The organism is Agrobacterium sp. CNPSo 2736 (assembly GCF_004005385.1).
GTDB lineage: Bacteria > Pseudomonadota > Alphaproteobacteria > Rhizobiales > Rhizobiaceae > Agrobacterium > Agrobacterium leguminum.
The window spans coordinates 1-230,686 of record NZ_RZTX01000004.1 but is presented as its reverse complement, the minus strand read 5'-3'; the positions used below and the strand labels follow the sequence as shown (position 1 = coordinate 230,686).

At 59.6% G+C, this 230,686-nt stretch carries 201 protein-coding genes and 3 riboswitches (1 of these 204 cut by a window edge); of the genes, 83 read left to right on the top strand and 118 right to left on the bottom strand.

The annotated features are described in order from the left end of the window. Positions 1–2,091, bottom strand: partial view of an aconitate hydratase AcnA gene (gene acnA, locus EM858_RS09455; RefSeq protein WP_127756532.1) — the 5' portion only. The gene continues 603 nt to the left of window position 1, outside the view; 2,091 of the gene's 2,694 nt are visible here — the first part of the coding sequence; the start codon lies at positions 2,089–2,091; its stop codon lies beyond the left edge, outside the window. A gap of 269 nt (positions 2,092–2,360) precedes the next feature. Between acnA and ccmA the strand changes: the two genes are divergently transcribed. The 5 genes from ccmA to EM858_RS09430 all read left to right on the top strand — a co-directional run bounded on the left by ccmA (position 2,361) and on the right by EM858_RS09430 (position 5,474). Further along, the gene (gene ccmA / locus EM858_RS09450; protein ID WP_080815621.1) at positions 2,361–3,002 is read left to right on the top strand and encodes a heme ABC exporter ATP-binding protein CcmA; all 642 of its coding nucleotides are present in this window, start codon (positions 2,361–2,363) and stop codon (positions 3,000–3,002) included. Positions 3,003–3,204: 202 nt separating this feature from the next. After that, positions 3,205–3,864, top strand: a complete 660-nt coding sequence (gene ccmB / locus EM858_RS09445) for a heme exporter protein CcmB (protein WP_127756531.1) — start codon at positions 3,205–3,207, stop codon at positions 3,862–3,864. 74 nt (positions 3,865–3,938) lie between these two features. Next, on the top strand, positions 3,939–4,700 hold the full coding sequence (locus EM858_RS09440; RefSeq protein ID WP_080815617.1) for a heme ABC transporter permease: 762 nt from the start codon (positions 3,939–3,941) through the stop codon (positions 4,698–4,700). A gap of 4 nt (positions 4,701–4,704) precedes the next feature. Continuing rightward, complete coding sequence (ccmD, locus tag EM858_RS09435; RefSeq protein ID WP_060725377.1) at positions 4,705–4,878, top strand: heme exporter protein CcmD; 174 nt, start codon at positions 4,705–4,707, stop codon at positions 4,876–4,878. Continuing rightward, positions 4,875–5,474, top strand: coding sequence for a DsbE family thiol:disulfide interchange protein (locus EM858_RS09430; RefSeq protein ID WP_127756530.1), 600 nt, complete (start codon positions 4,875–4,877; stop codon positions 5,472–5,474). Before ccmD ends, EM858_RS09430 begins: the two co-directional genes overlap by 4 nt. Before the next feature lie 16 nt (positions 5,475–5,490). On the opposite strand, the gene EM858_RS09425 is transcribed toward EM858_RS09430, so the two are convergent. The 7 genes from EM858_RS09425 to EM858_RS09395 form a co-directional block, all read right to left on the bottom strand. After that, positions 5,491–6,672 carry a GGDEF domain-containing protein gene (locus EM858_RS09425; RefSeq protein WP_164865380.1) on the bottom strand — a complete coding sequence of 394 codons (1,182 nt, stop codon included), beginning with the start codon at positions 6,670–6,672 and terminating at the stop codon, positions 5,491–5,493. Between the two features lie 118 nt (positions 6,673–6,790). Further along, positions 6,791–7,387: a DUF2585 domain-containing protein gene (locus tag EM858_RS09420; RefSeq protein WP_127756529.1), complete on the bottom strand. Its 597-nt coding sequence runs from the start codon at positions 7,385–7,387 to the stop codon at positions 6,791–6,793. Next, positions 7,384–8,034 (bottom strand): septation protein A, encoded by a 651-nt coding sequence (locus EM858_RS09415; RefSeq protein WP_065656922.1) that lies wholly within the window; start codon positions 8,032–8,034, stop codon positions 7,384–7,386. The genes EM858_RS09420 and EM858_RS09415 overlap by 4 nt, the downstream gene beginning before the upstream one ends. A gap of 2 nt (positions 8,035–8,036) precedes the next feature. Next, entirely contained in the window at positions 8,037–9,473 is a 1,437-nt protein-coding gene (ftsY, locus tag EM858_RS09410) for a signal recognition particle-docking protein FtsY (protein ID WP_127756528.1), read from the bottom strand. 32 nt (positions 9,474–9,505) lie between these two features. Beyond that, a complete protein-coding gene (gene mtaB / locus EM858_RS09405; protein WP_127756527.1) occupies positions 9,506–10,780 on the bottom strand; it encodes a tRNA (N(6)-L-threonylcarbamoyladenosine(37)-C(2))-methylthiotransferase MtaB in 1,275 nt (424 codons plus the stop codon). Next, a complete protein-coding gene (dapF, locus tag EM858_RS09400; protein WP_127756526.1) occupies positions 10,777–11,676 on the bottom strand; it encodes a diaminopimelate epimerase in 900 nt (299 codons plus the stop codon). Before dapF ends, mtaB begins: the two co-directional genes overlap by 4 nt. A gap of 121 nt (positions 11,677–11,797) precedes the next feature. Then, positions 11,798–12,868 (bottom strand): MBL fold metallo-hydrolase, encoded by a 1,071-nt coding sequence (locus EM858_RS09395; protein WP_127756619.1) that lies wholly within the window; start codon positions 12,866–12,868, stop codon positions 11,798–11,800. Positions 12,869–13,194: 326 nt separating this feature from the next. Between EM858_RS09395 and ffh the strand changes: the two genes are divergently transcribed. The 5 genes from ffh to trmD all read left to right on the top strand — a co-directional run bounded on the left by ffh (position 13,195) and on the right by trmD (position 16,877). Next, positions 13,195–14,763: a signal recognition particle protein gene (ffh, locus tag EM858_RS09385; protein WP_127756525.1), complete on the top strand. Its 1,569-nt coding sequence runs from the start codon at positions 13,195–13,197 to the stop codon at positions 14,761–14,763. 11 nt (positions 14,764–14,774) lie between these two features. Continuing rightward, complete coding sequence (locus EM858_RS09380) at positions 14,775–15,092, top strand: chorismate mutase (RefSeq protein WP_003492497.1); 318 nt, start codon at positions 14,775–14,777, stop codon at positions 15,090–15,092. Between the two features lie 33 nt (positions 15,093–15,125). Then, complete coding sequence (gene rpsP, locus EM858_RS09375; protein WP_127756524.1) at positions 15,126–15,488, top strand: 30S ribosomal protein S16; 363 nt, start codon at positions 15,126–15,128, stop codon at positions 15,486–15,488. 120 nt (positions 15,489–15,608) lie between these two features. Next, positions 15,609–16,175 carry a ribosome maturation factor RimM gene (gene rimM, locus EM858_RS09370; protein WP_080815609.1) on the top strand — a complete coding sequence of 189 codons (567 nt, stop codon included), beginning with the start codon at positions 15,609–15,611 and terminating at the stop codon, positions 16,173–16,175. A 3-nt stretch (positions 16,176–16,178) separates the two neighbouring features. Next, positions 16,179–16,877: a tRNA (guanosine(37)-N1)-methyltransferase TrmD gene (gene trmD, locus EM858_RS09365; protein ID WP_080815607.1), complete on the top strand. Its 699-nt coding sequence runs from the start codon at positions 16,179–16,181 to the stop codon at positions 16,875–16,877. Here the strand turns inward: trmD and EM858_RS09360 are convergent. Further along, positions 16,859–17,605 (bottom strand): sulfite exporter TauE/SafE family protein, encoded by a 747-nt coding sequence (locus EM858_RS09360; RefSeq protein ID WP_080815605.1) that lies wholly within the window; start codon positions 17,603–17,605, stop codon positions 16,859–16,861. The genes trmD and EM858_RS09360 overlap by 19 nt on opposite strands. Before the next feature lie 265 nt (positions 17,606–17,870). Between EM858_RS09360 and rplS the strand changes: the two genes are divergently transcribed. From rplS to EM858_RS09340, 4 genes are all read left to right on the top strand, one after another. After that, a complete protein-coding gene (gene rplS, locus EM858_RS09355) occupies positions 17,871–18,410 on the top strand; it encodes a 50S ribosomal protein L19 (protein WP_003520506.1) in 540 nt (179 codons plus the stop codon). Positions 18,411–18,699: 289 nt separating this feature from the next. Further along, positions 18,700–20,433 (top strand): type I secretion system permease/ATPase, encoded by a 1,734-nt coding sequence (locus EM858_RS09350; protein ID WP_127756523.1) that lies wholly within the window; start codon positions 18,700–18,702, stop codon positions 20,431–20,433. Next, positions 20,426–21,739 carry an HlyD family type I secretion periplasmic adaptor subunit gene (locus EM858_RS09345; RefSeq protein ID WP_127756522.1) on the top strand — a complete coding sequence of 438 codons (1,314 nt, stop codon included), beginning with the start codon at positions 20,426–20,428 and terminating at the stop codon, positions 21,737–21,739. The genes EM858_RS09350 and EM858_RS09345 overlap by 8 nt, the downstream gene beginning before the upstream one ends. A 181-nt stretch (positions 21,740–21,920) precedes the next feature. After that, complete coding sequence (locus EM858_RS09340; protein WP_127756521.1) at positions 21,921–22,862, top strand: rhizobiocin; 942 nt, start codon at positions 21,921–21,923, stop codon at positions 22,860–22,862. 122 nt (positions 22,863–22,984) lie between these two features. On the opposite strand, the gene EM858_RS09335 is transcribed toward EM858_RS09340, so the two are convergent. After that, entirely contained in the window at positions 22,985–24,262 is a 1,278-nt protein-coding gene (locus tag EM858_RS09335; RefSeq protein ID WP_127756520.1) for an MFS transporter, read from the bottom strand. 424 nt (positions 24,263–24,686) lie between these two features. Between EM858_RS09335 and leuC the strand changes: the two genes are divergently transcribed. Then, positions 24,687–26,096 (top strand): 3-isopropylmalate dehydratase large subunit, encoded by a 1,410-nt coding sequence (gene leuC / locus EM858_RS09325; protein ID WP_003520336.1) that lies wholly within the window; start codon positions 24,687–24,689, stop codon positions 26,094–26,096. A gap of 63 nt (positions 26,097–26,159) precedes the next feature. On the opposite strand, the gene EM858_RS09320 is transcribed toward leuC, so the two are convergent. Next, positions 26,160–26,666, bottom strand: a complete 507-nt coding sequence (locus EM858_RS09320) for a DinB family protein (RefSeq protein ID WP_127756519.1) — start codon at positions 26,664–26,666, stop codon at positions 26,160–26,162. Positions 26,667–26,763: 97 nt separating this feature from the next. Between EM858_RS09320 and EM858_RS09315 the strand changes: the two genes are divergently transcribed. Next, the gene (locus EM858_RS09315; RefSeq protein ID WP_127756618.1) at positions 26,764–27,360 is read left to right on the top strand and encodes a TetR/AcrR family transcriptional regulator; all 597 of its coding nucleotides are present in this window, start codon (positions 26,764–26,766) and stop codon (positions 27,358–27,360) included. Positions 27,361–27,372: 12 nt separating this feature from the next. On the opposite strand, the gene EM858_RS09310 is transcribed toward EM858_RS09315, so the two are convergent. The 7 genes from EM858_RS09310 to EM858_RS09275 all read right to left on the bottom strand — a co-directional run bounded on the left by EM858_RS09310 (position 27,373) and on the right by EM858_RS09275 (position 35,684). Beyond that, a complete protein-coding gene (locus EM858_RS09310; RefSeq protein WP_162936761.1) occupies positions 27,373–28,833 on the bottom strand; it encodes a M48 family metalloprotease in 1,461 nt (486 codons plus the stop codon). Between the two features lie 308 nt (positions 28,834–29,141). Further along, complete coding sequence (locus EM858_RS09300) at positions 29,142–29,858, bottom strand: ATP-binding cassette domain-containing protein (RefSeq protein WP_127756518.1); 717 nt, start codon at positions 29,856–29,858, stop codon at positions 29,142–29,144. Further along, the gene (thiP, locus tag EM858_RS09295; protein WP_127756517.1) at positions 29,855–31,480 is read right to left on the bottom strand and encodes a thiamine/thiamine pyrophosphate ABC transporter permease ThiP; all 1,626 of its coding nucleotides are present in this window, start codon (positions 31,478–31,480) and stop codon (positions 29,855–29,857) included. Before thiP ends, EM858_RS09300 begins: the two co-directional genes overlap by 4 nt. 19 nt (positions 31,481–31,499) lie before the next feature. After that, the gene (gene thiB / locus EM858_RS09290; protein WP_127756516.1) at positions 31,500–32,513 is read right to left on the bottom strand and encodes a thiamine ABC transporter substrate binding subunit; all 1,014 of its coding nucleotides are present in this window, start codon (positions 32,511–32,513) and stop codon (positions 31,500–31,502) included. 39 nt (positions 32,514–32,552) lie between these two features. Then, positions 32,553–32,663: riboswitch (TPP riboswitch) on the bottom strand. Positions 32,664–32,708: 45 nt separating this feature from the next. Continuing rightward, positions 32,709–33,101 (bottom strand): VOC family protein, encoded by a 393-nt coding sequence (locus EM858_RS09285; RefSeq protein WP_003520331.1) that lies wholly within the window; start codon positions 33,099–33,101, stop codon positions 32,709–32,711. 98 nt (positions 33,102–33,199) lie between these two features. Further along, positions 33,200–35,026 (bottom strand): ABC-F family ATP-binding cassette domain-containing protein, encoded by a 1,827-nt coding sequence (locus EM858_RS09280; protein ID WP_127756515.1) that lies wholly within the window; start codon positions 35,024–35,026, stop codon positions 33,200–33,202. A gap of 4 nt (positions 35,027–35,030) precedes the next feature. Further along, positions 35,031–35,684 carry a thiamine diphosphokinase gene (locus EM858_RS09275; RefSeq protein WP_127756514.1) on the bottom strand — a complete coding sequence of 218 codons (654 nt, stop codon included), beginning with the start codon at positions 35,682–35,684 and terminating at the stop codon, positions 35,031–35,033. Positions 35,685–35,773: 89 nt separating this feature from the next. After that, a riboswitch (SAM riboswitch) is annotated at positions 35,774–35,850 on the top strand. Positions 35,851–35,933: 83 nt separating this feature from the next. On the opposite strand from EM858_RS09275, the gene metA reads away from it, so the two are divergent. Continuing rightward, on the top strand, positions 35,934–36,860 hold the full coding sequence (metA, locus tag EM858_RS09270) for a homoserine O-succinyltransferase (RefSeq protein ID WP_080815578.1): 927 nt from the start codon (positions 35,934–35,936) through the stop codon (positions 36,858–36,860). Positions 36,861–36,932: 72 nt separating this feature from the next. Continuing rightward, positions 36,933–37,952, top strand: coding sequence for an aldose epimerase family protein (locus tag EM858_RS09265; protein ID WP_127756513.1), 1,020 nt, complete (start codon positions 36,933–36,935; stop codon positions 37,950–37,952). Positions 37,953–37,967: 15 nt separating this feature from the next. Here EM858_RS09265 and mtgA read toward each other — a convergent pair whose 3' ends face one another. Continuing rightward, the gene (gene mtgA / locus EM858_RS09260) at positions 37,968–38,615 is read right to left on the bottom strand and encodes a monofunctional biosynthetic peptidoglycan transglycosylase (RefSeq protein WP_211393980.1); all 648 of its coding nucleotides are present in this window, start codon (positions 38,613–38,615) and stop codon (positions 37,968–37,970) included. 236 nt (positions 38,616–38,851) lie between these two features. Between mtgA and EM858_RS09255 the strand changes: the two genes are divergently transcribed. Continuing rightward, positions 38,852–39,766, top strand: a complete 915-nt coding sequence (locus EM858_RS09255) for a polyprenyl synthetase family protein (protein WP_127756512.1) — start codon at positions 38,852–38,854, stop codon at positions 39,764–39,766. Positions 39,767–39,796: 30 nt separating this feature from the next. Here the strand turns inward: EM858_RS09255 and EM858_RS09250 are convergent, their stop codons facing one another. The 6 genes from EM858_RS09250 to EM858_RS09225 form a co-directional block, all read right to left on the bottom strand. Beyond that, complete coding sequence (locus EM858_RS09250) at positions 39,797–40,459, bottom strand: OmpA family protein (protein ID WP_080815571.1); 663 nt, start codon at positions 40,457–40,459, stop codon at positions 39,797–39,799. A gap of 66 nt (positions 40,460–40,525) precedes the next feature. Further along, positions 40,526–41,776, bottom strand: coding sequence for a flavodoxin-dependent (E)-4-hydroxy-3-methylbut-2-enyl-diphosphate synthase (ispG, locus tag EM858_RS09245; protein WP_003520322.1), 1,251 nt, complete (start codon positions 41,774–41,776; stop codon positions 40,526–40,528). A gap of 120 nt (positions 41,777–41,896) precedes the next feature. Next, entirely contained in the window at positions 41,897–43,087 is a 1,191-nt protein-coding gene (locus EM858_RS09240; protein ID WP_127756511.1) for an MFS transporter, read from the bottom strand. 12 nt (positions 43,088–43,099) lie between these two features. Further along, entirely contained in the window at positions 43,100–43,900 is an 801-nt protein-coding gene (locus EM858_RS09235; RefSeq protein ID WP_080852988.1) for a DeoR/GlpR family DNA-binding transcription regulator, read from the bottom strand. Between the two features lie 128 nt (positions 43,901–44,028). Continuing rightward, the gene (pyc, locus tag EM858_RS09230) at positions 44,029–47,490 is read right to left on the bottom strand and encodes a pyruvate carboxylase (RefSeq protein WP_127756510.1); all 3,462 of its coding nucleotides are present in this window, start codon (positions 47,488–47,490) and stop codon (positions 44,029–44,031) included. Positions 47,491–47,596: 106 nt separating this feature from the next. Beyond that, positions 47,597–48,334 (bottom strand): LuxR family transcriptional regulator, encoded by a 738-nt coding sequence (locus tag EM858_RS09225; protein WP_080815561.1) that lies wholly within the window; start codon positions 48,332–48,334, stop codon positions 47,597–47,599. 339 nt (positions 48,335–48,673) lie between these two features. Here EM858_RS09225 and EM858_RS09220 point away from each other — a divergent pair, with 339 nt between their 5' ends. Beyond that, a complete protein-coding gene (locus EM858_RS09220) occupies positions 48,674–50,440 on the top strand; it encodes a glucan ABC transporter ATP-binding protein/ permease (RefSeq protein ID WP_080815558.1) in 1,767 nt (588 codons plus the stop codon). A gap of 627 nt (positions 50,441–51,067) precedes the next feature. Here EM858_RS09220 and EM858_RS09210 read toward each other — a convergent pair. Beyond that, positions 51,068–59,563 (bottom strand): glucoamylase family protein, encoded by an 8,496-nt coding sequence (locus EM858_RS09210; RefSeq protein ID WP_127756509.1) that lies wholly within the window; start codon positions 59,561–59,563, stop codon positions 51,068–51,070. 574 nt (positions 59,564–60,137) lie between these two features. On the opposite strand from EM858_RS09210, the gene EM858_RS09205 reads away from it, so the two are divergent. Continuing rightward, positions 60,138–61,316 (top strand): M20 aminoacylase family protein, encoded by a 1,179-nt coding sequence (locus tag EM858_RS09205; RefSeq protein ID WP_164865379.1) that lies wholly within the window; start codon positions 60,138–60,140, stop codon positions 61,314–61,316. Positions 61,317–61,392: 76 nt separating this feature from the next. On the opposite strand, the gene EM858_RS09200 is transcribed toward EM858_RS09205, so the two are convergent. Further along, entirely contained in the window at positions 61,393–61,536 is a 144-nt protein-coding gene (locus EM858_RS09200; protein ID WP_003505150.1) for a hypothetical protein, read from the bottom strand. Positions 61,537–61,765: 229 nt separating this feature from the next. Between EM858_RS09200 and EM858_RS09195 the strand changes: the two genes are divergently transcribed. Beyond that, entirely contained in the window at positions 61,766–62,869 is a 1,104-nt protein-coding gene (locus EM858_RS09195) for an NAD(P)/FAD-dependent oxidoreductase (RefSeq protein WP_127756508.1), read from the top strand. 2 nt (positions 62,870–62,871) lie between these two features. Here EM858_RS09195 and EM858_RS09190 read toward each other — a convergent pair whose 3' ends face one another. From EM858_RS09190 to denD, 4 genes are all read right to left on the bottom strand, one after another. Next, positions 62,872–63,846: a threonine/serine dehydratase gene (locus EM858_RS09190; RefSeq protein WP_127756507.1), complete on the bottom strand. Its 975-nt coding sequence runs from the start codon at positions 63,844–63,846 to the stop codon at positions 62,872–62,874. Between the two features lie 113 nt (positions 63,847–63,959). Continuing rightward, positions 63,960–65,744, bottom strand: coding sequence for an IlvD/Edd family dehydratase (locus EM858_RS09185; RefSeq protein WP_127756506.1), 1,785 nt, complete (start codon positions 65,742–65,744; stop codon positions 63,960–63,962). A 9-nt stretch (positions 65,745–65,753) separates the two neighbouring features. After that, on the bottom strand, positions 65,754–66,656 hold the full coding sequence (locus tag EM858_RS09180; RefSeq protein WP_127756505.1) for an NAD(P)-dependent oxidoreductase: 903 nt from the start codon (positions 66,654–66,656) through the stop codon (positions 65,754–65,756). Beyond that, the gene (denD, locus tag EM858_RS09175) at positions 66,653–67,639 is read right to left on the bottom strand and encodes a D-erythronate dehydrogenase (RefSeq protein WP_127756504.1); all 987 of its coding nucleotides are present in this window, start codon (positions 67,637–67,639) and stop codon (positions 66,653–66,655) included. The genes EM858_RS09180 and denD overlap by 4 nt, the downstream gene beginning before the upstream one ends. A 199-nt stretch (positions 67,640–67,838) precedes the next feature. On the opposite strand from denD, the gene EM858_RS09170 reads away from it, so the two are divergent. The 6 genes from EM858_RS09170 (at position 67,839) to EM858_RS09145 (ending at position 74,360) form a co-directional block, all read left to right on the top strand. After that, on the top strand, positions 67,839–69,284 hold the full coding sequence (locus EM858_RS09170) for an FAD-binding oxidoreductase (RefSeq protein ID WP_127756503.1): 1,446 nt from the start codon (positions 67,839–67,841) through the stop codon (positions 69,282–69,284). A gap of 116 nt (positions 69,285–69,400) precedes the next feature. Further along, positions 69,401–70,117, top strand: a complete 717-nt coding sequence (locus tag EM858_RS09165; RefSeq protein ID WP_127756502.1) for a FadR/GntR family transcriptional regulator — start codon at positions 69,401–69,403, stop codon at positions 70,115–70,117. Positions 70,118–70,317: 200 nt separating this feature from the next. Next, the gene (locus EM858_RS09160; protein ID WP_127756501.1) at positions 70,318–71,478 is read left to right on the top strand and encodes a fumarylacetoacetate hydrolase family protein; all 1,161 of its coding nucleotides are present in this window, start codon (positions 70,318–70,320) and stop codon (positions 71,476–71,478) included. Between the two features lie 21 nt (positions 71,479–71,499). Continuing rightward, positions 71,500–72,030: a TRAP transporter small permease gene (locus tag EM858_RS09155; protein ID WP_080815535.1), complete on the top strand. Its 531-nt coding sequence runs from the start codon at positions 71,500–71,502 to the stop codon at positions 72,028–72,030. Between the two features lie 4 nt (positions 72,031–72,034). Continuing rightward, complete coding sequence (locus EM858_RS09150) at positions 72,035–73,312, top strand: TRAP transporter large permease subunit (RefSeq protein ID WP_127756500.1); 1,278 nt, start codon at positions 72,035–72,037, stop codon at positions 73,310–73,312. A gap of 40 nt (positions 73,313–73,352) precedes the next feature. Beyond that, complete coding sequence (locus tag EM858_RS09145) at positions 73,353–74,360, top strand: TRAP transporter substrate-binding protein (protein WP_127756499.1); 1,008 nt, start codon at positions 73,353–73,355, stop codon at positions 74,358–74,360. A 106-nt stretch (positions 74,361–74,466) separates the two neighbouring features. On the opposite strand, the gene acs is transcribed toward EM858_RS09145, so the two are convergent. Next, entirely contained in the window at positions 74,467–76,422 is a 1,956-nt protein-coding gene (gene acs, locus EM858_RS09140; protein WP_003520300.1) for an acetate--CoA ligase, read from the bottom strand. A 231-nt stretch (positions 76,423–76,653) separates the two neighbouring features. On the opposite strand from acs, the gene EM858_RS09135 reads away from it, so the two are divergent. Next, positions 76,654–77,355 carry a DUF1013 domain-containing protein gene (locus EM858_RS09135; protein WP_003520299.1) on the top strand — a complete coding sequence of 234 codons (702 nt, stop codon included), beginning with the start codon at positions 76,654–76,656 and terminating at the stop codon, positions 77,353–77,355. Positions 77,356–77,414: 59 nt separating this feature from the next. Here EM858_RS09135 and EM858_RS09130 read toward each other — a convergent pair whose 3' ends face one another. After that, positions 77,415–78,074: a YggS family pyridoxal phosphate-dependent enzyme gene (locus EM858_RS09130; protein WP_164865378.1), complete on the bottom strand. Its 660-nt coding sequence runs from the start codon at positions 78,072–78,074 to the stop codon at positions 77,415–77,417. Positions 78,075–78,267: 193 nt separating this feature from the next. On the opposite strand from EM858_RS09130, the gene leuS reads away from it, so the two are divergent. The 3 genes from leuS to holA are packed head-to-tail and all read left to right on the top strand — an operon-like array spanning position 78,268 to position 82,485. Continuing rightward, complete coding sequence (leuS, locus tag EM858_RS09125) at positions 78,268–80,898, top strand: leucine--tRNA ligase (RefSeq protein WP_127756497.1); 2,631 nt, start codon at positions 78,268–78,270, stop codon at positions 80,896–80,898. Next, positions 80,891–81,436, top strand: coding sequence for an LPS assembly lipoprotein LptE (gene lptE / locus EM858_RS09120; RefSeq protein ID WP_164865377.1), 546 nt, complete (start codon positions 80,891–80,893; stop codon positions 81,434–81,436). The genes leuS and lptE overlap by 8 nt, the downstream gene beginning before the upstream one ends. Before the next feature lie 11 nt (positions 81,437–81,447). Beyond that, on the top strand, positions 81,448–82,485 hold the full coding sequence (gene holA, locus EM858_RS09115) for a DNA polymerase III subunit delta (RefSeq protein WP_127756496.1): 1,038 nt from the start codon (positions 81,448–81,450) through the stop codon (positions 82,483–82,485). 75 nt (positions 82,486–82,560) lie between these two features. Here holA and fdxA read toward each other — a convergent pair whose 3' ends face one another. The 4 genes from fdxA to EM858_RS09090 form a co-directional block, all read right to left on the bottom strand. Continuing rightward, a complete protein-coding gene (gene fdxA / locus EM858_RS09110; protein ID WP_003520294.1) occupies positions 82,561–82,899 on the bottom strand; it encodes a ferredoxin FdxA in 339 nt (112 codons plus the stop codon). Between the two features lie 158 nt (positions 82,900–83,057). Beyond that, complete coding sequence (locus EM858_RS09105) at positions 83,058–83,474, bottom strand: RNA-binding S4 domain-containing protein (RefSeq protein WP_127756495.1); 417 nt, start codon at positions 83,472–83,474, stop codon at positions 83,058–83,060. A gap of 4 nt (positions 83,475–83,478) precedes the next feature. Beyond that, positions 83,479–86,559 (bottom strand): helicase-related protein, encoded by a 3,081-nt coding sequence (locus EM858_RS09100; RefSeq protein ID WP_127756494.1) that lies wholly within the window; start codon positions 86,557–86,559, stop codon positions 83,479–83,481. A gap of 456 nt (positions 86,560–87,015) precedes the next feature. After that, positions 87,016–88,260, bottom strand: coding sequence for a ubiquinone biosynthesis hydroxylase (locus tag EM858_RS09090; protein WP_127756615.1), 1,245 nt, complete (start codon positions 88,258–88,260; stop codon positions 87,016–87,018). Between the two features lie 56 nt (positions 88,261–88,316). Here EM858_RS09090 and tesB point away from each other — a divergent pair, with 56 nt between their 5' ends. The 6 genes from tesB (at position 88,317) to EM858_RS09060 (ending at position 95,762) form a co-directional block, all read left to right on the top strand. Then, entirely contained in the window at positions 88,317–89,201 is an 885-nt protein-coding gene (tesB, locus tag EM858_RS09085; protein ID WP_127756493.1) for an acyl-CoA thioesterase II, read from the top strand. A gap of 212 nt (positions 89,202–89,413) precedes the next feature. Then, positions 89,414–89,764 (top strand): P-II family nitrogen regulator, encoded by a 351-nt coding sequence (locus tag EM858_RS09080; RefSeq protein WP_004444057.1) that lies wholly within the window; start codon positions 89,414–89,416, stop codon positions 89,762–89,764. Between the two features lie 29 nt (positions 89,765–89,793). Next, positions 89,794–91,140 (top strand): ammonium transporter, encoded by a 1,347-nt coding sequence (locus tag EM858_RS09075; RefSeq protein WP_127756492.1) that lies wholly within the window; start codon positions 89,794–89,796, stop codon positions 91,138–91,140. A 214-nt stretch (positions 91,141–91,354) separates the two neighbouring features. Continuing rightward, complete coding sequence (locus EM858_RS09070; protein ID WP_164865376.1) at positions 91,355–94,021, top strand: DNA translocase FtsK; 2,667 nt, start codon at positions 91,355–91,357, stop codon at positions 94,019–94,021. 50 nt (positions 94,022–94,071) lie between these two features. Continuing rightward, positions 94,072–94,797 carry an outer membrane lipoprotein carrier protein LolA gene (locus EM858_RS09065; protein ID WP_052025744.1) on the top strand — a complete coding sequence of 242 codons (726 nt, stop codon included), beginning with the start codon at positions 94,072–94,074 and terminating at the stop codon, positions 94,795–94,797. Positions 94,798–94,958: 161 nt separating this feature from the next. After that, on the top strand, positions 94,959–95,762 hold the full coding sequence (locus EM858_RS09060) for an exodeoxyribonuclease III (protein WP_080815514.1): 804 nt from the start codon (positions 94,959–94,961) through the stop codon (positions 95,760–95,762). A 20-nt stretch (positions 95,763–95,782) separates the two neighbouring features. Here the strand turns inward: EM858_RS09060 and EM858_RS09055 are convergent, their stop codons facing one another. Together EM858_RS09055 and EM858_RS09050 are read right to left on the bottom strand one after the other, a co-directional pair. Next, positions 95,783–96,238: a cyclic nucleotide-binding domain-containing protein gene (locus EM858_RS09055; protein WP_080815512.1), complete on the bottom strand. Its 456-nt coding sequence runs from the start codon at positions 96,236–96,238 to the stop codon at positions 95,783–95,785. 147 nt (positions 96,239–96,385) lie between these two features. Next, positions 96,386–97,069, bottom strand: coding sequence for a response regulator transcription factor (locus EM858_RS09050; protein WP_003505216.1), 684 nt, complete (start codon positions 97,067–97,069; stop codon positions 96,386–96,388). 286 nt (positions 97,070–97,355) lie between these two features. On the opposite strand from EM858_RS09050, the gene EM858_RS09045 reads away from it, so the two are divergent. Beyond that, positions 97,356–97,859: a L,D-transpeptidase gene (locus EM858_RS09045; RefSeq protein ID WP_127756614.1), complete on the top strand. Its 504-nt coding sequence runs from the start codon at positions 97,356–97,358 to the stop codon at positions 97,857–97,859. 72 nt (positions 97,860–97,931) lie between these two features. On the opposite strand, the gene EM858_RS09040 is transcribed toward EM858_RS09045, so the two are convergent. Next, positions 97,932–98,501, bottom strand: a complete 570-nt coding sequence (locus tag EM858_RS09040; RefSeq protein WP_003505223.1) for a CarD family transcriptional regulator — start codon at positions 98,499–98,501, stop codon at positions 97,932–97,934. Between the two features lie 542 nt (positions 98,502–99,043). Between EM858_RS09040 and EM858_RS09035 the strand changes: the two genes are divergently transcribed. Beyond that, positions 99,044–103,804 (top strand): NAD-glutamate dehydrogenase, encoded by a 4,761-nt coding sequence (locus EM858_RS09035; protein WP_127756490.1) that lies wholly within the window; start codon positions 99,044–99,046, stop codon positions 103,802–103,804. Positions 103,805–103,909: 105 nt separating this feature from the next. Further along, positions 103,910–105,286, top strand: coding sequence for an MFS transporter (locus EM858_RS09030; RefSeq protein ID WP_127756489.1), 1,377 nt, complete (start codon positions 103,910–103,912; stop codon positions 105,284–105,286). Positions 105,287–105,346: 60 nt separating this feature from the next. On the opposite strand, the gene phaR is transcribed toward EM858_RS09030, so the two are convergent. Beyond that, positions 105,347–105,922, bottom strand: a complete 576-nt coding sequence (gene phaR, locus EM858_RS09025) for a polyhydroxyalkanoate synthesis repressor PhaR (protein WP_003520279.1) — start codon at positions 105,920–105,922, stop codon at positions 105,347–105,349. A gap of 243 nt (positions 105,923–106,165) precedes the next feature. Here phaR and EM858_RS09020 point away from each other — a divergent pair, with 243 nt between their 5' ends. From EM858_RS09020 to bfr, 4 genes are all read left to right on the top strand, one after another. Beyond that, complete coding sequence (locus EM858_RS09020) at positions 106,166–107,347, top strand: acetyl-CoA C-acetyltransferase (RefSeq protein ID WP_127756488.1); 1,182 nt, start codon at positions 106,166–106,168, stop codon at positions 107,345–107,347. Between the two features lie 171 nt (positions 107,348–107,518). Beyond that, a complete protein-coding gene (gene phbB / locus EM858_RS09015; RefSeq protein WP_127756487.1) occupies positions 107,519–108,244 on the top strand; it encodes an acetoacetyl-CoA reductase in 726 nt (241 codons plus the stop codon). A gap of 266 nt (positions 108,245–108,510) precedes the next feature. After that, positions 108,511–108,822: a (2Fe-2S)-binding protein gene (locus tag EM858_RS09010; protein ID WP_003505234.1), complete on the top strand. Its 312-nt coding sequence runs from the start codon at positions 108,511–108,513 to the stop codon at positions 108,820–108,822. Next, positions 108,788–109,273 (top strand): bacterioferritin, encoded by a 486-nt coding sequence (gene bfr, locus EM858_RS09005; protein ID WP_003520274.1) that lies wholly within the window; start codon positions 108,788–108,790, stop codon positions 109,271–109,273. Before EM858_RS09010 ends, bfr begins: the two co-directional genes overlap by 35 nt. 42 nt (positions 109,274–109,315) lie before the next feature. Here bfr and EM858_RS09000 read toward each other — a convergent pair whose 3' ends face one another. From EM858_RS09000 to rplU, 14 genes are all read right to left on the bottom strand, one after another. Beyond that, on the bottom strand, positions 109,316–109,828 hold the full coding sequence (locus EM858_RS09000; protein ID WP_127756486.1) for an RNA pyrophosphohydrolase: 513 nt from the start codon (positions 109,826–109,828) through the stop codon (positions 109,316–109,318). 46 nt (positions 109,829–109,874) lie between these two features. Continuing rightward, positions 109,875–111,074, bottom strand: a complete 1,200-nt coding sequence (locus EM858_RS08995) for a divergent polysaccharide deacetylase family protein (protein WP_127756485.1) — start codon at positions 111,072–111,074, stop codon at positions 109,875–109,877. A 61-nt stretch (positions 111,075–111,135) separates the two neighbouring features. Continuing rightward, positions 111,136–112,464 carry a S41 family peptidase gene (locus EM858_RS08990; protein ID WP_080815499.1) on the bottom strand — a complete coding sequence of 443 codons (1,329 nt, stop codon included), beginning with the start codon at positions 112,462–112,464 and terminating at the stop codon, positions 111,136–111,138. Beyond that, entirely contained in the window at positions 112,454–113,851 is a 1,398-nt protein-coding gene (locus EM858_RS08985; protein ID WP_080857110.1) for a murein hydrolase activator EnvC, read from the bottom strand. The genes EM858_RS08990 and EM858_RS08985 overlap by 11 nt, the downstream gene beginning before the upstream one ends. 159 nt (positions 113,852–114,010) lie before the next feature. Continuing rightward, positions 114,011–114,493 carry a 23S rRNA (pseudouridine(1915)-N(3))-methyltransferase RlmH gene (rlmH, locus tag EM858_RS08980; protein WP_127756484.1) on the bottom strand — a complete coding sequence of 161 codons (483 nt, stop codon included), beginning with the start codon at positions 114,491–114,493 and terminating at the stop codon, positions 114,011–114,013. Positions 114,494–114,652: 159 nt separating this feature from the next. Then, positions 114,653–115,141 (bottom strand): ribosome silencing factor, encoded by a 489-nt coding sequence (rsfS, locus tag EM858_RS08975; protein WP_127756483.1) that lies wholly within the window; start codon positions 115,139–115,141, stop codon positions 114,653–114,655. Positions 115,142–115,210: 69 nt separating this feature from the next. Then, positions 115,211–115,834, bottom strand: a complete 624-nt coding sequence (locus EM858_RS08970) for a nicotinate-nucleotide adenylyltransferase (protein ID WP_164865375.1) — start codon at positions 115,832–115,834, stop codon at positions 115,211–115,213. Between the two features lie 3 nt (positions 115,835–115,837). After that, positions 115,838–117,124 (bottom strand): glutamate-5-semialdehyde dehydrogenase, encoded by a 1,287-nt coding sequence (locus tag EM858_RS08965; RefSeq protein ID WP_164865374.1) that lies wholly within the window; start codon positions 117,122–117,124, stop codon positions 115,838–115,840. Continuing rightward, positions 117,117–118,286 carry a glutamate 5-kinase gene (gene proB / locus EM858_RS08960; protein WP_127756482.1) on the bottom strand — a complete coding sequence of 390 codons (1,170 nt, stop codon included), beginning with the start codon at positions 118,284–118,286 and terminating at the stop codon, positions 117,117–117,119. The genes EM858_RS08965 and proB overlap by 8 nt, the downstream gene beginning before the upstream one ends. Further along, positions 118,283–119,350: a GTPase ObgE gene (obgE, locus tag EM858_RS08955; RefSeq protein WP_080815495.1), complete on the bottom strand. Its 1,068-nt coding sequence runs from the start codon at positions 119,348–119,350 to the stop codon at positions 118,283–118,285. The genes proB and obgE overlap by 4 nt, the downstream gene beginning before the upstream one ends. 168 nt (positions 119,351–119,518) lie before the next feature. Beyond that, positions 119,519–120,112, bottom strand: coding sequence for a GNAT family N-acetyltransferase (locus tag EM858_RS08950; RefSeq protein WP_127756481.1), 594 nt, complete (start codon positions 120,110–120,112; stop codon positions 119,519–119,521). After that, positions 120,109–120,741 (bottom strand): GNAT family protein, encoded by a 633-nt coding sequence (locus EM858_RS08945; protein ID WP_127756480.1) that lies wholly within the window; start codon positions 120,739–120,741, stop codon positions 120,109–120,111. The genes EM858_RS08950 and EM858_RS08945 overlap by 4 nt, the downstream gene beginning before the upstream one ends. A gap of 131 nt (positions 120,742–120,872) precedes the next feature. Further along, the gene (gene rpmA, locus EM858_RS08940) at positions 120,873–121,142 is read right to left on the bottom strand and encodes a 50S ribosomal protein L27 (protein ID WP_003492686.1); all 270 of its coding nucleotides are present in this window, start codon (positions 121,140–121,142) and stop codon (positions 120,873–120,875) included. Positions 121,143–121,182: 40 nt separating this feature from the next. Beyond that, positions 121,183–121,497, bottom strand: coding sequence for a 50S ribosomal protein L21 (rplU, locus tag EM858_RS08935; protein WP_003492690.1), 315 nt, complete (start codon positions 121,495–121,497; stop codon positions 121,183–121,185). Between the two features lie 330 nt (positions 121,498–121,827). Here rplU and EM858_RS08930 point away from each other — a divergent pair, with 330 nt between their 5' ends. Further along, a complete protein-coding gene (locus EM858_RS08930; RefSeq protein WP_003520258.1) occupies positions 121,828–122,268 on the top strand; it encodes a metallopeptidase family protein in 441 nt (146 codons plus the stop codon). 19 nt (positions 122,269–122,287) lie between these two features. On the opposite strand, the gene EM858_RS08925 is transcribed toward EM858_RS08930, so the two are convergent. Together EM858_RS08925 and EM858_RS08920 are read right to left on the bottom strand one after the other, a co-directional pair. Beyond that, positions 122,288–122,494, bottom strand: coding sequence for a DUF1737 domain-containing protein (locus EM858_RS08925; protein ID WP_003505258.1), 207 nt, complete (start codon positions 122,492–122,494; stop codon positions 122,288–122,290). Beyond that, on the bottom strand, positions 122,491–123,402 hold the full coding sequence (locus EM858_RS08920) for a CoA ester lyase (protein WP_164865373.1): 912 nt from the start codon (positions 123,400–123,402) through the stop codon (positions 122,491–122,493). The genes EM858_RS08925 and EM858_RS08920 overlap by 4 nt, the downstream gene beginning before the upstream one ends. A 110-nt stretch (positions 123,403–123,512) precedes the next feature. On the opposite strand from EM858_RS08920, the gene EM858_RS08915 reads away from it, so the two are divergent. From EM858_RS08915 to leuB, 3 genes are all read left to right on the top strand, one after another. Further along, positions 123,513–123,743 carry a hypothetical protein gene (locus EM858_RS08915; RefSeq protein ID WP_020809819.1) on the top strand — a complete coding sequence of 77 codons (231 nt, stop codon included), beginning with the start codon at positions 123,513–123,515 and terminating at the stop codon, positions 123,741–123,743. 166 nt (positions 123,744–123,909) lie between these two features. Then, positions 123,910–124,515 (top strand): 3-isopropylmalate dehydratase small subunit, encoded by a 606-nt coding sequence (gene leuD, locus EM858_RS08910; RefSeq protein ID WP_127756478.1) that lies wholly within the window; start codon positions 123,910–123,912, stop codon positions 124,513–124,515. 222 nt (positions 124,516–124,737) lie between these two features. Then, complete coding sequence (gene leuB, locus EM858_RS08905; protein WP_127756477.1) at positions 124,738–125,850, top strand: 3-isopropylmalate dehydrogenase; 1,113 nt, start codon at positions 124,738–124,740, stop codon at positions 125,848–125,850. Here leuB and EM858_RS08900 read toward each other — a convergent pair. From EM858_RS08900 to cobA, 3 genes are all read right to left on the bottom strand, one after another. Continuing rightward, positions 125,831–127,081 carry a cytochrome-c peroxidase gene (locus EM858_RS08900; RefSeq protein WP_127756476.1) on the bottom strand — a complete coding sequence of 417 codons (1,251 nt, stop codon included), beginning with the start codon at positions 127,079–127,081 and terminating at the stop codon, positions 125,831–125,833. The two genes, leuB and EM858_RS08900, sit on opposite strands and share 20 nt — an antisense overlap. Positions 127,082–127,303: 222 nt before the next feature. Continuing rightward, positions 127,304–128,620 carry a cobyrinate a,c-diamide synthase gene (locus tag EM858_RS08895; RefSeq protein ID WP_127756475.1) on the bottom strand — a complete coding sequence of 439 codons (1,317 nt, stop codon included), beginning with the start codon at positions 128,618–128,620 and terminating at the stop codon, positions 127,304–127,306. After that, a complete protein-coding gene (gene cobA / locus EM858_RS08890) occupies positions 128,617–129,405 on the bottom strand; it encodes a uroporphyrinogen-III C-methyltransferase (protein WP_127756474.1) in 789 nt (262 codons plus the stop codon). The genes EM858_RS08895 and cobA overlap by 4 nt, the downstream gene beginning before the upstream one ends. Before the next feature lie 58 nt (positions 129,406–129,463). Here cobA and EM858_RS08885 point away from each other — a divergent pair, with 58 nt between their 5' ends. Beyond that, complete coding sequence (locus tag EM858_RS08885; RefSeq protein ID WP_164865372.1) at positions 129,464–130,594, top strand: cobalt-precorrin-5B (C(1))-methyltransferase; 1,131 nt, start codon at positions 129,464–129,466, stop codon at positions 130,592–130,594. Here the strand turns inward: EM858_RS08885 and cobM are convergent. The 3 genes from cobM to cbiE are packed head-to-tail and all read right to left on the bottom strand — an operon-like array spanning position 130,549 to position 132,991. Beyond that, positions 130,549–131,322 (bottom strand): precorrin-4 C(11)-methyltransferase, encoded by a 774-nt coding sequence (gene cobM / locus EM858_RS08880; RefSeq protein WP_127756473.1) that lies wholly within the window; start codon positions 131,320–131,322, stop codon positions 130,549–130,551. The two genes, EM858_RS08885 and cobM, sit on opposite strands and share 46 nt — an antisense overlap. After that, complete coding sequence (locus EM858_RS08875; protein ID WP_164865388.1) at positions 131,319–131,738, bottom strand: cobalamin biosynthesis protein; 420 nt, start codon at positions 131,736–131,738, stop codon at positions 131,319–131,321. Before EM858_RS08875 ends, cobM begins: the two co-directional genes overlap by 4 nt. Beyond that, a complete protein-coding gene (cbiE, locus tag EM858_RS08870) occupies positions 131,732–132,991 on the bottom strand; it encodes a precorrin-6y C5,15-methyltransferase (decarboxylating) subunit CbiE (RefSeq protein WP_127756471.1) in 1,260 nt (419 codons plus the stop codon). Before cbiE ends, EM858_RS08875 begins: the two co-directional genes overlap by 7 nt. Between cbiE and EM858_RS08865 the strand changes: the two genes are divergently transcribed. Further along, complete coding sequence (locus EM858_RS08865; RefSeq protein WP_127756470.1) at positions 132,990–133,772, top strand: cobalt-precorrin-6A reductase; 783 nt, start codon at positions 132,990–132,992, stop codon at positions 133,770–133,772. The two genes, cbiE and EM858_RS08865, sit on opposite strands and share 2 nt — an antisense overlap. On the opposite strand, the gene EM858_RS08860 is transcribed toward EM858_RS08865, so the two are convergent. Genes EM858_RS08860 through EM858_RS08830 form a run of 7 tightly spaced genes read right to left on the bottom strand, consistent with a single transcriptional unit; the run spans position 133,739 to position 142,057 of the window. Further along, on the bottom strand, positions 133,739–134,500 hold the full coding sequence (locus EM858_RS08860) for a precorrin-3B C(17)-methyltransferase (protein WP_127756469.1): 762 nt from the start codon (positions 134,498–134,500) through the stop codon (positions 133,739–133,741). The two genes, EM858_RS08865 and EM858_RS08860, sit on opposite strands and share 34 nt — an antisense overlap. Beyond that, entirely contained in the window at positions 134,497–135,264 is a 768-nt protein-coding gene (locus EM858_RS08855; RefSeq protein ID WP_127756468.1) for a precorrin-2 C(20)-methyltransferase, read from the bottom strand. The genes EM858_RS08860 and EM858_RS08855 overlap by 4 nt, the downstream gene beginning before the upstream one ends. Continuing rightward, positions 135,261–135,893, bottom strand: coding sequence for a precorrin-8X methylmutase (locus EM858_RS08850; RefSeq protein WP_003520242.1), 633 nt, complete (start codon positions 135,891–135,893; stop codon positions 135,261–135,263). Before EM858_RS08850 ends, EM858_RS08855 begins: the two co-directional genes overlap by 4 nt. Further along, positions 135,890–137,245, bottom strand: a complete 1,356-nt coding sequence (cobG, locus tag EM858_RS08845) for a precorrin-3B synthase (RefSeq protein WP_127756467.1) — start codon at positions 137,243–137,245, stop codon at positions 135,890–135,892. Before cobG ends, EM858_RS08850 begins: the two co-directional genes overlap by 4 nt. After that, positions 137,245–140,595, bottom strand: coding sequence for a cobaltochelatase subunit CobN (gene cobN / locus EM858_RS08840; RefSeq protein ID WP_127756466.1), 3,351 nt, complete (start codon positions 140,593–140,595; stop codon positions 137,245–137,247). Before cobN ends, cobG begins: the two co-directional genes overlap by 1 nt. 2 nt (positions 140,596–140,597) lie before the next feature. After that, positions 140,598–141,635, bottom strand: a complete 1,038-nt coding sequence (gene cobW / locus EM858_RS08835) for a cobalamin biosynthesis protein CobW (RefSeq protein WP_127756465.1) — start codon at positions 141,633–141,635, stop codon at positions 140,598–140,600. Further along, on the bottom strand, positions 141,632–142,057 hold the full coding sequence (locus EM858_RS08830) for a DUF1636 family protein (RefSeq protein WP_164865371.1): 426 nt from the start codon (positions 142,055–142,057) through the stop codon (positions 141,632–141,634). Before EM858_RS08830 ends, cobW begins: the two co-directional genes overlap by 4 nt. A gap of 119 nt (positions 142,058–142,176) precedes the next feature. Then, a riboswitch (cobalamin riboswitch) is annotated at positions 142,177–142,392 on the bottom strand. Between the two features lie 134 nt (positions 142,393–142,526). Here EM858_RS08830 and cobO point away from each other — a divergent pair. Continuing rightward, entirely contained in the window at positions 142,527–143,144 is a 618-nt protein-coding gene (cobO, locus tag EM858_RS08825) for a cob(I)yrinic acid a,c-diamide adenosyltransferase (protein WP_127756463.1), read from the top strand. Between the two features lies 1 nt (position 143,145). Continuing rightward, positions 143,146–144,603, top strand: coding sequence for a cobyric acid synthase (locus EM858_RS08820; RefSeq protein WP_127756462.1), 1,458 nt, complete (start codon positions 143,146–143,148; stop codon positions 144,601–144,603). On the opposite strand, the gene cbiB is transcribed toward EM858_RS08820, so the two are convergent. Continuing rightward, entirely contained in the window at positions 144,590–145,555 is a 966-nt protein-coding gene (cbiB, locus tag EM858_RS08815) for an adenosylcobinamide-phosphate synthase CbiB (protein ID WP_127756461.1), read from the bottom strand. The genes EM858_RS08820 and cbiB overlap by 14 nt on opposite strands. On the opposite strand from cbiB, the gene cobD reads away from it, so the two are divergent. After that, positions 145,554–146,600 carry a threonine-phosphate decarboxylase CobD gene (gene cobD / locus EM858_RS08810; RefSeq protein WP_127756460.1) on the top strand — a complete coding sequence of 349 codons (1,047 nt, stop codon included), beginning with the start codon at positions 145,554–145,556 and terminating at the stop codon, positions 146,598–146,600. The genes cbiB and cobD overlap by 2 nt on opposite strands. Here the strand turns inward: cobD and EM858_RS08805 are convergent. The 9 genes from EM858_RS08805 to EM858_RS08765 all read right to left on the bottom strand — a co-directional run bounded on the left by EM858_RS08805 (position 146,582) and on the right by EM858_RS08765 (position 155,900). Beyond that, a complete protein-coding gene (locus EM858_RS08805) occupies positions 146,582–147,859 on the bottom strand; it encodes an L-fuconate dehydratase (protein WP_080815458.1) in 1,278 nt (425 codons plus the stop codon). The two genes, cobD and EM858_RS08805, sit on opposite strands and share 19 nt — an antisense overlap. 36 nt (positions 147,860–147,895) lie before the next feature. Then, positions 147,896–148,225 (bottom strand): L-rhamnose mutarotase, encoded by a 330-nt coding sequence (locus EM858_RS08800; protein ID WP_080856896.1) that lies wholly within the window; start codon positions 148,223–148,225, stop codon positions 147,896–147,898. Between the two features lie 11 nt (positions 148,226–148,236). After that, positions 148,237–149,370: a mannitol dehydrogenase family protein gene (locus tag EM858_RS08795; RefSeq protein WP_127756459.1), complete on the bottom strand. Its 1,134-nt coding sequence runs from the start codon at positions 149,368–149,370 to the stop codon at positions 148,237–148,239. After that, a complete protein-coding gene (locus EM858_RS08790) occupies positions 149,367–150,377 on the bottom strand; it encodes a zinc-binding alcohol dehydrogenase family protein (protein WP_127756458.1) in 1,011 nt (336 codons plus the stop codon). Before EM858_RS08790 ends, EM858_RS08795 begins: the two co-directional genes overlap by 4 nt. A gap of 3 nt (positions 150,378–150,380) precedes the next feature. Further along, the gene (locus EM858_RS08785; protein WP_127756457.1) at positions 150,381–151,202 is read right to left on the bottom strand and encodes an amidohydrolase; all 822 of its coding nucleotides are present in this window, start codon (positions 151,200–151,202) and stop codon (positions 150,381–150,383) included. Between the two features lie 4 nt (positions 151,203–151,206). Next, positions 151,207–152,220, bottom strand: a complete 1,014-nt coding sequence (locus EM858_RS08780; RefSeq protein WP_127756456.1) for an aldo/keto reductase — start codon at positions 152,218–152,220, stop codon at positions 151,207–151,209. Positions 152,221–152,285: 65 nt separating this feature from the next. Next, positions 152,286–153,227, bottom strand: coding sequence for an ABC transporter substrate-binding protein (locus EM858_RS08775; protein WP_003520222.1), 942 nt, complete (start codon positions 153,225–153,227; stop codon positions 152,286–152,288). 76 nt (positions 153,228–153,303) lie between these two features. After that, on the bottom strand, positions 153,304–154,326 hold the full coding sequence (locus EM858_RS08770) for an ABC transporter permease (protein ID WP_080815444.1): 1,023 nt from the start codon (positions 154,324–154,326) through the stop codon (positions 153,304–153,306). A gap of 8 nt (positions 154,327–154,334) precedes the next feature. Then, positions 154,335–155,900: a sugar ABC transporter ATP-binding protein gene (locus EM858_RS08765; RefSeq protein WP_161987780.1), complete on the bottom strand. Its 1,566-nt coding sequence runs from the start codon at positions 155,898–155,900 to the stop codon at positions 154,335–154,337. Positions 155,901–156,154: 254 nt separating this feature from the next. On the opposite strand from EM858_RS08765, the gene EM858_RS08760 reads away from it, so the two are divergent. Both EM858_RS08760 and EM858_RS08755 read left to right on the top strand, forming a co-directional pair. Further along, positions 156,155–156,847 carry a FadR/GntR family transcriptional regulator gene (locus EM858_RS08760; RefSeq protein ID WP_020809848.1) on the top strand — a complete coding sequence of 231 codons (693 nt, stop codon included), beginning with the start codon at positions 156,155–156,157 and terminating at the stop codon, positions 156,845–156,847. Between the two features lie 42 nt (positions 156,848–156,889). Next, on the top strand, positions 156,890–158,422 hold the full coding sequence (locus EM858_RS08755; protein WP_003520218.1) for an altronate dehydratase family protein: 1,533 nt from the start codon (positions 156,890–156,892) through the stop codon (positions 158,420–158,422). Positions 158,423–158,508: 86 nt separating this feature from the next. On the opposite strand, the gene purH is transcribed toward EM858_RS08755, so the two are convergent. The 4 genes from purH to htpX all read right to left on the bottom strand — a co-directional run bounded on the left by purH (position 158,509) and on the right by htpX (position 164,418). Next, positions 158,509–160,125, bottom strand: coding sequence for a bifunctional phosphoribosylaminoimidazolecarboxamide formyltransferase/IMP cyclohydrolase (gene purH / locus EM858_RS08750; RefSeq protein WP_059759717.1), 1,617 nt, complete (start codon positions 160,123–160,125; stop codon positions 158,509–158,511). 152 nt (positions 160,126–160,277) lie between these two features. Next, positions 160,278–161,945 (bottom strand): heparinase II/III family protein, encoded by a 1,668-nt coding sequence (locus EM858_RS08745; protein WP_164865387.1) that lies wholly within the window; start codon positions 161,943–161,945, stop codon positions 160,278–160,280. A gap of 125 nt (positions 161,946–162,070) precedes the next feature. Continuing rightward, positions 162,071–163,456 carry an RsmB/NOP family class I SAM-dependent RNA methyltransferase gene (locus EM858_RS08740; RefSeq protein WP_127756455.1) on the bottom strand — a complete coding sequence of 462 codons (1,386 nt, stop codon included), beginning with the start codon at positions 163,454–163,456 and terminating at the stop codon, positions 162,071–162,073. Then, a complete protein-coding gene (gene htpX / locus EM858_RS08735) occupies positions 163,453–164,418 on the bottom strand; it encodes a zinc metalloprotease HtpX (RefSeq protein WP_003520211.1) in 966 nt (321 codons plus the stop codon). The genes EM858_RS08740 and htpX overlap by 4 nt, the downstream gene beginning before the upstream one ends. Before the next feature lie 116 nt (positions 164,419–164,534). Between htpX and EM858_RS08730 the strand changes: the two genes are divergently transcribed. Continuing rightward, on the top strand, positions 164,535–164,747 hold the full coding sequence (locus tag EM858_RS08730) for a DUF1674 domain-containing protein (RefSeq protein ID WP_127756454.1): 213 nt from the start codon (positions 164,535–164,537) through the stop codon (positions 164,745–164,747). Between the two features lie 61 nt (positions 164,748–164,808). On the opposite strand, the gene EM858_RS08725 is transcribed toward EM858_RS08730, so the two are convergent. The 8 genes from EM858_RS08725 to hemE form a co-directional block, all read right to left on the bottom strand. Then, positions 164,809–165,690, bottom strand: coding sequence for a ParB/RepB/Spo0J family partition protein (locus tag EM858_RS08725; RefSeq protein ID WP_003505321.1), 882 nt, complete (start codon positions 165,688–165,690; stop codon positions 164,809–164,811). 30 nt (positions 165,691–165,720) lie between these two features. Further along, a complete protein-coding gene (locus tag EM858_RS08720) occupies positions 165,721–166,515 on the bottom strand; it encodes a ParA family protein (protein ID WP_003521142.1) in 795 nt (264 codons plus the stop codon). Positions 166,516–166,534: 19 nt separating this feature from the next. Continuing rightward, positions 166,535–167,152, bottom strand: a complete 618-nt coding sequence (rsmG, locus tag EM858_RS08715; protein ID WP_127756453.1) for a 16S rRNA (guanine(527)-N(7))-methyltransferase RsmG — start codon at positions 167,150–167,152, stop codon at positions 166,535–166,537. Positions 167,153–167,163: 11 nt separating this feature from the next. Next, the gene (mnmG, locus tag EM858_RS08710) at positions 167,164–169,047 is read right to left on the bottom strand and encodes a tRNA uridine-5-carboxymethylaminomethyl(34) synthesis enzyme MnmG (RefSeq protein ID WP_127756452.1); all 1,884 of its coding nucleotides are present in this window, start codon (positions 169,045–169,047) and stop codon (positions 167,164–167,166) included. Positions 169,048–169,110: 63 nt separating this feature from the next. Then, complete coding sequence (gene mnmE / locus EM858_RS08705) at positions 169,111–170,442, bottom strand: tRNA uridine-5-carboxymethylaminomethyl(34) synthesis GTPase MnmE (protein WP_164865370.1); 1,332 nt, start codon at positions 170,440–170,442, stop codon at positions 169,111–169,113. A gap of 86 nt (positions 170,443–170,528) precedes the next feature. Further along, positions 170,529–171,794 (bottom strand): transcription termination factor Rho, encoded by a 1,266-nt coding sequence (gene rho, locus EM858_RS08700; RefSeq protein ID WP_004444236.1) that lies wholly within the window; start codon positions 171,792–171,794, stop codon positions 170,529–170,531. 186 nt (positions 171,795–171,980) lie between these two features. Further along, positions 171,981–172,526 carry a protoporphyrinogen oxidase HemJ gene (gene hemJ, locus EM858_RS08695; protein ID WP_164865369.1) on the bottom strand — a complete coding sequence of 182 codons (546 nt, stop codon included), beginning with the start codon at positions 172,524–172,526 and terminating at the stop codon, positions 171,981–171,983. Further along, positions 172,523–173,557 carry a uroporphyrinogen decarboxylase gene (gene hemE, locus EM858_RS08690; RefSeq protein WP_127756450.1) on the bottom strand — a complete coding sequence of 345 codons (1,035 nt, stop codon included), beginning with the start codon at positions 173,555–173,557 and terminating at the stop codon, positions 172,523–172,525. The genes hemJ and hemE overlap by 4 nt, the downstream gene beginning before the upstream one ends. A 408-nt stretch (positions 173,558–173,965) precedes the next feature. Between hemE and EM858_RS08685 the strand changes: the two genes are divergently transcribed. From EM858_RS08685 to dnaQ, 5 genes are read left to right on the top strand one after another with little or no spacing between them, the layout of a single operon-like run. After that, on the top strand, positions 173,966–174,787 hold the full coding sequence (locus EM858_RS08685) for a pyruvate, water dikinase regulatory protein (protein WP_003521149.1): 822 nt from the start codon (positions 173,966–173,968) through the stop codon (positions 174,785–174,787). Positions 174,788–174,818: 31 nt separating this feature from the next. Next, positions 174,819–175,418 (top strand): Maf-like protein, encoded by a 600-nt coding sequence (locus EM858_RS08680; protein WP_127756449.1) that lies wholly within the window; start codon positions 174,819–174,821, stop codon positions 175,416–175,418. After that, positions 175,411–176,271, top strand: a complete 861-nt coding sequence (locus EM858_RS08675; RefSeq protein ID WP_127756448.1) for a shikimate dehydrogenase — start codon at positions 175,411–175,413, stop codon at positions 176,269–176,271. Before EM858_RS08680 ends, EM858_RS08675 begins: the two co-directional genes overlap by 8 nt. Beyond that, positions 176,271–176,879 carry a dephospho-CoA kinase gene (gene coaE, locus EM858_RS08670; RefSeq protein ID WP_127756447.1) on the top strand — a complete coding sequence of 203 codons (609 nt, stop codon included), beginning with the start codon at positions 176,271–176,273 and terminating at the stop codon, positions 176,877–176,879. Before EM858_RS08675 ends, coaE begins: the two co-directional genes overlap by 1 nt. After that, complete coding sequence (gene dnaQ / locus EM858_RS08665; protein WP_080815422.1) at positions 176,872–177,570, top strand: DNA polymerase III subunit epsilon; 699 nt, start codon at positions 176,872–176,874, stop codon at positions 177,568–177,570. Before coaE ends, dnaQ begins: the two co-directional genes overlap by 8 nt. Before the next feature lie 102 nt (positions 177,571–177,672). Here dnaQ and secB read toward each other — a convergent pair whose 3' ends face one another. Beyond that, positions 177,673–178,155, bottom strand: coding sequence for a protein-export chaperone SecB (gene secB, locus EM858_RS08660; RefSeq protein ID WP_003521154.1), 483 nt, complete (start codon positions 178,153–178,155; stop codon positions 177,673–177,675). A gap of 102 nt (positions 178,156–178,257) precedes the next feature. Continuing rightward, positions 178,258–178,806 (bottom strand): FxsA family protein, encoded by a 549-nt coding sequence (locus EM858_RS08655; protein ID WP_127756446.1) that lies wholly within the window; start codon positions 178,804–178,806, stop codon positions 178,258–178,260. A gap of 140 nt (positions 178,807–178,946) precedes the next feature. On the opposite strand from EM858_RS08655, the gene EM858_RS08650 reads away from it, so the two are divergent. The 5 genes from EM858_RS08650 (at position 178,947) to gyrB (ending at position 184,275) form a co-directional block, all read left to right on the top strand. Beyond that, on the top strand, positions 178,947–179,645 hold the full coding sequence (locus tag EM858_RS08650) for a Tim44/TimA family putative adaptor protein (protein WP_135398087.1): 699 nt from the start codon (positions 178,947–178,949) through the stop codon (positions 179,643–179,645). After that, positions 179,642–180,754, top strand: coding sequence for a murein transglycosylase A (locus tag EM858_RS08645; protein WP_127756445.1), 1,113 nt, complete (start codon positions 179,642–179,644; stop codon positions 180,752–180,754). Before EM858_RS08650 ends, EM858_RS08645 begins: the two co-directional genes overlap by 4 nt. Continuing rightward, positions 180,751–181,320, top strand: a complete 570-nt coding sequence (locus EM858_RS08640; RefSeq protein ID WP_127756444.1) for a Smr/MutS family protein — start codon at positions 180,751–180,753, stop codon at positions 181,318–181,320. Before EM858_RS08645 ends, EM858_RS08640 begins: the two co-directional genes overlap by 4 nt. Further along, positions 181,317–181,682 carry a helix-turn-helix domain-containing protein gene (locus EM858_RS08635; protein WP_003521160.1) on the top strand — a complete coding sequence of 122 codons (366 nt, stop codon included), beginning with the start codon at positions 181,317–181,319 and terminating at the stop codon, positions 181,680–181,682. The genes EM858_RS08640 and EM858_RS08635 overlap by 4 nt, the downstream gene beginning before the upstream one ends. A gap of 157 nt (positions 181,683–181,839) precedes the next feature. Then, positions 181,840–184,275, top strand: coding sequence for a DNA topoisomerase (ATP-hydrolyzing) subunit B (gene gyrB / locus EM858_RS08630; protein ID WP_080815419.1), 2,436 nt, complete (start codon positions 181,840–181,842; stop codon positions 184,273–184,275). Between the two features lie 98 nt (positions 184,276–184,373). Here gyrB and EM858_RS08625 read toward each other — a convergent pair whose 3' ends face one another. Next, positions 184,374–184,976, bottom strand: coding sequence for a nitroreductase family protein (locus tag EM858_RS08625; RefSeq protein ID WP_127756443.1), 603 nt, complete (start codon positions 184,974–184,976; stop codon positions 184,374–184,376). Positions 184,977–185,104: 128 nt separating this feature from the next. Here EM858_RS08625 and EM858_RS08620 point away from each other — a divergent pair, with 128 nt between their 5' ends. The 8 genes from EM858_RS08620 (at position 185,105) to EM858_RS08585 (ending at position 193,360) form a co-directional block, all read left to right on the top strand. Next, complete coding sequence (locus tag EM858_RS08620) at positions 185,105–185,947, top strand: fumarylacetoacetate hydrolase family protein (RefSeq protein ID WP_127756442.1); 843 nt, start codon at positions 185,105–185,107, stop codon at positions 185,945–185,947. A gap of 124 nt (positions 185,948–186,071) precedes the next feature. Continuing rightward, a complete protein-coding gene (locus EM858_RS08615; RefSeq protein ID WP_164865368.1) occupies positions 186,072–187,304 on the top strand; it encodes a polyhydroxyalkanoate depolymerase in 1,233 nt (410 codons plus the stop codon). 67 nt (positions 187,305–187,371) lie between these two features. Further along, on the top strand, positions 187,372–188,139 hold the full coding sequence (locus tag EM858_RS08610; protein WP_127756440.1) for a M48 family metallopeptidase: 768 nt from the start codon (positions 187,372–187,374) through the stop codon (positions 188,137–188,139). 102 nt (positions 188,140–188,241) lie between these two features. Continuing rightward, positions 188,242–188,904 (top strand): phosphoribosylanthranilate isomerase, encoded by a 663-nt coding sequence (locus tag EM858_RS08605; protein ID WP_127756439.1) that lies wholly within the window; start codon positions 188,242–188,244, stop codon positions 188,902–188,904. 1 nt (position 188,905) lies between these two features. Beyond that, positions 188,906–190,126, top strand: a complete 1,221-nt coding sequence (gene trpB / locus EM858_RS08600; RefSeq protein ID WP_127756438.1) for a tryptophan synthase subunit beta — start codon at positions 188,906–188,908, stop codon at positions 190,124–190,126. A gap of 4 nt (positions 190,127–190,130) precedes the next feature. Further along, positions 190,131–190,970: a tryptophan synthase subunit alpha gene (gene trpA, locus EM858_RS08595; protein ID WP_003521171.1), complete on the top strand. Its 840-nt coding sequence runs from the start codon at positions 190,131–190,133 to the stop codon at positions 190,968–190,970. Positions 190,971–190,997: 27 nt separating this feature from the next. Then, positions 190,998–191,894, top strand: coding sequence for an acetyl-CoA carboxylase, carboxyltransferase subunit beta (gene accD, locus EM858_RS08590; protein WP_127756437.1), 897 nt, complete (start codon positions 190,998–191,000; stop codon positions 191,892–191,894). Positions 191,895–191,980: 86 nt separating this feature from the next. Beyond that, positions 191,981–193,360, top strand: coding sequence for a folylpolyglutamate synthase/dihydrofolate synthase family protein (locus tag EM858_RS08585; protein WP_020810581.1), 1,380 nt, complete (start codon positions 191,981–191,983; stop codon positions 193,358–193,360). 47 nt (positions 193,361–193,407) lie between these two features. Here the strand turns inward: EM858_RS08585 and trxA are convergent, their stop codons facing one another. The 12 genes from trxA to chvI all read right to left on the bottom strand — a co-directional run bounded on the left by trxA (position 193,408) and on the right by chvI (position 210,959). Continuing rightward, a complete protein-coding gene (gene trxA / locus EM858_RS08580; protein WP_003505361.1) occupies positions 193,408–193,728 on the bottom strand; it encodes a thioredoxin in 321 nt (106 codons plus the stop codon). A 77-nt stretch (positions 193,729–193,805) separates the two neighbouring features. Further along, positions 193,806–197,363, bottom strand: a complete 3,558-nt coding sequence (gene addA / locus EM858_RS08575; RefSeq protein ID WP_127756436.1) for a double-strand break repair helicase AddA — start codon at positions 197,361–197,363, stop codon at positions 193,806–193,808. Next, positions 197,353–200,538 (bottom strand): double-strand break repair protein AddB, encoded by a 3,186-nt coding sequence (gene addB / locus EM858_RS08570; RefSeq protein ID WP_127756435.1) that lies wholly within the window; start codon positions 200,536–200,538, stop codon positions 197,353–197,355. The genes addA and addB overlap by 11 nt, the downstream gene beginning before the upstream one ends. Next, positions 200,535–201,272 carry a nucleotidyltransferase family protein gene (locus EM858_RS08565; protein ID WP_127756434.1) on the bottom strand — a complete coding sequence of 246 codons (738 nt, stop codon included), beginning with the start codon at positions 201,270–201,272 and terminating at the stop codon, positions 200,535–200,537. Before EM858_RS08565 ends, addB begins: the two co-directional genes overlap by 4 nt. 16 nt (positions 201,273–201,288) lie before the next feature. Continuing rightward, positions 201,289–202,800, bottom strand: a complete 1,512-nt coding sequence (gene tsaE, locus EM858_RS08560) for a tRNA (adenosine(37)-N6)-threonylcarbamoyltransferase complex ATPase subunit type 1 TsaE (RefSeq protein WP_127756433.1) — start codon at positions 202,798–202,800, stop codon at positions 201,289–201,291. Beyond that, positions 202,797–205,379 (bottom strand): PAS domain-containing sensor histidine kinase, encoded by a 2,583-nt coding sequence (locus EM858_RS08555; protein ID WP_127756432.1) that lies wholly within the window; start codon positions 205,377–205,379, stop codon positions 202,797–202,799. The genes tsaE and EM858_RS08555 overlap by 4 nt, the downstream gene beginning before the upstream one ends. A gap of 208 nt (positions 205,380–205,587) precedes the next feature. Beyond that, on the bottom strand, positions 205,588–206,988 hold the full coding sequence (gene ahcY / locus EM858_RS08545; protein WP_035264116.1) for an adenosylhomocysteinase: 1,401 nt from the start codon (positions 206,986–206,988) through the stop codon (positions 205,588–205,590). A 128-nt stretch (positions 206,989–207,116) separates the two neighbouring features. Continuing rightward, a complete protein-coding gene (locus EM858_RS08540) occupies positions 207,117–207,392 on the bottom strand; it encodes an HPr family phosphocarrier protein (RefSeq protein ID WP_003521181.1) in 276 nt (91 codons plus the stop codon). 11 nt (positions 207,393–207,403) lie between these two features. Then, on the bottom strand, positions 207,404–207,805 hold the full coding sequence (locus tag EM858_RS08535) for a PTS sugar transporter subunit IIA (protein ID WP_003505374.1): 402 nt from the start codon (positions 207,803–207,805) through the stop codon (positions 207,404–207,406). A 125-nt stretch (positions 207,806–207,930) separates the two neighbouring features. Further along, on the bottom strand, positions 207,931–208,395 hold the full coding sequence (locus EM858_RS08530) for a hypothetical protein (RefSeq protein ID WP_003521182.1): 465 nt from the start codon (positions 208,393–208,395) through the stop codon (positions 207,931–207,933). Then, complete coding sequence (gene chvG / locus EM858_RS08525; RefSeq protein WP_127756431.1) at positions 208,385–210,175, bottom strand: two-component system sensor histidine kinase ChvG; 1,791 nt, start codon at positions 210,173–210,175, stop codon at positions 208,385–208,387. The genes EM858_RS08530 and chvG overlap by 11 nt, the downstream gene beginning before the upstream one ends. Positions 210,176–210,233: 58 nt before the next feature. Continuing rightward, positions 210,234–210,959: a two-component system response regulator ChvI gene (gene chvI, locus EM858_RS08520; RefSeq protein ID WP_003505377.1), complete on the bottom strand. Its 726-nt coding sequence runs from the start codon at positions 210,957–210,959 to the stop codon at positions 210,234–210,236. A 339-nt stretch (positions 210,960–211,298) separates the two neighbouring features. On the opposite strand from chvI, the gene EM858_RS08515 reads away from it, so the two are divergent. The 3 genes from EM858_RS08515 (at position 211,299) to lysM (ending at position 213,992) form a co-directional block, all read left to right on the top strand. Then, positions 211,299–212,909, top strand: coding sequence for a phosphoenolpyruvate carboxykinase (locus EM858_RS08515; RefSeq protein WP_035222020.1), 1,611 nt, complete (start codon positions 211,299–211,301; stop codon positions 212,907–212,909). A 112-nt stretch (positions 212,910–213,021) separates the two neighbouring features. Then, on the top strand, positions 213,022–213,456 hold the full coding sequence (gene arfB, locus EM858_RS08510; RefSeq protein WP_020808712.1) for an alternative ribosome rescue aminoacyl-tRNA hydrolase ArfB: 435 nt from the start codon (positions 213,022–213,024) through the stop codon (positions 213,454–213,456). Between the two features lie 86 nt (positions 213,457–213,542). Next, positions 213,543–213,992 carry a peptidoglycan-binding protein LysM gene (lysM, locus tag EM858_RS08505; RefSeq protein WP_080815405.1) on the top strand — a complete coding sequence of 150 codons (450 nt, stop codon included), beginning with the start codon at positions 213,543–213,545 and terminating at the stop codon, positions 213,990–213,992. Between the two features lie 43 nt (positions 213,993–214,035). Here the strand turns inward: lysM and coaA are convergent, their stop codons facing one another. The 7 genes from coaA to hisB are packed head-to-tail and all read right to left on the bottom strand — an operon-like array spanning position 214,036 to position 218,655. Further along, positions 214,036–215,037, bottom strand: a complete 1,002-nt coding sequence (coaA, locus tag EM858_RS08500; protein ID WP_020808714.1) for a type I pantothenate kinase — start codon at positions 215,035–215,037, stop codon at positions 214,036–214,038. Further along, entirely contained in the window at positions 215,034–215,357 is a 324-nt protein-coding gene (locus EM858_RS08495) for a phosphoribosyl-ATP diphosphatase (RefSeq protein WP_127756430.1), read from the bottom strand. The genes coaA and EM858_RS08495 overlap by 4 nt, the downstream gene beginning before the upstream one ends. Positions 215,358–215,371: 14 nt before the next feature. Then, positions 215,372–216,148: an imidazole glycerol phosphate synthase subunit HisF gene (gene hisF, locus EM858_RS08490; RefSeq protein WP_052818623.1), complete on the bottom strand. Its 777-nt coding sequence runs from the start codon at positions 216,146–216,148 to the stop codon at positions 215,372–215,374. After that, entirely contained in the window at positions 216,145–216,888 is a 744-nt protein-coding gene (gene hisA / locus EM858_RS08485; protein WP_127756429.1) for a 1-(5-phosphoribosyl)-5-[(5-phosphoribosylamino)methylideneamino]imidazole-4-carboxamide isomerase, read from the bottom strand. Before hisA ends, hisF begins: the two co-directional genes overlap by 4 nt. A gap of 1 nt (position 216,889) precedes the next feature. Continuing rightward, positions 216,890–217,540, bottom strand: a complete 651-nt coding sequence (gene hisH / locus EM858_RS08480; protein ID WP_127756428.1) for an imidazole glycerol phosphate synthase subunit HisH — start codon at positions 217,538–217,540, stop codon at positions 216,890–216,892. Position 217,541: 1 nt separating this feature from the next. Then, on the bottom strand, positions 217,542–218,036 hold the full coding sequence (locus EM858_RS08475) for a DUF2628 domain-containing protein (protein WP_127756427.1): 495 nt from the start codon (positions 218,034–218,036) through the stop codon (positions 217,542–217,544). A gap of 22 nt (positions 218,037–218,058) precedes the next feature. After that, positions 218,059–218,655 (bottom strand): imidazoleglycerol-phosphate dehydratase HisB, encoded by a 597-nt coding sequence (gene hisB, locus EM858_RS08470; protein WP_127756426.1) that lies wholly within the window; start codon positions 218,653–218,655, stop codon positions 218,059–218,061. A gap of 201 nt (positions 218,656–218,856) precedes the next feature. Here hisB and hslV point away from each other — a divergent pair, with 201 nt between their 5' ends. From hslV to EM858_RS08450, 4 genes are all read left to right on the top strand, one after another. Continuing rightward, positions 218,857–219,381, top strand: coding sequence for an ATP-dependent protease subunit HslV (gene hslV, locus EM858_RS08465; RefSeq protein WP_127756425.1), 525 nt, complete (start codon positions 218,857–218,859; stop codon positions 219,379–219,381). Positions 219,382–219,459: 78 nt separating this feature from the next. Then, positions 219,460–220,767: an ATP-dependent protease ATPase subunit HslU gene (gene hslU / locus EM858_RS08460; RefSeq protein ID WP_003521199.1), complete on the top strand. Its 1,308-nt coding sequence runs from the start codon at positions 219,460–219,462 to the stop codon at positions 220,765–220,767. A gap of 199 nt (positions 220,768–220,966) precedes the next feature. Further along, the gene (locus tag EM858_RS08455) at positions 220,967–221,932 is read left to right on the top strand and encodes a DUF1402 family protein (RefSeq protein ID WP_127756424.1); all 966 of its coding nucleotides are present in this window, start codon (positions 220,967–220,969) and stop codon (positions 221,930–221,932) included. Between the two features lie 119 nt (positions 221,933–222,051). Next, positions 222,052–224,220, top strand: coding sequence for a malate synthase G (locus EM858_RS08450; protein WP_127756423.1), 2,169 nt, complete (start codon positions 222,052–222,054; stop codon positions 224,218–224,220). 77 nt (positions 224,221–224,297) lie between these two features. On the opposite strand, the gene EM858_RS08445 is transcribed toward EM858_RS08450, so the two are convergent. Further along, entirely contained in the window at positions 224,298–225,011 is a 714-nt protein-coding gene (locus EM858_RS08445; protein WP_003521204.1) for a L,D-transpeptidase, read from the bottom strand. A gap of 183 nt (positions 225,012–225,194) precedes the next feature. Between EM858_RS08445 and EM858_RS08440 the strand changes: the two genes are divergently transcribed. Continuing rightward, the gene (locus EM858_RS08440) at positions 225,195–225,680 is read left to right on the top strand and encodes an MmcB family DNA repair protein (RefSeq protein ID WP_080818494.1); all 486 of its coding nucleotides are present in this window, start codon (positions 225,195–225,197) and stop codon (positions 225,678–225,680) included. Between the two features lie 6 nt (positions 225,681–225,686). Here the strand turns inward: EM858_RS08440 and EM858_RS08435 are convergent, their stop codons facing one another. The 3 genes from EM858_RS08435 to hrpB all read right to left on the bottom strand — a co-directional run bounded on the left by EM858_RS08435 (position 225,687) and on the right by hrpB (position 230,164). Next, positions 225,687–226,274 carry an ActR/PrrA/RegA family redox response regulator transcription factor gene (locus tag EM858_RS08435; RefSeq protein WP_127756422.1) on the bottom strand — a complete coding sequence of 196 codons (588 nt, stop codon included), beginning with the start codon at positions 226,272–226,274 and terminating at the stop codon, positions 225,687–225,689. A 66-nt stretch (positions 226,275–226,340) separates the two neighbouring features. Next, complete coding sequence (gene actS, locus EM858_RS08430; protein ID WP_080818492.1) at positions 226,341–227,648, bottom strand: two-component system sensor histidine kinase ActS; 1,308 nt, start codon at positions 227,646–227,648, stop codon at positions 226,341–226,343. Positions 227,649–227,677: 29 nt separating this feature from the next. After that, positions 227,678–230,164, bottom strand: coding sequence for an ATP-dependent helicase HrpB (gene hrpB, locus EM858_RS08425; protein WP_127756421.1), 2,487 nt, complete (start codon positions 230,162–230,164; stop codon positions 227,678–227,680). Between the last annotated feature and the right edge of the window lie 522 nt (positions 230,165–230,686).

Here is a 230,686-nt window from a genome sequence, read left to right as displayed (position 1 = left end):
CGTCAGATAGGCGCCGGCAGGCGAAGCAGCCTTGATCGAACCGGCCGGAGAAATATGGTCGGTGGTGATCTTGTCGCCGAAGAGACCGAGGACGCGTGCGCCCTTGATGTTCTTGAGGCCCGAGCCCTTTTTGCCCATGCCGACGAAATAGGGCGGGTTCTGAACATAGGTCGACTGGTCGTCCCAGGCATAGGTCTGGCCCGGAGGAACCTGAACCGCCTGCCAGTTCGCATCGCCCTTGAACACGTCGGCATACTTTGTTTCGTAAAGCTCGCGGGTGACGTATTTCAGGATGAATTCCTGGATTTCCTTGGAGGTCGGCCAGATATCCTTGAGGTAGACCGGATTGCCGTTCTGGTCGTCGCCGATCGGCTCCTTCGTCAGATCCTTCTGAACCGTGCCGGCAAGGGCATAGGCCACGACGAGCGGCGGCGAGGCCAGATAGTTCGCCTGAACATCCGGCGAGATACGGCCTTCGAAGTTGCGGTTGCCCGAGAGAACACCGGCGGTGATCAGGCCCTTGTCGTTGATCGTCTTGGAGATCGCCGGCGGCAGCGGACCGGAATTACCGATGCAGGTCGTGCAGCCGAAGCCGACGAGGTTGAAGCCGATCGCGTCGAGATCCTTCTGCAGACCGGACTTGTCGAGATATTCGGCAACGACCTGCGATCCGGGCGCGAGCGACGTCTTGACCCACGGCTTGGACTTCAAACCCCTGGCGACGGCGTTACGGGCGAGAAGGCCGGCAGCGATGAGAACCGAGGGGTTGGAAGTATTGGTGCAGGAGGTGATGGCGGCAATCGCCACATCGCCATGACCGAGATCGAAAGCCTCACCTTCGACCGCATAACGGCTCGAAAGCTGGCCGGGCTTCTTATAGTCGTTTTCAAGAGCCGTCGCGAAATTCGGCGCGATGGTTTCGAGCGGCAGGCGGCCTTCCGGGCGCTTCGGGCCGGCCATCGACGGCACGACGTCGCCGAGGTCGAGTTCCAGCGTGTCGGTGAAGACGAGATCGGAACCATCGCCAGTGCGCCACATGTCCTGCGCCTTCGAATAGGCTTCGACGAGCGCGATGCGATCCTTCGCACGACCGGACATGGTCAGGTAATTGATGGTCTCGCTATCGACCGGGAAGAAGCCGCAGGTCGCACCATATTCCGGGCCCATATTGCCGATGGTGGCGCGGTCGGCCAGAGACATCGAATCGAGGCCGGGGCCGAAGAATTCGACGAATTTGGAGACAACGCCCTTCTTGCGCAGCATCTGCACCACGGTCAGCACGAGGTCGGTGGCGGTCACGCCTTCCTTCACCTTGCCGGTCAGCTTGAAGCCGATAACCTCGGGCAGAAGCATGGAGACCGGCTGGCCGAGCATGGCCGCTTCAGCCTCGATGCCGCCAACGCCCCAGCCGAGAACGCCGAGACCGTTGATCATGGTCGTGTGCGAATCGGTGCCGACGCAGGTATCCGGATAAGCAATCGTCTCGCCATCCTCTTCCTTCGTCCAGACGGTCTGGCCGAGATATTCGAGGTTGACCTGGTGACAGATGCCGGTGCCGGGCGGAACCACACGGAAATTCTCGAACGCCTGCTGGCCCCACTTCAGGAAGCGGTAACGTTCGCCGTTGCGCTCATATTCCAGCTCGACGTTGCGGGCAAAGGCGCTCGGCGTGCCGAATTCGTCGACGATGACCGAGTGGTCGATGACGAGATCGACGGGAACCAGCGGATTGATCTTTTCCGGATCGCCGCCAAGTGCCTTGATACCGTCACGCATGGCGGCAAGGTCGACAACGGCGGGAACGCCGGTAAAGTCCTGCATCAGAACGCGGGCGGGGCGGTAGGCGATTTCGGTTTCGGTCAGGCCCTTGTTGTTCAGCCATTCGGAAACCGCCAGAATGTGTTCCTTGGTGACGGACTGGCCGTCCTCGAAACGCAGCAGGTTTTCTAAGAGAACCTTCATGGAATAGGGCAGCTTGGAAACGCCCTTCAGGCCATTGGCTTCAGCCTTGGGAAGGCTGAAATAGATGTATTCCTTACCGTCAACGGTAAGGACGGAACGACATTGGAAACTGTCGAGTGATTTGGGCATGGATAAAAACCCCGCTTACTCTGATAGCCAACACGTGCGTGCGGACACCTATGCACTCATGCACATCAGGATGCGGGTACGACCATTTCCGCTGTCCGCACGTGAAAATTGCTCCTCGCAATCGTCAAGTCCGGCGCAAGATGATGTTCACGCCGGCCGCTGGCGTGTTGACACCCATATAGATAATTTCGGAGAAACGTACCAGACCATTCAACCAAGCTAATCGATTTTTTTATAGTCGAGGCGAGAAAGTGAACCGGAACCGCAGCATGAATCTCACGGCGGAAAATCTTGGCGTGCGGCGCGGCGAAGATTTCATATTCATGAATATTTCCTTCAAGTTAAGCGACGGTGAGGCTCTTGTGCTGACCGGCCGTAACGGTTCAGGAAAATCCACCCTGCTGCGGACTTTGGCCGGCCTGCTGCGCCCGGAACAGGGCCGAGTAAAGATAGCCGGCAAAGAAATCGAAGCCGACATGCGCCCTTCGGAGGCCTGCCACTATCTCGGCCATCGCAATGCGATGAAAACGGAACTGACCGTTTCGGAGAATCTTCGGTTCTGGAAGGACTTCCTCGGCGATTTTTCCGGCGGTGCGGGCGTGGCGATCGATGAGGCTGCGGAAATCGTCGGCCTCGCCGGCATTACCCACCTGCCCTTCGGTTATCTCTCCGCCGGCCAGCAGCGGCGCTTTGCCATGGCGAAACTTTTGATTGCATGGCGACCGGTATGGATTCTCGATGAGCCGACGGCGGCGCTCGACAAGGCTGCGGACGGGATGTTTACCGATCTCGTGAAAAACCACCTTGGGAAAGGCGGCATCGTTCTGGCCGCGACCCATCAGCCTTTGGGGCTGGAGAGCGCGCGGGAATTGCGGATGACGGGGTTTGCGGGTGTGGAGGCTTGGGCATGAACGGTTTGCACGCGGGGCTTACCCCCCTCTGCCCTGCCGGGCATCTCCCCCTCAAGGAGGGAGATAGGCAAGGCGCACTCCCGCCGTTTCTTTCTCCAGCATTGAGATGGGCGAGACCTTGCCGCGGGTCGATCTCCCCCCTTGAGGGGGAGATGCCCGGCAGGGCAGAGGGGGGTAACGCCCCAGACGCGGAGCAACCCCAATGACCGCCCTCCTCCTCCGCGACATCAAACTCTCCATCCGAGCCGGCGGCGGCGCGCTGATCGGCGTGCTGTTTTTCATGACAGTGGTTGCGGTCATTCCCTTCGGCGTCGGCCCCGATCTCAACCTGCTCGCCCGCATCGGCCCGGCCATCGTCTGGATCGGCGCGTTGCTGTCCGCCCTTCTCGGCCTCGACCGGCTGTTTCAGGCCGAGCGGGATGACGGCTCCCTTGATCTGATCCTGATGCAGGAAACCCCGCTGGTGCTGACCGTGTTCGTGAAATGCCTGGCACACTGGGTCACGACCGGTCTGCCGCTGGTGCTTGCCTCCCCTCTGCTTGGCCTCTTCATGAACATGGACGAAGTGGCTATCGGCGCAGTGACGCTTACCCTTCTCGTCGGCTCACCCGCCATCACCTTCATCGGCGCGGTGGGGGCAGCGGTTGCCGTTGCCCTGCCGCGCGGAGGGCTTCTGGTTTCCATCCTCGTCCTGCCGCTCGCCATTCCCGTGCTGATCTTCGGCGTCAGCGCCTCCTATGCGGCGGTGCAGGATCCAGCGCCCTTCATGCCGCCATTTCTCATTTTGAGCGCGATCACGTTATTTTCAGCCGTGACCGGCCCTTTCTTCGCCGCTTTGGCGCTGCGCAATGTTATGGATTGATGAAACCAAGCCAGACGATCCCCGATTGACAGGGATCAATTGCGGGGCGGCCATTCTCGGGTTACACAAACGGCATGAACGAGCAGACCTTCACCATCACCAAATTCAGTGATCTCGCCAATCCCACCCGGTTTCTGGCGCTGGCGGCACGCATTCTGCCCTGGCTCGCTGCCTTGACGGCGCTGGTGCTGGCCGCCGGTCTTTATCTGTCCTTCACCACCGAAGGCGATTACCAGCAGGGTTACACGGTGCGCATCATGTATGTGCATGTGCCTTCAGCCTGGCTCGCCATGATGTGTTATTCGGTCATGGCGGTCTCCGCAATCGGCACCCTCGTCTGGCGTCATCCGCTGGCGGATGTCAGCCATAAAGCCGCCGCCCCCATCGGCGCGGCCTTCACGCTGATTGCGCTCGTCACCGGCTCGCTCTGGGGCAAGCCCATGTGGGGAACCTGGTGGGTGTGGGATGCACGGCTGACCTCCGTCTTCGTGCTTTTCCTGATGTATCTGGGGCTGATCGCGCTCAACCGCGCCATGGACGATCCGTCCAGAGCCGCCCGCGTCAGCGCCGTGCTGATCCTCGTCGGTTTCGTGAATATCCCCATCATCAAATTTTCGGTCGAGTGGTGGAACACGCTGCACCAGCCGGCAAGCGTCATCCGCATGGGCGGCTCCGCCATCGATGCGGAATTCCTCTGGCCGCTGCTGATCATGGCCGTGGGTTTCACGCTGCTGTTCTTCACCCTGCACATCGCCGCGATGCGTAACGAAATCTGGCGTCGGCGCGTGGCCGCGCAGCGGCGTCTCGCCGCCCGCATGGCGAACCGGGAGGGCTGAAGTGATGACGCACGCCTTTTATATCGGCATGTCCTATGCGGCGACCGGCCTTGTCGTTCTCTGTCTCATCGCCTGGGTCGTCGTGGACGGTCAGGCACGCAAACGGGAATTGAAGGAACTCGAGGCATCCGGCGTACGCCGCAGGGCGAGAGCCGGTTCCGCAGGTGATGCGCAATGACGCAGGCTGACCGCGACACCAAGGCCAAAACGACAGGCCGTGCACGCTATGCGCTGGCGCTTCTGCCGTTGCTGCTGTTCGGCGGTTTCGCCCTCGTCGCCGGCAAGATGCTCTACGATCAGGATGTGAACGGGCTGGATATCAGCGCCATTCCCTCGGCGCTGATCGGCACCAGGGCGCCCATCCTGTCGCTACCGCCGCTGGAAGGCTCCAACCTGCCGGCGCTGACCGATGCCGCCATCAAGGGCAAGCTGACTCTGGTGAACGTCTTCGCCTCATGGTGCATTCCCTGCCGGCAGGAGCATCCGCTGCTTCAGGAACTGGCAAAAGACAGCCGCATCACCGTCGTCGGCATCAACTACAAGGACAAGCCGGACAATGCGCTGCGCTTCCTCGGCGAGCTCGGCAATCCCTTTGCTGCGATAGGGGTCGATCCGAACGGCAAGGCCGCGATAGACTGGGGCGTCTACGGCATTCCCGAAAGTTATCTGGTCGGCGCGGATGGCACGATCCTTTATAAAAAGGTTGGCCCCTTCGATGCCCGCAGTGTCGAGCGCGACCTGCTGCCGGCCATTGCGGCCGCAGCCGGTAAATAACCCGCTCGGCAAGGCGTCACCCCTTGGTAACGACCCGCAGCGAAGGGCCTTCAGCCGGCAGACGTATGCCTTCCAGCACCACCTGATCCCGACCGCCGCGTTTTGCGGCATAGAGACTGTCATCGGCCCGCTTGATGGCGTCATGAATGGAATGATCTCCCCTCGCGACGGCCGAAACACCGAAGCTTGCGGTGATCTGGCTGGTAACACCCCGGTTGCGCCAATCGAGCGACGAAAGACCTGTCCGCATGCCATTGGCCAGCTGGCCGGCTGCGGCGGCTGTCCGGCCGGGCAGGAAAACCACGAATTCCTCGCCGCCGAAACGGGCCACCAGCGCATCCTCGGGTGCATTTCGCCTGAGCAGATCGGAAAGGCCGATGAGAACGATATCTCCGGCCGCATGACCGTAAACATCGTTGATACGCTTGAAGTGATCTATGTCGCAGGCAATGACCGCACCCTCAGGCGTATCGTTGCGAAAATCGGGAACTCGGCGGTCGAACCCACGACGGTTCAGCACGTCCGTCAGCGGATCATGCTCTGCCGCATGCAGATGCCGGTCGACGGTGACGGAAATCTGGCTCGCGAGCACGGAGAGCGCCAGCAGGAAGCCGAAGATGCTCGCCGCAAGCTGCATGTAGAAAGCATAGTCGGATTCGAAGAATTCGCTGAGCTCGATCATCGAGCCGCTCGGCGTCATCACGAGCAGCATGCCGATGCGCACCAGCGTCTCCAGCACCACAAGACAGGCAATTCCCACCATCAGCCGGTCGGCAAGCGCCACCGGCCGCTTCCGCACGAGCCAGACCGGGATCGCGAGCAAAAGGGCGCAGACGAGATCGCCGATGACGAGCTCGCGTTTCAGATCCGGTGTGACGAAGACATGGAAAGAGACCAGCAAAACCGCGGCAACCACGATCGACAGCCTGGCCGTGATATAAAGCGGCCGCCCGAAATGGACGAGCAGAGCGTGGCCATAGAGGAAGAAGGCGGAGAAGAACAACAGGTTCGAAACAATCGCCTGTATTTCGAAGGGCAGGCCGCCAAGCACCAAAGGTGTCGCAAAACCGAAGGCCGCCGAAAGATATCCTATACCCCAATAGCGGGCGGAAGCGTGGCCGATCCTTTGCAGGAACAGGAACACCACGCCGAATGTCAGCATGATGAAGGGGAGAAGATAGGCGAAGTTGTCTTGCAATGGGTTCTGCCGGAGGGAGAGACGAGCCTTTGCCTGACACTACCGCAATGCCATTAAGAAAACCTGCATATATTGCGCGGCTTCCGTGCCTTTCGGCGCGCGGCACCGGAAAACCCGTTCACATTTGCGGGAGCGCGTTCTGCCATTCCTTGATCGCGTCCACGGGCCAGAGCAGCATCACCACGTTCAGCGTCAGGTTGTCACGGATCAGCCAGCCGGTGAAGATTTCGAAGAAGATGGCGATCACCACCGTTAGCCACACCGGCACACGGGCGGCGAACAGGAAACCCAGCACCATGAAGACGGTATCCATCGCTGAGTTCAGGATGCTGTCGCCGGTGTAACCCAGCGCCATGGTCGCGGTGCGGTAACGATCGATGACGAGAGGCGAGTTTTCAAGAATTTCCCATGCCGCCTCCACCAGAACCGCGAGCGAAAGCCGCATGGAAAGCGGCCTGTTGCGGAAGAGCAGCCAGGCGAACCAGTAAAACAGGAAGCCGTGAATGATATGCGACGGCGTATACCAGTCGGCGAGATGCTGGGAATTGCCCGGCGTGTTCACGCCCGGCTCGAACAGCTTCACGTAACCGCATTCGCAGATTGGAATGCGGCCCATGGCGTAAAGGATGACGATCTGCAGGAGAAGCAGCCCGGCGGCCACGCCGAACCATTTGAGCGAGCGCGAACGGGAAGCCGACATCTCTGCAACTGTCATTTTTCGTCCTTGTTGAGCGGTTCCAGCGAGTGGCGCATGACGAGCGGCATCTGCGCCATGGTGAAGATGATGGTGATCGGCATCGTGCCCCACACCTTGAAGGCAACCCAGGTGTCGGTGGTGAACATGCGCCACACCACCTCGTTCAGCACCGCAAGAAAGAGGAAGAATATGCCCCAGCGCAGCGTCAGCTTGCGCCAGCCCTCATCCGTCAGCCGGAAGGCCGAATTGAAGACATAACCGAGCAGCGATTGCCCGAAGAACAGGCCGCCGAGCAGAATGACACCGAACAGCGTGTTGACGATGGTGGGCTTCATCTTGATGAAGGTGTCGTTCTGCAGCCAAAGCGTCAGCGCACCGAACACGAACACCACGATGCCCGATATCAGCGGCATGATCGGCAATTTGCGCGTCAGCACCCATGAGACAGAAAGCGCCAGCGCCGTTGCGATCATGAACAGGCCAGTGGCGATGAAGATCGGCCCGCCGAATTCCGTCAGCACGGGGAAGGTGGAGGCCAGCCATTCGCCGCGGGAATTGGCGAAGAAGAACACCATGAGCGGGCCAAGCTCGAGCACGAATTTCAGGAGCGGGCTGATTTCCGCCACCATCTTTTCGCTTTCCTTGGAATTGCTTTCAATATCCATACTCAAACTCCCGCAATGGCCTTGGCGAAATCTTCCGCCTCGAAGGGCTCCAGATCGTCCACACCTTCACCCACACCGATGAAATAAACCGGCAGCTTGTGTTTGGCAGCGATGGCGACGAGGATACCGCCCCGCGCCGTGCCATCCAATTTTGTCATAATCAGGCCCGAAACGCCCGCGACATTGCGGAATATTTCCACCTGGTTCATGGCGTTCTGGCCGGTCGTCGCATCCAGCGTCTGCAGCACGGTGTGCGGCGCATCCGGATCGAGCTTGCCAAGCACGCGCACGATCTTTTCCAGCTCCGCCATCAGCTCCGTCTTGTTCTGCAGGCGGCCGGCCGTATCGATGATGAGCACATCGCTTTTCTGTGCCCGCGCCTGCTCATAGGCGTCATAGGCAAGCCCGGCCGCATCCGCGCCAAGCTTGGTGCCAATGAATTGCGAACCGGTACGATCCGCCCATATCTTGAGCTGCTCGATGGCCGCCGCGCGGAACGTATCGCCGGCCGCCAGCATCACCTTGAGGCCGGAGCCGGAAAGCTTGGCGGCAAGCTTGCCGATGGTCGTCGTCTTGCCCGTACCGTTCACACCGACAACGAGAATGACATGCGGCTTGTGCGAAAGATCGAGTTCCAACGGCTTGGCCACAGGCTTCAGGACCTTGGTGATCTCGCCCGCCATGATGCGCGCCACATCTTCGCCGCTCACATCCTTGCCGTAACGCTCGGAAGACAGGGCGCCGGTGATGCGCATGGCGGTCTCGACGCCGAGATCCGACTGGATAAGAAGATCCTCCAGCTCGTCGAGCGTATCCTCATCCAGCTTGCGCTTGGTGAAAAGCGCCGAAATCTGTGTGGTCAGCTGCGACGACGTGCGGGCAAGTCCTGCCCGCAGGCGCTGAAACCATGTCAGTTTTACCTGCGGTGCGACAGGGGCAGGCTCCTGCCGCTCACTGGCGGACGAAAAGCCCTTTGGTAGAGCTGGCGGTGTAGCGGAGGGCTCGGGGGCAGTCGCGGCTTCGGCCTCGTCAAGCAGCGCATCCATCGCATCCGCATCCAGCACGACATCCGCTGCTTCTGGGGCAGATTCGGCCTGCTCTTCGGCGGCTGCTTCCGCCTGTAGCAACGACAGCGGCACCACGCCCATATCGCCGGAAAACTCGGCACCGGGAAGAAGCGGTGCGTCCTCTTCCTCGTCATCGGCGGAAAGGACCGCGTCTGTCGCCTCGTCCGGGGCCGGCCCGCCGGCCGTCTCCATCTCCAGTTCGGAAACCGGGTCCTTGTCGACAGGGCCCTGCGCTTCGGCGTCGCTCAGCGCCGCTTCGAAGGAAGCGTTTTCATTGCCGCGCTCAGGCGCGGCGTCCTCTTGCGGCCGGTCATTCGTTTCGGCCCTGTCCTTGCCGAACGAAAAGACTTTTTTGATGAAGCCGAGGGCCATGGTCGTTCCCGTGTCTTTTCTCTTGTGCCGCCTCAGGCCGCATCCGCCGCCAGAAGCTTCATGTTCAGATGTTTGCCGTTGTGGCCGGTAATCGCAACCTGCGCAAGAGTGCGCGGGGCAAGATGCGGTGCCTCCACCAGCGTGAAATTGTCGGTATGCGCAAAACCGTTGTTTTCAACGAGGATCGTCTGTACCGAACCGACCATATTTTGCAGATGCGCAAGCTTCAGCGCCTCGCCACGCTCCCGAAGCCTCGCCGCGCGCTCCTTCACCAAGGCCCGGTCGAGCTGCGGCATGCGTGCCGCCGGCGTGCCAGCACGCGGGCTGTAGGGAAAGACATGCAGGCTGGAAATGCCGCATTCTTCCGCAAGCGTTGCGGCGTTTTCGAACATGTCTTCCGTCTCGGTCGGAAAACCGGCGATCATATCCGCCCCGAAGGCGATATCCGGCCGAAGCGACCGCACCTCGTGACAGAAACGAATGGCGTCGGCGCGGGAATGGCGGCGTTTCATGCGTTTCAGGATCATGTCGTCGCCATGTTGGAGGGACAGGTGCAGATGCGGCATGAAACGCGGCTCATCGGCAATCAGATCCATAAGATGGCGGTCGGCCTCGATACTGTCGATGGAGGAAAGCCGCAGCCGCAAGATGTCCGGCACCTGTTTCAGCAATGTCTTGGCAAGATAACCGAGGGAAGGTTCGCCCGGCAGGTCCGCGCCATAGCTCGTGGCGTCCACCCCCGTCAGCACGATCTCGCAATAGCCGCTTTCCGTCAGCCTGCGTGCCTGATCCACCACGGCACCCATCGGCACGGAGCGGGAATTGCCGCGCCCATAAGGAATGATGCAGAAGGTGCAGCGATGATCGCAGCCGTTCTGCACCTGAATGAAGGCGCGCACATGCCCGTCTATGTGCTTCACCATCTGCGGCGCGGTCGCCTTGATGCTCATGATATCGTTGACGCGCAGCTTTTCTTCCGCCGAGACGCCGAAATCCGGCAGCGCGCGATAGGAGGCGCTTTTCAGCTTCTCCTCATTGCCCAGCACCGCATCCACCTCGGGCATCTCGGCAAAGGTCTGTTTTTCCGTCTGCGCGGCGCAGCCGGTGACGATGATACGGGCATGCGGATTGTCGCGCCGCGCCCGACGGATGGCCTGGCGCGCCTGACGCACGGCCTCGCCCGTCACGGCGCAGGTATTGACCAGCACGGCATTGTTGAGCCCAGCCTTTTCGGCCTCCGCCCGCATCACTTCCGATTCATAGGTGTTGAGACGACAGCCGAAGGTTATGACCTCGACGCCGCTCATACAGCCCCCCGCTCGACCGCATCGCTCGCCCAGGCGCCGGTGACGGGATCGACGGAACCCGACCATTCCCATTCGGCCGGGCCGGTCATGATGACATGATTGTCCTCGCGCCAGTCGATGGTCAGCGGCACGCGAATGGGGCTGGAGGCGACATCGATGGTGATTGTCCTGCCGGTGCGGCCGGTGCGGGCAGCGGAAACGGCCGAGGCGCAGGCGGCGGAACCGCAGGCGAGTGTCAGGCCGGCCCCACGCTCCCATGTGCGGGTGCGCAGCGCGCTGTCGGAAATCACCTGCGCCAGCGTGATATTGGCCTTTTCCGGAAACATCGGGTGATTTTCGAGCAGAGGTCCGAAACGTTCAAGATCGAACTCCATCGGATCGCGGTCCACCCAGAAAATCGCATGCGGGTTGCCCATGGACATCACGGCGGGCGAATGCAGGATCGGCGCATCGATCGGCCCGATCTGCAATTCGATGCGGCTGGTATCATGGAATTCTTCCGAAAGCGGAATATCGCTCCAGCGGAAACGCGGCAGGCCCATATCGACGGAAATCATGCCGTCTTCATGTTCGACGGCATTCAGAATGCCCGCCACCGTCTGGAAGGTGAAACTGGTCTTGCCGGTTTCGGAAGACAGCGCCTGTACCACGCAGCGTGTGCCATTGCCGCAGGCCTGCGCCTTCGTGCCATCGCAATTGAGGATATCGATAAAGGCATCCGTGCCACCGACACGCGGATCGTGGATGGCCATGATCTGGTCGAACTGTGTGGCAGCATCGGCGTTCAGCGCAATCGCCGCTTCCGGCGTGACCATATCCTTACGGCCGCGCATGTCGATAACGAGGATTTTGTTGCCAAGCCCGTTCATCTTCGCAAATTCGACCGTGTCCGCCATTGCCCTGAACCTGAAAACTGTCTGAAAATCGCATTGCGTAGGGAATTTCCCCGCACTTTCGCCCTATATGGCGGAAAGGACGGCAAATTACCAGACTGTTGCGGCGCAAACGCGGCAGTGATCAGGCGGAAGGCACGTCGAAAACCTCACCGGGGCGCATCGGCCGAAAACGGCTCTCATCCACCCCCTGCTCTATCAATGCGACCTTCAGGGCCGCAAGCGGCGCATCCACGGCCTCATCCGTCAACTGTACCGTACCCCAATGGTGCCCGCAAACATGCGCCGCACCGCAAAGCTTCATGCCCTCCACGGCTTCCGCCGGATTCTGATGCTGGCCCTTCATGAACCAGCGCGGCTCGTAAGCGCCGAAGGGCAGGTTGGCGAGGCGGAAATCGCCGTGCTTCTTGCGCGCGGCGTGATAATTGAGACCCTCGTGGAAACCGGTATCGCCGATATGGTAGATTTTACCGCCCGGCGTTTCGATGACGAAGGCAGCCCACAGAGCCATGCGCCGGTCGTTAAGACCACGGGCCGACCAATGATGGCACGGTTCGAAATGAATCTTCACCGAACCCGTCTCCACCACATCGCCCCAGTCACCCACCCTGATACGCGCCGCCTCTACCCCGGTGCGGATGATGGCGTCATTGCCGAGCGGTGTGATGAAAAGCGGCTTGTGCGCCACATGCAGGCGCTTCAGCGTCTCCATATCCAGATGGTCGTAGTGATTGTGCGTCACCAGCACCAGGTCGATGGGCGGCAGGTCCTCGAAACGGATGCCGGGCGCATTGACCCGCTTGGGACCGGCGAAGCTGAACGGGCTGGTGCGCTGCGACCACACCGGATCGATGAGAATATTCAGCCCCGCCGTCTGGATAAGGAAGGAGGCATGGCCGACGAAGGTGACGCGCATGTCCCTGCCTTCGATCCGGGCTTCCGGTTTTGCGAAGGGAAAGGGGCTCGGATAGCTTTCCGGCCATGTGGCGCGCTCGCCATTGAAGCGCCATTTCATAAGGCCCATGAAATTGCCGGGCGGCGAACCGCCGGGATTGAAGAAGCGTACCCCGTCGAAATGATCGGAGATCGGGCCGCTATAATAGGCGCTCGCGTTCGAACGACGGGCATAAAGACCCCCACCCGCCAGAGCGAGCAGGCCAAGAGCGGAAAAACGAAAGAAGTTTCGACGTTTCATGACGAAGGTATAGGGAGCGAAAGGAGCCTGTTCAAGCGCCGCCAATGGCCGCCTGCGGCCAATCACGCAAAGATGAAATGCGGGCCTTTTCGGCTATAAACCCGCGCCGCCTTGACTTTTCCCGCACTTTCCTGTTTATCCCGCCCATCAGCTGGCAGTTTCACGACTCCAAGCCGCCGACCGGGACCCGCAAAGGTATAAAGAGATCCCGGAGGTCAACACCCGACAGCGCGATGCGCCCTCGGGTGCTTTTTGGCTTTGCGTCTTGTTTTTGCCAGCGAAAGCACCGACGTTTCGGAGACCCCGGAACGAAGAAGGAAGAAACGATGTTTGAAAACCTCCAGGACCGCCTTGGTTCCATTCTGAATGGACTGACCGGCCGTGGCGCGCTGACGGAAGCCGATGTTGCCGCCGCCCTGCGCGAGGTTCGCCGCGCGCTCCTGGAAGCGGACGTGGCGCTGGAAGTCGTGCGCTCCTTCACCGACAGGGTGCGTGAAAAGGCCGTTGGTGCCGCCGTCCTGAAGTCGATCAAGCCCGGCCAGATGGTCGTCAAGATCGTGCATGACGAGCTTGTCGAGATGCTCGGCACCGAAGGCGTCTCCATCGATCTCAACGCCCCCGCCCCCGTCGTCATCATGATGGTGGGTCTGCAGGGCTCGGGCAAGACCACGACCACCGGCAAGATCGCCAAGCGCCTGACGGACCGCGAGAAGAAGAAGGTGCTGATGGCATCTCTCGACACGCGTCGTCCGGCCGCGCAGGAACAGCTTCGCCAGCTCGGTGTCCAGACGAGCATCGACACGCTGCCGATCATCGCCGGCCAATCGCCAACCGATATCGCCGCACGCGCGGTGCAGGCGGCAAAGCTTGGCGGCCATGACGTCGTCATTCTCGATACCGCCGGCCGTACCCATATCGACGAACCCTTGATGCTGGAAATGGCCGACATCAAGAAGAAGTCCAACCCGCACGAAATCCTGCTGGTCGCAGATTCGCTGACCGGTCAGGACGCCGTCAATCTGGCGCGTAATTTCGATGAGCGCGTCGGCATCACCGGCCTCGTGCTGACCCGTATGGATGGCGATGGACGCGGCGGTGCGGCTCTCTCCATGCGTGCCGTCACCGGCAAGCCGATCAAGCTGATCGGTATCGGCGAGCGGATGAACGAACTCGACGAGTTTCATCCGCGCCGTATCGCCGACCGTATTCTCGGCATGGGCGACATCGTCTCGCTGGTCGAAAAGGCCGCCGAAAACATCGACGCGGAAAAAGCCCGCGCCATGGCCGAGAAGATGGCCAAGGGCAAGTTCGACCTCAACGATCTCTCCGACCAGCTTGCCCAGATGAAGAAGATGGGCGGCATGGGCGGTATCATGGGGCTGATGCCCGGCATGGCCGGCATGAAGGACAAGATGGCTACGGCTGGTCTGAACGACAAGATGTTCGACCGCCAGATCGCCATCATCTCTTCGATGACCAAGGCCGAACGCGCCAATCCCGATATTCTGAAGCATAGCCGCAAGAAGCGCATCGCCGCCGGTTCCGGCACGGATGCTGCTGAAATCAACAAGCTTCTGAAGATGCATCGCGGCATGGCCGACATGATGAAGGCCATGGGCGGCAAGGGCAAAGGCGGCATCATGAAGCAGATGATGGGCGGCCTTGCCGGCAAGATGGGCCTCGGTGGCCTTGGCGGCGGTATGCCGGACCTGTCGAACATCGATCCGAAGCAGCTCGAGGCGCTCCAGAAGCAGGCGGAAGCAGCCGGTCTCGGCAAGCCGGGCGCAATGCCCGGTCTTGGCGGTCTGCCGGGCGGATTGCCGGGTCTGGGTGGCGCCAAGCTGCCTGGTCTTGGCGGCATGCCGGGCCTGCCCGGCTTTCCGAAAAAGAAGTGAGGGGGACACCAGTGAACAATGCAGAGGTGAAAGCCCAGCTTTCCGAATACCGCCAGTCTATCGACAATATCGATGCCGCACTGGTTCACATTCTTGCCGAACGTTTCCGCTGTACCAAGGCGGTGGGCGTGCTGAAGGCAAAGTACAATTTGCCGCCGGCCGACCCGGCGCGCGAGGAATACCAGATCGAACGCCTCCGCCGTCTGGCGAAGGATGCCAATCTGGACCCGGATTTCGCCGAGAAGTTCTTGAACTTCATCATCAAGGAAGTCATCCGGCATCATGAAGCAATCGCCGCCGAACATGGCGGCACCGAAAAGACCGCCTGAACGGCGGACAAGCCATCCTAAGGAGTAAATGACATGGCACTGAAAATTCGTCTCGCACGCGGTGGTTCCAAGAAGCGCCCGTACTACCAGATCGTCGTTGCTGACGCCCGTTCGCCCCGCGACGGCCGTTTCCTCGAGAAGGTCGGTTCCTGGAACCCGATGCTCGGCAAGGACAACCCGCAGCGCGTTGAGCTGAAGGCTGACCTCATCAAGGAATGGATCGCCAAGGGCGCACAGCCGACCGACCGCGTTCTGCGCTTCCTCGCCGAAGCCGGCCTTGCCGAGCGCGCCGCTCGCAGCAACCCGGAAAAGGCAAAGCCGGGCAAGCGCGCCCTGGAGCGCGTTGCTGAAAAGAAGCAGAAGGCTGAAGATGCAGCCGCTGCTGCTGCAGAATAATCTGCACGGAAACTTTTGAAGAACGGGCGGTGTGGTTTTCCATGCCGCCCGTTTTTTGTTTATTTTGGCGTCAACAAACCTTAAAGCTGACGCAACCAACACCAGAAGACGGACGGCCCGATGGCAAAGCTGGAAAACCCGGTACTCATGGCAAAGATCGGCGGCGCGCAGGGCCTGCGCGGCGAAGTCCGTGTCAGCACCTATACGGCCGATCCGATGGCGCTTGGCGACTATGGCAATCTCGTCACTGCCGATGGCCGCGTTTTCGAAATTCTGGAAGTGCGCGAGGGCAAGAACGTCGTCGTCGTTCGTTTCAGGGGCATCAACGACCGCAATGCGGCGGAAAGCCTGAATGGGCTGGAGCTGTTCATCGAGCGCGACAATCTGCCCGACGACGAGCTTGACGATGACGAGTTTTATTATGCCGATCTCGAAGGGCTGGAAGCCGTCGATGCGGAAGGCAAAAGTTATGGCGCCGTCAGCGCCGTCTATGATTTCGGCGCAGGTGATCTGCTGGAGCTGAAGGGCGCGGGCCGTCGCCCTGCCCTCATTCCCTTTTCGGAAGCGGCCGTGCTGGAAATCGATCTCGAAGCCGGTCGTATTCTCATCGATCCGATGGCCGCCGGCTTGATCGACAATCCCGACGACAAGGACGAAACCGGCGTATCGCCTTTCGGCAAGAAATAAACAATGACCTTCAAGGCTACCGTTCTGACGCTCTACCCGGAAATGTTTCCGGGGCATCTCGGATATTCGCTGGCGGGCAAGGCGCTGGAGCGGGGGCAATGGTCGCTGGACGCCGTACAGATCCGCGAATTTGCTACTGACAGACACAGAAGCGTCGATGACACACCGGCAGGCGGCGGCGCCGGCATGGTGCTAAAGCCCGACGTTCTGGCGGCGGCCATCGACCATGTTTCGGATGGCGACACACGGCCCCGCCTCCTTATGAGCCCACGTGGCAAACCGCTGTCGCAAAACCGTGTGCGTGAACTGGCGGCCGGAGAAGGCGCGATCATCGTCTGCGGCCGTTTCGAAGGCGTCGACCAGCGGGTGATAGAGGCGCGCGGGCTGGAGGAAGTGTCGATCGGCGATTACATCCTCTCCGGCGGTGAGCCAGCGGCGCTGACGCTTCTTGATGCCGTCGTCCGCATCCTGCCGGGCGTCATGGGCAACGATCTTTCCGGTGTGCATGAGAGCTTCGAGGGCGGACTGCTGGAACATCCGCACTATACCCGCCCGCAGGTCTGGGAAGGCCGTGACATCCCAGCCGTTCTCACCTCCGGCAATCACGCCGTCATCGACAGGTGGCGTCATGAACAGGCGCTGAGGCTGACGCAGGAAAGACGCCCTGACCTTCTGGTAAAGGCTCAGGCCGAAACGAAGTAATAGGCGGTCAGCACCAGCCCAACCGCAATCACCAGCCAGCGGATGATCCACTGCGGCACCCGCCGTGCCGTGTGCACGCCCACATAGCCGCCAAGTGCGGCCGCGGGGAACATGATGAGCGCCGCCCACCAGGAAACGACGCCACCGCTGACGAAGATCGTGATTGCGATGACGGCGATCACGACTGACAAGAGGTTCTTCAGCGCGTTCAGATGATGATAGCTGCCGCCCGAGGTTATTCCGAGGATGGCCAGCATCATGATGCCCATGCCGGCACCGAAAAACCCGCCATAAACGGAAGCGAGACCCTGAAAGACGAGGCTCGGCAGATTTCCGGGCGAACGTTCGACGCTCGCCTTCGGCCGCAGCCACGGGCCGGCAGCGAAAACGGCGGTGGCAGCAAGAAGCAGCCATGGCACGAGCTGACGGAAGGAAGGATTGTCGAGCGACAAAAGCAGCAGCGATCCGGCCAGCCCGCCGACGACTGAAACGCCCGACAGAAGGATCGCCTCGCGCCAATGGGCGCGGATTTCCGGCCCATAGGCGATCACGGAGGTGATGTAGCCCGGAAACTGCACGATGGCTGACGTGGCGTTGGCGACGATGGGTGGCAGGCCGGCCAGCGTCATCGCCCCGAAGGTCAGGAAGGTGCCGCCGCCGGCAATTGCATTGACGACACCCGACAGAAAGCCGGTGGCGAACAGCATGAGAATAATGAATATGGACATGGCCCCTCCCAAGGTTCCCATGCCATATCCGCCAGCGCGCCGCTTCGCAACTGCCGGAACGCGGCGCGTAATTGATAAAATATTGTCATGAAAGGGATGACAAACGGCGCATCCTCGTGTATGTGCCCGCGTGGAAATGGGAAATATCCCAACCGAAAGCAAAGAATGGCGAACCCGCTCCTGCCGAAAGGCATGGTCTGAAGGCATTGACCGACAGACGAAACGTTGAGCGCTCTGGCTGTTTCAGAAGAAATCAGAGGTTAACATGACCAACATCATTCAGCAGCTGGAAGCCGAACAGGCCGCCAAGATCGAAGCAAAGCGCACCCTGCCCGAGTTTTCCCCGGGCGACACCCTGCGCGTCAACGTGCGCGTTACCGAAGGTAACCGTACCCGCGTTCAGGCTTACGAAGGCGTTTGCATCGCCCGTTCCGGCGGCGGTCTTTCCGAAAGCTTCACCGTTCGCAAGATTTCCTACGGCGAAGGCGTCGAGCGCGTATTCCCGATCTACTCCCCGCTGGTCGAAGGCGTTGAAGTCGTTCGCCGCGGTAAGGTTCGCCGCGCGAAGCTCTACTACCTGCGCGACCGTCGCGGCAAGGCTGCCCGTATCGTTGAGAACACCGGTACACGCGCCCGCAAGCTGAACGAGTCCGAGCGTCAGGCGCTTGCCGACGAAAAGGCACGTCTGGAAGCCGAAAAGGTAGCAGCAGCACAGGCTCTCGCCGCCGAGAAGGCAGCAGCCGAAGCCGCAGAAGCCAAGGCAGCGGAAGAAGCAGCAAAGGCTGCTGAAACCGCAGCGGAATGAGATTTCCATTTCGATGGATTGATCAAAAGGCGGTCTTCGGGCCGCCTTTTTTGTTGCGTCGCCATAACGTAGCAAGCACGCATGCGGCTTGAAAGCCGCGATTGGCGAGCATTGGCTGGCCAGAAAATACCTAAGCTCTCGCAGTCATTTCCTTTGCGGAAAGATGCGGCAGATTTCGAGCGGCAACAAATGCCTGGCTGATTTCTAGATCGAATGTTTTAGCCCATCCTCGAACAGCATTGCCTAATTGCATTTATTGTGCGATTTTCTTGCCGTTTCAGGTGTTATTATGTTTTTATTTAATTCTTTTTTAACAAAAAATAAGTCCGCTTTTTTCGCCGTTGGTCTCGCCAGCGCGTTGATGAACATTCTTAATCTTTCCGGCTCGCTTTTCATGCTGGAAGTTTACGACCGCATTTTGCCAAGCAAGAGCATTCCATCCCTTGTGGCACTGGTCGTTCTCCTGATCGTTCTCTACGCGTTCCTTATGGGGTTCGACGCGCTGCGAGGCCGCATATTGGCGCGCATTTCGGACAATATGGACGACGCGCTCAATCAGAAGCTTTTCAGGGCGTCGATCAGCGCCCCGCTCCTTGCCTCGGGAAAGACCGATGGGCTGCAGATCGTCGGCGATCTCGATCAGATCCGTCAGTTCCTCTCAGGACCAGGCCCGGCCGCCTTTTTCGACATTCCCTGGCTGCCGATCTATCTGCTGATCTGTTTTGCGCTGCATCCGTGGATCGGGTTCGCTGTGCTCGGCGGAGCTATAGTTCTCATCGTGCTGACGCTCCTCACGAACTGGCTGACAGAACGGGCGACAAAGCAGGCTTATACCGCGCGAGGCCAAAGAAACGTCCTCGTCGGCAGCAGCCAGCGCAACATCGAATCCATCAAGACCATGGGCATGATGGGGGCGGTGACGTCCATGTGGGACGAGCTACATTCCAGATACCGCACCGTCACCCTGTCGACATCCGATACGGCCGGCATGCTCGGCGCCATGTCGCGAACATTCCGGCTGTTGCTGCAATCCGGCGTCATGGCTATCGGCGCCGTGCTTGTCATCGACGGCAATGCATCGGCGGGCAGCATCATCGCAGGCTCGATCCTCTCGGCAAAGGCGCTCGGCCCTGTCGAACATGCGATTGCAAACTGGCGCAGCTTCATGACCGCAAGGCAGGGCTGGAAACGCGTCAACGAGTTTCTGGAACTGGTGCCCGAACCCTCGCCGCCGCTCTCCCTGCCCCGCCCGCAATTTACCGTCGCGGTTGACCGGGTAACCGGTGGGCCACCAAACGGCGCACGCGATACGGTCGCCGATATTTCCTTCACGCTGAACGCAGGCGACGGTCTCGGCATCATCGGCCCAAGCGCCTCGGGCAAATCCACGCTGGCACGCTTGATGACCGGCATCTGGCCTTATGAACGCGGTTCCGTCCGTTTCGACGGGGCCGCGCTCAACCAGTGGGATTTCGAGTTTCTCGGCAAATCCATCGGCTACATGCCCCAGCAGGTGGAGCTGATGCCGGGGACCGTGGCGCAGAATATCGCACGCTTCGACCGCGATGCGACAGCGGAAGCGGTTGTCGCCGCAGCCAAGGCCGCGCAGGTGCATGAGCTGATCCTCAACCTGCCCAACGGTTACGACACCTATATTGGCGATCGGGGCGAGGCCTTGTCGGGCGGGCAGAAACAGCGCATCGGCCTTGCCCGCGCATTGTTTGGCGAACCCTTCTTCGTCCTCCTCGATGAGCCGAACTCCAATCTGGACAGCGAAGGCGAAGCGGCCCTGCGCAATGCCATTGGCGATATCAGGGCGCGCGGCGGCATTGTCGTCGTCATTGCCCATCGCCCCAGCGCCATCGAAAGCGTCAATCTGGTGATGGTGATGAGCAACGGCCGGATGCTGCGCTTTGGCACCAAGGAGGAGGTGCTCGCGCAAATCCTGCGGCAGAATATCCGCCAGGTGCCTGAGGAGGAGGAAACGCGCAAGATTGAAAACCGGGTGAGCGAAAATGGTTGAGGCGGAAAAACCCGGTATGACGAATGCGTCCATTCTCAAGCACTCGACCGCAGTGGTCGTTCTCGCCCTTGGCCTTCTGGTCGGATTGGGCGGCTGGGCGGCTTTTGCAAAGCTTGCCGGCGCGGTGGTAGCCACGGGCCGGGTTGTCGTTGAAGGCAACTCCAAGAAAATCCAGCACCTTTCCGGTGGCATCGTCAGCGAGATCAATGTCGCCGAAGGCGACAGGGTCGAGGCCGGTCAGGTCCTGTTGCGGCTAAGCGCCACCGTCGTGCAGGCGAACCTCTCCATCGTCGAAAATACGCTTGCGCAGCTTTATTCGCGTCGCGCGCGTCTGCGTGCGGAAATTGCCGAGGCGCCGTCTTTCACCGTGGAGGAAGATCTGGCGGCACTGACAAGTTCGAAGGCGGCCAAGACCTTTATCGACAGCGAACAGAACCTTTTCAACAGCCGTCGCAACGCCTTGATCGGCATGAAAAAGCAGCTGGGAACACGCAAGGATCAGCTTGCCGACGAGGCACGTGGCCTCGAGGTGCAGGTGGAGGCAACGGACAATGAGCTTGCGATTGTAAAGGAAGACGTTTCCAAGACGGACGAGCTTTTCAAAAAAGGGCTTGTCACGCTTCAGCGCCTCAATCTCCTCAAGCGCCAGCTTTCCAATCTTGAAGGTCAGCAGGGTCAATATATTGCCGCCCGGGCACAGACGGTGGGCAAGCTCAGCGAATTGGACCTGCAATTGCTCCAGCTCGATGAAGACCGCAAATCGGAAGTCACGAAAGATCTGACATCGATCGAAGCGACCGTCGCAGAATATGAAGAGCGGCTGGCGGCAACGCGCGACCAGCTGGATCGCCTCGACATCCGCTCGCCGATTGCCGGTCGCATCTACCAGCTCTCGGTGCACAATATAAACGGCGTCATTCAACCGGGTGAAGTGCTGATGCTGGTGGTGCCGGAGCAGGATGAGCTTGCCATCGAGGCCAATATAACCCCACGAGACATCGATCAGATTTACGTCGGGCAGCCGGTTACCATTCGTTTCACGGCATTCAATCAAAGCACAACGCCGGATTTGAGCGCGCAAGTTGCTGTCGTCGCCCCCGATCTGCAGACAGATTCCCGAACTGGCACATCTTATTACGCGCTGCGCATCAAACCCGACAAGGCCGGAATGGGTCATCTGCCCGGCGGGAAATTATATCCCGGCATGCCGGCCGAAGTATTCATACAAACCAGCGAAAGGAGTGTTCTTTCTTATTTTGTGAAACCATTCCAGGACAGGCTCAAAAAGACCTTCGTACAGGAATAAACAGTTTCCATTGCATAATTTTTCGAAAGGAATTTCCGAAACACGTTAAAGACGCACTTTATTCAAAAAAACAATTTCTTATATTGTATTATCATTTTTTACGTATTAAATATCACCCGCAATATTTATTATAAATTTAATTTCAATTCATCGATTTCTCAAAAATTTATGGGAGTGTAAAATGGCGTTAAAAGTAACTTTTGGTAATGGTGGCGCTGCTTCGGTCTCTTCGCTCACCAACCTGGTCGATCAGGAAGCTTATAAGCTCCTCACCGAATCCACAGCACAGGTCAAAAACGGTTCTTCGCTCGACTCCGGCGTGGTCAATGTCGGCGCGGTATCGGTTCCCGGCACCGGCGCGGGCGGCACGGTCGATGTTGGCTATGACCCCAGCTCGAACGGCTTCAAATTTGACGTATCGTCGGCATGGAATTCGGTAAAGAACGCTCTCGCCCAGTCCGATACGTCTGAAAACCTTATCTTCAAGGATTTCGTTCAGGTCGATGTTCATCTCGGCGGCACCGGTTCGTCCACCGTGGAAGTTCTCAATGCCAAGCGTGGCAACATCTCGACCGGCGCGGGCAACGACACGGTCTCGGTCTCGGTCGTATCGAACGACAAGGCCTGGGTAAACGCCTTCAACATCGACACTGGCGCCGGCAACGACACCATCGTGGTCAAGGCGGGCACGGCGTTCGACGGCGGCGTTGCTGCCGGTACCAACGTCGTGAACGGTGGCGCTGGCGTCACCGACGGCAGCTTCACCTCCGTCAAGATCGACGCCGGCGCGGGTAACGACTCTATCGACCTGAGCGGTGTGAACCTCGCTTCATCGCTCGTCACCGGCGGCAAGGGCATCGACCACATAAAGGCAAGTGGTGGCGCCGATACCTTTGTCTTCAATCTCGGCGACATGGCCAAGAGCATCGCCACCGACAGCATTGAAGGCTTCAACGCCGCCGTGGACAAGCTCAAGCTGGTCGGCACGGTAATCGATAACTGGGCGGTTTCGACGATCGATAGCGACACCGTCCTCACCTACAACGTCACTGGCGAGCACAAGGGCGAAAAGATCGTTGTCGCCGGTGTTCACCTGACCGGTAGCGACTGGTTCACCGCGTAATTCTCTCGAAGAGAATTTCATTATTTGTCGCTTAAAATGATCGTGGCCCGGAAACATCCGGGCCACGATTTTTTACATATGCGACCGCCGGCGCTTATGGCAGCCGTCGCTATTTTCCAAAATCAGGCAGCCTTAACCTGATTGCCCATTCTGCGGGTTGCGATGATGACCAGCACCCCGGCAAGCGCCAGGCAGAAAGCAAGGAAGAACATCGGCGCAATGGTGCTGCCGGTCTGATCCTTGATCCAGGGCACCACGTTCTGCGCCACGAAGCCACCCAGATTACCGACGGAATTGATCGCGGCGATGCCGGCGGCCGCCCCTGCTCCCTTGAGGAAGCGGCCGGGCAGGCTCCAGAACACCGGCTGGCCGGCAAAGATGCCGGCGGCGGCGATGCAAAGGAAGGCGAACTGCAAGACCGGATCGCTCAGCAATGCCGACATCAACAGGCAAAAGGCGCCGATGAAGGCAGGACCGACAATATAGGGCGTCTTGTTCTTTGCCTTGTCGGCGGCCAGGGGCACAACGAACAGGGCGATGGCCACGATCACCCAGGGGATGATGTTGATGAAGCCATTGGCGGTGTTGGAAACGCCGAAGCTCTTCACGATGGTCGGAAGCCAGTAGCTGAGACCATAGGCCGCCAGCGGAAAGCCGACATAGCAAAGCGCCATGAATAGAACGCGCGGATTGACCAGCGCCTTGAAGCCGTCCTCCGCATGCTCTTCCATGCCCTTGTTTTCTTCGGCCAGCCGGTTCTTCAGCCAGTTTTTCTCATCCTGCGACAGAAACTTCGCCTTTTCCGGGGTGTCGTCGAGATAAAAGAAGGTGACGATGCCGGCGATGACGGCCGGGATACCCGTGGCAAGGAATACCCATTCCCATCCGGCATAACCGAGGAAACCATCCAGATCGAGCAGCATGCCGCCGAGCGGCGCGCCGATGGCATTGGCAAGCGCGCTGAAAATCATGAACAGGCCGATCATACGGCCGCGATAATCGCGCGGGAACCAGAGCGTCATCAGGAAGAGCACGCCGGGGAAGAAACCCGCTTCGCAAAGCCCGAGCAGGAAGCGCAGGATGTAAAACATCGTGGCGTTCTGCGTGTAGGCAAGCGCGATGGTGACGGCGCCCCAGGAAACCAGAATGCGGGCAAACCATTTGCTGGCGCCGAAACGGTTGAGGAACAGGTTGCTCGGCACTTCGAAGATGAAGTAACCAATGAAGAACAGCGAAGCGCCAAGACCGTAGGCATATTCGCTGAGGCTCAGCGCATCGACCATCTGCAGCTTGGCATAGCTGACATTCTGGCGGTCGATATAGGCGATGAGATAGAGAAGGCCAAGAAACGGCATCAGCCGCCAGGTGATCTTCGAGATAAGGGCTTTTTCGGATACCATATGCTTTTCCCTCCCTTCGATTTCTCGTCGAAACGCAAATGATAAGGGAACCCATCTATATGTGCATCGCAAAATACGCAAGTTGCATTGCATCATGACCATCGGAGAACCCCAGCGGGACAGGCCGTCGCGGGCCGTCAGTCGTGATGCAGCGCATATAGAAAATGCCGAGCCGTCGCGCTCCGTGCTGTACGCATTCATATTGCCGTAAAACCGGCGATCTGCTATGAAGGCTGCCATGGGATCTAAATTCGGATGTCTCGCGCAGAATGTTTATGTGCTGCAGGACCACAAGCGTCTGCCGGCACGGTTCTTTGCGCGCGTTTCCGGGGCGCTCACCAGCCGACTTAGGCTCGCCTGACAGCACCGCTGTCCACGCCTTTCTGAACCCTGATTACCCTTTTCCATGACAAGGCATAGAGCCATGAGCGCACCCCGCACCTTATATGACAAGATCTGGGACGACCACGTCGTCAATCGTGACCCGGACGGAACCTGTCTTCTCTACATCGACCGTCACCTCGTCCATGAGGTGACGAGCCCGCAGGCCTTCGAAGGCCTGCGCATGGCCGGCCGGCCAGTGCATTCGCCTGCCCGCACGCTGGCCGTCGTCGACCATAACGTTCCGACCACGGCCGACCGGCTGGAAGGCATCAAGAACGAGGAGAGCCGCATCCAGGTGGAAGCGCTCGCGCAGAACGCCAAGGATTTCGGCGTCGAATATTATTCCGAGCGCGACAAGCGCCAGGGCATCGTTCACATCGTTGGCCCTGAACAGGGTTTCACCCTGCCGGGCATGACGATCGTGTGCGGTGACAGCCACACCTCGACCCACGGCGCGTTTGGCGCACTGGCGCATGGCATCGGTACCTCGGAAGTGGAGCACGTTCTGGCGACCCAGACGTTGATCCAGAAGAAAGCCAAGAACATGCTGGTGCGTGTCGACGGCAAAATTCCCGATGGCGTTACCGCCAAGGACATCATCCTCGCCATTATCGGCGAGATCGGCACGGCTGGCGGCACCGGCCATGTGATCGAATTTGCCGGCGAGGCGATCCGTTCGCTCTCCATGGAAGGCCGCATGACGGTCTGCAACATGACCATTGAGGGCGGCGCCCGTGCGGGTCTTATCGCACCTGACGAAACCACCTTCGATTACATCAAGGACAAGCCGCGCTCGCCGAAGGGCGAAACGCTGGAACAGGCCATCGCCTATTGGAAAACGCTGAAATCCGACGAAGGCGCCCATTACGACAAGGTCGTGGTGCTGGATGCGGCCAACCTGCCGCCCATCGTCTCCTGGGGTTCGTCTCCGGAAGACGTGACCTCCGTTGAAGGCATTGTTCCCAATCCCGATGATATCGAGGAAGAAAACAAGCGCGCCTCCAAGTGGCGTGCGCTTGATTATATGGGTCTGAAGCCCGGCACGCGCATCACCGATATCGCCATCGACCGTGTCTTCATCGGCTCCTGCACCAATGGCCGCATCGAGGATTTGCGCGCGGCGGCGAAAATCGTTGACGGCCGCAAGGTGGCTCCCACCGTTTCGGCCATGATCGTGCCCGGCTCCGGTCTCGTGAAGGAACAGGCGGAAAAGGAAGGTCTGGACAAGATTTTCCTCGAGGCCGGTTTCGAATGGCGCGAGCCAGGCTGCTCCATGTGCCTTGCCATGAATGACGACCGCCTGAAACCCGGCGAACGCTGCGCTTCCACTTCGAACCGCAATTTCGAGGGCCGCCAGGGCTATAAGAGCCGCACCCACCTCGTCTCCCCTGCCATGGCGGCGGCGGCGGCGATTGCCGGTCATTTCGTCGACGTACGTGAGTGGCAATAAGTTCCCTGAGGCCATCGTTTCAGGAAAGCCACCCGTCCCCCGCAGGGGGCGGGTGGCTTTTTATTATAGCCCCTGCAAATGCCGCTGCGGCTGCGTGCCGTGCAGAAACACGGCGAAAGTATCCCAGGGCGGCGTGATGGAGAGCTGGCTCAAGATACGCGCGACCTCGCCTCTGTGAATGCCCGCATGCAGGACCATATGGGAGATCATCTCAGCGCGGGACATGTAACCCTTGTCCCCGTCCGTGAAGGTGAAGGCGACAAATTCGCCAAGCGATGCCTGCGATGTCTTCTCGATATAGTCGAGATACCAGCCATCGAGAGCGGCGACATCCTTCGCAAGATCATCCAGCTGCGGCGTTGCCTCGGTATTATCCGAGAGAAAGCCATGTGCCGTTCCGGTGAGGTGACACGAAAAAATCCTCGCGACGACGTAATAGTGATTGATCAGCCGGATTGCCGTGTGCCGTTCGGATGCATTCTGGACGGGATCGAGGTGTTTCAGCTTCTCGAACAAGTCCCTGTTCGCCCATTGGTGATAGCCGAGCAGGCTCCTGAGCAGATCCCTCATCACAATATCCTTTACATCTAAAAAATGTGAGCACTATGTTTATATTTTCGCCATGGAGGGTGTCTTGTCTACTCGCATTGCAAAGCGGAAGACCGAGATGCGCAAGGAGCCTCGTCAGGAGCGTTCCCGCGCCACGGTCGATGCCGTCATTTACGCGGCGGCTCGCATTTTGAGCGATCACGGCTGGGCGGGTTTTACCACGAACAGGGTCGCCGAAACGGCCGGCGTCAGCATCGGCTCGCTCTATCAATATTTCCCGGACAAGATTTCAATCGTGGAAGCGGTGCGCCATCGTCACCTCGAAGACTGTCTCTCTGTCATGAAGAGCGTCTCGCAAAAGCGGCAATCGCTTGCGAAATTCGTGGAAGAACTCGTAACCGGCATGATCGGGGTCCACAGCATCCATCCCGGTCTTCACAAGGTCCTTCTGGACGATGCGCCCAGCCACGAAGGGACGAACGATCCCAACAGCGTTTTCGAACAGGAATATCTCGGCCTCTATGCTGCAGCGATCGCGGCACATATGACAGCCGGCACAAAGGGCGAAAGTAGAACCGCAGCGCTGATCGTATCCGATGCCATTGACGGCATCATTCACAATGCCGCCCGCCGTGGAGAGCTGCAGTCGCCCAAAGTCAGACGGGAAATGATTGCACTCGTTCACGCCTACCTGTCTCAGGCAACCGGTGAATGAGAGGCCGTCAGCTCATTCCGAAATGATCTTCACCCGTTGACCCGGCTGAATGGTGGCCGTGGCGCTCATTGCGTTGATCATGCGGAACATGTCGAGCTTCCGGTCGGTTCCCATCATCCGCGCCGCCATCGTCGCCACGGTTTCACCGGGCTTCACCGTCACCACCCGCACCCTGAGCGGCTTCAGCGAGGCGATTTCCTGCGGCGTCATCTTGCGGAAGCTGGTGCGCAATGTATTGGCGATGGAATCGAGCTGCGTATTGCCCTTCGGCACGGCGGTCAGGAAACGGAATATCTGCTGGCCGACACGAATGACGGTCACGTCGAAGTCCCATTTATCCGCACTTGCCCGGGCCGTCGCAGCCTCCAGACCATTGATCTGGGTTTCCTTGACGGTTTCCGGCAACAGGCCGGCAACCCAGCCGCTGGTCAGGTAATTGGCAAGGCTCGTCTGTTTCGGATCGGCGACGCCGTCGAAACGGATGGCCATATCGCCCGGTCCCGTCGCCAGAACGGCCTCGACCTTGTTGTCGATGACGAAACCTTCCGGCACATCGAAACGGATGCCCAGCGTTCCGTGCAGGAATGTCTGGCCGCGGACATAACCTTCCTGCGGGCTGTCGCCATAAAGCAGACCGTCTATGCCATCCAGAAACCAGTCGCGACCACGATCCCCGACCTGACCGTCCTGACCGAAGGCGCGGGCATGACGGCGCGCAAGCTCGATGCGCTGCGGCGTGTTGGGGTGGCTGGAAAGGAAGTCGAGGCTCTGGTCGTTTTCGGGATCAGCCGAAGAGAACCGCGCATAGGCCGCCATGGAATCCAGAAAACGCGGCGAGGCAAAGGGGTCGTAACCGGCCTCACCCAGCATCCGCACGCCGATCACATCCGCCTGCAATTCCTGCTGGCGCGAAAAGGCCGCGAGCCGCAGCTTGCCGCGCGCAAGCGCCTGCTTGCCGGCAAGATCGCTCGACAGCACTTCGGCAACCACGCGGCTGGCAATCACCTCCGCCTCTTCGCGGCGCTGGCGTTCGATGCCATGGTTGGCGGTGACGTGGCCCATCTCATGCGAAAGCACGGCGGCCACTTCAGAAGCATCGTTGGCAAGCGCCAGAAGCCCGCGCGTCACGTAAAGATATCCGCCCGGCAGCGCAAAGGCGTTGATGGCCGGCGAGTTGAGGATGGTGATGCGGTAAGACTGTTGCGGGTTTTCTGAAACGGCCGTCAGCGCACCGGCAATGCGCGCAACAAGCCGCTCCGTCTTGGCGTCACGATATTCACCGCCATAACTCGCCACGATGCGCGGATGCTCGCGCGCGCCCATCTGGGCGCGGGGATCATTCTTCTGCACCTCTTCCACGGTCTGCGGATTATCCGACGGGCGCAGCGTGGACTGGTAGGCCGGGCTGAAGAGAGACTGGCACGACGACAGGAACACCGCAGACGCGGTCAGCACACAACAGGCTGCAGCCATCCTGCCCGAACGGCGAAGGCCTGAACGGGAGAAGAGCCTCCACTGTGCAGTCATGCTATTTCTCATTCTCTATGCCTGCCCCTAACGTTCCTGATCATCCGTTAATTGCAGACCAGAATAACAGATTCGCCCCAACGGGCGATGAATGCCGAAAACGGTAAAAACGATCCATCAAGTCCGGATTATTCCTGAAGAACGCAATAATTCCCATCTTTTCTCGGGCAACAACTTGAAACTGGCAAGTGCAAATTAGCGCCATTGAAGTCATCTAAAGCGATTGCCAGCGGCACACGTCGAAAATAAGGCGATCACCCGTTCAGAAAACTGTCCACCGCCTTCACATTTTGTGTGGCGAAGAAATCTGCGTTCGAGCCGACATAGACAACCCGGCCGCGATCAAGAAAAACCACCTGCTGCGCCAGCTTCTTTATGTCTTCGGGATGGTGGGTGACAATAATCACCGTGTTTTTCGTTTCTCCATGCAAGTCGAGAAGCAGGGAGGTCATACCCGCCCGCAGTCCCGGATCGAGTGCCGCAAAAGGCTCGTCGAGCAGCATGACCGGTTTTTTCCTGACCAGCGCACGCGCCAGCGCCGCCCTCTGCCTTTCTCCGCCGGAAAGCGTGCCCGGCAAACGTTTGTCGAAACCCGCCAGACCGACACGTGCAAGCGCCATCTCAATCCGTTCCCGGTCTTCCAGCCGCAATTTCAGCCCGGGGCTGACACCGAGAGCGACATTGGTGAAGATATCGAGATGCGCAAACAGATTGTTATCCTGAAAGATCGATGAGACCGGTCGTTCCGAAGGATCGAGCGCCGTCATGTCCTGCCCGCCGATCATCACGCGGCCGGAATCCGGGGCCTCGAAACCGGCGACGAGGTTGAGAAGCGTCGACTTGCCCGAACCGGACGCGCCGACGACGGCGATTATCCGGCTCTGCGGGAATGTGCAATCGAGGTCGAAATCCTGTGTTCCAAGCCGCAGCCTGACCTTGTCCAGTTCAACGGCAAAATCATCGCCTGTCATATGCTCGCCCTTGCTGATTGGGATTGCCGTGCAACACCGCCTGCGGCAAGCAGCAGGCAGACGACACCGAGAAGGAAGGCATAACCGGCGGCGTCATCGGTACGATAGCTGCCCATATTGCTGTAAACCAGCCATGGCAGGGTGACGAAACTTTCCGATCCGAACAGGGCAACCGCGCCTAAATCGCCAAGAGACAGGGCCATGGCGAAGGAAAACGCCATGGCCAGCGGCCGCCACAGAACCGGAAGATCGGCGAACCGCAGCCGCGTCAGGCCCTGAAGCCCGAGACTGGCGGAAAGCCGGCCGGTGCGCAAAAAATGACTGGTGCAGGCCGGCTCCAGCACGCGCATGGCAAGCGGCAAGGCCATCAGCATATTGATCAGCGCCACGAGGACGGGCGCATAGAAGCTGACATCGCCGAAAACCCGCAATAACAGGAACCACCCGCTTCCCAATACGACAGGCGGCACCAAAAGCACCAGCGAAGACCCTGCCCCCAGCATGGCGGAGAGGAAGCGCAGGGGTTGCCCCGCCTGCCGTCGGGAGCCTATCGCCTGGCGTGCGCCGATGATCGCCATGCAGCAAAGCACGACAAGGGCTGCGGACAGTGCGGCGATTGCAAGACTGGTCGCCGCCGCACGCAGGAAAATAGGCGCGGACAGAAGACGCGGCAGATCGGCCCTCAAACCCGAGACAGCGATGGCGAAGAGTGGCAGGCCGATCAGCAGAACAGCGAAAACGATTGCCGCGCCATCCCAGAGGCGGGCACCGATGCCCTTTCCGTCGAAACGGCGAAGGGAACGGCCAAGCGAGGGAATTTCCGCTTCGGGCGACGGCAAAAAGGCAAGAAGGCCGAGCAGGATTGCGGTGAGGGCAATCTGCAAAACCGAAAGCAAAATCGCCCGCTGCGGATCGAAATCGAACCGCAGCGCCTGATAGATCGCCACCTCCAGCGTCGTTGCCGCCGGCCCGCCGCCCAACAGAAGAACGAGCGTGAAGCTGGTGGCGCACAGCATGAAGACAAGCCCGGCGATGCCGGGGACGAGACGAGCGACCGCCGGCCATTCGATAAAACGAAAAATCGAAACCGGCCCCATGCCAAGGCTCGCCGCCATGCGCCAATATTCACCCGGAATGCGCTCCAGCCCGGCCAGCATCAGCCGCACCGAAAGCGGAAGATTGAAAAACACATGGGCAATAAGAATGCCGGACAGGCCGTAAATGCTGAAAGGCTCATTCGCCCCGGCAAAAACGAGGGCCGAATTCAAAACGCCCTGCCTGCCCCAGATGGTGATGATACCGAAGGCGCCGACGATCACCGGCAGACCCATCGGCACCGCCATCAGCCTGATGATCCAGATCCTTCCCGGAAACTCGCGCCGACGACAAAGCGCCAGCGCCACCGGCAGGCCGAGAACAATGGAAAGAAGGGTGGAAAGCGTTGCTTGATAAAGCGTGAAACGCAGGATGCGCAGCGTATAGGCATCCATGATGCCGGCAGCGGACGCACCGGCATCAAAAGACAGGAGAGCCGCAACCGCGAGCGCCATGAACAGGAAAACGGCGGCAAAAGCCGCCGTTCCGAAAATGATCGACCGCCGGTAATCGCGACGCAGCATCATGCGCGGGTGTGCCTCTTCCTCAATTCATGCTCATGGCGGCAAGCCATTCATCGATCCATGCCTTGCGGTTCTTCGCCACCTCTTCCGGATTCATCAGGAAAGTCTTCTGCGGCACGACGAGTTTTGAAAACGCCTCCGGCAAGGGCTTCGAGGTCGCCGCAACCGGCATCATCCAGTTATTTTCCGGAATGGCATCCTGAAAACCGGATGTCAGCGTGAAAGCGAGGAACTGCTTTGCCAGCTCCTTGTGCGGCGCGTTTTTGAGGAGACCGGAAACCTCGATCTGGATGTAATGCCCTTCGGAAAAGGCAGCCGCCTGATAGCGATCCGTTTTTTCAGCGACCATGTGATAGGCGGGCGAGGTGGTGTAGGAGAGCACCATTGGCACCTCACCCTTGGTGAAGAGGCCATAGGATTCCGACCAGCCCGGCGTAACGGTGAGAATGCGCTTCCTGAGCTTTTCCCAGGCCTCCGGGGCCTTATCGCCGTAAACCGATTTCACCCATAGCAGCAGGCCAAGCCCCGGCGTGGAGGTGCGCGGATCCTGAATGACGATTTTCTGCGAGGGGTCGCCTTCCACGAGGTCTTTCAGGCTCGTGGGCGGGTTTTTCACCGTCTGCGTATCATAGATGACAGCGAAATGACCATAATCATAGGGAACGAAAACATCGTCCGCGTAGCCGCCCGGCACCTTGGCCACCGATGCATCGATGCCGCTGACATCGAACAGACCGGTCTGTTTTGCTTCCGCGACAAGATTGGTGTCGAGGCCAAGCACGACATCCGCCTTGGACCCCGCCCCTTCAAGCTTCAGACGATTGAGCAGCGCCACGCCATCGGCCACGCCGACGAAATTGACCGTGCAATTGCAAACCTTCTCGAAGGCCTCCTTCACCTTGGGACCGGGACCCCATTCGGAAACGAAGCTCTCATAGGTGTAGACGGTCAGTTCCTGTTTATCCTGTGCGACGGCAAGACCGGGCAGAAACAGCGAGGCGGCAATGAGGGAATTCAGGAAAAGACGACGGCGCACGGGTATCTCCTCAAAAAAACGATAGGGAAATAGCCGCCTGCGTTAGAGCCGTCTAATCCCTCCGCCGGTATGAACCGGATCAGGTTCTTCGGGTTGGCAAGCCTCTCAGCCTTTTGCACTAAAGCGCAAAAGACACCCCGTTAGATCAAGATGATGGTGTAGTCCCGCTGTCCCCGATTGGCAAGATGGCCAAGGTCAGCCCTGTTCCGTCATATGCACCAGTTCCCAGACGTGCCCGTCGGGATCCTGAAAGCTGCCGGCATACATGAAGCCATGGTCCTGAACCGGCTTCCAACCGCTGCCGCCGGAGGCAAGCGCCGTGGCGATCATCCGGTCGATTTCCTCCCTGCTTCCGGCGGAAAGACAGGTCAGAACTTCGGTGGTTCGCGTCGCATCGGCAATGTCGCCGTTGATGAAATCGCGGAAACGCCCCTCCTGGAGAAGCATCACGAAGATATTCTCTTCCACGATCATGCAGAGCGTGCGGTCATCCGAATATTCCGGGTTGAAACTGAAACCGAGAGCGGTGAAGAAGTTTCTTGATGTCTCGATATTCTTGACCGGCAGATTGACGAAAATCATGCGCATTTTCACAACTCCTCCAAACGAACGCCGGCATAGAACGGCAATTCTGCTTTTCTGTCAAAGGCTGAAGGAGGACCGGTCAAGCGGGGAACTGGTTGCCTTCAGCCCTCCAGTTCCTCGCGCAGCATCTCCAGTTCCAGCCATTCTTCTTCCATGGCCTCCAGCTTGTCGCGCAGCTTCGACATTTCCTGCGCCAGCGTGTTGAAGGCCGCGGGGTCCTTTGTGAAAAGCTCCGGATCGGCCATGCGCTGCTCGCGTTTTGCGATTTCGCCTTGCGCCTTTTCCATCTCCTTCGGAAGATTTTCGAGCGCGAATTTCTGCTTGAAGGAAAGCTTGCCCTTGGCCTTTGAAGGATCCTGCGATGCAGAGGCCGAAGGTGCGGCCTTCGCCTTTTCCTGTTTCTCAGCCTTGCGTTTTTCTTCTGCCGCACCCTTGCGCTGCGCCATCATGTCCGAATAGCCGCCGGCATATTCGATCCATCGTCCGTCCGGCTCATCGGGATTGACGGGCGCGATGGTGGAGGTGACGGTGCGGTCGAGGAAATCGCGATCGTGGCTGACGAGGATAACGGTGCCGGAAAAGCCCGCAACGATTTCCTGCAGCAGATCGAGCGTTTCGATATCCAGATCGTTGGTCGGCTCGTCGAGGATCAGAAGATTGGTCGGCCGCGCCAGAATGCGCGCCAGAATAAGGCGCGCGCGCTCGCCGCCGGAAAGGTTGCGGATCGGCGTGCGGGCCTGTTCCGGCTGGAACAGGAAATCCTTCATATAACCCGTCACATGCTTCAATTCGCCGTTGACCAGCAGATTTTCACCACGGCCATCGGTCAGATAATGCGCGAGCGTATCGTTGAGATTGAGATCCTCGCGTTTCTGGTCGAGCGTCGCGATTTCCAGATTGGTGCCGAGCTTCACCGTGCCGCTATCGGGCTCCAGCTGGCCGGTGAGCATCTTCAGAAGCGTGGTTTTACCGGCGCCATTCGGGCCGACGAAACCGATGCAATCACCACGATGGACGCGCAGCGAAAACGGCGCGACGATCACGCGCTCGCCATAAGCCTTGGTGATGGCCTCGGCTTCGATGACGAGCTTGCCGGACTCGCGCCCTTCGGTAACGGTCGCCTGCACCGTGCCCTGCGGTCCCTTATGGCCGCGATATTCCGCACGCATGGCCTGAAGCTCGCCGACCCGGCGCATGTTGCGCTTGCGCCTTGCGGTCACGCCATAGCGCATCCAGTGTTCTTCACGCTCGATGGCCTTGCCGAGCTTGTGCTGCTCCAGCTCTTCCTCTTCCAGCACCTTGTCGCGCCATTCCTCGAAATGGGCAAAACCGCGATTGAGACGGCGCGACTGGCCACGATCCAGCCAGACGGTCGAGGTTGAGACCTTTTCGAGAAAACGCCGGTCATGCGAAATCAGCACCAGCGCGCTGCGCGTCTGCTGCAGCTCGCTTTCAAGCCATTCGATGGTGGGCAAATCGAGATGGTTGGTCGGTTCGTCCAGCATCAGGATATCGGGCTCAGGCGCCATGACGCGGGCAAGAGCCGCACGTCGCGCTTCACCGCCGGAGAGGCTCGCCGGATGTTCCTGCCCGGTGAGGCCAAGATGCTCAAGAAGATAGGTGACGCGATAGGGATCGTCACCAGGTCCGAGCCCCGCTTCGGCATAGGCCTGAACCGTGTCGTAACCGGCAAAATCCGGAGCCTGCTCCAGATAACGGATGGTGGCGGCCGGATGCCGGAAAACCTCGCCCGACTGCGCCTCGACCAAACCCGCGGCGATCTTCATCAGGGTGGACTTGCCGGAACCGTTGCGCCCGACAAGGCAGATGCGGTCGCCCGGTTCCACCTGTAGATTGGCGCCGTCGAGCAGCGGGGTCACGCCGAAGGTCAGCTTGATGTCATCGAGTTTCAAAATTGGGGGTGCCAAGGCGTCAGGCTCCGGTCAGATCATAGGGGCGGGCGAGCACGATGGCTTTTCCGCTTTTCAGCGAGAAATGCACGGGGCCGCCATTCGCGACATTGGAAATAGTGCGGGACGAACCGAAAGCAAGCGCGAAATCCTTCAGCGGATAACGCACATTGCCGATATCGAGCCCCTCAAGGGCGGTAAATCCGGCAACCGAAAACAGCGAAGCAGGCGGCAAATCGACATCCAGCGAACCGGCAAGCAGCGGCCGCGCCTCTTCTTCACCGGAGGTCAGCGTGACGTCGATACCATGTTCGGCGAGCGCCACCGCGTAAAGGAGATGCTGTAGCGCATGATCGCTTCTCGCGCCTCCAAGCGCACCGACAAGCACCAGCGAATGCGCGCCACGGGAGAGAGCTTCCGATACCGCGATCTCGCCATCCGTCACCGCCTTTGCGGCCGGGTATGGCTGCCGCGCCACATCGGGCCAGGCCTCCAGCAACTCTTTGCTGGCGGAATCGAAATCCCCGACCCACAACTCCGGCGCAAGGCCAAGCGGCCCGGCATGGCGCATGCCGCCGTCGGCCGCAATCACACGGCTATCCGCGACCGCCTCTTTCAGACGATCGGTCACCGTGACATCGCCGCCAAGCAGAATGGTGAAGCGCTCTTTATCCATGCCCTGCCTTATCGCACCTCGGCCAAAAATGGAAAGCGGAAACCCGATGAAAACGGCCTATATTGATTTTCGCCGGCTTCGGGATTATGAAACGCCTCAGTGGTGATTTGCCGACCGGCTTGCAGCCACTTTAAAGAAGTCGCTAAAGGGTCGAGGAAAAAGGCAATTTCCTGGGACCGGTCGCGATTTCGCTGCCGGTTTTTTTGTTTTCGCAACGTTCTTTACGTGATCCGGAAAAGAGAGTTCGACATGCCGATCAAGATTCCCGATACGCTTCCCGCTTTTGAGACCCTCGTTCATGAGGGCGTGCGGGTCATGACCGAAACGGCGGCCATCCGGCAGGATATCCGCCCGCTCCAGATCGGGCTTCTCAACCTCATGCCGAACAAGATCAAGACGGAAATCCAGATGGCGCGCCTCGTCGGCGCATCGCCGCTGCAGGTGGAGCTGTCGCTGGTGCGGATCGGCGGCCATCGCGCCAAGAACACGCCGGAAGAACATCTTCTGTCCTTCTACGAGACGTGGGAAGAAGTGCGCCACCGCAAGTTTGACGGTTTCATCATTACCGGCGCGCCCGTGGAGACCCTGGCCTATGAAGACGTGACCTACTGGAACGAAATGCAGAAGATTTTCGAATGGACGCAGACCAATGTCCATTCGACGCTGAATGTCTGCTGGGGTGCGATGGCCGCCATCTATCATTTCCACGGCGTGCCGAAACACGAGCTGAAGGAAAAGGCTTTCGGGGTCTATCGTCACCGCAATCTCTGCCCCTCATCGATCTATCTGAACGGCTTTTCGGATGATTTCCAGGTTCCGGTCTCGCGGTGGACGGAAGTACGCCGCGCCGATATCGAAAAACATCCGAAACTCGAAATCCTGATGGAATCCGAGGAAATGGGCGTTTGTCTGGTGCATGAGAAAGAGGGCAACAGGCTCTATATGTTCAACCATGTCGAATATGATTCGACATCGCTTTCGGACGAGTATTTCCGTGACGCGAATGCCGGCGTGCCCATCAAGCTGCCGCATGATTATTTTCCGCACAACGACCCGGAACTTGCCCCGCTCAACCGCTGGCGCAGCCATGCCCATCTGTTTTTCGGCAACTGGATCAACGAGATATACCAGACGACACCTTATGATCTCGAATCCATTGGCAAACTCGCCGCGTAAATTGCGGATTGCGAATTGCCGGGAAATGACGCAACGTCCGCCCGGCAATTCGCAACATCAGGGAGAATGACGATGAGCGACGCGGCGGCTCGGGAGAATTTCGGTTTCACGGCGACCGGCGAAAAAGTCGAACGCGTCACCATCTCGAAAGGCGGGCTGACAGCCAAGGTCATCACCTGGGGCGCAGTCATTCAGGATCTGCGCCTTGAAGGCCACCAGCCGCCGCTCGTTCTCGGCTTCGATAAATTCGAGGACTATAAATATTCCTCCTATTTCGGCGCCACCCCCGGCCGCAACGCCAACCGCATCGGTGACGGCAAATTCTCCATCGACGGGCATGACTACCAGCTGGAGCTGAACGAAAAAGGCGTAACCCATCTGCATGGCGGTAGCGACGGCATGGGCAAGCGCAACTGGATGCTGATGGAACATGGCGAAAGCCATGCGGTTCTGCAGATCATCGACCCCGACGGCCGCGCCGGTTATCCCGGCAATTGCACGGTCACGGCCACTTATACGATCCTCGACGGCGGCGTGCTTTCGGTGGTCTATGAAACGGTAACCGACAAGCCGACCATCGCCAATGTCTGCCAGCATTCCTATTTCAATCTCGATGGCGCAGACACCGCGCTTGGGCATGAGATCAACATCGCGGCTGATTTTTACCTGCCCACCAATGACAAGCAGATACCGACGGGCGAAATCCGCTCCGTCGAAGGTACCGTCTTCGACCTGCGCCACCCGACACCGATGCGGCGCAAGGAGAATGGCGAGCAGGTTCTCTACGACCATAATTTCTGCCTGTCGCCCGAGCGCCGCGCAAAACGCAAGGTCGCCCGCGCCTATTCGCCGGCCTCCGATATCGCCCTTGAGGTTCACACCACCGAACCCGGTGTGCAGTTTTATTCGGCCTTCAAACTGGATGTCCCGGTTCCCGGCCTTGATGGCCGTCACTATGGCCCCTTTGCCGGTTTCTGCCTGGAAACGCAGATTTGGCCGGACGCCGTCAACCACGCAGATTTCCCGCACGCCATCCTGCGGCCGGGTGAAACCCTGCGTCAGGAAACCGACTATATTTTCAAGAAGGGCTGAAGCGGCGAGCCGGTGTCAATCCAGCACGCAGCCAACATAGCCGCCGGAAGCGCGGGCGCGCCGTTCGATAAGGCCGGCAAGCCGTTGCAGCCCGCGTCCTGGCTTGCTGGCGACGCGGTCTATGGGGTTAGGTAGCGAAACCGCCAGCAGCGCCGCCTGACGGGAGCTGAGTTTTGCAGCCGGCACCTTGAAATGGTGCTGGGCGGCAGCCTCGATTCCATAAATGCCCGGTCCCCATTCGGCAACGTTGAGATAAATCTCCATCATCCGTTTTTTGGACCAGACGAAATCGGCGGCAATCGCCAGCGGCAGTTCCAGCCCTTTGCGCAAAAACGAGCGGCCGTTCCATAAAAACAGGTTCTTGGCCGTCTGCATTGGGATGGTGCTGGCCCCACGCGTCGCAGCCCCGTCGAGCGCATTACTGACCACGGACTGCATCTGGTTCCAGTCCACGCCGCCATGGAAACAGAATTGCCCGTCCTCGGACATCATCACGGATTGCACGAGGCGCGGCGAAATATCCTCAAGCGGCACCCAGCGCCGGTCATATCCCTGCAGGGTCACCAGATCGGCGAGCATCAGCGTCGAGACTGGCCGGATAAACGGCAACGCATAAACCGGAATCAGCAGATAGGGCAGGATCAGCAAAGCCAGCAAGGTCATGACGATACGCTTTGCCAACGTGCGAAAATCCACCTTCGGACTGCTCCGGTCTTCCGCCAGCACGGCGTAATCTGCGTCGCTTTCAGGCGTACTGCTCAATATTCGTCAAAGCCCCGCACCAATTGAAGCCTTTCATAGTCCATTGCCGCCTTCAAGGCGAGTCCGCTCAAATAGTTGCACCAATGGAATCACGAAAAGGTTTGCCTGCATTCGCGCGGCATGCCAAAGAGCGCGGCATGGACGCTGCGATGACAAATTTCGAAACGAAGCTGCGCGAAAACGCGGCTAAAACCGAAGCCCTGCTTGGCCGCCTGCTTTCCGGCGAAGCCCGCGCGGATGAGATCACGCGCCCGCAAAACCTGCTCGACGCCATGCGCCATGGCGTGTTGAACGGCGGCAAACGCCTGCGACCCTTTCTCGTCATCGAAAGTGCCGCCCTCGCGGGCGGGAATACCGAAGCCGCCCTTTATGTCGGTGCGGCACTGGAATGCCTCCATTGTTATTCGCTCGTTCATGACGATCTGCCGGCCATGGACGATGACGACCTGCGCCGCGGCCAGCCGACGGTGCACCGCAAATTCGATGAGGCAACCGCTATTCTCGCCGGCGACAGCCTGCTGACACTGGCCTTCGATATCATCGCATCGGACGAAAATCCGCTCGCGGCCGAGCGCAAGGCCGCGCTCGTACTCTCGCTTGCCCGCGCGGCAGGCATCGGCGGCATGGCCGGCGGCCAGGCCCTCGATCTCGCTGCGGAGAAAAAAGCACCAGATGAAGCCGGCGTCATTACATTGCAGGCTATGAAAACCGGTGCGCTGCTGCGTTTTGCCTGCGAAGCAGGCGCAATCATCGCTGGCAGCGATGTTTCCGAAAGGCAAAGGCTGCGTCTCTTCGGCGAAAAGATCGGCCTCGCCTTCCAGCTTGCCGACGACCTTCTGGATTTGACGGCCGATGCCGCCACCATGGGCAAGGCAACCGGCAAGGACGCCGCGCGCGGCAAGGGAACGCTTGTGGCGCTGCGCGGCGAGGACTGGGCGCGCAGCCAGCTGCGGGAGCAAGTGGCTGAAGCCAGCGAACTGCTGGCCCCTTATGGCGAAAAGGCCGCGATTCTCGTCGCGGCCGCCAGATTCATCGCTGAACGAAAAAGCTGAGCGGCTTCCACTCAGCTTTTCATCACCCAATCAGCCCTTGAGCGGCGAAATCAGCACTTCGACGCGACGGTTCTGAGCGCGGCCATCCGGCGTTGCATTCGATGCGATCGGCTGCGATGCGCCGAAACCAAGCGTCGAAATACGGCGCTGGTCGACGCCGCGCGCGCCGAGATAATTGGCGACCGATGCGGCACGACGCTCCGAAAGACCCTGATTGTAACCCGGGCTACCGGTGGAATCGGTGTGACCGTTGATGTCGATCAGCGTGCGGTTAAACTTGTTCAGCACGATGCCAACGGAATCAAGCGTTTGATAGAATGGCGGGATGACCTGATCCTGGTCCGTCGCGAAGGTGATGTTCGACGGCATGTTGAGAACGATGCTGTCGCCACGGCGGGTAACCGAAACGCCGGTTCCCTGAAGCTGGGCGCGAAGCTCGGCTTCCTGGCCATCCATGTAATTGCCGATGGCGCCGCCGGCGAGCGCGCCGATGCCCGCGCCGATAAGCGCGGCATTACGGCGACCGGTCGGCGAACCGCCGACAGCCAAACCGCCCAGAGCACCGACCACGGCGCCGATGCCGGCGCCGCCCGCCGTGTTCGACATCTTCTGCTCACCTGTATAGGGATCGGTGGTGGTGCAGGCGGAAAGATAGGTCCCGCAAAGGGCAACGATCGCGATTTTTTTGATCATGTGTTTTGATGCTCCGAGAGGTTCAGGAGGTATGACAGTGGAATTCCGGCCTTTTCACGGTACTCTTTACTCCGCCGCATCTTTTCGGCCAAAACGCTTTTCGATGTAATCGATCACAAGCGCTTCAAAATCGGCGGCGATATTGGGACCACGCAGGGTCAGCGCCTTTTCACCGTCGATAAAGACGGGCGCGGCGGGGCTTTCGCCGGTTCCGGGCAGGGAAATGCCGATATCGGCATGTTTGCTTTCACCGGGGCCGTTGACGATACAGCCCATGACGGCGACATTGAGCGCCTCGACACCCGGATATTTCTCACGCCAGATCGGCATGTTCTTGCGAATATCGTTCTGGATGTTCTGGGCAAGTTCCTGAAAGACGGTGGACGTGGTGCGCCCGCAGCCGGGACATGCCGCAACGACCGGAATGAACTGACGGAAACCCATGACCTGCAGCAATTCCTGCGCCACCTGCACTTCGCGGGTGCGGTCGCCATTCGGCTCCGGCGTCAGCGAGACACGGATCGTATCGCCGATGCCGTGCTGCAAGACGTACCCCATGGCGGCGGACGAGGCGACGATGCCCTTGGAGCCCATGCCCGCTTCGGTGAGGCCGAGATGCAGGGCGTGATCGGAGCGTTCCGACAGCATGGAATAAACGGCGATCAGGTCCTGCACCTGGCTGACCTTGGCCGACAGGATGATGCGGTTGCGCGGCAGACCGATCTCTTCGGCAAGCTCGGCGGAAATCAACGCCGACTGAACGATGGCCTCACGCGTGACCTGCCGGGCGGAGAGAGGGAAACCCTGCTCCTTGTTCTTGTCCATCAGCGTCGTCAGAAGTTCCTGATCGAGCGACCCCCAATTGACGCCGATTCGCACCGGCTTGTCGTAGCGGATCGCCATTTCCACGATCTCGCCGAACTGCTTGTCCTTCTTGTCCTTGAAACCGACATTGCCCGGATTGATGCGGTATTTCGCCAGCGCTTCGGCGCAGGCCGGATGATCGGCCAGAAGTTTGTGGCCGATATAATGAAAATCGCCGACAAGCGGCACATCAAGCCCAAGCCGCAGCAACCGCTCACGGATTTTCGGCACGGCGGCCGCGCTCTCGTCGCGGTCGACGGTGATGCGCACGATTTCCGAACCGGCCCGGAAGAGCGCCGCCACTTGGCTGACGGTGGCGTCGATATCCGCCGTATCGGTGTTGGTCATCGACTGCACCACGACGGGCGCGCCGCCACCGACGATGACACCGCCCACGTCTACGGCGACGGATGCGCGGCGGGGCTTGGGATCGTAATCGGCATGTGACGTCATGGCGGTCTCTGGAGCTTGCGGCAAGGTCTGGCAATTGAGGTGAAACAGGCAAGCCTGCTTGTCAACACCCAACGCATGAGAGCTTCTACTTTACCGCAATCATGGCAAAATTCGAGACGCCTATTCCTTGCCCGCGCCATCCGCATGGCGGGCGAGCCGCGAAAGCAGCAGGACCACCACATGCAGCAGCGGCAGGAACAGGAAGACGCTGGCAAGGCCGGTATGTTCGGCAATAAAGCCGATGGCCGATGGCGCCACCAGAATACCGGAATAACCCATGGTGGTGACCACCGAGAGACCAATGCCGGGCGCCAGTCCCGGCATGTTGCCGGCGGCGGAAAAGGCAATCGGTACCATGTTGGAAATGCCGATGCCGGCAATCGCGAAGCCGATGATCGCAATAGTGGAATTTCCCGCAAGACCGGCAATCAGGAGACCGATGATCGACATGGCCGAACAGAAGCGCAGGGTCGTCACGGCGCCGAAGCGGTCACGCACCAGATCGCCGGCAAACCGCATGGCCGCCATGGTCAGGGAGAAGGCCGCGAAGGCGAAACCGGACTGCGATACCGAAGCACCGAGTTCATTGCGCAGATAAAGCGCGCCCCAGTCGAGGATAGCGCCTTCCGGAATCATCGAGAACAGCGCCATCAGGCCGATAATCCATGGCAGCGGCGTCAGCGGCAGGCCGCCTTTCGGGCGTTCCTCCTCCGGATGCGGACGATCCGCAAGGACGCGCGGCCACGCGATGACCAGCAGCACGAGTGCGATGACGGTTAGCGCAATGGCATGTCCCTGCACACCGATGGCCGTGATGAGATAACCGCCAAGACCGGCGCCAATCAGGCCGCCAAGGCTCCAGAAGGCGTGGCACGATGACATGATAGCGCGGCGCATATCCCGCTCCACCGCTACCGCATTGGCGTTCATGGCGACATCCATGGCCCCCGTCAGCCCGCCGAACAAGAACACCGCAATCACCCCGGCCCACACCGTGCCTGCCCAGGAAATGAAAAGCAGAGTCGGCAAAAAGATCGCCGCCGTGACAAGGCTCACCGTACGCGAGCCGAAACGGGCGATCTGCGACCCGGCAATCGGCATGAAAACCAGCGAGCCGATGCCGAAGACCAGAATGATCAGGCCGAGCGCGCTCTCACTCAGGGAAAGGCGCGCCGCAAATTCCGGAATCTTGGGCGCCCATGATCCCATCATGAAACCGTTCATCAAGAACAGCAGGGAAACGCCCAGCCTGTGCCGAGTCAGATAGGACGAGCGTATACCTGTCGGCGAAAATGTCGTGGGGCCATTCATCGGCAATATCCTTCAGACTTGACCATGAGAAAACTGAGCGACGTCATCATCGCCGCAATAAACCTGTACGCCCTTTGCCGACAGCGCCTCGACGAATGCGCGGTCGGCATCCTGTTCCAGCACGAGGGAAAGAGGTGGAGAAAAATCATGTACATGGAAAGCTGCCCTGTGGCCGAGCTTTTCCGTGGTGATGGCGGCGACAATCCGCTGGCTGGCGCTGCAGGCGAGCCGCTTGAACACCGCATCCTCGAAAACATCCGCTGACAGACCCGTCTCGGCCGCAACGCCGCAGACACCGAGAATGCAGAGATCGGGCCGCATCAGTTCGAGCTGCCGAAGCGCCATGGCGTCAATCGCAGCACCTACGGCCGGATCGACCTTGCCGCCGATCAGCACCAGATCGATATCGGCCCGCCCCGTCAGTTCAGCGGCAATGGCGGGCGTATTCGTCACCACCGTCAGGTTGAGCCCGGCGGGAAGCGCCCTTGCAATGGCGAGATTGGTGGAGCCGGCATCGATGAAGACGACCATGCCCGGCTCGAGAAGCGGGACAACGGCGCGCGCCAGCAGTGCCTTGCGGTCCGCATCCTCGGCAATGCGCGTCTTCAGCGGCACCGTTTTGCTGTCGGAAAGCAACGCCCCGCCATAAACCCGCAGGCATTCTCCCCGGGCTGCCATCTCACGCAGGTCGCGGCGCACGGTGTCTTCGGAAACGCCAAAATTCTGCGCGAGATCCTGCGCCAGCACCCGGCCGCTTTGCCGCAACTGCGCAAGGATGAGCGCCTGCCGCTCGCTGACAAAATGATCGCTCATCGGAACTCATGCATAAACCGGAATAAACGTGCACGAACATGCATATTCGAGTTTTTACGGCTGCGCAACAAAAAACGCCCGCCAGGAGAGGCGGGCGTCTGACACTGCATCAATGATCGGATACGGCTTTATTCCCCGTAAGCGATCAACAGATCCTTCGCATCGATCTGATCGCCGGGGCGCACCAGAACTTCTGCGATCTTGCCGTCGCGTTCGGCGTGAAGCGCGGTTTCCATCTTCATCGCTTCGATGGAGAGCAGCACATCGCCGGCCTTGACCTCCTGGCCCTGATTGACGAAGACACGGCTGATCACGCCCGGCATCGGCGCGCCGATATGGACGGTATTGCCGGGTTCGGCCTTGCGGCGCACGGCGGAGCCGGAAGCGCCATGGGCACGATCCGGCACCTTGATGCGGCGCGGCTGGCCGTTGATCTCGAAGAACACCGTCACCATGCCCTTGTCATCCGTGCCGGACGAGGCTTGATTGACGATGACAAGCGTTTTGCCGCGTTCGATATCGGCAAACAGTTCCTCGCCATCCTCCATGCCGTAGAAATAGGCATGGGTGGGCAGCACCGAAACCGGGCCATAGGTCTCGGCTGTCAGCGCGAAATCCGTGAAAACCTTCGGATACATCAGATAGGACGCGAACTCGAAATCGTCGACCTTGCGCTCCAGCTTGGTCTCGATCACCTTCCGTTCGGCATCAAGATCTGCATCTTCCAGCAGCGAACCCGGACGAACCGTATAGGGCGCTTCGCCCTTCAGCGCCTTTTTCTGCAGGGCTGCCGGCCAGCCGCCGGGCGACTGTCCAAGATCGCCCTTCAGCATCGACACCACCGATTCCGGGAAAGACACTTCACGATCGGGGTTTTCAACGTCGGCCACCGTCAGATCCTGGCTGACCATCATCAGCGCCATGTCGCCGACGACCTTGGAGGACGGCGTCACCTTGACGATATCGCCGAACATCCGGTTGGCGTCGGCATAGGCCTGCGCCACCTCGTGCCAGCGGCTTTCGAGACCCAGCGAACGCGCCTGTTCCTTGAGGTTGGTGAACTGGCCGCCCGGCATTTCGTGCAGATAAACTTCCGAGGCCGGTCCCTTGAGATCGCTCTCGAAGGCGGCATACTGGTTGCGCACAGCCTCCCAGTAGAAGGAAATGCGGCGGATCCACTCGGTATCGAGACCTGTATCGCGTTCCGACCCCGCCAACGCCTCCACAATTGAGCCAAGGCATGGTTGCGACGTATTGCCGGAGAAGGCATCCATTGCGGCATCGACGGCGTCGACACCGGCATCCACGGCCGCAAGAACAGTCGCGGCGGAAATGCCCGAGGTATCGTGGGTGTGGAAGTGGATCGGCAGGCCGGTCGCCTCACGCAACGCCTTGAACAGAACCCTGGCGGCCGCCGGTTTCAACAGGCCCGCCATGTCCTTGACGGCGATGATATGAGCTCCGGCCTTTTCAAGCTCGGCGGCAAGGTTGGTATAATATTTGAGATCATATTTCGGACGCGCCGAATTCAACAGATCGCCGGTATAGCAGATGGTCGCCTCGCAGAGCTTGTTCTCCTCGGCAATCGCATCCATCGAGACACGCATATTCTCCACCCAGTTCAGGCAGTCGAAGACGCGGAAAAGATCGACCCCGCCCCTTGCGGCCTGGCGGACGAAATATTTGACGACATTGTCCGGATAATTCTTGTATCCCACGCCGTTCGCGCCGCGCAGAAGCATCTGCAGCAGCAGGTTCGGCGCGCCTTCGCGGATCAGCGCAAGACGCTCCCATGGGTCTTCCGTCAGGAAGCGCATGGAAACGTCGAACGTCGCACCGCCCCAGCATTCCAGCGAGAGAAGCTGCGGCAGCGCCTTGGCGTAAACGTTGGCGACGCGGGCGATATCATGGGTGCGAACGCGGGTGGCCAGAAGTGACTGGTGCCCGTCACGCATGGTCGTATCGGTAACCAGAACACGTTTTTCATTGCGCATCCAGTCCGCAAAGCCCTTCGGGCCAAGCTTGTCCAGCAACTGCTTGGTGCCATCGGGCGTCGGCGCATCGATATAAGGCACGACGGGCTTTGCCGCCTTTTCGGACGGCCTGGCGCGGCCCTTGGTTTCCGGGTGGCCGTTGACGGTCACGTCGGCAAGGTAGGTCAGAAGCTTGGTGGCGCGGTCCTGACGCTTGACCTGCGCAAACAGTTCCGGCGTCGAATCGATGAAGCGGGTCGTATAGGTATTGTTGCGGAAGCTGTCGTGACCGATGATGGCTTCGAGGAAGGTGAGGTTCGTTGCCACGCCGCGGATACGGAATTCGCGCAGCGCGCGGTCCATGCGGTTGATCGCCTCATCCGGTTGCGGCGCCCAGGCCGTTACCTTGACGAGCAGCGGATCGTAATAGCGGGTGATGACGGCGCCGGTATAGGAGGTGCCGCCATCCAGACGGATGCCGAAGCCAGAGGCGGAACGGTAGGCGGTGATACGGCCATAGTCCGGAATGAAATTATGTTCCGGGTCTTCCGTCGTGATACGGCACTGCAGCGCGTGGCCGTTGAGACGGATATCCTCCTGGCGCGGCACGCCGGATTCCGCGGTGCCGATCGCAGCCCCTTCGAGAATATGGATCTGCGCCTTGACGATATCGATACCGGTCACGACTTCCGTGACGGTATGTTCCACCTGGATGCGCGGATTGACCTCGATGAAGTAGAATTTGCCGGTATCGGCATCCATCAGATATTCGACCGTGCCGGCGCCGATATAATTGGTCGCGGCAGCGATCTTCAGGGAGTAGGCAGCCAGTTCCTGGCGCTGCGCTTCGGTGAGATAGGGCGCGGGCGCACGCTCGACCACCTTTTGATTGCGACGCTGGATCGAACAATCACGCTCGAACAGATGCACGACATTGCCGTGTGTGTCGCCGAGAATCTGGCTTTCGACGTGACGCGCACGCTCGACCAGCTTTTCGAGATAGACCTCATCCTTGCCGAAGGCGGCCTTCGCCTCGCGCTTGGCCTCCGTCACCTCACGGGCCAGATCTTCTCGTCTGCGGATGGCGCGCATGCCACGCCCGCCGCCGCCCCAGGAGGCTTTCAGCATGACGGGATAGCCGATTTCCTCGGCCATGCGCTCCACCTCGGCGATATCGTCCGGCAGCGGATCGGTAGCGGGAACAACGGGGACGTTGACCGAGATCGCCAGATTGCGCGCAGCCACCTTGTTGCCGAGCTGGCGCATCGTATCCGCCGTCGGCCCTATAAAGGTAATGCCGGCCTTATTGCAGGCCTCCACGAATTCGGGGCTTTCAGACAGAAGGCCGTAACCGGGGTGGATCGCGTCCGCTCCGGAGAGCTTGGCTACGCGAATGACCTCCTCGATCGAAAGATAGCTCTCGATCGGCCCCATATCCTTGGCGAGATGCGGCCCCCTGCCGACCTGATAGGATTCGTCCGCCTTGAAGCGGTGCAAAGACAGCTTGTCCTCTTCCGCCCAAATTGCAACGGTTTTAATCCCAAGCTCGTTCGCTGCCCGGAAAACGCGGATCGCAATTTCGGATCGGTTGGCAACAAGTATTTTCGATATTTTCAAGACGGTCTCCCCACACGCCAAAACAAAATTTCTGCTGCACTGCGGAATTAAGCAGCAAAACCCGGTCTTGGAAAGGGCAATTCCGGCGAGAACTGTCCTGTTTGCGCTAGCTCAGCAAACCATGACGAAAAGCAAGTGCTACGGTATGCTGCCGGTTCTTGGCGCTGAAACGGCGCTGGATTCCGTTGATATACCAGTCGACCGTGTGGTTGGAGATCGATAGTTGGCGTCCAATTTCGGTGGAAGTCATACCGTCCGCCATCAGCGTCAGCACCTCCATTTCGCGCCTCGTAAGCTCGAGAGCGGAAACGTCAGGAGCATTGCTGAAGCCGTGGGCCTGCCCGGAAAGATCGAGCAGGCGCCAGAACACGGCACGCGTGGCCGCATCGAGCAGTTCCACCTGCAAAGAGGGCAATTGCCGATCCTGACCGCCAATGAAGACCGCACCGATGAAGCCCGCACGGCCGTGAACGGGAAAGGCATAACCGCCCTGCAGACCGTACCGGCCGGCATCGTGGAAAAAGACGCTTGCCCTTTTGCGATGCATCGCGCGCGGCAGGCCCTCCAGCGCTTCCTTCCACTGAAACGGCTTGTGCACCATGCCGATCACCTTGCGGACGGGATCGACGAGATTGTATTTCTTGGCCCTGTAGACCTCCAGCCAGCCTTCGGGCAGATGTTGCGCAAGGATGTGTCCGGTGGAGGCGAGCTCCCCGGTCATCCGCCTGCTGACGAGAAAATATTCGAAACCGTATTCGCGAATGAGCGTTGCAAATTCGGAACGGACGCGGTCGGCGCTTCCCGCCTGGTAACACGCAGAGATGAAGTGAAGAATATCATGCATAAAGACACGTGGTCCGGAGCTTGGCTTGAAGGGAATGACACGAAGGACGTGGTCCCGCGATGACGTCATGTTACTCGGGCGCCGGTCGGTTGAGATTGAACATATCGTCGTTAGCAATCCCTGAAACGAAGATGCGAAATCTTGTGACGGCAGGCCCCGGGAAACATCGGGTTCGGTTTTTTTCGGTTCGCACGCGCGGTCAATCTGTTAAGCCGCCATTCAGACAGAAAGAGCGATAATTACACAAATTTCGCCGTCTCATGCAACCTTGCTAAAATAACTTGCCTTGAGGCCGAACAAACAACCGCTCGAAAAAGACGCTCGGACTGGATTGAAAATTTGACCTTGTTTCAGGTTTACACACGCGCTCTGCGCTATCTGACCGTACATAAATGGCGGGTGACGGTGGTCGTCATCGCCAACGTCATTCTTGCAGCGATCACCATCGCCGAACCGGTGCTGTTCGGCCGGATCATCGACGCCATCTCTTCCGGCACCAATGTCACGCCCATTCTCATTCTTTGGGCGGGTTTCGGTGTCTTCAACACCGTCGCTTATGTGGCCGTCGCCCGCGAGGCAGACCGTCTGGCCCATGGTCGGCGCGCGTCGCTGCTGACGGAAGCCTTCGGGCGCATCATCTCGATGCCGCTTTCCTGGCACCATCAGCGCGGCACATCCAATGCCCTACACACGCTGCTGCGCGCCAGCGAAACGCTGTTCGGCCTGTGGCTCGAATTCATGCGCACGCATCTGGCCACCTTCGTCGCACTGGTGCTGCTTGTGCCGACCGCCATGTCCATGGACCTGCGCCTCAGCTTCGTGCTGATCGGCCTCGGTATCGTCTACTGGTTCATCGGCAAGTGGGTGATGGGCCGCACCAAGGACGGCCAGGCTTCGGTTGAAGAACACTATCACAGCGTTTTTGCCCATGTCAGCGATTCCATCAGCAACGTGTCGGTGCTGCACAGCTACAACCGCATCGAGGCCGAAACGAAAGCGCTGAAATCTTTCACCGAAAAACTGCTGAGCGCGCAATATCCGGTGCTCGACTGGTGGGCCTTCGCCAGTGCTCTGAACCGCACGGCCTCCACCGTTTCGATGATGATCATCCTCGTCATCGGCACCGTGCTGGTGAAAAACGGCGAGTTGCGCGTTGGCGATGTCATCGCCTTCATCGGTTTCGCCAATCTCCTGATCGGCCGTCTGGACCAGATGCGCCAATTCGTGACGCAGATTTTCGAAGCCCGCGCCAAGCTCGAGGACTTCTTCGTACTGGAAGATTCCGTCAAGGAACGGGAAGAACCGGGCGATGCGCGCGAATTGTCGAATGTCTCCGGCACGGTGGAGTTCCGCAACATCAATTTCGGTTTCGCCAACACCAAGCAGGGCGTTCACGACGTTTCGTTCACGGCCAGGGCCGGCGAGACAGTCGCGATCGTCGGACCGACAGGGGCTGGCAAGACCACGCTCATCAACCTTTTGCAGCGGGTTTACGATCCCGATTCCGGCCAGATCCTGATCGATGGGACCGATATTTCGACGGTGACGAAAAATTCGCTCCGCAACTCCATCGCCACGGTGTTTCAGGATGCCGGCCTGCTGAACCGCTCCATTCGCGAAAACATCCGTCTCGGCCGTGAATCGGCCACCGATGCGGAAGTAGTGGAAGCAGCGGCAGCCGCAGCGGCGACGGATTTCATCGATAGTCGCATCAACGGCTACCTGACCCAGGTGGGTGAACGCGGCAACCGCCTGTCCGGCGGCGAGCGCCAGCGCATCGCCATTGCACGCGCCATCCTGAAGAACGCTCCCATTCTGGTTCTGGACGAAGCGACCAGTGCGCTGGACGTGGAAACGGAAGCCCGGGTGAAGGCCGCTGTCGACGCACTGAGAAAGAACCGTACGACCTTCATCATCGCTCACCGCCTTTCCACGGTCCGCGATGCCGATCTTGTCCTCTTCCTTGATCAGGGCCGGATCATCGAAAAGGGTACTTTCGATGAGCTGAGCCAGCGCGGCGGACGCTTTACCTCGCTGCTGCGCACCAGCGGCCTGCTGACGGAAGACGAAAACCAGCAGCCCCGGCCAAAGGCCATTGCCTCCTGAGGGCTTGGCTAACGGAATGAAGACAGGGCGGACAGCATGTTGTCCGCCCTTTTTCTTTGTGCGCTTCCCGACGGCCCGCCAGATCACAGGTCGCCTATCGGAGAATTCCGGTCAAGGAACTCGCCAGCCAGAAATCGATCTGCCCGAAGGGGAGGAGATTTCCCAGAAAGGCGACAATACCTGCTGCGAGATTGGTCAGGAAAACTCCAAGCAATACGCCAAGCATTATTCCGACACTCGTTTTCCGGGGGTAGCGCGCCAATCAGCAGGACAACGCCAGGGAAAGAATGGCGAGCAACGCCAACAGTGCAAGCTCTGTGAAAGATGCGCTGAATTGCAAGATAACTCCCCTCCGATCGACCGACTATTCGCGACTGCTGCTTTTCTCGAAAAGAGATTGACGAGACAGTCCGCACCGACGATCCGGCACCGCGCCATCAAAGCCTTCGCCAATATGATCCTATCTCGGTGCTGCAGGACCTTCCAGCCGATGTTGCGAAGAAGGCCCGGGCTCCGTAGATGATCCGACCCATAGACTGAGCGGAGGCCAGGGTAGTCCAATAAAGATTCAGGCCCCCGCGTTACCACGGGAGCCTGATTTTAAAGGCGAACGGAGACCTGATCGTCTCAGTCGAAGGGGATCACCCGGTCATCTGCCGACAGGGCCTTGCCATCGACGGAAACGGAGACTTCCGCCGTATCGGCCTTGCGGCTTACGACGATATCCCTGGCCTTGCCGTCGAGCGTGATCTTCACCGAGAAGCCGCTCCAGTCCTCCGGCAGCGACGGCGAAATATGCAGCTTGCCGTCGGTGCGGGTGATGCCGAGAATACCCTCGACGGCGGCGCGGTAGAGCCAGCCGGCGGAACCCGTGTACCAGCTCCAGCCGCCACGGCCCGCATAAGCGCCTTCACCGTAGACATCCGCAGTCACCACATAGGGTTCGACCCGATAGGTTTCCGATGCTGCCGCATCGAGCGCATGATTGACGGGGTTGAGCAGCTTGAAGCAGTTCCATGCCTCCTGTGCCCTACCCTGCTTCGCAAAAGCAAGAACCACCCAGGTTGCAGCATGGGTATATTGTCCGCCGTTTTCGCGCACACCCGGCGGATATCCCTTGATGTAACCCGGATCATACGGCGCACGCGAGAAGGGCGGCGTGAACAGCCGGATGATACCGGTCTTTTCATCGACCAGATGCTCCATGACGGCATCCATTGCCTGCCGCGACCGAGCCTCTTCGCCTTCGCCGGAGAGAACGCTCCAGCTCTGGCCGAGCGAATCGATCCGGCACTCCTCGCTTTCGGCGGAACCGAGCGGCGTGCCGTCATCGAAATAACCACGCCGGTAATAGCTGCCATCCCAACCCGCTGTTTCCAGCGCATTGCGCAGCCTTTCCCGGTGCGCCGCCCATTTGCCGACGCGCTCGGTATCGCCACGCTTTTCCGCAATCTCGATGAAATCGCGCAACGCTCCGGACAGGAACCAGCCGAGCCAGACGCTGGTGCCCTTGCCGCCCACGCCGACACGGTTCATGCCGTCGTTCCAGTCGCCGCCGAGGATCAGCGGCAGACCATTTTCGCCAGTGCGATGAATGGCAAGATCGAGCGCCAGCGCCGCATGCTCATAAAGCGTGGCGGATCTGTCGCTGGTTTCCGGCTGGAAGAAGGCGTCATGCTGGCCGGGCATCAATGCCGCGCCCTTCAGGAAGGGGATGCTTTCATCGAGTATGGCGGCATCACCCGTGGCCGATACATATTGGTTGATCGCATAAGCGAGCCAGACCACATCGTCCGAAATGGTGGTGCGAACACCGGCGCCCGTCAGCGGCAGCCACCAGTGCTGCACATCGCCTTCCGGGAACTGGCGACCGGCCGCGCGCAGAATCTGCTTGCGGGCGAGATCCGGCTGATAGAGCAGGAAGGCCAGCGTATCCTGAAGCTGGTCGCGGAAACCGAAGGCGCCGCTCGACTGGTAAAAGGCGGTACGCGCCAGAATGCGGCACGCCAGCGCCTGATAGGGCAGCCAGTTGTTGACCATGTGGTTGAAGCCGGAATCGGGCGTGGAAACCTGCAACTGGCCGGTAAAGCCCGTCCAGAACGCCTTGCTCTCATCCAGCACCGTCTGGAAGTCCGCCTTGCGAACGTCCTTTACCAGCGCTTCGGCCTCTTCCGCATTGTCGGCATCGCCGAGAATGAAGGTCATGTGCCGTTCTTCGCCGGGCTTCAGGTGGATTTCCTGCATCAGCGCAGCACAGGGATCGCCGTCGACCTCCGTGCTGCCGCTGAGTGCAGCGCCGGACACGATGCCCTGCGGCGCCTGTGCCGAACCGAAGCGGCCGATGAATTCCCGGCGGCTGGTGGTAAACCCGCTCGCCTCGCTGTCGAGCGTCAGGAAAGCGGTGCGGGCGCTATAGTCGATGCTATAGGGGTTCGACGCGAAGATCGCATTGTTACCGGCATCGTGCCTGCTCAGAATGAACGGCGCGGATTTCTGGCCGTTATTGCCGAGCACCCATTCCACATAGGCATAGACCTTCAGGCGGCGGCTTTTCGAACCCTTGTTGCGAACGATGACCTGCGAGAACTTGACCGGTTTTTCGCGATCAACGGTCTGCGTCAGCTCGACTTCGAGCGTATCCGCTACACCGGTCAGCACGGAATATCCGAGGCCATGACGGGTTTCAAACATGGCTTCGGGATCACGCGACAGCGCGGCACACGGCGTATAGAGCTTTCCTGTCTCCACATCGGCGACATAGAAAGCCTCACCCGGCCGGTTGATGACCGGATCGTTGCTCCACGGCGTCAGCTGATAGTCGCGCGAATTGCGGCTCCAGCTGAAACCGGCGCCTTCGGCCGAAATATGGAAGCCGAAATTCTCGTTCGAGATGACGTTGATCCATGGATGCGGCGTGGACTGCCCGCCATTGAGGCGCACGACATACTCCTGACCGCTTCTGGCAAAACCGCCGAAACCGTTCCAGAAATCGAGATCGCCTGCATCCTCCACCGGCTCCGCAACAGGGAAGACCAGAACAGGCAGACGGGCCTGTGCAGCGTCGCTCGTGCCGTCGGGGCCGCGATGGGCCGCAAACAGCGATACCGCGCGGTTGATCTGATCGACGATCTTGCCGTTACGCACATGGAGGACAACGCGGGAGGCGGCCAGAAGCGCGCTCCAGGTCTCTTCATCCATCAGGTCGCGGCGCACCGAGAAGACGTGCGGACGACCGCCATCGGCAGGATTGATGCGGCGCTGCGCCTCGGAAATATGATCGAGCGCATGCTGCATGTCCTGCGCATAGGACGCGGCCCGTTCGTTGACGATGACGAGATCGAAGATCACACCGCGTGAACGCAGATATTCATGGGCGCTCAGCGCCTCACGGGCGATATCCATGTCCATATCGTCGTTGATGCGCAGGCTGAAGATCGGGAAATCACCCGAAATCGCAAGCGGCCACAAGGCGCGCTGCGAGGCAAGGCCCGTTTTCAGCGTTTCAGAATCCGCACGCAGATGCATGTCCGGATAGGTCAGATAACGGCCGAGATGCTGGAAGGCGGCCGCCTGCTGCGAGGTGACGCCCACATGGCGCATCTGCACCTGCGTGCGCGTCCAGGCATGCACCAGTTCATGCGCGAAGGCGTCCGGATGACGATAACGGTCGATTGCCTTATCGACTTCCTCGCGGCTCGGCGCGGCAATCGTCCAGAAGATCACGCTCACCTTCTTGCCCGCCGGCACGCGCACCGTGCGTCGCAGCGACAGGATAGGATCGAGTGTGAAACCATCCGTGCTGGAAAGCGTCGCACCCATATCAAAGGCAGCGGCTTCGCGCAGCGACCGACCGCGACCGATGAACTTGGCGCGATCCGTCTCGAATTCCGTCGGGCGCGACGGGCCGGCATTGTCGGCGGCCAGATGCGCGATGACTGTACCCGGCTCATTCGGGCTGCGACGGTTGCGCCAGGCACGGATGACATCGCCGCGTCGACCAATCTCCGTCTGCACGAACATGCGCGAGAACAGCGGATGGGCGTTATCGTCATCTTCAGACGCGATGACCGGCTCCATATAGGAGGTCACTTCAATATAGCGATCCTCGGAACCGACGTTCAGCAGCGTGATACGGCGGCCTTCGGCATCATGCTCGGTGGCGACGATGCATTCGACCACGCTCTGTAGATCGCCTGTTGTCTTGTGGAATTCAGCCTTGTCGTCGGTGAAGATCGTCTTGGTTTTTTCGCCTTCAATGACGCGCGGCTCCGCCGTCGCACTCCACCATTGTCCATTGGTGGTGTCGCGCAGGAAGATGAAGGTGCCCCAGCGATCCTCTGTCGGATCGGCCTTCCAGCGGGAAATCGCCTGGCCGTTCCACTTCGAATAACCTGCACCCGTGGAGGTGAGCATGGTCGAGTAGTGGCCATTCGACAAGAACACCACTTCGCGGTCACGCACAGCCGGATCGGCGATGGAGCGGACTTCCGCACGCAACAGGTCTGCCTGTTCCTTGCCGGGTGTTTCCGGCTCGTATTTGGCGCTCATGACCGGAACTTCGCGTGGTGCCTTTTCCTGCAGCAGCAGCTCAGCCGCCTCGATCACCGGATCGGAGTGGAACAGTTCGCGCAGCACGCCATCAAAGGCGACGTTGGCGACAGCCGCAATCGACATGCCATGGTGGTGGGCATAATAGTTATAGACCACCGCGCAGACCTTGCCGTCAGGCACACGTGTCGGCGTGAAATCCACCGCATCGTGGAAGCCGTACTGGCCAAGCGCCCCAAGCTTGCGCAGCTTGTCGAGGTTCTCAAGCGCGCCATCAGGATCATACTGGCTGGCGAGGATCGACGCGTAGGGCGCGATCACCGCATTCTGGCCAAGGCCGCGCTTGAGGCCAAGGGTCGGCACACCGAAGTTGGTGTACTGGTAATTCATGTTGTGATCGCGGGCGTTGAACGCCGCTTCGGAAATGCCCCATGGCGTGCCGAGACGACGGCCATGATTCATCTGTTCCTTGACGATCAGATTGTTGGTCTGGTTGAGGATGCCACCCTGACGCTCCTGCATGACGAGCGGCGGCATCAGATATTCGAACATCGAACCCGACCAGGAGACCAAGGCACCCTGCGCACCGATCGGCACGACCTGACGGCCGAGACGATACCAGTGTTCGGTCGGCAGATCGCCCTTGGCGATGGCAAACAGGCTGGTCAGACGGCATTCGGAAGCCAGAAGGTCGTAGCAGGCCTCATCCAGCTCCTTGCTTTCGACACGATAGCCGATCGACAGAAGACGGCGATCCTTGCGGTAGAGGAACGTGAAGTCCATCGAGAAGGCAAGGTTGCGGCTGCGGTCGCGCAGCGAGGCAAGGCGCTGGCGCAGCGGCTCCATATTGGTGAGGTCGATGGCGCTGTCGGAAATATGCGACTCGCAGCATTCCACCAGCAATTGCGCCCAGCGCGTCACTTCCGCGCTCTGCGCCGACTTCACCTCATGATCAACATTGGTGGCAAGTTTCTGGATGTCGCGCGCGAGCACCGCCAGATTGATGACGCGGATCGACGCAAATTCATGCTCGCGCTTGACGGAGGCGAGCGCGTTCGAGAAGCCGATGATACGCTCTTCAAGACGGCGATGCAGCGGGCGCAGGTTCTTGCGGTTGTCGGGCAGCGCTTTCAGCGTTTCGCGCAGGATACCGGCAACGTCGCCGATACCGTCGAGATTGCCCTGAAGATGGGCGGAAGGGGCTTCCGCCCAATCGCGGCAGGCGGACGAAACCGCAATCAGGTGACCGGCGAGATTGCCGCTGTCCACGGCCGAAACATAGCGGGGTCCAAGCGTCTGCAAGGTGTCAGTGTGATACCAGTTGTAGAGATGGCCGCGATGTTTCTCCATCTTCTCGACGGTCTGGATCGTATTCTCGATCCGCTCCAGCGTATCGGCAAAGCTGATCCAGCCGAACTGGCGCGCCGAAATAATGGAAAGCAGATAGACGCCGATATTGGTGGGCGAGGTACGCGAAGCGACGATCGGCTCCGGCGTCTCCTGGAAGTTATCAGGCGGCAGGTGGTTCTCCTGCGGCGTCACAAAGGCCTCGTAATAACGCCAGGTGCGGCGCGCGATCTTGCGAAGCTCGAAGGAGACGTGCTCCGAAACGAACAGCCGGTCTTCGGTTTCAGCCGACTGACTGACATACCAGGCAACGGCGGGAGACAGAACCCAGAGCAGCGTGAAGGGAATGCCGATCAGGAAGGCGTTATCGCCCGGCAGCGCCGCAAACAGCAGGCCGAGCATCGCCACCACGGGCGCATGCCACATCTGGCGGTAATAATCGACGATGCTGCCCTGCGCGCTCGATTGCATGCTGGCGGCGGTACGCCATTCCAGCATCAGCTTGTGGCTGACGAGCAGACGGTAAAGCGAACGGGCAATCGCATCCGTCATCATGCAGGCGGCATCGGCGATGAAGACGATACGCAGCGCAACCTGCGCATTGGTGGCGCGGATTTCCGACCAGATGGTATGGAAATGCGCCTGCGGCACGATATCGGTGGAGCGCGGCACGAGACCGGACAGCAGGGAAAGCGTGGGCGCGACGAACAGCGAGAAGATCAGCAGGATCTGCCAGATCAGCGCACCGAGCGGATCCATGAAATACCAGCCGAGGATCGAGGCGAAGAACCAGGCGATCGGTGTGAGCGAGCGGCGCAGATTGTCGACCATCTTCCAGCGGCCGATGGCTGTAACGCCACGGGCACGGTCAAGGATGAAGGGAAGCAGCTGCCAGTCGCCACGCGCCCAGCGATGCTGGCGCGACACTTCCACCTCGTATCGGGTCGGGAAATCCTCGACCAGCTCCACATCGGTCACCAGCGCGCAACGCGCAAAGGAGCCTTCGAGCAGATCGTGGCTGAGAATGGAGTTTTCCTCGATACGGCCCTTCAGCGCCGCCTCGAAGGCATCCACATCGTAAAGACCCTTGCCGGTGAAGGTGCCTTCCGAGGTCAGGTCCTGATAGACGTCGGAAACGGTAAAGACGTAAGGATCGATACCGCGATTGATCGAGAAGACCCGCTGGAAGACAGAGGCATCCTTGCCGGTCGTCAGCGAAGGCGTTACGCGCGGCTGCAGCAGACCGTAGCCTTCGACAACCCGTCCGGATACCGGATCGATCACCGGGCGATTGATCGGGTGGTGCATCTTGCCCACGAGCTTGGTCACCGCATCGCGCATCAGGCGCGTATCGGCATCCAGCGTCATGACGTATTTCACGCCCTCCGGTACAACGTTCGCACCGCCGAGGAATGTCGTATCCTTGTCGCCGCGCAGCAGCATGTTCAGCTCATGCAGCTTGCCGCGCTTGCGCTCCCAGCCCATCCAGCAGCCTTCGGCCGAATTGTAGATGCGGCGGCGGTGCAGCAGGTAAAAGCGCGTCTTGCCATCAAAGGCATAACGGCTGTTCAGCGCCGCAAGCTCGCGCTTGGCATAATCGAGGATTTCAATATCCTCATCGGATTGCTCATATTGCGCATCGCGCCAGTCGCTGACGAGCGAGAAATAAATCTCGCCATGCGGATTGGCGAGATAATGCACCTCGATATTGCGCATCATTTCGTCAACGCTGTCGCGGCTGGTCAGCATGCAGGGCACGGCAACCAGCGTGCGGGCATCCTGTGGAATGCCGTTCTTGAATTCGTATCCGACCAGCCGGAACGGCTTCACGAAGAAGGTGACGAGCGTGTTGAAGAGACCCGTCGCCCCTTCCGAGGCTGGCAATGCGAACATCAGCAGGAAGGCGGTCACGACATACCAGGGCATGCCCGCTTCCGCGAGGAACCAGCCGACCGCCAGCATGGCAATCGCGGTGATCAGAAGCACCGGCGCGGCGATTGCCAGCCAGTTGAACTTGCGCATCGAGCGGACGATATGCTGCGACACCAGCGGCCGGTACCCCAAAGCCTTTTCAAGCTCGAACCGTCGCTGGCCGACAAGCACGGAGCCGACATTGACGCGATGATTTTCATCCGCACCGGCAGGCATATCGGAGCGTGCCATTTCGACAGCGGCGCGCGCAACCTCGACTTCGGTCTTGGGAGAACGGCGAGCCAGAAGCTCGATCGTGTTGCGATAGGTGTTGCGCGAACCGAAATCGAGAACCTCGTAATCGGTCTCCTCACGCAGAACCTTGTCGATATGGCTGACTTCTTCGAACCACACCGACCATTCAGTATCGTCGATCTCGCGCAGGCTCTTGACGATGTTGCCCATCGTCACATTGCCGGATGCCAGGCGGTTATGCTCCGACATCATGACGTTTTCGGCATCGGTGCCGGCAGCGTGAAGACGCTCTTCGAGCCAGGCAACGGCAAAACCGGAGGTCTGCGAACCGTTCCTCAGACGATAAAGGAACTGCGTCGCAAAAGTCGGGTCGTCGACCAGCGAATCGACCTGCTTGAGAAGCGCTGCCGAGGCTTCCGCATCGTTCAGACGGATGATTTCATCGACGACCTCATTTGCCTTCTGGCGCATGCGGCGCGAGCGCTCCACACGGATGGAGATACGGCGGAGATTTTCGATGAGGACAAAACGGATAATCGACGGCAAAGCCCACAATTCGCCGATCTGCAGCGTCTTCGACGTCTGGTAGCCATCCACCAGCGCCGTCATATTCTCGCGCGAAACCGTGCTGTGGGTATGGGCGACATAAAGCCAGCCGAGCGCCATGACCCGCGGGATCGTCACGCCGCCCACCGTCATCGTCGGCAGCTGGCGATAGAACTTGCGCGGAAAATCGCGGCGGACTTCCTGGATCGCCTCTTCGATGACGTAGTGGTTGTCGAGCAGCCATTCCGCCGCCGGCGTTATCGTCGCGCCATTTTCCGCATCGACGGCCGTGGTGCGATAGACCCTGAGGATTTCCTTCTCGTTCTCACGATGACGCTCGAAGAAATCGAACTCCATGAAGCCGGGAAGGCTGTCGGCGCCATCGCGGGAAAGCGCGGCGCCCGCATCATGCAGTTCCTCCACCGTCATATAGGACGCGCGGATCGAATCGTTATGATCGATCTGCTTCGTCTCGGAATCACGGGCGGCGGCGGTCGGGGTAATATGAAATGACATCGGGCTCGTATTCTGAACTTTATGGAAACTTGTTCGACTTGACCGGCATTTCGTCCGTGGCGGGAACACACACGAAAATCGGGCCACGCTATATTTATGACTTATCCTGAACCTTCGGTGAACCGGACCGGACGCTGTGCGGAACGGATCGTCAAGTGCGGAATATTCGCAGGCGCGTCATGCTGCAGCGTCATTATTCCGCAATATCTGCGAAGCTGGAGATCGGCGCGGACAGGGCTTTTCCGATGAGGGGAAGAAAATGGCGTCGTTCGGCCCGGCAATGCCGTTCCGACCGGATTACGCACCCTCCCCGATGGCGAAAATTGTTCGCGCAACGTCCGATAATCCCCCGTTGACAACCTGAAGGGCAACACGAACCGAGAAGCCCGCGCTACATCCGAAAGAAGCTAATGCCCCAGGACGTCAATAGTTCCATGCCACCTGTCGCGGCACGATGCAAGCGCTGAATTTCGGGGCATTTCCGGGCAGGCACGCCCCTTACGCATGGCTGCATATGCTGCTATGTCATTTACAAAAGACGCCGGAAAAAACGGCCGAACCCGGGACTTTAAAAATGACCAGACAGACCGCAAATCTCGCATCCTTTGCCAACCATATGCCGGATGTGGTGGCCATTCGCCGCCACCTGCACCGCAACCCCGAAATCGGCCTTTCGGAGTTCAAGACGTCGGATTTTATCGCCGAACAGTTGGCGGCAATGGGCTATGAGGTTACGCGGGGGCTGGCCGGAACCGGTGTCGTCGCCACGCTCCGCAATGGCGACAGCACCCGCACACTCGGCATCCGCGCCGATATCGACGCCCTGCCGATCCATGAAGAAACCGGAGCGGATTATGCGAGCGCCAATCAGGGCGTGATGCATGCCTGCGGCCATGACGGCCACACCGCCATGCTGCTCGGCGCGGCGAAGATCATTGCGGGGCGCAAAAATTTCGACGGAACCCTGCATCTTATCTTCCAGCCGGCGGAAGAGAATTTCGGCGGCGCCCGCATCATGATCGAGGACGGGCTGTTCGAACGTTTTCCCTGCGATGCGGTTTTTGCCCTGCATAACGATCCCGGCGTGCCCTTCGGGCAATTCGTGCTGCGCGACGGGCCGATCCTTGCCGCCGTCGACGAGTGCAAGATCACGGTCAACGGATATGGCGGCCACGGTGCCGAACCGCAGGATGCGGCCGACCCCATCGTTGCCGGCGCAAGCATCATCATGGCGCTGCAAACCGTGGTGTCCCGCAACATCCATCCGCAATTGTCGGCGGTCGTCACGGTTGGCGCGTTCCATGCCGGTGCTGCCAGCAACGTCATTCCCGAAACGGCGGAAATGCTGCTGACCATCCGCTCCTTCGATCCGGGCGTGCGCGACGAGCTGGAAAAGCGCATCCGGGCAATAGCCGAAGGCCAGGCGGCCAGCTACGGCATGAGCGTCACCATCGATTACGAGCGCGGTTACAATGCAACCGTCAACCACAAGGCGGAAACGGATTATGTCGCCAATCTCGCCCGGCGTTTTGCCGGACCTGAAAAGGTGGCCGAGATGCAGCGCCCATCGATGGGTGCGGAAGACTTCGCCTATATGCTGGAGAAACGGCCCGGCTGTTATTTCTTCCTCGGCACCGCGCGCACCGATAACGACCCGCCGCTGCACCATCCGAAATTCGATTTCAACGACGATATCCTGCCAATCGGAACCGCATTCTGGGTCGATCTGGCGGAAGATTACCTGAAGGCGTGAATGGGCATGAAAAAGGCCGATCGGAGGAGCGACCGGCCTTTTGTTCTCAAATTACCTGATGAGAAAATCGGGAGGATCAGGGAACGAGACCGAAGATGACGGCGGCGACAAAAGCCACGCAGACGCCGACAAGAGCCGCATGAACCGAATCTTTCCAGTTGCGCGGCGACTGGGGCTGCGAGACAAAGTCTTTTACTTTTCCTGCCTTGGAATAAGACATTGTACACTCCCTTCCTGCTCGGCCCTTCAAAGTGGGCATTGCTTATTTCACTTATAGAATAGCTTTATTCCCCACTGTTTCAGTAGAGATAAAATTCCATAAGATTGGCGCATCGGGAAAAATACCGATTGCGACTTGCCCACCGGCAAGCATCAATCTACCCATTGCGCAGGATCAACGCGGTGGAGGGCATTTCCGTTCAAAACCGGTGGCGGGCACGGAAAAGACCATGACGGATATCGACGCCATCATCATCGGAGCCGGGGTGATAGGGCTCGCGACAGCGCGTGAACTGGCGATGCGTGGTCTCTCCGTCATCATCCTCGAAAGCGGGAAGGAATTCGGCTCTGCCACCTCCTCCCGCAGCAGTGAAGTCATCCACGCCGGTCTCTATTATCCGGCCGGAAGCCTCAAGGCCCGACTTTGCGTGGAGGGCAAGGAGCGGCTCTATGCTTTCTGCCAAAGCCACGGCGTTTCACATCGCCGCTGCGGCAAGCTCATCGTCGCCACGAGCGATGAAGAGGTGGCCATGCTCGCCACCCTGCGCGAAAAAGGCAAAGCTAACGGTTGCAACGACCTTGAGCTGATCGATGCGCGACAGGCGCTCCTGCTCGAACCCGCGCTCGCCTGCGTCGCAGCCCTGATATCGCCCTCGACCGGTATCATCGATAGCCACGGCTATATGCTGGCGCTGCTTGGAGACGCGCAGGATCATGGCGCGGCCCTTGCCCTGAACGCACCCTTCGAAAAGGCGGAGGCGATGGGCAATGGTTTCCGCGTTCATGTCGGCGGAGCGGAGCCCATCAGCCTGACATGCCGGCTGCTCGTCAATTCCGCCGGGCTTGTAGCACCCATGGTGGCGAGAAAGATCGAAGGATTGCCGGAGGATGGGATCCCGCAGGCGCGTTTCGCCAAGGGCAGTTATTTTTCGCTGGCCGGCAAGTCGCCCTTTTCACGGCTGATCTACCCCGCGCCGCACACCCATGGCCTCGGGGTGCATCTCACCCTCGATCTCGCCGGCCAGGCCCGTTTCGGGCCGGATGTGGAGTGGGTGGACACCATAGACTACGCGGTCGATCCCCGACGCATAGCGGGTTTTGGCGATGCGATACGGCGCTATTGGCCGGGCCTTCCCGATAACGCGCTGATCCCGGCTTATTCCGGTATCCGGCCGAAGATTTCCGGCCCGGACGAACCGGCCATGGACTTCCGCATCGATGGGCCGGAAACACACGGCGTTGCCGGCCTCGTCAATCTTTTCGGCATAGAAAGCCCCGGCCTCACCGCCTCGCTGGCGATTGCCGATGAGGTCGCGGCACGGCTCGAGGCCTGACCTCAGCCGAAACGGGACAGCGCGGCGGCCATGATCTCCGGATCGACATTGCCGCCGGAAGCGACTGCGATCACCGTTTCGCTTTCCAGTTCATCGCCGTGGAAGAGGGCCGCCGCCAGCGCCACCGCACCACCGGGTTCGACAACGATCTTCAGCCGGTTGAAGGCGAGAACCATAGCCCGCAGCGCTTCCTCCTCGGTCACGGCAATGCCTTTTCCGCAGAGCCCGGCCATGATGGGGAAAGTAATGTTGCCGGGCTGCGGCGTGACGATCGCGTCGCAGATCGAGCCCGAGGTCGTGGCGTTACGCTCGATCTTGCCCGAGGCAAGGGAGCGGGCCACATCGTCGAAGCGCTCCGGTTCCGACGTCCTGACCTTGTAGTTCGGCGCTTTTGCTGCGAGTGCCAGGGAGATGCCGGAGGTGAGGCCGCCACCACCGCAGGGCACCAGAACCTCGGCCGCGCCGATGCCCAGCTCCGCGCCCTGTTCGGCAATCTCCAGCCCCACCGTTCCCTGCCCGGCAATGACCAGCGGTTCGTCATAGGGCCTGATCAACGTCAGCCCACGCTCGCGCGAAATGCGATCTCCGATCGCATCGCGATCTTCGTTAGCACGGTCATAAAGCACCACCTCCGCGCCAAAGGCCCGGGTATTGTCGATTTTGATCTTCGGCGCATCCGACGGCATGATGATGACGGCGGGAACATTGTGCAGCCGGGCGGCAAGCGCCACGCCCTGCGCATGGTTGCCGGAGGAAAAGGCGATCACGCCCTTGGCGCGCACCTCCGCCGGAAGGCCGGAGACGGCCGACCAGCCGCCGCGAAACTTGAAGGAACCCGTTCTTTGCAGGCATTCAGCCTTCACGAACAGCTTTCGCCCGGCAATTTCGTCCAGAAAAGGCGATGAAAGAAGCGGTGTGCGAACCGCATGGTTGCCGATGCGCCCACGCGCGGCTTCTATCATCGAAATATCTGTCATGTCCTGCCCCTGTGATGCGGATTTACGGGTACATTAAGAGGTCGCGATCAATTGCGAAACCGCCCGGAAAAGAAAAATCCCCAGACATGGCCGGGGATTTTTGTCCTACGTGATCAATGATTGTGCCGGGGCATCTTCTCGGCGATCCGGCGGAAATCCGCGGCCCCTTCCAGAACCGCGCCATCGGAAAGCTGGGTCACCGACTGGCGGTAGATGCGCTGCCATGGCGTCGCATCCGCGGGAACAGCGGGAATGCCGTCAGCCTTGCGGGCGGCAAGCTCGTCATCCGGCACCAGCGCATTGCACTCGCCCTCATTGAAATCGATGCGGATGACATCGCCCGTGCGGAGCCATGCCAGCCCACCGCCTGCGGCACTTTCCGGCGAGGCGTTGAGGATGGACGGGCTGTCCGCCGTTCCCGACTGCCGGCCGTCACCAATCGTCGGCAGGCTGGTAATGCCCTTTTTCAACAGCGCATCCGGCGGCTGCATGTTGACGACCTCAGCCGAACCTGGCCAGCCGAGCGGCCCCGCACCGCGAATGACAAGAATGGTGCGTTCATCGATATCGAGGGAAGGGTCGTTGATACGGGCGTGATAGTCTTCCGAACCATCGAACACCACGCATTTGCCTTCGAAAATGCCCTCGCGGCCCGGCTCGCTCAGATAACGCTGGCGGAATTCCGCCGAAATCACGCTCGTCTTCATGATGGCGAAATCGAACAGGTTGCCCTTGAGGACGAGGAAACCGGCGCGTTCCTTCAGCGGCTTGTCATAAGGCAGGATCACGTCACGGTCGGTGGATTCCCGGCCTTCCAGGTTTTCCGCCATGGTCTTGCCGGTTACGGTCGGACAGCTTCCGTCGAGCTTGCCCGCCTTGAGAAGCTCCCACATGATGGCGGGCGTGCCGCCGGCGCGGTGATATTTCTCACCCAGCCATTTGCCGGCCGGCTGGACATTGGCGATGAGCGGAATGTCGTAACCGTGGACCTGCCAGTCCTCCTCGCGAAGCTCAACGCCCGCATGTTTCGCCATCGCTGCGAGATGCGGCTGGGCATTGGTGGAACCGCCAATCGCCGAATTGACGCGGATCGCGTTCAAAAACGCCTCGCGTGTCATGATGTCGGAAGGCTTGATGTTCTCGACAACCAGCTCGACGGCGCGGCGGCCGGTGCGATAGGCCATCTGGCCGCGCTCGCGGTAAGCGGCCGGGATCGCACCGCAGCCGGTGAGCGACATACCGAGCGCCTCCGCCATGGCATTCATGGTGGACGCGGTGCCCATAGTGTTGCAATGGCCGACGGAAGGAGCGGATTCGAGCGCCGCCTGCAAGAATTCCTCGCGGGTGATTTCGCCCGCACCATATTTGCGGCGCATGCGCCAGATGACAGTGCCGGAACCGACCAGATCACCATCATGGTAACCGTCGAGCATCGGCCCGCCGGATAGAACGATAGCCGGAATATCCACCGTGCTTGCCGCCATCAGCGCCGAAGGCGTGGTCTTGTCGCAACCCGTGGTCAAAACGACGCCGTCGAGCGGATAACCGTAAAGCACTTCCACGAGGCTGAGATAGGCGAGATTGCGGTCGAGCGCCGCCGTCGGGCGCTTGCAGTTTTCGAACATCGGATGAGTCGGAAACTCGATGGGTATGCCGCCCGCGTCGCGGATACCGTCCCGCACCCGCTTGACCAGTTCCACATGGACGCGATTACAGGGCGTCAGGTCGCTGCCGCTCTGTGCGATGCCGATGACCGGCTTGCCGGAACGCAGCTCTTCCGGCGTCACACCGTAATTCATGAAGCGCTCGAGATAGAGCGCCGTCATGTCGAGATGGTCGGGATTGTCGAACCAGTCCTGCGACCGCAGGCGGCGCATGGGTGTCTTGTCGTCGCTCATGAACCTGCCTCAGCCCTGTTCCCGGTTATTGAGTTTTTCGAGATAGAGCAGGATGCCGCTATGATCGATATCGGCACCGCCGTCACCGACGAAGTCGTCGAACTCCCGCGTCACCTGCTGGGTAAGCGGCAGGTTGAGAGACAGATCCTTCGCCGTCGCCAGCACGCCGTTCAGATCCTTGAGCTGGAACTTGGAGGGACCGCCCGGCACGAAATTGCGCTTCACCATGCGCTCGCCATGCAGTTCCAGGATTCGGCTTTCGGCAAAACCGCCGCGAATGGCGTTGCGGAACCCTTCGCGCGAGGCGCCGCCCGCTTCCACCAGCATCATCGCCTCGGCAACCGCGCCGATGGTGATGGCGACGATCTGCTGGTTGGCGAGCTTGCAGAGCTGGCCCGCACCCGAGGGACCGACATAGGTGAGGCGGCCCATCGGTGCGAAAACATCCGCAAGACCCACGATCAGCGCCTCATCCCCACCGGCCATGATGGCGAGCGTACCGGCCGTCGCGCCTGGCACGCCGCCGGAAACCGGCGCGTCGACATGGTGAATGCCCAAAGACTGAAGCCGGGAGGAATGTTCCCGCGCAATCGGCGGCGCAATCGAGCTGCTGTCGATGACGACCGCCCCCTTTTTCAGCGCTTCGGCGACGCCGGCCGCAAACAGCACCTCGCCTACCGCCTTTCCGTCGCTCAGCATGGTGATGACGATATCGGCGCCCTTGGCGGCTTCCGCCGGCGATGACGCGACAACCGCGCCATCGGCAACCAGCGCCTCGGCCTTATCGACGCTGCGGTTCCAGACCGTGACCGAAAAGCCGGCGCCCAGCAGACGCCGGGCCATCGGCCCGCCCATCAGGCCAGTGCCGATAAAGGCGACAGACTGCTTCTTCTCCTCCCCGTCGACACTCATTTCAGTGAACCTCCCAGTTCGTCCTCGATATGAACCTGAATGATTTCTTCGAACGAGCTTTCAGCCGTAAAGCCGAGTTCGCGGGCGCGCTTGGCCTCGAAACCGGGGGCCCAGCCTTCGCACATGCGCATGATCATCTCGTTCGGCTCGCGGCGAATGAGGGCAACGGCCTTTTCGCCCGCGACCTTGCGTAACGCCTCGATCTGTTCGCCGACGGTGGCGCTGAGGCCGGGCATCGACAGGTTGCGGCGCGGGCCGACCTTTTCGACGTCGATCGTTGCGCCATGGATGAGGAAACCGACGGCCGAACGCGGCGAGGCATGCCAGTGACGAATGCTTTCCGGAACCGGCAGAACCGCTTCCTGCCCGACCAGCGGCTCGCGCAGAATATTGGAGAAGAAGCCGGAGGCGGCCGCATTCGGCTTGCCGGGACGAATGCAGATGGTCGGCAGGCGAATGCCAATGCCGTCAAAGAAACCGCGACGGCTGTAATCGGACAGCAGCAATTCGCAGATCGCCTTTTGCGTGCCATAGCTGGTCAAAGGCGTGGTGTGGAACTCGTCCGGGATCGGATAGGGGAGCGGCGCACCGAAGACGGCGATAGACGACGTGAAGACCACGCGCGGCTTGTAGCCGTCCTTACCATTGGCAATACGGATGGCGTCGAAGAGATAACGCGTGCCGTCGAGGTTGATGCGGTAACCCTTGTCGAAATCGAGCTCGGCTTCGCCGGAGACGATGGCGGCGAGGTGAAAAATGGCATCGGGGCGGGCTTCCACCAGCTTTTCGGCCTCACCCGGCGCGGAGAGATCGGCGGCACGCGCATCGACCTTACCGGGAAAACCGGCGGGCGCTTCAGGCTGGAACACGTCGATGAGCGTGAACTTGTCGATCGGCTTGCCGCCAAGCGATCCATCCTTGACGAGACGCTGCGTCAGCTTGCGGCCAACCATGCCTGCGGCGCCGATGATTGCGATATGCATGTCTTCCTCCTCTTTGTCCCGGCCATTCTCCCGAGACCGAAAAAACACCATCGGCCAGTCGACCGATAAATTAGCTTGTAAGGTTGTCTGATAACCTTATATGATCGGATTGAAAATAGTATTTTTTCACAAACCGGCAAAAGCAAGGGCGAAACAGCCCTGTCCGGAAATTTAGGGCGGATTGGACGGAGAGGGTGGAATGACGATCGTGAGCGAAACCGATATCGAGGAATTGCGGTTCTCGTTGAAGAACAGGCTCGGCGAGGCTTTGCTGCTGACATCGCAGGAAGACATGCTGCGCTATTGCCGCGACTGGCACGGCGATGTCACCAGCTCGGCCGTGGCCGTCATCCGCCCCCGGTCGACCAAGGAAGTCTCCGACACCGTTCGCGCCTGCGCGGAACTCGGCCTTGCCATCATCCCCCAGGGCGGCAACACCGGACTGGTGCTCGGCGGCATTCCCGATGCACCCAAGCATCAGGTCGTATTGAGCCTCGAGCGCATGAACGCCATCCGCACCATAGATAGCGACGATTTTTCCGCCGTCGTAGAGGCCGGCTGCATTCTCTCGGAGTTCAAGGATGCGGTTGAGGACAGGGGCATGTTCTTCCCGTTGTCGCTCGGCGCGCAGGGCAGCTGCCGCATCGGCGGCAACGTCTCCACCAATGCCGGCGGCATCAATGTCCTGCGCTACGGCATGACCCGCGAACTGGTGCTGGGTCTGGAGGTGGTCCTGTCCGATGGCACCATCTGGAACGGGCTGTCGACGCTGCGCAAGGATAATCGCGGAATCGATCTGAAGCAGCTTTTCATCGGCGCGGAGGGAACACTCGGCATCATCACGGCCGTTGCCGTCAAGCTTTATCCCAATCCCGAACATGTCGAGACGGCACTGCTCGGCCTCAATTCGCTTGACGATGCCATCAAGCTTTACCGCCGCGCGCGCCGCGAATGCTGCGACCTCATGTCCGCCTTCGAATTCATGCCGCCTGTCGCTTTCACGCTGGCGATCGAAGCGATCCCCGACCTGAAAATGCCGATTGCCGGCGATTACCCCGCTTATGTGCTGATGGAAATTTCAGGCTCCGGTCTGGTGGACACGGCCGACCTGATGGGACGCTTCCTAGAGGACGTGATGGAAGACGGGCTGGTGCTGGACGGCGTGATCGCTTCTTCACGGGCACAGGCCCAATCGCTCTGGCTGTTCCGCGAAGGCATGAACGAGGGCCAGGCGCTGCGCGGCGCGCATATGCGTACCGACATTTCCGTACCTTTGTCGAAACTCGCGGCTTTCGTGGCCGAAGCCGAGGCGGAACTGGCGGAAAAATTGCCGGAGTGCCTGGCGGTTTCCTATGGCCATGTCGGAGACGGCAACGTCCACCTCAACGTGCTGCCGCCGAACGGTTCGACACCGGAAGAGCGCGACGCCTTCATTTACAAGTCCAAGACACTCGTTAACGAGGTCCTCGACCGTTACGTCGGCAGCATCAGCGCCGAGCACGGCATCGGCCGCCTGAAACGCTCCGATTTCGAAAGCCGGCTATCCGACGTCCAGCGCCGGATGATCACCGGCCTGAAAAACACCTTCGACCCTGATTTGCGGATGAATCCCGGTTGCCAGATAACCCTGCAACCGGATAGCTAATCGAGGAACGGCAAAGGCGGCCGAAAACGCCGCCTTTGAAACCCCGCTGACGGCGAAGGAGGAAGTCGCCTGCCGCGGGAAAACGAACCAATCGTTTCTGTGGAACGGGAGCAACCATGACGCTGGAGTTCAATCAGATACATCGCAACGACCATCTGCCCGGCCGGATCGCCGCGGAGATTGCGCGCGAAATCAATGATTCGAAGCTCGGACCGGGTGACAGGCTGCCGACCGAACATGTTCTGGCGAAAACCTTCGGCGTCAGCCGTTCGGTCATCCGCGAAGCGATCGCGCAATTGCGCAACGAGGGCTTTGTCGAAACCCGGCAGGGCGTGGGCGCATTCGTCACAGATCCCCGGCAAAGACTGTCCATCCGCATCGAACGGTCGCGGCTGAACGATCCGGAAAATTTTCGCGATCTTTTCCAGCTTCGCATGCCGCTGGAAATAGAGGCGGCGGGGCTGGCCGCACTGCACCGCAGCCCGCAGCAGCTGACGCGGCTGGCGGCAGCCTTGGAAAAGATGAAAACCGCCGATGACTGGTCGACGGAAGGCGTTGCCGCCGATCTCGACTTCCACCGGATTCTGGCGGAAGCGACTGAGAACGAATATTTCCTGATGTTCCTCGGCTTCATCGCGGAACGCATCAGCTCCGCCATAAACATTGCTTTTTCTCGTGCGGTTTTTGGTGAAATTCTCGAAGTGACGATCGCCGAACATGTGGCAATCTACGAAGCCGTCGAGAAGGCCGATGCCACTGCCGCCAAGAACCCCATGCGCAAGCACCTGATCGGCGCAGCCAGCCGGGTCAATCTCGAACTGGATATCTTCTGAGCAGCACATGAGCACGCCGGTAAGCTATACGACAGGTTTACGACTTTCCGGGAATTGAGACGCGAAACACGATAATTTTGTCGGCGAGGCCGCTAGACTCGTAGCAAAAGTCATACTAAGAAGAATGGGATTAGGTTGTCAGACATCCAGACAATAAGACCGCAGGAGGCGGCCTGTCGGATGCTGAAGGGGAGGACTATATGACCGGTACAAGGTCCATCGACGCTACCGCAATTTTGCCTGAAGATTTCGAAAACGCGCTGCTCGTCGGCCGCGTCTGGTCGAAGAGCGAAGGCGGCCCCTGCCCCGTCCTGCTGAAGGGCGGCGTGCTTTATGACCTCACTTCGATTTCCCCAACCATGTCCGAACTTCTGGAAAAGACGGATCTGGTTGAGCAGCTCGCCGACACCGGCACTTTCGTCGCACTCGGCGCACTGGAAGCTTTTCTGGACGGTTCCGCCGGCGAACTCCTTGCTCCCAACGACATTCAGGCCGTGAAGGCCGCCGGCGTCACCTTCGCCGACAGCATGCTGGAACGCGTGATCGAGGAACAGGCCAAGGGCGATCCGCTGCGTGCGCAGGAAATTCGCGGAAGGCTGGCGCCGGTTCTCGGTGACAATCTCAAGGGACTTGAGGCCGGTTCCGAAAAAGCTGCCGAAGTGAAGAAACTGCTCCAGGAAATGGGCCTCTGGTCGCAATATCTGGAAGTGGGTATCGGGCCGGATGCGGAGATATTCTCCAAAGCGCAAGCCATGGCTTCTGTCGGCTGCGGCGCGCTGATCGGCGTTCATCCGAAATCGCAGTGGAACAACCCGGAGCCGGAAGTGGTGCTGGCCATCACCTCCGATGGCCGCATCGTCGGCGCGACGCTTGGCAACGACGTCAACCTGCGCGACTTTGAAGGCCGCTCCGCCCTGCTGCTCAGCAAGGCGAAGGACAATAACGCATCCTGCGCAATCGGTCCCTTTATCCGCCTGTTCGACGGCAACTTCACCATTGAAGATGTGAAGAAGTCGCAGATATCGCTTCTGGTCGAGGGCGAAGACGGTTTCACCATGACGGGCGTCAGCCCCATGGAGGCGATCAGCCGCACGCCGGAAAACCTCGCTTCGCAGCTCTTGAACCGTAACCATCAATATCCTGACGGCGCCGTCTTTTTCCTTGGCACGATGTTCGCGCCGGTGAAGGATCGCCATGGCCCAGGCCTCGGTTTCACCCACTCAAAGGGTGACCGTGTCGAAATCTCCACGCCCAAGCTCGGTAAGCTGATCAACTGGGTCACCACGACCGACGAATGCCCGGAATGGACATTCGGCACCGCGGCCCTGATGCGCAACCTGGCGAAACGAGGGCTGCTCTAGATATTTCTTCGGGAGGGGAAAATGCAAAAGACCATCAATCTCTTTTACCGGATTCTCGAAATCATTCTCGTCCTGCTGCTCGCCGGCATGTCGATCATGGTCTTCGTCAACGTCGTCATGCGTTATACGATGAATTCCGGCATCAACGTCTCGGAAGAACTGTCGCGTTATTTCTTCGTCTGGCTGACCTTCATCGGCGCCGTGCTGACCTTCCGTGAGAACAGCCACATGGGCATCGAAACGCTCGTGATGTTTCTCTCCCGTCGCGCCCGCATCGTCTGCATGATCGCGTCGAACATCATCATTCTGGCCTGTTCCGCCATCTTCTTCTGGGGCACCTGGAAGCAGTCCGGCATCAATGCCAGCATGCATGCACCGGTCACCAAGCTTTCGATGATCTGGGTCTATGGCGTCGGCATGTTCACCGGCGGACTGATGTTCATCATCGCGCTGGAGCGCCTGTACCGTCTTTTGACGGGTCGCGTCACGGAAGACGAAATCGCCCAGTTCGCGGGCGAGAACCTGACGATCGAACAGCTTTCGGAGCGCTGATACCATGACACTTCTCGTTTTTATCGGCTCTCTGCTGGGAGCCATGGCGATTGGCGTTCCCGTCGCTTTCTCGCTGATGTTCTGCGGCGTCGTGCTCATGTGGTACATGGGCATGTTCAACACCGCGATCATCGCCCAGAACATGATTTCGGGCGCCGACACCTTCACGCTGCTCGCCATTCCCTTTTTCATTCTGGCTGGCGAACTGATGAATTCCGGCGGCCTGTCGCGCCGCATCATTGATTTCGCCATTGCCTGCGTCGGCCATATCAGGGGCGGTCTCGGCATCGTTGCCATCGTCGCAGCCATCATCATGGCCAGCATCTCCGGTTCGGCGGCAGCCGATACCGCAGCTCTTGCCGCAATCCTCATCCCGATGATGGCCAAGGCCGGTTACAATATTCCGCGCTCGGGCGGCCTCATCGCCGCAGGCGGCATCATCGCCCCGGTCATTCCGCCGTCCATGGCCTTCATCGTTTTCGGTGTCGCCGCCAACGTCTCGATCACCCAGCTGTTCCTGGCAGGTATCGTTCCCGGCATTCTGATGGGCATTTCGCTGATCGTCGCCTGGCTGATCGTGGTGCGCAAGGACAACATCAAGCCGCTGCCGAAAACCACCGCCAAGGAACGTCTCGTCGCCACCGCGCGTGCCGGCTGGGCGCTCGGCATGCCCATCATCATTCTGGGCGGCATCAAGGCCGGCATCATGACGCCGACGGAAGCCGCCGTCGTGGCGGCCGCCTACGCGCTTTTCGTCGGCATGGTGATCTACCGCGAACTGAAGCCGGCGGATCTCTTCCACGTGCTTCTGCGCGCCGCCAAGAGCACCTCGATCATCATGTTCCTCGTCTGCGCAGCGCTCGTCTCCGCATGGCTCATCACGGCAGCGAACATTCCGAACGAAGTCGCAAGCTATATCGAGCCGCTGATCGATCGTCCGATGCTACTGATGGTCGTCATCATGGTGCTGGTCTTCATCGTCGGCACCGCGCTCGACCTGACGCCGACCATCCTGATCCTCACGCCTGTTCTGATGCCCATCATCAAGCAGGCGGGCATCGACCCGGTCTATTTCGGCGTTCTCTTCATCATCAACAACGCCATCGGCCTGATTACCCCTCCGGTCGGCGTGGTTCTCAACGTCGTCAGCGGCGTCGGCCGCATCCCGCTCGGCAAGGTCACGATCGGCGTCTGGCCGTTCCTCGTTGCCGAAACCATCGTCCTGGCGCTGCTGGTGATTTTCCCGGACATCGTCCTCGTACCGCTGCAGTATCTTCGTTAATCCGCAACCGCTTCTCGAACACAATCCAAGGGAGGATATTATGAGAAAGCTTCTTCTGACCACCACGGCAATCGCATTCGCCGTTGGCGCCGCAGCTCCGGCAATGGCCGAATTCAACAGCCGCAATATCCGCGTTTCGAACGGTATCAACCAGGATCATCCGGTCGGCAACGGCATCAAGGCCATGCAGGCCTGCCTCGACGACAAGTCCGGCGGCAAGCTGAAGCTGACGGCATTCTGGGGCGGCGCTCTCGGCGGCGACCTTCAGGCAACCCAGGCCCTGCGCTCCGGCGTTCAGGAAGCCGTCGTGACGTCGTCCTCGCCCCTCGTCGGTCTCATCCCGTCGCTCGGCGTCTTCGACCTGCCGTTCCTCTTCGCCAACGCCAAGGAAGCCGATGCCGTCATGGACGGAGCCTTCGGCGACATGATGAACAAGAAGCTGGAAGAACAGGGCCTCGTAAACCTCGCCTACTGGGAAAACGGCTTCCGCAACCTGTCGAACTCCAAGCATGCCGTGAACAAGTGGGAAGACTTCTCAGGCCTCAAGGTTCGCGTGATGCAGAACAACATCTTCCTCGACACCTTCCAGAACCTCGGCGCCAATGCAACGCCGATGGCCTTCGGCGAAGTCTTCTCGGCGCTGGAAACCAACGCGATCGACGCGCAGGAAAACCCCTATGTGACGATCGACACCTCCAAGTTCTACGAAGTGCAGAAGTACATCACCGAGACGAACCACGCCTATACGCCGTTCCTCTTCCTCTTCTCCAAGCCGATCTTCGACAGCTACACGCCCGAAGAACAGGCCGCCCTGCGTGAATGCGCAGTCGTCGGCCGCGACGAAGAGCGCAAGGTCATCCGCGAACTGAACCAGAAGTCGCTGGAGAAGATCAAGGCTGCCGGCCTCGAAGTGAACACGCTGTCTACAGAAGAGCAGACCCGTATCCGCGAAAAGTCGATGGTCGTCTACGAAAAGCACAAGGCTGAGATCGGTGCAGACGTCGTCGACGCCGTTCTGGCGGACCTGAAGAAGATCCGCGGCCAGTAATCCTTGCCGGATACAATTGAAAACACCCGGAGGTTCCGCCTCCGGGTGTTTTTGTTTGTGAAAATCACAGATGGAAAAAGGCTGCCGAAGCAGCCTTTCCAGAAGATCAGGACGCAGTGCGGTTCTGCCGGTTGGCGATAAGGTCTTCGACCACTGCCGGATCGGCGAGCGTCGACGTATCCCCCAGCGCACCAAAATCGTCCTCGGCGATCTTGCGCAGGATGCGCCGCATGATCTTGCCGGAGCGGGTCTTGGGCAGGCCCGGCGCGAACTGGATCTTGTCGGGTGTCGCAACCGGTCCGATCTCGTTGCGCACGTGCTTCACCAGCTCCTCGCGCAGCGCATAGTCGCCATTCTGGCCCGCCATCAGCGTGACATAACAATAAATGCCCTGGCCCTTGATGGCATGCGGGTAGCCCACCACGGCCGCCTCCGAAACGAGGTGGTGCGACACCAGCGCCGATTCCACCTCGGCGGTGCCAAGGCGGTGACCGGAAACGTTCAGCACGTCATCGACGCGGCCGGTGATCCAGTAATAGCCGTCCTCGTCACGCCGGCAACCGTCGCCGGTGAAGTACTTGCCCTTGTAGGTCGAGAAATACGTATCGACAAAGCGCTGATGATCGCCATAGACGGAGCGTGACTGGCCCGGCCAGCTATCGATGATGCAGAGATTGCCGTCGGCGGGTCCTTCCAGCACATTGCCCTCGGCATCGACGAGCTGCGGCTGCACGCCGAAGAACGGCCTTGTGGCCGAACCCGGTTTCAGGTCGGTCGCGCCCGGCAGCGGCGAAATGAGAATGCCGCCGGTTTCCGTCTGCCACCAGGTGTCGACGATCGGGCTCTTGTCCTCACCGACCACATGGTAATACCACTCCCATGCTTCCGGATTGATCGGCTCGCCGACCGTGCCGAGAAGCCGCAGGCTCTCGCGCGAGGAGCGCTGGACGAACTGGTCGCCCGCCCCCATCAGCGATCTGAGCGCCGTCGGCGCGGTGTAGAAGATATTGACCTTGTGCTTGTCGATGACTTCCCAGAAGCGGCCCTGATCCGGGAAATTGGGAACGCCTTCGAACATCAGCGTCGTCGCGCAGTTCGCAAGCGGCCCGTAGACGATATAGGAATGGCCGGTGACCCAGCCGACATCGGCCGTACACCAGAAAACCTCACCATCCTTGTAGTCGAAGACATATTCATGCGTCATCGACGTATAGACGAGGTAGCCGCCCGTTGTGTGCAACACGCCTTTCGGCTTGCCGGTGGAGCCGGACGTATAGAGGATGAATAGCGGGTCTTCCGCCCGCATCTTCACCGGCGGGCAATCCGGCTTCACGGTAGCGATTTCCTGATGGTACCAGATATCGCGGCCGGGCGCCCAGCCGGTCTTGCCGCCGGTGCGGCGCACCACCAGAACCTTGTTGACGATGACATATTGTTTGGCGGCAATATCGATCGCCTTGTCGGTATTTTCCTTGAGCGGGATCGGCTTGCCGCCGCGCACGCCCTCATCGCAGGTGATGACGAAGGTGGACTGGCAATCGACGATGCGGCCCGCCAGCGCTTCCGGCGAGAACCCGCCGAACACGACGGAATGGATGGCGCCGATGCGAGCGCAGGCGAGCATCGCGTAAGCCGCTTCGGGTATCATCGGCATATAGATGGTGACGCGGTCGCCCTTCTTGACACCGTGCTTCTTCAGCACATTCGCCAGACGGCAGACATAGTCATAGAGCTGGTTATAGGTGATCTTCTTGTCGATATAGGGGTTGTCGCCTTCCCAGATGATCGCCGTGCGCTCGCCATGCGTCTTCAGATGCCGGTCGATACAGTTATAGGAAACGTTCGTCAGGCCGTCCTCGAACCACTTGATCGGCACCCTGCCCTTGAAAGACGTGTTCTTGACCTTGGTATAGGGCTTGAACCAGTCGATCCGCCGGCCGTGCTTGTCCCAGAACTTTTCCGGATCCTCGACGCTCTCCTGATACCATTTCTGGTAACGCTCATTGTCGATGAGCGTGCGGGCCTTCGCCGATTTGAGAACCGGGTAGATTTTGGCAGACATGAACTCCTCCTGGAACCGATATGGCTTATGACGTGGCCCGAGACTCCCACCTCAGGCATGTGTTGAATTCATAGCAGTTCAAATCCGCACGGCAATTAGACAAAGGTCATTTGTTTCGCAAAGAATTGCAATTCTGATGCAATGCGGCTATAGAGCCCCCATATCCCGGAAATTAGTGGTTGATACCCACGGCCCGCGACACCGGCGCGGACGGACAGAAGGACTGTATCTATGGCTCAACAATTGCTCATGCCAAAGGCTACGGCTGTATGGCTGGTTGACAACACCGCGCTGTCGTTCGATCAGATCGCCACGTTCTGCAAACTGCATCCGCTTGAAGTCAAGGCGATTGCCGACGGTGAAGCCGCACAGGGCATCAAGGGTCTCGATCCGATTGCAACCGGACAGCTCTCCCGCGACGAGATCGCCCGCGCCGAAGCCAATCCCAACCACAAGCTCAAGCTTTCCGAGCCGAAGGTTCGCGTACCGGAATCCAAGCGCCGCGGCCCGCGCTACACCCCGGTTTCCAAGCGTCAGGACCGTCCGAACGCCATTCTCTGGCTCGTTCGCAACCACCCGGAACTGAAGGATGCGCAGATTTCGCGTCTCGTCGGCACCACGAAATCCACCATCGAGCAGATTCGCGACCGTACCCACTGGAACTCGGCCAACCTGACGCCGATGGACCCGGTGACGCTCGGCCTCTGCAGCCAGATCGATCTCGACCTCGAGGTCGAACGCGCATCGCGCGGCCGTCCGCTTCCGACCGCGGAAGAACTCGACAATACGCTGCAGCCGGCAACGGCGACGGAAGGCCTGGACTACAGCTTCCAGCGCGAGGAAGACGAGCAGATCGACGCCGATGCGGTCTTCAAGAAGCTCAGCTCGCTGAAGTCTACGCAGAAGGACGAAGACGAGGACGATCACTACTGATCGAACGTCTTTTAGAGTTTGAAAACCCGGCCTCAGCGCCGGGTTTTTTATTTGCAGCCTTATCGCGTACCGAAGATCGCCGAGCCTACACGGACACTCGTTGCGCCGAATTCCACGGCAGTTTCGAAATCGCCCGACATGCCCATGGAAAGCTTCTCAAGCCCACATTGTTTGGCAAGCTTCGCCAGAAGCGCAAAATGCGGACCCGGATTTTCATCCGCCGGCGGAATGCACATCAGTCCTTCGACCTGCAATTTCAGCTCATCGCGACAAAAGGCGACGAATGCAACTGTCTCACGCGGATCGATGCCCGCCTTTTGCGGCTCAAGCCCGGTATTGACCTGCACATAAAAACGAAGGCTGCGACCCTGTTTGCCGCATTCCTCGGCAAGCGCGCGGGCGATCTTCTCCCGGTCGACGCTCTGCACCACATCAAACAGCGCCACGGCATCCGCCGCCTTGTTGGACTGTAGCGGGCCAATCAGATGCAACTCGATATCAGGCGTCTTCTCTTTCAGCGCTGGCCACTTGCCCTGCACTTCCTGCACGCGGTTCTCGCCGAACACGCGCTGGCCGGCATCTATGACCGGCTGAATCGCCTCCGCCTCGAAGGTCTTCGAGACCGCGACGAGGGCAACATCCGCCGCCTTGCGTCCGGATTTTTCCGCAACATCGGCAATGCGCTGCCTGACATCCTCGAGACGTGCTTCGATTTCCATCACAAGACCTTCATTTGAACCATTCGCAACGCTAACTAGACGCCGATTGCCTTGATGCCAAGCGGGTTTAGCACCATTTGAGGCACGCTGACCAAGATTGAACGCCCGAATGCCCCGCCAAACTTGACGCCCCGGTCGTTTCATGGTGAAGGTCAGCGCAAATTTTTCCCCTCGATACCCGGAATTCTAAACAATGGCCATCGAACGTTACAATCCTCGCGACGCCGAGCCGCGCTGGCAGCAGAAATGGAACGAAGACAAGGTTTTCGTGACCGACAACAGCGATCCGCGCGAGAAATATTACGTTCTGGAGATGTTTCCCTATCCGTCGGGACGCATCCACATGGGCCATGTCCGCAACTATGCCATGGGCGACGTCGTCGCCCGCTACAAGCGCGCCCGCGGTTTCAACGTCCTGCATCCGATGGGCTGGGACGCCTTCGGCATGCCTGCCGAAAACGCCGCCATGCAGAACAAGGTTCACCCGAAGGACTGGACCTACCAGAACATCGCCACCATGCGCGGTCAGCTGAAATCCATGGGCCTGTCGCTGGACTGGACCCGCGAATTCGCCACCTGCGACGTGGAATATTACCACCGCCAGCAGGCGCTGTTCGTCGATTTCATGGAAAAGGGCCTGGTCTATCGCAAGCAGTCCAAGGTCAACTGGGACCCGGTCGACCATACGGTTCTCGCCAATGAGCAGGTGATCGACGGTCGCGGCTGGCGCTCCGGGGCGCTGGTCGAACAGCGCGAGCTGACGCAATGGTTCTTCCGCATCACCGATTTCAGCCAGGACCTGCTGGACGAGCTGGACACGCTGGACCAATGGCCGGAAAAAGTGCGCCTGATGCAGAAGAACTGGATCGGCCGCTCCGAAGGCCTGTCACTGCGTTGGCAGACGGTTGCCGGGACAGTGCCGGAAGGTTTCTCCGACATCACCGTCTATACGACACGGCCGGACACGCTGTTCGGTGCATCCTTCCTGGCAATCGCCGCCGACCATCCGCTGGCGAGAGAACTGTCCGCGAACAACCCGGCGATTGCCGAGTTCTGCGACGAATGCCGCCGCCATGGCACCTCGCTCGCAGCGCTCGAAACGGCTGAAAAGAAGGGCATCGATACCGGCGTCAAGGTCGTGCACCCGCTGCATCCCAGCTGGGAACTGCCGGTCTATGTCGCCAACTTCGTGCTGATGGACTATGGCACCGGCGCGATCTTCGGCTGCCCGTCGGGTGACCAGCGCGATCTGGATTTCGCCCGCAAATACGGCCTGCCGGTCGTGGCCGTCGTCGCCCCTGAAGGCCCCGATGCTGCAAACTTCACCATCGATGATACCGCCTTCACCGATGACGGCGTGATGATCAATTCCGGCTTCCTGAACGGCATGAAGACGGCTGACGCCTTTGAGGCGATGGCGCAGAAGCTTTCTGCGCAGACGCTGGGCAACACGCCGCAGGCCGAGCGCAAGGTCAATTTCCGCCTGCGCGACTGGGGCATTTCCCGCCAGCGTTATTGGGGTTGCCCGATCCCGGTCATCCATTGCGAAGTCTGCGGTGTGGTGCCTGTTCCGAAAAAGGACCTGCCGGTCAAGCTGCCCGACGACGTGACTTTCGACGTGCCCGGCAACCCGCTGGACCGGCACCCCACCTGGCGTCATGTCTCCTGCCCGCAATGCGGCCATGACGCGCGCCGCGAAACCGACACGATGGATACCTTCGTCGATTCCAGCTGGTATTACACCCGCTTCACCGCGCCGTGGGAAGACGCACCCACCGATCCGAAGGTCGCCAATCACTGGCTGCCGGTTGACCAGTATATCGGCGGCATCGAGCACGCGATCCTGCATCTGCTCTATTCGCGCTTCTTCACCCGCGCCATGCGCGAAACCGGCCATGTCGGCGTCAAGGAACCCTTCAAGGGTCTGTTCACGCAGGGCATGGTGGTGCACGAGACCTATAGCCACGGCGAAGGCACCGCACGCGAATGGGTGCCGCCGGCCGAACTCAGGATCGAGGAAAACGACGGCACGCGCCGCGCCTTCCTGCTCTCTTCCGGCGAAGAGGTGAAGATCGGCTCCATCGAAAAGATGTCGAAGTCGAAGAAGAACGTGGTCGACCCCGACGATATCATCGCATCATACGGCGCCGATACCGCACGCTTCTTCGTGCTGTCGGACTCTCCACCCGATCGTGACGTCATCTGGTCCGAAGCCGGGGTGGAAGGTGCAAACCGATTCGTCCAGCGTGTCTGGCGCATCATCGGCGAAGCGGCGGAAGAGCTGAGAACCGTCCAACCGAAGCCTGCGACCGAAGGCGAAGGGCTGGCGGCCTCCAAGGCGGCCCACAAGACGCTGAAGGCCGTTCAGGAAGATCTGGACAAGCTCGCCTTCAACAAGGCCATCGCCCGCATCTACGAACTGGTCAATGCGCTGGCCGGTCCGCTCGCCGATGTTGCTTCTGGCGGCAAGCCTGACGACGTCAAGGCCGCCGCGCGCGACGCCGTCGAAATCCTCATCCGCATCATCGCCCCCATGACGCCGCATCTGGCGGAAGAATGCTGGTCCGCACTGGGCAATACGGGCCTCGTCGCCCAGACGCCGTGGCCAAGCTTCGTCGCTTCGCTGGTCGAGGAAAACGATGTGGTCATGCCCGTGCAGGTCAACGGCAAGAAGCGTGGCGAATTGACAATCGCGCGCGATGCGGATCAAGATGCGGTCCGAACGGCCGCCCTTGCGCTGGATGCCGTCAAATCCATTCTTGCCGGTGGCGAGCCCAAGAAAGTCATCGTGGTTCCGCAGAGGATTGTGAACATTGTTGTCTGACGTTTTTTCAAGATGGAGCCGCGTCGCGGCAGCGATTTCCGTCGTGACGATGGCTGGTCTTCTGGCAGGCTGCCAGGTGCGCCCGCTTTATGGGGAGGCTTCCGGAACCAAGGAGAGGCTGGCGGCCGTCAGCATCTCCGAGACCGGTGGCAGAGTCGGGCAGGAAGTCCGCAATCAGTTGATCTTTCTGATGTCCGGCGGCGCTGGCGAACCCGCCACGGCGCAATATAACGTCAAGATTTCCGTAAGCTCGAGCGCCACCTCAACGGAAGTGCAGAATTACGACCTGACGACCCGCGCGAACAACAATTACGATGGCCCTTACCCTGGTCGTGTCGTGATGAGCGGTCAATATGTGCTGACGCGCGTTTCCGACGGTCAAATCCTGCGCTCCGCACGGCGTAGCGTGACGGCGCAGGTGGACCTGCCGCAGCAGGAATTCGCCAAGATCCGGGCAACTCGCGACGCCGAGAACCGTGCGGCCCGGGAACTGGCTGAAATCATCCGCACCGATATCGCCGCCACGCTCGGCCGCTGAGAGCGGCGGCCGTGACGGAGATAAAGTCCCATGAATTTGAGCGCTTCGCCGAAAATCCGGCGGAGCGCTTTCGCGTTTTCGTCCTTTACGGCCCGGATCGCGGTCTCGTGTCGGAACGCGCGGGCGTCATCGCCAAAAAGACCGGTATAGATCCCGATGACGCTTTCGCATCGCTGAAACTGAGCGCATCCGATCTGCAGGGCGACCCGGGCCGTCTGCTCGACGAAGTGAATGCCATCGGCCTTTTCGGTGGCGAAAAACTCGTCTGGGTCAAAGGTGCTTCGGCCGAAAAGGCGCTGGTGGATGCACTCCAGATTCTTGCCGAGACACCGCCGGAAGCGAGCTTCCTCATCATCGAAGCAGGCGACATCAAGAAGGGTACGGGACTGCGCAAGATCGCAGAACCGGCGCGCTCCATCGCTGCGATTCCCTGTTATGCCGACGATGCGCGCTCATTGAACGCATTGATCGATCAGGAACTCTCCGCCGATAATCTGCGCATTGCGCCAGCCGCAAGACAGAGGCTAATCGAATCCCTGGGTGGTGACCGCATCGCCTCGCGCAACGAAATCCGCAAGCTGGCGCTCTATTGCCGCGGAGCCGACGTGGTCGAGGAAGACGATGTGCTGGCGATCATCGGAGACGCCAGCACGGTTTCCGCAGACGATGCCGTCGACGCCATTCTGAAAGGCGACAGAAACGCCTTTTTCCACGCGACGCAGAAGATCGTCTCTTCGAAGACCCCGATCTTTCTTGTGCTCCAGGGGTGCCTCAAGCAATTCCAGTTGCTCGACCAGATGCGGGCCGAAATGGATGAGAAAAAACTGCAGGCCGGTCAGGTCATGCAGACACTTGGACGCCACATCCATTTCCGCAGAAAACCCATCATTGAAAGAGCACTGCGAACCTGGCAGCCAGCGGCGATCGCCCGCGAGATGAACCGTCTGCAGGCCGCCATCCTGCAAAGCCGTCAGCGGCAGAGCCTGGAGGAAAGCGTGGCCCTTCTGACATTGCTGTCGACCACGCTGCAATCCGGCCGCGGTGGATGAGGCCCAGAAAAAAGCCCTCGCGCTGCTGCTGCGAGGGCTTTTTAAATCATGGTTTCGCGGTCAGTCCGTAAAAACTCAGTCGCCCTGTCCTGGCTCGGCGGAGAAATAGAGTTCGAGCTTGCCTTCGACACCGTCCATTTCCTTGGCTTCCGGCATCGGGTCGCGCTTGATCGTGATATTAGGCCAGATTGCCGCATATTCCGCATTGAGCTTCAGCCATTTGTCGAGACCCGGCTCCGTATCGGGCTTGATGGCTTCGGCGGGACATTCCGGTTCGCACACACCGCAATCGATGCATTCATCGGGATTGATCGCGAGGAAATTTTCGCCCTCGTAAAAGCAGTCGACGGGGCAGACCTCAACGCAATCGGTATATTTGCAGCGGATGCAATTGTCGGTCACGACATATGTCATGATGAACTCCAGAATATGCAGGCCGGGTCTGTGGGCTTCGGAACACAAGCCGTCGCCCGGAATTCAGACAGGGCAATTTCGCAAGTGACGTAATGCCTTTGCTTACAGATAGCAAGGATAAACAATTCTGAAAAAGGGGTGCGACCTAGAGGTTTATTCTAATCTTTGCTTCCGTCGCTGTCAGACAGAAACCTGTCGAGCGCCCTGCGCTCTTTTTTGGTGGGACGCCCGCTGCCCGGCTGACGCAATGCCTGCTCGAGAGGTGTCAGCCTGTCGGAAGGTTCCCGTGGCGGCGTCTCGTCATCATAGAGAAGTCGGGCTTCCTCATAGGGTCCACGCCGTGTTCCGCCGGACTTGACGACGAGCACCTTGTCCATCCGCTCGAAGCCGATCTCCAGCCTGTCGCCCGCCTTCACCACATGGCTGGACTGGCGAATGGCAATACCGTTGACCTTGACGTGGCCCGACTGAATGTAGCTCTGGGCAAGCGAACGGGATTTGGCCATGCGGGCAAAGAACAGCCACTTGTCCAGACGCTGACGCGCGCTTTCCAGTGGCTGTTCGTTGCTTCCCATGGGCTTACTTCTTCAGCTGCTCCTTGAGAGCAGCGAGCTTTGCGAAAGGCGAATCCGGATCGAGCGGCTTTTCCTTGCGCGGCGGCTTGGCTTCGAAGCGCTGCTGACCCTGCGGCTTACCACCACGGTCATTGCGTTCCGGCCGGTCCTTGCGCTCTCCGCGATCATGACGATCATTGTTGCGGTTGTTGCCACGGTCCGGACGGCCGCCATCGCGCTTGCGCTCGCCGTCGCCACTGCGATTGGCAGCTTCGCGGTTTGCACCATCACGATTGTCGCGACGACCTTCGCCACGACGCTCGCCCTGTTCACGCGCTCCTTCACCACGGCCCTGACCGCGATTGCCGGGACGACGGTTTTCGCCACGCTGATTTTCGTTGCGACCACCCGGACGCCACAGAAGAACGGGCTTGGGCTCGGCGGCCTCAGCGCTTTCCGGCGCAGCCTCGGCTGCGACAGCCTCTTCGCCTGCAGCCTCCGCAACCGGCGCCTCGACAGCTTCGCCTTCGACAGCAGCAGCCGTCTCGGACACCTGTTCTTCGGAAGCCGGCTCGTGTTCCTCGGTCTCGACGCTTTCCTCTTCAGCTGTCGCCGCTTCTGCGACAGCCGGAGCAGAGGCACCGGCGTGGCTGGCGAGGAAGGCCTGCGCCTCTTCCGCCGTCACCTGATCGGCGCGGTAACCGAGGCCCTTCAGAATTTCTTCCATGTCATCGAGCGTCGCGCCGAGAATGGAAAGCATGGCGGTCGTGGTCGTGAAACGGCGACCGTCATAGGCGCCTTCCGGGCGCGGCTGCTGACCGGGTTTCCACTGCAGCAGCGGGCGGATGAGATCGGCCAGACGCTCGAGAATGTCGATACGCACGGCGCGCTTTCCGAGGAAACGGAAACCGGCGAGCTTGTAGAACATGCGCTCGAAGCTGGCATCCGTGACGACCGAGGTACGGCCTGCGGCCAGCACCGGAATGAGATCGCCGTAACCCGGCTTGCCGAGACCGTCATTCTTCAAAGCCCAGAGCAGCGTTACAAGCTCCGCCGGGGCGGGCTTGAGAAGCGCAGGCAGGAAAACGTGATAGGCGCCGAAACGCACGCCGTAACGGCGCATCGAAGCGCGCGCGTCCTGATCGAGAGACTTCACGTCCTCGGCAACGTCGCGGCGGAACAGCACGCCAAGATTTTCCACGAGCTGGAACGCCAGACCCTTCGCCAGACCCTGAAGGTCTTCGGCGCGGGAAATATCGTCCAGCGGCTTCAGCACTGTCGCAATCTGATGATTGACGAAACGCTCGACGCGCGCCAGCGCGTGATCACGGGCATTGCCGTTCAGCTGCTCGTCGGCAAGCAGGATCACCCGTGGCTTCATGATGTTGTCGCCGGCCGAAAGGCGGGCAACCGGTTCGCCCAACCAGCGAACCAGACCATCGGAGCTCAAAGCGAGATCGCCATTTCCACTGGCATGCAGACGCGCGGCACGCGCCTCGAATTCGAGCGCGAGCGCCTTCTGCGCCGCAGCCTGCACGGCCTTCTGATCCGGCCCTTCCATTCCCGGCACCGGCGTGAACCGGAACCCGGCCAACTGGCCGACGTGATGGCCTTCTACGAAGACATCACCATTTACACTGATTTCAGCTTCAAGCATCGCATTCTCTCTCAGGCGCCTCATGAGCACAGATGTCCTGCGATCAACAAAGCGTTTCGTCAACCTTTCATGTAGCGCATCGGACAATCGATCCTCGATTTCCCGAGTCTTTTCTTGCCAGTGTGTCGGATCGGCAAGCCATCCTGGGCGGTTCGATACATAAGTCCATGTTCTGATCTGCGCAATCCTCGCAGACAAGGTATCGATTTCTCCATCCGTCCGGTCGGCGCGGCGCACCTGCTCGGCCATGAAATCCTCGTTCACCGCCCCGCGTTTCACGAGGTCGAAATAGAGCGTGGAGATCAGGTCCGCATGCTGGGCAGGGGCAATGCGGCGATAGTCGGGAAGCGCGCACGCCTCCCAGAGTTTTTCCACCCGCGAATCGGTCGTCGTCACATCGATGATCTCGGGATAACGCGACAGATATTCCAGCGCCTGCTGGTCGATGGCCGGCAGGGCGCGCGAAAGTCCCTGGATCGCCGGCGCGGCATCGAGGCTCAGACGCAGATTGGCGATGGAGGAAAAATCGAAATTTTTCGTCCGCCACTGCAGAACCTTCACCGCATCGAACTGATGGGTTTCGATCCGCTCCACCAGCTCGTCATCGAACGGATCGACACGCCCCGTCACGCCGAATGTGCCATCGCGAAGATGGCGGCCGGCGCGGCCGGCGATCTGGCCGATCTCGCCCGGATTGAGATTACGGAACTGATAGCCGTCGAATTTGCGGTCCTGCGCAAAGGCGACATGGTCGACATCGAGGTTGAGACCCATGCCGATGGCGTCCGTCGCCACCAGATATTCGACGTCGCCGGATTGGTAGAGCCCTACCTGCGCATTGCGCGTGCGCGGCGAAAGCGCGCCCAGCACCACGGCAGCGCCACCGCGCTGGCGGCGCACCAGCTCTGCGATGGCATAGACCTCATCGGCGGAAAAGGCGACGATCGCCGTGCGTTGCGGCAGCCGGGTGATCTTCTTCTGTCCCGCATAAAAAAGCTGCGACAGACGCGGGCGTTCCACAACGGTAATTCCCGGCAGCAGCTTTTCGAGGATCGGGCGCATCGTGCCGGCGCCAAGCAGTAGCGTTTCCTCCCGCCCGCGCAGATGCAGCACCCGGTCGGTGAAGATATGCCCGCGTTCGAGATCGCCCGCCAGCTGCACCTCGTCGATCGCGACGAAGGCGGCCGTCGTCTCGCGCGGCATGGCTTCCACCGTGCAGACGGAATATTTGGCCTTGGGCGGTGCGATTTTTTCTTCGCCGGTAATCAGCGCCACATTCGGCGCACCCACCTTTTCAACGAGACGGGTATAGACCTCCCGCGCCAGAAGACGCAATGGAAGGCCAATGACACCGCTGCCATGCGCGACCATCCGCTCGATCGCGTAATGGGTCTTGCCGGTATTGGTGGGGCCGAGAACGGCCGTGACACCGCGGCCGCTCAGGATCATGGGGCGAAAATTCAACGTACTATCCGCGAATCGACTTCATCTGCTTGCCGTGCACCCGCCATTGCCGATGGGGCCGCACGCACCACACATGGCAACGCCCGAAGACAAAGGCAATAGGCCTCACCCGCAAAGTGGCGCAGGGCGACCCACCGACGGAATTTTCTTTTCAGATTCAGTCAGTTGAACAAACAAAAAGAATCCGGCGAAAATGAAATCGATTCGGTTGCGGAACAGTCTGCGAACGAATCGAATACGAATCGCTGACTCGACGGGATTCAGCTTTTGTTCTCCGCAATATCTGGTTGGCCGGGGCGCAGACCATACCAGATTATGAATCCGGATAAGTCCTTGGCCGGATTCGACTTTACGGCAAAACCTCCGGGCAGGAAATCCCGGAATCGGCTGTCAAGCGGCAATCCCGGAAAAGCCGATCCGAAACATGCACGAAGGGTCGGATCAGAGCGCCTCGCCGGCAAGCAGACGCGGCGCATTCGCATCCGTCGTGCCGGCGGCCTGACCGATGAAATAGGATTTGAGACCCGGCAAACGATCCACGACACCGAGACCGAAATCACGCATGATACGGATGGGGCCAATATCGTTGGAGAAAAGCCGGTTCAGCACATCCGTCGTCACGCCCATCCGCAACGTGTCGAACCGCCGCCAGGACTGATAACGCTCCAGAACGTTGAGCGAACCGATATCGAGGCCGAGACGGTCGGCCTCGACCACGGTTTCGGCGAGAGCCGCCACGTCCTTGAAGCCAAGATTGAGGCCCTGCCCGGAAATCGGGTGAATGCCGTGCGCCGCATCACCCGCAAGCGCGAAACGCGGCGCGACGAAAGAGCGTGCCAGCGTCAGACCCAATGGGAAGGCGCGGCGGGAGCCGACCGGACGAAGAGGACCGAGCTTGTGACCGAACCGGCGCTCCAGTTCTTCCTCGAACACCAGATCGTCGGAGGCTACCAGCCTGTCGGCATCGGCCGTGCGTTCGGTCCAGACGAGCGAAGAGCGATTTCCCTTCAGCGGCAGGATGGCGAAGGGGCCCGATGGCAGGAAATGCTCCTCGGCGCAGCCCTCATGCGGCCGCTCATGCTCAACGGTCGTCACGATACCGGACTGATCGTAAGCCCAGTGCACGGTCTTGATGCCAGCCATGTCCCTGAGCGCGGAGCGAACGCCGTCACAGGCAATCAGCAGTCGCGCTTCAAGCGTCGACCCGTCGGAAAGGCGAATGGCCGTCGACTGTGGACCCGCGGTAAAATCGGAAACACTGAGACCGTGACGGATTTTTATGCCAAGGCGCTCGCACAGGCCTCGCAACGCGCCCACCAGAGCGACGTTCGGAACCATATGGGCAAACGGCCTGCCTTCTTCCACGGCGCCGTCGAAAGTCAGGAACACGGGACGCACCGGATCGGCGGTCTTCGAATCGGTGACGATCATCTTGTGTATCGGCTGGGCTTCCGGCTCGATCTCGTTCCATATGCCGAAAACATCGAGCATCCGGGTGGCTGCCGCGATGATGGCGGAAGCGCGAACGTCCTTCGCCCAGACATCCTCGGGAGAGGCCTCTACCACCTGCACATCAAGATGCCGGGCCGCCTGCTTGATTGCGACAGCAACGGAAAGACCGACATATCCGCCGCCTGCCACCACTATGTCCAGCATCGCGCTTCTCCTCAAATCTTGTGCACGCATCATCGGCGCACTATAGACCATGTGACGTCTTCCTACAGCCGGAGCAGGCCGAAAAAATGTCGCATCCCTCGCAAACGTCAGACCCGATGGCCAATCTCATCGCCACGCTCGATCTTGAGAAGCTGGAAGAGAACCTGTTCCGGGGCGAAAGCCCACAGATCGGCTGGCAGCGAGTTTTCGGAGGCCAGGTCATCGCGCAGGCCCTGATCGCCGCGCAGAGGACCGTGGATGAAGACCGTTTCGTGCATTCGCTGCATGCCTATTTCATGCGCCCCGGCGATCCGCTGGTGCCTATCGTTTACCAGGTGGAACGCATCCGCGACGGCGCGAGCTTCTGCACACGCCGTGTGGTCGCCATCCAGCATGGCAAGGCCATTTTTTCCATGTCGGCCTCGTTTCAGATTTTCGAGGACGGTTTCGACCATCAGATCAAAATGCCTGACGTGACGCCGCCTGAAAAACTGATGAGCGAGGAGCAGATGCAGGCGGCGTTTCTTGCCAAGGCGCCTGCTTCTATCCGCAAATACTGGAGTAACAAGCGGCCGATAGAGATACGGCCGGTATCGCTGACCCACTATATCTCCAAGGAAAAACTCGAACCGCAGCAGGATATCTGGGTCCGCGCCGTCGGCGATGTGCCCGATGATCCGCGCCTGCAATCGGCCATTCTCGCCTATTTGTCGGATATGACCCTTCTCGACACCTCGCTCTACGCCCATGGCACGACCATCTTCGATCCCTCGATTCAGGTGGCGAGCCTCGATCACGCCATGTGGTTCCACCGCCCCTGCCGGCTGGACGACTGGCTGCTCTACACACAGGACAGCCCCAGCGCTTCCGGCGCACGCGGTTTGACCCGTGGCAATATTTTCACCAGACAGGGTGAACTGGTCGCCTCCGTGGCGCAGGAGGGTTTGATCCGCAAAAGGGCAAATGATTAAATAGTGTGCTTTTTCTGAAAATCGCACATTTAATAGACGCAAATTTTGGCGACAAATGCCCCTTTTTCAGACGCCCTTCATATAAGTTTTATATTTCAATACGTTAGATACACACTCAAAACTGGCACGCCCTTTGAATGTATGTCCGCAGTCGCTGTTACTGATCTGCCAGCGGCAGGAGAGTCGGCTCCGTGCCGAGGACAAAACAAAGGATGGGAAACCAGATGAAAATTGTGATGGCCATTATCAAGCCGTTCAAGCTGGATGAAGTGCGCGAAGCGCTCACCGGCGTCGGCATCCAGGGCCTGACCGTGACCGAGGTAAAGGGTTACGGACGCCAGAAGGGGCATACCGAGATTTATCGCGGCACGGAATATGCGGTGAGCTTCCTTCCCAAGCTGAAGATCGAGATCGCAGTTCCATCCGACGTCGTCGACAAGGCTGTCGAAGCGATCGCGTCTGCGGCAAAGACCGGGCAGATCGGTGACGGCAAGATCTTCGTCTACTCTATCGAACAGGCCGTGCGCATCCGTACCGGCGAAACCAACACAGAAGCGCTTTGAAGCACGGCTGACAGGGGAGTTTTCTAGCTATGCAACTCAACAAGTTTTCAACGCTCGGCAAGCTGGGCGCCGCAGCGGCGGCCCTGATGGCTCCGGCCATCGCCTTTGCCCAGGACGCCGCGCCGGCAGCAGCCGCAGCGCCCGTTCCGGAAAAAGCCGACACCGCATTCATGTATGTCGCGACGATCCTCGTACTTTTCATGATCATTCCGGGCCTCGCCCTGTTTTACGGCGGTCTCGTCCGCACCAAGAACATGCTCTCCGTTCTCATGCAGTGCACGGTCATCGGCGCAGTCATGATGCTCGTCTGGGTCATCTACGGTTACTCCTTCGCCTTTGGCGGCGGCACCGGCCCTTATTTCGGCGGTTTCGGCAAGCTGTTCCTGTCGGGCGTTTCGCTTGACAGCACCTCGGCAACCTTCTCCCAGGGCGTCGTGATCTACGAATATACCTTCATCGCCTTCCAGATGACCTTCGCGGCCATCACACCGGCGCTGATCATCGGCGCATTCGCAGAACGCGTCAAATTCTCCGCCGTCATCCTCTTCACCATCCTGTGGGCCACCTTCGTCTATTTCCCGATCGCTCACATGGTCTGGGATGCAAACGGCCTGATCTTCGGCATGGGCGCTCTCGACTTCGCCGGCGGCACCGTGGTTCACATCAATGCCGGTATCGCAGGCCTGATCGGTGCGATCATGGTCGGCAAGCGTACCGGCTTCGGCAAGGACATGATGGCCCCCCACTCGATGACGCTGACGCTGGTCGGTGCAGCCATGCTGTGGTTTGGCTGGTTCGGCTTCAACGCCGGTTCCAACCTCGAAGCATCGGGCGGTGCGGTTCTCGCAACCATGAACACCTTCCTCGCAACCGCAGCCGCCATCGTTTCCTGGTCGCTGGTTGAAAGCTTCACCCGCGGCAAGGCCTCCATGCTGGGCGCCGCTTCGGGCATGATCGCCGGTCTCGTCGCCGTCACGCCTGCCGCCGGCTCCGTCGGCCCGATGGGCGCCATCGTTCTCGGCCTCATCGTCTCGCCGATCTGCTACTTCTTCGTCTCCGTGGTGAAGAACAAATTCGGCTATGACGACACTGCCGACGTCTTCGGCGTCCACGGCATCGGCGGCATCATCGGCGCTCTCGGCACCGGCATCTTCACCTCGCCGCTGCTTGGCGGCACAGGCAAGGAAGACTTCTCCATCGCCTCGCAGGTCTGGACGCAGTTCGTCGCCGTCGCCATCACCATCGTCTGGTGCGCCATCGTCTCCGCGATCCTCTACAAGATCGTTGACGTGATCGTTGGTCTGCGTGTTCCGGTCGAAGCCGAACGCGAAGGCCTCGACCTCGCAACCCACGGCGAAGCCGCCTACCACTCCTGATATCCGGGAAAAGGGGTTCTCCATCCCCTCTCCCAAAAGAAGGCCCGCTCCGGCGGGCCTTTTTCTTTGCCGTAAAGCCGAAGCGCCTCAAAAAACCGCATGGTTAACACGACATTAACCAGCAAGCGGTTAGTTTTCCCTGTCAATCCGGGATCAGGTCTCCTGCCGGATCTTGCCGAAACCATAAAACGACGGGTTCAGGGACATGGGCAGAATGCATTCTCCGACATTCGATGGTCGTCACACGCGCTTCGTGTTGACGGCGTTTTTCGTGCGTCAGATCATGGCTCTCGCCGGTTTCGCTCTGCTGGCCACGATTGCACTGGGCATCGCCGCGCTCGCGACATGGAATGTCGCGGATCCGAGCCTCTCCTACGCGACAGGAAACCAGCCCACCAATCTTCTGGGCTACGGCGGTGCGATTTTCGCCGATATCGTGATGCAATTCCTCGGGCTTTCCGCAATCATTTCGCTCCTACCCGTCATCGCCTGGGCGATCGCGCTGATCGCCGGCCGCAAATTCCACCGCATACCCGTTCGCCTCGTGGCCTGGGTCGCAGGCGCCATCGTCTGCGCCGCCTCGCTCGGCTGTTTTCCGGCCCCCGTGACATGGCCGCTGCCGAACGGCATCGGCGGCGTCATCGGTGACATGATCCTGCGTTTTCCCGCCCTTTTCATCGGCGCTTACCCCACCGGCACGATTGCCACGGTACTCGGTGTCATATTTGCCGCGCCTGCCGCATGGCTGATGCTGTTTGCCGCCGGTATCGTTGGCGGTCTGGATGATGAGCTGGAACGCGAAGAAGCCGCTCCCGTCGCCACCAGCAAAGCCCGCGCCGCCCGTGAGGCCGAAGAGGATGACGAAGACGACGGCGAGGGTTTCTTCGCCAATATGCTCGCCTTCGGCGCACTGGCGCATTACTGGTACATCACCCAGGCGCGCCTGCGCCGCCTGTTCGGCCTGAAGTCTAAATCCCTGCACGACGAATTCGAGCATCCTTACGACTTCAACGAATATGAATTCGGCACGCTGAACGAACCCTCGCGCCTCAAGACCGCGATTAACCGCCTCGACCAGCGCGCAGAGCCGTCTTTCGAAGAACGCGCCGCATCGCGTCGCCAGATGTCTCCTCCCTCCATCGCGCTAGATCATGACGAGGACATGGATGACGAACAACCCTTCGATGCGGATGGACGCCGGCTGCCGAACGGCATTCTCTCCGACGACGAGTCCGACCAGAAATTCACGGCCCGACAGGCGCCGGGACGCGGGCAGCCCAGAATAACCGCCCCTTCCGCACGCCCGAAGCCCAGCGAGCGCGTGGCAAGGGAGGCGCAGGCCTCTTTCATCGCCGCAGACGGTTTCCAGCTGCCCACAGTCCATCTCCTGGCGGAGCCGAAGAATGTCGTTCGCGACAATATGCTGAGCGAGGAAGTGCTGGAACAGAACGCCCGCCTTCTGGAAGGCGTTCTCGAGGATTTCGGCGTCAAGGGCGAAATCATTCATGTCCGCCCCGGCCCGGTCGTCACGCTCTACGAACTGGAACCGGCACCCGGCATCAAATCCTCGCGCGTCATCGGCCTTGCCGATGACATCGCCCGCTCCATGAGCGCGATCGCCGCCCGTGTCGCCGTCGTTCCCGGCCGCAATGCCATCGGCATCGAACTGCCGAACCAGACGCGCGAAACCGTGTTCCTGCGGGAACTGATCGGCAGCCGCGATTTCGAAAACAGCAAGGCCAAGCTCGCCATGGCGCTCGGCAAGACCATCGGCGGCGAACCCGTCATTGCCGATCTTGCCAAGATGCCGCATCTGCTCGTCGCCGGCACCACCGGTTCGGGTAAGTCGGTCGCCATCAACACCATGATCCTGTCGCTGCTTTACCGTATGTCGCCGGAACAGTGCCGCCTGATCATGATCGACCCGAAAATGCTCGAACTGTCGATCTATGACGGCATTCCGCATCTGCTCTCTCCCGTCGTTACCGATCCGAAAAAGGCCGTCGTGGCGCTGAAATGGACAGTGCGCGAGATGGAAGAGCGCTACAAGAAGATGTCGAAGATCGGCGTGCGCAATATCGACGGCTTCAACAGCCGCGTACAGCAGGCGCTCGACAAGGGCGAAATCCTTACCCGCACGGTGCAGACCGGTTTCGACCGGCAGACCGGCGAGGCGATCTACGAGACGGAAGAATTCGATCTGAAGCCCCTGCCCTATATCGTCGTCATCATCGACGAGATGGCCGACCTGATGATGGTCGCCGGCAAGGACATCGAAGGCGCGGTGCAGCGCCTGGCGCAGATGGCGCGCGCCGCCGGCATCCATGTCATCATGGCCACCCAGCGCCCCTCCGTCGACGTCATCACCGGCACGATCAAGGCAAACTTCCCGACCCGCATCTCCTTCCAGGTGACGTCGAAGATCGACAGCCGCACCATCCTTGGAGAGCAGGGCGCCGAGCAGCTGCTCGGCATGGGTGATATGCTCTATATGGCAGGCGGCGGGCGCATCCAGCGCGTGCACGGTCCTTTCGTCTCCGACAACGAGGTGGAAGAGATCGTCGCCTATCTGAAGACACAGGGAGCCCCGGAATATCTGGAAGCGATTACCGAGGAAGACGACGAGGAAGGCAATGGCGGCGGCCCAGCCGGCGCCGGCAGTTTCTCCGATTCCGAGGACCCTTACGATCAGGCCGTAGCCGTCGTGCTTCGCGATGGCAAAGCCTCCACCTCCTATGTGCAGCGGCGTCTCGGCATCGGCTATAACCGCGCCGCCTCGCTGATCGAGCGCATGGAGCAGGAGGGCATTATCGGCCCCGCCAACCACGCCGGAAAACGCGAAATACTCGTACCGACGGAAGCAGACATCATCGAGCGGTAACGTCCGCAACCAAGCGGGGCTGATAGACGTTATTCCACGCTTTCAACGTCATGAAGCCGCCGCCTTTTATGCGGACAATCGCTGCGATGAAGGAGAATAGAATGAACGACCTCACCACCGGCGAAACGGCCAACGCAAACACACCGCAAAACGGCGTGACGCGTCGTGGCGTGCTGACGGCATTTTCCATGGCCGCAATCATGGCCGGCCTGTCGCCGCTTGACGCCTTTGCCCAGGCGGCCGGCAATACGGCGACAGCACAGAAAATCGCCAACCACTTCTCGTCGGTCAAAACCATGATGGGGGAATTCGTCCAGTTCGGCCCACGCGGGGAACAGACCGGCGGCAAATTCTACATCGAACGCCCCGGCAAACTCCGGTTCAATTATGAAGACCCCTCGCCCATGCGGGTTATCGCCGACGGCAAGAACGTCGTCATCGGCAATATGAAGCTGAAGACCTGGGATCTTTATCCGCTTTCCAAGACGCCGCTCAGCCTGCTTCTGTCCGACAAGATCGATCTCGGCAACCAGAAGGTTCGCAACGTCAAGGAAGAATCGGACCTGACCACCATCGTGCTGGGCGACAAGAGCGTCTTCGGCGATTCCACCATTACCCTGATGTTCGATCCGAAGACCTTCGATCTGAGGCAATGGACCACGACCGACGCCCAGAACAAGGACACGACCGTCATGATCTTCAACGTCCAGACCGGCGTGAACCTCGATGAACGCGTCTTCAACATCAATTACGAGGAAGTTCGCAAAGGCGGCTGAGGCTTTAAGCCCCAAGGAGTTCTTCGAAAGGCGACCCTGCGGTTGCCTTTTTCATTTTACCGCTAAAATACATTCCCGTTTTCGTCACGATGTTATAAGCCTGCGCCCCGGAAACATGTCCTGGGCCAAGCGGCTCGCGGCAGTAAAAGCGGAGCACATGCATGTCGTTTTCGATAACCACCTGGAACATCAACTCGGTCAGGCTCAGAATGCCGATCGTTGAGCAGTTTCTGGTACGTTACAAACCCGACATTCTCTGCCTGCAGGAAACGAAATGCCCGAATGGCGAGTTTCCGATGAAGCCGCTGAAGGCGCTCGGTTATGAGCATGTCATCATCCATGGCCAGAAGGGCTATCACGGCGTCGCCATCGCCTCCAAAATCCCGCTGACCGAAGACCACCGGCAGGATTATTGCGGCATTGGCGATGCGCGGCATATCTCGGCGATTTTCCAAGTGGGATCGCGCCGCGTGCGGCTGCATAATTTTTACGTGCCAGCAGGGGGCGACGAGCCGGATCGCTCGATCAATCCGAAATTCGGTCACAAGCTCGATTTCATCGAAGAAATGAAGGCCCTGCGCGCTGATGGTCTACCCGGCACGTCGTCCATTCTTGTCGGTGATCTTAACATCGCGCCGCTTGAAAATGACGTCTGGTCCCACAAACAGCTTCTGAAGATCGTCAGCCATACGCCAGTCGAAACCGAAGGCATGCTTGACATCATGAAGAAGGGCAACTGGCTCGATCTGATGCGCCTGAACGTGCCGGAGACGGAAAAGATCTATACCTGGTGGAGCTATCGCGCCAAGGACTGGGAAGCGGCTGATCGCGGTCGTCGCCTTGACCATATCTGGTCTTCGCAGGATCTCGGTTCCTCGCTCGAAAAAATCGACATATTGCGCGAGGCCCGCGGCTGGAACCGGCCATCCGACCATGTTCCCGTCACCGCCCATTTCCGCTTCTGAACAGGCGTAGCTGTCTGGCGTCAAACGAAGCGGTTCTGCAAACGGGCCGCACCCGCCGCCAGCGACGCGATATTGTCGCGAATACGCGCCGACACGATATCGGCAACCTCTGGAAACTCCTCCACCAGCCGGTGGAAGAGGATGCGCGTTATGCGGATGACTTCGGAGTCCTCCACTGCCACGGCAGTAAACTTCCGTTCGCAGAGAGTGAAAAGCGCGAGCTCCGAAAGCAGCGCCCCCTTGCCCGGCGTCGCCTGCAGCACGGGCTTGCCATCCCGCCCCGCCGTGAAAAGCTCGAAATGGCCAGCCGTCACCGCAAAAGCGCATTCGGCCGGTGAGTGTTCCCGAAACAACGTCTGTCCGGCCGATATACGGCGCCGCTCCGCACCGAAGGCGATAAGTCGCAGCTGGTCATCGCTGAACCCTGCAAATAACGGCACTTGCCCCAGCAGCATGATATCGTCCGTCAAGGCCATGTCGATCGTTACTCCGGAAAAACGCCTGCATCACTATAGCGGTTTTCCAATATCGGCCCTCAAAATACAAGCCGCTAGAACGCCGCGCGCCTTTTCGGACGCGTAGCGTGAGCTTTGGACACATGACAGGTGCAAAGAGACCCCTGCTCAGGGAACGATCTTGTATCCGCCGTTCTCGGTCACCAGAATTTCAGCGTTGGACGGATCGCGTTCGATCTTCTGGCGCAGACGATAGACATGCGTTTCCAGCGTGTGCGTTGTCACCCCGGAATTGTAACCCCAGACCTCTTCCAGCAGGACGTCGCGGGTAACGACGGTGCTGCCGGCGCGGTAGAGATAACGGATGATCGCCGCTTCCTTTTCCGTCAGTCGGATTTTCTTGCCGTCCTCCGTCGTCAACAGCTTCTGGCTGGGCTTGAACTGATAGGGACCGACGGTGAAAACCGCATCCTCGCTCTGCTCGTATTGACGCAGCTGCGCCCGGATACGCGCCAGAAGCACGGCGAAACGGAAGGGTTTAGTCACATAGTCGTTCGCCCCGGCTTCCAACCCAAGAATAGTATCGGAATCGGTATCATGCCCGGTCAGCATGATGATCGGCGCCTTGAAACCGCCCTTGCGCAACAGCTTTACCGCCTCACGGCCGTCCATGTCTGGAAGGCCGACATCCATGATCAGAAGATCGACCTGCGCGGTCTTGGCGGTTTGCATCGCCTGCGCGGCATTGGCGCCGCTGAGCAGCGAGAATTCCTCATAGGGAGACAATTGCTCGGTCAGCGTCTCCCGAAGATCGTCGTCATCGTCCACCAGAAGGATAGTGCGAGCCGTCATTCGGATTCTCAGCCTTTCTTACTTTAGCGCATCGGCCCGAAAATCAGGCTCGATTTTCGAGAGACACGACGCGTAGTTTAAAAGAGTTAGAGCGTCCCTTATGCATCCCAAAAGACGCCCGGCGCTCTAATTATCAGCCAATTCAGCGGTTTGCCGATGAAAGGTCAACCCATTGCCATGATATAACGAAGTGCTATGACTTCACGTTAAATAACCTGCAAAGCAAAATCTCGTGAAAAACATGAGCACCCAGCCCGTAAGACGACGTAAACGCGCATCGACGCTCATGGTTCGGCCGGCCCCCTCGAAAATCAGCCGCGCCATCGTCCAGCTCGGGCATCTCACCTTTCCAGCCGCGATCGGATGCAATGGCCGCACTGCATTGAAACGTGAAGGAGACGGAAAATCTCCCATCTCCACCATCGGCCTGCTGCACGGGTTTTATCGCGGCGACCGCCTTCCCGGCATCGCCACGGCACTGCCGATGCAGCGAACACGGAAGTCCATGCTGTGGTGCGACGAGCCCCGTAGTCCCAATTACAACAGGCTGGTCAAGGCGCCCTTCGCCCCGAGCCATGAAGAAATGATGCGGAAAGACAGCCTCTATGACGTCTGCCTGGTGCTCGACTGGAATATCACCTCGAGAAGCCGCAACCGCGGCTCGGCAATCTTCATGCATCTGATCAGACCGGGATATGAGCCGACCGCGGGCTGCGTCGCCCTCCATCCCCGTGATATGCGGCGCGTTCTGCCGCATCTGCGCAAGGGCACGAAAATCCGCATCCTGTGAATTTCAGCCTGCAATCGGGCAACAAAAAACCCGCCATCAAGGCGGGTTTTTTTAGAGGGAAAAAGCCGGTTATTAAGCGGCTTCGTCCTGAGAATCGTCCTCTTCGACGGTCTTGCCGCGCTTGGGGCCCTTGGCAAGGTTCACTTCCACCAGGCGAACAGCCTCGGTTTCAGACATCTTGTTGACAGCGGCGATTTCGCGCGCCATGCGGTCGAGAGCAGCTTCGTAAAGCTGACGCTCGGAATAGGACTGCTCCGGCTGATTTTCCGCACGGTAGAGATCGCGCACGACTTCCGCAATCGCGATGAGATCGCCGGAATTGATCTTCGCATCATATTCCTGCGCGCGGCGCGACCACATGGTACGCTTCACACGCGCCTTGCCCTGCACCACTTTCAGCGCCCGCTCGACAAAATCGCCTTCGGAAAGCTTGCGCATGCCGATGCTGACAGCTTTTGCGACGGGAACTTTAAGACGCATCTTGTCTTTTTCGAAATCAATGACAAAAAGCTCAAGCTTCATGCCGGCGACTTCTTGTTCCTCGATTGCAGAAATGGTACCGACACCATGAGCGGGATACACAATCGCTTCACCGGTCTTGAAACCGTGATGTGCTGGAGATTTCTTCTGCTGGGTCGTCATTCGTTCTAAAAACTCCCTGTTACATACCCGGGGATGCCGGGGTTGGGTCGGTCAGGCCCTGATGAGACGGGGGAACCGTCAGGTGACTCCGCACTGGTCCAGCCGTGCACGCAAAAACACACCTTCCCGTCTTGCGGGGTTCGATAACGTAAACGCTCGATATGTCACGGAAACCGCGTGCAAAAGAGGTGTTGCTTTCGTGGTGTTTTTGGGCACACAAATGCCACGCTGTGGATCAGTGTCGTTGGTGTACCACAAAAATAGGCGCAAATCAATAATTTGCTTCGACCGTGGCCGCAACATCACATGGCAGCCAAAGAACCGCCTAAAAATTAGCCGCAGAAATACTGTCAAAATGCTTCGTGACAGGCCCTCATGGCAAAAGAAGCAAAAAAATTTCGTTTCCAAACTGAAGAAACACGAAAGCCTCTTAAACTCTTCGTAATTCCACGCCAATATCCGATTCGACTGAAAAGGCAAAATCCGCAAATTGGCGATGCTTTTTTATATTAAAGTGTGATTTTTGGAGGAATCCACGTCAAATGGGCTACAGAAATAATCCAAAACGCGAAAAACAGATCGAAAAAGCGCGCCAGCAGGCAATTGCCGAAAATGTCCAATTTCTTGATCCGGGTATTCTTTATGGAAGGGCAAGTGCCGACGATATAGAATATTATTCCGCAGAGATGCTGGCTGCGAGCGCCGCTCACAGTTTCGAGGCGCTTTCGCACTGGACCGGAGACGCTCCGTACATCGGCATCTCCCAGGTGGAGGGCGTTTCGCCGCGGGATATTCCGGTAACGGTCCTGACCATTATCGGCCGCAATATGCCCTTCCTTTACGATTCCGTCATGGGCGAGGTCACCAGCAGCTATCGCGGTCTTTACCTCGCGGTGCACCCGATCCTGGTGCGCGACGAAAGCGCGCAGGCGGGCTACCGTCTTGCGGAACCCGAGGATGATCCCGCTGAAAATATCAGCCTCATCCAGCTGCATATCGCGCCGCTCACATCGCAAGCCGCCACGGCGCTGGAAGAAAGACTGCGCTTCGTGCTGACGCAGGTCCAGTTCGCCTATCGCGACTGGCGGCCCATGCTGGCGAAACTCGACGAGGCGCTGGATGAATTGTCCAAACGCGGTTCGTCACGGCGCAAGACCGAGCGTGCGGAAGCCGTCGAATTCCTCAACTGGCTTCGCAACGACAATTTCACCTTCCTCGGCATGCGCGACTACACCTATTCCGGTAAGGGAAAGAACGCGAAGATCGAGCGCGGTGATGGCGTCGGTCTCGGCAGCCTCAGCGATCCGGACGTGCGCGTGCTGCGCCTCGGAAAGAACGCCGTGACGACGACGCCCGAAATCCTTGCCTTCCTCGACGGCCCGGATTTCCTCATCGTCACCAAGGCCAATGTGAAATCCATCGTGCACCGCCGCGCCTATATGGATTACATCGGCATCAAGCGCTTCGACGAGGACGGCAATGTCATCGGCGAACTGCGCATCGTCGGCCTCTTCACCGCCACCGCCTATACGCGCTCGGTCAAGCAGATACCGCTGCTGCGTGCCAAGGTCGCGGAAGTCGAGCGGCATTTCGGCTTCGATCCGAACAGCCACTCCGGCCGCATCCTGCAGAACACGCTGGAAGCCTATCCGCGTGACGACCTCTTCCAGATCGAAACCGATCTTCTGATCCGCTTCGTCGAGCAGATCATGGAACTGAGCGACCGGCCGCGCGTGCGCGTGCTTGCACGTATCGACCGTTTCGACCGTTTCGTTTCCGCCATCATCTTCGTTCCGCGCGAGGAGTATAATTCCTATGTGCGCGAGAAGATCGGCGACTATCTGAGCAGGGTCTATGACGGGCATATTTCCGCCTATTACCCCGCCTTCCCCGAAGGCGCCGTCGCCCGCGTCCATTTCATCGTCGGCCGCACGGAAGGCAAGACGCCGCGCATCGCCCAGGACAGGCTCGAAGACGCCGTCAGTGACATTGCGGCGCGCTGGATAGACCATTTCGTCGCCCTTTCCGAGCCGGGTGCACCGGTGCTTGAGGTCGATCAGGCCTATCAGGAAGCCTTCACGCCGGAAGAAGCGATCGGCGACATGCCGGATATTCTCGGCGCCGCGAAGGGCGAACCGGTTCGCATCGAATTTTACCAGCAGGAAGGTCAGTCGGCGGAAACGCTGTCGCTGAAGATTTTCCACCGCGACGGCCACCTGCCGCTTTCACGCCGCGTGCCATTGCTCGAAAATCTCGGTTTCAACGTCATCAGCGAACGCACCTTCGATATCGGCGTCGTTTCGGACGGCGAAAAGCGCGACATCGTACTGCACGACATGGAACTGTCCGTCGCCAAGGGAACGACGCTCGATCTGCCGCAGTATGGGCAGAAACTCGAAGAAGCGTTCCTCGCCGCCTTCTCCGGCAAGGTCGACAATGACAATTTCAACCGCCTGATCCTCGCCTGCGGCCTCACCGTGCGCGAAGTCTCCGTGCTGCGCGCCTATGCGCGTTATCTCCGCCAGACCGGCATCGTCTATTCGCAGGAGCATATTTCCGAAACGCTCTATAAGTATCCGGCGATTTCCCGCAATATTTTCGCGCTGTTCAAGGCCGGCTTCGATCCGTCCGTCGATGAAAAGAAGCGGCTGAAGAAGCTCGCCGAAATACACAAGGCGATCGAAGCGGCATTGAGCGGCGTTCCCAATCTCGACGAGGACCGCACGCTCAGGCGTTACGTCAACGCCATCGACGCGACGCTTCGCACCAACTACTTCCAGAAAAATGCCGATGGTACGCCGCGTGACCTGTTGGCCTTCAAGTTCGATCCCAAGCATCTGGACGGCCTGCCCGACCCACGGCCTTTCCGTGAAATCTTCGTCTACGGAACAGAAGTCGAAGGCGTGCATCTGCGCTTCGGCAAGGTGGCACGCGGCGGTCTGCGCTGGTCGGATCGCGGCCAGGATTACCGCACCGAAGTGCTCGGCCTCGTGAAGGCGCAGCAGGTCAAGAATGCGGTGATCGTGCCGGTTGGCGCCAAGGGCGGTTTCTTCCCGAAGAACCTGCCCGCCGGCGGCTCCCGCGACGAGGTGTTCAACGCCGGCCGCGAGGCCTACAAGACCTATATCCGCACCCTGCTGTCCATCACCGACAATATCGTCGACGATGCCATCGTGCCGCCAGCCGACACGCTGCGGCTTGACGGAGACGACCCCTATTTCGTCGTCGCCGCCGACAAGGGAACGGCAACCTTCTCCGATACGGCGAACGGTCTTGCCCATGAGGCCGGTTTCTGGCTGGACGACGCCTTCGCATCGGGCGGTTCCGCCGGTTACGACCACAAGAAGATGGGCATTACCGCCCGCGGCGCCTGGGAAACGGTGAAACGCCATTTCCGTGAAATGGACACCGACATCCAGACCACCCCCTTCACGGTGGCGGGCGTGGGCGATATGTCCGGCGACGTTTTCGGCAACGGCATGCTGCTGTCGGAAAAGATCAGGCTGATCGCCGCCTTCGATCACCGCGACATCTTCATCGATCCGGATCCCGATACCGACAGGTCCTTTGCCGAACGCAAGCGCCTTTTCGAACTGCCGCGTTCCAGCTGGCAGGATTACGATCGTTCGGCCCTCTCCGCCGGCGCGATGATCATCTCGCGCTCCGAAAAATCGGTGACGCTGACACCGGAAGCCGTGGCCGCCATCGGCATCGACAAATCCGTCGCCACACCCTTCGAGATCATGACGGCCATCCTGAAGGCGCCAACCGATCTTCTGTGGTTCGGCGGCATCGGCACCTACATCAAGGCGGCGGTGGAAACCAATGCCGAGGTGGGTGACAGGGCGAACGACCCCATCCGCGTCAACGCAACCGAACTGCGCGCCAAGGTCATCGGCGAAGGCGCCAATCTCGGCATCACCCAGAAGGGGCGCATCGCCTATGCGCTTTCAGGCGGGCGATGCAATTCCGACGCCATCGACAACTCGGCCGGAGTGAACTCCTCGGACGTGGAGGTCAACATCAAGATCGCGCTTGCCTCCGCCGTTAACAGCGGCCGCCTGACGATGCCGAAACGCAACCAGCTTCTCGCTTCCATGACGCCGGAAGTGGCGCAGCTGGTATTGCGCAACAACTACCTGCAATCGCTGGCGATCTCGCTGACGGAGCGGCTGGGCCTTTCGAACCGCGAAGAACTCGGCCGCCTGATGGGCGCGCTGGAGGCGGCCGGACAACTGAACCGCAAGGTCGAGACCCTGCCGAACAATGCCGAATTCAGCGAAAGATACGCCACCGGCAAACCGCTGACCCGGCCGGAAATCGGCGTGCTCCTCTCCTATGCCAAGCTCACCTTGTTCGATGCACTGGTAGCAAGCACGCTTCCCGACGAGCCCTATCTCCAGCATCTTCTGGTCGATTATTTCCCGGCCAAGATGCAGAAGAACTATGCGGACGATATCAAGTCGCATCGTCTGCATCGCGAAATCGTCGCGACCGCACTCGCCAATGCCGTCGTCAATCGCGGCGGCCCGGGATTCGTGCAAAAACTTGCCGATGCGAGCGGCCTTCTGGCGGCCGATGTCGTCAAGGCTGCCGTGATCGTCGAGGATGGTTTCGGTCTCAAACGCCTGTGGAGCGAAGTCGACGCGCTTGACGGCAAGGTCGGCGGTGAAGTCCAGAACGGGCTTTATGCCACGATCACGCGTATCTTCTCGGATGCGAGCAGGCTTTACCTGCAAACCGGGAGCGCGGGTGCGGCCGCAGGTGACATGGCGACCGAAATCGAGCGCCTGAAAACCGCGATCAAGACGCTGTCACCGGCAGCGGCGAAGTATCGCCGCGAACTCGGCGTCACGGAAATCGACGGCGTTCCTTCCGGTCTTCTGGAGGAACTCGATACGCTTTCCCTGCTCGTCTATGTGCCGGAGATCATGCGCATCGCCGAAAGCGCGGGCACCACGCTTGCCCGCGCCGCCGAAAGCTATGCCGCCGTCTCGTCGACCTTCCGCGTCGCGCGTCTGCTGGATGCAAGCCAGCGCATCACCCCGGCGGATCATTACGAGAGCCTGGCTCTCCTGCGCAGCCAGGACCAGATCTCCTCGTCGAGACGCCGGATCGTCATCTCAGCGCTTACCGAGCATGCGAAGGAGAAGGACCCGGTTCAGGCCTGGTATGCGGCGGACCGCGTGCGGGTCAACCGCATCGTCTCCGAACTCGGCGCGCTCAGCGACAGCGGCGATACCAACCTTGCCCGTCTGACGGTCGCGGCCGGGCTGCTGGGCGATATCGTTCAGGCACGCTGATCGGCAGCCTTAAAAAACGCCATCCGGGTCCCCCGGATGGCGTCAGACAAGACGGATGCGCCCGCATCGCGCATTTTATTTCCCGATTTTCCGATAGGACGATGAATGACTGTCCCTCCCCCAAATGCGGAAACAGCGGTTGCCAAACGCGGCATCTGGGGCTGGGTGATGTTCGACTGGGCGGCGCAGCCGTTTTTCACGGTCGTCACGACCTTCGTTTTCGGGCCTTATTTCGTCGCCCGGCTCACCGACGATCCGATTTCGGCGCAGGCGACATGGAGCAACATGGCGACGGTGTCGTCGATCATCATCGCCCTCTTCTCCCCCATTCTCGGCTCCATCGCCGACCAGTCCGGCGCGCGCAAGCCGTGGATCGCCTTTTTTGCCGTCATCAAGATTGTCAGTCTTTTCTTCCTGTGGTTCGCAACACCGGGATCGCCGCTCATCCTGCCGATTATCTGTATTATCCTCGCTTCCATCGCGGCGGAATTTTCTATCGTCTTCAACGATTCCATGATGCCGCGCCTGACCAACCCGCAAAATGTCGGGCGCATTTCCAATCTCGCCTGGGGGCTTGGTTATCTCGGCGGGATGGTGGTGCTGATTGCCGTGGTGACGCTTCTGGCCGCCAATCCACAGACCGGGCTGACCATCGCCGGCATCAAGCCGCTTTTCGGTCTCGACCCGGCAACCGGCGAGGATGCCAGAATAACCGGCCCGCTCGCCGCGCTCTGGTATCTCATCTTCATTCTGCCGATGTTTCTTCTCACTCCCGACGCTGAAAAGGGCTTGCCCTTCGCAGCCGCGATCCGCTCGGGACTGGGGGAGCTGAAGATCACGCTTCGCGAGCTGCGCTACCGCCCCATGCTTTTGCGGTTCCTGATCGCGCGCATGCTCTATCAGGATGGCGTCAATGGCGTTCTCATACTGGGCGGAGCATTTGCCGCCGGTATGTTCGGCTGGGCGACGATGGAAATCGGCCTCTTCGGCATCCTGCTCAACGTCGTCGCCATCGCGGGCTGTTTTGCCGCCGGGCGGGTTGATCAGAAACTCGGCTCGCGCATCACCATCCTTATCAGTCTGGTGCTTTTGCTGCTCGCTACGCTCGGCATCGTCTCCACGGAAAAAGGCTCGACGCTGTTTGGCTGGGTACAATTGTCGACGGCGGACAATGGCGGCATCTTCGCGACAGGCGCGGAAAAAGCCTATCTGCTCTATGGCGTTTTGATCGGCCTCGCCTTCGGACCCGTCCAGGCATCGTCCCGCTCTTATCTCGCCCGCAATATCACTGTTGCAGAAGCGGGCCGTTACTTCGGCATCTACGCGCTTTCCGGACGCGCCACGAGTTTCATGGCGACGCTGTCATTTTCCATAGCAACCTATATAAGCGGCTCCGCCCATATCGGCATGGCCACGCTCATCGTATTTCTGGGGGCAGGTTTCCTGCTCCTGTTGCGCGTGCCGGAAAGAACGGCAGGCTGAAAGCCAGAAGCAGCAGCCGATGCGGCGGTCAAATCCAGCATCGGCCAGAATGACGCAGAATCAGAGCTGATCGAGCTTTTGCTGCAATGCGCGCAACTGCGCCTTCAGCTCATCGATTTCGGATGCATTCGGCTTGCGGGTTTCCTTGGGTGCTTGCGGCATTGCGAAAGGCGTGAAACCCTGCATCGCCTGCCGGAACAGTTCGGTATTGCGGCGGATCTGCTCTTCCATCATTTGCAGCGGCGCCTGAAAATTGCGGGCAAGCGAACCATCGCCGAAAGCCTTGGCCATATGCTCCTGCATCTGGCTCTGCTGGTCGGAAAAGGTCTTCATCGAATGTTCGAGAAATGTCGGCACGACCATCTGCATCTGGTCGCCGTAATAGGAGATCAATTGTCGCAGAAACGCCGTCGGCAGCAACGTATTGCCGGTTTTGGCCTCCTGTTCGACGATGATCTGCGTCAGCACCGCATGCGTGATGTCTTCGGAGGACTTGGCATCCTGAACCTTGAAGTCCTCACCGCGCTTGACCATCTGCGCCAGATCATCGAGCGTCACATAGGTGCTGGTGCCGGTATTGTAGAGCCGCCGGTTGGCGTATTTTTTAATGATTGTTTCGCCGTCGTGTTTCGCCATGCCCGCCTCCTCGCGATGATGGTATTTTCTTGTTTTTTGGTCTTCTTGCTCTTCCCGGCGCAAAGTGTATGCGCAAAACGAGCCCTCTGACAAATGTTTTGTGCATCGCAACAGTTTGTTTTTTGCGCAGCAATTTTCCGCAAGATTTCGGCGTGATTTAGCAACATCTTTTAAAGCAACTTTCGCCATTTGACTTGTATTGAAAGCTTTGCCAGTCTCCGCCCGCAAGTGAGGAGAAAACTGATGACCCTGCCTTCAATCGTGATTGCCAGCGCCGCGCGCACAGCCGTCGGCTCTTTCAATGGCCACTTCGCCAATACGCCAGCCCACGAACTCGGGGCGACCGTCATCAGCGCCGTGCTGGAGCGCGCCGGTGTCGCGGCGAAGGAAATCGATGAGGTCATTCTCGGTCAGGTCCTGACGGCGGGCGAGGGGCAGAACCCGGCGCGGCAGGCTGCCATGAAGGCCGGCATTCCACAGGAAGCGACCGCCTTCGGCCTCAATCAGCTCTGCGGCTCCGGCCTGCGCGCCGTGGCCCTCGGCATGCAACAGATCGCGACCGGCGACGCGAACATCGTCATTGCCGGCGGCCAGGAATCCATGTCCATGGCGCCTCACTGCGCCCATTTGCGCGGCGGCGTGAAGATGGGCGATTTCAAGATGATCGATACCATGCTGAAAGATGGCCTTATCGACGCCTTTTACGGCTATCATATGGGCATCACCGCTGAAAACATCGCCCGCCAATGGCAGCTTTCCCGCGACGAGCAGGACCAATTCGCCGTCGCATCGCAAAACAAGGCCGAAGCCGCGCAAAGCGCCGGCCGTTTTGCAGATGAGATCGTGGCTTTCACGGTGAAGGGCCGTAAAGCCGATATCGTCATTGATACAGATGAGCATATCCGCGCTGGGGCTTCGCTGGAAACCATGGCCAAGCTGCGCCCCGCCTTCGACAAGGAAGGGACGGTCACGGCCGGCAACGCCTCCGGTCTGAACGATGGCGCCGCCGCCACGCTTTTGATGTCGGAACAGGAAGCAGGAAAGCGCGGCATCAGGCCGCTCGCCCGTATTGCCTCCTGGGCGACGGCAGGTGTCGATCCGCAGATCATGGGCACCGGCCCCATTCCCGCCTCCCGCAAAGCGCTGGCCAAGGCCGGCTGGTCGATCAGCGATATTGGCCTTGTGGAAGCCAACGAAGCCTTTGCGGCCCAGTCCTGCGCCGTGGTGCGCGAACTTGGTCTTGATCCTGCCATCGTCAACGTCAATGGCGGGGCGATTGCCATCGGCCATCCGATCGGCGCCTCCGGCGCGCGCGTTCTCAACACCCTGATTTTCGAAATGCGCCGCCGTAACGTGTCGAAGGGTCTCGCAACGCTCTGCATCGGCGGCGGCATGGGTGTCGCCATGTGCATCGAAGCGCTCTGAAACCGCCGCACGACTTGCCAAAAAGCAATTCCGGTTCAGCGCGCAATAGGGTAGAAGCGGCCTCCCATTGGCCGCATTTCTGTGGCCGGTGAGCACGACGAACAAGTTCTGCACGATATGGAAGCATCCTTGCATATGCAGGCGCTTCAATGACAGGTCATGGAGGCCGATATGAGCCGGGTTGCTTTGATTTCCGGCGGGACGAGCGGCATAGGCGCCGCAATCGCCCGCGCCCTGCAGGCGGCCGGCTACCGGGTGGCCGTCAATTACGCCTTCACGACGGACAGGGCGGAAGCATTCCAGAAAGAAACCGGCATCCCCGCTTTTCAGTGGGACGTGCGCGACTATGACGCCTGCGTCAATGGCATAGCCCAGGTGGAAGAGACCTTCGGTCCCGTCGAGGTGCTCGTCAACAATGCCGGCATCACCCGCGATGCGATGTTCCATAAAATGTCGCCGCAGCAATGGCGCGAGGTTATCGACACCAACCTCAACGGCGTCTTCAACATGACCCATCCCGTATGGCCGGGCATGCGCGACCGCGGCTTCGGCCGCATCGTCAATATCTCCTCCATCAATGGCCAGAAGGGTCAGGCGGGACAGGCCAATTATTCCGCCTCGAAAGCGGGCGACATCGGCTTTACCAAGGCGCTCGCCCAGGAAGGCGCCAGCCGCAATATCACCGTCAACGCCATCTGCCCCGGCTATATCGGCACGGAGATGGTAAGAGCGATACCGGAGAAGGTTCTGACTGAGCGCATCGTGCCGCAAATTCCCGTTGGACGGCTGGGTGAACCGGAAGAAATCGCGCGCTGCGTTCTGTTTCTGGTTTCCGACGAGGCCGGTTTCATCACCGGTTCGACCATGACGGCCAATGGCGGGCAATATTTCGCCTGAGGCCGTCGATCCCGCCTTCCCGGCCGCCTGAACCCAGTAAACTTTCCGTGATCTCAGCTTCCATAATTTTGCTGCGCACAAAAACTTGAAGATGAAACACTGGAATGATGCACTGCCTAAACTAATGAAAATACGATAGTTTTTGTATAGTTTAGAATGAGTCTAGAAAATCCTTGGCGACTCATTAAGAGGTTTTTCTTGACATTTGCTGTCCTGTTTTGGTTTAAGAACGAAAACAACGTGTTGCGTCATACAGGCAGTCCATCATGCTGGTTTGCAGCTGCAATTACATCACCGATCACGATATCCGGGACGTCATCAACGAGCTCCTCGACGAGGACTGTTGGCAGCTCATCGTTCCTGCAAAAGTGTATCACGCCATGGAAAAGCGCGGTCGCTGCTGCGGCTGTTTCCCCACCGTTGTCGACCTGATCATCAAAACCACTGAAGAATATCATGCCCGTCGCCACTCGACTGAGGCCGATGTTTTTGATTTTATGTCCCGCCTGAAGCAATTCCATGAAGAGAACAGGAGAGCGGACATTGAAAGGCGACAAAAAAGTCATCGAGCGGCTTAACGAGGCCCTTTTTCTCGAACTCGGTGCGGTAAACCAGTACTGGCTTCACTATCGTTTGCTGGAAGACTGGGGCTACACGAAGCTCGCCAAAAAGGAACGTGCTGAATCCATCGAGGAAATGCAGCACGCCGACAAGCTGGTCGCACGCATCATCTTCCTTGAAGGCCATCCCAACCTTCAGACCGTCGCGCCCCTGCGCATCGGCCAGAACGTCAAGGAAGTTCTGGAATCCGACCTTGCCGGCGAATATGACGCCCGCACCTCCTACAAGAAATCGCGTGATATCTGTTATGAGGCCGGAGACTATGTCTCCATGAAGCTTTTCGAAGAACTGCTGATCGACGAGGAAGGCCATATCGACTTTCTCGAAACCCAGCTCGAACTGCTCGGCAAGATCGGCGAGGAAAAATACGGCCAGCTCAACGCCGATTCCGCCAACGAAGCGGAATAAGCACTGGCGATACGACAGAAAAGGCGGCCTTGGCCGCCTTTTTTATTTGCCGGAAAGGTGCTGGAACTCCGCCACGACCTGTTCGTATACCCCGCGCTTGAACGGCACGATGAGCTCCGGCAGGCTTTCCATCGGCTTCCAGTCCCACGCATCGAATTCGGCCGTGTGCCCGGTCGGCGGCGGATCGATCTGGATCTCGCTTTCGTCGCCTTGGAAACGGAACGCAAACCAGCGCTGCGCCTGCCCGCGATATTTACCCCTGAGGCCGATACCAATCAGTTCGGGTGGCAGGTCATAGTGAATCCAGTCGCTCGCCTCCGCAAGCAGGCTCACCGTTTTCATGCCTGTTTCTTCGTAGAGTTCGCGAATGGCGGCCGTCAAAGGCCGCTCGCCGTCATCGATGCCGCCCTGCGGCATCTGCCACAAATGCGGTGAGCCATCATATTCGGGATTACCTTCCTTGATACGCCGTCCGACCCAGACAAGGCCCTCAGCGTTCAGCACCATAATTCCCGCACAGGGACGGTAAGGCAAATCTTCTGCTTTGATTGTCATGGGAAACCCGCACTGTCTGAGCGCCAGAAATGGCCGCACGCAAGGTTTACTGCCCTGCCTGCCCGGAAACAAGCGCAGAAACACCGACAATCTCGATGCCGCGCCCGCCAGCCTCGCGCGACCACCTGGAGATCGCGGCAACGCTTTCATCGAAAGCCGAAGCAACGCCGATCGCCTGGCCGTTACGCCGTGCAATTCGCTCCAGTTCGTCCAGCTTGCGCAGAATGGCAGCTTCGGTGACTTCGCCGTCGAGCAGAATATCGGCAAAACCCTGTGGCGCGGAAATCGCCTTGGCAATACCGCCGCTCAGCGACTGCGCCGAAGAACCATCATCCAGAAACAGCAGGCCGCGCTTGCCGATATCCCGCATGACCGGCTCAAGCGCCGCCTGCTCGGCAAGGAAACGCCCACCGAGATAATTCATGATGCCAGTGTAATTGGTGATCTTCGCCATGGAGCGATGCAGCCGGTCGATATTGACCTTGGCGGGATCACCCGCCAGCAGGGTGTCCGGGCCGGGATTGGTGCCGGGGTAACCGAAAGGCTCAAGCGGTATCTGCAGAAGGATTTCATGTCCCTGTCGGCGCGCTTCCTGCATCCAGCGTTGCAGGCTGTTGCCGCTGGCGGCAAAACCGAGCGTCACCTCCGGCGGCAGCTCCCGTATCGCTTTTTGCGACCCGGTCTGGCTGAGACCCAGCCCGCCGACCACGATCGCCACCCGGGTGCCACGTGCACCGGACCAGGGCCGCGCATATTGCTCCATCGGCCGCAAACCGTCCGCACCGACAACCGGCAATCTGCCGAATGCGGTTTCTTCCAGCAACTCCTCATTGGGTCGCGTCGCCATGCGCGGATCCTGACCATAGGTCTGGCCGCTCATCAGCACCGGCCCATCACCCTCGCGCGGGCGGGGAGAGTAAACCGATACGACATTGCCGTCGGGCATCGTCTCGCGATTGATATTGGCGCCGGAGCGACCGCTTTGCGGCTGGAGACCGGCAGCATCGCCGGGAGCCGTTCCATCGGCCGGTGCGATTTCAGGTGCTTTTTCGGCAAGCTGAGGCTGTGCATCCGGCCCGCTCGCCGTCTTCTGCAAATTGCCGGGCGAAAGCGCCGTATAGACGGACAGGCCGCCGATTGAGAAAACCGCAAGCACCGACAGAGCCATAATGACGGAAAAGCGCCGGTTGATACCGGCGCTTTTTTTCTGACGACCCAGAAGCGGTTTTCGCAGGTCCGAAGGCAATGAACGATCCGTCCAAACGGTTGGCAATATATGGAATGCGCCGGCTGACCGGCGCACTATCTTACTGCTTGTTGACCACAGCCTTTTCCGGGTTCGGCGGGAAAGACGGATCCGTCTTGCTGCCGCGCAGCAGGTCCAGAGCATAGTTGAGCTGGATGTCGTCCTTGGCTTCCGGCGGAACATAAGCGGAGGAACCCGAACCTTCGTCGGTTTCGCTCTGGCCCTTGATGTGGCCGGAAAGACCGGATTCACCTTCGGTGGTCACCTTGCCCTGCAGCTCGGCCGGCAATGGCTGCTCCACCTTGATGTCAGGCTCAATGCCCGTACCCTGGATCGATTTACCCGACGGGGTGTAATAGAGCGCCGTGGTCAGGCGCAGCGCGCCCGCCTCGCCGAGCGGAATGATCGTCTGGACCGAACCCTTGCCGAAGGAACGCGTGCCGACCACGGTCGCACGGCGCAGATCCTGCAGGGCGCCGGCAACGATTTCCGAAGCCGAAGCCGAACCGCCGTTGACGAGCACGATTACCGGCTTGCCATCGGTCAGATCGCCTGCCGTCGCGTTGAAGCGGCGGGTCTCGTCGGGGTTACGGCCACGGGTCGAAACGACCTCACCGCGCTCGAGGAAGGCGTCGGAGACATTGATCGCCTGATCGAGCAGACCACCCGGGTTGAGGCGCAGGTCGAGCACATAACCCTTCAGCTTGTCGGCAGGCACATCCGCCTTGATCTTCTTGATCGCCTTTTCGAGATCGTCATAGGTCTTCTCGGTAAAGGAGATGACGCGCAGATAACCGACATTGTCACCTTCGACACGGGACTTGACGGCCCGCACGGCAATGACATCGCGCATGACGGTGAATTCGAGCGGCTTGTCGGCGCCCTGACGGATGATCGTCAGCTTGATCGGCGTCTTGACTGCGCCGCGCATCTTTTCGACCGCCTGTTCCAGCTTCAGGCCACGAACCGGCGTACCATCAATTTCCGAAATGAAATCGCCGGCGAGAATGCCTGCGCGGGAAGCCGGTGTATCGTCGATCGGCGTGATGACCTTGACGAGCTCGTTCTCCATGGTCACTTCGATGCCGAGACCGCCGAATTCACCCTTGGTCTGGGTGCGCATGTCGTTGGCATCCTTGGCATTCATGAAGCTCGAATGCGGATCGAGCGAGCTCAGCATGCCGTTGATGGCGTTTTCCACCAGCTTCTCGTCATCCGGCGGCGTCACATATTGTGCGCGCACGCGCTCGAACACGTCGCCAAAGATCGACAGTTCCTTATAGGTCGAAGGCCCGGCCGCCTGTGCCGGCATGCTCGCCGAATAAATCACGCTCATCGCCGTGGCGCCCATAAGCCCACCGATAAGGAGAAGCGAAACCTTACGAATCATTGTGCGCCCTTCCGGTATTTTTTGCGGTCCACCATGGTTGGGAATCAACCGGTACACCATCTTTCCTGAACTCAATGTAGAGCGTTGGCCTGTCGGTTTCCAGCGCCAATGCTGCTGCACTCGCTACTCTTTTTGCACCCATGGAGGCGATGGGCTCTCCGGAGAATACGAACATTCCCTGCCGCGTCCTCACATTGTCCATGCCCGTCATCACCACATGATATCCATCGCCCGTATTGAGGATGATCATCCGGCCATAACTGCGAAAATCTCCGGCAAACACCACGAAGCCGTCTGCAGGCGCCGTCACGATGGCTTCCGGTCCGCTCGCGACGACAATTCCCTTGGAAAAGTGGCCCGTTCCATCCGCATCGCCGAAGCGCCGCAGCACCTCGCCGGTAACCGGCAGCTCCAGCTTTCCCTTCAAACTCGCGAAGGGATATGCGGGCGCAATGCGGTTTTTATCGGGCATTCCAGCCTCGGCCGCGGCCCGCTCCTTTTCGCGTTCCGCCTCCGAAAGACGGGCCAGGCGCTGCTCTTCCGCCCGCGCCTTTTCCATCGCCTCCCGCACCGAGGTAATCTCGCCTTCAAGCGAACTGACCAGCCCCTCGAGGCTCGTCGCCTTGCTCGCAAGCTCTTCAGATCGCTTGCGTTCCGCCTCCAGCTCCGCCGCCGTCTGGGTGTTCTTGCGATCGTTTTCGGCAATCAGCAGGTCGAGGCGTTTTTCCTCTTCCAGACTTGCCGTCATCATACCCGTAAGATCGTCCTTTTCGCGAGCGATTGCCTGCCTCAGATCAGTCAATTCTTTGAGAGCGGCGACCAACTTGTCGGTTTCACCGCGAATGCCGGGCACGACGGCGCCGAGAAGAATGGCGCTTCGCACGGACGCAAGCGCATCTTCCGGCGAGACGAGAAGGGCGGGGGGTGGGTTTCGGCCCATGCGCTGCAACGCCGCCAGAACCTCCGCCAGCACGCCGCGTCTTTCCCGCAGCGACGCCTTGACGCCATCCTCGCGCACGGAAAGTTTGGCCAGACGATCCTCACCGTCGCTGATCTTGGTTTCCAGCGCCTTGCGCCGAGCAGCCGATGCGATCAGCTCTTCCCGGATGCGTGCGCTGTCCTGATTGAGGGAGGCGATGCTTTCCTCAAGCTTCCTTGTCTTGTCTTCCGAAAGACCAATGCTGTCGACCAGTTCCTCCAGATCCTGCCGGTTCTGGTCGCGGCGCTTCTCCAGCGTCTGCAGCGCATCCGGCGACGAATCATCGCCAGCGGCCGGAACGGCGCCTGCATCGTCTCGCGAATAGGTCGGACCGATGCCCATGACGAAAGCAGCGATAACCGCGCCCGCAAGGGCAGCGTGCCGTTTTCGTTGAGGCCTGTTGTCCATGTGAACTTTCTTTGATGCCGAAGCAGAAGCGCCGATATTAGGGATTTTGCCGCGATCTTCCAAGAGGCCCTGGAAAGGCCGCCGCCGAAGCCGTGCGCTGCCAGCGGTGTCGCGGAGCTTCATGTTGAAATTGAGACAATTATCCGAATCGAAACCCGATCAAACGCGATGATAGGGATGACCGGAGAGGATCGTGACGGCGCGGTAAAGCTGCTCGGCGATCAGGATACGAACTATCTGATGCGGCCATGTCAGCTTGCCGAGATTGAGAACGGCCGTCGCCTTGTCGTAAAGCGCGGGATCGAGCCCGTCAGCTCCGCCTATGGCGATCACGAGGTCTCGCTTGCCGCTATCGCGCAAATCGCCAAAAAATGAAGCGAAGGCAGGACTGTCCAGCGCCTTTCCGCGCTCGTCCAGCAGCACGAGGGCAGCACCATCGGCCAAATGTTTTTCCAGCATCGCGGCTTCTTCGCGCTTGCGGGTCTCCGCATTGGAAGCGCGGCTTTCGGCAACCTCGATCACCCGCGAAAACTCCAGCCCGATCGCCGGGCCGGCCTTTGCCAGACGCTCGATATAACGGGCCGCAAGATCCTTTTCGGGGCCGGATTTCAGCCGTCCCACCGCAAAAATTGAAATCCGCATCGCAAACCTGCATTCGTCGTGACCCAACAGGGTCACGCTCTTAACAGCATAGCCTGCGGATTCCTATGCGGCCGGTCTGATTTCCGGCCAGAGGCACCGTTTCCGAAGTCAGATATGATCTTCGGCAAAAGCGATGCACTCGCTCAAAGGCTTACCGCATCAATGCAGCGTCTCTTCCGGCATGTCCGGCGTCGCCCACATTTTTTCAATGTTGTAGAAGGCGCGGATTTCCGGGCGGAACACATGAACGATGATGTCGCCGGTATCGATCAGCACCCAGTCTCCGGTCTCGAGACCTTCGACGCGGGCGTTTCCGAACCCTTCATCCTTCATATCCTTGAGAAGATGCTCGCAAATCGCCGAGACATGCCTGTTCGACCGCCCGGAGACCACGACCATGTAGTCCGCAAGCGCCGATTTTCCGGCAATGTTGAGAGATACGATATCTTCAGCCTTGGAGTCCTCGAGGCTCGCGAGGACGGTTTCGAGGGCATGGCCGGCGGCATCGTCGCCACTGTCCTGGCCCTTCGGGATAGCAACAAATGCTCTTCCCTTGGCGTGTACTGTTGTCAGAGGTTTTCCTTTCCAAGAATGACAAAACAGGCACTGCGCGACGCGATTCTCTGCGTCACACAATGAAGGTGGCATCAAAGCATTAACTTTTCAAGATATGGACCCTTCGACACCCGGCACATACATCATTTGTGATCGAAGGCGTCATTTACGACCGTTGCGCAGCGCCGTGGAGCTGAGCGTCGAGCGCGGGCCGTGAATGAAAACCCAGGCAGGGGCCGCTTTTTTCCACAAAACGCCGGCATCGTCCTCATCCACCCGTGCATGGCTGAAGGCCTGCGCCATGGTGGAGGAGAGATAAGAAAGCGTGGAGCCTGGCCGATCGATCACGGCAATCGGGAATGTCTCGGCGATCCGCCGCCATTTCTGCCAGCGATGGAAGCTTTTCAGATTGTCCGCTCCCATGACCCAGATAAAACGGACATGCGGATTTTTCGCCTTCACCTTGGCAAGCGTATTCGCCGTATAGCTCATCCCCAGTGATTTTTCGAAGGCCGTCACCTTGATGCGCGGATCGTGGACCAGCTTTTCGCAGGCGGCGATGCGATCTTCCAGAGACGCCAGCTCCGAACGGCTTTTCAGCGGGTTCCCCGGTGTGACAATCCACCAGAGCTGGTCGAGACCGAGCCTGCGCAACGCAATCTCGGCCACAAGCGCGTGACCCGCATGCGGCGGATTGAAAGAACCGCCGAACAGGCCGACGACCATGCCGCGCTCCACATGCGGCATGGTGAGATAACGTCTGTCGAGGCGCTTGTCAGCCGGCAAATATCAGGTCCGTGTCTGGCCGGTGCCATGCACCCGGTATTTGAACGAGGTAAGCTGCTCGACGCCGACCGGGCCGCGCGCATGCATCTTGCCCGTGGCAATGCCGATTTCAGCACCCATGCCAAATTCGCCGCCGTCCGCGAACTGCGTCGAGGCATTGTGCAGCAGAATGGCCGAATCGAGCTCGTTGAAGAAACGCGCGACCACATCGGGATCCTCGGCGATCACCGCCTCGGTGTGGTTGGACGAATAGGTGCCGATATGCTCGATCGCGCCCGAAATACCCTCCACCACGGCGACCGAAATGATCGCATCGAGATATTCGGTACGCCAATCCTCTTCCGTTGCCGGCGTGAGACCCGCCACCACATCGCGAACGGCCTGCGAACCGCGCACTTCGCAGCCGGCTTCGATCAAGGCTTTGACGAGCGGCGTAAGATGCGTGGAAACGGCAGCGGCATCCACCAGCAGCGTTTCGGCCGCCCCACAAATACCGGTGCGGCGCATCTTGGCGTTGACGACGATACGTTTCGCCATGTCGAGATCGGCCGACTTGTCGATATAGACATGACAAATGCCTTCCAGATGCGCGAAAACCGGCACACGGGCTTCCGACTGCACGCGCGCCACGAGGCTTTTGCCGCCGCGCGGCACGATGACGTCAACCGTGCCGTTCAATCCACCCAGAAGTGCGCCGACAGCGGCGCGGTCGGTCACCGGCACCAGCTGAATGGCATGCTCGGGAAGACCGGCGATCTTCAGGCCTTCCACGAGGCAGGCATGGATAGCACGCGATGAATGTTGCGAATCCGAGCCGCCGCGCAGAATGACGGCATTGCCCGCCTTGAGGCACAAAGCGCCGGCATCCGCCGTCACGTTTGGGCGGCTTTCGTAAATCACGCCGATGACGCCGAGCGGCGTGCGCACGCGCTCGATCTTCAGCCCATTCGGACGATCCCAGGCGGCGATGACTTCGCCAACCGGATCTGGCAGCGCCGCAACCGAACGGATGCCTTCGGCAATACCGGCGATCCTTCCATCGTTGAGCGTCAACCTGTCCACGAAGGAAGCGGCAAGGCCTGCGCTTTCCGCCGCGGCCAGATCTTTCCTGTTGGCGGCAAGGATCGCATCCCTGGATGCCTCGATGGCGGAGGCCATGGCAAGCAGCGCGCGGTTCTTCTGGTCTGTGCCGGCAATGGACAACGGTCGCGAAGCAGCTTTCGCCTGAGCGCCGATGGTGATCATCAGCGCGTCAATATCATGGCTCTGCTTCACGGCCTGTTCAGGCATGGACCTCATCCTTCTTTGCATTTTTAACTTTGACGGCAGCGCCCGTCATCACCAGATCGTCACGATGAATCATGGCCGCCCGCCCGACATAACCGAGGATCGCCTCGATCTCGTTGGACTTGTGACCGATGATAAGACGCGCCTCTTCAGCATCGTAGCCCGCAAGACCACGAGCGACTTCACGGCCTTCCGCACCGATAATGGCGATTGCGTCACCACGGCCGAAATTGCCCTTCACCAGTCGCACACCCGCTGGAAGCAGGCTTTTTCCGGCATAGAGAGCCTTTTCCGCGCCGGCATCCACGTGGATTTCGCCGGCCGGCTGCAATTGCCCGGCAATCCAGGTCTTGCGCGCCGTCACCGGCGTGCCCGAAGGTGCGAACCATGAGGAGCGCGCGCCGTTTTCAATAGCCTTCAAGGGATTAAGCGTCTTGCCGGAAGCGATGATCATGCCGCAGCCGGCAGCGGTTGCGATCTTGCCCGCGTCGATCTTGGTGCGCATGCCGCCGCGTGAAAGCTCGGATGCCGCACCGCCTGCCATGGCCTCGATTTCGGGCGTAATATCGGCAATCGTCTCAAGGAATTTCGCGTCGGGGTCGAGATGCGGCGGAGCCGTGTAAAGCCCGTCAATATCCGAAAGCAGCACCAGAAGATCGGCGCCCGTCATGGTCGCCACACGCGCCGCCAGACGGTCATTGTCGCCATAACGGATCTCGGTGGTCGCCACGGTATCGTTTTCATTGATGATCGGGATAGCGCCGATCTTCAGCAACTGGTTGATGGTGGCGCGCGCATTGAGATAACGGCGACGCTCTTCGGTATCGGAGAGCGTCAGAAGAATCTGGCCGGCGACGATCTCATGCCGCGACAGGCTTTCCGACCATGCGCGCGCCAGCGCGATCTGGCCAACAGCCGCCGCCGCCTGGCTTTCTTCCAGCTTCAATGCACCGGAAGGCAGGCCAAGCACGGTGCGGCCAAGCGCGATGGCGCCCGAAGACACAACCTGCACATCCGCGCCATTTTTCTTCAGCGCGGCGATATCCTCGCAGATGGCGTCGAGCCAGTCTTTCTTGAGACCGGTCTTCCGGTCCACCAGAAGCGCCGACCCGATCTTGATGACGATCCGGTGATGGCTCGCCAGCAGCTTGCGCATCAGGCTCATAGACGGTCGTCCTCTTCCTCAACCTCGCTCTCGGAAGGCATCGAACGATCGGGAAGGGCGGTTTCGCCGCCATTGCTCGCCGAGACAATGATATCGCGAAGGGCGCGCAGCGCTTCCGTCATGCCGATATGGGCGGCAGCGGAAAGAAGTAGCGGGGGACGGCCGCAGGCCTTCTCCAGTTCCTTGGCCTTCTTTTTCAGCTCTTTTTCATCCAGCACGTCGATCTGCGACAGCGCCACGATTTCCGGCTTGTCGGTCAGCCCGCCGCCATAGGCGTCCAGCTCGGCCTTAACAGTCTTATAGGCCTTGCCGACTTTCTCCTCCTGCGCGGAAACGAGATGCAGAAGCACGCGGGTACGCTCCACATGGCCGAGGAAGCGGTCACCGATGCCAACACCCTCATGCGCGCCTTCGATCAGGCCAGGAATATCGGCCAGCACGAATTCACGGCCATCGATGGTAGCGACGCCCAGGTTCGGATGAAGGGTGGTGAAGGGATAATTGGCGATCTTCGGCCGCGCACGGGTGACCGTCGCAAGGAACGTGGATTTACCCGCATTGGGCAAACCGACGAGACCGGCATCGGCGATCAGTTTCAGGCGAAGCCAGACCGTTTTTTCCTCGCCTGCGAGGCCGGGATTGGCATGGGTGGGCGCCTGATTGGTGGACGACTTGAAATAGGCATTGCCGAAACCGCCATTACCGCCGGCGGCAAGACGAAACCGCTGGCCTTCTTTCGTCAGATCGACGATCAGCGTCTCATTGTCTTCCTCGAAGATCTGCGTACCGACGGGTACCTTCAGCACCACATCCGAACCCTTGGCGCCGGTGCGGGTCTTGCCCATGCCGTGCTGTCCGATGGAGGCCTTGAAATGCTGCTGGAAACGGAAATCGATCAGCGTGTTGAGGCCGTTGACCACCTCAACCCAGACATCGCCGCCGCGCCCGCCATCGCCACCGTCAGGACCGCCGAATTCGATGAATTTTTCGCGCCGGAACGAAACGGCGCCCGCGCCGCCATCACCGGACTTGATATAGACTTTTGCTTCATCGAGAAATTTCATCGGACTGCCGTTCTGTCGGTTTGCGGACGCAACAATCTTGCCGTTGCGTCGAACAAAAATATCGTCGTTTCGAATACAAGCGCTTCTTCACGAGGTCAAAGACTATCGTGCGGGAAGCCCATGCGCGAGACAAGGCCGGTTTGGATCAAACCGGCCTTGCAATGCTCCTCAAGTGCGATGCGGCTGAATGAAATCCTCAGCCGTAATCACCGTACCGATATGCGCCACCATGGCGGCGCGCGCCGTGGCGTAGACCTGGTGGCAACCGGTCACCCGGAAGCCGAGTTTTTCCTGCACGCGCAGCGAGGCGGGATTATCCGCAAATACGCCGGAGTGAAGGGTCACTCCGGGCATGCGGCGGAAGAACCGCTCGACCACGGCGGCCACCGCCTCGGTCATGTAACCCTTGCCCCAGTAGAAGCGGTTCAGCCAGTAGCCGAGATGCCACTCGCCGTGCCGCAATTCCACCGAGACGACACCGATCAGGGTATCGTCGCCGCTGGTAATGGCGAAATCCCAGTCGGGCAGGGTGCCGGAGGTGCGCAAGACCAGCCATTCCAGCGCATCCTGCTTGTGGTAGGGCGCGGGAACGCGGGCCAGCATTCTGGTCACGGCGAAATCGCCAAGCGATTCCGCAATGCTGCCGGCGTCGGAAAGCCGCTGCGGCCGCAGCACCAGACGCGATGTCTCGATGACGGGGCAGGGGCCGGGCGGCGCCACGATGGGGGCAGTCCGCCGTCGGGTCAGTTCGAGCGCACTCATCCCATGTCCCCCCAGCTCTTCAGCGAAACCCAGGTCTTGCGGTCGAGCCTGTACCATTCGACCGGCACCATGCCGCCAAGCGCCAGAGACCCGACCATGCCGGAGCCCTGGAACTGGAAACCGCACTTCTGGATGACGCGGCGCGACGCGATGTTGGTGACCCGGCAACGAGCATCGATCTGATCGATTTCACGCGTGCGGAAGGCCATGTCGATCAGCGCATGCGCCGCTTCCGTCATATAGCCGCGGTTCCAGTAGGGTTCCCCCAGCCAGTAACCGATCTCCAGCGTCTTTTCGTCTTCCTGGGGTTCGAGCGCGCAGCAGCCCAGAAACTCGCCATTGTCCATGCGGGTAATCGCGTAGACGCACTTGCCAATCTCGCCAGCTTTGGAGCGTCGCACAAAATCCGCGGCGTCTTTGGCCGTGTAAGGGTGCGGCATACGCGACACCATGGTCGCGATATTGGCATTGTTGGCAAGATGGGCAAGGGCGTCGATGTCTTCTTCGTGAGGCTTGCGTAAAACCAGCCTCTGCGACAGTAAAACGGGGCAATAGCTCCTCGACCGATCGGGCCTCGGCCGCTCTTCGGGTGACCGTGATTGGTCGACCCTCAACAATTCAGCTTGCATGGTTCAGTCCCTCCTTGGGGTTAAAGAAAAAGGGGAGTTGGGTGGTGCCCCATCTCCCCTGTTTTCTTGACTGAACCTGATACGTCTCAGCCGGGTCGATGGGACACCGGCTGCATATGACGCTTACCGGCTTATTCTGCGGCTTCCGCTTTCGGGGCCACGGATACGAATACGCGGCCGTTGGCCTTCGTACGGAAGTTCACGTTACCTGCGGTCAGTGCGAAAATCGTGTGGTCCTTGCCGATGCCAACATTGGCGCCCGGATGCCACTGCGTGCCGCGCTGACGCAGAATAATGTTGCCTGGAATGACAGCTTCGCCGCCGAACTTCTTTACGCCAAGGCGCTTGGATTCGGAATCGCGACCGTTACGCGAGGAACCGCCAGCTTTTTTGTGTGCCATTGGAGTTCTCCTTTAAACCTTGTTTCCCGTGTCGCGCCGATCAGGCAGCAACGATGTCCGTGATGCGGACGACAGTGTGATGCTGACGATGACCGCGCGAACGCTTGGAGTTCTGACGACGACGCTTCTTGAAGGCGATGACCTTCTTGCCGCGATTGTGCTCGACAACTTCAGCCTTGACGATGGCGCCCTTGACGAAGGGTGCACCAAACTTGGCGTCGGCGCCTTCGCCAACAACGAGAACTTCGGTGAATTCTACAGTTGCGCCTGCCTCTGCTTCCAGCTTTTCGATGGTCAGCACGGCGTCGGCCGCTACGCGGTACTGCTTACCGCCGGTCTTGATGACTGCGAACATTTTTTATCCTTTCATGTTCGTTCCGACTCTGCCCGCAAATGCAAGCTGGCCGTCTTTTTATCAGTCGGAGTAGCGGAAATCCGTCAGGACTGAATGCCCCTTTGAATGTCTGCCGGTGAAGCCGCCTTTTGAAGGGCGGAATAAACAGAAGGCGCACTACGCCATCAATTTGGGTGCCGATTACGCGAGACGCCCGTTTATGTCAAGATGACGACGGCTTGAAAAGTAACTGTAACGCCAAGAATTTCATGCTTTTTCGGCGGGTGAAGCAGTCGGGTCTCGAAATTTGTCCAGCAAGTGTTTATATGGGCCTTCCAACAAGGAGCAGAAATGGCCCGCATAGACCAGACCGACGATTGGCGGGACCGCCATGCGCCGACACTTTCCGCCTTCGAGTCGCTTGCGATCGAGGCATATGGCCACCTGCCGGAAGAATTTCGCGCACTGACGAAAGATCTCATCATCGAGATCGCCGATTTTCCGACCGATGACGTGTTCGAAGACATGGCGCTCGAAACACCCTTCGATCTTCTCGGACTGTTCGAGGGGCGCGGCATCTCCGAACGTTTCACCATGGAAACGGGCGAGATGGTGAACCGCATCACGCTTTATCGCCGTCCCATTCTCGACTACTGGGCCGAGAACGAGGAAACGCTGGGCGATATCATCACCCATGTCCTCATCCACGAAATCGGCCACCATTTCGGCCTGTCGGATGATGACATGGAACGGATCGAAGAAAGCGCCGACGAAGCCGCCGCCGATCGCTGATCGGGGCGGCTGGCGCCGCTCACTGCTCGCCGAGCTTCATGTCCGGATGGTATTCCTTGCCCTCGACCACCTTGGTCACGGCCTGGCCGCAATGCATGACGCCGCTTGCGGCGTTGAAGGCGTAGCTTGGCGAACCCGCGAGTTCCCATCCCTTGTTCAGCGCCTCGGTGACCCGGTGACAGAATTTCGCGTCGTCGGGACCAGTTATGAAACGATAGACCTTCACGTCTTATTTGCCTCTCTTTGTGCGATGATATCGGCCATGGCGACCAGCCTTTCGGCCTGGCCCACATGCAGCCGTTCGATCATCCGCCCGTTCATGTTGATGACGTTCAATTCCACAGATTCGGGTTTTGCGAAAGCGGCAATGATCTCGCGAGCTTCCGCAACCGCTGCCTCGTCCGGGGCGAAGCGCCGATTGGCCGGCTCGATCTGGGCCGGATGGATCAGCATCTTGCCATCGAACCCCATGGCGCGACCCTGCTCACATTCGGCTTCGAAAGCGGCGATATCGCGGAAATCGTTCGAGACGCTATCGATGACATCCAGACCATAGGCACGGGCGGCAAGCACCACCTGCATCATCCAGGGTACGAGATAAGTGCGTCCGGGAAGGGCCGGCACCCGCGTTTCCTTGCGCAGATCGTTGAGCCCGATGACAAAAGCCGAAAGCCTCGCATCCGGCGTATGGGCCGCGTCAGCAATCGAGGCGGCATTCAGGACGCCAAGCGGCGTTTCGATCATCGCCCAGATTTTCAGGTGCTCCGACACATCCGCCTCGGCCAGAAGATCGGCCACATCGTGAATATCGGCCGGCTGCTCCACCTTCGGCAAAAGAATTGCATCCGGCCGGCAGGAAAGCACAAGCTCCAAATCCGCCTTCCCGTCGGGCGTGGAAAACGGGTTGATGCGGATAATGGTCTCGCCCGCTGCAAAAGGCCCTTCCGAAAACAGTTTTTGCAGATTGTCCCGCGCCTTGCCCTTCATCCCGGGTGCGACCGAATCCTCCAGATCGAGGATCACCCCATCACAATCGAGATCGCGGATTTTTTCCAGTGCCCGGACATTGATGGCCGGCACGGAGAGCAACGAACGACGTGGTCTCACAAGAATATTTTCGGAAAAATTGACCATGCCGCACTTGTGTCAAGCTTTTGTGACATCTGCAAGCTGACAATCCACTGAATCCTCTTGCAAGCCGGAAGAAGAAGGCCCACATTCGTCTGGATAGAAAGGTTTGGATCATGCAAGGCATACGTTCGTTTTTCATCGCCGCATCCGGCATTGCAATTCTGGCGATAGTCGCCCTGTTCACCGCGTCGCTCACGGTCGCTTTTATCGGCGTGCTCGCGGTTCTCAGCGCTGCCCGCCTGCTTTCCGCGCGTCTGAAGCCGGCCCCCATTCCGGTCAAGCCCCGTAACCAGCGCGATATGCGCGTCTGGAACGACGGCAAAGGCACGATTATCGATCTCTGAGATCGTCTCTAATCGGCAAAAATGCCAGAGCACCGCGCGCGGCGTACCGAAGAAGGCGGGTTTGCGCTTCTAAAGTGATGAGTTTTGCAGTATTTCCCGGCAGAACACGTCCGGTGGGCTTTAACCAGCCCCGGATTTTGTCGAAGGGAAACACGGGAAGCGACAGATGGAAAAATTCACCAAGCTGACGGGCGTTGCCGCGCCCATGCCGGTGGTCAATATCGACACCGATATGATCATTCCGAAAGACTATCTGAAGACCATCAAGCGCACCGGCCTCGGCAAGGGCCTCTTCGCCGAGTCGCGTTATCTCGAGGATGGCTCGCCCAATCCGGATTTTGTACTGAACAAGCCCGCCTACCAGAACGCCCAGATTCTCGTCGCGGGTGACAATTTCGGTTGCGGTTCCTCGCGCGAACATGCGCCATGGGCGCTTCTCGATTTCGGCATCCGCTGCGTGATCTCCACCAGCTTCGCCGACATCTTCTACAATAACTGTTTCAAGAACGGCATTCTGCCGATCGTCGTCACCCCCGAGAACCTCGAAAAGCTGCTGGACGATGCGTCCCGCGGATCGAATGCCGTTCTGTCCATAGATTTGGAAAGTCAGGAAATCAGCGGCCCCGATGGCGGTACGATCACCTTCGAGATCGATGAGTTCAAGCGTCACTGCATGCTGAACGGTCTGGACGATATCGGCCTGACGCTCGAACATTCCGGCGCTATCGATACCTTCGAAAAGGCAAACGCCTCGGTCCGCCCCTGGGCCTGACCGCATTTCTGCTCTTCAAAAAAGCCGATCCCGTACCAAACCGTACCGGATCGGCTTTTGCTTTGCTTGAAAAGCCCTTGAGGCGGAGATAAGAAGCCTCCGATCCCGTCCGGCCGCGATACGACTTCTCATGTGCTGGACGGAAACGAGTTTGACGCCGCGTTCGCCGCAATCGAAAACCCTTCAGGATGTTTTCCGGCGCGCCGCCCAAGGAGGGTTCTCATGACAGTCCGTTCGCTTTTCCTTCTGCCCGGTGACGGTATCGGCCCGGAGGCCATGACTGAGGTCCGTAAGCTGATCGATTATATGAACAGCGCGCAAGATGCCGGCTTCACCGTCTCGGAGGGTCTGGTCGGCGGCTCTGCCTATGACGCCCATGGCGTGGCGATTTCCGATGCGGATATGGAAAAGGCGCTTGCCGCCGATGCGATCCTGTTCGGCGCCGTCGGCGGCCCGAAATGGGATGGCGTGCCCTACGAGCACCGCCCGGAAGCCGGTCTGCTGCGCCTGCGCAAGGATCTCGAACTTTTCGCCAATCTGCGCCCGGCCATCTGCTACCCCGCACTTGCCGCCGCTTCCTCGCTGAAGCCGGAACTGGTCGAAGGCCTCGATATCCTCATCGTCCGCGAGCTGACGGGCGGCGTTTATTTCGGTGAGCCGAAGCAGATCATCGATCTCGGCAACGGCCAGAAGCGCGGCATCGACACGCAGATCTACGACACTTTCGAAATCGAGCGCATCGCCAGCGTCGCTTTCGAACTGGCCCGCACCCGCGACAACCGCGTCTGCTCGATGGAAAAGCGCAACGTGATGAAATCCGGCGTTCTGTGGAACCAGGTGGTCACCGAAACCCACGCCGCCAAATTCAAGGACGTTCAGCTGGAACATATGCTGGCCGATGCCGGCGGCATGCAGCTGGTGCGCAAGCCCAAGCAGTTCGACGTGATCGTCACCGACAATCTCTTCGGCGACATGCTCTCCGACGTCGCCGCCATGCTCACCGGCTCGCTCGGCATGCTGCCCTCCGCTTCGCTTGGCGCGCCTGACGCCAAGACCGGCAAGCGCAAGGCCATGTATGAGCCGGTCCACGGTTCGGCCCCGGATATTGCCGGCAAGGGTATCGCCAACCCCATCGCCATGATCGCGTCCTTCGCCATGTGCCTGCGTTACTCGTTCAACATGGTGGATGAGGCAACGAAACTCGAAGCGGCAATCGCAAACGTGCTGGACAAGGGCATCCGCACCGCCGACATCATGGCCGAGGGCAGCCGTCAGGTCGGAACCTCTGAAATGGGTGACGCGGTTCTCGCCGAATTCAAGGCGCTTTCGGCGTAACGCTGGACGAAACCGGCTGGGCAGGCGGCACCTTCGCCTGCCCATCTTCCTTCGGCAGAAGATGCTCATATCTTTTGTCAGTCAGCGTCTTCAGAAAGGCGACGATGGCGTCCACACGCTTGTCGTCCAGCGCCGGCGCGGATGTCAGTTCCGCCATGGCGATATTTTCAGGCACTTCCGGCGCATCCCACGTCTTGCCCGTTTCCGGATTGATCTGGCGGCTCGGCTTCTTGCTTTTGTATTTCACGTAAAACAGCACCACTGTGCGCAAATCCTTGAACACGCCATTGTGCATGTAAGGACCAGTGACCGCGACATTGCGCAGCGTCGGCACCTTGAACTTGCCACGCTGGGCGGCATCGCCGGCAACTTCCGGATTTTGCGCCAGCCCCAGATCGATCGCGCCCGGCTTGGAGCCGTTTACGGCCCGAACCGATATATTGGCGGGAACGCCGATGTTGAAATATTTATGGTTGGTGAAGAGGCCGTCTTCCAGGCCCTTGGCGCCACGGATTTCATGGCAGGTATTGCAATTGGTGAATTGCGTCGAGGAGATCAGAACCCGACCCAGCTCTTCCTGATCCGTCAGCTTCTCCTCGCCGCGCAGGAAGCGGTCATATTTAGAATCGAAGGTGGAGAACTCATCCGAGCGCTCAAAGCTCGCCAGCGCCTTCGTCATCGCGGCATAGGCGGTGTCGTCGCTTTCAAAAACATCCTTGCCGAACTGCGTGCCGAAAGCCGCGACATAGTCCGGGTTTTCCCTGAGCCGTTTGACGACCGAGGCCTTGTCCGGCATGCCCATTTCGAGGGGATTGAGCGGCGGACCGCCCGCCTGATCTTCAAGCAGGGAGGCGCGGCCATCCCAGAACTGCCCGCCGATATACTCTCCCGCCGCATTCCTGCCGAAAGGTGGCGTGAAGCGGGCATAAGCTGCAGTCGGCGCGTTGCGGTCGCCCAGTGAAATGCCGTCATCGCCAAGCGATACGTCCCGCCCCACCTTGTCGCTCTCCCGCGCATCGGAAAAACCGGCTGCCTGCATATGGCAAGTGGAACAGGCCATGGTGCGGTTCATCGAGAGACCGGGATCGTCGAACAGCGCCGCACCGAGCTTTTCCAGCGTCGCATAGTCTTCACCGCCGTGGGCAGCCATGCCATCGACACCGGTGCCCAAGGGGGCCAGCAGGATGGATGCGGCAAGAGCAGCAGAGACAAAAAATCCGGGTTTCATCATCGATAGGCACGCTCGATATAAATGCGCGAGAGCAGGTTCGGACCGGGACATATGAAGCGGCTTTCGATCCCGCCGCGCTTCACCGAACATGGATCACGGGAGATAACTCCGCTCTTCCATGCCCTATAAAGAAATCTATAGCACTTTCCCGTGAGCCAAGCCTACAAACTTTCGCAGCTTGGTCCACTTTGCCGCAGGTCCACGGACCAAACCCGGAAACGGTCAACCGCCCCTGGCGATGGCGTGGAAAAAGGTGCCCGAGACAAATCCTCTCCTGCCGCCCGATGGCCCGAGCGGACGACCCTGTCCGTCAGCAATCTGGGCGAAGGGCTCATCGCTGCCGGGATCGGTAACCCGCGCATAATGGAATTCATGACCGCGCAGAACATCACCCGCCGCGCCGAGCGGGCCGCTTGCCGCGATTGTTGCCTGCCGGTAGCCGAGATTCATCTTGCGGGTCGCAAAGCTGGTGGCATGCGACAGAAGCCCGGTCATGGCATGGGTCACCCCATCCGCATCTTCCAGCGCCTCGCCGAGCACCATGTAACCGCCGCACTCGCCATGAACAGGCTTTGTCGCAGCAAAGCGGGCAATACCCGCCTTGAAACCAGCCGCATCCGCAAGCTTTCCGGCAAAAAGCTCGGGGTACCCTCCCGGCAGCCAGCAGATATCGCAGCTCCCGTCGGGCGCCTCATCCGCGAGCGGCGAGAACGGCACTATCTCGGCTCCGGCCGCCTGCCAATGCTTCCTGAGATGCGGATAAAGGAAAGTGAACGCCGCATCCTCCGCCAGCGCGATGCGCTGGCCGGGCGGTGCAATCGCCGCATTCACCGAGCCGGAAGGCACATTCACCGGCGCGGCGAGAGAAAGCAGTGCATCGAGATCGATGGATTTTTCCATCGCATCCGCCAGCCGTTCTATATGCGCATCGATCTCCGGATGTTCGCTGGCCTGCACCAGCCCCAGATGCCGTTCAGGCAGAATGAGCGACGGATCACGCAGCACGCAGCCGACAACGGGAAGGCCGATTTTTTCGATGGCTTCCGTGCACAGCGTCCGGTGTCTTTCACTGCCCGCCCGATTCAGCACCACCGCCGCCATGGTAACGGACGGATCGTAGTGGGCAAAACCATGGGCGATGGCAGCGGCCGTCTGCGACTGGCCGGACACATCCAGCACCAGCAGCACGGGAATGCCGAACAGCCGCGCCAGATCCGCCGCCGAACCCGTGCGATTTTCCGCAACCGGAATACCGTCGAACAGGCCCATGGCGCTTTCGATCAGAACAAGTTCCGCATCCTCGGTGTGCTGCGAAAACAGATGCCGCAACAATTCCGGCCGCATGGCCCAGCTATCCAGATTAAGACCCGATGTGCCGGTGGCGAAGGCGTGGAAACCGGGATCGATATAATCCGGCCCAGTCTTGATGCCGCGCACCTTGATACCACGCCGGGCAAAGGCCCGGAGCAGGCCGATGGTCACGCTGGTCTTGCCGGAACCCGAACGTGGCGCGCCAATGATGATCGCCCGCGCCGTCATGAACCGGAAACTCCAAGACGCGCCCGCATCGAAACAATCTCGCCGATAACGATCAAAGCCGGCGCTTCGAAATTTTGCCTGATTGCATCGTCAGCTATGCTTTCCAGCGAGCCGATGAAAATCCGCTCCTGCGCCGTCGTTGCCGACATGATGACGGCGACCGGCGTTTCGCCGGAACGCCCACCCTGCATCAAAAGGCTGGCAATCGTGCCTATATTCTTCAGCCCCATGTAAACGACGATGGGTTCCCGTGTTTTCGCCAGCGCCAGCCAGTCCAGATCCTCTTCGGTGCCCGCCGCGTGGCCCGTGGCAAGAGTTACGGCGCGACTGATACCGCGCATGGTGGCGGGGATGCGGGCCGAAGCAAGCGCGGTGAACGACGAGGTCATGCCCGGCAATATGCGAAACGGAATGCCGGCATGGACAAGCGCCTCCGCCTCTTCGCCGCCACGCCCGAAAATAAAGGGATCGCCGCCCTTCAGCCGCAGCACCTTTTTGCCCTGGCTGGCGAAATCGATCAGCGAAGCGGTAATATCATCCTGTGTCGCGGAAGGCTTGCCACCCCTTTTGCCCGCAAAAACAATCTGCGCCTGCGGACCGAGGGCAACGACATCGTCGCTCACCAGCGCGTCGCGCACGATGATATCGGCTTGAGACAGCGCGAGCGCCACTTCCAGCGTCAGATAACGCACATCGCCCGGCCCTGCGCCCGCGAGCCAGACGTGACCGGCCTCAAAGACCGGACCTTTTGCGGCAATGCTGTTCAAAATCTGCGCTATCGACATTCTTCTTGGCTGCTTTTTAACGATGACGGAAAAAGCCGTCCCGGCTATAGAAATTCATATGGATACGGATGGAAAGACCCTTCGCCGCGGCTGGACCACGGGCACCTGCGCGGCAGCCGCCACGAAGGCGGCCTGCGCCGCCCTTCTGACCGGCGAATTTCCTTACCCTGTCGAGGTCGAACTTCCAAGCGGCGCGAGGCCAGCATTTTCCCTCGCCACCGAGGAAAAGGGCGAAAACTTCGCGCGCGCCGGCGTCATCAAAGATGCGGGAGACGATCCTGATGTTACCCACGGCGCGCTGATCGAAAGCACGGTGCGGCGCAGTCAGCCGGGAAGCGGCATCACCTTCAAGGCCGGTAAAGGCGTCGGCATCATAACCCGACCGGGCCTGCCCCTGCCACCGGGAGAACCCGCCATCAACCCCGTACCGCGCAAGATGATCGAAACCGCCATTCGCGAGGTGGCCGGAGAAAGTGCCGATTTCGAGGTAGAGATTTCCGTCCGCGATGGCGAGAAGCTGGCGGAGAAAACCCTGAACGGCAGGCTCGGCATCGTCGGCGGCATTTCCATCCTTGGCACCACCGGCATCGTCATTCCCTTTTCCTGCTCGGCGTGGATTCACTCCATCTGGCGCGGCATCGATGTGGCGCGCGCGACCGGCTGCACCCATGTGCTGGGCGCCACCGGCAACACCTCCGAAAAAGCCGGTCAGGCGCTTTACGATCTGCCTGAAACCGCGCTGATCGACATGGGTGATTTCATTGGCGGCATGCTGAAATATCTGCGCAGCCACCCCGTCGAGCAGGTGACGATTGCCGGCGGCGTCGCCAAGATGACCAAGCTCGCCCAGGGCATGCTCGATGTGCACTCCAAGAAGGGGCTGGCCGATCTCGATGCGCTGGCGGCGTTGGCGACGGAAGCCGGAGGCGATGAAAATCTCGCCATTGCCATCCGTCAGGCCAACATGGTCGCGCACGCCTTTGAGCTGTCCGAACGTGCGGGAATAGACCTCGGTGCGGTCGTTGCTGAAAAAGCCTGGGTAACCGCAGCGGCGGCGCTGAAGACGCCCGCCATTGCGCTCGATATTCTGGTTTTCGATCGTCAAGGCGCGCTCAAGGGGCGCACCGCCTCCACGCCGTCGCATCAGCCCTTCGCATCTTCCTTCGGAGACCGGAACCGCCGGACATAATCGGTGCTATAAAGCGCGCTTTCGCGAAAATCCGTCGAGGCAAGCCCACGCCCGACGAAGATCAGGGCCGTCCGCTCCACCGGTTCGGCGGCGAGCTTGTCCTCAATGTCGAACAGCGTGCCGCGAATGACCCGCTCATCCGGCCAGGAGGCGCGAACGACGATAGCGACCGGGCAATCCGAACCGTAAAGCGGCGTCAGCTCTTCCACCACCTTGCCGATGGCATGAATGGCGAGATGGATGGCAAGCGTCGTACCCGTCGCACCGAAAGCCTTCAGCGTCTCACCGTCAGGCATCTTCGATGCGCGCCCGGACATGCGGGTCAGCACAAGGCTCTGCGCCACTTCCGGCACCGTCAGTTCCCGCTGCAAAGTGGCGGCGGCGGCGGCAAAGGAGGGTACGCCGGGCGTGACGGTATAATCGAGACCCAGCCGCTCCAGACGGCGGATCTGTTCACCCATGGCGCTCCAGACGGAAAGGTCGCCGGAATGCAGCCGCGCCACATCCTTGCCGGCCTTTGCTGCAGCCACGAATTCCGCCTCGATCTCGTCAAGCGAAAGTGCTGCCGTATCGACGATGCGTGCACACGGAGGGCAATAATCGATAAGCGCCTTCGGAACCAGCGAGCCGGCATAAAGGCACACCGGGCAGGCGGCGATAAGATCGCGCCCGCGCACCGTAATGAGATCGGCAGCACCCGGACCGGCGCCGATGAAATGAACCGTCATTGTTGTTCTCCATGTTCTATGGCGCAGCCGCTATCTTGCGGGGCATCGTCAGTCGTTGCGATGGCCACCGTCACATTGCCAACCACAAGACGCGGCGCGACCAGCCTTGCATTCTCTCCGGCGGCGGCAAGCGCCGCCGCTTCGCTCACACTTGGCGAGCCGGCATGATCAAGGCTTGCCTGTGAAAATGTCATCGTTTTCGAAGCAACCGCCTCAAGCCGCTCCTGCGAGACGATTTCCAGCGACAGCGACAGGCTTTTCGCCGCCTCCACAAGACCGGCTTCATCGGCTTTGAGCGGCGCAGTCGCCAGGCATTCCACCGTCATGCCAAAAGCATGCTCCGCAGCGCGCAATCCGGCGATGACAGCATCCGAACCCGCACCTCTGCGGCAGCCTATGCCAGCCACTGTCACCATGGCTTGGTCCAGCTCCATTGCGTCACCGGCATTGCCGGACGCCAACCCGACATGGAACCGACAGCCGTCACCCGCGACACATCCAGACGGATCATCGATCCGCCGTGCCGCGCATGGGCAGCAAGCAGCGCCGCCTCCATTTCCAGCGTCACCGCATTGGCGACCAGCCGCCCGCCGGGCTTCAGGGCCTCCATGGCACCCTCAAGCACGCCCGCTTCACTGCCGCCGCCACCGATGAAAATAGCATCCGGCTGAGGCAAGCCTTCAAAAGCCGCAGGGGCCGCGCCGATCATGACCTCAAGCGCCGGCACACCGAAAACTTCGGCATTGCGGGCGATACGCTCGGCCCTTTCCGGGTTTTGCTCTATAGCGATTGCACGGAGCGAAGGATGGGACAGCATCCATTCTATGCCGATCGAACCCGAACCGGCACCGATATCCCACAGCAACTCGCCCCGCCGTGGGGCAAGAGAAGAAAGTGTCACGGCGCGGATTTCACGCTTGGTGATCTGCCCGTCATGTTCGAACAGGCTATCATCAAGCCCACATGTGAGAGGCAGAACGCGCGCACCTTCATCCGCCACGACGTAAATCGCTACCACGTTCAGCGGATCAATATCAGCAAATGCGAAATCAGCCGCCCTGACCTGCCGCCGCCTCTCCCGCTCTCCACCCAGGGCTTCAAGCAAGACGAATTCCGACTGGCCGAAACCCAGATCGGACAACAATTCCGCGATCAAGGCCGGGGCGTGGGCATCCGAGGTGAGCGCGATGATGCGTGCGCCGGCATGAAGATACGGCCGCAGGAGATCGATGGAGCGCCCATGTAGCGAAACGCAGTCGACCGATTGCAGCGCCCAGCCGAGCCGCGCGGCGGCCAGCGAGAAAGCGGAGGGCGAGGGATAACAAACCGTCTCACCCGCATCGATACGCCGCAGAAGCGTAACACCGACGCCATAAAAGAACGGATCGCCGGAAGCCAGCACACAAACCCTTTTGCCGCGCAGCGCTACGACATCGCCCATATCCGTATCGAACGGCACCGGCCAGCGTCGTGCTTCACCACGAATGGTCATAGCCGCCAGTTCCAGATGGCGTCTGCCGCCGAAAACCACCTCGGCCGCCTCTATCGCCTCTATCGCATTCCGGCCCAGCCCCCCGAGCCCATCTTCACCAATGCCGACGATGGAAAGCCACGGCTTTTCTTTCTTTTCGGTGGAAGCATCGCCCGTTCCGGAATATTCAGACGTCATGACACGCTCCATACTCATCCTTGGCGGCACGGCGGATGCCCGTATTCTGGCCGGCAGGCTGGCGGAAGAACCCGGCTACCGAATTCTGCTCTCCATGGCCGGTCGCACGCTCTCGCCGGTCGAACAGCCGGTGCCGATGCGCAGCGGCGGTTTTGGCGGCGCGGGCGGTCTCGCGGATTTCATTCGCGCAGAGAATTTCGATATTCTGGTGGACGCCACCCATCCCTATGCGGCGAAGATTTCCGCCAACGCCATTGAGGCCGCAGGGCGTGCCAAAGTTCCGCTGGTCGTCCTTTCGCGTCCTGCCTGGCAGCGTCAGCCGGGTGACAGGTGGCATGAGGTGGACAGCGTCGAACAGGCTGTCACCGCGCTCGGCAGCGAAGGCAGGCGCGCGTTTTTGGCTTTGGGACGGCAGGAGCTTCTTCCTTTCGAAGCGGCGCCCCAGCACAGCTATCTCATCCGCAGCGTCGACCCGGTAGAGCCGCCACTGAAACTGCCGCATGCGCGCTACATTACCGCGCGCGGCCCCTTTGCGTTGGACGACGAAATCCGCATGCTGGAAGAAAACCGCATCGAGACGGTGGTCTCGAAAAACTCCGGCGGCAGCGCGAGCTATGGCAAGATCGAAGCAGCGCGACGGCTCGGCCTGCCGGTCATCATGATCGACCGGCCGCGACAGCGGTACGACACGCCCCTGAATGACCTGACGGTGCCGGATATTGCCGCTGCGCTCACCGCCATCCACCATCAGCTCTCTCTTCTCGAAAAACGCGGCGAATAAACCAGCGGTTCTTTGCCGGAACGCTCGATCAGACGGGTTTCAACCGAACCGACGATGATACAGGTGGCCATATCCGCCATGTCGCTCGAGGCTTCCGAAAGAGGCACGACCCGAATACGCTCATCCGCCCGGCCTGCCGCGCGACCGAAGATCACCGGCACCGAGCCGGGCAAATGCGCCCGCAACAGATCAAAAGCGGTACCGAGCTGGTGCGGCCGCGCCCTGCTGACGGGATTGTAGAACGCCATCACAAAGCCTGCTTCCGCCGCCGCGATCAGCCGTTTTTCAATGATGCCCCACGGCTTGAGATTATCCGACAGCGAAATGGCGCAGAAATCATGGCCAAGCGGCGCGCCGGCCTTTGCGGCCACGGCCAGCATGGCAGTCACACCCGGCACGACGGAGAAATCGATATCGCGCCATTCAGCAGGGCCGCTTTCAATCGCCTCGCAAACCGCTGCCGCCATGGCGAAAACGCCGGGATCACCGCCGGACACCACGCACACCTTGCCACCTGAAGCCGCAAGCCGGAGAGCCTGCTCGGCGCGGGAAATCTCCTCGCGATTATCGGATGCATGACGACGCTGGTGCGGCTTAAGCGCCAGCCGGTCGAGATAGGGAATATAACCGAAGAAATCCTCAGAAGTCTCGACTGCGGCAAGCGCCTCCGGCGTCACCTGCGCCGCGCTGCCCGGGCCGAGGCCCACGACGACGAGCCTGCCGGTCATGACTTTTCACCTGAAGAGGGTCTGGTTTTCCAGCCCGGCACCAGAACCAGCGAAAAATAGGGCGCAGGCGATGCATCGCGTTCGATGAGCCGCACCGCATGGCTGTTGGCCATTGTACCACGCTCGACATAAAGCGCGTCTTCAAGCTTGCCAGCCTTTTCCAGCGCCCGGCGAATTTTCGGCAGGTTGCGCCCCACCTTCATGATCACCGCGCCATCCGTGCCGGACAGACGTTCCGTCAGAACATCTTCGCCGAGCGTACCGGGAAGCACGCTCAAAATATCATCGCCTTGCACAAGCGGCAGACCGGCCATGGACCAGCAGCCGGACATGGCCGTGATACCCGCAACGACCTCCGCCGGGTAAGATGGCGCAAGCCGCAAATGAAGGTGCATATAAGAACCGTAAAACAGCGGATCGCCTTCCGACAGCACGGCGACATTGCGCCCGGCTTCGAGATGCACAGCGATGTCCTTCGCCGACTGATCGAAAAAGGCGGCGATGGCATCACGGTAATCGTTGCCGTTTTTGTCGCTTTCGACGGTTACCGGGTAGACCAGCGGCATTTCCAGCGTGCCGGGGCGAATGAAGGCTTCGACAATACCGCGACCATTGCCGGTGCCGCCTTTCTTGCAAAAAAAGGCGAGCACATCGGCGTTTTCAATGGCGCGGACAGCCTTCAGCGTCAGAAGCTCGGGATCTCCGGGGCCGGTGCCGACGCCAACGAGCCTACCCTTCGGATGTTCGAAAAGAGCCGCGCTCACAGGCCAGCCCTCGCAACGGCGTTGATGGCGGCAGCCGTCATCGCCGAACCACCCATGCGTCCCTTGACGATGGCATAGGGAATGCCAAGCGAACTTGCCTCCAGCGCATCTTTCGATTCCGCCGCACCGACAAAGCCAACCGGCATGCCGATGATGGCGGCCGGACGTGCGGCGCCTTTTTCCAGCATCTCAAGCAGATAGAACAGTGCAGTCGGCGCATTGCCAATGGCAACGAGAGCGCCGTCCAGCTTCTCTGCCCAAAGATCGAGCGCCGCGGCGGAGCGGGTGTTGCCGATCGTTTTCGCCAGCTCCGGCGTGCGGGGATCGCGAAGGGTGCAGACCACTTCGTTATCAGCCGGAAGGCGCGCGCGCGTCACGCCATGGGCAACCATTTCCGCATCGCAGAGAACAGGCTTGCCGGCTCGTAGAGCACCGCGTGCAGCGGCAACAAAATCCGGCGAAAAGCGGAAATGGCTGGCTGCCTCCACCTGCCCGCAGGCGTGGATCATGCGAATGGCGATATCCGCCTGCTCTTCGGTAAAGGCGGACAAATCCGCCTCCTCGCGAATGATGGCGAAGGAGCGCTCATAGATCGCATTGCCGTCGCGAATATAGTCATAGTCGGTCATCGGTCATCCTGTCGAAGCGCCGCACCGATCGTCTGTTTACCCAGCCGGGCAAACAGGGTGGCGGCGTTTTCACCGGGCTTATGTTCTTTTTCGTAAAGACGGGCAAGCCGCGAAAGCGCCGTCCTGTGATGCTGGAAAGGTAAAATGCCATCCGGCAGGTCACCGGCGCGACCCGAAATCGAAAAGGCCAGGCCATCGGCGGTGCCGGAAAAAGTGAGAAGCGACGGCGCGGGGTGCGCGCAACCTTTGCCGCAGCCGGAAATATGCAGCGTGAAGGAGCCATCCAGCAACGAGGCGCATTCCTCAGACGCAAAGGCGGCCAATTCATGGGTGGGGAGAAAAGCCGAAGCGCAGCCCGGCGCGCCGGGACAGGCGGCAATAGAAGAGCGCGCGTCACCTGCCGTCGTGACGAAACCGGACGCCCTTGCAATCTCAAGCAATGCGCCGCAGGCAGATGACGATCCAAAGAATAGCAGGCTATGGTTTGGTGCCGGCCGCAGGGCCGTGATGCCGAGGGTACCGGCCCGTTCGCAGAGATGCGACAAATCGTAGGCCCGGATTTGCCCGAAAGCAGGCGCGACAGCAATGGCGAAGCGATCCTTTCCCGTCATCATCAGTCCCAGAGACGCAGAAGCCGCTCTGGCGTCATCAACAATCACCCGATCCAGCAGGCGATCACCGCAGATCGCTTTTATCGTCGAATGGCCCAGATCGCGGCCACGGGCAAGCGGCCCTTCGCCGGCAAGATAGACGAGCAGCGACAGGACGACACTCGCCGCTATGTCCGTCTCGACCAAGCCGGCATTCAGCGCCCTGCTTTCCGGTCCACCCACGAGCAATCGCCAGACGGTCCGCCCATCAAACGACACAGCTTTCAGGCGAATATCGGCCAGCAAATCTTCCATGGAGAGGCGCCCGCCGCCATCGATGACGACAGACATTTTAGCGGCAAGCTTTTCATGGAGAACGAGCCTGTCGGCCTCTTTTCGAATCTCCTCGGCGAGAGGGCGACCATCAGCAATTTCCGCGTCATCCCGACCGGCAAGAGGCGACGTCTCAACCGCAAGCCCCGCACGCAACGGCAAATCCAGCGCCAGAACATCTTTTTCCAGAGCGCGGCCACTTTCCGGCGTCAGGCCGCGAAATTGCAGGCCGCCGCGGGCGGTAATGTCGATCAATCCGTTGCCATGCCGCTCGGCAAGCTGACAAAGCACCACCATGTCGCGCGGGTCGATATCCGCCTCGAAAGCGATCCGCGACAAAAAACCGTCCCCGGTGCGCATGGGAGCGGACAGGGCCGGGCAGAGGCCACGGCGGCCAAATGGCTGAACGGGATCGGCAGCGGCCATCATCACGCCTCCACCCTTTGGAGGCGCGGAAGGACCAGCATTTCAAGTTCCGCATCCACCGCGTTGCGGCGGCTGTGCCACAGCCCGCGACGGCGGGCAGATAAGAACCGTTCGGCCATCACCTGCGCCGCCTTCGGGTTTTCCCGCAGGATGAAATCGCGCACATGCTCATCGCCGAAATAGGCATCGTAAAGCGCCTCGATCAACGAGGAGGACACCGCATGGGTGGTTTCGGCAAAGCCGATCAACCGGTCCACCGTCTCGAGGAATTCCGCCACCCCGCGCGGACCGTGCCGCATCTGGCCGGCAATGAAGCGGGGATTGACGGCACGCGCGCGCACCACCCGCGTCAGCGCCTGCGTCATCGACCTTGCACGCGGACGCGCCGGATCTGTCGTATCCAGCGCAACAATATCGGCGACGCCGCCAAGCACAGCTTTCGCGGCGGAAAAACCGCCGATGAAGGCGACATCCGAAGAACCGTCCAGAAGGTCGCGGCCCGGATCGTCCCCGGTATGAACCAGAAGATCGGCGCGCCTGACCAGCTCCACAAAACCGGTATCTTCGAAAATCTCCAGCCCGTCCGCACCGCCGAAAGCGTGGCTCGCCGCATCGAGATAGGCCTGCCCCAGCTCCTCGCGTTCGTCCCATTTCCCGCTGGCAAGCTTTTCTTCGATGCCCGCACCATAGGTGCCGGGCGCGGAGCCGAAAATGCGCGCCGGAATATGCCCGAGTGCGACGGCCTCTTCCGCAAGCGGATTGTCGCCCGGCGCTTCCTCCCGCCGCGCGACGGCCTTGGCGGCGGCGTCAAGAAGCGCGATCAGCGCCGGAAACATGTCACGGAACAGGCCGGAAATGCGAAAGGTGACGTCGACTCGCGGCCGCCCCAGGCTCGCTGGCGGCAGCACCTCGATGCCGGTGACCCGGCCGGTCGCGAGGTCGTGGATCGGTCTCGCCCCCATCAGATGCAGCGCCTGCGCCACATCCTCACCGCCATTGCGCAGGCTGGCGCTGCCCCACAGATCGAAAACCAGATGTTTCGGCCAATCGCCATGGGACTGCAGATGATGGCGCAGCACCTCTTCGCCCGCCACGCGACCCAGCTCGAACGCCGTCGGCGTCGGCATGGTGCGCGGATCGGCGGCATAGAGATTGCGGCCCGTGGGCAGCACATCGAGCCGCCCGCGCGCAGGCGCGCCGGAAGGGCCGGGGACGATATGCCGGCCATCGAGCGCAGCCAGCAGGGCAGCTTTTTCCGATTTGGCGCTTTCGAGCCTCAGAAGATCGGTCTCGTCTTTTGCACAGCGGCCAAAAACATGCTGGCCATCCTTGATGGCGAAATCCTTGAGGTCGCAGAGAAAAGCATCGATGCGTGAGAGGGCCGCATCGGCGTCATCCTTCGCAGCCACGCCCGCTTGCGCCGCAAGCCCGGTCTCCAGCGCCTTTTCGACGATCAGTTTCGCCAGCCGGTCACGCCGGCGGCGATCCAGCCCATCCGCCTGCGCATATTCATCGACGAGCTGCTCCAGCGCCGATTGTTCCGACGAAAGTCCGGCATTGACCAGCACCGGCGGGACATGGCCGATGGTCACGGCCGCGATGCGCCGCTTGGCGACCGCCGCCTCGCCCGGATTGGAAACGATGAATGGATAGACTACAGGCAGTGAGCCGGTTACGATTTCGGGAAAACAATTGCGGGAAAGCGCCACCGTCTTGCCCGGCAGCCATTCCAGCGTGCCGTGCGCGCCCACATGCACGATAGCATGCGCACCCGCAACCCGCTGCATCCATGCACCGAAGGCAACAAGCGCGTGGCGCGGCGGCAGGGCAGGGTCGTGGTAGTCCACCCGACGATCCTCATTGCGGCCCCTGTCCGGCGCGAGCGCCACGAATACTTCACCGAAACGGGCGGCGCGGAACCGGAATGCGCCATTGACGAGTGCATCGTCATCGGTTGCCACGCCCCATGTCGCGTTTACGGACCCGGCAGATGCCGACGGCAGGGCGGAGAAAAAAGCCTCGTAAGTGGAAAGATCGATTGCCGCTTCCTGTTGCTCGACGCAGTCGAGCAGCGCCCGCGCGGTCTTAGGAATATCCTTGACCGTATAACCGGCCCCGGCGAAATCCTGCAGCATTTCGAGAACGCTTTGCGGCACATCGAGACCGACGGCATAACCGGTTCGCCCGGGCGCCGCACCGGGATAATCCGGCATCAGGATGACAATGCGGCGATCCCGTGGAAGGGCATTCCTCAGCCGCAGGAAAGCAGCGATGCGATTTGCCACCTGCTCGACACGATCAGCCTCGGGTACATTGAGCAAACTCGCGCCGCCATCCACGCGCGCCTGTTTGAAAGAAATCGCACCGGCGAGAATCCGGCCATCCAGTTCCGGCAGGACGACATGCATGGCAAGATCGGAAGGATTGAGACCCCGCGCATTTTCCGCCCATCCGTCGCGCCGCGTCGTCGCCATCACCACCTGAAACACCGGCACGCCGAGACGGTCGAACAGGGTTGTTCCGTCGTCATCCGTCTGGCTGGCGAAGGCGGTGGCGGCAATGATGGCGGCGGGCCTCAGATCGGGCAGTACCGTTTCGAGGAAACGAATCGCCTCCCCATCCTTCAGACCACTGACAAAAATCGGCAGGGGTGAAAAACCGCGCTGCGAGAGCGCCTCGAAAAGCGCGTCCACCGGTGCAGCATCTGCCGCCAGAAGCATGGAACGGTAAAACAGAATGGGCAGAACGGGCGCACCGCCGGGAAAACCCGCGCAGGCTTCCGCCCTATCCACTACGCCCCTGCCAGGCCGGTAAAAACCGGCTTTCGGCAGCGGTTCGGCTTCGATATCCGGCCATGCCTCGCTCCTTGCAAGAGCGGCGAGACCAAGAGCAAGCCGGTCCATGTTCTCCTGCCCGCCCTCGCGGAAGAAGGAGAGGACCGAGGCCAAAATCCGCCGATCGAGGGTCGAGGCCGCTTCGAGTTTCTCGTCCCTTTCGCTGCACTCACCCGGCAAAAGCAGAAGCTTGATGCCGCGCCTGCGCGCAAGAATGGAAAGCTGATCGACACCGTAACGCCAGCGTTCCGCCCCGCCGAGAATCCGGATAAGAATTACCCTGGCGTGTTCCGCCGTCTTTTCGATCCACAGATCGACCGACATGGGATGTCGAAGCTCGGACAGGTTGGCGGCTGACAGGGAGGGGAGCGCACCTTCTGTTCGCCGCCAGGCCTGTTCCAGCCCGGCCAGATCGCTCGCCGAAAAAGACAGCACCACCACATCCGACCGGGGCTGGTTGAGATCAACCGGCTCGATCAGGTCGTCCAGAGACGAGGATGTGGTGGCGAGGATGTGCATCGTCAGGCGGCCAGCATCTGTTCGATCTTTTCGCGGTTGATGCCCTTTTCGCCGATGACGACGAGGCGGCTGCGGCGTTCCTCACCCGCGGCCCAGGGTCGGTCGTAATAATGGTTGACGCGGCTGCCGACAGCCTGCACCTGCAGGCGCATCGGCTTTGCGGAAACCTCGATGAAGCCCTTGATACGCAGGACATTTTCCGCAGCCGCCGTCTCTGCGATACGGACTGCCAGCGCTTCCGGATCAGTCACGGCCGGCAGATCGATGACGAAGCTGTCGAAATCGTCATGCTCGTGGTCGAGTTCGCCATCATGGTGGGTACGGCGATTTTCGATATCCTCTTCCACCGCAAGGCCAAGACCGATCAGCACGGCGGGGTCGATGGCGCCATTGGAGGCCACGACGATCTTTGCCGCCTTCGGCAGATGTTCGAGAACATGCGCCTTGGCCTTGTCCAGGCCGGCATCGTCAAGAAGATCGGCCTTGGTCAGCACGATAAGATCGGCGCAGGCGACCTGGTCTTCGAAAACCTCTTCGACCGGGTCATCGTGATCGAGCGCCTCGTCATTGGCCCGCTGGGCGGCGAGCGCTTCCATGTCGTGCGCCACCTGCCCTTCGGCAAGGGCGGCGCCATCCACCACGGCGACGACGGCATCCACCGTCACGCGGCTCTTGATCGCCGGCCACTGGAAGGCCTGCACCAGCGGCTTCGGCAGGGCGAGGCCCGAGGTTTCGATGAGGATATGCTCCACCTTCGGCTGGCGGCTCAGAATCTGTTCGATGGCAGGCTGGAAATCATCCGCCACCGTGCAGCAGATGCAGCCATTGGCCAGTTCGACGATGTTTTCTTCCGGGCAGCTTTCAATACCGCAGCCCTTGAGAATCTCGCCATCGATGCCGATATCGCCGAACTCGTTGACGATGATCGCCAGCCGCTTGCCGTCCAGCTTTTCGAGAAGGCCGCGTAGCAGCGTGGTTTTGCCAGCCCCCAGAAAGCCGGTGACGATGGTGCAGGGAACGCGGTCCAGAAGGGTGCTCATGATCTCTCCTCGGTAAAATCGAATGGGGGAATGCGCGCCACCATGCCGCGCTTTAAGGGTTCGGGGCGGCCGCGCCAGGGCATCAGGCCGTCGGGAGCGGCAGCCAGCAGCCGTGCGCCGGTCAGCAAATCTTCCGCATCACCGGTCGTCAGCCCGCCGAAGACATAGGACCACCCATTGGCGCTGCGCAGCACGGCGCTAAGCCCGCGCTTGCAATTGGCGAGGCAGTTGACGGAACGAACGGTGACACCCGTTTCCTCCGCTTTTGCCATGACGGCATCGGCGAGGCGTGAGCCGGGGCGCGGTTCGGCATTGGGGTCGGCTTCATCACGACAGCTTCTGCAAACGAAGACGGTCACGCCGGACGCCGTTTCGTCCCGCGTGTTTCCGTCAGCAGATGAAGATGTCGCTGAAATATCCAAACCGTATCGTTTCCCGCGCCTTGCAAAAAATCTTTGGGGTGCGGATGTCGAAAACGGCATGCGGCCAGACGCAAACCGGATGTTCGATCTAACCGACTGACCGGAGCACCCCGCCCGGCAGACGTTTTTCCTGAAACGGCAGGTCTCCTGGCTCGCGGCTTTACACCCTGACACCGCCTTCCCGAACCCGTTGAGGTGTCCAGTGGCTTTACGGTGCGGGCTTACCGCTTACAGTTGCGGGGGCAGCCACGGAATGACCCGGTAGTCGGGCTGGAACCGTGTTCCCTCTTAGCTTTTCCCGTTGCCGGGAAAAGACCGTCAGTCCGTTACCCTTAGGCTGAACGGGCGTGAGGGTCAATGCCGCGGCCCTGTGGCACGCACATTGCCGGGTGCGGCAAATTGGGTATAGTCGCCGCTCCGAATGGCGGGGGCACCGGGTCCCGCGCCGCTGGATGAAAAGGAAAACGCGATGACACGCGACATCAGCGACAGCGAAGCCGAACGCCACCGGCAGAAAATGGTCAACCGCAAGACGGTGCAGGACGCCGAGGTTGCGGAAAAGACCATCGAAAAAGGTCTGCTGATGATCAATACCGGCCCGGGCAAGGGCAAATCCACGGCCGCTTTCGGCCTTGCCCTGCGCATGCTCGGCACCGGGCGGCGGGTGGGCGTCGTTCAATTCATCAAGGGCGCATGGTCGACGGGAGAACAGCAGGCACTGACTTTGTTCGGCGACAGGGTCGTGTGGCGCACCATGGGCGAAGGGTTCACTTGGGACACGCAGGATTTGAAACGCGATGTCGCAGCGGCGGCAAAGGCCTGGGAAGAAGCCAAGATCCTGATGGCGGACGAGACCATCGGCCTGCTGATCCTCGATGAGCTGAACATCGCGCTCCGTTACGATTACCTGCCGCTGGAAGAGGTGGTCGAGACGCTTTCCAGCCGCAGGCCCGATCTGCATGTCATCGTCACCGGCCGCAACGCCAAGCAACCTCTCATCGACGCGGCCGATATGGTGACGGAAATGACCCTCGTGAAACATCACTTCAAGGCGGGCGTGAAGGCGCAGGCGGGGATAGAATTCTGACATGGCTGCACGCGTGCTGATGTTTCAGGGAACCGGCTCGGATGTCGGCAAATCGCTGATGGTGGCCGGCCTTGCCCGCGCCTTCGTCAGGCGCGGCCTGTCCGTCATGCCGTTCAAACCGCAGAACATGTCGAACAATGCGGCGGTCACCGCCGATGGCGGCGAGATTGGCCGCGCGCAGGCGCTGCAGGCACGGGCGTCGGGCGTGCCGCTTTCCGTGCACATGAACCCGGTGCTCCTGAAGCCGCAGAGCGAGACCGGCGCACAGGTGGTGGTGCAGGGCAAGATCGCCGGCAATGCCAAAGCGGCCGATTATCAGCACATGAAGGCCGGACTGATGCCGCGCGTGCTCGAAAGCTTTAACCGCCTGAAACAAAAGGCCGATCTGGTGCTGGTGGAAGGTGCCGGCAGCGCCTCCGAAATCAACCTGCGTGCCAATGATATCGCCAATATGGGTTTTGCCAGAGCTGCGGACGCGCCTGTGATCCTGATCGGCGATATCGACCGGGGCGGCGTCATCGCCAGCCTCGTCGGCACCAAAGCCGTGCTCGACGCTGAAGACGCGGCGATGATCGAAGGTTTTATCGTCAATCGCTTTCGCGGGGATCCGGCCCTGTTTTCAGACGGCATGCGGATAATTGCAGAAAAAACCGGTTGGGCCTCCATCGGGCTCCTGCCACATTTTGCCGACGCCGCGAAGCTACCGGCTGAAGATGCTCTCGGGCTTTCCGGCCCGGCTGAGCGAAAGCCGGGCGCGAAGATCCGCATTGCAGTGCCGATCCTTCCGCATATTTCCAATTTCGATGATCTCGATCCGTTGGACATGGAACCGGATGTCGAACTGATCCGCGTGCGGCCGGGCGAAACCATTCCCGCCGGTTGCCGGCTGGTGCTGCTTTGCGGCTCGAAAGCCACCATCGCCGATCTTGCCGTGCTGAAAAATACAGGGCTCGACATCGATATCAAGGCGCATGTGAGACGCGGCGGCCATGTTCTGGGCCTCTGCGGCGGATACCAGATGCTTGGGAAAACAGTCGCCGATCCCGAAGGCATCGAAGGACCGCCGGCAACAGTCGATGGGCTCGGCCTGCTGGATGTAGACACTGTTCTGACGGGCGACAAAAGGCTGGTTTCCGTTACAGGGAAGAGTTTCGACGGAATTGGTTTATCCGGCTATGAAATGCACGTCGGTGAAACCACGGGCGGAACCGACAGCTTACCGTTTTCGAAAATTGATGGGCATGAAGACGGCGCTATATCGCCTGACGGCCGCATCTTCGGCACCTATATTCACGGCCTGTTTTCGGATGACCGCCAACGCGGCGCGTGGCTTGAGCGGCTTGGCGGACGGAACACGGAACTGAACTACGATGCGCAGGTGGACGCCGTTCTCGATCGCCTCGCGGCGCATATGGAACAGCACCTCGATCTCGACCGTCTGCTTGCTATAGCGCGATAAGGATCGCCAGAAGTCCCAGCAGGCCGATCAACAACAGGTCGGCAACCCGTGCAAGCCGCAGCGCCGTGCGAATATCGCCGGCAACAAGTGCCGCCCTGCCGCCTTCGCCCATGAAACGCGCCTCGATCATCTGCCCGCCATAGGAGCGCGGCCCTGCAAGCGCAAAGCCGAGAGCGCCGGCCAGCGCCGCCTCCGGCCAGCCGGCATTGGGGGATCGGTGATGGTGGGCATCACGACGTATCGCGGCAATGGCCCCGCCGGGTGATGCGCCCTTAACAAAAAACGCCGCGACAACGAAAAGAACGCCGCTCAGCCGCGAGGCCGGTAGATTGACCAGATCGTCCAGCCGGGCGGAGGCCCAGCCGAAGGCCTCATGGCGGGGTGAGCGATGGCCGATCATGCTGTCGGCCGTATTGATCGCCTTGTAAACCGCACCGCCCGGCAGGCCCAGGAGACCGAGCCAGAAGGCAGGCGCGACGATGCCGTCGGAAAAATTCTCGGCCAGACTTTCGATAGCTGCCCGGCAGATCGCCGCCTCGTCCAGCTTTTGCGGATCGCGCCCGACGATCATCGATACCGCCTTGCGGCCGCCTTCCACACCCTCTCGTTCCAGCGCAGTGGCGACAGCCCCCACATGCTGCTCGAGACTTTTCTGCGCCGGCAGCGAAGCGCCAAGCACGGCGACCAGCAAAAGGCCGAAGGGCAGGAAGAGGAGAACGGATTGCGCTAACCATGCAACAAGCAGCGTCAGCCCGACGAAAACGACGAGCGCCGCCACGCCTGCCCCCTTGCGCTGTGAAAATGACGCGCTCTCCCGGTTCCATTTTTTGTCCAGCAGCGCGATAAGCGAACCGATCCAGGTGACGGGATGGCCGATGCGTTTGAACAGCCAGTCCGGATAGCCGGTCAGGCGTTCGATCACGAGTGACAGGAAAGCGAGAGCAAAAAACATGGGCGAAACAGTACCAGAAAAGGCGAAGGCTGCGATCCGTCACGGCGGCAATCTCGGCAGGGCGCGTCTGATGTTTCCTGAAGCGCCGGAACCATGGATCGACCTTTCGACCGGGATCAATCCGCACTCCTACCCGCATTCGCCGATCCCTGCCAGCGCATTCGCGCGCCTGCCGGAACCGGACGCCGCCGAAGAATTGAAACATCTGGCCGCAGCGCATTTCGACGCGCCTTCCGCGCGACATGTGGCGCTTTCCCCCGGCACCCAGATGCTGATGCCATTGCTGGCTCAGATCGCTATCGCCCGCGGGGCCAAGAGCGGCGCCGTTCTTTCACCCGCCTACGCGGAACATGCCCGGACCGCACGCATGGCCGGACTGGCTGTGACCGAGGTGGAAAACATCAACGCGATGTCGGCTCACGACTATGCCGTGGTGATCAATCCCAATAACCCCGATGGCCGCATCACGGATCGCGCCGCATTGTTGTCGGTGGCCGAAGCCATGCGCCGCAGGGGTGGGCTGCTCATCGTGGACGAAGCCTTCATCGAGACAGGAGGTGCCGAAAGCCTCGCAGATGCCGCCGGTCAGGATGCGCTGGTGGTCCTGCGCTCCTTTGGCAAATTTTACGGCATGGCGGGCGTTCGGCTGGGTTTCGCGATTGCACATCCCGATATTGCTGCTGAACTGGAGGCAAGGCTCGGCCCCTGGGCCGTTTCCGGCCCGTCGCTGCATATCGCGACACAGGCTCTGGCAGACGGGGAATGGCAATCGTCCATGCGGCGGCACCTTGCCGAAGACGCCCGGCGCATGAACACCATGCTGGAGAAAGCGGGGCTGGCAATTGCCGGCGGCACCTCACTGTTTGCTCTGGTGCGGGATCCCCGCGCGGCAGACCTGTTCAGCCATCTCGGCCGGCACGGCATTCTGGTCCGCATTTTTGATGAAAGGCCGAACGACATGCGTTTCGGCCTTCCCGGTAGCGAAACGGAGTGGCAGCGCCTCAAGGAGGCGCTGTCATCCTTTGACTATTCCTCGAAGGTGTAGGTCTCAATCGACTCCGGCTTCATTTCGATGGAGAAGCCCGGCAGTTTCGGCGGCATGTAAGCGGCATTTCTGATATCGCAGGGCTCGATGAAGTGCTCATGCAGGTGGTCGACGTACTCGATCACCCGGCCTTCCTTCGTGCCTGATACGACAAGATAATCGATCATCGACAGATGCTGCACATATTCGCAAAGGCCGACGCCGCCGGCATGCGGCCAGACCGGCAGATTATACTTGGCGGCGATCAGCAGCACCGCCAGCACCTCGTTCAGCCCCCCCATGCGGCAGCTGTCGATCTGCACCACGTCGATGGCGCCTTCGGCGATGAACTGCTTGAACATGATACGGTTCTGGCACATTTCACCGGTCGCCACCTTCACCGGGCCGATGGCCGCGCGGATCTTGCGATGGCCGGCGACGTCGTCCGGGCTGGTCGGCTCCTCGATGAAGAAGGGCTTGGCGAAGGCGAGCTTCTTCACCCAGTCGATTGCCTGATCCACTTCCCATACCTGGTTGGCGTCGATCATCAGGTAACGGTCGGGACCTATCACCTCACGGGCAATGGTGAGACGGCGGATGTCGTCTTCCAGATCGCGGCCGACCTTCATCTTCACATGGTTGAATCCGGCATCGATGGCTTCCTGGCAAAGGCGGCGCAGCTTGGCGTCGTCATAACCGAGCCAGCCGGCCGACGTAGTATAGCAGGCATAACCTTCGTTCTTCAGCGTCTCGATACGTTCCTTCTTGCCGCTTTCGGCTTTTTTGAGGATCGCAAGCGCCTCGTCCCGGGTCAGCACATCCGTCAGATAGCGGTAATCGACGATATCGGCGATTTCTTCCGGGCTCATATCGGCAACGAGCTGCCAGACCGGCTTGCCTGCCTTCTTGGCCAGCAGATCCCACACGGCATTAACGACGGCGCCGGTGGCGAGATGCATCGCGCCCTTGTCCGGACCGATCCAGCGCAGCTGGCTGTCGCTGGTCAGATGCCGCCAATATTTGCCGGGGTTCTCGGTGACGGTGGCAAGATCGGTGCCGACGACCAGATGACGCATCGCTTCAATGGCCATGCAGCAGATGTCATTACCGCGGCCGATGGTGAAGGTCAGCCCGTGGCCTTTGAGACCCGGCTCATCGGTATCGAGAATGACGTAAGCCGCCGAATAATCCGGGTCGGGGTTCATCGCATCCGAACCGTCGAGGCTCTGGGACGTCGGAAAACGCAGGTCGAAAACACGCAGATCAGTAATTTTGGTCATGGCCGTTCACTCGCGGTCAGTGTCAAAGGAAATCGTTCAATCGTGGTGGAAGGTTTCTTCCATCATCGCCCACCACTCGCCTTCCTTCCGGCTTTCGAGCGGTTGCTGGCAGGGAATGGTGAAGGACCACCATTCCTGGTTCTTGGGGCTTGCGGCCATCTTCGCCATGTCAGCGCTGATATCGCTGCCGTGATATTCCCAATAGCCGAAGAGCAGATTTTCCGGCTCGCGCAGGAAGATCGTGTAGTTGCGGATATTGCAGTCGCTGATAAGCGCCAGAATTTCAGGCCACACAGCCGCATGCAGCCTTTTATATTCCGCGATCATCTCCGGTTTGACGCCTATGACCATGCCCATGCGCTGCATGAAAAACTCCGTTATTGCTTGATGGTGGCGAGCGCAGTGCGCAGCTTCGACTGCGGCAGGCTCAATCCCAGCCGTTCCGCTGCGGCAATGACCGGGACAAAACGGCGGCGCTTCTTTTCATCGTGGTTGCCGGCGATATCGGAGAGCCGATGCGCGAGAAAGGGGTTGCGCAAACGCTCCCGCAGCACGCCAATATAGGCCTGCGCATCATCCCCCATGCCTTCAGCAGCAAAGACCGGCAGAACCTCGTCGCGCCAAAGCGTCTCCAGATCCGCAACGAGAGCATTGTCGGCCATTGCCTGACGCACTGTCTCGTCCTTCGCACGCGCATCCCGCAACCAGCGTTCCGCCAGATAGGAATGGCCGAGATTGAGCAGGAAAAGCTTCAGCTTTTCATAGTGATCGAGATCTTCGGTCAGCACCACGGCAGGGTGGGTGCAGGGCAGGACAAGCCCGTCCTGCTTCTCTATCGCCCAGAGTGCATAGGGCTCCGCCACCGCACCCACCGGGTCGATAGGCTCGGAGACGATGCGATCCACCAGACTATTGGCGAAACGGCATTTCTCATTCAGATAAAAGGCAAAACCCGCGGGCAATTGCCATTCATCGGCAAGCCGGCGAATGACCTGTTTCAGCTTTTCGCCATTGCGCGGCACGAGTTCGCAGGGGAAGATGGACACAGGCGCTTCCGGATTGCGCTGAAAACGCTCCAGCAGCAACATGCAGAGTTTCGCCGGAAAGCTTTTCGGTACGACCGTGAAATCGCCAGCAAGCCCGGCACTATCAGCCGAATCCAGCTCATAACCGCGATCGCCCGTATTGGACAGAATGACCTCGACCTCGCAGGCAAGGCGGCGCACTTCGGCCCAGTCGGTCGCAGCTGTCAGCGCCCGCGCGACGGCCCCGCCCTGAATTTCCTCGTCCACTTCCTGCCCATCGCGGATGCCGCGAATACGCACGGGGTAGGGTGCCCCGCTGTTCAGCGCCGCAACACGCTTCAGGCTCTCCGCATTGCCGGTCGTCTGGACAATCGCGATGCGCCCGAGAGCCTCGCCCTTGTCTAGCGCCTGCGAAACAAAGAGATCCACATGCGCCAGAAGAAAGCGGCTGGTGCCGAATTGCAGGATGGGCGTATCGGGCGTCATGCGACCTCCACCATGCCTTTGATCACTCCAGCCTTCGGATCGGTCAGGCCGGCGAATCTGGAGGGCACATCGGCAAGCGTCATGCGATGGGTGATCAGCGCTTCCGGTACCTTGCCTTCCCGCAGCGCCTGCAGGACGCGCTCGAAATCCTGGGGCGTGGCATTGCGGCTGCCGAGCAGCGTCGTCTCCCGCTTGTGGAACTCCGGATCGTTGAAGCTGATATCGCTGGCGACGATGGAGACCAGCACATAGGAACCGCCATGGCCGACAAAGGAAAAGCCGCGCTCCATGGCTTTCGGATTGCCGGTCGCATCGAAGACCGCATCGAAGAAATCGCCGTCGGTGATTTCGGAAAGACGATCTTTGTCACCTTCGCCGAGTGTCACCGTATGCGCAACGCCGAGATGCTCCTTACAGAACTCCAACCGGTCGGTCCGTCCGTCGATCATGGTCACTTCGCCACCATCGAGAACCGCGAAAACCGCAACCGCCATACCAATCGGCCCGGCGCCGACAATCAGAACCTTCTGCCCCTTCTCGACTGCGCCACGGCGCACCGCATGCGCACCGATGGCCAGAAATTCGGTCATCGCCGCCTGATCGAGGCTCAACCCCTCCGCCTTCAGCACGAATTGCTGCGGCACGCTCAGATATTCGACCATGCCGCCATCGCGATGAACGCCCAGCACACCGATATTGCGGCAGCAATTGCTCTTGCCCTTCAGGCATGCGCTGCATTTGCCGCACGAGATATAGGGAATGACGGTGACCACGTCACCTGTGGACAGATGGCTGCCTTGCGGCGCCTCTTCCACCGTGCCGGAAAGCTCATGGCCCATGATACGCGGATAGGAAAGATAAGGCTGGTTGCCGGTGAAGATGTGCAGGTCAGTGCCGCAAACCCCGATGCGGCGAATACGCACCAGCACTTCACCTTCGCCACGCACTGGTTTCGGCAGTTCCTTGGAGACGAGTTGACCTGGGGTTTCGCAGAAAATCGCCAGCATGCATCACCTGTGGGAAAGGGAATAAAAACGAGCGGCGTTACCGCCAAAGACTGCCGCATGGTCCTTTGCCGGCACGATATCGCGGCAGAAATCCAGCCATGCCTGATAGTCGCCTGCCAACCGCAACACCGGCCAGTCACTGCCAAAAATCACGCGGTTGCCGCCAAAGAGTTCGAGAATCGTCTCGGCATAGGGTCGTACCGCTTCCGGCCGCTGCTCACCGCGCTCTGTCAGCAGACCGGAGAGTTTGCAATGGACATTCGGCAGAGCCGCCAGAGCGGCCATATCCTTGCGCCAGTCGCTGTAGTGACCGGTAGCAATCAGCGGCTTCGCGCCATGGTCGATGAGGATCGGCAATTGCGGATGGCGGCGAGCAAAGGCGAGGAGATGCGGCAGATTGGGCGGCAGGACCAGTGCATCTAACGCCAGACCATGTTTCACCAGCGCCGCCACGGCAGGCTCCAGCGCCGGATCATCGATCCAGGCCACATCCTCCATGCCTTGCAGCATCGGGCGGACACCCTTGAAAGCCGGATGTTTCGCGCGGCGTGCGATTTCCGCAGCCGCATCAGCAGACTTCATGTCCACCCAGCCGACCACGCCCTTGATGAAATCGGTCTTTTCCGCCAGCGCCAGCATGAAATCCGTGTCGGCCGCCGTCTCCATCGTCTGAACCAGCACGGTACCGGTAACTCCGGCAGCGGCCAGCAAAGGCGACAGATCAGCGGGGAGAAAATCCCGGTAGATGGCGGCGAGCGACGGCGGCGGCCATTGCCCGGCGCGATCCTTCATCAGCCAGAAATGCTGGTGGGCGTCGATGAGCATTGCCTCAGGCCTTTCCGCCCGGTACGGGGGCACCTTCGGCAATCAGACCGCGCCTGTGCAGTTCGGACCAGAATTCATCCGGGATCGACTGTTCGAACCACTCGATATTGGAGGCGAGCTGCTGCGCATTACGCGCACCCGAAACGACCGTGACCGACGCGGGATGGGCAAGCGGAAATTGCAGTGCAGCCGCCTGCAGCGATACGCCGAGTTCCTCGCAAACACCCTGCAGCGCATCGACACGCGTGAGAATATCGGCAGGCGCGTCGGCATAATTGAATTTGCGGTTACCGGCCAGAATGCCGGAATTGAACGCACCCGCGACAACGATGCCAACACCCCTTTCAGCGCAACGGTTCATGAAAGCAAGGCTCTGCTGCTCCAGCAGCGTATAACGGCCGGCGAGCATGGCGACGTCGATATCGAAGACATCCATGGCGTCGCTGACGATTTCCCATTCATTGACGCCAAGACCGACGGCCCCCGTCGATCCCTCCTCGCGCAGCTTGCCAAGCGCCCGGAACCCACCGCCCGTGGTCAGTTGCTCCCAGTAATGCTGGTGCTTTTCGCCATGGGTGAAGGAGCCGATATCGTGCACATAAAGAATATCCGGCTTCAGAACGCCGAGCCGCTGCTGGCTTGCCTCGAAGGAGCGCAGGATACCGTCATAGGAATAATCATAGACCGGGCGGAACGGCAGGGGCGCTATATAGGCATCCTCCTCCGGACCCACGGTCTCGTCAGGCACCATCACACGGCCAACCTTGGTGCTCAGCGTATATTCGCTCCGGTCATGCTCCGTCACCATGGTGCCGAGACGGCGCTCCGACCGCGTATAGCCGTAAAACGGCGCGGTATCGAAATAACGCATGCCGCTTTCCCATGCCTTGTCGAACGCACCCTTGGACTCTTCATAGGGCGTGACGCGGTAGAGATTACCCATCTGGGCGCAACCGAGGCCCATGACGGTGACGTCGACGGCGCGGCGCGGCAATTTACGTGTATCGGAGACTTTCATCGCAGGGACTTTCCAGCTTGTCTTTGGAAAGACGCGCCGCCACAAAGCGGCGCGTCATCACGCAATCAATAAAGAACGTTCTTGGCTTCGGGCTTTTCGATATTGTCCTTGGTGACAACAACGACGCCGGTGTCGACGAACTTCTCGACCTTTTCCTTGCCGATGAGCTTGGAAATGGTCTCTACGCCCTTTTCACCCATCTGGTAGGAACCCTGAACCACGATACCGGCCAGTGTGCCATCCTTGACGAAGCCCTGAAGGTCCTGATTGCCGTCGAAGCCGATGGCGACGACCTTGCCGGCCTTGCCGCTCTGGGCCAGCGCACGGCCGACGCCGATTGCAGTCGGCTCATTGGCGCCGAAAATGCCCTTGAGGTCGGAATTGGCGGCCAGAACGTCGGTCGTCTGGTTCAGCGCGGTCGCCATCTGCGACTGCGAATAGAACGGGCCGACGATTTTCAGGTTGGAATTCATCTGGATGTAGTCGGTGAAACCACCGACACGACCGATTTCAGAACCGGCACCGGCGACATAGGACATGACGGCGATCTTGCCTTCCTTGCCCACCTTGTCGATCAGCGCCTGCGCTGCCAGTTCGCCGGCTTTCTTGTTATCGGTCGCCAGGAACGACTGGTAATATTGCTCCGAGCCCTTTGCGAGCTGCGAGTCGATCAGAACCACCGGGATACGGGCCTCCCAGGCCTTCTTGACGGCAGGCACCAGCGCGTCCGGGTCGGAAGGCGCCAGAACAATGCCCGCGACCTTACGGTTGATGGCGTTTTCGACCATGTTGACCTGGTCGGCAATGGCGGATTCGGCAGCCGGACCCTGGAAGGTCATGGTATTGCCGGAAGAGTTCTTCATCGCCGCATCAGCACCCTTCTGGACATTCTGCCAGAAGGTGGAGTTGACGGTCTTGACGATGACGGCGATTTCACCGGCCTGCACGGTGGAAACGCTCCACAGCGCGATTGCGGATGTCAGAAGGGCAGTCGCAATTTTCTTCATTTCTTCCTCCGTGATGTCGGCATACCGGGCCTCCCCTTGCCGATCTTTTTTGCGGAAAGGGTCCGCAGGCCCTTGATCAGCGGCGGTTGCGCAACTGGTCGATCCAGACGGTGACCAGAATGACGAGGCCGATGATGATCTGTTGCGTGAAGGCGGACACGCCGTTCATGTTGAGACCGTTGCGCAGGATGCCGATGACGAAGGCGCCGATGGCCGTGCCGGAAATCGTGCCCACGCCGCCGATCAGCGATGTGCCGCCGATAACGGCGCTGGCAATGGCGTCCAGCTCATACATCACACCCTCGTTCGGCTGGGCGGTGACGAGACGAGACATCAGCACGCAGCCCGTCAACCCGGCGAGCGTGCCGGACAGGATATAGGTAAAATTGGTAACGCGGGCGACATTGACACCGGAAAGGCGCGCGGCTTCGGCGTTGGAACCGACAGCGTAAATGTGACGGCCGAGGATCGAGCGGTTGAGCATGAATGAAACCGCAAGCGCAATCACCACCATCAGGATGACGGGGTAGGGGATGCCGGGAAACACCACATTCGGAAAGCCGTCATCGCCAATGTTAACGATGCGGAAGAGGGCGCCGTTGCCGAGTTCGCCGAAAGATTCGCCAAGACCGGAGACGGCGCGCGCACCGGTGATCTGCAGCGCCACGCCGCGGGCGATCAGCATCATGCCAAGGGTGGCGATGAAGGGCGGCAGCTTGAAACGGGTGACCAGAAGACCGTTGATGAGACCGCAGAGCGACCCCGTCAGAATGCCGAGCAACATGCCGACCGGCACCGGCATGCCGAGTTCCTTCACCGCAAGGGCGGCGACGACGCCGGCAAGCGCAAGCACCGAACCGACGGAAAGATCGATGCCGCCGGTGATGATGACACAGGTGGCCCCGATGCCGAGCAGGGCGATGGACGTGACCTGCAACGCAATCGTCATGCCGTTATTGACGGTGAAGAAGGCGCTGCTGGTAGCGGAAAAGACTGCGACAAGCGCAAAGAGGCTGCCAAGTGCGGCAAACTTCTGGATAATGTCCTTCTGGCGGTCGCTGACTGCGAAGCTCTTCTTGGTTTCTGCAATATTGGCCATGTCGTTCCTCACTGCGCGGTCCGGCCGTAACCGGACGCATACCGCATGATTTCTTCCTGATTGGTCTTGGCGGTTTCGAGCACGCCCGTAATCCGGCCCTGGTGGAAAACGGCGATACGATCCGTCAGCCCCAGAATTTCCGGTAGTTCCGAGCTGATGAGGATGACACCGATGCCCTGCGCGGCGAGTTCGTCCATGATCTTGTAGATCGCGAATTTCGCGCCGACATCGATGCCGCGTGTCGGCTCGTCGAAGAACAGCACGCGAGATTGCCGGAACAACCATTTGCCGATGATGATTTTCTGCTGATTGCCGCCGGAGAGCAGCCGCACCGTCTGCCCGATCGAGGGAGTACGGATATTCAGGAGATCGACGTAGCGTTTTGCCACATCGTCATGTTTCTTGAAATCGATCAGGCCGAAACGGTTGGAAACCTCGCCGAGATTGGCAAGCGTCGTATTGGCCGCCACCGACATCTTGATGGCGAGGCCATCGCTTTTGCGGTCTTCCGAGAGATAGGCGATGCCCTCCTCGATGGCGTCCTGCGGCGAGCTGATCGAAAGCTCCCGCCCGTTGAAAACGATCCTGCCCGCATCGAGCGGATCTGCGCCGAAGATGGCCCGGGCGACTTCGGTGCGGCCAGCACCCATCAGCCCGGCAAAACCGAGGATTTCACCACGTCGCAGCGAAAAACCGACGTCGTGGAACACGCCGCTGCGCGTCAGGCCCTCGACGGAAAAAATAACATCTTCCGTGGGACGCGATGTGCGCTCGGGGAATTTGTCTTCCAGTGAACGACCGACCATGCGCGTGACGATGTCGTCAACGGTGATCGAAGCGAAATCGTCGGTCGAAATATAACGTCCGTCACGCAGAACCGTCACACGGTCGACGATTTCGGCCATTTCATCGAGACGGTGGGAAATATAAACGATCCCGACACCGGATGCCTTGAGATCGCGGATGACCTTGAACAGGAGCCGGGTCTCCTGCTCGGTCAACGAAGAGGTCGGCTCATCCATGATGAGCACTTCAGCGTCAAGAGAGAGCGCCTTGGCGATTTCCACCATCTGGCACTGGGCGACCGAAAGGCCGCGGACGATCTGGTCGGGGTCGATATCGACACCCAGGCGGTCGAGACAGCGCTTGGCATCGAGACGCAGCTTCTTGCGGTCGACGAGGAAACCGCGACGCGGTTCGCGCGCAAGATAGATGTTTTCGGCGACGGAAAGATGCGGAACGAGGTTCAGTTCCTGATGGATGATGGCGATGCCGGCGGCTTCGGATTCCAGCGGCGATGCATATTGCACCTTCACACCTTTATGAAGAATGGTGCCGTCGCTCGGCTGATAGACGCCGCTGACGATCTTCATCAGCGTCGATTTTCCCGCGCCATTTTCGCCGCAGACGGCATGCACCTCGCCAGCGCGCAAATCGAAATGCACGTTCGACAGTGCTTTGACGCCGGGAAATTCCTTGCTGATGTTATCGAGGCGCAGGAGCACCGCACGCTGTCCATGCGCCATCTGTTCAGGCGAAAAATCGCCCCGAATTGTCGATGCGCCCTGCGACATCTGGAAACCTCCCACCCGTATCCCCGCTCCACCGGGGCCATGAACAGGCCAAATGGTTAGGCCGGTTTTTCTGAATGGTCAAGCCAATTAGGCCAAAATTTGCGAAGCCATATCCAAAACAGAAGCAATACCTGAAACGATAACCGATAATAAATGCATAATTTCATGTACTTAAGTAATTCCTTGCGTATTGACACGCTTGGCGTTACGGTAAGGCCAAATACGAATTGCAGACAGGGCTCGTCAAAAAACACATGAGTGGTCAGGCCAAAATAGCGGAACCGCGCAGGCTTTATCAGCAGATTGCGGATCAGATACGCGAACTCATCGACATGGGTGAATTCCTGCCCGGCACGCGGCTTCCCGCCGAGCGAGAACTGGCGCAGAAGCTCGGTGTATCGAGGCCGTCCTTGCGTGAGGCGCTGATTGCGCTTGAAATCGACAACACCGTCGAAATTCGCATGGGTTCGGGGGTTTATGTGTCGGCGGAAGCGCTGCAGACGACCCACCATACCAAATCGCTGGGTGACAGCCCCTCCGAACTGATGCAGGCGCGCGCCGCGCTGGAGGGGGCGACCATCGTGCTGGCGGCAAGCCGGATGACCGATGAGACAATCGCGACCCTCCGCCAGATACTCAATACCATGCAGCGGGAAATCGAGGCCGGCCGCAAGCCTCTGGATCAGGATCGGCTGTTTCACGTCACGATCGCCGAACAATCCGGTAACAGCGTTTTGGCGCGAATGGTGGCGAACCTTTTCGATGAGCGCCACAGCCCCATTTCGGCCCAGCTTCGCGTGAAATTCGAAGACCGCGATACTTGGACCCATGCGCTTCAGGAACACGAGGCCATTCTGGCGGCGCTTGAACTGAAAGACCCGCTGCTGGCGCAGGCCGCCATGCATACCCATCTGGAAGGTTCGAAGAGACGCTGGGTCGAAAACTGATCTAGAAACATAGCAGGCAATATACCGGGAGGAGGAAAACCCGTGAGTGAGAATTCCGAGGCAACCATTTTGCTGAACGCCAACGACAATGTCGCAGTGGCGCGTCGGTCCATTCCGGCCGGCGGCGCAACGGGCAGGGGCGATCTGGCAGCGCTCGAGCTGATCGGGCGCGGGCACAAGGTGGCCCTGAAGTTCATCAAATCGGGCGATGAGGTGCTGAAATACGGACAGGTCATCGGTATCGCCACCCAGGATATCGAGCCCGGCCGGCACGTGCACCTGCACAATCTCGCCATGGTGCCTTCCGAACACGCGCATCAGTTCAGTGTCGATATCGAAGAAAAGGGCATGGTGCCGGAAGCCGAACGCCGGACTTTCAAGGGTTATGACCGCGGCCTCGGTGGCGTCGGAACACGAAACTATATCGGCGTCATCGCTTCGGTGAACTGTTCCGCCACGGTTTCGCGTTACATCGCGGATTATTTCAACAAGCAGGGCGGCCTTGATGGTTTCGACAATGTCGATGGCGTCGTGGCGCTGACCCATGGCGGCGGCTGTGCGCTGAATACGAAATCGGAAGGTTACCGCCTGCTGATCCGCACCATTCAGGGCTATGCCCGCCATCCGAATTTCGGCGGCATTCTGCTGATCGGCCTCGGTTGCGAGACCAACCAGATCGCGCCCATTCTCGAACATTACAAGATGGAAGAGGGTGAGCGGCTACGCACCATGACGATCCAGCAGCATGGCGGCACCCGCAAGACGATCGATGCGGCAATTGCCGAGATCAAGGCCATGCTGCCGATGGTCAACGCCGCCCGCCGCACGGAGCAACCGCTTTCCAAGCTGAAGGTGGCGCTGGAATGCGGCGGTTCGGATGGTTATTCCGGCATTTCCGCCAACCCGGCTCTGGGTTATGCCTCCGACCTCATCGTCCGCAACGGCGGCACCACTGTCCTCTCGGAGACGCCGGAGATTTATGGCGCTGAACACCTCCTGACGAAGCGCGCCGTCACCCCTGCCGTCGCCGAGAAGCTCCTACAGCGTATCGACTGGTGGCGCGATTATACCGCCCGTAATGGCGACGAACTCAACAACAACCCCTCCCACGGCAACAAGCTTGGCGGCCTGACCACCATTCTGGAAAAATCGCTGGGCGCAGTCGCCAAGGGCGGCTCCATGCCGCTGAAGGCGGTTTATGAATTCGCCGAAACCGTGACGGAACAGGGTTTCGTCTTCATGGATACGCCCGGCTATGACCCCGTTGCCGTCACCGGCCAGGTCGCCGGCGGCTGCAACGTCATCTGTTTCACCACCGGCCGCGGCTCGGTTTCGGGCTTCAAGCCGTCACCCTGCATCAAGATCGCCACCAATTCCGAAATGTATGAACACATGAAGGAAGACATGGATATCAATTGCGGTGAGATCGTCACCGGCGCTGAAACCATCGAAGAATCCGGCAAACGAATTTTCGAGCATATTCTAGCCGTCGCTTCCGGCGACAAGACGGTCAGCGAGATCTACGACTACGGCGACAATGAATTTGTGCCGTGGCAGGTTGGGGCCGTGACCTGAACCTGCCACACCAAGACTGTCCCACGTGAAACAAAAGGCCCGGAAAGTGATTTCCGGGCCTTTGTCATTTCTGCCTGCTTCCGCGCTTAGTGGCGGAAGTGGCGCATGCCGGTAAAGACCATCGCCACATTATGCTCATTCGCGGCGTCGATCACTTCCTGATCGCGCATGGAGCCGCCCGGCTGGATGACAGCGGTGGCGCCTGCGGCAATCGCGGCGAGCAAACCGTCGGCAAAGGGATAAAATGCTTCCGAAGCGACGGCGGAGCCGCGCGTCAACGGTTCGGCAAGGCCAAGGGCCTTGGCGGCATCTTCCGCCTTCTGGGCAGCGATACGGGCCGAATCCACACGGCTCATCTGGCCGGCACCGATGCCCGCGGTCTGCCCATCCTTGGCGTAAATGACGGCATTGGACTTCACATGCTTGGCGATCTTGAAGGCAAACTTCATGTCTTCAAGTTCCTGCGACGTCGGCGCACGCTTGGTAACGACCTTGAGGTCCAGATCCTCGACCATGCCATTGTCACGGCTCTGCACCAGCAGGCCGCCCGAGACGGTCTTCGCGGTAATACCGGCCGCGCGCGGATCAGGCAGGCCGCCAGCGGCCAGAAGGCGCAGGTTCGGCTTGCGGGCGATGATGGACTTGGCTTCTTCGGTGACATCAGGCGCAATGATGACTTCGGTGAAGAGCTTGACGATTTCCTCCGCCGTTTCCGCATCGAGCGTGCGGTTCAGGGCAATCACGCCACCAAAAGCGGAAACGGAATCGCATGCCAGCGCCCGCCGGTAAGCTTCGGCAAGTGTCGGACCCGTCGCCACGCCGCAGGGATTGGCGTGTTTGATGATGGCGACTGCCGGCGCATTTTCCGGCAGGAATTCCGCCACGAGCTCGTAAGCTGCATCGGTGTCATTGATGTTGTTATAGGAAAGCTGCTTGCCCTGAAGCAGCGTCGCGGTTGCAACGCCAGGACGCTTTTCGCCGGTGAGGTAAAAACCAGCGCTCTGGTGCGGGTTTTCGCCATACCGCATCTTTTCCTTCAGCGCGCCGCCGATAGCCCGGTAATCCGGCGTTTCGATTGCAAGCGCCTCGGCGAACCAGTTGGAAATCACCGCATCATAGGCAGCGGTGCGGGCATAGGCCTTGGCGGCAAAACGCTGGCGCAGCGCATAGGACGTTTGACCGTCATCGGCCTGCAGGGCTTCAACCAGATCGGGATAATCAGACGGATCGGTAACCACCGTGACATAGGCGTGGTTCTTGGCGGAGGCGCGGATCATCGCCGGGCCGCCAATATCGATGTTCTCCACCGTCGTCGGATAATCGCCGCCCTTGGCGCGAACTTCCTCGAAGGGATAGAGATTGATGACCGAAAGATCGATCGCCTCGATACCGTGCGCCTTCATCGCTTCGACATGCTCCGCATCGTCCCGGATGGCCAGAAGCCCGCCATGGACATTCGGATGCAGCGTCTTGACGCGGCCGTCCATGATCTCGGGAAAATTCGTTACGTCGGAGACATCCGTCACAGGCAGGCCTGCTTCGGCAATGGCCTTCGCCGTTCCACCGGTCGACAGAAGCTTGACGCCAAGCTTCGACAGAACCGTCGCCAGCTCGATAATGTCAGTCTTGTCGGACACGGAAAGAAGCGCCGTGCGGATTTTGACCTTATCGGGGGCGGGGATTTTCTTGGACACGACGGCCATCAGGCATACTCCGTTTAACGGGGAGGACAGGCTGGAATGGGATTGATCCAGCAATTGCCGCCGCGTTAACACAGCTTACCGGATTAATAAACAGCGGGGATGCCGAACGGTGAAAACTATGGTGGTTTTTGACCGGCACCGCCGGAAATTGTCTAGGCCTGACGTTCGATGAGCCAGCGGATTTCCCGCGTATTTGCGAGATTGAAGGGGAGCTCGATCTGCTGCGACGGGCGCATACCGGATGCATCGGCCATGAAGACATCCTCGGTGACGAAAAGCTCGAGCCCGGGTGCTGAAAACAGCCAGACGGTTCCATCCGCTGCCTCCAGATAGACCGACTCCTCATCCCGTTGGTGTATCTGAATGTGGGGATGAATATGGAAACGTGAAACCGCCGTGACCGACTGCAATTGCGTTTTCGCCGCACTTGCATCGGCCCGAAGCAGATCCCGACCCTTTATCTTGGTACCGGCCGCATTCAATTCTATTTCCCGCTCATGGTAGCAGCCGAAATTCTGCAAATAACCGTCATGAGACGCCCAGAGAACGTCATTGCCGTTTGCATCCGTTCCACGCCGGCTGTCGACGTGGCTGACGCCTGATACCATGATCGGACCAAGCAGCCGCGAGCGCGACAGTCTGCAGGATGATGTATCCGCAAGCGTGACGGTGGAATGCGCCGCTGTGGACCGGCTGGCCCGCTGATATTCCGGCGCGGCGTTGCGCGGAAAGCCGGAATTGACGATAAAGCGGTTCTTGCCGCAGGACATTTCGAAAGACAGGCAACCCGAATGGGCATTGCGTGACAGCTCCGCCGAGCCGGGATAACCCGTATCCACGATGATGACCGTATCGTCCGTCGCAAGCCGGTGGTAGTTCACGTCCGGCAGGACCTTGGAGGGCCGGCCGGCCGTTTCATCATAACGCAGCACGGAAACAAGCTCATTGGCGAGCGTCGCCGTGGCGCCGTTGAACAGCGCGAGATCGCCACCCTGATGCCGGAAGAACCGGATCGCCGGGAACATGCGGTCTATGGCCGGCACCAGGCCGGAGGGCAGATCATGGCCGAGATTGATATAACTTTGCCGAAGCGGCAGGAGATCGAGCAGCAGGTCCAGCATGACGCGCGGATTGCGGGAAACATGCCCGCCATCAGGCAAAATCTGGCGTTCCATTTCCTGAGCCAGCTTCATTCCATTCCGCGTTATCCGCGAAAGGCGCGTTGGCATGGCAATGGAAGCCATGGCCAAGGCAATCCTGATCCTCAGCCGCGCTTCGCCATCGGGCGCGTGTCTGACGATTCTTTCGAGATAACGCACATGAAAGGCGAGGCTTTTCAGGAACCGGCGATAAAAACCGGCATCGGCCTCGTATAAAACCACGGGAGAGTGCGAAAGCCAGGCAATCAGCCTTTGTGCGGCGATTTCCGGCGACCAGGCAGTGCCTGCGAGCCGTTTGCCATGAAGCACCATCCATTCCGCAACGATACGACGCGCCCGTTTGCAGGCCTCGCTCGATTTATCGGAGCGAATATGCCGTAGCCAACTGAATGCATGCAGCCGTTCTTCAAAGACCGCCGAGGGATATTCCACCTGAAATGGCGAAGCTCCGCCGGTTTCGACGACACGCCCGGCCAGCGCGATGCGGCCCCGCAACAGTTCCTCGGCGAAATAAGGATCGATGGCTCTGAGATCGGTCGGCGCCGCCACCAGACCGTCTGGCGCACGAGTGGCAAATCGCGACACATGCAGGCGCAAAGGGGTGAGGCCGACACACAGATGACGATACGCCATCCGCGACAGAAGACCGGCGGCATTCATGCTGCCTGCAAAGGACCCTAACAAGCTGTGTTTCCCGTTTCACATGTTTTGTTTTTATCAGTGAACCGCGACGACCGGAACGTTTTCGATAAATATCTAATGATTCGCGAAAGCTTGGCTTTTTTCTACTTCTTACGCAAGACACTGCTAAAAAACCCATCGACGCCCCCGAACATGTCCGGTGTCGTGCGAAGATCGCCACTGGGGCTGATGGCCGCTTCCATTCCGGGCCAATCCTCGGGGCGGACGGCGACACGCTCCACGCCGGGATTTTCCGCCAGAACCTCGGCAATCATCGCTTCTCCTTCGGAAGGATCGAGCGAGCAATTGGAGAAGACCACAAGACCGCCGGGACCAACAAGGGTCAGCGCATGCCGCAGCATCTGGCCCTGAAGGGCAGCGAGTTTGGAAATGTCGTTCTCATCCTTGGTCCAGCAGACATCGGGATGTTTGCGAAGTGTCCCGGTGGAAGAACAGGGGGCATCAAGGAGCACCGCGTCGAAAAGCTGTTCCGGCTGGTACTTCAGCATATTGGCCTCCACCGTTTCGGCACGGAGGCCAAGTCGGTCGAGATTTTCCCTGAGACGACGAAGACGGTTACCGGACTGATCCAGTGCCGTCACATTGGCGCCCGCCAGTGCAAGCTGGGCCGTCTTACCGCCAGGAGCAGCACAGAGATCTGCGACACGTTTGCCCGCGATGTCGCCCATAAGCCGAACCGGCATGCTCGCGGCGAGATCCTGCACCCACCACGCACCCTCAGCGAAGCCTTCGAGCGATGGGATCTGCCCCTCGAATTCACCCAGACGCACGCTGCCATTTGGCATGAGCGTACCGCCCAGTTTTTCCGCCCAGAGAGTGGGATCAGCCTTGATCGTCAGATCAATCGAGGAGGGTGTCAGCTGCGCCTCCGAAATCCTTTGCGCAACCTCATTGCCGTAAGCGGAAACAAGCCGCGCATGGAACCAGTCCGGCAGTACGGGAACGCTGGCGACGGCCTTCTCGATATCCGCTTTTTCACGACCGAGCCGTCGGAGAACGGCGTTCACCAGCTTGACGAAACGCCGGTTGCGCGGATCGCGGTGAGCCTGCTCAACGGCGAGATCGACAGCGGAATGATCCGGCACATCGAGGTAAAGCATCTGCGCCGCACCGACGACAAGAACGTGATGCAGCGATCGCGCGCCCTGCGGCAGCGGACCATCAAGCAGCATCGACAATGCCGTTTCAATCCGGGGGAGGTGGCGAAGCGCGCTGTTGACGATGGCTCTGACCAGCGCCCGGTCCGCAAGCGACAGGGCTCGATAGACGGGATTGCCGTTTTCGCTGTCGAGCATCCCATCCAGCGAAGTCTTCTTTTCCAGAACGGCGGCCAGAATGCGGGTGGCGGCAATGCGCGCAGCGAGACCCGGCTTGTCCTGGAACGACGAAGGGCCGTCTTCACGGCCCCTCCCATTTGCCGGTCTCGGTTTTCTGGACCGCGCCGGCTTATTCTGAATATCGGATGTCAAGACCACGGCCCCTTGCGCTCGTTTTCATTGCCTCGTCCCCAGCCTGTTTTGGGAACGGAGCCTGATTTGCGCAGAGGTCTATCACCCGATGGCGGCGGCGTCGATCCTCGCGGGGAAAACTCCTGCGCCATCGCATGCAGCGCCGCCACGCGGTTTTCCGTATTCGGATGCGTGGAGAAGAGATTGTCCATGCGCTCGCCAGAAAGCGGATTGATGATGAACATATGCGCCGTTGCCGGGTTGCGCTCGGCATCGTCATTGTGAATGCGCTGCGCCATGCCTGAAATCTTCTGCAGGGCGGAAGCAAGCCAGAGCGGGTTGCCGCATATTTCCGCGCCGCGCCGGTCGGCGGAATATTCCCGCGTGCGGCTGATCGCCATCTGCACCAGCATCGCTGCCAGCGGCGCCACGATCATCGCGACCAGCACGCCGATAAAGCCGAGCGGGTTATTGTTATTCTCCCGGTTACCGCCAAAGAAGAAGGCAAAATTGCCGAGCATGGAGATGGCGCCCGCCAACGTGGCGGTGATTGTCATGGTCAGCGTGTCCCGGTTCTGCACATGCGCGAGCTCATGCGCCATGACACCGGCCACTTCCTCGGGCGTCAGACGCTCCAGCAGACCTGTCGAAGCGGCAACAGCGGCATTCTGCGGATTCCGCCCGGTCGCGAAGGCATTGGGTTGCGGGCTATCGTAAATATAGACCTTCGGCATCGGCAGACCGGCATTCTGCGACAGGTCGCGGATCATGTGAAAAAATTCGGGCGCATTCGCCTCGTCGATCTCCCGCGCATGATAGGCGGAGAGAACCATCTTGTCAGAGTTCCAGTAGGAAAAAATATTCATACCGGCTGCGATGACCAGGGCAATCATCATACCGCCCTTGCCGCCGATCAGAAAACCGACACCCATGAACAATGCGGTCATGAAGGCCAGAAGCATTGCCGTGCGCATCATGTTCATCCGTTAAACTCTCCTTGTCACTCACCGGGAATATTCCGGGGTTTATAAAGCCCTTCAGATTATATAATCTGGTAAGCGGCAAACGTATTTCAATATCCCGTCATAGGGAGGATTTCATGCAGAATGCGGATAATGACAACGCCACAGACAGTGGCGCGGAAAGTGCAAAGCGACTTTCGCCGGCGGCGCAGCGAGCGTTGAAAGAAGCGGAAGAGCGGCGCAAACAACAGACCGATCTCCAGTTGCCGCCGGAAACCGGCGGCCGCGGCGGCGCGGAACCCGTGCGTTTCGGCGATTACGAAATAAAAGGCCGGGCCATCGATTTTTGAGCGCCGTAAATAAAAATACCCGCCAAAGGCGGGTATTTTATATTTTAAAACAAATAGTTACTTATTTCTGCTCGAGAAGCCGGCATACCGCTTCAAGCTGTTCCAATGTGCGATAACCGATACGGATTTGACCCGATCCGCCCTTGTGGCTAATCTTCACATCCAGCCCTAGAGCATCGGACAGGCTGCGTTCGAGCGCGATCGTATCGGAATCCTTCTCCGCAGCAGGTCGCTTCTCCGCGACATCGCCCTGCGATTTGATATCGTTCTGCGCCAGGCGCTCGGCATCACGGACTGAAAGTCCCTTGGATACGATTGTTTTAGCAAGCGTCGCCGGATCGGAGGTGGAAACAAGCGCACGGGCATGACCTGCAGAGAGCGAGCCATCCGCCAGCATATCACGCACCGGATCGGGAAGCTTCAAAAGCCGCAGGCTATTGGCAACGTGGCTTCGGCTCTTGCCGATGATTTCGCCGAGATCATTCTGCGTATAGCCGTGTTCGGCGATCAGCTGCTCATACCCCATCGCTTCTTCGAGCGGATTGAGGTCGGAACGCTGTACGTTTTCGACAATCGCCAGTTCCAGCGCCGTGCGATCATCCACGTCGCGAACAATGACGGGAACATCGGTAAAGCCCGCCAGCTGCGCCGCACGCCAGCGTCTTTCACCCGCAATAATCTCGTAGCGGTTGACTCCGACCGTTCGCACGACCACAGGCTGAACTATTCCATGCTGACGAATGGAGGCGGCAAGATCCTGCAGCTCATTCTCGTCGAAATGACGCCGCGGGTTTCTCTGGCTGCGAGCGATGAACTCAATGGGGATGGTACGATCAGCGTTAACAGCGCGCTGGGGCTCACCCACCGGCACAGGCTGGTCCATTTCTCCGATCAATGCGGCAAGACCGCGCCCCAGCCGACGCTTGGAAAGATCATCACTCATAAGATATTACTCCATACATTCCGGCAAACGTCAGGCGGCTTTACGCAGACGCTCTCTCTGAATCACTTCCGACGCCAGTTGCAGATAGGCCTGGCTGCCGGCGCATTTCAGATCATAGAGAATTGCCGGTTTACCATAGGACGGCGCTTCGGAAACACGCACATTGCGTGGAATGAGCGTGTGGTAAACCTTTTCGCCCAGATGCGTGCGCACATCGGAAACAACCTGCTGTGCAAGATTATTTCGCGCATCGAACATCGTAAGAACAATGCCCTGTATATCAAGCTGCGGGTTCACCGATCCACGAATCTGACTGACCGTATCCAGCAACTGACTAAGACCCTCCAGCGCAAAGAACTCGCATTGCAGCGGCACCAGCACGGAATGTGCGGCCGTCATGGCATTCATCGTCAAAAGATTGAAAGAAGGGGGGCAGTCGACGAGAATATAGGAATAGCCTCTGGCTTCCTGCGTCTCCATTGCCGCACGCAGCAGGAAAACGCGGTTGGAAACATTCGCGACCTGCATCTCGAAACCAAGCAAATCCATCGTGGAGGGTACGATGTCGAGATTGGGAACGGCGGTCGGAACAGCAACTTCCGCTACTCCATGATCCCCCACCAGAAGATCATAGGACGAAAGCTTGCGCTCCTTGCGGTCGATTCCAAGTCCGGTACTCGCATTACCCTGCGGGTCCAGATCCACAATCAGCACGCGCTCACCAATAGCCGCCAGCGCGGTAGCCAGATTGATGGCGGTGGTTGTTTTACCAACGCCGCCTTTCTGGTTTGCAACTGCGATAATCCGGTTTTTTTCCAAAGTCATGCCGCACCTGGCCAGCTCGTCAGCGCCTCAAAGCGAGGTTGCTGATTTCAAGAACAACAGAATCTGCCTCAATGGCACTCTGGTGTTTTACCAGATCAAACTCCCAGCGACCATGTGCTTTCTGCACTTCAGAATCACAATCCCGGCCTTTATTAAAATAGGCCTTGAGATTCGGGTTATTCTGCGCCCAGGGATGGATATAGTCGAAAAGCAGATCCAGTTCGGCGAGCGCGCGTGCTGAAACAGCGTCGCAATTTTTGATGATTTCCGGTGCTGTTTCGATCCTGACGGGATGAACTGCACCTCTTGCGCCGGTTTCCTTCAGTGCAATTCGCAAGAATGCCGCCTTTTTATTATTGCTTTCGACCAGATCAACCCAGCCGTCGCCAAGCTCCGCCAGAAAAATCGCGGTGACAACACCGGGGAATCCGCCACCGCTTCCAAGATCAATCCACTTTTTTGGCTGCGGAGAGAGTTGGAATATTTGCGCGCTGTCGGCCACATGCCGGTTCCAAAGCTCGGCGAGAGTGGAAGGCGCTACCAGATTTGTGGTTCTGTTCCACTTCTTGAAAAGCTCGACAAAATGTTCGAGCCTTTCCTGTGTTTCACGTGAAACACTCTGGCCGTTTATCTTCATAATCCGACTCGCTATTGGTGCATGCGTAATTTTTCACTTCGCGTTGCGAAATCTTTCCGCAGAAGTGCGAGCAGCAGCGATATCGCAGCCGGCGTCATGCCGTCAACACGCGCGGCCTGGGCAATATTCTCAGGACGGGCTTTTTCCAGCTTTTGTTTAAGCTCGTTGGAAAGGCCGGACAGACTCTTAAAATCAAAGTCATCCGGGATTTTTCTGTCTTCGTCCCGCTTGATATCGACGATATCGGCGCTCTGCCTCTGCATATAGACCGCATAACTCGCCTCGATCTGCAAGACCTCGGCAACTTTTCTGTCAAGGGCGCCCAATTCCGGCCAATGTTCGGTAAGGACTTCGAGAGTCATATCCGGATAGGCCAGCAATTCATAAACGGACCGGCGTTGGCCGTCCTGATTAAGTTTCAGCCCCTGCTTCGCCGCCTGGGATGGGCTGATGGAAATCGCCTTCATCAGCTCTCGACCGCGATCCAGATCGGAAATGAAATTTGCGAAGCGTTCCTGCCGTGCACGGCCGACAATGCCAGCCATCTGGCCAACGGGTGTAAGCCGCAAATCCGCATTGTCCACGCGCAGGGATAGACGATACTCCGCTCTGGACGTAAACATGCGGTAGGGCTCGCTGACACCCTTCGATGTCAGGTCATCAATCATGACGCCGATATAAGACTCGGTTCGGCTAAAATAGACCGGATCGGCCTTGCCCGCATAAAGGGAGGCATTCAAGCCTGCAACGAGACCCTGAGCGCCCGCTTCTTCATAACCCGTCGTTCCATTAATCTGGCCGGCCAGAAACAATCCCGGAATCTTGCGGCATTCCAGCGAAGGCTTCAGCTCACGCGGATCGACATAGTCATATTCGATCGCGTAACCCGGCTGCAGGATCGTCACCTGCTCAAGGCCCGGTATCGTTCGGATAAATTGCTCCTGAACGGAAGCGGGAAGGGACGTCGATATGCCGTTTGGGTAAATGGTGTGATCGTCGAGACCTTCCGGCTCTAGGAATATCTGATGACCGTCCCGTTCTCCAAAACGGGTGATCTTATCCTCAATCGACGGGCAATAACGCGGACCAACCCCTTCGATCTGTCCCGAATACATCGCCGACAGATGAATATTGTCCTGAATGATCTTATGCCCAGCCGGAGTGGTGCGAGTTACGCCACATTCTATTTGCGGATTGAGAATGTTATCCGTCATGAAGGAAAAAGGGACAGGATCCTCATCGGCGGCCTGCCGATCCACCGCGTTCCAGTCAATCGTGCGTCCGTCCAGTCGGGCAGGGGTGCCGGTTTTCAGGCGACCCATAACGAGACCCAGTCTCGCGAGAGTGTCTGAGAGGCCAACAGACGGCATTTCTCCCACGCGCCCCGCCGGAATCTTTTCGGAACCGATATGAATGAGACCGCGCAAGAAGGTGCCACTCGTCAGCACAACCGCGCCACAAGGAATCCGGCTACCGTTCTTCATGATAACGGCTGCGACTCGATCATCGACCATCTCAATATCGAAAGCATCGCCTTCAATAATGGTCAAATTGTCAATCGCATCGATCTCACGCTGCATGGCTTCCCGGTAGAGCCGCCGGTCGGCTTGAGTGCGCGGACCGCGGACGGCCGGTCCCTTTTTGCGATTGAGCATACGGAATTGGATGCCCGCTGCATCGGCAACCCTACCCATCAAGCCATCTAGTGCATCGATTTCCCGAACGAGGTGTCCCTTTCCCAGACCGCCGATAGCAGGGTTGCAGGACATGACGCCAATCGTCTCACGCTTGTGAGTAACAAGGGCGGTTCTTGCACCATGCCTTGCAGCCGCGGCCGCGGCTTCGCTGCCCGCGTGGCCGCCGCCAATAACAACGACATCGAATGAATGGTGCATATCCCTGCGCCCTGTTCTATCAGCATCGACATCACCGCTTCGGCCGTCGATGTTTCACGTGAATCATTTTCCTATGCAGAATTCCGAGAAGATCACGCCGAGCAAATCTTCCACATCAACGCGGCCGGTAATCCGTCCGAGCGATGTCGCGGCGAGTCTTAAATATTCCGACCTTATCGCAAGGTCCAGGGTCCCGGAATCGAGCGCATCACTAACATAGTTCAGCGTCTCTTCAAGTCGTTTTTTATGTCTGGCGCGCGCGGGAACCAAAGTCTGGCCGGCACCGACGCGTTTTTCTATCTCCTGCTTCAGCATCGAACGCAATTCGTTCAAACCTATTCCTTCCCTGGCTGAGATAGACAAATCAAATCCATCATCCAGGACAGGGGAATGAAGCGCTGTTTTCGTTCTAACCCGTAAACAGCTCTGGTTCTTGAATGACTCGAGAGATTGTTTCGGAAACGAATCATTATCCTGCAGCAGCAGAATGAGATCTGCCGTTTCCGCTGTCAGAACCGCGCGCCTCACACCTTCAAGCTCCACGACATCCTGTGTTTCCCGTATTCCTGCCGTATCGAATATCCGGACCAGATATCCTTCCAGATTGATATCGACGCTCAAGACATCTCTCGTGGTACCGGCAATATCGGTAACGATAGCAACATCGCGGCCGCTAAGGGCGTTCAGAAGAGTGGATTTGCCTGCATTCGGTGCACCGACGAGAGCGACCTTGAATCCGTCGCGAATGATTTCGCCGCTTTCACCGCCCTGGAGATGATCACGGATTTCCTTTTTGAGAAGCGTCATGGCTTCCCAAACCTGAGCCGCCACGGAATCCGGAACGTCCTCCTCGTCGGCAAAATCCAGTTCCGCTTCGATGAGAGCGCGAGCGCGCGTCAGGCGGCTGGCCCAGCCGTCATAGAGTGCCGACAATTTACCGGTACTCTGCTCTACCGCCAACCGTCGCTGCATTTCCGTTTCAGCCTGCAACAGGTCGGCGAGACCTTCGACCTCAAGGAGATCCATCTTCCCATTCTCGAAGGCTCTACGAGAGAATTCACCGGCATCGGCAGGCCGAAGTCCGTCAAGATTTTCCAGTTCGGCGAAAATCGAAGCCATGACCGCGCGACTGCCATGGCTATGAATTTCAACGCAGTGTTCACCCGTGAAAGAATTTGGAGCTGGAAAGGCGATTACCAGCGCCTGGTCGATGATCTCATCGTTTCGATTCCGAATCGAGCAGAGCGTAGCCTTTCGTGGTGAAGGAAGTTCCCGGCCCGTCAACATCTCTAGGGCATGGAAAGCCTTGGAGCCACTGATCCTGAGAACAGCCACACCCGCCGGCAGCGCACCGCTGGAAAGCGCATAGATCGTATCGGCGGAAGCTGGCATCATTCACCTCGGTCTAAAACAGTCAAGCCGCATCCGAATAAACGGATACGGCTTTAAAGCTCTTATGATGAATCCGGCTAAAGTTCGGATCAGGTATTCATCGATTCGAAGAAATCGGAATTGTTCTTGGTCTGCTTCAGCTTGTCGATGAGGAACTCGATGGCATCCATCGTACCCATCGGCGCGAGAATACGGCGAAGAACGAAAATCTTCTGCAGATCCTGACGCGGCACCAGCAGGTCTTCCTTACGCGTACCGGATTTCAGAATATCCAGTGCCGGGAAGATGCGCTTATCGGCAACCTTGCGGTCAAGCACGATTTCCGAGTTACCGGTACCCTTGAATTCTTCGAAGATGACTTCATCCATACGGCTGCCGGTATCGATCAGCGCGGTTGCGATAATGGTCAGCGAACCGCCTTCTTCGATATTACGAGCGGCGCCGAAGAAACGCTTCGGACGCTGCAGGGCGTTGGCGTCCACACCACCCGTCAGAACCTTGCCGGAGGAGGGAACAACCGTGTTGTAGGCACGGCCGAGGCGCGTGATGGAATCGAGCAGGATGACGACGTCACGGCCGTGTTCGACCAGACGCTTCGCCTTTTCGATGACCATCTCGGCGACCTGCACGTGACGAACGGCCGGTTCGTCGAAGGTGGAGGACACAACCTCGCCCTTCACGGAACGCTGCATGTCGGTCACTTCTTCCGGACGTTCATCGATCAGGAGAACGATCAGGTAGCATTCCGGATGATTTGCCGTGATGGAATGGGCGATGTTCTGCAACAGAACGGTCTTACCGGTACGCGGCGGCGCAACGATCAATCCGCGCTGACCCTTGCCGAGCGGCGCAACGAGATCGATCACACGCGACGACAGGTCCTTCGAGGTCGGAACATCCAGTTCCATCTTGAAGCGCTCATTCGGATAAAGCGGCGTCAGATTGTCGAAGTGAACCTTGTGGCGGATCTTTTCCGGATCGTCGAAATTGATCGTATTGACCTTGAGAAGCGCGAAATAACGTTCGCCTTCCTTGGGGCCGCGGATCGGTCCTTCAACGGTATCGCCGGTCTTCAGCGAGAAGCGGCGGATCTGCGACGGCGAGATATAGATATCGTCCGGACCGGGCAGATAGTTTGCATTTGCGGATCGCAGGAACCCGAAACCGTCCTGCAGGACTTCAACGACGCCCTCGCCGATGATTTCGATGTCCTGGCTCGCGAGAACCTTGAGGATTGCGAACATGAGCTCCTGCTTGCGCATGGTGCTCGCATTTTCAACTTCCAGGGATTCGGCAAAAGTCAGCAAGTCGGTAGGCGATTTGCTCTTAAGTTCCTGAAGCTTCATTTCAGCCATGAAGAGAAGACCGTTTGATAATGTAATGTCGGGGGAGGGCGTGTTCGCGAATCAGATGCTGTGGGAGATACCGCAGATGACTGAATAATTCACATGCCACGAAGATGAGTGGCCCGAAAATAGCGATTGAACACGGCCGCTGCAAGAGGAAAGCACGAATTCCGCGAAATTTATCGTCGCACCGTCTTAACCGAAGGGTTTCACAACCACAAGTATGACGATGAGGATCATCAGCACCGTCGGAACCTCGTTCATCAACCGCCAGTGACGGGCAGGCCTTGTATTTTCATCCCGCGCGAAACGTTTTGCACTGCGCGTGAAATAAACATGGGTTGCGGTCAGAAGCACCACCAGCGCGATCTTGGCATGCAGCCAGCCGCCGGAAAAACCATAAACCGACCATGCGAGATAAAGTCCCAAGATCCAGGATATCATCATCGCCGGGTTCATGATCACCTTGATCAGCCGCTGCTCCATCACCTTGAAGGTTTCGGACCGCTGCGAACCGGCGGGTGCATCGGTGTGGTAGATGAAGAGCCGCGGCAGGTAAAAAATTGCCGCCATCCAGGAAATAACGGCGATGATATGCAGCGCCTTGATCCAGAGATAGAGATCCGCCGGATCGGCATAGAATAACAGGGCGACGAAGGCAGCAAAGACACCGAGCGCGATGCCGGCGCGCAAAGCCGCCCGGTTTCCGGAACGGGCGGAGGTCTGTTTTTCGCCGCTCATGCTCCGGCTCCGCCGGCACGCACCTGCTGCACCAGCCGGGTGACGTTTTCCGGGTCAGCCTGCGGGGTGATGCCATGGCCGAGATTGAAGATCAGCGGACCCTGTGCAAGAGCCTGCAGCACGGCATCTATACCATCCCGCAGCGCCCTGCCGCCCGCCACCATCAGCATGGGGTCGAGATTGCCCTGCACGGGCCCTTCCTTCTGCAAATCTCTTGCAAAGCTCAGCGGCACCGACCAGTCGAGCCCAATGGCGTCGGCGCCCGTCTTGCGACGATAATCCTTGAGAAGATAACCGGCCCCCTTGGCGAAGGCGATGATTTTTGCCGAAGGCCGACGGGCGCGCACCGATGCGATAATGCGGGCAACGGGTTTTATAGCATAATCCTCAAATTCCTTCTCACCGAGCACGCCGGCCCAGGAATCGAAGATTTGAACCGCATCCGCGCCTGCATCGATCTGCGCGACCAGATAATCGGCGGAAACGTCGGCGAGGAAAGCCAGCAGCTTTTCCATGGCCACCGGCTCCTGATAACCGAACAACCGCGCCGGGGCCTGATCCGGCGTTCCGTGCCCTGCGATCATATAGGTCGCAACCGTCCACGGCGCGCCGCAGAAACCGAGAAGCGTCGTTTCATCGGGCAAAGAGGTACGCAGACGGGAAACGGTTTCGAAAACAGGAGAAAGATGCGTCATGACATTTGCGGCGTCCAGCTTCTCGATACCGCTGACATCGATCGGGTCCATGGCCGGACCTTTTCCTTCGCTGAAAGACACGTTGCGATGAAGCGCATCGGGTATCACCAGAATATCGGAAAAGAGAATGGCGGCATCCAGCCCGAACCGGCGAATGGGCTGAAGGGTCACCTCGGTCGCCAGTTCGGGATTATAACAGAGATCGAGGAAACTACCGGCGCTCTTTCGCGTTTCCCTATACTCGGGAAGATAACGCCCAGCCTGTCGCATCAGCCATATAGGCGGCGGTGTGACCGTCTGCCCGTTCAACACCGTCATAACCTTGCGTTCGCTCATGGCACCCAGCTTCTAAAAAATAAAATCAAAGAGATTTAAAAGATTTTCTATTTCTTAGAGTCTGTGGGTAGCAAGGATTAAAATCATTCCAGTCGAAATGCCGCAGCCGCAAAGTTTCAAGCGTGCCTGCGGATGTTATCGGTACGCTTGTTTTTGAATAATCCGGATAATAGGAGTTTTATAAATAATTTCAGTTATTTATGGCGACCCAGAAAAACAGGACGATTGTGGATAATCTGGGGAAAATTTTGAACGGTTTCGCATTCTTCCAACAATTCACAAGCACGTCGGAGACGATTGAAGTCGCTTGCGGATTGTGGAAAAACACCACTTTATTCACGTCGCGGTTCGACCCGCAGGACAATTCGGAGATTTGTCCCGGTTTATCAACAGCGGGAGAAAAACAGCGTGGAGAACAAAAAAAGCTTCTTCCATCTGCACCTGATTTCGGACTCAACGGGAGAGACTCTGATGTCGGCCGGTCGAGCCGTTTCGGCCCAGTTCCACGCTTCCATGCCGGTAGAACATGTCTATCCTATGATTCGAAACCAGAAGCAGCTCGCGCAAGTCGTCGATCTCATCGACAAGGAACCGGGCATCGTTCTCTATACGATCGTCGACCAGCAGCTGGCCGAGTTTCTGGATTTGCGGTGCCATGCGATCGGGGTGCCGTGCGTGAATGTCCTTGAACCCATCATCGGCATCTTCCAGACCTATTTAGGTGCGCCGTCCAGACGGCGGGTGGGCGCGCAACATGCCTTGAATGCGGATTATTTCGCCCGGATCGAGGCGCTCAATTTCGCCATGGATCATGATGACGGGCAAATGCCCGAGACCTATGACGAGGCTGATATAGTCATCATCGGCATCAGCCGCACCTCCAAAACACCGACCAGCATCTATCTCGCCAACAGGGGAATAAAGACCGCCAATATACCGGTCGTTCCCAATGTGCCTTTGCCCGACAGCCTCTATGCGGCCACGCGGCCGCTGATCGTCGGGCTGGTTGCAACATCGGACCGGATATCGCAGGTGCGTGAAAACCGGGAACTCGGCGCGACGGGCGGATTTGACAGCGGCCGCTACACGGATCGAGCCACCATCATGGAAGAGCTGAAATATGCACGAGCGCTCTGCGCCCGCAACAATTGGCCGCTGATCGATGTCACACGCCGCTCCATCGAGGAAACGGCGGCAGCGATCCTTGCCCTTCGTTCGAGGACACGATAATCCGAATCGCACCATTCGGAGCAGACAGTCGATGCAACAAGAATTGATCCTCGCCTCGTCCAGCGCATCCCGCCAGATGCTGATGCGCAATGCGGGGCTGACATTTTCGGCCATCCCGGCGGATATTGACGAGCGTGCGCTCGATGAACAGCTGGAACGAGACGGCGCCAGTCCGGAAGAGGTTGCACTGCAACTCGCCAAGGCCAAGGCTCTTGCGGTCGGCGCGCTTTATCCGGAAGCACTGGTTCTCGGCTGCGACCAGACCATGTCGCTCGGCGCCCGCGTCTATCACAAGCCGAAAACCATGGCGGAGGCCGAAGCGCATCTGCTGTCATTGTCCGGGAAGGTCCATCGCCTGAACAGCGCTGCCGTTCTCGTCCGACATGGCGAGGTGGTATGGCAGATCGTTTCCAGCGCCGAGCTGACCGTTCGGACCTTGAGCGCAGAATTTGTCTCCCGCCACCTGCAACGGGTGGGAGAAAAGGCCTTGAGCAGCGTCGGCGCGTATCAGCTCGAAGGAGAGGGAATCCAGCTATTCACCTCTATCGAGGGCGATTATTTCACGATTCTCGGTTTGCCGCTTCTGCCGCTTTTATCGAAACTGCGCGACATGGATGTCATCGATGGCTGATTCACGTGAAACATTAACCATAAACGCCTTCGTTGTCGGCTATCCGATCAAGCATTCTCGATCGCCGATTATCCATTCCTATTGGCTGAGGAAATTCGGCATTGCCGGTTCCTATAAGGCGGTGGAAATCTCTCCGGACGATTTCGCGAATTTCATTGCAACCCTGAAGCAGGGTAGGCCAGGCACGGCCGTCGGCGGCAATGTCACCATTCCCCATAAGGAAGCGGCTTATCGGCTGGCAGACAGACCGGATGCTCTGGCGGAAGAACTCGGCGCCGCCAACACTGTCTGGATGGAGGAGGGCGAGCTTCACGCCACCAATACGGATGGTTATGGTTTCGTCTCCAATCTCGATGAGCAGCATCCGGGCTGGGACAGGACCGAGCGAGCAGTGGTTCTGGGTGCCGGCGGCGCAAGTCGTGCGGTCATTCAGTCGCTGCGTGATCGCGGTATCGCCGAAATCCATGTTCTCAACCGTACCGTCGAACGGGCGCGCGAACTGGCCGACCGTTTTGGGCCGCGGGTTTTTGCCCATCCCCAGGCAGCACTTCATGAGGTCATGCAGGGTGCCGGGCTTTTCGTGAATACGACGTCGCTCGGCATGGATGGAACGGAAGCGCCACATATCGATTTCTCGCCGCTGGCCGCCCAGGCCATTGTAACCGATATCGTTTATGTGCCGTTGAAAACCCCGATCCTGAAAATGGCGGAAGAGCAGGACATCGCAACCGTCGATGGGCTCGGCATGCTGCTCCATCAGGCAAAACCCGGTTTCAAGCGATGGTTCGGCAAAATGCCGGAGGTCGATGAGGCCCTGCGGTCTCTCATCATCGAGGACATGGAGAAACATTGATGATCGTCATCGGTCTCACCGGCTCGATTGGAATGGGAAAAACGACGACGGCGAAGTTGTTTGCCGGGGAGGGGGTTCCGGTTCTCGATTCGGATGAGGTGGTGCACGGGCTTTACCGGGCGGAAGCCGTTCCGCTGATCGAAGCGGCCTTTCCGGGCACAACCGTTTCCGGCACGGTGGACAGGCAGAAACTCGGTGAGGTCTTGCGGCAGAATCCGGCTAATTTTAGCAGACTGGAAGAGATCGTGCATCCGCTGGTGCGCGGAAGGCAGGAGGCTTTTCTGGAGCAGGCAAGGAAAGAGGATCGGCAATTCGCCCTCCTAGACATTCCTCTGCTGTTCGAAACCGGGGCGGAAAGCCGTGTCCATAAAGTCGTCGTCGTCAGTTGCGCGCCGGAGATTCAGCGGGAGCGGGTTCTGTCCCGGCCGGGAATGACGGAAGAGAAATTCGAAATGATCCTCGCCCGGCAGATGCCCGACGCCGAAAAGCGCCGCCGTGCCGATTTTATCGTCGATTCCGGAAATGGTGTCGAAGCGGCACGGGATCAGGTAAGAGAGATTCTGCAGAAACTGGCCGCTGAGTCGCGCCGCGGAGAGACGAATGCGTGAGATCATTTTCGATACGGAAACCACGGGACTGGAATCGAAGCTGGACCGCGTGATTGAAATCGGCGGCATTGAGCTGATCAATCACTTTCCCACCGGCCGCACGCTGCATCTCTACATCAGCCCGGAAGATCGCAAGGTTCACCCCGACGCACTTGCCGTTCACGGGATTACTGACGAGTTTCTGAAGGATAAACCCAAATTCGCCGAGGTCGTCGACCAGATTCGTGACTTCTTCGAGGGCGCGCGCTGGGTAGCGCATAACGCCACATTCGACATGGGCTTCATCAATGCGGAATTCGCCCGTCTCGGTATTGAACCGGTCGCTGCCGATCTGGTGACGGATACGCTTTCGCTCGCCCGTCGCAAGCACCCCATGGGACCGAACTCGCTGGACGCGCTTTGCCGGCGTTACGGCATCGACAATTCCCACCGTACCAAGCACGGCGCGCTTCTCGACTCCGAGCTGCTCGCCGAAGTTTATATTGAAATGATCGGCGGGCGCCAGACGGCGCTCGGTTTCGGTTCCGCCGCCAAGCAGGAAACCATCATCGTCGAGGAGGACGTTCCGCTTGAGCCGCTGCAAAGGCCGCGGGCTTTGCCCTCAAGGCTGGATGCGGAAACGCTTGCGGCCCATGGCAAACTCGTTCTCGGCATGGGCGACAAGGCGATCTGGAACCGTTACCAGAATTGATACCTGTCCAGGCACCGGAAACGGTGAATGCCGTCAAAGAAAAACCCGGGCATGAACCCGGGTTTTGTTTTGTCTGAATTCTTCAGCGCAGAGCCGCGTCGCTCAGTTCGGTACGGCCTGAACCTTGGCCTTTGCCTGTTCCTCGGCAACGCGCTGGGCGAACATCTGCGCGAAATCGATCGGATCGATCATCAGCGGCGGGAAACCGCCATTGCGGGTAACGTCCGCAATGATCTGGCGCGCGAAGGGGAACAGCAGGCGCGGGCATTCGATGAACAACACCGGCAGCATATGTTCCTGCGGGAAACCGGCGATGCGGAAGACGCCGCCATAAACCAGCTCGGCCGCGAACAGCACCTTGTCGCCATCCTTGGCTTCTGCGTTCAGCGTCAGGACAACATCGAAATCCGAACCCGAGATCGGGTTCGCGTTGACGTTGACATTGATGTTGATCGACGGCGCATTGTCACGGGCCTGAAGCGAGCGAGGAGCACCCGGATTTTCGAAGGAAAGATCCTTGATGTACTGGGCAAGAATGTTGAGGGAAGGACTTACTGCGCCCTGTGCACCATTTTCAGCGGTCATTACATTTCCTCACGGCGTGAATTCGTGGAACGCGGTCTATCATTTCGACCGGGGGCTTACAACCCTTCGTGATCGGCTCATCGCGATCCATTCCGCCCGGGATCAGGGTTTGGGCAGATCGCGATCGTCCGGTTTGCGCGACCATGGCGAACCCTTTGGCTCTTCGCGATGAAACTCCTCCTCATCGAGATCCACCACCTTCGAATTGTCCGCACGTCCCGGATCGTTCCGAAAGCCGGAAAAATCGCCGGGCTGAGGACCGAATTGCTGGCCGGATTGCCGAAAGGAACCCGCAACGACGACGCGCGGCCCGAAGGCTTTCCAGAAAAAGCGTCGCACGGTGGGCGACAGAAGCAGAAGGCCGAGAATGTCGGTAATGAAACCGGGAATGAAAAGCAGGATCCCGGCAACGACGCGCATGGCGCCATTCACCAGCTCATCCGCCGGCTGCGCACCGGTACGCCCCGAATCCTGAAGGTTTCTCACCATGCCGATGCCGCCGAGCCGCAGGATGAGCAACCCCAGAAACGAGGTGAACAGGACAAGCGCCAATGTCAGCCACAAACCGATTGCCTTGCCGACGATAATGAAGCCGGCAATTTCGAGGATGGGCATCATCAGGATGACGATGGGGAGAAAGGAAAAACGCATCTTCTAGCCTTGCGTGTGCATCTCTGGCAGATTGCCGGTTCCCGGGACACCGATGATTGAATCTGCACATTTGAATGATGATAAGATGCAGACTATATGATGGTGTGGTTTTCGAATTTAAATGGCGGTTTTGGTAAAAGATGGGCTTCAGCGACTTTATCACATTGTTTTTTCTCGTTGCAGCGGTGCTGATCTTCTTTCAGCTGCGCAGTGTCCTCGGTCGCCGCACGGGCAATGAGAAGCCGCCATTCGACCCCTATAGCCCGCGAGATGTGGCAAAGGGTCCCGTTGCAGACGATAACAAGGTCGTGACCCTGCCGAGGCGCAGCGAGGGTGACGACGAAAACCGTTTTGCCGAGGCGGATGCGCTTGCGCCTGTCGATACGCCGCTCAATGCGTCGTTGCGTGAGGTGATGACCAAGGACCCGTCCTTCGGGCCGAAGGAATTCCTGAACGGTGCCCGCATGGCCTATGAAATGATTGTCATGGGCTTTGCCGATGGCGACCGCAAGACGCTCAAGAACCTTCTGTCGAAGGAGGTTTTCGACGGTTTCGAGGCGGCCATTTCCGAGAGGGAAGGTCGTGGCGAGGTGGTGAAGTCCACCTTCGTGGGTATCGAGAAAGCAGATATCACGCAGGCCAGTGTACGTGATTCCGAAGTGCAGATCACGCTGAGGATCGTCAGCCAGCTGATTTCGGCGACCTATGACAAGGATGGCAAGCTGGTGGATGGCGATCCGGATGCGGTTGCGGAGGTGGACGACATCTGGACCTTCTCGCGCGATATCCGCTCGCGCGATCCAAACTGGAAGCTGATCGCTACTGAATCCGAGCAATGACCGCGCCCTTTTCGATCGAAGAAGTTTCTTTCAGCGACCTGCCCGGATGGCGGCAAGACGATCCGGGCAAGCTTTTTCCGGCGATGGCGACGATCCTGTCGCATCTTCGAAATGCAAAACCCTACAGGACCGGCGCGCTCGGGGTCACGGCGGCGGAACTGGTCCCGATTCTGGAAAGCGCCGAGAAAAACCAGACAAGCAGTCCGGAACAGGCGCGCCGGTTTTTTGAAACCAATTGCGTGCCTTTCAGGATTTCTCCGGCTCAGGGAAAAAGCGGTTTCGTGACCGCTTTTTACGAACCTGAACTGGAGGTGTCGTCCGAGCCCGACGACATCTGGCGTTACCCGATTTACCGCCGGCCGTCGGAGCTGGTGGATATCGACGACGCCAATCGGCCCGCCGGCTTCGATACGTCCTATGCTTTCGGCAGGGAGGATGAAAATGGTATTTCCTATTTTCCCGACCGCCGGGAGATCGATGAAGGGTATCTAACGGGCAGGGGCCTTGAGATTGCCTGGGCAAGATCGAAGGTCGACCTGTTTTTCGTTCATGTGCAGGGTGCGGCGCGTCTGGTGTTTCGCGATGGCGCGGTAAAGCGCATCACCTATGCGGCAAAGGCCGGCCACGCTTTTTCACCGATTGGCCGTCTGCTGCTCGATCGCGGGGAACTCGATCCGAAAACCGTGTCGATGCAGACGATCCGCAAATGGCTCGCTGACCATCCGGATAAGGTGGACGGGGTGCTATGGCATAACCGCTCCTATATTTTTTTCCGGGAGGCGGATGTCGCCGATCAGCATATGGGGCCGATTGCGGCTGCGAAGGTTCCGTTGGTCGCGGGGCGAGCCCTTGCGGTGGACAGGCTCATCCACACTTTCGGGCTTCCCTTCTTCATCCATGCGCCGTCGCTTACCCATCTCGATGACGGAAAACCTTTTGCGCGTCTGATGCTGGCGCTCGATACCGGCTCGGCCATCGTTGGCCCGGCGCGTGGCGATATTTTCACCGGCTCCGGTTTCGAAGCGGGAGAGCTGGCCGGTACGGTGCGCAATGAGGCCGATTTTTATATACTGATACCGCAGGTGGCTGCGCAGAGGTATCGGCGATGAAGAGCAGTCGCAAGCTCGGCAAGGAAGAGCGCATTCTGTGGGGAAAGGTCGCAAAAACCACGCGGCCGATCTCCGGCAGACTGGAAGACCTGCTGGCTTTCGATGACATAGAGGAGCCTCCGGTGGAGCCCAATGTTCCGCAGACCGGCAAAGGCGCTTTTCCGCGCATGCTTTTGGAGCCGGCCGAGCCGTCGCCACCCGCTCCGGACAAGAAGCCGAAGATTCATCAGCCGATGGAAAAACCGGTCAAGCGCAAGCTCACCCGGGGCCGATTGCCGCTGGAAGGGCGGATCGATCTGCATGGCATGTTCCAGAGCGAAGCCCATGCGGTGCTGCTTGATTTTCTGTTGCGCGCGCATGAACGAGGTCTGAGACACGTGCTCGTCATAACAGGCAAGGGCCGTTCCATCGGCAGCGACGGCGCGTTGAAAAGGGCGGTGCCCATGTGGTTTTCCAAGCCGGAATATCGCCACCTGATTTCATCCTATGAGGATGCATCCGCCAATCATGGCGGCGACGGCGCGCTTTATGTGCGGCTGGCGCGTCGGCGGGGTGAAAAATCATGACGCCCTTTGCGGAGGCCGTGCGGCAGCTTCGCGAGCGCAAGGGCGTGACGCAGAAGGAAATGGCCGCCGCAATCGGCGTATCGCCGGCCTATCTTTCGGCGCTGGAGCATGGCAAGCGCGGCAAGCCGAGTTTCGATCTCCTCCAGCGCATCGCCGGATATTTCAACATCATCTGGGACGAGGCGGAGGAATTGTTCTTTCTGGCCGGTTCGTCCGACCCGAAAGTGGTGATCGACACCATCGGTCTGCCGCCGCAATATACGGCTTTCGCCAACAGGCTGGCACGGGATATTCGCAAGCTGCCGCCGAGTGTGGTAGAGGAACTGTCAGCCGTGCTGCAAAAAAGCCGTTCTTGCGATTGAAACCCCTCTATCCCCTGCTTTATGCAGCATCCTGAAGCATGCGGCCTTTGGGATTGGGTGTAGAATTTCTATAGTCGCATGTCGGATTTGAGTGATTCGCTGGCTTCAGGCCCTCTCACTGGAAACCTGGCCCGAGAAAACTTTGGAAAGAGTATTTATGACCGAAACATCGTCAAGCGAAGTCGGCGCGAACGCGGAATATGGAGCCGATTCGATCAAGGTCCTCAAGGGCCTTGATGCCGTGCGCAAACGGCCCGGCATGTATATCGGCGATACCGATGACGGTTCCGGCCTGCACCACATGGTCTATGAAGTCGTCGACAACGCCATCGACGAGGCGCTCGCCGGTCATGCCGATCTGGTGACGGTGACCCTGAATGCCGACGGCTCGGTGACGGTGACGGATAACGGACGCGGCATTCCCACCGACATTCACTCCTCCGAAGGCGTTTCCGCCGCCGAAGTCATCATGACCCAGCTGCATGCGGGCGGCAAATTCGACCAGAACTCCTATAAGGTGTCGGGCGGCCTGCATGGCGTCGGCGTCTCCGTGGTCAATGCGCTTTCCGTCTGGCTGAAGCTCAGAATCCGCCGTAACGGCAAGCTGCACGAAATCGGCTTCACCCATGGTGTCGCCGATGCGCCGCTTTCCGTCATTGGCGAATATGAAGGCCGCTCGGGCACGGAAGTGACCTTCCTGGCGAGCCCGCAGACCTTCACCATGACGGACTATGATTATGGAACGCTGGAGCATCGCCTGCGCGAACTCGCATTCCTGAATTCCGGCGTGCGCATCCTGCTCACCGACAAGCGCCATTCGGACATCAAGCAGGAAGAGCTGCTCTATGATGGCGGTCTCGAAGCCTTCGTTCGTTATCTCGACCGTGCCAAGAAGCCGCTGGTGGACAAGCCGGTCGCCATCAAGGGCGAAAAGGACGGCATTACGGTTGAGGTCGCGCTCTGGTGGAACGATAGCTACCATGAGAACGTGCTTTGCTTCACCAACAACATTCCCCAACGCGACGGCGGCACCCATATGGCCGGGTTCCGCGCGGCGCTGACCCGTCAGGTGACCTCCTATGCCGAAACCTCGGGCATCCTGAAAAAGGAGAAGGTCAGCCTGCAGGGTGAGGACTGCCGTGAAGGTCTGACGGCCATTCTTTCCGTCAAGGTTCCCGACCCCAAGTTTTCCTCGCAGACGAAGGACAAGCTCGTTTCGTCCGAAGTACGTCCGGTCGTGGAAAGCCTTGTCAACGAAGCGCTCTCCACCTGGCTGGAAGAACATCCTTCCGACGCAAGAATCCTCGTCGGCAAGGTGGTGGAAGCGGCGGTCGCCCGCGAAGCCGCCCGCAAGGCGCGCGAACTGACGCGCCGCAAGGGCGCACTCGATATCGCCTCTCTGCCCGGCAAGCTTGCCGATTGCTCCGAGCGCGATCCGGCGAAATCCGAACTATTCCTTGTTGAGGGTGACTCCGCTGGCGGTTCGGCCAAGCAGGGCCGCTCGCGCGAAACCCAGGCCATCCTGCCGCTGCGCGGCAAGATCCTGAACGTCGAGCGCGCCCGTTTCGACAAGATGTTGTCCAGCCAGGAAATCGGCACGCTGATCACCGCGCTCGGCACCTCCATCGGCAAGGACGAGTTCAACGCCGACAAGCTGCGTTACCACAAGATCATCATCATGACGGATGCTGACGTCGACGGCGCCCATATCCGCACCCTGCTGTTGACCTTCTTCTTCCGCCAGATGCCGGAACTGATCGAGCGCGGCCATCTCTATATCGCCCAGCCGCCGCTCTATAAGGTCACGCGTGGCAAATCCGTGCAGTACCTCAAGGATGAAAAGGCGCTGGAAGAGTACCTGATCTCCATGGGTATCGAGGAAGCTTCGCTGACTCTCGGTTCTGGCGAAGTGCGTATCGGCGCCGATCTTCGCGAAGTCATTCTGGATGCGGTGCGCATGCGCTCGCTGATCGACGGGCTCCATTCCCGTTACAGCCGCTCGATCGTGGAACAGGCGGCAATAGCCGGCGCGCTGAACCCCGAGCTTTCAGCCGATGCTGCCCGCGCCGAGGAAACCGTTGCCGAAGTGGCGCGGCGTCTCGACATGATCGCGGAAGAAACCGAACGTGGCTGGTCCGGCACCGTGCTGCAGGATGGCGGTTTGCGCTTCGAGCGCATGGTGCGCGGCGTCAAGGAAGTCTCGACGCTGGATATGGGACTGCTCGGTTCGGCCGATGCCCGCCATATCGATCAGCTCGCAGCCCGCACGCGCGATATCTACGCCACGCCGCCGGTCCTGCAACGTAAGGATGGCACCATGGAACTGGCCGGTCCGCGCGCGCTTCTGGATGCGATTTTTGCCGCCGGCCGCAAGGGTCTTTCCATGCAGCGCTATAAGGGCCTCGGCGAAATGAATGCCGAGCAGCTGTGGGAAACCACGCTCGACGCCAATGTCCGCTCGCTTCTGCAGGTAAGGGTGAGTGACGCGACGGACGCCGACGGCCTGTTCGCCCGCCTGATGGGCGATGAAGTGGAACCGCGCCGCGACTTCATTCAGGAAAATGCGCTGAGCGTCGCCAACCTCGACATTTAATCCTGTGGGGTGTTTCGCGTAACGATTCACGTGAAACGAAAATTTAACAAAAGGCCCGGCGGTCAATTTCCGCCGGGCCTTTTGTCATTCGGAGAACATCAATCAACCTTGCCGGTGAAGCGCCCTTCGAAGGCCACATCCGAGAGGGGCAGGCGCTTGCTCGGTACTTCCCGTTCCGCCAGATCCTCAGGGAGAACGGACTTGTCGGTCAGCGTGCCGATGGCGACCCCGGCCTCCACCTTGTAGCCTTCCGGGATGTTCAGTTTTTCAACGATCTTGTCCTTCAATATGCCAGCCATGCCATGGGCATGGTAACCGAGCAGGTGGGCCTGCATGGCAAGCGAAAACCAGGCAGCGCCGGCATCGAAGGAATGGGTCGCGGATGGTTTTTTCTCACCGTCGCGCGAGATGTTGTAGTCGCGGGAAATGACAAACAGCAGCACGGAGGCGTTTTTTGCCCAGCGCTGGTTTCCCTCCATCAGCAGTTCCACGAAGAGCGGCCAGTCCTCACTATCCTTGTGCGCATAGACAAACCGCCATGGCTGATAGTTGGAGGCGGAAGGCGCCCAGTGCGCGGCATCCAGAATGGTCATCAGATGCTGGGCCGGCATGGCGTGGCCATCGAAGGCGCGCGGAGACCAGCGATCGAGGAAGAGGGGATCGACGGGATATTCGGATTGCCGGGAATTGCTGTTCGTCACGGGCCATGTCCTTTTGATTGACGGGAAGGAAAAGGTATTTTTCGAAACTTGGCGCAGTCAAGGGGTGACAAGTATGAATGCATCGTTCATATATGCATCACCTTGTCTGACAACCGGGAGAGAGTTCCATGAAATTGATGCGTGTCGGCCAGCCCGGCCAGGAAAAACCTGCAATCCTCGATGCGGAAGGAAAAGTCCGCGATCTGTCCGCCCATGTCAAAGACATTGGCGGCGAAGCTATTTCTCCCGAAAGCCTCAAGAAGATCGCCGCGATCGATCTCGGCACACTTCCGGTGCTGAACGAAGAGCGCATCGGCGCCTGCGTTGCCGGAACGGGGAAATTCATCTGCATCGGCCTCAACTTCTCGGACCACGCCGCTGAAACGGGCGCCACCGTACCGCCGGAACCGGTCATTTTCATGAAGGCGACCTCGGCCATCGTCGGTCCGAATGACAACGTCACCATTCCGCGCGGTTCTGAAAAGACCGACTGGGAAGTCGAACTCGGCGTCGTCATCGGCAAGACCGCCAAATATGTCTCGGAAGCCGATGCTCTCGACTACGTCGCCGGTTATTGCGTTTCGCACGATGTGTCCGAACGCGCCTTCCAGACGGAGCGTGCGGGGCAATGGACCAAGGGCAAGTCCTGCGACACCTTCGGCCCCATCGGCCCCTGGCTGGTGACGAAGGACGAAATCACTGACCCGCAGAACCTCGGCATGTGGCTGAAGGTCAATGGCCAGACCATGCAGGACGGCTCCAGCAAGACCATGGTGTACGGCGTCGCGCACGTTGTCTCCTATCTCAGCCAGTTCATGTCGCTGCATCCCGGTGATGTCATCTCCACCGGCACCCCGCCCGGTGTAGGCATGGGCCTGAAGCCGCCGCGTTACCTGAAGGCTGGCGATGTCGTGGAACTCGGTATCGAGGGCCTCGGTTCCCAGAAGCAGACCTTCGTCGCCGACATCTGATCGCCACAGCGTTCAACGGAAAGTGAGGCGTCGGCGGGAAACCGCCGGCGCCTTCGATTTTGTGCACCTGCGAAAAGCTGCTATGGTTGAAAAAAAGAGCGTGATCGCGAGGGAGGCGTCATCAGTGTTCTACCACCTCTATGAAATGAACCATGCGGCCATGGCGCCGCTGCGCGCCGGCGCCGACATGATGCGCCAGGCTTGCAACAATCCGCTCAACCCACTTTCCAGCACGGCTTTGGGGAGAAGCCTCGACGCCGGTTTCGAGGTCTTTGAGCGCATGACGCGCCGTTACGCAAAACCGGAATTCGCTCTTTGCAGTACGGTTGTCGATGGCGAGACCGTCAATGTTGTCGAAGAGACGGTTTGGTCACGTCCGTTCTGCAATTTGCTTCATTTCAAGAAAGAACTTGATCCAGCCAGCCAGTCCGATCCGAAGGTGCTGCTGGTGGCGCCGATGTCCGGCCACTACGCTACCCTCTTGCGGGGGACTGTGGAGGCCCTGCTGCCTTCGGCGGATATTTACATCACCGATTGGGCCGACGCCCGCACGGTGCCGGTGAGTGAGGGCACTTTCGATCTCGATGATTACATCAGCTACGTCATCGAGATGCTGCGCGCGATCGGGCCGGGGGCGCATGTGGTCGCCGTCTGTCAGCCGTCCGTACCGGTGCTGGCCGCCGTTTCGCTGATGGAGGCCGATGGCGATAAATTCGCGCCGGCATCCATGACGCTGATGGGCGGTCCGATTGACACGCGCATCAACCCCACTGCCGTCAACGGTCTTGCCAAGGCGAAACCCATTGAATGGTTCCGCGACAATGTCGTCATGCAGGTGCCGTGGCCGCAGCCGGCTTTTGGCCGAAATGTCTATCCCGGCTTCCTGCAACTCTCCGGCTTCATGTCGATGAACCTCGACAAGCACATGACGGCGCACAAGGATTTTTACCTCAACCTCGTCAAGAATGATGGCGATTCCGCCGAAAAGCACCGGGAATTTTACGATGAATATCTGGCTGTTATGGATCTGACGGCGGAGTTCTATCTGCAGACGGTGGAAACGGTCTTCATTGATCATGCGCTTCCGAAAGGGAACATGCTGCACCGGGGCAGGGCGGTCGATCCCGCAGCCATTCGCAAAGTCGCATTGTTTACGGTGGAAGGCGAGAACGACGATATTTCCGGCGTTGGCCAGACAAAGGCCGCGCATGATCTCTGCCGGAACATTCCTGAAGACAAACGCGCCCATTACATGCAGCCGGATGTCGGTCACTATGGTGTCTTCAACGGGTCGCGCTTCCGCAAGGAAATCGTGCCGCGCATGCTGGACTTCATCCGCAAACACCAGGCAGCTTAGGGCAGACGGCCGGCCGTGCCACGCATTTGCATGGCCAAGCGATGGACGAATCGGCTATAAAGGGTTCATGTTTTCGCTCCTCAGAAAATCCCTGAAATCGCCGGCCCCAAAGAAGGTTGCACCGAGCCAGCGCACGGTCGCCGTGGCGGGCAGGCAGGTGCCGATCACGGTCAGGGAGAATCCGCGCGCCACGCGCATTACGCTGCGCATCGAACCGGGTGGAAGGGCGCTGAAGTTGACGATCCCTATGGGCCTGCATCATCGCCAGGTGGATGATTTTCTCGAGAGGCATCAGGGCTGGCTGGAAGGCAAGCTTGTAAAATTCAGCCCCGACGACGGTTTACGTCCCGGTGCGACCATCGATATTCGCGGCATAGCCCACCGTATTGACCATACTGGCAGCCTGCGAGGGCTTACACATACCGCGAAAGACGCCGACGGGGTGGCCGTCCTGAAGGTCAGCGGCGCGCCGGAACATCTGAGACGACGGATAGCGACATTTCTGAAAAAGGAAGCGAAGGCGGATCTGGAGCGACTGGTTGCCGTTCACGCGCGCGCAGCCGGCCGGCCGGTGCGTTCCATCAGCATGAAGGATACGCGCAGCCGATGGGGTTCCTGTTCCCATGACGGCAATCTGAGCTTTTCCTGGCGCATCGTCATGGCCCCCGAAAGGGTCATCGACTATCTCGCCGCCCACGAGGTTGCGCATCTGAGCGAAATGAACCACGGCCCGAAATTCTGGGCATTATGCGAAAAGCTCTGCCCGCACACGGAAGAAGCCAAGAGCTGGCTGAAACGCCATGGTTCCAAACTCCACGCCATCGATTTCGATTGAAACCTGCGGCGCGGATCGCCATCTGGATTCACGTGAAACATTCCATCGGAAATGGATGCGATTTGGCTCGACTCTTGTCGCATTTCATGTCAGGTCGCGGGTATGAAACCGGATATCAAGATTTGCGGATTGAAGACACCGGAAGCGCTGGAGCGCGCCGTCAGGCGTGGCGCGTCCCATGTCGGTTTTATTTTCTTTGAAAAGAGCCCGCGCAACATCGAGCCCGATATTGCCGGCAGGCTGGCGGAAGCCGCCCGTGGCGCCGCCAAGGTGGTTGCCGTCACCGTCAATGCCGATAATGATTATCTCGATGAAATCGTCGATCTCGTAAAACCGGACATCCTGCAGCTGCACGGCAATGAAAGCCCGGAGCGGCTGCTGAACATCAAGGCGCTGTATGGCCTGCCTGTCATGAAGGCGATTTCCATTCGCGATGCCGCTGATCTTGCCAAAATCGACCCTTATATTGGAATAGCCGACCGTTTTCTGCTGGATGCCAAGGCGCCCGCCGGTTCCGAGCTTCCGGGCGGCAACGGCGTCTCCTTCGACTGGACCATCCTGCGCTCCCTTGACGCAAGTGTGGATTACATGCTTTCCGGGGGATTGAACAAGGACAATGTCGCCGAGGCGCTGGCGGAGACCAGCGCAAGCGGACTAGATTTATCGTCCGGTGTGGAAAGCGCGCCGGGTGTTAAGGATCTGTCCATGATCGACGCATTTTTCGATGTGGTGAATGATTGGTCGAAAGGCCCAAAGGGAGCTTGAAGTGAACGACGCGCCAACACCCAATTCTTTTCGCGCTGGTCCCGATGAGGACGGCCGTTTCGGCATTTACGGAGGTCGCTTCGTTGCCGAAACGCTGATGCCGCTCATTCTGGATTTGCAGGCGGAATGGGACAAGGCCAAGACCGATCCCGCGTTTCAGGCGGAACTCAAGCATCTCGGCGCGCACTATACCGGTCGTCCGAGCCCGCTTTATTTTGCGGAACGCCTGACGGCGGAACTTGGCGGCGCGAAGATCTATTTCAAGCGCGAAGAGCTGAACCACACCGGCTCGCATAAGATCAACAATTGCCTTGGCCAGATCCTGCTTGCCAAGCGCATGGGCAAGACCCGCATCATCGCCGAAACCGGCGCCGGCCAGCACGGCGTTGCCTCCGCTACCGTCGCTGCACGCTTTGGCCTGCCCTGCGTCGTTTATATGGGCGCGACGGATGTTGCCCGTCAGGCCCCGAATGTGTTCCGCATGAAGCTTCTGGGCGCCGAGGTGAAGCCGGTAACGGCTGGCCACGGCACCCTGAAGGATGCCATGAACGAGGCCCTGCGCGACTGGGTCACCAATGTCGAGGACACCTATTATCTGATCGGCACCGCGGCCGGCCCGCATCCCTATCCGGAAATGGTCCGCGACTTCCAGGCCGTTATCGGCGAGGAAGCCAAGGCGCAGATGCTGGAGGCGGAAGGCCGCCTGCCGGATCTGGTCGTGGCAGCCGTGGGCGGCGGCTCGAACGCTATCGGCATCTTCCATCCTTTCCTCGATGACAAGAATGTCCGCATCGTCGGTGTCGAAGCCGGTGGCAAGGGTCTTTCGGGCGACGAGCATTGCGCTTCCATCACCGCCGGTTCGCCAGGTGTGCTGCATGGCAACCGCACCTATCTGCTGCAGGATGAGGACGGCCAGATCAAGGAAGGCCATTCGATCTCCGCCGGCCTCGATTATCCCGGCATCGGCCCTGAGCATTCCTGGCTGAACGATATCGGCCGCGTGGAATATGTGCCGATCATGGACCATGAGGCGCTGGACGCCTTCCAGATGCTGACGCGCCTTGAAGGCATCATTCCGGCTCTCGAGCCGAGCCACGCCTTGGCCGAGGTCATCAAGCGCGCACCGAAGATGAGCAAGGATGAAATCATCCTGATGAACCTCTCCGGTCGTGGCGACAAGGATGTCCACACCGTCAGCAAGTTCCTTGGAATGGATGTATAAGATCATGACTGCACGTATGGACAAGCGCTTCGCCGATCTGCGCGCTGAAAATCGCCCGGCCCTGATTACCTATTTCATGGGCGGCGACCCGGATTTCGAAACCTCGCTCGGTATCATGAAGGCCCTGCCGGAAGCAGGCGCCGACGTCATCGAACTCGGCATGCCCTTTTCCGACCCGATGGCGGATGGTCCGGCCATTCAGCTGGCCGGCCAGCGCGCGCTGAAGGGCGGCCAGACGCTGAAGACGACGCTCGATCTCGCCCGCGAGTTTCGCAAGCAAGACGATGCAACGCCGATCGTGATGATGGGCTATTACAATCCGATCTATATCTACGGCGTCGAAAAGTTTCTGGACGACGCAATCGCGGCCGGCATCGATGGCCTGATCGTTGTCGATCTGCCGCCGGAAATGGACGATGAGCTCTGCATCCCCGCACTCGCGCGCGGCATCAACTTCATCCGTCTGGCGACGCCAACGACAGATGGCAAGCGCCTGCCTGCCGTCCTTAAAAATACCTCAGGTTTCGTTTATTACGTCTCGATGAACGGTATCACCGGTTCAGCACTTCCCGATCCCTCGTTGATCTCGGGCGCTGTCGGTCGTATCAAGGCGCATACGGAACTGCCGGTCTGTGTCGGTTTTGGCGTCAAGACGGCCGATCATGCAAAAGCGATCGGTGCCGTTGCGGATGGCGTTGTGGTCGGTTCGGCCATCGTCAACCAGATTGCGGGTAGCCTGACCAGGGACGGGCAGGCGACCGCCGATACCGTGCCGGCCGTTACGACGCTGGTAAAAGGACTTTCAACGGGCGTGCGTGCGTCGCGCCTTGCCGCTGCGGAATAAGCGCGCGGCCCAGTCAGGAGTAGACAGTTGAACTGGATCACCAATTACGTTCGGCCGCGGATCAATTCCATGCTCGGCCGCCGCCCGGAGGTTCCGGAGAACCTGTGGATCAAGTGCCCGGAAACGGGCGAGATGGTCTTCCACAAGGATCTGGAAGACAACAAGTGGGTCATCCCGGCTTCCGGCTACCATATGAAGATGCCGGCCAAGGCGCGCCTTGCCGATCTTTTCGATGGCGGCGTCTATGAGGCACTGCCGCAGCCGAAGGTGGCGCAGGACCCCTTGAAGTTCCGCGATTCCAAAAAATACACCGACCGTCTGCGCGACAGCCGCACGAAGACCGAGCAGGAAGACACGATCCTTGCCGGTGTCGGCCTCCTGAAAGGCCTGAAGATCGTCGCCGTCGTGCATGAATTCCAGTTCATGGGCGGATCGCTCGGCATTGCCGCCGGCGAAGCCATCGTCAAGGCCTTTGAGCGTGCCATTTCCGAGCGTTGCCCGCTCGTGATGTTCCCGGCCTCGGGCGGCGCGCGTATGCAGGAAGGCATTCTTTCGCTGATGCAGCTGCCGCGCACCACGGTTGCCGTGAACATGCTGAAAGAAGCCGGCATGCCCTATATCGTGGTTCTGACGAACCCGACGACCGGCGGCGTCACTGCCTCCTACGCCATGCTGGGCGATGTGCATATCGCCGAGCCGGGCGCCGAGATTTGCTTCGCAGGCAAGCGCGTGATCGAGCAGACCATTCGCGAAAAGCTTCCCGAAGGCTTCCAGACCTCGGAATATCTGCTGGAACACGGCATGGTGGACATGGTGATCGACCGCCGCGAAATTCCCGACACGCTGGCCAATCTGCTCAAGATCATGACCAAGGCGCCTGCTGACAACGCAAATGCGGTCATCCCGCTGGCCGCTTCGGCCTGAGGAAAAAAATATGTCGCCCGGAGGCATAAACTGCCTTCGGGATGATGCTATACGTTGCATGATTTCATCTTTGGTGCGGCGGACAAATGGCAAGCAAAACGCCTGAAAGGCGAACGGAAGACATGACGAAGCCCGCGATCGGTGAGGCCGAGAAGATCATCGAAGAGCTGATGCAGCTCCACCCCAAGGGGTTCGATCTTTCGCTCGATAGAATTTCCCGGCTCCTTGAGAAACTCGGCAATCCTCAAAATAGAATGCCGCCCGTCATCCATGTCGCCGGCACCAACGGCAAAGGCTCGGTCAGCGCCTTTTGTCGGGCCTTGCTGGAAGCAGCCGGACTTCCCGTGCACGTGCATACCAAGCCACATCTCGTCAATTGGCATGAACGCTATCGCATCGGTGTGGCCGGTGAGAGGGGGCGCTTTGTCGATGATGCTGTCTTCGCGGATGCTCTGCGCCGTATTGAAGTTGCCAACGAAGGCCAAAAGATTACCGTCTTCGAGATTCTGACTGCAGTTATGTTCCTTCTTTTTTCGGAACATCCGGCTGACGCAGCTATCGTCGAAGTGGGTCTTGGTGGGCGTTTCGATGCGACCAATGTGATCAACAACCCCGCTGTCTCTATCATTATGCCGATTTCGCTCGATCACGAGGCTTATCTCGGTGACCGCGTTGAGTTGATCGCGGCGGAAAAGGCGGGAATCATGAAAAAGGGTTCCCCCGTCGTCATAGGCCATCAGGAATATGATGCGGCGCTCGAAACGCTCGTCGCCACGGCGGAGCGGCTCGGTTGCCCGGTATCGGTCTATGGGCAGGATTTTTCCGCCCATGAAGAATTCGGCCGTATGGTCTATCAGGATGAGTTCGGCCTGGCCGATGCGCCGCTGCCGCGTCTTCCCGGCCGCCATCAGCTTGCCAATGCCGCTGCCGCGATCCGCGCCGTCAAGGCCGCCGGTTTCGAGGTGACGGAACGGATGATCGAAAAAGCCATGACCTCTGTGGAATGGCCCGGCCGTCTGCAGCGCATCCTGACCGGCAAAATCGCTGAAATGGCCCCGAAGGATTCGGAAATCTGGATCGATGGCGGTCATAACCCCGGCGCGGGCGAAGTCATCGCCGAAGCCATGGCCGGCTTTGAGGAAAAAACACCCCGCCCGCTGTTCATCATTGCAGGCATGATCAATACCAAGGATCCGGTGGGCTATTTCAAGGCCTTCGCCGATATTGCCGAATATGTCTTCACCGTGCCGATTGGCGGCACGGATGCGGCGATCGATCCCGTCGTGCTTGCTCATGCGGCCTTCGATGCCGGTCTGGTGGCAGCGCCGACATCGTCTCTGACTCATGCCTTGGAAGAGCTGTCGCGCCGCTTCGACCCTGAAGGGCCGGCGCCGCGCATCCTGATCGGCGGTTCGCTTTATCTTGCCGGCAACGCGCTTGCCCTGAACGGCACGGTTCCCCAATAAAAAAGCCCGGCAGCGATGCCGGGCTTTTTTCATTCCATTGGTGTCGCTTACGCGGCGCCGGAAATCCAGGCGGAAAGCGCTGTCTTGGGAGCAGCGCCAACCTTGATGTCGGCCACTTCGCCGCCCTTGAACATGGCGAGCGTCGGGATGGAGCGCACGCCGAACTGGGCAGCCAGTTCCGGGTTTTCGTCGATGTTGAGCTTCGCGACCTTGACCTTACCGGCCAGCTCGGACGAAATTTCCTCAAGGCTCGGTGCGATCATCTTGCACGGGCCGCACCATTCGGCCCAGAAATCCACCACGACGGGTTCGGCGGATTCGAGGACTTCGGACTGGAAGTTGGCGGCATCGACTTTTACGGTAGCCATATCTGGCTCTCCTTTCAGCTAAACTTTTCCGCTATCGATGTGATGCGGGCGCGTCGGAATTTCAATGCCCCGGTATCTCACTTTGTCTTTATTGCGGCAAGAGCCTGCGTCATTGCATCATCGTCAACCCGCACAAAAGCGGCATTTTCCGTATAGATCAGCGCGCAGACAAATTCCTTGCCGGGATAGAGCGGTGCAAGAATTTCGCGATAGATGGCAAGCTGCGCGGTGTGGGAGAAAGGTATCTCGCGTGCCGTGCGCGGCGGAACCCGGTTCGTCTTGTAGTCGACCAGAATAACGCGATCACCATCCACCGCCAGCCGGTCGACGCGGCCGGAGACGGCATAGTGCTGCCGGCCGATCGTCATCGTGCCCATGATGGAGATTTCCGCGCGGCTGTTGGCGGAAAAGGCCGGTTGCACCGCCGGTTCGGAGATGACCCGCAAAACCGCCCGGATCAAATGCTCACGTTCGGCCGTAGGCCAGAAACGGGCCGCTCGCTCCGCATAGCGGCGGGCAGCCTCTTCCCGCTCCGTCTCGGCAAAATCCGGCAGCGCCTGCAACATGCGATGCACAAGCCGGCCGCGCTGTAGCGCCAGCGAAGAAACATCGGATTTCTCGCCGAAAAGCGGCGAACGCACGGCAAGGTCATCCGCACCGTCATCGATGATCGTGCCTGCACCGGAGGGGCTGAGCGGCCTTGGCAAGGAGGGCAGGGCAGGCAGTGGAGCAAGCAGCCCGGCCGGAAGAGCATATTCTTCGTCCTGCTGCTTCTCCGGCAGTTTTTGCGGGAGAGACGTCACGCGAGCCTCGGATTTACGCCAGACAAGCCCCTGCCATTCCTCGCCATCGGCCGTGAAAAGCTGCGGCTTGCAATGGTCTTCATTGTTGGCAAGCGCCGCCTTGACGATGGCATGCCAGCATTCGGGATTTTCCTTCTGACCGCGATAACCGCAGACGACGAGGTGATCGGCGGCGCGCGTCATCGCCACATAAAGCAGCCGTCGATATTCGTCTTCGGCTGCCGTCTTCAGCCGTTCTTCGTCCGAGCGAATGAGGTGGTTTGAAAAGCCGCTGCCGGGCAGCCAGACCGGGAAAGCGTCGTCACCGGCTTCAACAAAGCGCAGTTTCGGCACATGGCTGTGATTGAAGGCCTTCGAACCGCCGTCGACGACGAACACCACCGGCGCTTCCAGGCCCTTGGAGGCGTGCACGGTCATGATGCGCACTTCGCCACGGTCCTTGTCCTGCTCGCGTTTCACTTCCGGTGAATCGGTTTCCAGAACGGAGAGAAAGGCCTGAAGGCCGGGCAGACCGGTTCTTTCGTGGTCCAGCGCGAATGACAGGAATTCATCGAGAACGTCGCTCGCCTCGTTGCCAAGCCGGCCGAGGAATTTCTTGCGCCCGTCATGCAGGGTCAGCACCGCTGCAAAGAAATCATGCACGGTGGCCGTCTTAGAAAGCGCGATGAAACCTTCCAGCCTGGCGGTAACGGTGGAAAGATGGCTGTTCTCTTCCTGCGAAAGGATCTGCAGCCGTTTCCAGACGCTCTCCGTTTCCGATCGCATGGCGGCGATGTTGAAAACGTCATCTTCGGTCAGGTTGAAGAGCGGGCTCTTCAACAATGCGGCGAGCGAAAGATCGTCTTCGGGCAGGACAACGAAATGTCCGAGCGCCAGAAGATCCTGCACGGCAATGTGGTCGGTCAGGCGAAGGCGGTCGGCGCCGGCAACGGGGATGTTCTTGCGTCGTTTCAGCTCCCGGGTCAGCGCGTTGACAAAGGCATGGCGTTTTCTGACGAGAACCAGAATATCGCCGGGCTCCACGGCGCGCTCGACGCCCTTTTCGATGATGGTCTCGCTTCCGATCATATCGGCGATGCGCGCGGCGATCCGTCGGGCGACGATGGTGGCCGGCGCACTTTCACGCAAGGCATCGAAGGGCGCTGTCCAATCCTCTTCGTCTTCTGCGGTTTCCGGCGCCACCATGTCCCAAACCTCCACGGTGCCGGGATGGCCGGCGCGGTTGGATCGGTGTTCTACTGGTTCGTTATCGGCACTGAGACCGCTGGCGTTATTCGGGTCGGAAAAGACCTGATCGACGGCGGCCAGAACGTCCTCCGTGGACCGGAAAGAAAGCGGCAGCCGGATGCGGTGAAAGGCCTGCTCGACGGAATCGACGCGCTTTTTGGTTTCTTCGCGCTCCTGCGAAAACCGTTCCGGCCGCGCGCCCTGGAATGAATAGATCGACTGTTTTTCATCGCCCACGGCAAACAGCGTGCGCCGCCCCAGGCGGGCGCTCTCGCCGGTGAAGAAATCCGCCGCCAGCGACTGGATGATCGACCATTGCACCGGGCTGGTATCCTGCGCCTCGTCAACGAGAATATGGTCGATGCCCTGATCCAGCTTGTAGTGCACCCAGGCGCCCGCCGTATCGCGGCTGAGAAGGTTGGCCGCGCGCTCGATCAGGTCTTCGAAATCGAGCTGGCTTCGCTGTTTCTTCAGGTCTTCGAAATCGCCGATCAGCCTTTCGGCCAGAACAAGGGCGCATTTTGTCGCCGCCAGCATCCGCACCAGACGATAACGGTTGCGGCAGGAAACGACATGGTCCCGCGCCAGTGTCAGCGCATCGAGAAGTTCGGGGGCGGATTTCTGCATGCCCTTGTTGATGACATAGGCATCCGATTTCCTTTCGCCTTTGGCTGTCAGCAGCGCCGCTTCGATGAATTCCATCCGTCGCACGGGGTCCGACTGTCGTTTTGCCTCCCGGAGCGCATAAGCGACTTCGATGACGCGTGTTCCACCCACCTCGTCGGCTAGGGTGAGATACGTATCGAGCGCAAGGCCTGAAAGGCCGGGCAGAGGCCAGAAGGCTGCCGCCGCGGTTTCTTCGGTTTCCCCATCTGCGATCTGCATCGCCTGCCGCAACCGCGGATCGATGCCGCCTGACTGTTTGGCGTCCAGAAGAAAGGCGCGAAGGGCGCTGCGATTGGCGATGATGGCGGAAAGTAGCGATTCCAAACCGCTTTCGTCCGCCAGATCGAGCACGTAAGCGAGCGATTGCGCGAGCTCCGCGTCCCGCTCCATCGAAACCGCCGTCAGAAGCGAACGGCGTGCTTCGGCGAGCAGCGTGGTTGCGGCGCGGTCGTCAAGAACGGAGAAATGGCCGGCGACATTGGCTTCCAAGGGGAACTGATGCAGCAACGCCTCGCAGAAGGCGTGGATCGTCTGGATTTTCAACCCGCCGGGCGTTTCCAGTGCCTTGGCAAACAGCCTGCGCGCTTCGGCAAGCTTGATGCGATCCGGCGCCTTGCCTTCGATGGCGGCGATGCGGTCCTTGAGGTCGGAATCCGGCAAAGTAGCCCATTCCGCCAGACGGTCAAAGACACGGCTGGACATCTCGGACGCCGCGGCCTTGGTATAGGTGAGGCAGAGGATGGCCGAGGGTCGGCACCCGGCCAGAAGGAGGCGGATGACGCGCTGGGTCAGAACATGGGTCTTGCCTGAGCCGGCATTGGCCGACACCCATGCGGAACTGGCGGGATCGGAGGCAAGCCGCTGCCGGGCGCTGGTCCAGTCGATCCAGCTTTCAGGCGTATCGGCGGCGGGGCCGGCGTCGAAGGGATCAATCGTCATCGCCATCTCCCGGTTCTGCCGTCGACCATTCCGAAACGCGGGCGAGGTGATCATATTCCCCGCCATAGGATTGCTGCTCTTCCGGCACGAGGCGGGAGGCGAAACCGTTTTCGCCATTGCGCAGGGAATGAACGAATTTCGTGAGCTGTTCGATCGATTCCGTCGCGAGTTCAATCGCCGATTTAGGCGGTCTTTTGCCGCTTCGGCTGGAATGTTCGTTATTGACCTGATCGGCAAAAAAACGCTCGCCCGGCCGCAGGCGAACGTAGATCAGGTTTTCCGGTGTGGGCGAACCGGCTTCGCGGAAGGCGCCGCGCATCAGTGCGGCCGCCTCCAGCGCAAGCTGCGGATCGAGCAGAGCGCGCGCCTGATTGACGGAAGGCGCAAGCCCCGTCTTGTAGTCGATAATATCCGCCTGACCGTTTGTCTTGATGTCGATGCGGTCGGCGATCCCCGTCAGCCTTATGCCCGCCTCGACGATTTCCTGCCCGGCGCGAGCCTCGTAGAAGCTGTGGCGAATGGATGGATGACGTTCTTTCTCCCAGTCGATAAAGGCGCGTGCTACCGCTGCAAAACGCGGCCGCCAGATGACATCCACATGGGGAGGCAGGTTTTCCGCATCGAAACATTCGTCCAGAATGCGCTGTATGGCCGAAAGCGAGGCCGGTGTGCCGGGAATATGTCCCTCACGGGAATAGCGCTCGATGATCGCGTGATAGAGCGTGCCGCGATCGGCGGCGTTCGGATCGCGATTGAAGGGGTCGAGCGGGTCCAGCTTCAGGATGCGTCGCGCATAGATCGAATATGGGTCGCGGCGCAGGCGGCCCACTTCGCTGAAGGAATAGCGCGTCGGCTGCAACGCGGCTGGCGGTTTCGGGGCAGGGCGCTTTGCCGCTTCCTGATCGATGCTTTCATCCATCAATCCCGCCCAATGGCGATAGGTCTCGCCGCGCTTCCTGAGTCTATCGGCAAAACCCTCGCCGCCCAGCGCCAGAAGACGCTGCAGCCAGCGTGAGGCGACAGCGGGCGTTGAGCCCTGCCTCAGCGCGCGGGTGTAAAAAATCTGCCGGGTGCCATTTGCCATCTCGAAATCATGCGCCAGCTGGCCGATGCGCCGTTCCGGCGGTTCGAGGCCAATGGCGGTCTTCATGGTGCGGGAAAGGAACGGATTATTCGCCGTCTGGCCCGGCCAAAGTCCTTCATTAAGGCCACCGATAACGACGGTATCGACACTTTGCAGCCGCGCCTCAAGCGCGCCGAAGATGAAAATGCGCGGATGACGCATCGATCTTGGCTTGATCGATTCACCGGCTACCAGGGCCGCAAAAATATCGATCCATTGCGGTCCATCCGCATCGAGGATTTCGCCGCTTTCCATCAGCTCGCCGAACAGTTCGGAAAGCTTGTCTCCCGCTTCACCGGACCAGAGCGCGGCAAGATCGCTGTTTTCATCCGCGCAGATGGCTTCGATCACGCGGCCCGTCCGCTCCGCCCAAACGGACAGCGGCAATTTATCGGTGAAGGCGCGGCCGGACCGATCTCTGCGGACAAAGGCGGAACCGAGCGGCTCGGTCGCAACGGCAATCCTCCGTGCCAGATCGCGCGCGGCCTCCGCGCTTGCCTCAGGCAGCGCCAGCCGCCAGGCCGGCGGGTGCCGGTCATCGCGCTGCGCCAGAAGCTGCGCCTCCAGAACCGTTTCCAGATTGCCGATTTCGGTCTCCACACGGCCGCCGCGCAGCGCGATCAGCTCCAGCGCTTTGGAGGCTTTCGCGAAAGCTTCATTGGAAAGGCCGAAACGGCTGAGCGGATGTTTCAGAAGGGAGATAATCGGCACCGGGTCGCCGGGCCTCAGAATGGCTTCCAGCGCCAGTTGCGTCAGCCCGGCTTGCGGGGTGGCGGAAAGCGGCGTACCGGCCGAGTCGTCGGCTTCGATGCCGAAGCGCTGGAGTTCCGTCGCCACGCGTCGCGCCAGTCCGCGATCTGGTGTTATCAGCGCCGCCTGAGACGGACGTCCAGCGCCGGGCGCTTCAAGCGCCAGCCGCAAAGCCACCGCGATGGCGGTCGCTTCCTCGCGCTCATTGGCGGCTTCTATCAGCGTGGCCGTTGCGAAGGCGTCATCGAAAAAGCCGGGTTCCCTGTCCTGACGCCAGCGATTCCAGTCGCTGGTGGATTTGGCCGGTGCGAGTGCGGCCGAAAACACGGCTGCGCGCTTTTCCAGGTCGCCATCGATGGCGCCGATCTGAACCACGTCGTCGCGCAGTATGCCGAGCTTCTGCAGCAGCATATAAAGCCCATATTGCGAGTGGGTGCGGCTCGAAGGATCGGTAGGGTCCTCGGCGATTGCCTCCCATTGTTCCTCCGGCATGGCAAGGTCTAGACCCGGAAGTACGACGGTACCTTGGGGCAGTGCCGCAACGGCGGCGATGAGATCGGCTGCGGCAGGAATGGAACCCGTCGACCCGGCGACGATGATCGGTCCCGTATCCGGCAAATTGGCAAGCCGGTTCGCTTCCGCCCGCAGGATGGCGTTGCGATGCCGGCCGGCCGAGGAACGGTTAAGTTCGGCAAGCCGCGCCGGCCAGAAGACGCTGGCGATCCGCAGGAAATCCGCCGTCAGCTGCCACCATTGCGCATGATCGCCAGTATCGAGATGCTGAAGCGCTTCCCAGTCCTTTTCTTCCGTATCCATGGCATCGATCACCTCGCCAAGCGCACGCGCCAGCCAAATGGCGTCTGCGGGGCTGGCGGGGGCGACAAGCGGCGAATCCGAGTGAATTGCCCGTATGGCGTCCGGCAGGCTGTTGCGCCAGGCGAGAATGAGACGCGCCAGTTCGATCAGCCGGCCGGTGCCGGAAATCGGCGGCGCCAGATCCATGATTTCGGGATTTTCGATCTCGAAAAAGCCGCTGTCGTCATCCGTTTCGCCGAGCGGCCGGATCAGCGGCAGAATGGCGGACCGGCCGCCCAGAAGATCGACGAATTCGGAGCGCAGCACGCGTGCGGAGCGCCGCGTCGGCACATAGATCGTCACCTTGGCAAGTGACAGCGGATCGGCTGGGTCGTATTTATAGCCGGCTGTCAGTGTCCCGTCGCACAGCGTTTCCGCGAGCGTCTTGAGGAACGGTGTTCCCGCAGCGATCGTCAGAACGCGCTTTGCGTGGTGGGTGAGCGTCATGCAGAGCGTTTTTCCCTGAATTGGCGGATGATGCTTTCAGCATCTTCTATCGCATCCGGCGTGCCGACGGTGATCCAGTGGCCATCCAGAGAAAGCCCGAAAAGCCGGTCTCTTTCAATGGCGCGGTCGAAATAGATATTGAGGTTGAAGGCATCCGCCGGCGCATCGTCCAGCAGTCGGGAATCCATGGCGATGGCTCCGGCATAAACCACGGGGTTCGGATCGCCATCGCGATACCGCGCCAGTTTTCCATCGGCGGAGAGGTTGAAATCCCGCTTGCCATTGTGCCCGGTGGTGCGGTCCATGTCGACGCAGAGCAGCGCCATGTCCATTCGGGTCGGGTCGAAGAATTGCGCAAGCTTGCGCAGGTTGCTGACCGCATTCAGCTGCTCGCCAATCCAGAAGAGATCGGCGTTCATGACGAAGACCGGGCCGGGTTCCAGAAGCTTCAGGCCCTTGGCGAGACCGCCGCCGGAATTCATCAGTTGCGACCGCTCGTCGGAAATCAGGATTTCGGCGTCGGTGCGCTGCTCAAGATGGGCGACCATCTGTTCCGCGTGGTGATGAACATTAACGACAATGGTTTCCGCACCGGCTTCGACAAGGGCGTCGAGCGCATAGTCGATCATCGGCTTGCCTGCGATCTGGACGAGCGGCTTCGGGATCGTATCCGTGATCGGGCGCATCCGCGTGCCAAGCCCGGCGGCCAGCACCATCGCATTTTTAATCGTCATCGTGGTCAACCGTCTTTCAGTCGTCGAATTCCATGCCCATGCGCAGGCACCAGTCTTTGAGCGGTGCGAGTTCCGGATGCGAAAGCGCTGCACTGAGATAGCGGAACGTCCTCGGCATATGTTTCATATAACCGGGTTTTCCATCCCGTTCCAACAGCCTCACCCAGATACCGGCGAGCTTGCAGTTGCGCTGCGCCGACATGATGGCGAAAGCCTTGAGGAAGGACGCCTCATCGAAAGAGGGCGCGCTTCTCCTGCTGTCAAGATAGTGCGAAAGCAGGCGCGCCTGCAATTCGGGTGAGATGGTGACACGGGCGTCCTGCACGATGGAGGCAAGATCGTAAGCGCTCGGGCCGATCATCGCGTCCTGATAATCGATCAGGCCGACCTGCCGGATGCCGCTGTTTTGCGACTGCCATATAAGGTTGGGCGAATGGAAATCGCGCAGCACGAGCCCCGTTTCGCAGTCGGCGAGCTGGTCGATCAGCGTGTCCCATAGAGCGTAATAGTCGCTCTTTTCGCTATCGGTGAGCGATTTACCGCGTTTATGCGGCAGATACCACTCCGCCAGCAGCGAAACCTCGATCTTCATCGCCTGCCGGTCGAAGGGGGGAACCTCATAGGCGCTGCCGTCACCCACTGGCAGCAGCCGGGGCCGCGGGGCCTGATGAAGGGCGGCGAGACAGGCGACGCTTTGCAGATAGCGGTCCTCTATCGGTGTTCCGTCAGGCGCCAGCACCCCCTCCTGCCCGAGGTCTTCCAGCAGGAGAATGCCCTGATCGGTATCCGCCGCCAGAATCTCCGGCGCGCAAAAGCCGCTATTTCTCAGATAATTGCCGATCGCCACAAAGGAACGCGCATCCTGGGCAAGATGGGCGATTTCCGCATAGGTCTTCCCGTCAGCGACAATCGCTCCTCGCATGGGCCGTCGCCAATCCATAAGGATAAGGTTCGGGCCGCCAGTGGAAACGGTCTCATAGGCGCGAGTGGAGGCGTCACCGCTCAGAAAACGCCGTGCCGCATCGCCCTTGCCATTTTTTGCGAGAAATGCGCGGATGGCGAAAACCCGTTCAAGCCGTGCTTTCAGCTTTGCCGGAGCCTCGATGGAGGCGAGCCGCCCTTCGCCGGAATGCGTCAGCCGGAGCGTTACGGTCTGCTCCGACGGCAGAATCTCGGCGGCTATATCCGGCCACTCGATCAGGCAGATGCCATCCTCCAGCATCTCATCGATACCGAGTTCGTCCAGTTCCGAAACATCCGAAAGCCGGTAGAGATCGAGATGGGCGACTGGAATGCGGGCGGCATAGGTCTGGATGATCGTGAAGGTGGGGCTTGGAACTTCGAAATCCGGCTCGTCCGCCATTGCCCGGATGAAGGCGCGGGCAAGCGTCGATTTGCCGGCGCCAAGATCGCCGATCAGGGCCAGACAATCGCCGGGCTTCAAAGCCAGCGCAAGGTCTTCACCTAGCCTGATGGTGTCTTTTTCTCCCGCAAGGGGAATGGTGATCGGCAAGATGTCTTCGCTCATTCTGCGGCGATGGAATGCGGCCGTGTGCCGGAAGGAATGCGGCACGTGACGATGGTGCCGTTGCCGGGCCGGCTGTCGATGCTGACGGTGCCATGATGCAGGCTGACGAAGCTTTCGACGATGGAAAGACCAAGCCCCGCACCGGTTCGCCGCCCGCCATTGCCGCGCGTCGAGAAGCGGTCGAACACGCTCTTCAACATGTCCTCGGGAATGCCCGGACCCTTATCCGCCACCGAGAACACGAAGTCGCCTTCGCTGCGCTGGCAGGAAAGCTGCACGGAGGAACCTTCGGGTGCGAAATTGATCGCATTGGTCAGAAGCTTGATGAGAATCTGCTTCAGCCGCTGGTGATCGGCCACCAGACTGCCGAGATGGGCCGGTGCAACGATTTCGAGCGAAATTCCGCTCTCCTGCAGCCGGTCGGCGATCTGCACCGAAACATCGTCGAGCAATTCGTTCAGATCGTTTTCCGAATAATTGAGCTGCATGATGCCGGCATCGACGGTCGCGAGATCGAGAATATCGTTGACGATGGTCAGGAGCACCGAAGACGAGGTGGAAATATGATCGAGATATTCCGCCTGCCGTTCCGTCAATTGTCCGATGCCGGGTGTCTTGAGGAGATCGGTGAAGCCGATGATATTCGTTAGCGGCGAACGCAGCTCGTAGGAAACATGCTGCACGAAATCGTTCTTAAGCTCGTCGGCCTTCAGAAGCGCGTCGTTCTTTTCTTTCAGTGCCCGTTCGGCCCGAACGCTGTCGGTCATGTTGACGAAGGTCAGCATGGTCTGTGCGTCCGGCAGCGGAATGATGGCGTAGTCGAGCACGAGGCCGGAAAGCAGTTCCAGCGTGCCCTGCCGCGACGGCCGCTCATCGTCGAAGCTGGTAATGAACTGGCTGAAGGCGCGCCAGCCGTCCGGCCGGTCATAGGATTGCGTGCAGGCGGTTTCGATGGCGCGGATATGGGTGCCGGTCTCGGCCTGTTCCGCGGTCACGCCCCAGAGCGCCCGGAATGCCGGGTTGGACAGGCGAATGCGCCCATCGGCGCCGAACACGGCCACACCTTCGGCCAGATGGTCGATGGTTTCGCCCTGCACCTTTACAAGCGTGTTGTAGCGCATCTGCAGATCGACCTGCTCGGTCAGGTTCTCGAAAACCCAGGTCGCGCCGCCCTGCGGATGGGCAGTCGCGATAACCCGCAGGGTCTGGCCGTTCGGCAGGTGCCAGAGATCAGTCTTGGTATCCAGCGAACGATAGACGGAAAGCGCCGTCTCCTTCCAGTTCTTCCAGTTCAGCTGCTCCGGCAATTTGCCGGCGGTGCGCAGCCTGTCCAGAAGCTCGGAATTGTCAGGGCTGGATTCGAGGAAAACGAGATCGAGACCCCAGAGAGCCGCAAAAGCCTGATTGTAGAATTGCAGCCGCTGCCGGCCGTCGAAAATGGCGACAGGCGTTGCCAGATGATCGAGCGTTTCGGCGTGGCTCTTCAGAACCCGCTTGAGTTCCTCGCCGATGGTCTCGGCCTCGGTGGCATCGATGGCGATGCCGGCAGACCCACCCGCCGTCTTGATGTCGACAACGTCAAAGAAGGTGCGGTTTCCGGAAACCACCGTCGAAATACGGTCGTGATAGGGCGATTCCGGCGTCGCGGCCGCGCGTATCTTCTGCCGGGTGACCGTGTTCAGCAGTTCGCGTTTTTCATGAACGGCCTGTTCGGTGTCACGGGCATCCACCGCCTGGGCATAGGCGTGGTTGACCCAGATGAGGTCACCTTCGCCATTGCGCCGCCAGACGGGCTGCTCGATGGAATCGAGAAGTTCCTGAAAGGTCGAGACGGAAGCGATCAGGCGCTCGCGCTCCACCTGCAATTCCGCGAGTTCGGCGCGCAGATTGTTGAGCGCTATGAAACGCGCAAAGGCATTGCCCCCGGAAACCCGGCCCTGAACTTCAATGACTTCGCCGCGCTGCGTCTCGATGGTCAGGTCGAAACTCTGGGCATGGCTGCGGAGTTTTTCGATGGATTTTTCAAGCTGGCTTGCGGATGCCGGTTTCAGCCATCGGCCAAAGGCCAGAAAATCCTGATCCGCCAGCGGCACACCCGTCTCGGCCGGTAGCTGTCCCAAAAATTCGGGCCGCTTGTCCGCGCCGTCCCAGATGACGATGCGGCGGCTCTTGTCGGAAATCAAAGCTTCGTATTTCGCGATCTTGTGGTGGGACTGGGCAAGCGCCTGTCTGTATTCGCTGCTTTCCGCCTCGATATTACCGCGCTGGCGCACCAGCCAGACGACGGAAAACAGCGTTGCCGAAAGCATGCCGACGAAAAGCGAATAAGTGATGGTTTCTCCGGATGAGAACAACCGCGCGCCGGTCTTTGCCACAAGCCCGTCCTGGGCCAGCGCCACGCTTGCGGAGCCGGCCAGAACCGTGCCCGACATCAGGACAGGAAGCCTCGCAAAGCCTGTCCGAACCGCACTGACGACCTGCCGGCAACGCGCGAGAGCCGCGCTCAATGCCACGCCCGCTTGCGTGTTTTCAACGCGTTGAACTGTCTGCTTGCGCAGATCCGAATTTTGAACCGACATCCCCGGTCTGTCTCCGTCCTATGTGCCGCATCTTCGACAAGACATCCCATTTCGTCCCCGCCGCCCTTTGGCGTGTCCGAATCAAGTCTGATGACAATACCGCCTTCATAAATCTGCGAAAAGGGAGCGCGCAAAAAAGATGCCGCGCGCTTTGTCAAGCGCGCGGCATCTAGATATTGTGTAATTTCAGTGGATATTAACTATGAAATTAATATCTGTAGTGTTCCGCCTTGAACGGGCCTTCCTTGGAGATGCCGATATAATCTGCCTGCAGATCAGAAAGTTCAGTTAGCCGCACACCGAGCTTCTCAAGGTGAAGACGCGCGACCTTCTCGTCGAGGTGCTTCGGGAGCACGTAAACTTCGTTCTTGTATTCGCCCTGCTTGGTGAAGAGCTCAATCTGGCCAAGCACCTGGTTGGTGAAAGACGCAGACATGACGAAGGACGGGTGGCCGGTGGCGTTGCCGAGGTTCAGCAGGCGGCCTTCGGACAGAAGAATGATGCGGTTGCCCTTCGGGAACTCGATCATGTCGACCTGTGGCTTGATGTTCGTCCACTTCAGGTTACGCAGCGATGCGACCTGAATCTCGTTGTCGAAGTGGCCGATATTGCCAACGATGGCCATGTCCTTCATCTCGCGCATATGCTCGATGCGGATCACGTCCTTGTTGCCGGTGGTGGTGATGAAGATATCGGCGGAAGAGACGACGTCTTCCAGGCGAACAACCTCGAAACCGTCCATGGCGGCCTGAAGCGCGCAGATCGGATCGATTTCGGTGACCTTCACGCGGGCGCCGGCGCCCTGAAGCGAAGCGGCAGAACCCTTGCCCACATCGCCGTAACCGCAGACCACGGCAACCTTGCCGGCCATCATCACGTCGGTTGCGCGGCGAATGCCGTCCACCAGCGATTCCTTGCAGCCGTATTTGTTGTCGAACTTCGACTTGGTGACGCTGTCATTGACGTTGATCGCCGGGAAGGGCAGCAGGCCCTTTTTGCTGAGATCGTAAAGACGGTGAACGCCGGTCGTCGTTTCTTCCGTGACGCCCTTCAGTGCGTCGCGCTGCTTGGTGAACCAGCCGGGCGAAGCCTTCAGGCGCTTGTTGATCTGCGCGAAGAGAATTTCCTCTTCTTCCGAACCGGGGTTGGAAAGAACGTCCTCACCGGCTTCGGCGCGTGCGCCGAGCAGGATGTACATGGTGGCGTCGCCGCCATCGTCGAGGATCATGTTAGAGAGGCCGCCATCGGCCCACTGGAAGATCCTGTCGGTGTATTCCCAATATTCCGTCAGGGTTTCACCCTTGACGGCGAATACCGGGATGCCGGCTGCAGCAATGGCGGCCGCCGCATGATCCTGCGTCGAGAAGATGTTGCAGGAGGCCCAGCGGATGTCCGCGCCGAGTTCCTTCAGCGTCTCGATGAGAACGCCGGTCTGGATCGTCATGTGAAGCGAACCGGTGATACGTGCGCCCTTCAGCGGCTTGCTTTCGCCGAATTCCTTGCGGCAGGACATCAGGCCCGGCATTTCGGTTTCGGCGATGTCCAGTTCCTTGCGGCCGAATGCGGCAAGGTTGATATCGGCGACGATGTAGTCCTTCTCAAGGCTCATGAAGTTCTCCAGATCAGAAACGCCGCGCCTTGCGGCCCGGCTCGTAAACGTAGCAGCGGTTTAGCAGGCCACGAACGATCTGGCAATGATGATATAAAGAAGTCTTTATGTCTTTATATGGTGCCGGCTCAGGCTTCTTCGCCGAAGCGGTCGGCGACAAGCGCCTCCAGTGCTTCCAGCGCTTCTTTCGCCTGATTGCCGCTTGCCTCGACATAAACGCTGCAGCCGGGGCTTGCCGCCAGCATCATCAGGCCCATGATGGAGGTGCCGCCAACGGTCATGCCATCCTTGGAAACCGTGATCGTCGCGTCAAAACCTTCGACCATCTGCACGAATTTAGCAGAAGCTCGGGCGTGAAGACCGCGTTTGTTGATGATCGGTAGTTCCCGGGAGAATGGCGACATGGGCTGACTTCTCACTTGCCGCTTAAAACGCGGCTGGCGACGTTGATATATTTGCGGCCGGCATCGGATGCATCCTGAAGGGCCTTGTCCATATTATCTTCGCTGCGAACACCGGCAAGCTTGATCAGCATGGGAAGATTGACCCCTGCGATGACTTCGACATTGCCGTTATTCATGACGGAAATCGCGAGATTGGAAGGCGTGCCGCCGAACATGTCCGTCAGGATGATCACGCCATTGCCGTCATTGGCGCGTGCAACGGCGTCGATGATATCCTGCCGGCGCTGATCCATGTCGTCTTCGGGACCGATACAGACCGTCTCGATCAATTTCTGGGGACCGACGACATGCTCCAACGCATGGCGAAACTCCTCAGCCAGCTTGCCATGGGTGACAAGCACTAGTCCGATCATGAAATGCTCCCTTGCACACGCACTCTCATTGCCGACTATCGCAACGCGGCAATCCTGTCCATCGGTGGGATTTCATCTTGATGAGGAAAATGCGAATCGCAAGCCTAAAATCGCCCGAATCATCGTCACTTCACATTCGTTTCAAAAAGATTCTGAGCAAGTGCAGCAAATTTTCCATAGGGCGTAAGACTGGAAAGCGGAATGCGCAGAAGCCTGATATGCCCGCCACAGGGCAGGGAAAACACCTCGTCATCTTCGGGAAGTCTTGGATTTGTCCCTGAAAGAACTGTCGTGACGGCAAAATGTAGTGGAGCGCGCGCAACGCTTTTGACGGAAACAATGCCGCTGCCGCGCAATTCCAGCAGGCCGGCGATTGCGTCCGGCCGCTCGGCAATGATGTTGTCGCCATCGCGATACACGAAAATCTGATCGTCCGCGATCAGCGCCGCCGGCAATCCGCAGCGTTCCGCCTCCGTCAGGAAGCTGAAGGCAAGCTCGCTTTTGCCGCTGCCCGACGGTCCGACGAAAAGGATGCCGGTGTCTTGAACGGTGATGGCGGTGGCGTGCAGGTTGAAGCGTTCAGCGTTCATGGGTTTCGGCCGCCGGCAGCGACAGGGTGAAGCGCGCGCCGGAAATCACGCCATATTTGTCGACCACGTTTTCCGCCCGCAGACTGCCGCCATGGGCTTCGGCGATCTGACGGCTGATGGAAAGGCCAAGGCCGGAATTCTGTCCGAACCCTTCGCTCGCCGGCCGGTCGGTGTAGAAGCGCTCGAAAATCCGGTCGATGTCTTCGGCCTGAATGCCGGGCCCGTTATCCTCCACCTGCACGATGCAACGATCCTTGTGACGGGAGAGGCGAACGGTGATGCGGCCGCTTTCTTCGGCAACGAAGGAGCGCGCATTCTCGATGAGGTTGGTTACGATCTGGCCGATACGCAGATCGTGGCCATTCACCACGAATGAGGTCTTTGCGCCCGCTTTCCGGTCGACAACATAGTCGATCGTCACGCTTTTCTTCTTGGTGCTTATCTGGCGGGATATGTCCACCAGACCCTTCATCAGCACGTCGAGATCGAGCGGCGAGGCGTCGGCGCGCGCCAGTTCGGCATCGAGCCGCGAGGCATCCGAAATGTCGCTGATCAGGCGGTCGAGGCGGCGCACATCGTGGAAGATGATTTCGGTCAGGCGCTGTTTCGACTCTTCGGTCCTGGCGCGCGGCAGGGTTTCCACGGCGCTGCGCAGCGAGGTCAGCGGGTTCTTGAGTTCATGGCTGACATCGGCGGCGAAGCTTTCGATGGCGTCGATGCGGTCGTAAAGCGCCGTCGTCATTTCACGCAGCGCAATCGAAAGATTGCCGATCTCATCCTGACGCGCCGAGAAATCCGGTATTTCCTCGCGGGTTCGCGCCCCGCGGCGCACGCGAATTGCGGCAGCGGAAAGCCGCCGTAGCGGCGTGGCGATGGTCGAGGACAGGAGCAGCGACAGCACGATATTGACCAGCGTGGCGATGCCGAAGACACGCATGATGGCAAGGCGCTCCGCATGCACGATCTTGTCGATATCGCCCGCCTGCGTGGAGAGCAGCAGAACGCCGAGCACCGCCCGGAAGCGTTGCACCGGCACGGCGACTGAAACGATCAGCTCGCCCTTCTCGGTGACGCGCACCACCGCGCCGCGAACTCCAGTCAGCGCATTCATCACTTCCGGATAGATCGAGCCGTCGCCGCCAGGCGCTTCCTTATATTGCGGCAGGCTGCTCGGTTGCAGCATGCGGTTGAACATGCTGGTGAACCAGTCGCCCCAGGTCTGGGTTTCCGGCGTTACCGGCGGCAGATCGAAGCGCAGCACCTGGCCGCGCGAATAAAGATGACGGGAATCAAGCAGCAGATTGGCGTCGGCATCGAACAGCCGTGCGCGGGTACGCGTTGGCGAAATCAGTCGCCGCAGCACCGGTGCCACCCGCTCCGGATTGATCGGGAAACTCAAGTCCTCGTCATTGGGGGCAGGGGTGATGCTTTGCCCCGCCTGCAATTCGAGCAGCTTTTCCGGATTGATGGTGATCGAATTGGTATCGACCGAGGCGGAAGCGGAGACAGCGCCGGCAATGATCTCACCCTGCGTCAGCAGGCTTTCCACGCGCGCATCGATCAGCCCTTCGCGGAACTGGTTGAGATAAAGGATACCGCCGACCAGAACCACTGTCGCCGCGACGTTGAAAAAGAGGATGCGGCGCGTGAGGCTGGAAAACACCGCATTGCCGAAAATGCGCCGGATGATCGTCAGCGGATGGATACGATGGCGGCGTTCGCTGCCGCGTTCTTCGGCATCGTCGCTGTCCGAGACGGTTTCCGGCGTTTTCTTCAACACGTATTCAAGTCCTCACCACCCCCATATCGGGTGGTCCCTTCTGCGCGAGTCGGCTTCTTCAAGCCGCTTCGCGGAAGCGATATCCTACGCCATAAAGCGTTTCAATCATATCGAAGTCGCCATCGACCAGTTTGAACTTCTTGCGAAGACGCTTGATGTGGCTGTCGATGGTGCGGTCGTCCACATAGACCTGTTCGTCATAGGCGGCATCCATCAGCGCGTCGCGGCTTTTCACTACGCCCGGCCGCTGCGCCAGCGAATGCAGGATGAGGAATTCGGTGACCGTCAGCGTCACCGGCTCACCCTTCCAGGTGCAGGTGTGGCGTTCCTGGTCCATGGCGAGCTGCCCGCGTTCCAGCGTGCGCGCCTGCTGATCGGCGGTCGGCTTCAGCACGCTGCCGGTTGCGGCCGAAGCCTCGCGGCTGCTGGCGCGGCGCAGGATGGCCTTGACGCGCTCCACCAGAAGGCGCTGCGAGAAGGGTTTCGTGATGAAGTCGTCCGCACCCATCTTCAGGCCGAACAATTCATCGATCTCTTCATCCTTGGAGGTGAGGAAGATAACCGGCAGGTCCGACTTCTGGCGAAGACGCCGCAAAAGCTCCATGCCGTCCATGCGTGGCATCTTAATATCGAAAATGGCGAGCTGCGGCGGACGGGCGATCAACCCGTCAAGCGCGGAAGCGCCGTCCGTATACGTTTCGACCCGGTAGCCTTCGGCTTCGAGCGCGATCGATACCGAAGTCAGAATATTCCGGTCGTCGTCGACAAGCGCGATCGTCTGCATGTAGTTGGTCTCCATCGTCATTTTCTCGTAACTCCCGACATTCACCCAGCCAAGGTTGTGCGCCGCGAGCCACTCTCTTGAGTATAAAGGTGGAACAAATTGTGGCAAAGGAAAACTCGCTCAGAAATCGCTGGTCAGGCGGGAGCGGATTTTGCGAAAAGGCCGCAGCTGGATTTTAATGCGTCTTCAACCGATTTAAAAAGAAATAAAATCTTTTAAATCGATTAATATATTGAAATTACTAAGTTTTTTAAAGTTCGGCTCTTGCGTTTCCAAAAGCTGCCACGTATTTTCCGAGGAAATTTCAACGTCCTTATCGTCATTAACAAGGAACGCGTCATGAACGAGCTTGGGGTTCATAATCCTGCCAATGGAGTTGCAGAACTCGGACTGGGCGAGGCCTCCCGCGTCTTTTATAACCTCAACGAGAGCGAATTATACGAAGAGGCGATCCGCAATGGCGAGGCCGAACTGACCATCGATGGCGCGCTGCGCGCCGTCACCGGCCAGCACACGGGCCGTTCTCCGAAGGACAAATTCGTCGTCCGCGACGCGTCCACCGAGAACACCATCTGGTGGGACAACAACAAGCCGCTTTCGCCGGAAAATTTCGAGCTGCTGCGCAAGGACATGCTGGCCCATGCCGCCGGCAAGACCCTCTACGTTCAGGATCTGATCGGCGGCGCCGATGAGGAAAATGCGTTGCCGACACGGGTAGTCACCGAACTTGCCTGGCATTCGCTGTTCATCCGCAATCTCCTGATCCGTCCGAAGCGGGAAAAACTGGCGGGTTTCAAGCAGAAGCTCACCATCATCAACCTGCCGAGCTTCAAGGCCGATCCTGCCCGTCACGGCGTGCGTTCGGAAACCGTCATCGCCTGCGATCTGACCAACGGCCTTGTCCTCATCGGCGGCACGTCCTATGCCGGCGAAAACAAGAAGTCGGTCTTCACGGTGCTGAACTACCTGCTGCCGGCCAAGGGCGTCATGCCCATGCATTGCTCCGCCAATGTCGGTCCGCAGGGCGATTCCGCCGTGTTCTTCGGCCTCTCCGGCACCGGCAAGACCACGCTGTCCGCCGATCCGTCGCGCACGCTGATCGGCGATGACGAACATGGCTGGGGCGAACACGGCATCTTCAATTTCGAAGGCGGCTGCTATGCCAAGGCGATCAAGCTTTCGGCCGAAGCCGAGCCGGAAATCTACGCCGCGACCCGCCGCTTCGGCACAGTTCTTGAGAACGTCGTGCTGGACGAAAACCGCGTTCCCGACTTCAACGACAATTCGCTGACGGAAAACACCCGCAGCGCCTATCCACTGCACTTCATTCCGAATGCATCGGAAACGGGCATTGCCGGCCATCCGAAGACGATCATCATGCTGACGGCGGATGCCTTCGGCGTGCTGCCGCCGATTGCCCGGCTGACGCCGGAACAGGCTATGTACCACTTCCTCTCCGGTTATACCGCAAAGGTTGCCGGCACGGAAAAGGGCGTGACCGAGCCGGAGGCAACCTTCTCCACCTGCTTCGGCGCACCCTTCATGCCGCGCCACCCGGCGGAATACGGCAACCTGCTGCGCGAACTGATCGGCAAGCATGGTGTGGATTGCTGGCTGGTCAATACCGGCTGGACCGGCGGTGCTTACGGCATCGGCAAGCGCATGCCCATCAAGGCGACCCGAGCGCTTTTGACCGCCGCACTGACCGGCGACCTGAAGAATGCGGAATTCCGCACCGACGCGAATTTCGGTTTCGCCGTACCGCTATCGCTTGATGGCGTCGACAGCGCGATCCTCGATCCGCGTTCGACCTGGGCCGATGGCGCAGCCTATGACGCGCAGGCGAAGAAGCTGGTGTCTATGTTCGTCACCAACTTCACCAAGTTCGAAGACCACGTCGACAGCAAGGTTCGCGACGCTGCACCGGGCCTTTTGCTTGCGGCTGAATGAATAAAGCCTCATTTATGAGGAGGAGGGGACCCGGCCTTGTGCCGGGTTCTTTCGTTTGGCCTGCTGTTTCCATTCCTGCCGATCTGTGGCATCACCGGCGCGGAGAAAGATCATGGCCAGCGACCCGCTTTACATCAGCAACCGTATCACCATCGCCGGCTGGGAGCTGACGGAGCAATTCGTGCTGGCCGGCGGGCCGGGCGGCCAGAACGTCAACAAGGTCTCGACGGCGGTTCAGCTGTTTTTCGACATTGCCAATTCGCCCTCCCTTCCCGATCGGGTAAAGACCAATGCACTGCGCCTTGGTGGCAGGCGCGTGTCGAAAGACGGCGTGCTGATGATCGAGGCAAGCCGGTTTCGCAGCCAGGAGCGCAATCGTGAAGACGCGCGCGAACGGCTGAAGGAACTGATCCTCGAAGCTGCCGCCCCGCCGCCGCCGGTGCGCAAGGCCACCAAGCCCACCAAGGGATCGGTCGAGCGCCGCCTCAAGGCGAAGTCCGGTCGCTCCGATATCAAGAAAATGCGCGGCAAGCCCTCGGGCGAATAAGCGACGGTGAGGCGGCGAATGTTTCGCCCTTGTCATAGAGCTTCAAATATCGTCTGGTAAGCCTCCCTACAACCAAGGAGGGTGCTATGGGTCTGTTCAATTTCATCAAGGAAGCGGGAAAGAAGCTCGGTATCGGCGGCGATGATGCCCCGGATGTCGAAGCGGTCAAGAAGGAACTCGCTTCCCACGATCTCGGCACGGACAAGGTTCAGGTCGAGGTGGTGGACGACAAGGTCGTTCTGAAGGGCGAAGTGGCCGATCAGTCGGTTTTCGAAAAGGCGGTCATCGCGGTCGGCAATACGCTCGGCATTTCCAAGGTCGAGGCCGGTGAGCTGAAAGTGACTGACGCGCCCGCGAAAGAACCCGTCTTCTACACGGTCAAGAAGGGCGACAATCTCTGGAAGATTGCGGAAGCCCAGTACGGCAAGGCCAATGGCGCGAAGAACAACATCATCTTCGAAGCCAACAAGCCGATGCTGACGCATCCCGACAAGATTTATCCCGGGCAGGTTCTGCGTATTCCCGACCTTGCGTAACAACGGGTTTTGACCGCCGGAGATGCCGCCACGCGCGGCATCTTCACAGCTTGCGAAGCGCTACCGTGTCGATCAGGTGGTTCTTGCCCTTGCGAAGGATAAGATCGGCGCGCGGGCGCGTCGGCACGATGTTCTGCCGCAGGTTCTTCAGGTTGATGTTCTGCCAGAGGCCTTCGGCGATGCTCAGCGCCGCTTCCTCACTAATCGAGGCATAACGGTTGAAGAATGAATTGGGATCGCGGAAGGCGGTTTTCCTCAGATTCATGAACCGGTTCACATACCAGTTGTGAATGAGGCCCTCATCGGCATCGATATAGATCGAGAAATCGAAAAAGTCGGAAACGATCGGCACGATCCGTCCGCCCGCTGGCAAATCGCGCGATTGCAGCACGTTGATGCCTTCGAAGATGAGGATATCCGGCTGGTCGATGACAGTGAATTCGTTCGGCAGAACGTCGTAGGTCAGGTGCGAATAACGCGGCGCCTTCACATTCGGCTGGCCTGCCTTGATCGCCGAGAGGAAACGCAGGAGCGCGCCGATATCGTAGCTTTCGGGAAAGCCCTTGCGCTCCATCAGGTTTTCCCGCCGCAGAACCTCGTTCGGATAAAGAAATCCGTCTGTCGTGATGAGATCGACCTTGGGGCTGGAGGGCCAGCGCGCCAGAAGCTCCTTCAGGATACGCGCCGTCGTCGATTTTCCAACCGCCACGGAGCCGGCAATGCCGATGACGAAGGGCGTCTTGTTGACATCGGCCATGTTGAGAAAGCGGTTACGCTGCTCGAACAGCAGCTGCGACGCCTCCACATGCGATGACAGGAGGCGCGACAATGACAGGTAAATGCGCCGCACTTCGTCCAGATCGATCGGGTCATCCAGCGAGCGCAGTCGCTTGACCTCGTCGGCGGAAAGCGTCAGTGGCGTATCGGCACGAAACTTCGACCATTCTTCCGAACTGAAGAAGTGATAGGGCGAATATTCATCCGGTCGGAAATGATCGAGTGTGCTCGGCATGCCTCTCTCCCCGCTGCCTGCCTCGACATTCATGATGTCGGCCTCGCCGCCTTTTCCGCAAGGCCGGTTTGCCCCGTACGGCGCTCCAGCTCGGCAAAAACGTCGTCCAACGGAATATCTGCGATCTTCAGCACCACCAGCAGATGGTAGAGCAGATCGGCCGCCTCGTTCTTCAGCCCGTCGCGGTCTTCCGCGATGGCCGCGATGACGGCTTCAACCGCCTCTTCGCCGAGTTTTTTCGCCGCACGCTCCTGGCCGGCAGCAACCAGTTTGGCCGTCCAGGATTCGTCAGGAGAGGCAGCGGCGCGTGTCGCGACGATGCGTTCCAGATCGGAAAGGGAAAATGCGCTCATGGGAGTTCCTGCAATCAGTCGAGACGCATGGCGATGCCGTGCTCTGCCATGTAGTTCTTGGCTTGCCCGATCGAATAGGTGCCGAAGTGGAAGATGGAGGCGGCGAGCACCGCAGTTGCGTGGCCATCGCGCACGCCCGCCACCAGATCGTCCAGCGTGCCGACGCCGCCTGAGGCGATGACGGGGACGCGAACCTGATCGGCAATGCTGCGCGTCAGGCCGATATCGTATCCGCTTTTAGTGCCGTCGCGATCCATCGAGGTAACCAGCAATTCGCCGGCGCCGCGTTCGACCATCTTGATGGCGAATTCCACAGCGTCGATCCCGGTCGGTTGGCGGCCGCCATGGGTGAAGATTTCCCAGCGGCCTTCTTCTCCGTCCTTCGAAACCCGCTTGGCGTCGATGGAAACGACGATGCACTGGTTGCCGAACTTGTCGGCCGCCTGCGCCACGAAATCCGGATCCTTGACGGCTGCGGAATTGATCGAGACCTTGTCCGCACCGCAAAGGAGCAGCTTGCGAATATCCGCGACGCTGCGAACCCCGCCACCGACGGTCAGCGGCATAAAGCAATGATCGGCGGTACGCGAGACGACATCGAAGATCGTGTCGCGATTATCCGAAGAGGCTGTAATGTCGAGGAAGCAGAGTTCGTCCGCTCCCGCCGCATCATAGGCTTTCGCCGCCTCGACGGGATCGCCGGCATCGATCAGGTCGACGAAGTTCACGCCCTTGACGACACGGCCGTCTTTCACATCAAGGCAGGGAATAACGCGGGCTTTGAGGGTCATGCGTTTACCTCCTTCGCAGCCTTGATAAGGGCAAGCGCCTCGGCAGGATCGATGCGGCCGTCGTAAAGCGCGCGGCCGGAAATCGCACCTTCGAGTTTTGCGGCATCGGGCTGCAACATGCGCTTGATGTCGTCGATGGAGGCGAGACCGCCAGAGGCGATGACCGGGATGGAAACAGCATTCGCCAGTTCCAGCGTCGAAGCCCAGTTGATGCCGGCCAGAATGCCGTCGCGATCGATATCGGTGTAGATGATGGCCGCGACGCCTGCGCCTTCGAAACGTTTGGCGAGTTCGATGACGCCGAGTTCGGAAGCCTCGGCCCAGCCTTCCACCGCAACCTTGCCGCCCTTGGCATCGATGCCGACGGCGACCTGACCGGGGAAACGCTTGCAGGCTTCAAGAACCAGAACCGGATCGCGCACCGCCACAGTGCCGAGAATGACGCGCGCAAGCCCACGGCTCAGCCACGCGTCGATATGATCGAGCGTGCGGATGCCGCCGCCAAGCTGGACCGGGTTTTTCGTCGCTTTCAGAATGGCGTCGACCGCCTCGCCATTCACGGTCTGGCCGGCAAAGGCGCCGTTAAGATCAACGACATGCAGCCATTCGAAGCCTTGGTCTTCGAAGGCCTTGGCCTGTGCGCCGGGGTCCTCGTTATAAACGGTGGCCTGGTCCATATCGCCGAGTTTCAGGCGAACGCACTGGCCGTCCTTAAGGTCGATTGCGGGAAAAAGAATCATGTCAGGGCTTCCAGCGCAGGAAATTGGAAATCAGGGCAAGGCCGAGCGTCTGGCTCTTTTCCGGGTGGAATTGCGCACCCGCCATATTGTCGCGGCCGACGAAAGCCGTCATCGCGCCACCGTAATTGGTGGTGGCGATGACATTCGTCGAATGCTTGGCGGCCAGGTGATAGGAATGCACGAAATAGGCGTGCAACCCGTCAGCACCGGTCTTGATGCCGTCGAACAGCGGATGGGCATGACGGATTTCCAGCGTGTTCCAGCCGATCTGCGGAATCTTCAGGCTTGGATCGGACGGCGTCATTTCCACGACGTCGCCTTCGATCCAGCCGAGCCCGGTGCTGACGGTCTTTTCCAGCCCGCGCGAGGACATGAGCTGCATGCCGACGCAGATACCAAGAAAGGGATGGGCCTTTTTCTCCACGGCTTCGATGAGTGCGTCATGCATGCCGGGAACAGCGTCGAGACCGGCGCGGCAATCCGCATAAGCGCCGACGCCCGGCAGCACGATGCGGTCCGCCGAAGCGACGTGATCCGGCTTGTCGGTCAGGTCGATGGTTGCATTGATGCCGGCTTCGCGGGCGGCACGCTCGAAAGCTTTTGTGGCCGAACGCAGGTTGCCCGAACCGTAGTCGATGATCGCGACACGCATGTCAGCGCCTTCCATTCAAGTCGAAAAGAAACGATCCGGCGGGATCATTGACGAAGTTTTTGTCGCCGCTCTTTTGCGGCGAAGGGGTCCAGACCGGCTGGGACAGTTGTTCCGCCCTTTCGGTGTTTTCGGAGAGACCGGAGAAATATATGTCTTCGGCGCTCGAAAGATCAGGGGCGGAAACGACGGATGTCAGCGTCCAACCCTTACGGATCAGGTGCCGGACGAGAAAATCGCGTCCCTCCAGCGCCGTGATGAGCCCTATGGCGAAACCGCAGAGAATGCCGATCGGTTCGAATCCGGCTAATATCGAGACCTGCCCAGCCAGAAGAAGCGCTATGACAACGATAGCCGTTGCCAGCCACAGCCGGTTGATCGCGAGCCATAGCCAGGGCGCAATGAGAGCCAGCCAGACGAAACGGTCTGCGATGAAGCGGGTCGTCTTGTGGTCCCTGTCCGGCCCGTTGGGGGCTTCCAGAACGAGATAGCTTGTCATGGGCTTCCTGACAGCTTTGGCGTCAGGCCAGCATGCCCTTCGTGGAGGGAACGCGGCCTGCCTGCCGGGGGTCGATCTCGGTTGCCGTGCGAAGAACGCGGGCAACGGCCTTGAAGCATGTTTCGGCGATATGATGGTTGTTCGCGCCGTAATGGTTCAGGATATGCAGCGTAATGCCAGCATTCTGCGCCAGCGCCTGAAAGAACTCGCGCACCAGCTCGGTGTCGAAGGTGCCGATCTTCGGCGCGGAAAAATTGACGTTCCACACGAGGAAAGGCCGGCCGGAAATATCGACGGCGGCCTTGGTCATCGTCTCGTCCATGGCAAGATCGAGCGAGGCATAACGGGTAATGCCGCGCCGGTCACCCAGCGCCCTGGCAATCGCCTGGCCGATGGCGATGCCGGTATCTTCCACGGTGTGATGGTCATCGATATGCAGATCGCCCTTGACCTCGATTTCCATGTCGATCAGCGAATGGCGGCTGAGCTGGTCCAGCATATGGTCGAAAAATCCCACGCCGGTGGAAATTGTCGACTTGCCGGTGCCGTCGATATCCACGCGCACCGAAACCGAGGTTTCGTTGGTCTTGCGGATAATCTCGCCTTTACGTTCTGCCATTTTGGCCGCTCCGTGAAAATGTTGCCGTTCCTTATCAGCACGGGACACAAATATCCAGTTGTTCCATCGTCTTGCCTGACATGCCGAAAACGGTGCGTGGCCGGCAAGATTGCAATCGTGAAAAGCAAACTTACATAGAACCCGAGAAGGGCCGCATCCCGGCCCGTTAACCGCAGGCCCGGCAGGGCAGACAGGTGTTTGATGACAACAATTATTACAGTCAGGAAGGGCGGCAAGGTCGTCATGGCTGGGGACGGTCAGGTAAGCCTTGGCCAGACGGTCATGAAGGGCAATGCCCGCAAGGTTCGACGCATCGGCAAGGGCGAAGTGATTGCCGGTTTTGCCGGTGCGACGGCGGATGCCTTTACGCTGCTTGACCGTCTTGAAAAGAAACTCGAGCAATATCCGGGCCAGCTCATGCGCGCAGCCGTCGAGCTTGCGAAGGACTGGCGCACGGATAAATATCTGCGCAATCTCGAAGCCATGATGCTGGTGGCCGATAAATCGACCACGCTCGCCATCACCGGCAATGGCGATGTGCTGGAGCCCGAGCACGGCACTATCGCCATCGGTTCCGGCGGCAACTACGCCTTTGCTGCCGCCCGCGCCATGATGGATACGGACAAATCGGCTGAGGAGGTGGCGCGCCAGTCGCTCGATATCGCCGCCGATATCTGCGTTTATACCAACCACAATCTCGTCGTCGAAACGCTCGACGCCGAATAAGCAACCCCATTTCTCACCCAAGGGTCCTGTGGGCCGGGCCGGAATGGCCGGCCGGAGCAGGAAAGCCGAGAGGATAGAATGACCACTTTTTCTCCCCGGGAAATAGTCTCGGAACTCGACCGCTTCATCATCGGCCAGCATGAGGCCAAACGTGCTGTCGCGATTGCGCTGCGTAACCGCTGGCGCCGCCAGCAGCTCGATGAGAGCCTGCGCGACGAAGTCATGCCGAAAAACATTCTGATGATCGGGCCAACCGGTGTCGGCAAGACGGAGATTTCCCGCCGCCTCGCCAAGCTGGCCGGTGCGCCCTTCATCAAGGTCGAGGCGACCAAGTTCACCGAAGTCGGTTATGTTGGCCGCGACGTCGAACAGATCATCCGCGATCTGGTCGAGATCGGCATCGGCCTCGTGCGCGAAAAGAAGCGCGCCGAAGTGCAGGCCAAGGCGCATCAGAGTGCTGAGGAACGGGTGCTCGATGCGCTGGTTGGCGCAACCGCGTCTCCGGGCACGCGTGAAAGCTTCCGCAAGAAGCTTCGCGACGGCGAACTTGACGATAAGGAAATCGATATCGAAGTGGCGGATAGCGGCTCGGGCATGCCCGGTTTCGAAATTCCCGGCATGCCGGGCGCCAATATCGGCGTTCTCAACCTGTCGGAAATGTTCGGCAAAGCCATGGGCGGACGCACCAAGAAAGTGCGCACGACGGTGTCGAAGTCCTATGCCGATCTCATCCGCGATGAGTCCGACAAGCTGCTCGACAATGAAATGATCCAGCGCGAGGCGGTGAAGTCGGTCGAAAATGACGGCATCGTCTTCCTCGATGAGATCGACAAGATCGCTGCCCGCGATGGCGGCATGGGCGCCGGCGTCTCACGTGAAGGCGTGCAGCGCGATCTCCTGCCGCTTGTCGAAGGCACGACGGTTTCGACGAAATATGGCCCGGTGAAAACCGACCACGTCCTCTTCATCGCGTCGGGTGCCTTCCATGTGGCCAAGCCTTCGGATCTTCTGCCGGAGCTTCAGGGCCGCCTGCCGATCCGTGTCGAGCTGAAGCCGCTGACCAAGGAAGATTTCCGCCGCATCCTGACGGAGACGGAAGCAAGCCTCATCCGCCAGTATAAAGCGCTGATGGCGACGGAAGAACTGGATCTCGATTTCACCGATGATGCAATCGATGCCCTGGCCGATGTGGCGGTTCATCTCAATTCGTCGGTCGAGAATATCGGTGCGCGCCGTCTGCAGACGGTGATGGAGCGTGTTCTGGACGAGATTTCCTTCAATGCGCCGGATCGCGGCGGTTCCGCCGTCAAGATCGATCAGGAATATGTCCGCAAGCATGTCGGTGATCTCGCCGCCGATACGGATTTGTCCCGCTATATTCTCTGAAGATTTCAGGGATCCAAGAAAGAAGAGTGCGGCCATATTTGCCGCACTCTTTTATTTTATTCGCCTTGTCTCGCATTCAGCCCGCATTTTGTTTATGGGAAGGGCTGCATTCCGGTTGGAACCGTTTTAGTGGAATGATCCGGTTTTCCCAGCACCTTTCGCTGGTGGAGGCCGCAGGCTTGAGAAAAGGCATTCGCTCGTGCGCAAAACTCTTCTGGCATTTGCCGCTGCTTTGACGTTCACCGTCACCGCGTCTTCTTACGTCGAAGCCGCGACGGTCGTTCCGCCAGGCAATCGCAATGCCGAACAGCCCGGCGTTCCCGGCGCTTCCGCAAAAAGAACAAAGGCGTCCAACACCTCTTTCGAGCGCAAATACCAGAAGGTCATCGACCTTTTGTCCTCCGACAGGGCTCTGATCGCCAAGATCAAGTCGACGGCCGGGCGCTACGGCATCGATCCGATCCATATGATCGGCGCGATCGTCGGCGAACATACCTATAATGTAGACGCCTATGACCGGCTGCAGTCCTATTACGTCAAGGCGGCTTCTTACGCCGGGAACAGCTTCCGTTTCGGCTACAAGGACGAAACCATCGCGCAGTTCCTGACGCATTCGCAATTTGCCAAATGCCAGTCGAAGAGGGATTCCTACAGTGTCTGGAACTGTCGGGAAGATGTCTGGGAAGACAGTTTCCGCGGCAAGACGGTCGATGGTGTCGCCTACCCGAACAACCGTTTCAGCGCCGTGTTTTTCCAGCCTTTCTATGCCGGCCAGACCTTCGGCCTTGGCCAGATCAATCCACTGACCGCGCTGATGTTGTCCGACATGGTGTCGAGAACTTCCGGCTATGAGAAGCTGGATGAGAACGACGCCACCGCCGTCTATACCGCCATCATGGACCCTGACCGGTCGCTCGCTTTCATGGCGGCCTCCATCCGCAAGTCTATCGACGACTATAAATCTATTGCCGACATGGATATTTCGAAAAATCCGGGTGTGACCTCCACGCTTTATAATGTCGGCGGGTCGCAGCAGCGTGCCGCCGCGCTTGCCCAGAAGAACCGCCAGCGCGCCGCAGGCGGGGAGCAGCCCCTGTTGCCGGAGGAAAATTATTACGGCTGGCTGGTGAATGACCGCATCAAGGATTTGCAGGCGCTTTTGTAGAAAAAGGCGACTATCGCCCGCATTGTTTCCAAAACGGAAATAATATTTGGCTGTCCGCCGCAATTGACGAGCGGCCGTCTCCGCGTCCAATCTGTGCCTTCAGAATAGAGGAGGCGCATGTGAGCCGCACGAATAAATTCGGTCTTTCCATCGATGACAGGCTTTATGCCTTTTTGACTGACGACGTCCTGCCGGGCACGGGTCTGGACAGCGAGGCGTTCTTCGAAGGTTTTTCGACCATTGTTCACGAGCTTTCTCCGAAGAACCGCGAATTGCTGGCAAAGCGTGACGCCCTGCAGGAAAAGCTGGATGGCTGGTATCGGCAGAATGGCGCGCCGGCGGATTTTGACGCCTATGAGGGCTTTCTGAAGGAAATCGGCTATCTGCTGCCGGAAGGTCCCGGCTTCCAGGTGGAAACGAGTAATGTCGACCCGGAAATCGCCGCCGTCGCCGGCCCACAGCTCGTCGTTCCGGTCATGAATGCGCGTTATGCGCTGAATGCGGCCAATGCCCGCTGGGGTTCGCTTTACGACGCGCTTTACGGCACGGATGCTGTTTCTGACGCCGACGGTGCGGAGAAGGGCAGGGGGTATAATCCGAAGCGCGGTGAAAAGGTCATTGCCTGGGCGCGAAACTTCCTCGATGAATCCGCGCCGCTGGAGACGGGAAGCTGGTCCGAGGTGACCGGTTTCAAGATCGAGGATGGCCTGTTGCAGCTTGCTATCGGCGACGCCAGGACTGGTCTCAGGGATGCAGCCCAGTTCAAGGGTTTCAGCGGCGAAGCGGCAAAGGCCGCAACGATCCTGCTCGGCAAGAATGGTTTGCACACTGAAATCGTCATTGATCCCACGACAGAAATCGGCAAGGGCGACAAGGCGGGAATCTCCGATGTCATTCTCGAATCTGCGCTCACGACCATCATGGATTGCGAGGATTCGGTTGCCGCCGTCGACGCTGAAGACAAGGTGCTGGTTTATGGCAACTGGCTTGGCCTGATGCGCGGCGACCTGACCGAAGAAGTATCCAAGGGCGGCAAGACCTTCACCCGCAGCCTCAACCCGGATCGCTATTACACGGCTCCCAATGGTGCGGCGCTGACGCTGCCCGGCCGTTCCCTGATGCTGGTGCGCAATGTCGGTCATCTGATGACCAATCCAGCGATCCTCGACAGGGACGGCCGTGAGGCGCCCGAAGGCATCATGGACGCCGTCGTCACGGCGTTGATAGCCCTTTATGATGTCGGTCCGTCCGGGCGGCGTCAGAATTCCCGCGCCGGCTCCATGTATGTCGTCAAGCCGAAGATGCACGGGCCGGAGGAAGTGGCCTTCGCCAACGAAATCTTCAGCCGGGTCGAAAAGCTTGTCGGCTTGGCGCCGAACACCATGAAAATGGGCATCATGGATGAGGAGCGCCGCACCACGGTCAACCTCAAGGAAAGCATTCGCGCTGCGAAGGATCGCGTTGTCTTCATCAATACGGGCTTCCTCGACCGTACCGGCGACGAAATCCACACTTCGATGGAAGCGGGTCCGATGATCCGCAAGGGCGACATGAAGCAGGCGGCATGGATCGCCGCTTACGAGAACTGGAACGTCGATGTCGGCCTCGAATGCGGCCTTTCCGGCCATGCGCAGATTGGCAAGGGCATGTGGGCGATGCCGGACCTGATGGCCGCGATGCTGGAGCAGAAGATCGCGCATCCGAAGGCCGGCGCCAACACCGCCTGGGTGCCGTCGCCAACGGCGGCGACGCTGCATGCCACGCATTATCACAAGGTCGATGTCGCTGCCGTTCAGGAAGGATTGAAAAGCCGCGGCCGTGCGAAGCTTTCCGATATTCTGTCGGTGCCGGTCGCGCCGCGCCCCAACTGGACGCCGGAAGAAATCCAGCGCGAACTCGACAACAACGCACAGGGCATTCTCGGATACGTCGTGCGCTGGGTCGATCAGGGCGTTGGTTGCTCGAAGGTGCCGGATATCAACAATATCGGGCTGATGGAAGACCGCGCCACGCTGCGCATCTCCGCGCAGCATATGGCGAACTGGCTGCGCCATGGTGTGGTGACGCAGGAACAGATCGTCGAGACCATGAAACGCATGGCCGCCGTCGTCGATGCGCAAAATGCCGGCGATCAGGCCTATCTGCCGATGGCATCCGATTTCGATGGATCGGTCGCATTTCAGGCGGCTGTCGAACTGGTGCTGAAGGGCCGTGAACAGCCGAACGGCTACACCGAGCCGGTTCTGCACCGCCGCCGTCTGGAACTGAAGGCCAAGCAGGCGGCCTGAAGCCGTCAGAAGTCCTGAGAAACAAAAAAGCCGCCGGGGAAATCCACGGCGGCTTTTTCTTGTCTGGTATGTGATCTTTACTGGATCACGATGACCTTGGTGCTGCGGCCGGGACGAACGCGGCTGTAAAGGTCGATGACGTCCTGGTTGATCATGCGGATGCAGCCGGAAGAGGCGGCGGTGCCGATCGAGGCCCATTCGGGCGAACCATGGATGCGGAACAGCGTGTCCTGTCCCTTTTCATTGAAGAGATACATGGCGCGTGCGCCGAGCGGGTTGGTAAGACCCGGACCCATGCCAGCCTCGACATATTTGGCGACTTCCGGCTTACGGTCCGCCATTTCTTTCGGCGGATGCCACATCGGCCATTCCTGCTTCCAGGCGACATAGGCCTCACCGGCCCAGGCGAAACCTGCCTTGCCGACGCCGATGCCGTAACGAACCGCGCGGTTGCCGGACAGGATGTAATAGAGGTAACGCTCACGCGTATTGACGATGATGGTGCCGGCGCGTTCGGATGTCTGGAATTCGACGATCTGGCGGCGGTACTTCTCATTCACACGATTGATCGGGATGGCCGGCAGCGCATAGCCCGCATCGGTCACGGGACCGTAGACATCGTTGAAGATCTGGACCGTTTCGACCTTTGCCGGAACGGGGTCAGCAACCGGTACTGACGCTGCGATCTTGCCGGAGGTCGGAGCGGAGGATTGGGAGGTAGTTTCGGCGCAGCCGGCCAGAGCCAGTGCTGCCGTCAGACCGAGTGCGGTCAATGGGGTACGGATGCGCATGTCGTTCTCGCGGAAAATTCGCCAAATTGTGCGAAAGAGTAGGCTTAATTGGATAAATCGGTTATTTTCCATTCAGCCGCTCTTGGCAAGCCGTTGCGCCGCCGCGAAACGGTCGGGCATTTAAAATTGCCGGTTGATTGCCTTTTTGCAACAATAGGCCAAACGCTTCAGCAGCCTTTATCCATGACTATTCTTTCCGTTACCAACAATAATCCGTTAATAGACGGCCGCCAGTCGGACAAGGCGATGCTGGTGCGCCGCGGCGTTCAGGTGCTTCTGCACGAAATGCGCCATTCGGTGCTGCCCGAACTGCCGCTCGCAAGCGGGCGGCGGGCAGATCTCATCAGCCTGTCGGTCAAGGGTGAGATCTGGATCATAGAGATCAAATCCTCCATTGAGGATTTCCGTGTCGATCGCAAATGGCCGGAATACCGCATGCATTGCGACCGGCTGTTCTTCGCCACCCATCCTGAAGTGCCGACCGACATATTCCCGGAGGAATGCGGGCTGATCCTGTCGGATGGATATGGCGCCCATATGCTCCGCGATGCGCCGGAGCATAAATTGCCGCCCGCAACCCGCAAGTCGGTGATGCTGGATTTCTCGCGAACCGCTGCGACCCGGCTGATGCTGGCTGAATGGACGACCGGGCGCAGCTTCGGAGAATGACTTCCGTTATTTGGGCGCGCGTTTGGCGAGAATGCGCTGCAGCGTTCGCCGGTGCATGTTCAGCCGGCGGGCGGTTTCCGAAACGTTGCGCTCGCACATTTCATAGACACGCTGAATATGCTCCCACCGAACCCGGTCTGCCGACATCGGGTTTTCGGGAACTTCGGTCTTTTCGCCCTTGCGCTGCGTCAGCGCATTGAACACATCGTCCGCATCGGCGGGTTTGGCCAGATAGTCCAGCGCCCCGAGTTTCACGGCGGTAACGGCGGTTGCTATATTGCCGTAGCCGGTCAGAACGACGATCTGCGTATCGTCCCGGTTCTGCCTGATGGCCTCGATGACTTCCAGACCGTTGCCGTCCGCAAGCCTCAGATCGACAACCGCATATTTCGGCGGTGCAGTCTTGGAGCGGGCAATGCCGTCGCTCACTGTCTCGGCGGTGTCGACGGTAAAGCCGCGTGTTTCCATTGCCCGGGCAAGCCGGCGCAGAAACGGGCCGTCATCATCGACGATCAGCAGCGACCTGTCGGGTCCGATCGGATCGATGTCGTCCGTTGGCGCGCTGGTGGAGTTGTTCTGGTCTTCTGTCTTCATGTTTCCGGCCTTCCGGCAACTTCGTCGGCTTTTCTTCTTCTTATCGCCGCTTTGTGGATGGTAAAGTCAATGGCTTCTTTTATCGTCCATAAGCGCCCGAGGCCAGACGATTGTGACCCGCGCTCCGGTTCCGCTCGTGCCGCGATTTTCAAAGGTGACGGTGGCGCCGGAGCGCTCCAGCAGGGTCTTGGCGATGAAAAGCCCGAGCCCGAGCCCACCCGCCCGTGTGTCGTTGTGACGTTCGGTCACATAGGGCTCGCCGATACGGGCAAGCACGTCATGGGCATAACCCGGCCCATCGTCTTCAATGATGACGGCGACGTTCTGCTGGTCGTAATCCACCGTCACGGTCACCTTTTCCCGCGCATAATCCACACCGTTTTCAATGAGGTTGCCAAGACCGTAGATGATGCCGGCATTGCGGATGCCGACCGGTTCGTCGGCGCGATTGTTCTTTTCAACGAGTTCGAGGCGGATGCCGAATTCTCGGTGCGGCGCCATCACCTCCTCGATCAGCGAGGAGAGCGGCAGGCGGCGCATGTGCTCCTCATTGTCGGCGGAAAGCGAGGTGAGGCGGCGCAGAATGTCACGGCATCTTTCGCTCTGGCTGCGCAGCAGCGCTATATCTTCGCCAAATTTTTCGTCGTTTCCGAGTTCCCGCTCCATCTCCTTCGCGACGACGCTGATTGTCGCGAGCGGCGTACCGAGCTCATGCGCCGCTGCCGCCGCCAGCCCATCCAGCTGCGAGAGATGTTTTTCCCGCTCCAGCACCAGCTCGGTTGCAGCCAGCGCGTCCGCCAGCTGGTTTGCCTCATGCGAAACGCGATAGGCGTAAAAGGCCGCAAAAGAGGTCGTGGCGATGATCGCGACCCAGGTGCCGACATGCAGCAGAAGCTGGATCGGCAAAACCTCGCCGGGATACCACGGAACCGGAAACGGCGAAAAGGCGATCGCGGTTGAGCAGATGACGGCAAAGCCGAGGAGAATGAGCGAATGCCGCAGCGGCTGGGAGGCAAAGGCGATGATGACCTGCACGCAGATCAGCGGCGCGAAAGGATTGGAAAGTCCGCCGGTGATGTAAATGAGCGCCGTCAATTGCAGCAGGTCGAAGGCCAGCAGCAATGTCGCTTCCCAGGGCTCCAGACGATAGGTGGAGGGAAAACGGGCAGTGAGAAACAGGTTGGCCAGCGCCAGTGCCGCGATCAGAAGACCGCAGGCCAGAAGCGGCAGGGGGAAATTGAGCCCGAAGGCGACAAGCAGGATCGTTGCTGTCTGTCCCGCAACCGCCAGCCAGCGCAGCCAGACGATGGTCTGCAGCCTTATTCTGCGGCTGGCGCGGCCGAGCCTCGTGGTTTCGATAGAATGGCCAGCCACCGTCATCTCCTTTGCCCTCTTCATCATCGTCACGTCCCGCGCGGTTTTGCACGGCTGGTCGGCAGGGCCGATGCCGGGTCCTCCGGCCATGGATGGCGTGGATAACGCCCGCGCATATCCGCCCGCACATCCTTCCAGGACCCCGACCAAAAACCCGGAAGATCGCGTGTCGTCTGTATCGGCCTGTGCGCCGGGGAGGTCAATTCCAGCAGCAGCGGCAACCGCCCCTGCGCAATGGACGGGTGGGCTCTCAGCCCGAAAAGCTCCTGCACGCGAATGGAAAGCGTCGGTTCGCTGGCGTCGTAACGAATGGGATGCCGCTGGCCCGTCGGCGCTTCGAAATGCGTCGGCGCCAACTTGGCGAGATCGCGCGCTACCTCATGCGGCACCAGAGACAGGATCCCTTCGGAGAGGCTGCCGGGCCGGATGTCCTGCAGGCTGCGCGCACCGTTCTGAAAAGGGACGAACCATTCGTCCAGCTTGGAAAGCAACGCTTCGTCGCTGACGTCCGGCCAGGGTTCCCCGATACTGGCGTTCAGAAAGCCGATCCTGTCGCGCAACTGCAGCGTCTCTTTCGAAAAAGGAAGTATGCCGATGCCGAATTCCCGAACGCCATTGGCGAGCGCCTGTGCCGCCTGTTCACCCTCGGGACGGGGCAAGGGTGTCTCATCGAGGATGATGGTGCCAAGCCGCGTCACCTTTCGCGCACGCGCCTGGCCGCTCGCCTTGTCGAAAAGCAGCTGGTCCTGCTGAACGATGAGGTGCGGCATCCGCTCTTCTATATCGGTCCTCTCTATGCCTGCCGCCGCAAGGATACGCGGCTGCGCCGCTCGCCCGGTAATATCGGCAACCACCAGCATTTTGCTCGCCGCCAGCCGTTCTGTCTCGGCAAGCTCTGCACCACGCCCATTGGCCATCACATAACGTCCCCGCGCGCCGCGCTGAAGCGCGATCCTGTCCGGATAGGCATGCAGCAGCAGCGGACCGGCTTCGCTCGGCAACTCGGTCATCGCCGTTTTGTCGCCGATCGCGTCGAACAGCCTCGATGCCAGCTTGCGCGCCGCCTGCGCCCTTTCGCTCCTGTCGGAGAGAAAGCGCCGCAGCCGTTCATCGAGATCGATGTCGTTTCCGCCGAGCCCCTGTTCCGTCAGCATGACGGCGAGCATCGCCGCCTTTTTCCCCGCGCCTTCGTTTGCCGCTGCAATCACCATGGCCGCCAGCCGTGGCGGCAATGAAAGGCCGCGCATCAGATGGCCGCGCTGCGTCAGCGCCCCGCCTTTGTCGAGCGCGCCAAGATTTTTAAGAAGCGCGACCGATTCTTTAAGTGCGGCTTCGGGGGGCATATCCAGAAAGGCAAGAGAAGAGGGATCCTGAACACCCCAATGGGCGAGATCGAGCGCAAGGCCGGCAAGATCGCTCGCCAGAATTTGCGGTGGCGTAAATGCGTTGAGCGCCGCCGTCTGCCCTAGATGCCACAGACGGATCGCAACACCGGGTTCAGTTCGCCCGGCGCGACCCGCCCGCTGGTCGGCGGAAGCGCGCGACACCCGCACTGTCTCCAGTCTCGTGATTCCCGTTGCCGGCTCGAAGACAGGTAGTCGCTGCAATCCGCTGTCGATCACCACACGCACCCCATCGATGGTAATCGAGGTCTCCGCAATCGCGGTGGCCAGCACGATCTTGCGTCGTCCGGCCGGCGCCGGCTTTATCGCCGCATCCTGCTCCTTCTGCGAAAGGTTGCCGTAAAGCGGGATGATATCCGTATCGTCGGGAAAACGTCCCTCCAGCCGCGTGGCCGTTCGGGTAATTTCCGCCTGTCCCGGTAAAAAGGCGAGGATGGAGCCGGTTTCCGACCCATGGGCTTCAGTGATCGCCTTGGTGACTTTCTCTTCAATCGGTACACCCGGCCAACGATCCTCATAGCGGACCTCGATTGGAAACGTCCGCCCAAGGCTCTGAATGACCGGGGCGTCTGTCATAAGCGTGCTGATGCGTTCGACATCGAGAGTGGCGGACATGACGAGGATGCGCAGATCGTCGCGCAACCCACCCTGCACGTCGATTGCAAGCGCCAGTCCAAAATCGCCGTCGAGCGAACGCTCGTGAAACTCGTCGAAAATCACCGTCGAAACGCCGGCGAGTTCGGGATCATCCAGGACCATCCGGGCAAACACGCCTTCGGTCACCACTTCTATGCGGGTTTTCGAAGAGACGCGATTGTCGAGCCGCATGCGATAGCCAACGGTTTGCCCCACGTCCTCGTGAAGCAGCTCGGCCATGCGCCCGGCTGCGGCACGGGCGGCCAGCCGGCGTGGTTCGAGGAGAATGATCTTGCCGTCACCCCGCCAGTCCTGTTGCAAAAGATGCAGCGGCACCAGTGTCGTTTTACCCGCGCCCGGTGGGGCTGAAAGAACCGCGCGCTTCGCCCCGGCCAGAGCCTCGGCGATATCGCCGAGAACGGCACTGACGGGAAGTTCGGGCAACTCGGTGTTTATAGGAACGGGCATTCTGGTCATGCAAACAGGCCTGCGGCATCTGGGGTGGTGTTCAAGCGTCTCATATGCCGTTTCTAATGCACGGTCCCTCACTTTGACAGCCGTATGTAAGGAGCAGGCAAATGCTCCGTCGGCAAAATTACGGTTCCTTGCGCGCTATTTGCAGTCAGGACGGGAGGACAGGCATTGGGCGTGTGTTGAAACGTCCGAAGATTTCGTCTCTTTCGGCTGTTTTCGCTTCGATTCACGAAACTCCATAATAAAATCAATAAGTTGATAAAAATGTCAGTTTTTTGACGATGTGCGTGTTGACTTGTTTGAGGGTGTGGATTTATAAGTCCGCTCACTGAACGAGGGCGGCGGCGCTGCTGGCGACGGCGACTTTCGTTCTCAAGAAATCAAGTTGATGAGCGGATTGCTTGTTGGGTTTCGGGGCTTATGGCTTTGGGGCGATTGATTTTGTGACTGCTTTGGGCGGTCTGTTATTTGACAATTGAATATGAGAAGAAAGAGAAACGTGGGCGGCGAAGCTTGCGGGGTCTG

Excerpts from the sequence above, each read along its gene's own strand:
- EM858_RS09360 (WP_080815605.1), bottom strand. The coding sequence starts at position 17,605 with ATGTCCATATTCATTATTCTCATGCTGTTCGCCACCGGCTTTCTGTCG.
- EM858_RS09310 (WP_162936761.1), bottom strand. The coding sequence starts at position 28,833 with ATGGCTGCAGCCTGTTGTGTGCTGACCGCGTCTGCGGTGTTCCTGTCG.
- EM858_RS09235 (WP_080852988.1), bottom strand. The coding sequence starts at position 43,900 with ATGAGCGATCATTTTGTCAGCGAGCGGCAGGCGCTCATCCTTGCGCAG.
- phaR (WP_003520279.1), bottom strand. The coding sequence starts at position 105,922 with ATGGCGAAACACGACGGCGAAACAATCATTAAAAAATACGCCAACCGG.
- EM858_RS09145 (WP_127756499.1), top strand. The coding sequence starts at position 73,353 with ATGAGAAAGCTTCTTCTGACCACCACGGCAATCGCATTCGCCGTTGGC.
- cobG (WP_127756467.1), bottom strand. The coding sequence starts at position 137,245 with ATGATGGCCGCTGCCGATCCCGTTCAGCCATTTGGCCGCCGTGGCCTC.
- EM858_RS08720 (WP_003521142.1), bottom strand. The coding sequence starts at position 166,515 with ATGACTTTGGAAAAAAACCGGATTATCGCAGTTGCAAACCAGAAAGGC.
- EM858_RS08645 (WP_127756445.1), top strand. The coding sequence starts at position 179,642 with ATGACCGCGCCCTTTTCGATCGAAGAAGTTTCTTTCAGCGACCTGCCC.
- rpmA (WP_003492686.1), bottom strand. The coding sequence starts at position 121,142 with ATGGCACACAAAAAAGCTGGCGGTTCCTCGCGTAACGGTCGCGATTCC.
- EM858_RS08435 (WP_127756422.1), bottom strand. The coding sequence starts at position 226,274 with ATGAAGACAGAAGACCAGAACAACTCCACCAGCGCGCCAACGGACGAC.
- EM858_RS08610 (WP_127756440.1), top strand. The coding sequence starts at position 187,372 with ATGTTTTCGCTCCTCAGAAAATCCCTGAAATCGCCGGCCCCAAAGAAG.
- metA (WP_080815578.1), top strand. The coding sequence starts at position 35,934 with ATGCCGATCAAGATTCCCGATACGCTTCCCGCTTTTGAGACCCTCGTT.
- trxA (WP_003505361.1), bottom strand. The coding sequence starts at position 193,728 with ATGGCTACCGTAAAAGTCGATGCCGCCAACTTCCAGTCCGAAGTCCTC.
- EM858_RS08795 (WP_127756459.1), bottom strand. The coding sequence starts at position 149,370 with ATGACGCCCGATACGCCCATCCTGCAATTCGGCACCAGCCGCTTTCTT.
- trmD (WP_080815607.1), top strand. The coding sequence starts at position 16,179 with ATGACCTTCAAGGCTACCGTTCTGACGCTCTACCCGGAAATGTTTCCG.
- leuD (WP_127756478.1), top strand. The coding sequence starts at position 123,910 with ATGGAAAAATTCACCAAGCTGACGGGCGTTGCCGCGCCCATGCCGGTG.
- hrpB (WP_127756421.1), bottom strand. The coding sequence starts at position 230,164 with ATGACCAGAATGCCCGTTCCTATAAACACCGAGTTGCCCGAACTTCCC.
- EM858_RS09170 (WP_127756503.1), top strand. The coding sequence starts at position 67,839 with ATGACGATCGTGAGCGAAACCGATATCGAGGAATTGCGGTTCTCGTTG.
- EM858_RS09255 (WP_127756512.1), top strand. The coding sequence starts at position 38,852 with ATGGACGCTGCGATGACAAATTTCGAAACGAAGCTGCGCGAAAACGCG.
- EM858_RS08820 (WP_127756462.1), top strand. The coding sequence starts at position 143,146 with ATGGCTGCACGCGTGCTGATGTTTCAGGGAACCGGCTCGGATGTCGGC.
- EM858_RS09200 (WP_003505150.1), bottom strand. The coding sequence starts at position 61,536 with ATGTCTTATTCCAAGGCAGGAAAAGTAAAAGACTTTGTCTCGCAGCCC.
- EM858_RS09300 (WP_127756518.1), bottom strand. The coding sequence starts at position 29,858 with ATGACAGGCGATGATTTTGCCGTTGAACTGGACAAGGTCAGGCTGCGG.
- EM858_RS08965 (WP_164865374.1), bottom strand. The coding sequence starts at position 117,124 with ATGCCTGAACAGGCCGTGAAGCAGAGCCATGATATTGACGCGCTGATG.
- htpX (WP_003520211.1), bottom strand. The coding sequence starts at position 164,418 with ATGAACATGATGCGCACGGCAATGCTTCTGGCCTTCATGACCGCATTG.
- ccmB (WP_127756531.1), top strand. The coding sequence starts at position 3,205 with ATGACCGCCCTCCTCCTCCGCGACATCAAACTCTCCATCCGAGCCGGC.
- EM858_RS09350 (WP_127756523.1), top strand. The coding sequence starts at position 18,700 with ATGTTTTTATTTAATTCTTTTTTAACAAAAAATAAGTCCGCTTTTTTC.
- EM858_RS09185 (WP_127756506.1), bottom strand. The coding sequence starts at position 65,744 with ATGAGCGACGACAAGACACCCATGCGCCGCCTGCGGTCGCAGGACTGG.
- EM858_RS09070 (WP_164865376.1), top strand. The coding sequence starts at position 91,355 with ATGCATTCTCCGACATTCGATGGTCGTCACACGCGCTTCGTGTTGACG.
- EM858_RS09080 (WP_004444057.1), top strand. The coding sequence starts at position 89,414 with ATGGGAAACCAGATGAAAATTGTGATGGCCATTATCAAGCCGTTCAAG.
- secB (WP_003521154.1), bottom strand. The coding sequence starts at position 178,155 with ATGACCGCTGAAAATGGTGCACAGGGCGCAGTAAGTCCTTCCCTCAAC.
- hslV (WP_127756425.1), top strand. The coding sequence starts at position 218,857 with ATGACAACAATTATTACAGTCAGGAAGGGCGGCAAGGTCGTCATGGCT.
- EM858_RS08495 (WP_127756430.1), bottom strand. The coding sequence starts at position 215,357 with ATGAGCGCATTTTCCCTTTCCGATCTGGAACGCATCGTCGCGACACGC.
- thiP (WP_127756517.1), bottom strand. The coding sequence starts at position 31,480 with ATGATGCTGCGTCGCGATTACCGGCGGTCGATCATTTTCGGAACGGCG.
- rplU (WP_003492690.1), bottom strand. The coding sequence starts at position 121,497 with ATGTTCGCAGTCATCAAGACCGGCGGTAAGCAGTACCGCGTAGCGGCC.
- cbiB (WP_127756461.1), bottom strand. The coding sequence starts at position 145,555 with ATGTTTTTTGCTCTCGCTTTCCTGTCACTCGTGATCGAACGCCTGACC.
- proB (WP_127756482.1), bottom strand. The coding sequence starts at position 118,286 with ATGAGCCTGATGCGCAAGCTGCTGGCGAGCCATCACCGGATCGTCATC.
- purH (WP_059759717.1), bottom strand. The coding sequence starts at position 160,125 with ATGGCCGTCGTGTCCAAGAAAATCCCCGCCCCCGATAAGGTCAAAATC.
- EM858_RS09345 (WP_127756522.1), top strand. The coding sequence starts at position 20,426 with ATGGTTGAGGCGGAAAAACCCGGTATGACGAATGCGTCCATTCTCAAG.
- EM858_RS08440 (WP_080818494.1), top strand. The coding sequence starts at position 225,195 with ATGACTATTCTTTCCGTTACCAACAATAATCCGTTAATAGACGGCCGC.
- EM858_RS08950 (WP_127756481.1), bottom strand. The coding sequence starts at position 120,112 with ATGAGTGCGCTCGAACTGACCCGACGGCGGACTGCCCCCATCGTGGCG.
- EM858_RS08945 (WP_127756480.1), bottom strand. The coding sequence starts at position 120,741 with ATGCAAGCTGAATTGTTGAGGGTCGACCAATCACGGTCACCCGAAGAG.
- EM858_RS08650 (WP_135398087.1), top strand. The coding sequence starts at position 178,947 with ATGGGCTTCAGCGACTTTATCACATTGTTTTTTCTCGTTGCAGCGGTG.
- cbiE (WP_127756471.1), bottom strand. The coding sequence starts at position 132,991 with ATGACGTCTGAATATTCCGGAACGGGCGATGCTTCCACCGAAAAGAAA.
- EM858_RS09315 (WP_127756618.1), top strand. The coding sequence starts at position 26,764 with ATGCGCAAGGAGCCTCGTCAGGAGCGTTCCCGCGCCACGGTCGATGCC.
- EM858_RS08565 (WP_127756434.1), bottom strand. The coding sequence starts at position 201,272 with ATGACGATTAAAAATGCGATGGTGCTGGCCGCCGGGCTTGGCACGCGG.
- gyrB (WP_080815419.1), top strand. The coding sequence starts at position 181,840 with ATGACCGAAACATCGTCAAGCGAAGTCGGCGCGAACGCGGAATATGGA.
- EM858_RS08930 (WP_003520258.1), top strand. The coding sequence starts at position 121,828 with ATGGCCCGCATAGACCAGACCGACGATTGGCGGGACCGCCATGCGCCG.
- rsfS (WP_127756483.1), bottom strand. The coding sequence starts at position 115,141 with ATGCCACCTTCATTGTGTGACGCAGAGAATCGCGTCGCGCAGTGCCTG.
- EM858_RS08865 (WP_127756470.1), top strand. The coding sequence starts at position 132,990 with ATGACACGCTCCATACTCATCCTTGGCGGCACGGCGGATGCCCGTATT.
- EM858_RS09275 (WP_127756514.1), bottom strand. The coding sequence starts at position 35,684 with ATGGATAAAGAGCGCTTCACCATTCTGCTTGGCGGCGATGTCACGGTG.
- EM858_RS09155 (WP_080815535.1), top strand. The coding sequence starts at position 71,500 with ATGCAAAAGACCATCAATCTCTTTTACCGGATTCTCGAAATCATTCTC.
- EM858_RS08730 (WP_127756454.1), top strand. The coding sequence starts at position 164,535 with ATGCAGAATGCGGATAATGACAACGCCACAGACAGTGGCGCGGAAAGT.
- EM858_RS08780 (WP_127756456.1), bottom strand. The coding sequence starts at position 152,220 with ATGAAAGTCTCCGATACACGTAAATTGCCGCGCCGCGCCGTCGACGTC.
- EM858_RS09105 (WP_127756495.1), bottom strand. The coding sequence starts at position 83,474 with ATGGGAAGCAACGAACAGCCACTGGAAAGCGCGCGTCAGCGTCTGGAC.
- ccmD (WP_060725377.1), top strand. The coding sequence starts at position 4,705 with ATGACGCACGCCTTTTATATCGGCATGTCCTATGCGGCGACCGGCCTT.
- EM858_RS09250 (WP_080815571.1), bottom strand. The coding sequence starts at position 40,459 with ATGATCAAAAAAATCGCGATCGTTGCCCTTTGCGGGACCTATCTTTCC.
- EM858_RS08785 (WP_127756457.1), bottom strand. The coding sequence starts at position 151,202 with ATGCTCATCGACGCCCACCAGCATTTCTGGCTGATGAAGGATCGCGCC.
- EM858_RS08605 (WP_127756439.1), top strand. The coding sequence starts at position 188,242 with ATGAAACCGGATATCAAGATTTGCGGATTGAAGACACCGGAAGCGCTG.
- EM858_RS08770 (WP_080815444.1), bottom strand. The coding sequence starts at position 154,326 with ATGGCCAATATTGCAGAAACCAAGAAGAGCTTCGCAGTCAGCGACCGC.
- EM858_RS08985 (WP_080857110.1), bottom strand. The coding sequence starts at position 113,851 with ATGGACAACAGGCCTCAACGAAAACGGCACGCTGCCCTTGCGGGCGCG.
- ccmA (WP_080815621.1), top strand. The coding sequence starts at position 2,361 with ATGAATCTCACGGCGGAAAATCTTGGCGTGCGGCGCGGCGAAGATTTC.
- hslU (WP_003521199.1), top strand. The coding sequence starts at position 219,460 with ATGACCACTTTTTCTCCCCGGGAAATAGTCTCGGAACTCGACCGCTTC.
- EM858_RS09135 (WP_003520299.1), top strand. The coding sequence starts at position 76,654 with ATGGCTCAACAATTGCTCATGCCAAAGGCTACGGCTGTATGGCTGGTT.
- EM858_RS09285 (WP_003520331.1), bottom strand. The coding sequence starts at position 33,101 with ATGCGCATGATTTTCGTCAATCTGCCGGTCAAGAATATCGAGACATCA.
- EM858_RS09240 (WP_127756511.1), bottom strand. The coding sequence starts at position 43,087 with ATGAATGGCCCCACGACATTTTCGCCGACAGGTATACGCTCGTCCTAT.
- EM858_RS08675 (WP_127756448.1), top strand. The coding sequence starts at position 175,411 with ATGGCTGATTCACGTGAAACATTAACCATAAACGCCTTCGTTGTCGGC.
- chvI (WP_003505377.1), bottom strand. The coding sequence starts at position 210,959 with ATGCAGACGATCGCGCTTGTCGACGACGACCGGAATATTCTGACTTCG.
- EM858_RS09150 (WP_127756500.1), top strand. The coding sequence starts at position 72,035 with ATGACACTTCTCGTTTTTATCGGCTCTCTGCTGGGAGCCATGGCGATT.
- EM858_RS08540 (WP_003521181.1), bottom strand. The coding sequence starts at position 207,392 with ATGTCGCCATTCTCCCGGGAACTACCGATCATCAACAAACGCGGTCTT.
- hisB (WP_127756426.1), bottom strand. The coding sequence starts at position 218,655 with ATGGCAGAACGTAAAGGCGAGATTATCCGCAAGACCAACGAAACCTCG.
- EM858_RS09020 (WP_127756488.1), top strand. The coding sequence starts at position 106,166 with ATGACCCTGCCTTCAATCGTGATTGCCAGCGCCGCGCGCACAGCCGTC.
- EM858_RS08895 (WP_127756475.1), bottom strand. The coding sequence starts at position 128,620 with ATGACGGCGCGGGCGATCATCATTGGCGCGCCACGTTCGGGTTCCGGC.
- EM858_RS09180 (WP_127756505.1), bottom strand. The coding sequence starts at position 66,656 with ATGAGTGTCGACGGGGAGGAGAAGAAGCAGTCTGTCGCCTTTATCGGC.
- EM858_RS09045 (WP_127756614.1), top strand. The coding sequence starts at position 97,356 with ATGGTTCGGCCGGCCCCCTCGAAAATCAGCCGCGCCATCGTCCAGCTC.
- EM858_RS08725 (WP_003505321.1), bottom strand. The coding sequence starts at position 165,690 with ATGAGTGATGATCTTTCCAAGCGTCGGCTGGGGCGCGGTCTTGCCGCA.
- EM858_RS09090 (WP_127756615.1), bottom strand. The coding sequence starts at position 88,260 with ATGCGTGCACAAGATTTGAGGAGAAGCGCGATGCTGGACATAGTGGTG.
- EM858_RS09340 (WP_127756521.1), top strand. The coding sequence starts at position 21,921 with ATGGCGTTAAAAGTAACTTTTGGTAATGGTGGCGCTGCTTCGGTCTCT.
- hemJ (WP_164865369.1), bottom strand. The coding sequence starts at position 172,526 with ATGAGCGGCGAAAAACAGACCTCCGCCCGTTCCGGAAACCGGGCGGCT.
- EM858_RS08900 (WP_127756476.1), bottom strand. The coding sequence starts at position 127,081 with ATGATGAAACCCGGATTTTTTGTCTCTGCTGCTCTTGCCGCATCCATC.
- EM858_RS09420 (WP_127756529.1), bottom strand. The coding sequence starts at position 7,387 with ATGACAGTTGCAGAGATGTCGGCTTCCCGTTCGCGCTCGCTCAAATGG.
- EM858_RS08475 (WP_127756427.1), bottom strand. The coding sequence starts at position 218,036 with ATGACAAGCTATCTCGTTCTGGAAGCCCCCAACGGGCCGGACAGGGAC.
- dnaQ (WP_080815422.1), top strand. The coding sequence starts at position 176,872 with ATGCGTGAGATCATTTTCGATACGGAAACCACGGGACTGGAATCGAAG.
- EM858_RS09050 (WP_003505216.1), bottom strand. The coding sequence starts at position 97,069 with ATGACGGCTCGCACTATCCTTCTGGTGGACGATGACGACGATCTTCGG.
- EM858_RS09165 (WP_127756502.1), top strand. The coding sequence starts at position 69,401 with ATGACGCTGGAGTTCAATCAGATACATCGCAACGACCATCTGCCCGGC.
- trpA (WP_003521171.1), top strand. The coding sequence starts at position 190,131 with ATGACTGCACGTATGGACAAGCGCTTCGCCGATCTGCGCGCTGAAAAT.
- ispG (WP_003520322.1), bottom strand. The coding sequence starts at position 41,776 with ATGACGTCACATGCCGATTACGATCCCAAGCCCCGCCGCGCATCCGTC.
- EM858_RS08790 (WP_127756458.1), bottom strand. The coding sequence starts at position 150,377 with ATGCTGGCGATTTTCTGCGAAACCCCAGGTCAACTCGTCTCCAAGGAA.
- EM858_RS09055 (WP_080815512.1), bottom strand. The coding sequence starts at position 96,238 with ATGGCCTTGACGGACGATATCATGCTGCTGGGGCAAGTGCCGTTATTT.
- EM858_RS09205 (WP_164865379.1), top strand. The coding sequence starts at position 60,138 with ATGACCAGACAGACCGCAAATCTCGCATCCTTTGCCAACCATATGCCG.
- EM858_RS09060 (WP_080815514.1), top strand. The coding sequence starts at position 94,959 with ATGTCGTTTTCGATAACCACCTGGAACATCAACTCGGTCAGGCTCAGA.
- EM858_RS08620 (WP_127756442.1), top strand. The coding sequence starts at position 185,105 with ATGAAATTGATGCGTGTCGGCCAGCCCGGCCAGGAAAAACCTGCAATC.
- rlmH (WP_127756484.1), bottom strand. The coding sequence starts at position 114,493 with ATGCGGATTTCAATTTTTGCGGTGGGACGGCTGAAATCCGGCCCCGAA.
- hisF (WP_052818623.1), bottom strand. The coding sequence starts at position 216,148 with ATGACCCTCAAAGCCCGCGTTATTCCCTGCCTTGATGTGAAAGACGGC.
- EM858_RS08775 (WP_003520222.1), bottom strand. The coding sequence starts at position 153,227 with ATGAAGAAAATTGCGACTGCCCTTCTGACATCCGCAATCGCGCTGTGG.
- EM858_RS09075 (WP_127756492.1), top strand. The coding sequence starts at position 89,794 with ATGCAACTCAACAAGTTTTCAACGCTCGGCAAGCTGGGCGCCGCAGCG.
- EM858_RS08805 (WP_080815458.1), bottom strand. The coding sequence starts at position 147,859 with ATGACCAAAATTACTGATCTGCGTGTTTTCGACCTGCGTTTTCCGACG.
- mtaB (WP_127756527.1), bottom strand. The coding sequence starts at position 10,780 with ATGAGCGGCGTCGAGGTCATAACCTTCGGCTGTCGTCTCAACACCTAT.
- rsmG (WP_127756453.1), bottom strand. The coding sequence starts at position 167,152 with ATGAAGATAAACGGCCAGAGTGTTTCACGTGAAACACAGGAAAGGCTC.
- tesB (WP_127756493.1), top strand. The coding sequence starts at position 88,317 with ATGTCGCATCCCTCGCAAACGTCAGACCCGATGGCCAATCTCATCGCC.
- arfB (WP_020808712.1), top strand. The coding sequence starts at position 213,022 with ATGGCCAGCGACCCGCTTTACATCAGCAACCGTATCACCATCGCCGGC.
- leuB (WP_127756477.1), top strand. The coding sequence starts at position 124,738 with ATGACAGTCCGTTCGCTTTTCCTTCTGCCCGGTGACGGTATCGGCCCG.
- coaA (WP_020808714.1), bottom strand. The coding sequence starts at position 215,037 with ATGAATGTCGAGGCAGGCAGCGGGGAGAGAGGCATGCCGAGCACACTC.
- EM858_RS08800 (WP_080856896.1), bottom strand. The coding sequence starts at position 148,225 with ATGCAGCGCATGGGCATGGTCATAGGCGTCAAACCGGAGATGATCGCG.
- obgE (WP_080815495.1), bottom strand. The coding sequence starts at position 119,350 with ATGAAATTTCTCGATGAAGCAAAAGTCTATATCAAGTCCGGTGATGGC.
- leuC (WP_003520336.1), top strand. The coding sequence starts at position 24,687 with ATGAGCGCACCCCGCACCTTATATGACAAGATCTGGGACGACCACGTC.
- EM858_RS09335 (WP_127756520.1), bottom strand. The coding sequence starts at position 24,262 with ATGGTATCCGAAAAAGCCCTTATCTCGAAGATCACCTGGCGGCTGATG.
- EM858_RS08875 (WP_164865388.1), bottom strand. The coding sequence starts at position 131,738 with ATGGTGACAGTGGCTGGCATAGGCTGCCGCAGAGGTGCGGGTTCGGAT.
- fdxA (WP_003520294.1), bottom strand. The coding sequence starts at position 82,899 with ATGACATATGTCGTGACCGACAATTGCATCCGCTGCAAATATACCGAT.
- EM858_RS08640 (WP_127756444.1), top strand. The coding sequence starts at position 180,751 with ATGAAGAGCAGTCGCAAGCTCGGCAAGGAAGAGCGCATTCTGTGGGGA.
- ftsY (WP_127756528.1), bottom strand. The coding sequence starts at position 9,473 with ATGGCCCTCGGCTTCATCAAAAAAGTCTTTTCGTTCGGCAAGGACAGG.
- EM858_RS09000 (WP_127756486.1), bottom strand. The coding sequence starts at position 109,828 with ATGACAATCAAAGCAGAAGATTTGCCTTACCGTCCCTGTGCGGGAATT.
- addB (WP_127756435.1), bottom strand. The coding sequence starts at position 200,538 with ATGACGCTCACCCACCACGCAAAGCGCGTTCTGACGATCGCTGCGGGA.
- EM858_RS08655 (WP_127756446.1), bottom strand. The coding sequence starts at position 178,806 with ATGCGTTTTTCCTTTCTCCCCATCGTCATCCTGATGATGCCCATCCTC.
- EM858_RS09265 (WP_127756513.1), top strand. The coding sequence starts at position 36,933 with ATGAGCGACGCGGCGGCTCGGGAGAATTTCGGTTTCACGGCGACCGGC.
- tsaE (WP_127756433.1), bottom strand. The coding sequence starts at position 202,800 with ATGAGCGAAGACATCTTGCCGATCACCATTCCCCTTGCGGGAGAAAAA.
- EM858_RS08530 (WP_003521182.1), bottom strand. The coding sequence starts at position 208,395 with ATGAACGCTGAACGCTTCAACCTGCACGCCACCGCCATCACCGTTCAA.
- rpsP (WP_127756524.1), top strand. The coding sequence starts at position 15,126 with ATGGCACTGAAAATTCGTCTCGCACGCGGTGGTTCCAAGAAGCGCCCG.
- EM858_RS09210 (WP_127756509.1), bottom strand. The coding sequence starts at position 59,563 with ATGTCATTTCATATTACCCCGACCGCCGCCGCCCGTGATTCCGAGACG.
- EM858_RS08745 (WP_164865387.1), bottom strand. The coding sequence starts at position 161,945 with ATGAATGCCGCCGGTCTTCTGTCGCGGATGGCGTATCGTCATCTGTGT.
- EM858_RS08535 (WP_003505374.1), bottom strand. The coding sequence starts at position 207,805 with ATGATCGGACTAGTGCTTGTCACCCATGGCAAGCTGGCTGAGGAGTTT.
- EM858_RS09225 (WP_080815561.1), bottom strand. The coding sequence starts at position 48,334 with ATGCATGATATTCTTCACTTCATCTCTGCGTGTTACCAGGCGGGAAGC.
- ffh (WP_127756525.1), top strand. The coding sequence starts at position 13,195 with ATGTTTGAAAACCTCCAGGACCGCCTTGGTTCCATTCTGAATGGACTG.
- rho (WP_004444236.1), bottom strand. The coding sequence starts at position 171,794 with ATGGCTGAAATGAAGCTTCAGGAACTTAAGAGCAAATCGCCTACCGAC.
- EM858_RS08920 (WP_164865373.1), bottom strand. The coding sequence starts at position 123,402 with ATGGTCAATTTTTCCGAAAATATTCTTGTGAGACCACGTCGTTCGTTG.
- cobD (WP_127756460.1), top strand. The coding sequence starts at position 145,554 with ATGGGCGAAACAGTACCAGAAAAGGCGAAGGCTGCGATCCGTCACGGC.
- EM858_RS09395 (WP_127756619.1), bottom strand. The coding sequence starts at position 12,868 with ATGAAACGTCGAAACTTCTTTCGTTTTTCCGCTCTTGGCCTGCTCGCT.
- lysM (WP_080815405.1), top strand. The coding sequence starts at position 213,543 with ATGGGTCTGTTCAATTTCATCAAGGAAGCGGGAAAGAAGCTCGGTATC.
- mnmG (WP_127756452.1), bottom strand. The coding sequence starts at position 169,047 with ATGCACCATTCATTCGATGTCGTTGTTATTGGCGGCGGCCACGCGGGC.
- denD (WP_127756504.1), bottom strand. The coding sequence starts at position 67,639 with ATGCATATCGCAATCATCGGCGCCGCAGGCATGGTTGGCCGCAAGCTG.
- cobM (WP_127756473.1), bottom strand. The coding sequence starts at position 131,322 with ATGACGGTTCATTTCATCGGCGCCGGTCCGGGTGCTGCCGATCTCATT.
- EM858_RS09100 (WP_127756494.1), bottom strand. The coding sequence starts at position 86,559 with ATGATCCTGAGCGGCCGCGGTGTCACGGCCGTTCTCGGCCCCACCAAT.
- EM858_RS08680 (WP_127756449.1), top strand. The coding sequence starts at position 174,819 with ATGCAACAAGAATTGATCCTCGCCTCGTCCAGCGCATCCCGCCAGATG.
- EM858_RS08990 (WP_080815499.1), bottom strand. The coding sequence starts at position 112,464 with ATGATTCGTAAGGTTTCGCTTCTCCTTATCGGTGGGCTTATGGGCGCC.
- EM858_RS08445 (WP_003521204.1), bottom strand. The coding sequence starts at position 225,011 with ATGCGCATCCGTACCCCATTGACCGCACTCGGTCTGACGGCAGCACTG.
- EM858_RS09030 (WP_127756489.1), top strand. The coding sequence starts at position 103,910 with ATGACTGTCCCTCCCCCAAATGCGGAAACAGCGGTTGCCAAACGCGGC.
- cobW (WP_127756465.1), bottom strand. The coding sequence starts at position 141,635 with ATGAGCACCCTTCTGGACCGCGTTCCCTGCACCATCGTCACCGGCTTT.
- hisA (WP_127756429.1), bottom strand. The coding sequence starts at position 216,888 with ATGATTCTTTTTCCCGCAATCGACCTTAAGGACGGCCAGTGCGTTCGC.
- ahcY (WP_035264116.1), bottom strand. The coding sequence starts at position 206,988 with ATGAGCCTTGAGAAGGACTACATCGTCGCCGATATCAACCTTGCCGCA.
- phbB (WP_127756487.1), top strand. The coding sequence starts at position 107,519 with ATGAGCCGGGTTGCTTTGATTTCCGGCGGGACGAGCGGCATAGGCGCC.
- EM858_RS09065 (WP_052025744.1), top strand. The coding sequence starts at position 94,072 with ATGAAGCCGCCGCCTTTTATGCGGACAATCGCTGCGATGAAGGAGAAT.
- hemE (WP_127756450.1), bottom strand. The coding sequence starts at position 173,557 with ATGAGCGAACGCAAGGTTATGACGGTGTTGAACGGGCAGACGGTCACA.
- EM858_RS09320 (WP_127756519.1), bottom strand. The coding sequence starts at position 26,666 with ATGAGGGATCTGCTCAGGAGCCTGCTCGGCTATCACCAATGGGCGAAC.
- EM858_RS08515 (WP_035222020.1), top strand. The coding sequence starts at position 211,299 with ATGAACGAGCTTGGGGTTCATAATCCTGCCAATGGAGTTGCAGAACTC.
- addA (WP_127756436.1), bottom strand. The coding sequence starts at position 197,363 with ATGACGATTGATCCCTTCGACGCCGGCCCCGCCGCCGATACGCCTGAA.
- EM858_RS09010 (WP_003505234.1), top strand. The coding sequence starts at position 108,511 with ATGCTGGTTTGCAGCTGCAATTACATCACCGATCACGATATCCGGGAC.
- mnmE (WP_164865370.1), bottom strand. The coding sequence starts at position 170,442 with ATGATGCCAGCTTCCGCCGATACGATCTATGCGCTTTCCAGCGGTGCG.
- EM858_RS09130 (WP_164865378.1), bottom strand. The coding sequence starts at position 78,074 with ATGGAAATCGAAGCACGTCTCGAGGATGTCAGGCAGCGCATTGCCGAT.
- dapF (WP_127756526.1), bottom strand. The coding sequence starts at position 11,676 with ATGGCGGACACGGTCGAATTTGCGAAGATGAACGGGCTTGGCAACAAA.
- EM858_RS09430 (WP_127756530.1), top strand. The coding sequence starts at position 4,875 with ATGACGCAGGCTGACCGCGACACCAAGGCCAAAACGACAGGCCGTGCA.
- mtgA (WP_211393980.1), bottom strand. The coding sequence starts at position 38,615 with ATGACCTTGCTGGCTTTGCTGATCCTGCCCTATCTGCTGATTCCGGTT.
- EM858_RS09190 (WP_127756507.1), bottom strand. The coding sequence starts at position 63,846 with ATGACAGATATTTCGATGATAGAAGCCGCGCGTGGGCGCATCGGCAAC.
- EM858_RS08635 (WP_003521160.1), top strand. The coding sequence starts at position 181,317 with ATGACGCCCTTTGCGGAGGCCGTGCGGCAGCTTCGCGAGCGCAAGGGC.
- EM858_RS09035 (WP_127756490.1), top strand. The coding sequence starts at position 99,044 with ATGGGCTACAGAAATAATCCAAAACGCGAAAAACAGATCGAAAAAGCG.
- cobA (WP_127756474.1), bottom strand. The coding sequence starts at position 129,405 with ATGTCGATAGCGCAGATTTTGAACAGCATTGCCGCAAAAGGTCCGGTC.
- EM858_RS08555 (WP_127756432.1), bottom strand. The coding sequence starts at position 205,379 with ATGTCGGTTCAAAATTCGGATCTGCGCAAGCAGACAGTTCAACGCGTT.
- EM858_RS09415 (WP_065656922.1), bottom strand. The coding sequence starts at position 8,034 with ATGGATATTGAAAGCAATTCCAAGGAAAGCGAAAAGATGGTGGCGGAA.
- EM858_RS08850 (WP_003520242.1), bottom strand. The coding sequence starts at position 135,893 with ATGACCGACTATGACTATATTCGCGACGGCAATGCGATCTATGAGCGC.
- acs (WP_003520300.1), bottom strand. The coding sequence starts at position 76,422 with ATGTCTGCCAAAATCTACCCGGTTCTCAAATCGGCGAAGGCCCGCACG.
- cobO (WP_127756463.1), top strand. The coding sequence starts at position 142,527 with ATGACACGCGACATCAGCGACAGCGAAGCCGAACGCCACCGGCAGAAA.
- coaE (WP_127756447.1), top strand. The coding sequence starts at position 176,271 with ATGATCGTCATCGGTCTCACCGGCTCGATTGGAATGGGAAAAACGACG.
- EM858_RS08915 (WP_020809819.1), top strand. The coding sequence starts at position 123,513 with ATGCAAGGCATACGTTCGTTTTTCATCGCCGCATCCGGCATTGCAATT.
- EM858_RS08765 (WP_161987780.1), bottom strand. The coding sequence starts at position 155,900 with ATGTCGCAGGGCGCATCGACAATTCGGGGCGATTTTTCGCCTGAACAG.
- EM858_RS08760 (WP_020809848.1), top strand. The coding sequence starts at position 156,155 with ATGAGTGGTCAGGCCAAAATAGCGGAACCGCGCAGGCTTTATCAGCAG.
- hisH (WP_127756428.1), bottom strand. The coding sequence starts at position 217,540 with ATGCGTGTCGCGATCATCGACTACGGTTCGGGCAACCTGCGTTCGGCC.
- rimM (WP_080815609.1), top strand. The coding sequence starts at position 15,609 with ATGGCAAAGCTGGAAAACCCGGTACTCATGGCAAAGATCGGCGGCGCG.
- EM858_RS08585 (WP_020810581.1), top strand. The coding sequence starts at position 191,981 with ATGGCAAGCAAAACGCCTGAAAGGCGAACGGAAGACATGACGAAGCCC.
- cobN (WP_127756466.1), bottom strand. The coding sequence starts at position 140,595 with ATGCACATCCTCGCCACCACATCCTCGTCTCTGGACGACCTGATCGAG.
- leuS (WP_127756497.1), top strand. The coding sequence starts at position 78,268 with ATGGCCATCGAACGTTACAATCCTCGCGACGCCGAGCCGCGCTGGCAG.
- EM858_RS09040 (WP_003505223.1), bottom strand. The coding sequence starts at position 98,501 with ATGACGACCCAGCAGAAGAAATCTCCAGCACATCACGGTTTCAAGACC.
- EM858_RS09160 (WP_127756501.1), top strand. The coding sequence starts at position 70,318 with ATGACCGGTACAAGGTCCATCGACGCTACCGCAATTTTGCCTGAAGAT.
- EM858_RS08860 (WP_127756469.1), bottom strand. The coding sequence starts at position 134,500 with ATGACCGGCAGGCTCGTCGTCGTGGGCCTCGGCCCGGGCAGCGCGGCG.
- EM858_RS09440 (WP_080815617.1), top strand. The coding sequence starts at position 3,939 with ATGAACGAGCAGACCTTCACCATCACCAAATTCAGTGATCTCGCCAAT.
- EM858_RS09195 (WP_127756508.1), top strand. The coding sequence starts at position 61,766 with ATGACGGATATCGACGCCATCATCATCGGAGCCGGGGTGATAGGGCTC.
- EM858_RS08885 (WP_164865372.1), top strand. The coding sequence starts at position 129,464 with ATGGATACGGATGGAAAGACCCTTCGCCGCGGCTGGACCACGGGCACC.
- rplS (WP_003520506.1), top strand. The coding sequence starts at position 17,871 with ATGACCAACATCATTCAGCAGCTGGAAGCCGAACAGGCCGCCAAGATC.